Consider the following 183,798-nt stretch of genomic DNA (forward strand, 5'->3'; position numbering starts at 1 on the left):
GCCATCGACCGCGACATCCTGCGCATCCTCCAGACGGACGGACGCGCGTCGATACGTTCCGTGGCCGAACGGGTCCACGTCTCGCGCGCCAACGCCTACGCCCGGATCAACCGGCTCGTCGAGGACGGCGTGATCCGCGGCTTCGGCGCCCGGGTCGACCACGAGCGGGCGGGCCAGGGGGCGTCCGCGTACATCACGCTCAAGATCGTGCAGAACTCCTGGCGCACCGTGCGCGAGCAGCTTCAGGCCCTGCCGGGGGCCACACACATCGCCCTGGTCAGCGGCGACTTCGACGTACTGCTCCTGGTGCACACGCCGGACAACCGGGCCCTGCGGGAGCTGGTCCTCACCCGGATCCAGTCCATCCCCGAGGTGCTCTCGACGCGCACCCTGCTGGTGTTCGAGGAGACGGACCTCGGACCGCGCCCGGACCGGCCGGCCGAACTCGCCTGACCGCGAAGCCGGCCGAGCTCGCCCGACCGCGCAGGGAGGGCTCAGCGGCCGTTCGCCCGCAGCCCCTCGAAGGCCAGCTGGACGATGGTGTCCGCGAGCTGCTCCTCCCCCGGGAAACCGCCCGGCTGCGGGCGGTACCACTCGACCAGCGAGTTGACCATGCCGAACAGCAGCCGGGTCGCCAGCCGTATGTCCACGTCCGCGCGGAGGTCGCCCTCGGTGACCGCCGCCTGGAGCAGCTCCGACACCCGCTGGTCGAACTCGCGGCGCCGCTCCAGCGCCCAACGCTCCGTCTTCGTGTTGCCCCGCACGCGCAGCAGCAGGGTGACGTAGGGGACCTCGGCCATCAGCAGGTCGACCGTCCGGCGCGTGACGTACTCGACCCGCTCGACCGCGCGCCCGCGCTGCGCCCCCGGCTCGTCGAGGATGGCGAAGAGCCCGTCGAGCGCCCGGCTCACGGCCCGGCGCAGCAGTTCCTCCTTACCCGCCACATGGTGGTAGATGGAGGATTTCGAGATGCCCGCCGCCCGGGAGAGGTGCTCCATGGAGGTGCCGTCGTAGCCGCGCTCGTTGAAGACACGGACGGCGACGGTGAGCAGGGTCTCCGGTGTGTACGTGTCCCGCTTGGCCGTGGTCATGTCCGCGATCCTCCCCCATGAGGGACCGGCCCCGCACAGGCGGGGACCGTCGAAGTTGTCCACAGGTTCTCCGGGACCTCTTGTCCCGACCGATCGTTCGGTTACTCTGGCTCCGTCCGTACGTCCCCGCCCGGCTCGATGAGGAGTTGGTCCGCCATGGCCGCCGTGCTCACCCCCCAGCAGCTGTCCGAGACCCACCGGCCCACGCTCGACCAGGCCCTCGAAACGATCTGTACCCGCGCGTACTGGTCGCCGCACCCCGAGCACCCGAAGGCCTACGGGGAGGGGGGCGCCCCGGGCAGTCTCGGCGCGGCCGAGGGCAAGGCCGCTTTCGACGCCGTCCTGAACACCCGTCTCGACCTGGGTCAGCCCGGCACCGACGGCTGGACCGGCGGCGAGGTCTCGCCGTACGGGCCGGAGCTCGGCGTCGAGTATCCGCACGCCGATCTGGACGTCCTGCTCCCGGCGATGAAGGCCGGCACGGCCGCCTGGCGGGCGGCGGGACCGGAGATCCGGGCCCTGGTCTGTCTGGAGATCCTTTCGCGGATCAGCGCCCGCACTCACGAGCTGGCCCACGCCGTGATGCACACGAGCGGCCAGGCCTTCATGATGGCGTTCCAGGCGGGCGGCCCGCACGCCCAGGACCGTGGCCTGGAGGCCGTGGCATACGCCTACCGGGAGCAGGTCCGCACCCCGGAGACCGCCGACTGGTCCAAGCCGCAGGGCAAGCGCGATCCGCTGAAGCTGCACAAGTCGTTCATCACGTCCGGCCGCGGCATCGCGCTGCTCGTCGGCTGCAACACGTTCCCCACGTGGAACGGCTATCCCGGCCTCTTCGCCTCCCTCGCCACCGGCAACCCGGTGCTGGTCAAGCCGCACCCGCGCGCCGTGCTTCCGCTGGCCCTCACGGTCTCCATCGCCCGCGAGGTGCTGAGCGAGGCGGGCTTCGACCCGAATCTGGTCGCGCTGGCCGCCGAGCGGCCCGGCGAGGGCATCGCCAAGCCCCTCGCGGTCCGCCCCGAGATCCGGATCATCGACTACACCGGCTCCACCGCCTTCGGCGACTGGCTGGAGGAGAACGCCCGCCAGGCCCAGGTCTACACGGAGAAGGCCGGCGTCAACACGATCGTCGTCGACTCCACCGACGACTACCGGGGCATGCTCGCCAACCTGGCGTTCTCCCTCTCGCTGTACAGCGGCCAGATGTGCACCACCCCGCAGAACCTGCTGATCCCCCGGGACGGCATCGCCACCGACGACGGCGCCAAGTCCTACGACGACGTGGTCGCCGACATCGCGGCCGCCGTCACCGGACTGCTCGGAGACGACGCGCGCGCGTCCGCCCTGCTCGGCGCGCTGGTCAACCCGGACGTCAGGGCCCGGGTGGAGGCGGCCGGTGAGCTGGGCGAGGTGGCCCTCCCCTCGCGTACGGTCGCGAACGCCGAATTCCCCGACGCGGTCGTCCGTACGCCGGTCGTCGTGAAGCTCGACGGCACCAAGACCGACGACGGCGCGGCCTACCTCTCGGAGTGCTTCGGACCGGTCTCCTTCGCCGTCGCCGTCGAGTCGACGACCGCCGCCCTGGACCTGCTCCGCCGGACGATCCGCGACAAGGGGGCGATGACGGTCGGCGCCTACACCACGTCCCCCGAGGTGGAGCGTGCCGTCGAGGAGGTCTGCCTCGACGAGTCGGCCCAGCTCTCGCTGAACCTGACCGGCGGGGTCTACGTCAACCAGACCGCGGCCTTCTCCGACTTCCACGGCTCCGGTGGCAACCCCGCAGCGAACGCGGCGCTCTGCGACGGAGCCTTCGTCGCCAACCGCTTCCGCGTGGTGGAGGTGCGCCGCCAGGCGTGACTAGAGGTTCCCTCGCGGGTCCGGGACGTCGGCGTGGCGCTGTACCCACGCGTGCATCGCGATGGCCGCGGCGGCGCCCGCGTTGATGGACCGGGTCGAGCCGAACTGCGCGATCGAGCACACCATGGAGGCGTGCTCACGCGCTTCCTCGGTCAGACCCGGCCCCTCCTGACCGAAGAGCAGGACGCAGCGGCGCGGCAGCTCGGTGCGCTCCAGCGGTACGGCGCCGGGGAGGTTGTCGATCCCGATGATCGGCAGCCCCTCGGCCGCAGCCCACGCGGTCAGGTCCGCCGTGTCGGGGTGGTGGCGCACATGCTGGTAGCGGTCGGTGACCATGGCCCCGCGCCGGTTCCAGCGCCGTCGGCCCACGATGTGGATCTCCTTGGCCAGGAAGGCGTTGGCGGTCCGCACCACCGAGCCGATGTTGAAGTCGTGGCCCCAGTTCTCCACGGCGACGTGGAAGTCGTGCCGCCGCAGGTCGAGATCGGCGACGATCGCCTCCCGCGTCCAGTAGCGGTACGCGTCACCGACGTTGCGCCGGTCGCCCTGGGCCAGCAGCTCGGGGTCGTAGCGCTCGCCCTCGGGCCAGGGCAGCGGGTGCGGCCCGACACCGACCGGCTGGCCGTAGCCGTCGTCGTACTGGACGGGTTCCTCCTGAGGAGGCCCCGCCGGGGAGTCTTCCGCCGGGCGGGGTTCCGCCGCTGTCGGGGTCTGCTGGGTTCTGCCGGTCTCACTGCTCACCCGACGAGCGTATGGCCCCCGCCGCCACCCTGGAGCCGGGGCTCCTCCGTACCGCCCCGGCCGTCCTTCACCGGCCCGGCCTCCGCCGGGCCCGCGGGGTCGTGCGCCGCGTCGACGGTTCCGGGCTTCCCCGGTGTGCGCGACCGGCCGGGCAGCCCGGAGAGCAGCCGCCGCCCGCCGTTCGTGGCGCGGGCTCCCAGCCACATGAGGAAGGCCGTCGGCAGGAACACGGCGTCGGCCGCGATCATCGCCATGGAGAAGAACGGCAGCCCCAGGAGCAGGGCGATGCCCGCGTGCTCGCAGATCATCACGACCAGCAGGACGTTCTTGACGCGCCGGTTGAACAGCGTGAACGGAAAGGCGACCTGCACGATGACCGTGCCGTACGTCAGCACCATCACCATCAGCCCACTGGCGCCCAGGATGTCCGAGAGGGCGGGCCACGGGGTGAAGTAGTCGAGGTTGAGCGGGTAGTAGAGCGCCGTGCCGTCCTGCCAGCGCGATCCCTGGATCTTGTACCAGCCTGCGGTCGCGTAGATCAGGCAGACCTCGGCCATGATCACGGCGAGCGTGGCGTTGTGCATGAGGTTGGCCAGCACATCGAGCAGGGTGCGGGGCTCGCCGTGCGGCAGGTAGCGGTTCACGGCCCACCAGGCGGCGGCGGAGAGCCAGATCGTCCACAGCAGGGTGGGGAGCCACCAGGTGCCGCCGAGACCGCCCATCAGCGTGGCCGCCACGAGGACGGGGCCGAGGAGTACCCAGAGCACCGGGCCCACGATGTCCCGCGGGGGCGGCAGGCCCGCCGAGTCACGCTGCGCGTTGCGCGCCGCGCGCCGGGCGTCCAGCGACCAGACCTGGGCGCAGCGCGTCAGTATCAGGTAGATCGCCATGAGGTGGACGACGTTGTCGCCGCCGTCGCCCATGAAGATGCTGCGGTTCTGCACGGAGAGCACGCCGACCATGAAGAGGACGGACATGGTCCGTGTCCGCCACCCGAGCAGCAGCGCCGCAGCGGACAGCAGAGTGAGGGCGTACACGGCCTCGAACCAGACCGTGCTGTCCGTCCACATCAGGACGGAGAAGGCCTCGTTGCCGTCGGTGAGCTGGCGGGCCAGGTCCCAGTGCCACGGGCTGTCCGGGCCGTACAGCTCATGGCGGTTGGGCAGCTCGCGCAGCAGGAAGAAGAGGTAGGTGGCGGCGAAGCCGATCCGGACGACGGCGCTCTGGTACGGGCCGAGGGCCGAGGCGGTGACGCGCTGGAGGGCACGGGCGGGGCCACCGCCGGGGCCGCCGGGGCCGCCGGGGCCGCCGGGAGGGGGCGCGGCCGGGCGGGGAGCCGGGGGCCGGGCGCCCGCGTTCCGGGGGCCGGCGTTCCACGTGCCGGCGTTCTGTGGGCCGGCGGCCCGGGGTCCCCCATCCTGGGGGCCGGCGGGCGAGGGGACGGTCACTGGTTCTCCTCCACGCCGCGTGCCTCGTCCCGGTCCTGGTCCGCGGCACGCCCGGGGAGATCGTCCGGTGTCACGGTCCACCAGGGGAGTACCCGGTAGACGGGCCGGGTGCTGATCTTCTCGTTGCTCCACGGGGGCGGGGCGATGGAGCTGGTGGCGGAACGGAGCTGGATGCGCTCGATCGTGCCGCCGTGGTCACGCTCGCTCAGCCGCAGCATCGTGATGCGCCGCACGTAGCGCTCGGAGAGATCCCCGCGCAGACCGTTGGGGCGGTTCTCGCTGTCGTGAGAATTGACGTAGAAGTCCCAGCCCCGACGGAGCTCGTTCTGGTCCACATGGCTGGGGAAGAGGTTGCCGCGTATCTGTTCGCCGTCCTCCTGCGTCAGGTTCATCCACCTGGTCGTACGGCGGCCGTCGGCCCCGGCCCCCACCACTTCGGCGCGCACGTGGACGGCGACGTTCTGCTGAAGCGGGTTGGGAGCGAAGAGCTTCCAGTTCTGCTCGAACTCCGGGTAGATCCAGCGGTCGATCGTCTTCCCGTGCTGTTTGGACAGCGTGTTGGACGGGGCGACGTGCAGGAACACCATGGCCACCTGCGTGCAGGCGAGCAGCCCGATCAGGGACAGCGCCAGGGCCGCGACCACCTGGTAGGGAAAGGAGAGCCCGGCTATGCCCCGGCCGGTGGCCGAGGGGTCCACGGGATCCGGCACAGGCACCGGGACCGGCGCCAGGGGCGTCGGCGGGGACGTCGGCGGTATGGCTTCGGGGGTGTCCCGCGCTTCCGCCGGCCGGTTCAACGCCTGCGGCCAGACGTCCTTCCCCCCGCCCTCAAAGCTCCTGTCGTGGTCCGAATCCATCCCGCCCCGATCGCTGTCGATCACCACTCAGTTATCCACAGGGTTGACACCCTACGGGCCTCCGACTCACCATTGAAGTCAAGGAACCGAACGATCGGTCGGTAGGGAGCCCGGGATGGCGGCAGTGACTGCGGACCAGACGACGCAGAAGACGCTCGGCACGGAGGATGCGGTGGACGCGGACCGCATCGCGGCTTTCGACGCGACCGTGGCGGCGGACGAGCGGATCGAGCCGCGCGACTGGATGCCCGACGCCTACCGGGCGACGCTGGTGCGCCAGATGGCCCAGCACGCCCACTCGGAGATCATCGGCATGCAGCCCGAGGCCAACTGGATCACCCGGGCGCCCTCGCTGCGCCGCAAGGCGATCCTCATGGCCAAGGTGCAGGACGAGGCGGGCCACGGCCTGTATCTCTACAGCGCCGCCGAGACCCTGGGCACCAGCCGCGAGGAGCTGCTCGACAAGCTCCACGCGGGCCGCCAGCGCTATTCGTCGATCTTCAACTACCCCACGCTGACGTGGGCCGACGTCGGCGCCATCGGCTGGCTGGTGGACGGGGCGGCGATCACCAACCAGGTGCCGCTCTGCCGCTGCTCCTACGGCCCCTACGCCCGCGCGATGGTCCGCATCTGCAAGGAGGAGTCCTTCCACCAGCGCCAGGGGTACGAGCTGCTGCTCGCCCTCAGCCGCGGCACCGAGGCCCAGCACGCCATGGCCCAGGACGCGGTGAATCGCTGGTGGTGGCCGTCCTTGATGATGTTCGGCCCGCCCGACGACGCCTCGTCGCACTCCGAGCAGTCCATGGCCTGGAAGATCAAGCGGCACTCCAACGACGAGCTGCGCCGACGCTTCGTGGACATCTGCGTTCCCCAGGCCGAAGCGCTGGGCCTGGAGCTCCCCGACCCCGACATCCGGTGGAACGAGGAGCTCGGCCGGCACGAGTTCGGCGCGATCGACTGGGCCGAGTTCCAGGCGGTCCTCAAGGGCGACGGCCCCTGCAACGAAGAGCGGATCACCCAGCGACGCAGGGCCCACGAGGAGGGCGCCTGGGTCCGCGACGCGGCAGCGGCGTACGCCGCCAAGCACGCCCCGGCGCAGCCATCACCCCGGACACCGGCACAGCACAGCGCGCCCGCGCACCACGTGGAGGAGACGGCATGAGCAGCTCGACCGACTGGCCTCTGTGGGAGGTCTTCGTGCGCTCGCGCCGCGGGCTGTCCCACACCCATGCGGGCAGCCTGCACGCGCCGGACGCCGAGATGGCCCTGCGCAACGCCCGCGACCTCTACACCCGCCGCTCGGAAGGCGTCTCGATCTGGGTGGTGCCATCCACCGGGATCACCGCCTCCTCCCCCGACGAGAAGGACTCCTTCTTCGAGCCGGCCGGCGACAAGCCCTACCGCCACCCGACCTTCTACGAGATCCCGGACGGGGTGAACCACCTGTGAGCGCCGCCCTCGCCCTCGGCGACGACGCGCTGGTGCTCTCGCACCGGCTGGGGGAGTGGGCCGGCCACGCCCCCGTCCTGGAGGAGGATGTGGCTCTCGCCAACATCGCCCTCGATCTGCTGGGACAGGCCCGGGTGCTGCTCTCGCTCGTCGGCGACGAGGACGAGCTCGCCTACCTCCGCGAGGAGCGGGCCTTCCGCAACCTCCAACTGGTCGAGCAGCCGAACGGGGACTTCGCGCACACCATCGCCCGGCAGCTCTACTTCTCGGTCTACCAGCACCTGCTGTACGAGCGACTGGCGGCCGGGGACAGCGAGTTCAGCGGACTCGCCGCGAAGGCCGTCAAGGAGGTGGCCTACCACCGCGACCACGCCGAGCAGTGGGTCCTGAGGCTCGGTGACGGCACCGAGGAGAGCCACAACCGGATGCGGAGCGGCCTGGACGCGCTGTGGCGGTTCACCGGGGAGATGTTCCAGCCGGTCGAGGGGCTCGACTCCCCGGACTCCGGTGTCGACTGGCAGGCACTGGAGGCCGGTTGGCTCGCCGCCGTCACCGATGTCGTCGAGCGGGCGGGTCTGACCCTCCCGACGGGCCGACGGACGGGGGGCTGGGCGGCCGGAGCGGGCCGGCAGGGCCTGCACACCGAGCCGTTCGGCCGAATGATCGCCGAGATGCAGCACCTGCACCGCAGCCATCCGGGGGCGTCATGGTGACCGACACCCGGCTGGAGGCGGAGCTGCGCGATCTCGCCGGCTCCGTGCCCGACCCCGAACTGCCGGTGCTGACCCTGGCGGAGCTCGGCGTCCTGCGGGACGTACGCCTGGACGGGCCGGGCCGGGTGACCGTACAGCTCACTCCGACCTACACCGGCTGCCCGGCGATCGAGGCGATGTCCGCCGACATCGAGCGGGTGCTCCACGACCACGGCGTACCGGACGTCTCCGTGGTCACCGTCCTGGCTCCGGCCTGGTCGACGGAGGACATCAGCGCCGAAGGACGCCGCAAGCTCGCCGAGTTCGGCATCGCCCCGCCGCGCGCCCAGGGCCCCGACGGCGGCCCCGTGCCGCTGACGCTCTCGGTGCGCTGCCCGCACTGCGGTTCCACGGACACGGAACTGCTCAGCCGGTTCTCCTCCACGGCATGCAAGGCCCTGCGCCGCTGCGTCGCCTGCCGTGAGCCGTTCGACCACTTCAAGGAGTTGTAGATGTTCCATCCGCTCCGGGTCAGCGCGATCGAACGGATCACGGACGACGCGGTGGCCGTGACGCTCGCCGTGCCGGCCGAGCTGCGCGAGACCTTCCGCCACACCCCCGGCCAGCATCTGAACGTGCGCTACACCGTGGACGGCCAGGAGATCCGCCGTTCGTACTCGATCTGCGCACCGGCCACCGAACAGCCCGGCGAACCGGTCCTGCGGGTGGGCATCCGCAGGGTCGACGGCGGGGCGTTCTCCACGTACGCCCTGAAGGAGCTGGCCGTCGGGGACCGGGTGGAGGCCATGCCTCCGATGGGCCGCTTCGTCCTGAAGCCGCGTCCCGGCCTGTTCGCGGCGGTGGTCGGCGGCAGCGGCATCACCCCGGTGCTGTCCATGGCGGCCACCCTGCTCGACCGGGAACCGACGGCCCGGTTCTGCCTGATCCGCAGCGACCGCACAGCGGCCTCCACGATGTTCCTCGACGAGGTGGCCGACCTCAAGGACCGGTATCCGGACCGCTTCCAGCTGGTCACCGCGCTCTCCCGGGAGGAGCAGTCGGCCGGCCTCCCCTCCGGGCGGCTGGACGCCGAACGGCTCACCGGCCTGCTGCCCGCCGTGCTGCCGGTGGCGGAGGTGGACGGCTGGTTCCTGTGCGGGCCGCTCGGTCTCGTACGGGGCACGGAGAAGGCCCTGAGAACACTCGGCGTCGACCGCTCCCGGGTCCACCAGGAGATCTTCCACGTCGACGAGGGCCCCACCGACGTGACGGTGGCCAAGGTCGCCGCCCCGTCCGACGCCGTGCTGACGGCCACCCTCCACGGCCGCTCGGGCAGCTGGCCCGTGCAGGACACCGAATCCCTGCTGGAGACGGTGCTGCGAAGCCGCTCGGACGCTCCGTACGCCTGCAAGGGAGGGGTGTGCGGGACCTGCCGGGCCTTCCTCGTCTCGGGCGAGGTCCGGATGGACCGCAACTTCGCGCTGGAACCGGAGGAGACGGGGGCGGGCTTCGTGCTGGCCTGTCAGTCGCATCCGCTCACCGCGGAGGTGGAGTTGGACTTCGACCGCTGAGGTCGCTGGGGTCGCTGGGGCCACGGGGTCGCTGGGGCCACGGGGTCGCTGGGGCCACTGGGGCCACTGGGTCACTGAGGTTGTTGAGACGACTGAGCCACTGAGGCCACCGGGCTCGCTGAGGCAACCGGCATCGCTGACGCCGCCGAGGCCCTCCGGTGCCGTGGGGGCGCCGACGCGCCCCCACGCCTCCCCGCACTGTTCCCTTCCTCTAGAACCTGTTCTATCTTGACGACCCGTCAGGTCGTGCACGGTTAGCGGGAGGCCGGGACAGTGGACTTCACCTTCACCGAGGAACAGCAGGCGGCCGTCGAGGCGGCCAGGGCGGTCTTCTCGGACGTCGCACCCGACCGCGCTCCCAGCCCCGCCCTGGCCCCGGGCGCCGTGGCGGAGGACATCGACCGACAGCTGTGGAACGAGCTGGGGCGCACGGATCTGCTCGGTCTCACCCTGTCGCCGGATCACGGAGGCGCGGGCCTCGACCCGATCGCGCTCTGCCTGGTCCTGCGGGAGTCGGCGAAGGTGCTGGCCAGGGTCCCGCTACTGGAGAGCTGTGCGGTGGCCATGGCGGTCCAGCGGTACGGCGGGAGCGCCCTCGCGGCGGAGCTGCTGCCCCCGGCAGGCCGGGGGGAACTGATCCTGACCGTCGGCGCCAACGGGCGCAGCGGTCACGATCCCGCCGAACTCGCCGTCGCCGCACGGCCGTACGGGGAGAGCGGCGAGAACGAAGAAATCCGCGGGGGGTCGGCGTCGGCAAGCGGCTCCGGCTGGGTGCTCGACGGGGTGCAGTCCGCGGTCCCCTGGGCCCAGGTGGCCGACTGGATCGCCATCCCCGCGCACACCGCGGGGGGCCGGCCGGTCCTGGCCCTCGTGCCCCGTACCCGCGACGGCGTCACCCTGGCGGACCAGGTCTCCACCAGCGGTGAGCGGCTGGCCGAGGTCCGGCTCGACTCCGTGCGGGTGACGGACCGCGAGCTGGTCGACGGCCCGGGCTGCTGGGAGTGGCTGCGGTGCCTGCTCACCACGGGAACCTGCGCGCTCGCGCTCGGGCTGGGCGAGCGGGTGCTCGCGATGACCGCCGCGTACACCGGCGAGCGCGAGCAGTTCGGATTCCCGGTCGCCACGTTCCAGGCGGTGGCCGTCCAGACAGCCGATCGGTACATCGACCTGCGGGCGATGGAGGCGACGCTCTGGCAGGCCGCCTGGCGGATCTCGGCCGACGCCGGGGGGCCGCTGCCCACGGCGGGCGATGTGGCCGTGGCGAAGATCTGGGCCTCCGACGGCGTCCGCCGCGTCGTGCAGACCGCACAGCACCTGCACGGTGGCTTCGGCGCGGACACCGACTACCCACTGCACCGCTTCCACGCCTGGGCGAAACAGATCGAGCTCTCTCTGGGCCCGGCCGCAGCCCATGAGGAGGCCTTGGGCGACCTGCTGGCCGCCCACCCGCTCGGCTGACCGACAGCACCGACGGCACCGACTGCACCGACCAGGCCCGCCCGGGGATCAGAGGACGAAGGCGGGCGTCCCGTTGTCCGTGACCATCGGGCGTCCGGCGCCGTCCCAGGCCTGCATGCCGCCGTCGATGTTCACGGCGTCGATGCCCTGCTGGACCAGGTACTGGGTGACCTGGGCCGACCGGCCGCCGACCCGGCACATCACATGGACGCGCCGGCCGTCCCCGGCGGACTCGGTCAGCTCGCCGAACCGGCCCACGAAGTCACTCATGGGGATGTGCAGCGCACCCTCGACATGACCGGCCGCCCACTCGTCGTTCTCACGGACGTCCAGGACGAAGCCGTCCGACGGCACCGCCACGGCGTCCACCGAGGGCAGCGGGGCGAAGTTCATGGGTCATGCCTTCTCTCGTGGGGTCTTGGACCTCGTACACGGGGCCTCGTGCTGGGGCCTCGTCCGTACGCGGCAGAGTCACCCGGAACGCTACTGCACCATCTCCGCCAGCTCGGCCTCGCGCCGGGACACCTCGCCCAGCAGTTGCTCCGCGATGTCCTCCAGCAGCTGATCCGGGTCGTCCGGGGCCATCCGGAGCATCGAGCCGATCGCGCCGTCCTCCAGCTCCTTGGCGAGCACCGTCAGCAGCTCCTTGCGCCGGCTGAGCCACTCCAGCCGGGCGTAGAGCTCCTCGCTCTCGCTCAGCGGGGCCAGGGGCTGCACCGGGCCTGCCGCCCACTCCGCCACGAGTTCCTTGAGGAGGTCGACATCGCCGCGCCCGTAGGCGGCGTTCACCCGGGCGATGAACTCGTCCCGGCGCTGCCGTTCCGGCTCGTCCTGGGCGAGGTCCGGGTGCGCCTTGCGGGCCAGCTCCCGGTAGAGCTTGCGGGCCTCCTCGCTCGGCCTGACCCGCTTCGGCGGCCGGACCGCTTGTTCGGTGAGCATCGCCGCGGCCTCGGGGGACAGCCCGTCGGTGTCCATCCAGTCGTGGAACAGCTCCTCGACCCCGGGCATCGGCATGACGACCGCCCGCGCCTCCCGCGCCTTGCGCTCGTCCTCCGGATCCCCGGTCCGGGCGGCCCGCGCCTCGGCGATCAGCGCGTCCAGCTCGTCGAGGCGGGTGTACATCGGACCGAGCTTCTGGTGGTGCAGCCGGGAGAAGTTCTCGACCTCCACCCGGAAGGTCTCCACCGCGATCTCGAACTCGATCAACGCCTGCTCGGCGACCTGCACCGCCCTGGCCAGCCGCGCCTCGGGGCGCGGCGCGGCGTCCTCGGGGCCGGTGGACTCCCCGGCAGCGGCGTCCGCGGGCCCGGAAGCGTCCGGCGCCCCCGGAGCGTCCTGCGTCCCTGGAGCGTCCTGCGTCCCTGGGGCGTCCTCCGTTTCGGGGGCGGGTCGGGGCGCGTCCGGCCGGTCGTTGTCCTGCCGGTCTTCATCGTTCCGGGTGGTCGGCACCCCGGCGGCTTCGTGGGTCACCCGTCCAGCGTATGGCCACGGCCCAGCGGCGCGGCACACACGGTGGGGCCCGAGCCCGGGCCCCACCCCGTCACGAACAGAGCCCCACGGCCTCACGAACAGAGCCCCACCGCCTCACGGACAGGGCCCCGGCGCCTCGCGGGCCCGTCCCCATGGCCCCACGAACCCGTCATATACCGAACTCGGCGGCCAGCCTGCCCGCCTTGATCGCCCGCACCAGCTCGGCGTGATCCGCTTCCGTACGGTCGGCGTAGGTCACCGCGAAGGCGGCCACGGCCCCGTCGAGCTCGTCGTTCTTGCCACAGTAGCCCGCCAGCAGCCGGGGGTCGGCGCTGTGCGCGTGCGCCCGCGCGAGCAGCGCGCCGGTCATCCGCCCGTAGTCGTCCACCTGGTCGGCGGCGAGCGCGGCGGGGTCCACGCTGCCCTTGCGGTTCCGGAACTGCCGGACCTGGAACTGCCTGCCGTCGATGTCCGCCCAGCCGAGCAGGATGTCGCTGACGACCTGCATCCGCTTCTGCCCGAGCACTACCCGGCGGCCCTCGTGCGCCACCTCCGGCACATCGAAACCGACCGCGGGCAGATAGGGGGCGAGCACCGAGGGGCGCGCCTCCTTCACCTGGAGGACCAGCGGCTCACCCCGGTGATCGAGCAACAGCACCACGTACGACCGGGTCCCCACGCTGCCGGTGCCGACCACCCGGAACGCCACGTCGTGGATCGTGTACCGGGCCAGCAGCGGCACCCGGTCCTCGGAGACGGTGGAGAGATAGCCGCCAAGCCCGGCGGCCACGACAGCGGCCTCGGCGTCCGGGACCCGGCGCAGCACGGGCCGGGCGTCGACGAAGCGCCTGCCGCCGTCGGGGCACTCCTCGGTGGAGCGGGCGGCGAAGCGGGCGCTGGTGTTGTTGCGGGCCTTCTCCGAGACCCGCTCCAGGGTGCCGACCAGGTCACGCGCGTCCGTGTGCGAGACGAGCTCCTCGTCCGCGATCGCGTTCCAGGCGTCGAGGGCGGGCAGCCGGGCCAGCAGCCGCATCGTGCGCCGGTAGGCGCCGACGGCGTCGTGCGCGCCCCGGCGGCAGGTGTCCTCGTCAGCCCCGGCGGCCCGGCCGGCCAGCACCAGGGAGGTGGCGAGCCGCTTGAGGTCCCACTCCCACGGCCCGAAGACGGTCTCGTCGAAGTCGTTCAGATCGATGACCAGGCTGCCCCGGGCATCGCCGTAGAGGCCGAAGTTGGCCGCGTGCGCGTCGCCGCAGAGCTGGGCGCCCACCCCGGTGACCGGGGTGCCCGTCAGATCGTGGGCCATCAGCCCGGCCGCGCCGCGCAGGAAGGCGAACGGCGTCGCCGCCATCCGGCCCACCCGTATCGGCGTCAGTGCCGGCACCCGGCCCCGGTTCGACTCCTCGACCGCCCGCACGGCGTCGGGCCGTCCCGGCGGCAGGACCAGCGAGGCGTGCGAGCTCCGCGGCACCCGGTCGCGGAGCGCCTTGCCAGCCGCCTTCGGTGAACTTCCGGCACCACGCCGGGCAAACCCGGGCACGACCGGAATGCGCCGGTCATCGCCCGCGGTCGCCGCGACTTCCGCAGTCGCGTCGATCCCCGACGTTCCCGCAGTCTCGTCGATCCCCGACGTTCCCGCAGTCCGCCGCTCAGGCCTCGTCGTCCCGGTTCCGCTCATGGAGCGTCGCCTCCCCCACCTCGTACCGCTTCCGGCTGCCCGGCCGTCGAACCGGTCAGCGGCCCTGTCCGCCAGCGACCGAGCACGACGGTACCGCCGGATGCCCGACACCCGCCGGGCCGGTGGCGGCCCGGTTGGGGACGTACCCCAGGTCGGCCACGGCCGCCACGGCCGCCGCGACGGCCGGACGGACGCCACGCGGGGAGGGCGGTCCGGTGGCCGGCAGTGGTGCGCCCGGGGGCCGGGCGAGGTCAGCAGCCGGTCCCGGAGCCGGCCGCTTCGTCCCGTGTCAGATAGTCGTCCCGCGTCAGATAGGTGTCCGCCCACCGCCCCAGCTCCTTGAGCGCGGGCTCCATCGCGGCGCCCGCCTCGGTGAGCCGATACGCGACGCGCAGCGGCGGTCCCGCGTCAACCTCGCGGATCACCAGGCCGGCCGTGCCGAGTTCGGTCAACCGGTCCGAGAGCATGCGCTCACTGATTCCGGGAATCGCCCGTCGCAGCTCGGCGAAGTGCACCGGTCGCTGGAGCAGCACCGAGACGATCTGGCCGGTCCAGCGCTTGCCGAACAACGCGAAGACACGGCTGATCCCCCGGTCGACCCGCCGACAGGGCTGCTCGCCGTGATCCGCCATTTCCCCAGAATACTGGGCCACTCTTAGCGGCTTACTAAAGGTAAGTAGCCGCTCCGTGAACTCCGACAGGGCAGGGGAGGCTCCAGGAGCACCGCGACCCTGCCGTATGATGATCATGAACAACCGGACGTTTCACGTGAAACACAGCACGCCCGGAGTGCATCAGGCGACGACCCCTCCGGCCGCCACCCCCGCACCTGCGGGCTCCTCGTCGCCCTCGTCGCCAGCCCTCCCGGCCCGCGGGCCACGGCCGGCTCCACCGCCCCGCAGACCGGGCCCGCCCGACCGGGAACCCGTGTCGCTCGCGGGATCGGAACCCGCGCCCTTGGCCTCCGCGGCGATCCTGGCCTCCTGCTCCTCACGCTCCGCCTTCTCGCGGGCCTGGGCCGCCAGATCCACCCGGCCCTCCGGCTTGATGTGGGCGATGACGCCGGGGTGAGCGATCGACGGCAGGATGTGGCGCCACATCTCGGCCACCTGCTCGCGCAGATCGGCCCGGCCCGAGTCGGCCTCGGAGACCAGCTGAATACCGGTGAACGAAGCGACGATGATTTTGGCTGACACCATCGGGTCGATCTGCGGGAACACCTCGCCGCGCTCCTGGCCCAGCTCCAGCATCCGGGCCGTCGCGTCGATCCAGTCGCCCCATGGATGCGGTCCGCCGAGGAAGACTCCCTCGATGGAGAGCCTGGTACCGGCCCTGGCCATCGAGTTGTGGCGCAGAGCGAAAGCGAACTGCTGGCCACCGTCCACCAAAGACTGAAGGGGCGATCCCTCCTGCTCGAACTCGACCGTGGAGGTCTGCTCGTCCATGATCGCCTGCGCGATGGCCTCCTTGGAGGCGAAGTGGAAGTACAAGGCCCCCTTGGTGACCTTGGCGCGGCGGAGAATCTCCGAGATGGCGGCACGCTCGTAGCCGTAGTCGTCGAAGACACTCGCCGCGGCATCCACGATCGACCGCCACGTCTGGACTGCGCGAGCCTGCTTCGCCATTTCCTGCCTCCGGGACGTTCTGTGCGCTCAGCCCTTCACCGCCGAGTCGCCGTCGATCCAACCTCTGCGGCCAGCGTATGCAAGTGCGCCGTTGCACCGGCCATCGGTCTGTCCGGAAACCGTGCCCACACCTCATGGATCACCGCCCGCGGACACCCGCTGCCGCCTCCTCCTCACCCGCCTGTCCGTACCCCGCCCGCTCGCCGAAAACACGGCCCGGCGAGAACGCGGTGAAGGAGGAACACCACGGATATCAGGGTTCGGGCCACGGAACAACGAAGAACCCCCGCTCCGGATCTCTTCGAAGCGGGGGTTCTGCCGAACCAAACCCGACAGTCGCGAGCGACTGAGAATATGCGAGGGAACTCAGCTGTCCGCATACGGCTGAGCTTTCTCAGGCTACACGGAAGCGACCCGCCGCCCGGATCGACCTGCCTCAGCGGTGATGCTCGGGCAGGCCAGGGCCTGGAGAATCCGGCGGGTGGTCCGGACGGCCGCACGGGGGTGCGGACCCAGCGGTAGCAGATGCCCAGCGAGACCCGCGCCGACGGTGGGAAGAAAGGTGAGAAGAGAGAGGCGAGGGGGAGGGGAAGCAGGGGCGACAGCCGCTTCCGCCTCGAAGCGGTCAGCGGGAGGGCCGTATACGCGTAGGACCCGGGGGGACCGCGGAGGACCGCGGCGGACCGGCGCAGAGGTCGGGCCCCGGGACCGAGGGGTGGGCCCCGACGCGCAGGACGACCGAAATACGCCGCTGCCGCCGACGGCGACCAGCGAGAATCGTTCGTGTCCCTGCGCACGCGTGGTCACGACCTGCGACAGTCGTCGCGCGGCAGGCCGCCCCGGTGTGCCTCACCCCCGGCTCCCCCAGGGCGTGTTCCGGTCAGCCGACGGCCTCGCCGAGCAACATGTAGTCCAGCCGGTCGTCCGGCGTCTCGCGCGACCACTGGTCGGCCGCCTGCATCCGTTCCGCGGTGCCGATCTCCACACCGCTCGTCAGTACGGCACCGCCGCGGCCCGCACCTCAGCCGACCAGTTCCCGGTAGGCCCTGCGCAGCACTTCGGTGAAGCCGTCCGGATCGGTCAGAGCCAGCAGGTGGGAGCCCGGCAGATGCTCGAGCCGGGCCCGCGGGTCGGCCGTTCGGGCAGCGGCCAGGAACGCGTTCTCGTCGGAGCGGAACAGCCAGTCGCTCCGCCCGTTGGAGATCAGAAGTGGCAGGGTCAGCTTCCCGGCCATCGCCAGGTAGTCGTGCCGGGGCACGTCCTGGGCCGCGTCGAAGAAGCCGGGCATCGACAGCCCGCCGGCGATCGCCGCCTCGGCGCTCTCCGCCGACAGCGCCTTGCGCAGCGCCGCGGCGCCGATCCGGTCCGCCCACTCCTTCCCCGCCCACCGGCCCAGCCGCCCGGCCGCCCGGTACAGGACGACCGCGGTGCCGCGCGGCTGGGCGGTGCAGTTGTTCAGCAGCAACCCGCCGAGAGTCCGGGGGTGTTGGACGGCGTACGCGAGTGAGGGGAAGCCACCGAGAGACATCCCCGCGAGAACGACGGGCCGACCGCCCGACGCCGCGTGCGCGACCGCGGCACCGATCCGGTCGACCGCGCCGGCCAGAGTGAAGCGCCGTTCGCTCAGGGAGCCGTGCCCCGGCAGGTCGCAGGCGACGATCCGGTAGCCCGGCCCGATACGGCGGGCATGCGGCCGCCACATGCTGGCGGAGAGCCGGATTCCGTGTACCAGGACCAAAGGTTTTCCGTCCTCTTCCCCGGAAGTCCAAATTCCGCGGCCTTCGACCGACCCGAGTTCACGCAATTCTCCGGAACCGAGTCTCACAACCCCTCCTCCCTTGCCTCTCGATCCTTCTTCACGGCGGTCTCCACCAGGCGCTTCCATGGCCCACCATCCCTAATTATCTAATTCCCTGCGATTACCGGTACGACACCAATGAATTCCTTGACAGCTACCACACCGCACCCTACCCTGAACGAGTCGTCTCGTTCTACACATCCTCCAGCTGCGACTTTACCGGCAGTGAGGCCTTGAGGGAACGAGATGACCAAGATCATCACCATGTTTCTCGACATCGTGAGCGACCTTGTCTGGATCTGCCGGGCGCTGCGGAAATCTGGCACCGCCGGTAACCCCGTCCCACCACCTTCCACACATCTCCCAGCACCTTGTGCGGCCGTTTTCGCCCACTCGAAAAAGTTGGAATGCCGTGATGCCGAAAATCTTCACGTCACATGCAGAAGAAACCTACGAAGACGTCGAACTCCGGGCACTGGGCGTCGCGGCGAAACTCCGTCGGAGCGGCCTGGTTCACCGGGGCCGGGTCACGTTCGAAGCTGCCGACTCGGCCGGCTACGTCACCGTGCTGCTCGCACTCATGCCCGCCGGTGCCTCGATCGTGCTCCTCGACCACCGGCAGCAGGAGTCGGTGAGTCGGCGCATCGCCGGCCGGTGCCGCTCCCGCCTGAAGATCACCGACGCCGAGACCACGGGCTCCGCCGGCACGCAGGAACTCGGCAGCGTCACCGTCGAGGAGCTGGTCCTCCGGGCCGACCGGAGAGCCCAAGGGCATAGCGAAGTCCGGTGAGGCCATGCTGCGCAACCTGGACCGCTCCATCGAGCGGATGGGACTCCGTCCCGAGGACGTGCTGCTCCCGCTTCTGCCCTGACCTGGCTTCCGGGCGGACGGTCGACGGTCTTCCGTACGGGTCTTCCGTACCGGTCTTCCGTACGGTCGGGCGGCGTGCGATCGGCCGGCTTCCGTCTGCGGGCGGCCGTATGCCCCGATGTGCCGATGTGCCGATGTGCCGACGGTGCTGTCGGCGGCCGCGGGCACTCCTCCCGCGCGGAACAGCCCCCCGTGAGCCGCTTCCACCGCCGGGTCCCGCGGGGCGCACCCCTCCGTCAGGAGGGGTCTGCCCGCCGTGCGTCGCCGTCCGTCACCTCGGCCGCCCTGCGCGGCGGGGAGACGATCGTGGCGTCGACCAGCCGCACCACTTCCTCCTCGGACACCGCCTCGGCGCCGAACAGGCTCCGGAACAGCATCGTCCCGGCCCACATGTCCAGCACCAGCGAGAGGTCGGTGTCCTCGGGCAGCACCCCGCGGGCCACCGCCCGTTCCAGCACCACGGTGGACTGCCGCTTACGGGTCTCCAGGATCTCCACCCGCATCACCTCGCGCAGCGCCTCGTCGTCGAACAGGTCCCCGACCAGCGACGGCAGCACGGCACGCAGCCGCCCCGAGCCGTAGAACCGGAGCATCGCCTCGTTCACCAGTGTGAGCATCTCCTGCCGGCTGTCATCGAGGTCGTCCGTGGGCACGTCGTGCAGTTGGCTGCGGATCACGTCCAGCACCAGCGCGGCCTTGTTGGACCAGGACCGGTAGAGCGTGGCCTTCCCCACCCCCGCGTCGGCGGCCACGCCGCCCACGGTGAGCTTCGAGTAGCCCAGTTCGGCAAGGTTCTTCCACGCCGCTTCCAGCATGCGCTCACGAGCGTCCAGATCCCGCCGGTGCACCCCGGTGGCGTCCTCGACCACTCCGAGAGTTCGCTTCTGTCCCATGTCTTTCCTCCTGGTACCACAGGTTTCAGGTCGGACAGCTCCGCTCATCCACGCGAGCTCGGAACGATACGACTCGTTTAACCCTGTCTCAAGTTGCGGCGTTCTCGCTGGCCCTGGTGCCTCCCTCCGCAGGCGATCCGATCCGCGGACGGCACCGGCATTCCTTCGTCGGACACCGGCACCATGCCGTCCGTGCCGCGCAGCGCCTGCGCCAGTTGGGGCACCCGTCGGCGAAGCCCTCCCGGCAGGACGGGCACCAGGTGCACTCGTAACTGCAGATGAGCACGTCGTTGACCCTGGCCATCCCGCTGCCCAGCGTCCTGGCCAGCCGGGCCCCGCCCCGCCCGGCGAAGACCGCCCCGCCGAGCCCGTGTTCACTGCGACTGGCCCGGTCCACTCCCTCGGCCGCGTCCCTGACCCGGTTGACGACCAGGGTCGCCCGAAGGTCTCCTCGCGCACCGCGGCCGAGTCCTCCAGCACGTCGGCGAGTACCACCAGCCCACGCGCATAAGGGGTCGCACGGAATCCGGGCCACCGACCACAGCCCGCCCGCCATCGGCGATCGCTGCTTCGACGTGCCGGAGGATCACGTCCAGCCGCCCCGGCCTGGTCACGGGCCCGAAGCCGACGGCGAGTTGCAGCACCGGTGGGCCGGAAACCACCTCGGCAAAGGTGTCAACCAGCCATTTCCCGCACGCGGGGGTGAGCTCGCTGGGCTCACCTCGTCGAGGCGACGCGTCACGACTCGCCCGTCGGCGCATGGGGCGGCCCCTCGGGGCGGGCCGGGGGCCGACCGTGGGACCTGTCATGGTCTCCCCCATGATCTGCGACCGGACATGTCCGGCGCCAGGCATGCACAGACCGGTGACCAGGCCGGATACAGCGAAAAGGTCGGCCCCGTGATCACGGGGCCGACCTCTTCTTCGGTACTGCTGGGCACTTTCGTGCCCTCGTTGTGCGCGAGGGGGGATTTGAACCCCCACGTCCCTAAGGACACTGGCACCTGAAGCCAGCGCGTCTGCCGTTCCGCCACTCGCGCATAAGTGGTGTTCCAGGCCCTCTCACCGTGTGGTGCGAGCTCCTGGCGACATCCGGAAGATTAGCACGGTGGACAGGGTGGAATCACATCCGTTGTTCCGTCGCCCCCGGCAGGGGGAGCGGGAACCCGGAACCATCTCCCCCACTCCTCCAGAGTGCGTCCCGAGTGCGGGACACTGTGAGGAGGTCACCTCTACGATCCGTGTGAGGGGTGACACTCATCCACAGGCCAGACAAGGGGAACCAGCCGATTTCCCGACGCGTGGATACGATCAGTAAGCAGTACAGGGACGATGACAACGGAGGAGGTGCCCCATGGGGGTCATGAAGCGTTTCGAGCAGCGCCTCGAGGGGATGGTCAACGGCACCTTCGCCAAGGTCTTCAAGTCCGAGGTGCAGCCCGTCGAGATCGCCGGCGCCCTCCAGCGGGAGTGCGACAACAACGCGACGATCTGGAACCGTGAGCGGACCGTCGTCCCCAACGACTTCATCGTCGAGCTCAGCACACCCGACTACGAGCGGCTCAGCCCGTACTCCGGTCAACTGGGCGACGAGCTCTCCGGCCTGGTGCGCGACTACGCCAAGCAGCAGCGCTACACCTTCATGGGGCCGATCAAGGTCCACCTGGAGAAGGCCGACGACCTCGACACCGGGCTCTACCGGGTCCGCAGCCGCACCCTGGCATCGAGTTCGTCACAGCAGGACCCGGCGGCCCAGCCCCAGCAGCCCGCGGCAGGGCGGCCCGCCGCCCCGCAGGCTCCCGGCGGCTACGGCTACCCCCCGAGCGCCGCTCCGCCGATGCCCGCGGCCCCGCCGCCCGGCGCCGGACGGCCCTCGGCCCCCACGAACGACCGGCGCCCGCCGGCCGCGCCCGGCCCCCTGCCGGACGCCCGGACACGGCGCTGGATCGAGATCAACGGCACCCGCCATCAGATCTCCCGCCCGACGTTGGTGATGGGACGATCCACCGACGCCGACGTGCGGATCGACGACCCCGGCGTATCGCGCCGGCACTGTGAGATCCGGACCGGAACGCCCTCGACGATCCAGGATCTCGGGTCTACCAACGGCATCGTGGTAGACGGGCAGCACACCACCCGCGCTACGCTCCGCGACGGCTCGCGGATCGTCGTGGGCAGCACCACCATCGTTTACCGGCAAGCCGAAGGGTGAAGCGGGGGCAATGTCAGAGCTGACCCTGACGGTCATGCGGCTAGGTTTCCTGGCTGTTCTGTGGCTGTTCGTCATCGTGGCCGTACAGGTCATCCGCAGCGACCTGTTCGGAACGCGCGTCACGCAGCGCGGCTCACGCCGCACTGCCGCCGACGCGCGCCCCCAACAGGGCCGCCAACAACAACAAGCGGCGCCGCCCCAGCAGCGCCAGCAGCCCGGGCGGCAGCGCCGCGGGGCACCCACCAAACTGGTCGTGTCCGAAGGCACGCTCACGGGCACGACGGTCGCGCTCCAGGGGCAGACCATCACCCTGGGCCGGGCCCACGATTCAACGATCGTGCTGGACGACGACTACGCGTCCAGCAGGCATGCCAGGATCTACCCGGACCGTGACGGTCAGTGGATCGTCGAGGATCTCGGGTCCACCAACGGCACGTATCTGGAACGGACCCGGCTCACCACCCCGACACCAGTTCCGCTGGGCGCGCCGATCCGTATCGGCAAGACCGTCATCGAGCTGCGGAAGTAGTACGACAATGAGCGAGCGGAGCGAGCGAGCCGCGGCGGTCCCGACGGCGGACGCTGCCCGGTTCCCGACCGGAGGGTGGGCAGTGTGGCTCGAGACAGGCTGTACCCCGAGTCAGAGTCGACTGGGCAGGTGCGCATGAGTCTGTCGCTGCGCTTCGCCGCCGGGTCGCACAAGGGCATGATCCGGGAGGGCAACGAGGACTCCGGCTATGCCGGTCCCCGGCTCCTCGCCATCGCCGACGGCATGGGCGGTCAGGCGGCCGGAGAGGTCGCCAGCTCCGAGGTGATCTCCACGCTCGTCCCGCTCGACGACGACGTACCGGGATCCGATCTCCTGACCTCGCTCGGCACGGCCGTGCAGCAGGCCAACGACCAGTTGCGCGTCATGGTCGAGGAGGACCCCCAGCTGGAGGGCATGGGCACCACGCTCACCGCCCTGCTCTGGACCGGTCAGCGCCTCGGCCTGGTGCACGTCGGCGACTCCCGCGCGTATCTGCTGCGGGACGGCGTCCTGACGCAGATCACCCAGGACCACACCTGGGTGCAGCGCCTCGTCGACGAGGGCCGGATCACCGAGGAAGAGGCCACCACCCACCCGCAGCGCTCCCTGCTGATGCGGGCGCTGGGCAGCGGCGACCACGTCGAACCGGACCTCTCCATCCGCGAGGTCCGCGCCGGCGACCGCTATCTGATCTGCTCGGACGGCCTCTCCGGCGTCGTCTCGCACCAGACGATGGAAGAGACCCTCGCCAGCTATCAGGGCCCGCAGGAGACCATCCAGGAGCTGATCCAGCTCGCTCTGCGCGGCGGCGGCCCGGACAACATCACCTGCATCGTGGCCGACGTCCTGAACGTCGACAGCAACGACACCCTGGCCGGGCAGCTCAACGACACCCCGGTCGTCGTCGGCGCGGTCGCGGAGAACCAGGCCCAGCTCGGCGACGGCGGGGCCATGCAGACGCCCGCCGGCCGCGCCGCCGGCCTCGGCCGCCCCGTGCCCCCGCCCGCCGGCGGCTTCGGCCCGCCCGGCAGCGGCGACGTCGCCTACGGATCCATGCCGGACGGCTCCTACGACGCCTACACGGACGAGGACTTCGTCAAGCCGGGCGGCGGCCGCAAGTGGCTGAAGCGTTCCGTCTACATCGTGCTGGCCCTGGCCGTGATCGGCGGCGGTCTGTACGGCGGCTACCGCTGGACGCAGACGCAGTACTACGTCGGCGCCAAGGACGAGAACGTCGCACTGTTCCAGGGCATCAGCCAGGACCTCGCCTGGGTCTCGCTCTCGAAGGTCGCGAAGAACCACCCCGAGATCGAGCTCAAGTACCTGCCGCCGTACCAGCGCAAGCAGGTGGAGGCGACGATCGCCGAGGGCAACATCACCGACGCCCGCGAGAAGGTCGACGAGCTCGCCGCCCAGGCCTCCGCCTGCAAGAAGGACGCGCAGCGCCGCGCGGCCGACGCCGAGAACCGGGCCCGTACGGACGAGGGCGAGGCCGGCGGCACCGCCGGAGCCCCCGCCACCAGGACTTCCGCCACGTCCTCCGCCAAGGGGACCAAGCCGACCACCGCTCCCACTCCCGGCCCCAGCCTCTCGGAGGAAGAGAAGAAGCTGGTACCGCAGTGCGGTAAGCAGTAAGCCGTAGGGGGCCTTCAGCACCATGAGCGTTGTCACCAACACGACCACCATCGGCGCGATCGACGCACCGAGCCGCCGCAACACCGAGCTGGCACTCGTCGTCTTCGCCGTCGCCATCTCGGTGTTCGCCTACGCCAACGTGGGCCTCGCCCTCAACGGCGAACTGCCCACCGGCATGCTCGGCTACGGAGCGGGGCTCGCCCTGCTCGGCGGCGTCGCCCACCTCGTGGTGCGCCGATTCGCCAAGTACGCCGATCCGCTGCTGCTGCCCCTGGCCACCCTGCTGAACGGCCTGGGCCTGGCACTGATCTGGCGCCTCGACCAGTCGGAGCGGCTGCTCGCCCACCCCAGCTTCGCGCCCGCCGCCTCCAAGCAGCTGATCTTCTCGGCGATGGGCGTGGCCCTGTTCATCGGTGTGCTGCTCCTGCTCAAGGACCACCGCATCCTCCAGCGCTACACCTACATCTCCATGGTGGTCGCGCTCATCCTGCTGATCCTGCCGATGTTCTTCCCGCCCCAGTTCGGCGCGCGGATCTGGATCACCATTCCCGGCATCGGCTCCATCCAGCCCGGCGAGTTCGCGAAGATCGTCATCACGATCTTCTTCTCCGGCTACCTGATGGTGAAGCGCGACGCCCTGGCCCTCGCCAGCCGCCGGTTCATGGGCATGTACCTGCCCCGCGGGCGGGACCTCGGTCCGATCCTCGCCATCTGGGCGATGTCGATCCTGATCCTCGTCTTCGAGACCGACCTCGGCACCTCGCTCCTCTTCTTCGGCATGTTCGTCGTCATGCTCTACGTGGCGACCGAGCGCACCAGCTGGATCGTCTTCGGCCTCACCATGTCGGCCGCGGGCGCGGTCGGCGTGGCCTCCTTCGAGAAGCACGTGCAGGACCGGGTCACCGCCTGGCTCGACCCCTTCGCCGGCTGGGGCACCCATGCCGCCAGTGAGCAGATGGCCCAGGTACTGATGGCCTTCGGCTCCGGCGGCACGCTCGGGACCGGTCTCGGCCAGGGCAACTCCGACCTCATCCTCTTCGCCGCCAACACCGACTTCATCCTCGCCACCGTGGGCGAGGAGCTCGGGCTCGCCGGAATGATGGCGTTCCTCCTGCTGTACGGGCTGATCGTCGAGCGCGGTGTGCGCACCGCGCTCGCCGCCCGCGACCCGTTCGGCAAGCTGCTGGCCATCGGGCTCTCCGGCGCCTTCGCCATCCAGGTCTTCGTCGTCGCCGGCGGTGTCATGGGCCTCATCCCGCTCACCGGTATGACGATGCCGTTCCTCGCGGCCGGCGGGTCGTCGGTCATCGCCAACTGGGCCCTGATCGGCATTCTGATCCGCATCAGCGACACCGCCCGCCGTCCCGCCCCTGCGCCCGCGCCCTCCACCGACGCCGAGATGACGCAGGTGGTCCGCCCGTGAACAAGCCCCTGCGCCGGGTGGCGGTCTTCTGCGGTCTCCTGATGCTCGCCCTGCTCATCCGGGACAACTGGCTCCAGTACGTCCGCGCCGACGAGCTGACCAGCCACAAGTACAACCGCCGCGTCGAGATCGAGCGGTACGCCCACGAGCGCGGCGACATCATCGTCGACGGCAAGGCGATCACCGGCTCCGCCGAGACCGAGGACGGCGACTTCAGGTACAAGCGGGTCTGGAAGGACGGCCCCCTGTGGGCCCCCGTGACCGGCTACTCCTCGCAGGCCTTCGACTCCTCGCAGCTGGAGAACCTGGAGGACGGCATCCTCACGGGCAACGACGACCAGCTGTTCTTCGACCGGACGCTGTCGATGTTCACCGGCGAGAAGAAGCGCGGCGGCAACGTCGTCACCACGCTGAACGGCGACGCCCAGAAGGCCGCCTTCAAGGGGCTCGGCGAGAAGAAGGGCGCTGTGGTCGCCCTCGACCCGAAGAGCGGCGCCATCCTCGCCCTCGCCAGCACCCCGTCCTACGACCCGTCGGTCTTCGCCGGTAACTCGCTCAAGGACTCGGACAACCGGCAGAAGCTCCTCAAGGACGAGGACAAGCCGATGCTCAACCGGGCCCTGCGCGAGACCTACCCCCCGGGCTCCACCTTCAAGGTCGTCACCGCCGCCGCCGCCCTGGAGAACGGGCTCTACGACGACATCGACGCCAAGACGGACTCCCCGCTGCCCTGGACGCTGCCGCAGTCCACCACGCAGCTCCGGAACGAGGGCGACATCCCCTGCGAGAACGCCACGCTGCGTGAGGCCCTGCGGGTGTCGTGCAACACCGTCTTCGGGAAGATGAGCGACGACCTCGGCAACAAGAAGATGATCGAGCAGACGGACAAGTTCGGCTTCAACAAGGAAGTCTTCACGCCCGTCCGCGCCGACGCGAGCATCTACCCCGAGGACAACAGGCCGCAGAACGCGATGGCCGGCATCGGCCAGGCGTCCAACCGCACCACCCCGCTCCAGATGGCCATGGTGGCCTCCGCGATCGCCAACGACGGCAAGCTGATGCAGCCGTACATGGTCGCCGAGCGCCAGGCGCCTAACCTGGACCCGGTCTACACCCACGAGCCCGAAGAGCTCAGCCGCGCGCTCTCCGGTGAGAACGCCCAGAAGGTCCAGCAGATGATGGAGACCGTCGTCAAGGACGGCACGGGAACCAACGCGCGGATCCCCGGCGTCACAGTGGGCGGCAAGACCGGAACGGCACAGCACGGTCTGAACAACAGCGAGAAGCCGTACGCCTGGTTCATCTCGTACGCGAAGACCGACAGCGGCTCACCGGTCGCCGTCGCCGTCGTGGTCGAGGACGGCAACGCCAACCGGGACGACATCTCCGGCGGCGGGCTGGCCGCCCCCATCGCGCGCGACGTGATGAAAGCGGTCATCGACAGCAGGAAGTGAGACCTGTCACGGCGGCCGCCCGTCATACCGGACATCGGATACCGGTCGGATATCGGCTGCCGGGTGCGGGCTGATCACGTCACCCGTGCCCGGTAGCGTATGCGCGAACAGCGCACCGCCGCGGACCACACACGGGTGCGGTCGGGACTGACGGAGAGGGCTGGAACAGATGGAAGAGCCGCGTCGCCTCGGCGGCCGGTACGAGCTGGGCTCGGTGCTCGGCCGTGGTGGCATGGCCGAGGTCTACCTCGCGCACGACACCCGGCTCGGCCGCACCGTAGCTGTGAAGACGCTCCGGGCCGATCTGGCCCGCGACCCGTCCTTCCAGGCCCGGTTCCGCCGAGAGGCCCAGTCGGCCGCCTCGCTCAACCACCCCGCGATCGTCGCCGTGTACGACACCGGCGAGGACTACGTCGACGGGGTCTCCATCCCGTACATCGTGATGGAGTACGTCGACGGGTCGACGCTGAGGGAGCTCCTGCACTCCGGTCGCAGACTGCTCCCCGAGCGCACGCTGGAGATGACGGTCGGGATCCTCCAGGCCCTGGAGTACTCGCACCGTGCCCAGATCGTCCACCGCGACATCAAACCGGCGAACGTCATGCTGACGCGCACCGGCCAGGTCAAGGTCATGGACTTCGGCATCGCCCGCGCCATGGGCGACTCCGGGATGACGATGACGCAGACCGCCGCGGTCATCGGCACCGCCCAGTACCTCTCCCCGGAGCAGGCCAAGGGCGAGCAGGTCGACGCGCGCTCCGACCTGTACTCCACCGGCTGCCTGCTGTACGAGCTGCTCGCCGTGCGGCCCCCGTTCGTCGGGGACTCGCCCGTCGCGGTGGCCTACCAGCACGTCCGGGAGGAGCCGCAGCCGCCGAGCAACTTCGACCCCGAGATCACGCCCGAGATGGACGCGATCGTGTTGAAGGCGCTCACCAAGGACCCGGACTACCGCTACCAGTCCGCCGACGAGATGCGCGCCGACATCGAGGCCTGCCTCGACGGCCAGCCGGTCGCGGCCACGGCGGCGATGGGCGCCGCGGGGTACGGGGGTTACGACGGTTACCACCCCGACCAGCCCACCGCCGCCCTGCGCCCGGCCGACCCGAACAACGCGCAGACCTCGATGCTGCCCCCGGTCAACCCGGACGACGGCGGCTACGGCTACGACGAGCGCCAGGGCCGTCGGCGCCAGCAGAAGAAGAGCAACACCTCGACGATCCTGCTGGTCGTCGCGGGCATCCTGGTGCTGATCGGCGCGATCCTGATCGGCCGGGTGGTCTTCTCCCCGACCAGCGACGACGGCCAGATCAACGCCCCGAACCTGGTGGGCTCCACGGTGCAGGAAGCGGAGAAACTCGCGGCCAGAACCGACGTCACCGTGAAGGTCGGCGCCGAGGAGCCGTGCGAGGAGCAGGAGAAGGGCGAGATCTGCTCGCAGGACCCGGCGGCGGACGCGCTGATGGACAAGGACGGCACCGTCACGGTCGTCGTCTCCGCCGGAGCGCCGAAGATCGAGGTCCCCAACGTCCTGGAGAAGTCCGAGGACGGCGCCCGCGAGGAGCTGGAGAGGAAGGGCTTCACGGTCAACGTCACCACGGAGGAGTCCGAGAAGACCGAGGGCACCGTGATCCTGCAGGACCCCAAGGGCGGCGCGAAGGCCGCGGACGGGGCCGAGATCACCATCACCGTGGCGACCCAGGCGTCTCTCGACCTGCCGGACATGCGGACCCGCACGTACGAGGCGGCGGAGCAGCAGTTGCGGGGCATCGGCTTCACCAACATCTCGCGCACCGACGTGGACTCGGAGAAGCCGGCCGGAGAGGTGATCGAGCAGACGCCCACGGGCCCGAGCAAGCAGGCCAAGGACGCGCAGATCGTCCTGAAGGTCTCCAAGGGACCGGCGCAGCCGGAGCAGGTCGCGATCCCCGGTGACATCGGCAACAGGCCGTACCAGGACGTGAAGGCCCAGCTCGAAGGGCTCGGCTTCGTGGTCGCGCTCTCCCAGGGTTCGGTCGACAAGCCGAACGCCAAGGTGATCACCAGCAGCCCGGCGCCGACCACCCCGGCGGACAAGGGCAGCACCGTCACCCTCGTGACCATCGAGGGCGGCGGGAACGGCGGGAACGGGAACGGCGGGAACGGCGGGGGCTTCATCGGAGGCCTGGGCGACGACTGACCCACCGCACGCCCCGCCCGCACACGGGAAGGGCCCCGGTCGCCTTGACGGTGACCGGGGCCCTTCCCGTGCGCCCGGGCGCGAGCGGCTGTTGCTCGGCGGCTCAGCGCAGTTCGACCGGCTTGGTGCGGTCCTTGTCGACCTTCTCCGTACGCTCCAGCTCGCCCCACACGATGTACCGGTACTTCGAGGTGTAGACCGGAGTGCAGGTCGTCAACGTGATGTAGCGGCCCGGTTCCTTGACGCCCGACTCCTCCGGGACCGGCTGGATCACGTCGACGTTGAACTTCGACGTCTCGGGGAGCGTCTTGTAGACCTTGTAGACGTACCAGGTGTCCTTGGTCTCGAAGACGACCGGATCGCCGTTCTTCATCTTGTGGATGTTGTGGAACTTCGCGCCGTGCCCGTCGCGGTGCGCGGCCAGCGTGAAGTTGCCCTCGTCGTCCCAGGGGAGGCCCGACTCGACCGGGTCCGTGTAGTAGCCCGCGATGCCGTTGTTCAGGGTCTCGGGGTCGGTGCCCTTCTTGACCAGGATCTCGCCGTTCTTCATGGCGGGCACGTGCAGGAAGCCGATGCCGTCCTTGGTGTCCAGGGCGCCGGGTCCGTCCGCCCATCTGCTGCGGACCGTGTCGCCCTGTCTGTCGGCCTCGCGGTCGGCGAGCACATTGGTCCACCACAGGGAGTACGCGACGAACAGCGCGAGCACCAGGCCCGCGGTGATCAGCAGTTCGCCGAAGACGCTGACGGCCGTCGCGACGGGGTGGCGGCCTCGTCGGCGCGGGCCCGCGTCCACCTGGGAGGGAGACGTGTCGGCCCGCTCGTCGTGCTCGGTCCTCGCTGCCACCGCACCGTCCCTGTCGTGAGGATGTTCAGCCGACGAGCGCGTCGGGCTTCCCCTGGCTGCGCGGCCGTTCGTCGACCATCTTGCCCCAGACGATCAGCCGGTAGGTACTCGTGAATTCCGGGGTGCAGGTCGTCATCGTGAGGTACCGGCCCGGGCCCCGGAACCCGGAGCCCACCGGTACCGGCTCGATCACCGAGATGTTGGACGGCGCGGTCTGCGGGAGGATGCTGGCCATCTCGTACGTGTAGTACGCGTCCTGCGTCTCGACCACGATCGGGTCGCCGGGTTCGAGCTTGTTGATGTAGCGGAACGGCTCGCCGTGGGTGTTGCGGTGGCCGGCCACGGAGAAGTTGCCCTGCTTGTCGGAGGGCATCGCGGTCTTGAGCCTGCCTTCGCCGTAATGGCCGAGCATCCCCCGGTCGAGCACCTTCTCCTTGTCGATGCCCTCGGCGATCGGGACGACGACGTCCAGCTTGGGGATGTGCATGATCGCGAAGCCCTGGCCGGGTGCGAACACCCCGGGCTTCCGGTCGCCTCTGGCCCACTCGTCCTGGATCCGGTTCGTCTCCTTGCCGGCGATCTGCTCGGCCCGGATGTTGGTCCACCAGAGCTGGTAGGTGACGAACAGCAGCATCAGGACGCCCAGCGAGATGAACACCTCGCCGACCACCCGGCTGGCGACGACCGCCGGGCTGTCCTTGGCCGCCTTCGCCGCGCGCCGGGCCTCCATCCGGGACATCGGGGCGGCCGGGGCGGCCGGGGCCGCCTGTTCGACGACCGGTTCCGGGCGCCGGCGGCCGCGCCCCTTGGCCGCCCGCCTCCGCTCGGCCCGCCCACCGGAGGGAGGCGGCCCGGGGCGGGAGGCCGGCTCGGGCCCGGGACGGGGCTCGGCCGGAACGCGGCTGATGACTTCGGTGCGGGGCTCGGCGGGCGGCCCGACGACAGCGGCCATCACTTCGGTGCGCGGTTCGGCGGGGAGCTCCGGGGCCGGGGCCCGCTCCTCGGCCGGAGCCGTGCGCGCAGACGGCTCCTGCGGCCCGTACCAGTCGCGTTGGTACCCGGCGGGGTCATACCACTCGGTCGGGGCTCCCTGGGGCTGCTGAGGCCCTTGGTGAGCCGTGTAACCGGCCTCGTGCGGCGACGCCGCCGTCGGGAGGCGTCCGAGCACAGGATCCGGTACGTGTCCCAGCGCAGGATCCGGTACGTGTCCCAGCCCGGGCGCGGGCACCGGCTCCGGCGCTCCGGGGCCTGGTGCGGACACCGGCCCGGGACCCGGCCCTGGGCCGCCCGTCCCCGGCCCGCCCGGGATGTTGTCCGCCCGGAACCACGGCGAGCCGTGCCCGCCGGGCAGCGGATCGCTGAGCGGATCCGCGAGGCCGTCCACCGCCGCCACGAACGCGCCGTCGGCCCCGTACGCCCCCTGCGCGTGAGGGCCCTCCGGTCCGGCCTCGTGCCCGGGGCGGCCTACGGTCACGCGGCGGCCTTGCCCACCACCGGCGCGAGCCCCGCCGACCGCGCGACGGCCCCCTGGTCTCCGCACTGCTCCAGCCAGTTGGCGAGCATCAGGTGGCCGTGTTCGGTGAGCACCGACTCGGGGTGGAACTGCACGCCCTCCACCGCCCGGTCGCGGTGGCGCAGCCCCATGATGATGCCGTCCGCCGTGCGGGCGGTGACCTCCAGCTCCGGGGGCAGCGCGCCGGGTTCGGCGGCGAGCGAGTGGTAGCGCGTCGCGGTGAAGGGGGACGGCAGTCCGGCGAAGACGCCCTTGCCCTCGTGGGTCACGGGGGAGGTCTTGCCGTGCAGCAGCTCGGGGGCCCGGTCGACGACGCCGCCGTACGCGACCGCCATCGACTGCATCCCCAGGCAGACGCCGAAGACCGGGACGCCGGTGTCCGCGCAGTGGCGCACCATCTCGACGCAGACGCCTGCCTGCTCGGGCGTTCCGGGGCCCGGGGAGAGCAGGACCCCGTCGAAGCCGTCCTGCGCGTGGGCGGGGGTCACCTCGTCGTTGCGGAGCACCTCGCACTCGGCACCGAGCTGGTAGAGGTACTGGACGAGGTTGAAGACGAAGCTGTCGTAGTTGTCCACGACGAGGACGCGTGCGCTCACTGGTCTGCTCCTGCTCCACCGGCGCTCTCGCCGTCGACGGTCACATCACCGAACGGGAGCAGCGGCTCCGCCCAGGGGAACACGTACTGGAACAGCGCGTAGACGACCGCCAGAACCAGCACGAGCGAGATGACGCCCCGCACCCATGCGTTGCCCGGCAGATGCCGCCAGATCCAGCCGTACATGCTGACCCCTCCATTCGGTACCCGCACCAGACTAGAGGGCCGTGGCCGGGGAGGGGGTCAGCTGTGGAAAAGCGTGGACCAGCGCGGTCAACCGGAGAGTTCCGGCGGCCTTCCGTCGCTCACCGGCCGCGTGGCGTCCAGATGCGCCCAGGCGATCAGCCGGTGGCTGCTGCCCCATTCCGGCTCGCACGTCGTGAGCGTCAGATAGCGTCCGGCGTCCTCGAATCCGGAGCCGCGGGGCACCGGGTCGACGACGGCCGTGTCGGTGGGCACGGTCCGGTACGGCTTCTTCGCGACGCGGTACGTGAACCAGGTCGTGCCGTCGTTCACGACCACCGCGTCACCGGGCCGCAGCCGCGAGAAGTCCTTGAAGGGGTCGCCGTACGTGCGCCGGTGCCCGGCCACCGCGAAGTTGCCCGTGTCGCCGGGGCGGGCCGTTCCGCTGTAGTGCCCGAGCCCCTTCTGCAGGGTGGTGACCGCGGTGTTCTCCAGGACGGGCCACTCCCAGTCGGCGCCGAAGCGCGGGATGTGCATCGTCGCGAAGGGCTTTCCGGCGCGGTACGGGGCTGGGCTCGCGTCCGGGGCCGGGGTCTTCGAGGGGGGCTTCTCCCGGGAGGCGGGCGGCGGGGCCGGCGCCACGGGCTCCTGGGCCCACTGGCTTTGGAGGGTATCGATCTCGCCCTCGGCCGCGTCGGCCGCCTTCACACCTGTCCAGAACAGGAAGTAGACGACGAAGAGGATGATCAGCGCACCCACGGTGATGCAGAGTTCGCTGAAGGTTCTGACGACGACGCGCACCGACACCGGACGGCCTCCCCGGGGATCGGCTCGGGCTCACTCCACAGGCTGTGCGTAGTGCAGATCCACTGTGCCCGAGTACCCGGGAAGAGTCACCGCCTCGTTCTCGTCGACTTTCCAGCCCAGCCCGTACGCCTTCACGTACAGCAGGTAGTTCTGGATCGCGGTGGAGTCGTTGAGCGCCCGCTTGAGCTTGCCCGGGTCGCCGACCGCGGTGACCTTGTACGGCGGGGAGTAGACGCGGCCCTGGAGGATGAGCGTGTTGCCCACGCAGCGGACGGCGCTGGTGGAGATCAGCCGCTGGTCCATCACCTGGATTCCCCGCGCCCCGCCCTCCCACAGCGCGTTCACCACGGCCTGCAGGTCCTGCTGGTGGATGACCAGGTCGTTGGGCTGGGGCTCGGGGTAGCCGGGGTTGGCGGTGGCGTCGGGGGGCGCGTCGTCGAGCGTCACGCTGACGGAGTCGCCGCTGATCCTCGTGGTGCCGGCCGCCTTCTCCAGGGCCTTCAGCCGGGCGTCCTCGGCCTTGGTGGAGCCGTCGTCGCGCTGGGCGAGGGCGTCGACGTCCGCGCGGGCGCCGGCGACCGCGTCGTTCAGCTCGCCGTTGTTCTCGCTGCGCTCCCTGATCAGGTCGGAGAGCTTGAGCAGGGAGGAGTCGCTGCGCAGATTGGTGCCCTTGGCGGTGTTGGCGCTGGTGACGAAGATGAGTCCGGCCAGGGCGAAAACCGCAGCGGTGAGGCCCCGGACCGCCCACGCGGAGGTGCGCCGGGCCGGGCCTTCTGGGGAGTCGGCGGAATTGCTCAACGTACCCTTATCTCATCAGGCGCCAGAGAAGCACTACGCTAACGGACGCTCGGGGGAGGCAGCATTCCCCCTGGCACCCGCCCCCGGCGCCCGCCACAGATCCCTGCGCGGTCACGCAGCGCATCGACAGGAGAGTCCCTCGTGCCGAAGTCACGTATCCGCAAGAAGGCCGACTTCACGCCGCCCCCGGCGAAGCAGGCAACGTCCATCAAGCTGACCAACCGCAGTTGGGTCGCTCCGGTGATGCTGGCCCTGTTCCTCATCGGACTGGTCTGGATCGTGGTGTTCTACGTGACCGAGGGTGCTCTTCCGGTCGACGCCCTGGGCAACTGGAACATCGTGGTCGGCTTCGGCTTCATCGCCGGCGGCTTCGCCGTGTCGACGCAGTGGAAGTGACGGGCTCCTCCACGGACCTCTCCGCGCAAGCCTTGCCCTGAGTTACCCACAGAGTTATCCACAGTCGGGGGAAAAGGTCAGACGATCTGTGGATAACCTCCACTCATGTTGACGCCGGTATGACCGCAGCCTCCCTCATCGAGGGGGGCTGCACCCCGTTACCCAGAAGGAAAGACCCAGCTCAGCGACGAGGGGAACGCATGTTCCTGTTGCCATGCACAAGATTCTGCGCACACTGTGGACAACTTCGGTTCGCTTGAGGGTGGAGGGCCTCATTCCGCTCAGGTGAGCGACATCGTGCGGGCGACGATCATCCCGACCGTCACCAGCAGGACGAGCGCACAGGTGCCGACCTGCACGGCCGTACGCCGCTCGCGCGGGGCGTGGACCATGGCGACGGCGATGGCGAGGCCCGCGACCAGGCCGCCGATGTGCGCCTCCCAGGCGATGCCGTCCCAGCGGAAGGTGACGAACAGGTTGATCGCCAGCAGCACGAGCACCGGACGCATGTCGTAGTTCATCCGGCGCATCAGTACGGCGGTGGCGCCGAAGAGACCGTAGACCGCGCCGGACGCCCCCAGCGAACCCTGGTTGGGTGCTTCCAGCAGATACGTCAGCGCGCTGCCCGCGAGACCGGACAACAGGTAGAGCGCGAGGTAGCGGCTCCGGCCGAGCGCGGCCTCCAGCTGTCCGCCGAGCCACCACAGCCCCAGCATGTTGAACCCGATGTGCACCACTTCCTGGTGCAGGAACATCGAGGTCACCAGGCGGTACCACTGGCCCTCGGCGACGCCCTCGACGGATCCCGGCGGCGGGCTCGGGTCCCACGCCAGCCCGAGCAGCGTCAAATCGCCCACCAGCGCGGGGCGGACGGAGACCAGGAGGAAGACGGCCAGATTGACGCCGAGCAGGATCTTGGTGACCAAACGCGGATCGGCGGCCACCGAGCCGCCCGCCAGCGTCCGCGGCCGACTGGCCGCCGGGTGGTGCCCGGTGCCCGAGCCCTGGCGTACGCAGTCGGGGCACTGGAAGCCGACCGAGGCGCTGACCATGCACTCGGGGCAGATGGGCCGCTCGCAGCGCGTACAGCTGATGCCGGACTCGCGGTCGGGGTGGCGGTAGCAGGTCGGCGTCGGCGCCCCGCTTCCCGTGGCGGCACCGTTCCCCGGCGGCTGCTGGTCCATCGGTCCTGGCCTGCCTCTCGGTCCTCGTCGCTCGGCGGCGCGAACAGGGCCGCCCCGCTGGTCCGCTATGTATCAGTACGGACGGGCGGGGCGGTTGGTTCCCGCGCGGGTATCCGGCGGGAGCGGTCCTCAACGGGTCTCGACGACCACGGACTCGATCACCACGTCCTCCAGCGGACGGTCGGTACGCGGATTGGTCGGGGCGGCCGCGATGGCGTCGACGACCTTGCGGCCGGCCTCACCGGACACCTCGCCGAAGATGGTGTGCTTGCCGGTCAGCCAGGCGGTGGGGGACACGGTCAGGAAGAACTGCGACCCGTTCGTCCCCGGACCCGCGTTCGCCATGGCCAGCAGATAGGGCTGCGTGAAGCCCAGCTCCGGGTGGAACTCGTCGGCGAACTTGTAGCCGGGGCCGCCGGTGCCGTTGCCCAGCGGATCGCCGCCCTGGATCATGAAACCGCTGATGACGCGGTGGAAGACGGTGCCGTCGTACAGCCGGTCCGTGGATTTCTCCCCGGTCTCCGGGTTGACCCACTCGCGCTGCCCGGTGGCCAGCTCGACGAAGTTCCGGACCGTCTTGGGGGCGTGGTTCGGCAGAAGCCGAATCTCGATGTCGCCCCGATTGGTCTTCAAGGTGGCGTAAAGCTGCTCGGCCACGGTCTGCCTTCCTTCGTCCTTCACCTGACGTCACATCCATCGCTGACGTCCGCCGATCCTCCCACGGACCGGGAAATGTGCGGCCGGATGCCGGGTGAAACGGCGCGTTCGGCGGCGAACCGTGGCATTGTCGTCGGCACACTTCACATGAACCGTTTTGACCTCAAATGGCGACCATGACCCGGATGCCCGTCCCGCATGCCGGGCATGGACCCAACAGGCATGATTTCGAACTGGGCGGACAGGCGGAGTACCTACCCGCCACCAAGGAGGAGGATCTCGTGACCCGCATCGACAGCGTGCGCGCCGCAACCGACTCGGCGAAGGACAGCGCGCAGCACGCCGCGGAAGTGGTGGCGCCTTACGCCGACACAGCCAAGAAGCAGGCGGCCCACTACGCGCACGAGGCTCGTACGCAACTCGCGCCGAAGGTGACGAAGGCCGCCAGGCAGGCCCGTGTCCAGTACGCGTCCCACCTCGCACCTCGCCTCGAACAGGCCCGTACGCACGTGCCGCCGAGGGTCGACGAGGCCGCGCACCGCGCCGCGGTCTCCACCCGCAAGGCCGCACGGAGCGCCGCCGACTACACCGCCCCCCGCGTCGAGCACGCCCGGTCGGTGGCCCTGCCCGTCGCCGAGCAGGCTTCCGCCCGCAGCGCGGCCGCCCTCGCGGCGCTGCGCTCCCAGGTGACGGCCAAGGAGATCCAGAAGCTGGCCAGGAAGCACCAGCGGCGGGCCAAGGCGGGCCGGGCCGCGAAGGGGTTCCTGGTGCTGGGCGTCCTGGCCGGCGGTGCCTACGCCGCCTGGCGCTGGTGGGACAAGCAGGCCAACCCGGACTGGCTGGTCGAGCCGCCCGTCGCCACCGAGGTGGGCGACGAGCGTTCGCCGCTCAGCTCGGTCGACGGCAGCGACCGGGCCGACCTCGACCCGGAGGTCAAGGCCAAGCAGGCCGAAGCCGAGTCGGGCGAGGGAGACACCCCGGGCCTCGACGACCGGCCCTGACTCGGGGCGCCCCCGGGCCACCACCTGAGAGAACGGATGAGCGGCTGCGGCCGACCGCCTGGCGGTCGGTCGCAGCCGCTCATCCGTTCCTGTCCCCGCCCTGCCCCGCTCCGCCGTAAGACGGCGGCGGGGCCCCGCTCACCGGCGACTACCGGCTCACGGCGAAGCGCATCAGGGCCTGCTCGTCGCCCTGCTTGATCTTCCCGGTCTCGTTGATCACCTGGAGCTTCCAGCCGGCGCCCTCGCGGATCGCCTTGGCCACGGCGACGCCGTTGTCCTGGGTGAGCATGCTCGGCCAGATGTCGGCGACCTGCTGCGTGCTGCCGCCCGTCGCGTCGTACACCTTGAAGCTGATGTTGCGCGCGTTGCTGAACGCGCTGCGCTTCTTGTACGCGGCGGCGATGAAGACGATCGCCGTGATGTTCGAAGGAATCTTGGCGAACTCGACGGTCACCGTCTCGTCGTCACCGTCTCCGTGCCCGCTCTGGTTGTCCCCGCTGTGCACCAGCGAGCCGTTGCCCAGCGGGTCCAGCGAGTCCAGCCCCGCCAGCCGCACCGGGTCCCCGCCCTGCAGCGCGATGGCGATCAGGTCAAGGTCCGTGCCGGCCTTCTGCCGGAGCTTCCCCATCAGGCCGCCGCTGCTCCCGACGGTGGGGTCCCAGGACGCCCCGATGGACAGATGGGTCACCCCACCCAGGTCGGCCGGGCCGTCTTCCTTCGTCAACGTGATCATGCCTGAGTCCTTTTGTGGCTCGACTGTTTACGTATGAAGTGTGCCTGGTACCTCCGGCTCTCGGCCCCCGCAGGAAACGCGCCGGTCCCGGATCGTACGAGATCGGCACCCGGCGGGGGCCCAGGCGCTCGACGGTGCGCGACGCTGGAGCAGGACGAGACGGGACACTGTAGAGCAGAGCAAAGAGCAGTTTGCTCTGCATGCCCTCACAGTCGCCACAGCCACCCGCCCGTGTAGCTCGCCAAGAACACGGTGAGCCGAAGCCAGATCACCGACGCCGTCCCCGTTCCGCCCTGCGCTGCCTGCACTGGGCGCGGAAGGTGTGTGGTGACCATCTCTGAGGACCCAGATGCTGGCCGAAGGGTTCGAGCGCATCGCTGCCGCCGAGGCCAACGAAAACCGGACGGTGCTCTCGCCCCTGAAGGCAGCTTCGGCCGGACAGGGCGAGTGGGCTGCCCCCGTCGATCTCGCCCCTGCCCACGTACTCCCCGAATGTCAAGATCATCCTGTCGACCCCATGTGTAGGGCCTCCCTGTAGCACTAGGGTTTCGGGACGGCCGGAACGACACGCCGCCGAGCGGGAAGACGGATGCACCATGGGGCAAGAGGCACGGAAGCGACTCGCGGAGCTGCTCGACGGCTCGGAGCGGCACGGGGACTTCAGTACGCGCATCGAGATGCCCGCTCGGGCGCTGCGCATCGAGGTCGACGGTGTCGGCGAGCTGCCCCTGCCGTTGCGCGCCCCGGTCACCAGGAAGCTGATCGCCCAGGCCCGGCAGGCCCGCTTCGGCCGCGGTGAGCAGACCCTGGCCGACACCGGCGTGCGCGACACCTGGGAGATCACTGCGGACCGGTTCACCCTGGGCGGCCCCGACTGGGACCGCACGCTGAGCGGTGTCCTCGGCGGGGTTCGTACCGCGCTCGGCCTGCCGCCCACCACCGTCCTGCGCGCCGAACCGCACGCGCTGCTTGTCTACGGCAAGGGGCAGTTCTTCCTGCCGCACCAGGACTCCGAGAAGGACGACTCCATGGTGGGCAGCCTCGTCGTCTCGCTGCCCTCGCACCACACCGGCGGCGAACTCGTTGTCGAACACGCCGGCCGCAGCGTCACGTACCAGGCGTCCCGGGAGCGGCTGGCCTTCGCCGCCTTTTACGCGGACTGCCGTCACGAGGTCAAGCCCGTCAACTCCGGGTACCGCATCACCCTCACCATGAACCTTCTCGCCGAGCCCGTCCGGCCGGCCGACGCGGCAGGCAGCGGGCCGGTGGCCGACCTGGCCCACTGTCTGAGCGAGCACTTCGCCCAGCCTGCCGAGGACCGCTACGGCTACGGCCGTACCAAGGCCACGCGGCCCAACCGGCTCGTCTACCTCCTCGACCACGAGTACACCCAGCGCGGATTGGACTGGGACCGCCTCAAGGGCGTGGACGCCACCCGCGCCGTCCTGCTCCGCCAGGCCGCCGGGCAGGCAGACTGCGAAGCGGTCCTCGCGCTGGCGGAGGTGAAGGAGACGTGGGACGCCGTACCGCCCTACGACCGTTACGACTACTACGGCGAGACCGAGCACTTCGACGGCTGCGAGGACGAGGAGTGCGAGGGCGAGTGCCTCCTCGACCCCGACGGCGAGCCCGGAGCCGAGCGCCGCCGCAGCGGCGACTTCTCCGACTACGAGCTGAACGACCTGATCGACGACGAGATCACCCTCGGCTGGTGGACCCGCCCCGACGGCACCGGCGGAGAGCAGATCTCCCTGCCCGTCCCGTACGCCGAGGTGTGCGCCACCACCGAGAACAAGGACCTCACGCCCTACCAGTCCGAGTACGAGGGCTACATGGGCAACTACGGCAACACCCTGGACCGCTGGTACCGGCGGGCCGCAGTGGTGCTCTGGCCCCGCCGGCGTTCGTTCGCAGCACGCGCCGAGGCGGGCTCCGAGGCAGCCCTGCGGGAGCTCCAAGGCCACCTGGACAACGGGGAGTTGGAACTCGCCCGTACGCTCACCCGGTCGCTCGCCCCGATCTGGGAGCACCACGGCTCGGGCCCGGCGGCAGCCGAGCTCTTCGCCGCCGCCCTCGGCCTCGCGGTGGGACTGAGGGAAGCGGACACCGCCACGATGCTCCTCACGCCGTTCGGGGTGGAGACCCTGAATGACCGACACGCCCCCGCTCTCGCGAAAGCAGCCGCACTGTACGGGCGAACGTGGGCACGCGAGACCGTCGCCGGCTGGTTCGGGCCGGTCGGCGCCTACACCGGGGCCGACCGCGCGGCATGGCTCGCATCCCTACCCGGCCTCTGTGCCGCTCTGCGGAGCGCCGACGGTGACGGGGAAGCGGTGGCCACACCGCTGGCCGAAGGGGCCTGGCAAGCGACCGAGCAGCAGCTCACCGGCTGGCTGGGCGTAGACCGGGAGCCGGAACGCCGTCCGGCCATGGAGCGGCTCGGCACCACACTCGCCCACATCGTGCAAGCAGCCGGCCCCCGAACCGCCGACACGATCACCGCCACCCTGTGCGGGCTGCCGGACAGCGCCCTGGAATGCCTGCTCCCGGCCCTGCGCGCCGCTCCACGCCACCCGGCGGCCGTACGCGACGACACCCCTGCGGGCGGCGCCTTCCAGTCGCTCGCCGACCACTGTCAGGCCCGGCTGACCGCAGCCGTCGCCCTTCCCGTACGAGCTGCGGACGACTGGTCCCTCGCCCCGGCCGGTACCTGCCGCTCCGGCTGCGACCTCTGCCCCGACCTGGACGCCTTTCTCACTTCCCGCACCCGCCGGGTCATGGAGTGGCCGCTCGCGAAGGACAAGCGCCAGCACATCCACAGCCGTATCGACCTGGCCGGCCTGCCCGTTTCTCACAGCACCCGGCGCGAGGGACGCCCGTACACCCTGGTCCTGACCAAGACGGACGCGGTGTTCACCCGCGAGCGGACGGCCCGCGCCCGCGGCGAAACCGATCTGGCCTGGCTCCGCGAGAAGTGGCCCCAGCCACGCGGTTGAAAGATCACCGGAACCCGCAGCTTCAGCGGGGTGTCTGGGAACGGAAGCTGTGGCCGAGCTCGGGGCCAAGACCGTAGTAGTGGCGGAAGTTGTAGATCAGCGGGCTCCACATGGCCGGGTCGACGTGCTGAGAGCCGGGGACGACGATGCGCGGATCGGCGTGAACCTTGAGCACATGGGCTTCGACGATAAAGAACCCGCCGGAGACGTCAGGCTGGACCCGGGCGGCACGGGCCTCCAGTTGCAGGGGGCATTCGGCGACCCGGGGCGGCCGGACCAGCTCGGAGGGATCAGGTCGCAGGCCCGCGGCCGCGAACTTGTCCCGCTCGAATCGGAAGCTACCTCGCTTGTGCACCGGCACGGGGGTGCACCCGGTGAGGGGCGCGAGCTGTTCCACCGCCGGCCACTGAGTCGGCGCGGGCAGATTGATCACGAGCTCGGGTCGACTGCGGAGATTGTGCGCGGTCTGCCCCTCGACCCCCACGCCCAGGACGATCACCTGACCCAATGCCCAGGCCGAGGACATCGGCGCAAGATTGAAGGAACCGTCCTCGTTCTCAGTGGAGAGCAGCACGACCGGTGTTCCGAAGTACAAGATGCTCGGCGTGATGGTCACGTGATCCGCCGAGGTGTCGGCCGGCGCGCTGCCCGGCGTCATGGTGTTCATGGGATTCGACGGTAGGGCGGGGGCTCTTCGGCGCGCGCCGAAGGATCGCTGGTGGATGATGGACGATGATGAAGAGCCGTGACGCGCATGTCGAGGGCCCGGACCTGGCCGCCCTGGCCGGCCTTTTGGCGGACAGCACCCGCGCAGCGTTCTGCCTTGCGCTGCTGGACGGCCGGGCATGGACCGCGATCGAGTTGGCCCGTCATGTCGGGGTGGCTGCCTCGACTGCGACCGAGCACTTGAACCTCCTTGTCACCGGAGGGTTGCTGGCACAGGAGCGTCAGGGACGCCATCGCTACGTTCGCCTGGCCGACCCCGCCACGGCGGAACTGATCGAGAACCTTGCCTCCATGGCTCCTCGACGCGCGGCCCCGCCCCACTCGCTGCCGGCTGTCAACCGCAGCCGGGCTCTGGCCCGCGCCCGCACGTGCTACGACCACCTCGCCGGCGCCCTCGGGGTCGCGATCACCACGGCCATGACCGATCGGGGACTACTGGACTGGGAGCAAGGGCTGACGCTCACCGGCAACGGGACCGCCTGGCTGGACGAGCTCGGCATCCCCCTTCCGCCCGACAAGCGGCGTCCGCCTGTCCGCTCCTGCCTGGACTGGACGGAACGCCGCCCCCACCTGGCCGGCACCGTCGGTGCCGCCGTATGCCGTCACGCCTTCGACTCCGGCTGGATCACTCAGATCGGCACCAGCCGCGCCGTCGCTCTCACCGACACCGGGCGGCGCGCGTTCCGGGACCGCCTCGGCCTGTCCGACGACTGGTCCGTTACTGACCCACGCTCCTAGTAGGGCTTGGTCATGTTGGGGCGGGGTCTGGCATGTCGCGGTGACAGGGGGGACAGGCGCCGGTCCAGGTCGCGAGAAGTATCTGGAGCTCGCGGACGACTCGGTAGAGGCTCAGGCCGACGCCGTCTCTTTTGAGGATCGGTTCGGGCCTGCAAAGTGCCCGCTGCCAGTCACCCGGGCCATGTCACTCTCCCCGCCTTGCCCATGTGTTCCAGTCCACGAAGTACAGGTAGACCGTTTCAGGGTGAGCCATGGAGCGTGGGCACACAGCGGCTGACCAGGTACGGGATCGGCGGCAGGAGCATGCTCTCCACTCCACCACTCAGGGCCCGCTTTGTACTTCCCCAACTGCCCAGTGCGCGCCTCACACAGCGACGAGCAGGACCCGGACGCCGCAAAGCTTGGTCATCTCGTCGATGTCGGATGTCAACATGACCACTGGACGCTGCTGCCGCCGTGCGGCCTCAGCCACGGCCGCGTCGATGGCGTACTTGTGACCATGCAGGCCGGTGCCCATCAACAGGGCCGAGGCCGCCTTCGCCTCCTCATCTCCGACCGGGATCACACGAAGGCCGGATAGCAGCCAGCTCAACCGAGACTTATGACATGGCCTCGTTGTGTCAAACGAGTAGGAAACCAGAAAGCCCAGCGCAACCCAGTCCGCCTCCAGGAGATCTGCGCCCCAGGGGATCCGCCAGGAGAGGGGAGGGCCTTCCCTGGCCCGCAAACACGGCCTCGCGGAGGCTTATGTCAGCACCACCGTGCTGACACGTCAGCACGAAAGATCGACACAAGAACACCCCCCTGACCGCGTTTCCGCAGTTCAGGGGGGTGTTGAAAGTGTGGAGCCTAGGAGATTCGAACTCCTGACATCTGCCTTGCAAAGGCAGCGCTCTACCAACTGAGCTAAGGCCCCGGGCCACAACGAACGAGGGCAACGCCCAGCACGTCCGTGCCAGGGCTACCGTCGCAGACCAGAGTACCGGGTGACCCCCGTAATCCTGCAAAAGGATAGGGACTCCCCGTGGACGACCACGCTCCGTAAGATGCTCGCAAGGTTCGCAGCAGCGAAGCCGCAGCGATGGGGAGACGCCATGGACGCAGCGCAACAAGAGGCGACGGCAAGAGCCAGAGAGCTTCAACGCAGTTGGTACGGAGAGCCGTTGGGGGCCCTCTTCCGTCGGCTGATCGATGACCTCGGCCTGAACCAGGCCCGGCTGGCCGCTGTTCTCGGGCTCTCCGCCCCGATGCTCTCCCAACTGATGAGCGGCCAGCGGGCCAAGATCGGGAATCCCGCGGTGGTCCAGCGCGTCCAGGCCCTCCAGGAGCTGGCGAGCCAGGTGGCCGACGGCAGCGTCAGCGCGGGCGAGGCCACCGACCGCATGGGGGAGATCAAGAAGTCGCAGGGTGGGTCGGTCCTGACCCCCACCGGCCAGACCACCTCCACCGGCGGCGCTCCCACCGTCCGCCGTGTGGTGCGCGAGATCCAGTCCCTGCTGCGGTCGGTCGCGGCGGCCGGCGACATCATCGATGCCGCGGACGCCCTCGCCCCGACCCACCCGGAGCTGGCAGAGTTCCTCAAGGTGTACGGAGCGGGACGCACCGCGGACGCGGTCGCGCACTACGAGGGGCACCAGAGCTAGCGGCTCCGGACCACGACGGACGGCGGAGCCAGGGCACGCGCACACCGTGCGGCGCCCTGGTGCCGGCAGGACACGGGGCCGGACACGGGCCGCGGCAGACGCCGCGGCACCATGGGAACGGGGAGCGGGCGCAGCACAATGGGTGAGGTCTTCGCTGGTCGGTACGAGCTGATCGATCCGATCGGACGGGGCGGGGTCGGCGCCGTCTGGCGCGCCTGGGACCACCGCCGCCGCAGGTACGTCGCGGCCAAGGTGCTCCAGCAGAGCGACGCGCACACGCTGCTGCGCTTCGTCCGCGAACAGGCCCTGCGCATCGAGCACCCGCATGTGCTGGCCCCGGCCAGCTGGGCCGCCGACGACGACAAGGTCCTGTTCACCATGGACCTGGTGAGCGGCGGCTCGCTCGCCCATGTCATCGGCGACTACGGGCCGTTGCCCCCGCGCTTCGTCTGCCTGCTGCTGGACCAGCTGCTCTCCGGACTCTCCACGGTGCACGCCGAAGGGGTGGTGCACCGCGACATCAAGCCCGCCAACATCCTGATGAAGGCGACCGGAACGGGCCGCCCGCATCTGCGCCTCTCCGACTTCGGCATCTCGATGCGCAAGGGCGAGCCCCGGCTGACCGAGACCAACTACGTGGTCGGCACGCCCGGTTACTTCGCCCCCGAGCAGATGATGGGCGCCGAACCCGACTTCCCCGCAGACCTCTTCGCGGTCGGCCTGGTCGCGCTCTACCTCCTCCAGGGCCAGAAGCCCGACTCCCGGGCGCTGGTGGAGCACTTCGCCGCGCACGGCACCCCGAGTGCCCCCAACGGCATTCCCGAACCGCTGTGGCAGGTTCTGGCCGGGCTGCTCCAGCCGGACCCGCACGCCCGGTTCCGGACGGCGACGGGCGCCCGCAAGGCCCTGACCGCCGCGGTCGAGATGCTCCCCGAACCCGGCACGGACGACGAGCCGGTGGAGGTGTTCGACCAGATCGGGCCGCTGCCGCCGGGATTCGGCCCCGACGGGCCCGTGACCGCCCCTCAGCAGCCCGAGAAGCCCGCACCCGACCCCGCGGCCACACCGGCGCGGCCGGCCGTTCCGGAGCCCGGACAGCAGGCCTCCTCACCGCCCCCCGCGTCGATGTCCGAGACGGGCAGCTTCCACCTCGCACCCCCGTCCGAAGCCTCGCACTCGCGGCAACCGCCTTACGCACAGCCGGGGTTCGAGCAACCGCCGGCCGCCCCGTTCACCGCGGACGCACCGCCCCCGCAGCAACCGCCGCACGCACAGCCGGGGTTCCAGCAGTCGTCACCCGCACCGTTCACGCCGGACGCACCGCCCCCGAAGGTCGCGGCCGGGGTGCTGGTGGCAGCGCTGATCTGCTTCGCGGTCGGCATCTGGGCCCTGACCCAGGTCTGACGACCCCGCCGCCGGTCCGGCTACCCGCCCTGCGGCGGCTGGTGGTCCCCGGCGACCGGCGTACCCGCCGCCGGGGACCCGGCGGCGCGGCGGCGGGCCAGCAGCGTCCAGACGCCCAGCCCGAGCAGCAGCACGGACCCCGTGCCGATCCCGGCCGCGGCGACCACCGTCATCGGGCCGCTCCGCGCGGCCTCCCGGGCGTTCTTCCCCTTCCGGGCCACTTCCCGGTCCTGGTCGGTGACGCCGAAGACCCCGGCGTCACCCTCGTACGGGGACGTCTCGGCCTTGTTCTTCACCTGGACCGCCAGCTCGAACGGGATCGGCTCGGCGCCGTAGGACTCCTTGAGCTTCGGGCTGAGGGACACCGACAGGTAGTACCAGCCCGCGAAGCGCATGGCGCTGACCTGGGTCGAGGGGGCGAACCGGTTGCGGTAGGCCACCGGCGGCAGCGGCCTCAGGGACGCGGAAGCAGGCCCTCCGGAGTACGAGAGGGTGGCGTCGGAGACATGTCCCTGGGCGGGATTGTCCAGTGACAGGGTGAGCGCGTTGCCCACGAACTCCGCGGTGGCTCCCGTGCTGTTGGAGAGCCCCGCGGTGGCGTGGAGCTGCTGGCCCCAGTCGACCGGCACCCGGTAGAAGCGGGTCTGACCCGGGGCGACCGTGTCCTGCCAGCGACCGTTCTCCAGACTGGTGGCCTCGGAGTACCCGGCCCCGCCGGACCGCTTCTGCTGCTTCCCGGTCAGCGGCTTCGCCGAGGCCGAGGGCCAGCTTTCGGGCCCGTCGGTCGGCATGGCCGCCCCGCTCCTCAACCGCGGCTCCTGGAGGAAGCGCAACTCCAGGTCCCAGGCGTCGGAGTTGGACGTCTCCTTGCTCTCGCGCTCGACGAGGACGTCGTACTGGCCGCTCTCCTGGCAGGTGGTGCTGGAATCCTTGATGGTCCGGGAGACGTACGCGGCGATGGGACGCGCGTACGCCCCCGCGCCGAAGTTGGCCCGCTTCGCGCCGCATTGGGTGTCGTCGGTCTCCCGGAGACTGACGTTGATGCCGTCGCCGTAGGCGACCGCGCCGCTGTCGCCGGGCACCGCGACCGCCGAGACGTAGGCAGCGGAGGCGTCGTCCAGCGTGACCCGGTAGTAGAGCTTCTCGCCCGGCTTGATCATGCTGCGGTACGGGACGCCCTCGTCCAGCGTGGACGCCTCGACGTTGGTCACCGCCCCCTGCACGTTCTTCGCGTCGGGGTCGAACGCGTACACCCCGGGGCCGGCCGCGTGCGCCTGCCCCGGCAGGGCCGCCGCCGCGCACATCGCCGCGAGTACCGCGGCCACCACCCGGGCCCTGTTGCGCTGCCTCTTCACGCGCTTCCCCTCGTCGTCCTCACGCGCCGGGTGCCGTCGACCGCCCGGCCGCGATGCCGGTCCATCCTGCCCCGCCCGTACCGCCGGTGTCTCCGGCCGCAGCCGCATTGCCCCTCTTGTCCGCGTTCCGTCCCTCGCCGACACCCAGCCGGAGTTCACCAGAGCAATTTATGTATGTGCTCCAGTGAACTCAAGAGGCGAGGAGGCCCGGAGGTACGGGCACCGCGCGCGTACGGCAAAGGGCCCGCACGCCGACGAGCGGGCCCCGAGCAGCACGAAGCCCCGGCCGCTCAGCGACCGGGGCCCGTAACAGACTGTGCCGTCTCACACACCCGAACCTGCGGGCACGGAGTCGGTCGCCTCCGTCCACAGATCCTGCTCGGCGCGATCCGCCTGGATCTGGCGGTACACGAGGAGCCCGCCGATGGCGGCCAGTGCGACCAGGAGAAGCTTCTTCACCGCGCGACCTCGTCTTTCCTTGGCGTATGGGCCTTCTGTCGCCGACTATACACACCGGCCGATACCGATCGGTTACCTGCCCGGGGGCCCCGGAGCGCCCCTCCACGGCGTCCGGAAGGACCTCCCGGCACCCTCTTCCGACCGTCCGCGAGGGCCTGTCCACTCCGGTTGCACCATACGAGTGGTGTTCATCCGAAGATCGGCGCAGAGCGGGCGTCGCTCCTCGAAACCACGGCCCGGATCCACATGATCGGAGAAGTCAGCAACCGGACCGTCCGAAAGCGAGGGGCCATGAGCACCTTCCAGCCCAAGAACCTCTGGACCGCCTTCATCACCGCGTTCTTCGCCCTCCTGGCCTCGCTGGGCCTCGCCACCGCCACGGCGGGCACCGCGAACGCCACGAACGCCGCGGCGCAGCCGAGCACCACGGCACAGGAGCACACGGCAGCCACCGCGGCAACCCCGATCGCCCCCTCGGTCCGATGGACCCTTCCGCGTGACCGGGCCGTGCCGCCCACCATGAAGCAGCGCATCCGCGCCGAGGCCCACGGCTCCTCCCCGGCCACCCGGCACCTGTCGCTCGACCCCGCGGAGGCCGCCCGCACGACCGGCCCGGCCGGCTCCCACCCCACAGCCCCGGAAGGCGACTCCCCGGCGCCACCTCCCTGATCCCGGTGCCCACCGCACTCCGGGGCCCCTGGTCCGGTTCACACCGGCCGGGGGCCCTTTCCGTGTGCCCCGAACCTGTCCTGCGCCCCGGAGCCCTCATGGACACGGGGCCTTCGCCATGTCCGGGGCCACCTCCGGTAGTCCCGGGGCCTTCCCAAGGTCCTCAACGCCCCGGCCGTACGCCCGGCTCCCCGGCCGACGCGCCCACCCGGCCCGGGCCGAGGCCGACCGACAGCAGCAGCAGCAACACCACCCTCAACGCGAAGACCCCCAGCCACTGGTGACTGGGGGTCTTCGTTCTGTGGGGCTAACAGGATTTGAACCTGTGGCCTCATCCTTATCAGGGATGCGCTCTAACCAACTGAGCTATAGCCCCGCCGCGCTCTCGCGCTGACTTCTGAAGATTAGCGCACGTCGGGGCCAGTCCCAAAATCGATACCCGGCGCGCTACTCGTCCTCGGCCAGCGTGAGCTCGACGCCGCCCACGAAGCCCGCCGACAGGTTGTAGATGAAGGCGCCCAGCGTCGCCAGAGCGGTGGCCAGCACCACGTCGATCACGGCGATGACCGAGGTGAAGATGAGCACGCGCGGCAGCGACAGGAACGACTGCAGATCGAAGCCGTTGCTCTCGTTCGAGCCGGTGGCCTCGCTGATCGTGCCGCCGACGGTCTCGAAGACGCCCATCGCGTCCATGACCATCCACAGCACCGCCGACGCCACCACCGTGCAGATGCCCAGCGCGATCGACAGCAGGAAGCTGACCTTCATCACCGACCACGGGTCGGCCTTGGCCACCCGCAGACGGGCCTTGCGGGTACGCGGAGTGGTCCGCGCCCCTGTGCGCGGCTTACGCGTCGCCTGAGCGCCGCCCACGCCCTGCGCGCCGCCCAGCGTGCCGCCGGCCGGCTCTCCGGGCCCCTGGTACGCCTGGGGCGGGTGGTACGGCCCCGACGGCCCCGGTGCGGGCTCACGCTCGCCGGGCAGGGGCCCGGTCGCGTAACCCTCGTACTGGGGCTGAGGCCCTCGTGTGTCCGTCACAGTGCCCCCTTGGGAGTCCGTGGCAGGGCCACGGGCACCGTTCGCTCCAGATCCGGAAGCGGCCGAACCGGCGCCCGTGGCTCCACTCACGCTCTACTCCTCGTGCTCCCCGGTCGAAGGCTCCGTGCCCTCGACAGTGCCCTCGCTCACGCCCTCGGCGTGAACCTCGGCCAGCTCGCCATCGACGTCATCGGCCCCATCGACCTCTTCCGCCTCACGGCCGGCCTCGGCGTTGCGCGCGATGCCGACGACGGCGTCGCGCTTGCCCAGATTGATCAGTTGAACGCCCATGGTGTCACGGCCCGTCTCCCTGACTTCATTGACTCGCGTACGAATCACACCACCGCCGAGCGTGATGGCGAGAATCTCGTCCGTCTCCTCGACCACCAGCGCACCGACGAGCGATCCGCGGTCCTCCACGATCTTGGCGGCCTTGATGCCGAGGCCGCCGCGGCCCTGGACGCGGTACTCGTCGACAGGGGTCCGCTTCGCGTACCCGCCGTCGGTAGCGGTGAAGACGAACGTACCGGGCCGGACGACATTCATCGAGAGCAGTTCGTCGCCCTCGCGGAAACTCATCCCCTTGACGCCCGAGGTGGCACGGCCCATCGGGCGCAGCGCGTCGTCCGTCGCGGTGAACCTGATCGACTGGGCCTTCTTGCTGATGAGCAGCAGATCGTCCTCGGCCGACACCAGCTCGGCGCCGATCAGCTCGTCGTCGCCGCCGTCCGGCATCTCGCGGAGGTTGATCGCGATGACACCGCCCGAGCGCGGCGAGTCGTAGTCCTTGAGCGCGGTCTTCTTCACCAGACCGCCCTTCGTGGCCAGGATCAGGTACGGCACGGCCTCGTAGTCGCGGATCGCCAGGATCTGGGCGATCTTCTCGTCCGGCTGGAAGGCCAGCAGGTTGGCGACGTGCTGGCCGCGCGCGTCCCGGCCGGCGTCCGGGAGCTCGTACGCCTTGGCCCGGTAGACCCGGCCCTTGTTCGTGAAGAACAGCAGCCAGTGGTGGGTCGTCGAGACGAAGAAGTGGTCGACGATGTCGTCTTCCCGCAGCTTCGTCCCGCGCACGCCCTTGCCGCCGCGCTTCTGCGAGCGGTAGTCGTCCGTCTTCGTGCGCTTCACATAGCCGCTGCGGGAGATCGTGACGACGATGTCCTCCTCGGCGATCAGGTCCTCGATGGACATGTCACCGTCGAAGGGCACCAGCGCGGAGCGCCGGTCGTCGCCGAACTTGTCGACGATCGCCGCCAGCTCCTCGCTGACGATGGTGCGCTGCTTGGCGGGCGAGGCCAGGATCTCGTTGTACTCGTTGATCTTCGCCTGGAGCTCGTCGTGCTCGGCGGTGATCTTCTGGTGCTCCAGCGCGGCCAGCCGGCGCAGCTGCATCTCCAGGATCGCGTTCGCCTGGAGCTCGTCGATCTCCAGCAGGCCCATGAGGCCCTCGCGTGCGATGTCCACCGTGTTGGAACGCCGGATGAGGGCGATGACCTCGTCGATGGCGTTCAGGGCCTTGAGGAGGCCGCGCAGGATGTGCGCCCGCTCCTCCGCCTTGCGCAGCCGGAACTTCGTCCGCCGGACGATGACCTCGATCTGGTGCGTCACCCAGTGGCGGATGAACGCGTCGATCGACAGCGTGCGCGGCACCCCGTCGACGAGCGCCAGCATGTTCGCGCCGAAGTTCGTCTGGAGGTCGGTGTGCTTGTACAGGTTGTTCAGGACGACCTTGGCGACCGCGTCCCGCTTGAGGACGACGACCAGGCGCTGCCCCGTACGCGAGGAGGTCTCGTCGCGTACGTCCGCGATCCCGCCGACCTTGCCGTCCTTGACCAGGTCGGCGATCTTCTGCGCGAGGTTGTCGGGGTTGGTCTGGTACGGAAGCTCCGTGACGACCAGGCACTGACGGCCCTGGATCTCCTCGACCGCGACGACCGCGCGCATCGTGATGGAGCCACGGCCGGTGCGGTACGCCTCCTCGATGCCCTTGCGGCCCACGACCAGCGCGCCGGTGGGGAAGTCGGGGCCCTTGATGCGCTCGATCAGCGCGTCCAGCAGCTCCTCGTGCGAGGCCTCGGGGTGCTCCAGATACCACTGGGCGCCGGAGGCGACTTCGCGGAGGTTGTGCGGCGGGATGTTGGTCGCCATGCCGACCGCGATGCCCGCGGAGCCGTTGACCAGCAGGTTCGGGAAGCGCGCCGGCAGGACCGTCGGCTCCTGGTTGCGGCCGTCGTAGTTGTCCTGGAAGTCGACGGTCTCCTCGTCGATGTCCCGGACCATCTCCATGGACAGCGGCATCATCTTGCACTCGGTGTACCGCATGGCGGCGGCCGGGTCGTTGCCCGGGGAGCCGAAGTTGCCGTTGGAGTCCACCAGCGGCATGCGCATCGACCAGTGCTGCGCGAGGCGCACCAGGGCGTCGTAGATGGAGGAGTCGCCGTGCGGGTGGTAGGTGCCCATCACGTCGCCGACGACGCGGGCGCACTTGTAGAAGCCCTTCTCGGGGCGGTACCCGCCGTCGTACATCGCGTACAGCACCCGGCGGTGGACGGGCTTGAGGCCGTCCCGTACGTCGGGCAGCGCACGCGAGACGATGACGGACATCGCGTAGTCGAGGTAGGAGCGCTGCATCTCCGTCTCGAGCCCGACGGGCTCGACGCGCATGCCCACGCCGGGGATGATCTCCGCCTCGGGCATCACGGGTTCGGGTGTCACAGGGGTGTTCTCGTCGGCCATTGCTGGTCAAAGTCCTTTCGAGCTGCGGCGTCGCTGGTACGGCCGACTCAGATGTCGAGGAAGCGGACGTCCTTGGCATTGCGCTGGATGAACGAGCGCCGCGCCTCGACGTCCTCGCCCATGAGCACCGAGAACAGGTCGTCGGCCTGCGCCGCGTCGTCCAGCGTCACCTGGCCGAGGACCCGGTGGTCGACGTCCATGGTCGTGATGCGCAGCTCTTCGGCGTTCATCTCGCCGAGGCCCTTGAAGCGCTGGATCGAGTCTTCCTTGATCCGCTTGCCGTTCTGCTTGCCGAGCGCCACCAGGGCGTCGCGCTCCCGGTCCGAGTAGGCGTACTCGAAGTCGTCCCGGCCCCACTTGATCTTGTAGAGCGGCGGGCGCGAGAGGTAGACGTTGCCCTGCTCCACCAGGGGCCGCATGAAGCGGAAGAGGAACGTCAGCAGCAGGGTGTTGATGTGCTGACCGTCGACGTCGGCGTCCGCCATCAGAATGATCTTGTGATAACGGAGCTTCTCGATGTCGAAGTCCTCGTGGACCCCGGTGCCGAACGCCGAGATCAGCGCCTGGACCTCGGTGTTCTGGAGGATCTTGTCGATCCGGGCTTTCTCGACGTTCAGGATCTTGCCGCGGATGGGCAGGATCGCCTGGTACATCGGGTTGCGGCCGGACTTCGCCGAACCGCCGGCGGAGTCACCCTCGACGATGAAGATCTCGCACTTGGTGGGGTCGTTCGACTGGCAGTCGCTGAGCTTGCCCGGCAGCGAGGCGCTCTCCAGCAGCCCCTTGCGCCGCGTCAGGTCACGCGCCTTGCGGGCCGCCACGCGGGCGGTCGAGGCGGCGATGCCCTTACGGATGATGTCGGCGGCCTCGTTGGGGTTCCGGTCGAACCAGTCCGTCAGCTGCTCGTGGACGACCTTCTGCACGAAGGTCTTGGCCTCCGTGTTGCCCAGCTTGGTCTTCGTCTGGCCCTCGAACTGCGGCTCGCCCAGCTTCACCGAGATGATCGCGGTGAGGCCCTCGCGGACGTCCTCGCCGGTGAGGTTGTCGTCCTTCTCGCGGAGCAGCTTCTTGTCGCGCGCGTACCGGTTGACCAGCGAGGTCAGCGCCGCGCGGAAGCCCTCCTCGTGCGTGCCGCCCTCGTGCGTGTGGATCGCGTTGGCGAAGGAGTAGACGCCCTCGGTGTACTGCGTGTTCCACTGCATGGCGATCTCGGCCGAGAGAAGACGGTCCTTGTCCTCGGCCTCGATGTCGATCACCGACTGGTGAATGACGTCGCCCTTGCGGGAGTTGAGGTACTTCACGAAATCGACGATGCCGTTTTCGTAGTGGTACGTGACCGTGCGGGCGGCCTCCTCCTCGGCGGGCTCGACCGCGTCCGCGCTGTCCGCGCCCGCCGTCGCCTTCGCCGACTCCCGCTCGTCGGTGAGCTTGAGGGTGAGGCCCTTGTTGAGGAACGCCATCTCCTGGAAGCGGCGCGAGAGGGTCTCGAAGCTGTACTCGGTGGTCTCGAAGATGTCCCCGTCGGCCCAGAAGGTGACGGTCGTGCCGGTCTCCTCGGTGGCCTCGTGCTGGGCCAGCGGGGCGGTCGGGACACCGAGCTTGTAGTCCTGGGTCCAGCGGTGGCCGTCGGTCTTGACCTCGACGGCGACCCGGGTGGACAGGGCGTTGACGACGGAGACGCCGACGCCGTGCAGACCGCCGGAGACGGCGTAGCCGCCGCCGCCGAACTTGCCGCCCGCGTGCAGCACGGTCAGCACGACCTCGACGGCCGGCTTCCCTTCGGACGGCACGATGCCGACCGGGATGCCCCGGCCGTTGTCGATCACACGCACCCCGCCGTCGGCGAGGATCGTGACGTCGATGGTGTCCGCGTGGCCCGCCATCGCCTCGTCGACCGAGTTGTCGACGACTTCCTGCACGAGGTGGTGCAGGCCGCGCTCACCGGTCGAGCCGATGTACATGCCAGGCCGCTTGCGGACCGCGTCCAGCCCTTCCAGCACGGTGATCGCGCTGGCGTCGTACGAGGCGGCGACCTCGCCGTGCTCGCCCGCTGTGGACGGAATGTTCTCGTTGGGGTTGCCGGAATCGGCCACGAAGCGCCCTTTCTGGCACAGCACAGGCCGTTCTCCGGACAGGCGGGAGCGGCTGCGTCGTTCGGCTTGTATCGACGACTCCCGCCTCAGCGGCGGGATTACTCACCAGTCTACCGGTAGCACTGACATGAATGGGGGTTTGCCGGTACCTGAGTACGCATGTGCCGCCCTGAATGAGCGGCTGACGACTCCCCATATTCGGGAAGGGGCTCCAAGAGGCCCTGAAGGGCTTTGAGCGCTTCGGCCTGTCAACCTCTCGCTACGGTGAGGGACGCTCCGGCCGTACCGCCCGGTTTCCTCTCGCGCGAACCCCGACGAACCCACCCATACGCCCGCCCGGTACACGACAAGTTTACGCCAAAAGTGCAGCTCAGCGCGGTGACCGATGATCCTCACGGGTGGGGCGTAAGGAGCGGAGGGCCCGACCGCGGGGCCGCGAGGGCCCGACCCCTCCCGCCGACGCCCCGCACCCTCACCCGTAGGTGTCGCCAGGACCCTTGCTGCCGGGCGCCCGCAACGGCCCGAACCGGCGCTCCGGCCCCCCCGGCCCGACCACCTTGATCATCCGTACGGTGCCCTGCCCCAGATCCGCGTTCAGCCGGGCCACCAGCTGAGGAGCCAGCAGCCGCAGCTGCGTCGCCCACGCCGTCGAGTCACAGCTCACGGTCAGTACCCGGGCGTCCGGATCGTCGTCGTACCGCAGGGGTACGCAGTGGTTCGCCAGATCGTCGCCGACGATCTGCGGCCACCGCCCCATCACCCCGCCGACCGCGGCGGGCGTCTCCCAGCCCCGCTCGGTGATCAGCCGGTTGATCGCGGAGCCCAACGGCTGTGGATCCCGGCCGTCCGACCGGGCGCCCGAGCGCAGCCCGCCGCCCCGCCGGGCCTGCTTCTTCTGCTGCGCCGCCGCACCCCGCGCCCTGGCCTGCTCCTTCGCCGCCCGCAACGCGACCCGGGCGAGATCGACCCCGGTCACCTCGGGCGGCTTCGGCACCCCTGAAGGCGCCCCGGAGTGAGCCCCGGAGGCCGCCCCGGGCGTCGTCCCGGCCGTCGTCCCGGAAGCAGCCGGATCCGGCAACGCCTCTGCCGGCCCACCGGCCCGGCCCGCGCCCTTCGCGCGCGCCGCTCCCGTACCGCTCGCGCGGGAGGCCGATCCCCGCCGGCCCGCCCCGCCCTCGCCCCGGGCGGTCATACGCGCTCCACCTCGCCCGAGGACACCGCGTACCGCGCCCCCGCCAGCACGCCCGGCACGTCTTCCGCCACCGCGGCCGTCACGAGCACCTGCTCGCCCGGAGCCACCAGCTCCGCCAGCCGCTCACGGCGACGGGCGTCCAGCTCGGCGAAGACGTCGTCCAGCACCAGCACCGGCTCGTTGCCCTCGGAGCGCAGCAGCTCGTAACTGGCCAGCCGCAGCGCCAGCGCGTAGCTCCAGGACTCGCCGTGGCTCGCGTACCCCTTCGCCGGCATCCCCCGCAGACCGAGCACCAGATCGTCGCGGTGCGGGCCGACGAGGGTCACGCCCCGCTCGATCTCCTGCTTGCGGACGCCCACGAGCGCCGCGATCAGCTGCTCGTACAGCTCGTCGCGGGTGCGCGCGGGACCCACGTCCTCACCGACCGAGCTGCGGTACTCCAGCGCCACCGGACCGCCGCCCGGAGCCACGTCCCCGTACGCCTTGTCGGCCAGCGGCTGGAGCGTGGCGATCAGATCGAGGCGCTGCGCGAGCAGCTCCGCGCCCACCCGGCCCAGGTGCTGGTCCCAGACGTCGAGGGTGGACATGTCCATCGAGCGGCCGCCGTGCCGCCGGGCCATCGCCGCGGACTTCAGCAGGGTGTTGCGCTGCTTGAGCACCCGCTCGTAGTCGGAGCGGACCCCGGCCATCCGGGGCGACCGCGCCGTGATCAGCTCGTTCAGGAACCGTCGCCGCTCCCCGGGGTCGCCCTTGACCAGGGCCAGATCCTCCGGCGCGAACAGCACGGTCCGTATGATCCCGAGCACGTCACGCGGTCTGACCTGCGAGGACCGGTTGATACGGGCCCGGTTGGCGCGGCCGGGGTTCAGCTCCAGCTCGACCAGCTGCGCACGCTCACCCTGGGTGACCGCCGCACGGATCACCGCCCGCTCCGCGCCCATCCGCACCAGCGGGGCGTCCGAGGAGACCCGGTGGCTGCCGAGGGTGGCGAGGTAGCCGACCGCCTCGACGAGGTTGGTCTTGCCCTGCCCGTTGGGCCCCACGAACGCGGTGACGCCCGGGTCGAGAGGGACCTCGACCCGGGCGTACGAGCGGAAGTCGGCCAGCGAGAGATGGGTGACGTGCATGGTGGCCGACCTCTCCCGATGGTGCTTCGCAGGTTGTTGCGCTGCCGACGCGTCGCCGGCGGTCCGGTCAGTTCTCGGACTTGGACTCGACCGCGTGGCCGCCGAACTGGTTGCGCAGCGCGGCGATCATCTTCATCTGCGGCGAGTCGTCCTGGCGCGAGGCGAACCGCGCGAACAGCGACGCCGTGATCGCGGGCAGCGGCACCGCGTTGTCGATCGCGGCCTCCACCGTCCACCGGCCCTCGCCCGAGTCGGCGGCGAAGCCCCGGAGCTTCTCCAGGTGCTCGTCGTCGTCGAGCGCGTTGACCGCGAGGTCGAGCAGCCAGGAACGGATGACCGTGCCCTCCTGCCAGGAGCGGAAGACCTCGCGCACGTCGGTGACGGAGTCGACCTTCTCCAGCAGCTCCCAGCCCTCGGCGTAGGCCTGCATCATGGCGTACTCGATGCCGTTGTGGACCATCTTCGCGAAGTGGCCGGCGCCGACCTTGCCCGCGTGCACGGAGCCGAAGTCGCCCTCGGGCTTCAGCGCGTCGAGGATCGGCTGGACCTTCGCCACGTTCTCCTCGGTGCCGCCGTACATCAGGGCATAACCGTTCTTCAGGCCCCAGACGCCACCGGAGACGCCGCAGTCCACGAAGCCGATGTCCTTGAGGCCCAGCTCGGCGGCGTGCTTCTCGTCGTCGGTCCAGCGGGAGTTCCCCCCGTCGACGACGACGTCGCCGGGCGAGAGCAGCTCGGCCAGCTCGTCGATCGTGGACTGGGTCGCGGCACCGGCCGGGACCATGACCCAGACGACCCGCGGGCCCTTCAGCTTGCCCACAAGCTCTTCGAGACTGTGGACATCGGCGACATCCGGGTTGCGGTCGTAACCGATGACGGTGTGGCCTGCGCGGCGGATGCGCTCGCGCATGTTGCCGCCCATCTTGCCGAGGCCGACGAGACCGAGCTCCATCAGAGATTCCTTAAGCGTCGTGGCGATAAGCGTCGGGGCGTTTGCGCCCAGGACCGAGCCTACGCCCGGCGGGGGACAGCACGGCGGGCCCGCTCCGCGCCGAACGGGCCCGCCGGAAACTGCCGCGGATACGTCCCCCGATCAGCCGGGGGATGCCGGGATCAGCCGGAGAGGCGGACCGGCATGATCAGGTACTTGTACGCGTCGTCCGCCTCGGCGTCGACGGCCGGGCGGCCGCTGAGCAGGGCGGGCTTGGTGGACGTGGTGAACGAGAGCTGGGCGACCGGGGAGTCGATCGCGCTCAGACCGTCCAGCAGGAACGTCGGGTTGAAGGCGATCGAGATGTCGTCGCCCTCCAGCACCGAGTCGACGCGCTCCACAGCCTGTGCGTCGTCACTGGAACCGGCTTCCAGGATGAGGACACCCTGCTCGAAGCTGAGCCGTACGGGGGTGTTGCGCTCGGCGACCAGGGCCACACGCTTGACGGCCTCGACGAAGGGGGCTGTCTCGATCACGGCGACGGAGTTGAACTCGGTCGGGAAGAGCGTGCGGTACTTCGGAAGATCGCCTTCGAGGAGACGCGTGGTCGTCCGTCGTCCGGCGCCCTCGAAGCCGATCAGGCCCTCGCCCGCGCCGGAGCCGGAGAGCGCCAGGGTGACCGTGTCGCCGCTCGTGAGCGCCTTGGCGGTGTCCAGGAGGGTCTTGGCGGGCACCAGGGCGACCGCCGAGGCGTCGGCGTTCTCCGGCTTCCACAGGAACTCGCGGACCGCGAAGCGGTAGCGGTCGGTGGAGGCGAGGGTGACGGTGTCGCCCTCGATCTCGATCCGCACACCGGTGAGCACCGGCAGCGTGTCGTCGCGTCCGGCGGCGATGGCGACCTGGGCGGCGGCCGAGGCGAAGACCTCACCGGGGACGGTGCCCGTGGCCGTCGGCATCTGCGGCAGCGCGGGGTACTCCTCCACAGGCAGTGTGTGGAGGGTGAAGCGGGAGGAGCCGCAGACGACCGTGGCCCGCACACCGTCGGTGGAGATCTCCACCGGGCGGTTCGGCAGGGCGCGGCAGATGTCGGCGAGCAGCCGGCCGGAGACGAGCACCGTGCCGTCCTCGTCGACCTCCGCGTCCACGGAGACCCTGGCGGAGACCTCGTAGTCGAAGCTGGAGAAGCTGAGAGCTCCGTCCTCGGCCTTCAGCAGAAGGCCCGCGAGAACGGGCGCCGGCGGACGGGCCGGGAGGCTGCGGGCCACCCAGGCCACCGCCTCCGCGAGTACATCGCGCTCCACCCGGATCTTCACCGGAACCGCCTCCTGCTGTTGCTCGCTCGCCCTGCTGGCCTTCGTCGTCTGGACCGGAGCTCCCTGCCGAGGGCTGGGGAGGCTCCGGGGTCCAGTCTGACGTACGGCACCGACAGTCGTTGCTGCTCGGGGTCAAGTCGGGCCACGAGCTTCGCTGCGGTCGAGGGTCGAGTTGTCCACAGCACCCACTTCGAAGCTGATTCCTGGCTAACTCTGGGTGGTAGTAGTAGTAGGCCTTGTGGATACCGTGGATAACGTCGTTTGCGCAGGTCAGCGACTGTTTTTTGTCCACCGGTCCTGTGGGTGGCGCCCGTGGACAACCGGGGCTTTCTGTGGACGGGCGAAAGTTCTGCACACCCGATGCACAGGAGGGGGCCACTTCTCCCCAGGCCTGTCCCCAGCTTTACCCATGTTCCCCACAGCCCAACCGACCCCCTTGGTGTGACGCCTTTCACTCCGAGCGGTGAGAGCGGGTGTTGCGTTGCCGAACAGTGGACAGGGGTGTGGAGAAGCGGGAAGAAGCTGGGGACAACACGGCTCAGCCTGTGGGTTGCCGGTGGACAACTACGGCGACCCTCTGTGGACGAAAACTCTGTCCACAGGCTGTGGATGACGGTTGACCACAAATCCCCAGCCGGGTGACCTGGCCTGATGGAGTATCGGCAGTGGGCCCTGTGGACGCAATATGGACAACTTCCCAGTCCCCAGGCTGTGGACGGAAGATTTCTCCCACATCTGTGGAGAAGAGCCTCTGAGCAGCTCGTATTCGAACAGCGCGGGCCCGACGGAGCGCTCGACGAGGGCCTCGAACAGCGCGGTGGGCCGCTCCGGACGGCCCGGTGGAGGCTCCGGGCGGGTCGCTGCGGGGCCTCGGACGGGCCGCTGCGGGGCCCCGAGAACGCGAAAAGCGCCTGGCGCGGACCGTGGAGGTCCGCGCCAGGCGCCCCTGGGAAACGCTTCGGGTGAAGTCCCGGAAGCCCGCGTCAGCCGTTCTTGATGCGGTTGGTCAGCTCGGTGACCTGGTTGTAGATGGAGCGGCGCTCCGCCATCAGCGCCCGGATCTTCCGGTCCGCGTGCATCACCGTCGTATGGTCGCGCCCGCCGAACTGCGCACCGATCTTCGGCAGTGAGAGGTCGGTCAGCTCGCGGCACAGATACATGGCGATCTGGCGAGCCGTCACCAGGACCCGGCTGCGCGAGGATCCGCAGAGGTCGTCCACGGTGAGGCCGAAGTAGTCCGCGGTCGCCGCCATGATGGCCGGCGCGGTGATCTCCGGCGCCGATTCCTCGCCGCCCGGGATCAGGTCCTTCAGGACGATCTCGGTCAGCCCGAGGTCCACCGGCTGCCGGTTCAGCGAGGCGAAGGCGGTCACCCGGATCAGCGCGCCCTCCAGCTCACGGATGTTGCGCGAGATCCGCGAGGCGATGAACTCCAGGACCTCCGGCGGGGCGTTGAGCTGCTCCTGCACCGCCTTCTTCCGGAGGATCGCGATCCGGGTCTCCAGCTCGGGTGGCTGGACATCGGTCGTCAGACCCCACTCGAAGCGGTTGCGCAGCCGGTCCTCCAGCGTCACCAGCTGCTTGGGCGGCCGGTCCGAGGAGAGCACGATCTGCTTGTTCGCGTTGTGCAGCGTGTTGAAGGTGTGGAAGAACTCCTCCTGCGTCGACTCCTTGCTCGCCAGGAACTGGATGTCGTCGACCAGCAGGATGTCCACGTCGCGGTAGCGCTTGCGGAAGGTGTCGCCCTTGCCGTCGCGGATCGAGTTGATGAACTCGTTGGTGAACTCCTCCGAGCTCACGTACCGCACCCGGGTCCCCGGGTAGAGGCTCCGCGCGTAGTGCCCGATGGCGTGCAGCAGGTGGGTCTTGCCGAGCCCGGACTCCCCATAGATGAAGAGGGGGTTGTACGCCTTCGCCGGAGCCTCGGCGACGGCGACGGCCGCGGCGTGCGCGAACCGGTTGGACGCCCCGATGACGAAGGTGTCGAAGAGGTACTTCGGGTTCAGCCGGGCGTGCGGTTCGCCGGGGCCGGGCGCGGGGGCGGGCTGGGCGCCCATCGGACCGGGCACCGAACCGCCGGCCCGACCGGGGCCGTGGCCGCCCTGGCGAGAACCCGGCTGCTGCTGGTCCTGGCGGTCGGGGCGCTGCTGCTCGTACCCCTGGTGCTCGGGAGGCTGCGACCGGTAGTCGTGCTGTTGGGGGCGCCCGGTGCCGTACGGCTCGCGCCACTGCTCCGGGGGCTGCTCCCGGTACTGCTCGTTCTCGCGCTCGCGGTACGCCTCGCTCTCGCGGTACGGCTCGCCGGAGGGCTGCTCGCGGTCCTGGTACCCGCCGTGCCGCGGCTGCTGCCAGGAGAGGTCCTCCTGGGTACGCGGCCAGGCGCCGGGCTCCGGGCGCTGCTGCTGGTAGTCGGGGTAGGCGGGCCGGGCCGTCGGCATGCCGTCGTCGGAGGGCCGGTGGCCGTAACCGTCGTACGTGTCGCCCCGCGGACCGTCGTCGCGCGGCTGCGCCGGGTAGCGGCGGCCCTGCTGACTCTGGTGCGACTGGTGCATCGGGGGCGCCGGCGGGGAGGGCGGTTCGCCCGCGGAGTCGTCGACGGTGATCGCGATCCGGATGGGGCGGCCGCACTCACGGGTCAGCGTCTCGCTGATGAGCGGCGCGAGCCGGCCCTCCAGGACACGCTTGCCCCATTCGTTGGGGACGGCCAGCAGTGCGGTGTCGGCGACGAGTGCCAGGGGCTGGCAGCGCTCGATCCACTGCTTGTCCTTCGGCTCGATGCCCTGCTGACCCTCCCCGAGGAGTTGTTCCAGCACTCGCGGCCACACTGCGGCAAGATCGGCAGGTACGTCAGCCACAAGGCACGCTCTCTCGCATGTCCCACGAATGTGTGGTTCTCGGGACGGGATGGGTCGGGTCGGGTGAGGCCCGGCAGTCGGGAAGGAAAAGAACCGGAGTTCAGCCACGGTAGTCAGGCGGAGCCACGCGGTTCAAGTTGTTGTCCACAGGCTGTGCACAATGAGGGGTCGCGCGGAGCCGGTTTGACCGGATGGCGTAGCCGCGCGTACCGTGACCAGGTCGAGTTGTCGATGGCTGCTGCCGCCTGCCTCCGATGGGCAAAGATCACGATCTGTGATTGTGAAGCGGTGCACTAAGGCGTTTACGCGAGTTCCTCGTGGGCGCACGGTGACAGCCAGGCGATGTCCCGCCAACACACGAATCATTTCTGGAGCCCCCGAGTGAGCAAGCGCACCTTCCAGCCGAACAACCGTCGTCGCGCCAAGACCCATGGCTTCCGGCTGCGCATGCGTACCCGTGCCGGCCGTGCGATTCTCGCGAACCGCCGTGGCAAGGGCCGCAGCAGCCTGTCCGCCTGATCGCCAACAGGTCCATGACGTGCTGCCTACCGAGAATCGGCTGAGGCGGCGCGAGGACTTCGCGACCGCGGTACGACGAGGACGTCGAGCCGGACGTCCACTGCTCGTCGTCCATCTACGCAGCGGTGATACGGACCCGCACGTGACGGGGGAGACTGTTCCCCCGCCGCGTGCGGGTTTCGTTGTCAGCAAGGCCGTGGGGGGCGCGGTCGTCCGTACCGCGGTGAAGCGGAAGCTTCGCCACCTGGTCCGCGATCGGCTGGCTCAGCTGCCCCCCGGTAGCCTTGTTGTCGTACGGGCGCTGCCCGGTGCGGGCGACGCCGATCATGCACAGCTGGCCCGAGACCTGGACGCCGCCCTTCAGCGGCTGCTGGGAGGGGGCGCGCGATGAAGTACCCGCTGCTTGCTCTCATCAAGCTGTACCAGTGGACGATCAGTCCACTCCTCGGGCCTGTCTGCCGTTATTACCCGTCGTGTTCCCACTATGGATATACGTCGATCGACAGGCACGGTGCCATCAAGGGAACAGCGCTGACAGCCTGGCGCATCCTGCGGTGCAATCCGTGGTCACCCGGCGGTGTGGACCATGTTCCGCCACGCAGGCGTCCGCGGTGGCACGAGCTGCTGCGCAATGCCCTGCGCGGCGAAAAGGGCGGGGAGTCCGCCGCTGATGTGCCGTCCGGGGGGTCGGTCTCCGAACCTCCGAGCCCGGCCGCAGAGACCTCGCCCAATGCTCAAGGAGCCTGATTAGTGGACACGATTGCCAGTCTGTTCAGCTTTATCACCACACCCGTCTCATGGGTGATCGTTCAGTTCCACAAGGTCTACGGGGCGCTCTTCGGCGACGACTCCGGCTGGGCCTGGGGCCTGTCGATCGTGTCCCTGGTGGTGCTGATCCGGATCTGCCTGATCCCGCTCTTCGTGAAGCAGATCAAGTCGACCCGCAACATGCAGGTGCTCCAGCCGAAGATGAAGGCGATCCAGGAGCGCTACAAGAACGACAAGCAGCGTCAGTCCGAAGAGATGATGAAGCTGTACAAGGAGACGGGCACCAACCCGCTCTCCTCGTGCCTTCCCATCCTGGCGCAGTCCCCGTTCTTCTTCGCCCTGTATCACGTGCTGTCGTCCATCGCCTCGGGTAAGAAGATCGGGGCGATCAACCAGGACCTGCTGGACAGCGCGCGTCAGGCGCACATCTTCGGCGCCCCGCTCGCCGCGAAGTTCACGGACAGCGTCGAGAAGGTCACCTCGCTCGACGCTTCTCTGATGGACGTCCGGATCGTCACCGCGATCATGATCGTGCTGATGTCGGCCTCGCAGTTCTTCACGCAGCGCCAGCTGATGACGAAGAACGTCGACCTGACGGTGAAGACCCCGTACATGCAGCAGCAGAAGATGCTGATGTACATCTTCCCGGTCATCTTCGCCGTGATGGGCATCAACTTCCCCGTCGGTGTCCTCGTCTACTGGCTGACCACGAACGTCTGGACCATGGGTCAGCAGATGTACGTGATCAACCAGAACCCCACGCCGGGCAGCAAGGCGCAGGACGCCTACCTCCAGCGGGTCCTCAAGAGCGTGACCGCCCGGGAGCAGGTGCGCGGCCGCACCCGGCGCAACACCGTCAAGGCCATCGTCGCCAAGGGCCCCGACCGCAACGACATCGAGCGCAAGTTCATCACCGGCCTCGGCAAGCTGGGCTTCGCGGCCCAGGAGGACGGCACGGTGCAGAAGAGCGAGACCGCCGCCGTCGACGCCGAGAGCAGCCAGGCGCCCAAGCGGCAGCAGCCCAAGCGCCAGACCAAGGCGAAGCGCCAGACGGCCGGTGCCACGGCCGGTGCCACGGCCGGTGGAGCCAAGGACTCGGAGTCCGCGGACGCCGGCTCCAAGACCTCGCTCGAGAAGCAGGACGCACCGCAGGACGACAAGCCGAAGTCGGCGGGCAAGCCTGCCTCCGGCTCCTCACGCCAAGCCAAATCCGGACAGCGCAAGGGCCCCCAGCGGCCCAAGCACCCGTCCAAGAAGTAAGAAGGAGTCCATCCGTGACGGAAGGCACCACCTCCACGGTCGCCGCCGAGGCCGGCAGCGACACCCTGACCCGCCTGGAACAGGAGGGCGAGATCGCGGCCGACTATCTTGAGGGTCTGCTCGACATCGCCGACCTCGACGGCGACATCGACATGGATGTCGAGGCGGACCGGGCCGCGGTGTCGATCATCAGCGAATCGGCGCGCGACCTCCAGAAGCTCGTGGGCCGCGACGGTGAGGTCCTGGAGGCGCTCCAGGAGCTGACGCGGCTGGCCGTCCACCGGGAGACGGGTGACCGCAGCCGTCTGATGCTGGACATCGGTGGTTTTCGGGCCAAGAAGCGCGAGATCCTCGCGGCGCTGGGTGCCAAGGCCGCGGACGAGGTCAAGAGCTCGGGCGAGCCGGTGAAGCTGGACCCGATGACGCCGTTCGAGCGCAAGGTCGTGCACGACGCGATCGCCGCAGCCGGTCTCCGGAGCGAGTCGGAGGGCGAGGAGCCGCAGCGCTTCGTCGTCGTTCTCCCGGCCTGACCGGATCCTTGTCCTGTCGGCCCCGTCTGTTCGCAGGCGGGGCCGATCTTTGTCAGCCTGATAGTCAGCCACCTACAGTGCGCTAGTGCGGTACGGAAGGACGGTCCCCGTGACGGAGGCAGCAGAGCTCCCCCAGGCACCTGCGGAGGCGCAGGCGGTGTTCGGAGAGTTCTTTCCGGAGGCTGTCCGGTACGGGGAGCTCCTGGCGGACGCCGGGGTCAAGCGAGGCCTGATCGGGCCGCGTGAGGTCCCCCGGCTGTGGGAGCGGCACCTGCTGAACTGTGCGGTGCTCTCCGAGGTCGTGCCCAAAGGCGTCACCGTCTGCGATGTGGGCTCCGGTGCGGGGCTGCCCGGCATCCCGCTGGCTCTGGTGCGCCCCGACCTCAAGATCACGTTGCTGGAGCCGCTGCTGCGGCGGACCAACTTCCTCCAGGAAGTCGTCGAACTGCTCGGCCTGGACCATGTGACGGTCGTGCGCGGCCGGGCCGAGGAGGTCCTCGGGACGCTCCAGCCCGTTCACGTGGTGACCGCCCGTGCGGTGGCGCCGCTGGACCGGCTGGCGGGCTGGGGTGTGCCCCTGCTGAAGCCTTACGGAGAGATGCTCGCGCTCAAGGGTGACACCGCCGAGGAGGAGCTCAACGGTGCCAGGGCCGCGCTCAGCAAGCTCGGTGTCCTGGAGACCGAGGTGCTCCAGGTCGGTGAGGGTTTGGTCGACCCGCTCTCCACCGTGGTCCGTGTCGTGGTGGGAGAGAGCCCGGGCGGTGTGAGGTTCGCCGCAAAGAGGGCCAAGGCCGCTCGGACGGAACGGACGCGCAGGCGTCGCTGAGGGACGCCGCAGGACGTTGGCGCCGCCCGGTCGGGAGCTCTGCCCGGTTGGACGGTATGCGGTTTCTGTTGGTTCTCGCACCACTTAGCAGTGGTTCTGCCGGAAAGTAGCGATGCGTACCCGTGCGGAGTGTCGTGGCCTGGTAGTTGCTCCGCAGGGGCATCGTGTTTCACGTGAAACGTCGCTCTCTGTTGCAGGGAATCATCGGCCGTGGTCGTGCGGCTGCCACGCCGCGCGACCGCAAGCCCGGACGGGTTGCCGAGTTGTCCACACGCACGGTTTCATCCACAGAACAGCGGGCCTCGCTGGTTCACGACCCCGAAAGCATGGCAGGCTCTGTTCATTGCGAGCCTGAAGTCGAGGAGAGTGAATCCTTGCGGTCCGACGCCAACATCGCGGGACCGATGACCGACCCGGTCCCCGGTCCCCGAACCGAGTCCGTGGGTGAGGGTGTTTCACGTGAAACACCGCCGCCGATGGACGACACACCCATCGGCCGAGCCGCTCAGCTGGCGGTCGAGGCCCTCGGCCGCGCCGGCGAAGGGCTGCCCCGTCCTGACCGCACCCGCGTCATGGTGGTGGCCAACCAGAAGGGCGGGGTCGGGAAGACGACCACCACGGTCAACCTTGCCGCTTCCCTGGCCCTGCACGGTGCACGCGTTCTGGTGGTCGACCTCGACCCGCAGGGCAACGCCTCCACGGCTCTGGGCATCGATCACCACGCCGATGTTCCCTCGATCTACGACGTCCTGGTGGAGAGCCGCCCGCTCTCCGAGGTGGTCCAGCCCGTGCCGGACGTAGAGGGTCTCTTCTGTGCCCCCGCGACCATCGATCTCGCCGGTGCGGAGATCGAGCTGGTCTCCCTGGTGGCACGGGAGAGCCGGCTCCAGCGGGCCATCCAGGCGTATGAGCAGCCGCTGGACTACATCCTCATCGACTGCCCGCCCTCACTGGGTCTGTTGACGGTGAACGCGCTGGTGGCCGGGGCCGAGGTGCTGATCCCCATCCAGTGCGAGTACTACGCGCTGGAAGGCCTGGGGCAGCTCCTGCGGAACGTCGACCTGGTGCGAGGCCATCTCAACCCGGACCTGCACGTCTCGACGATCCTGTTGACGATGTACGACGGCCGGACGAGGCTCGCCTCGCAGGTCGCCGAGGAGGTTCGTACCCACTTCGGCAAGGAAGTGCTGCGGACGAGCATCCCGCGTTCGGTGCGTATCTCGGAGGCGCCGAGCTACGGGCAGACCGTGCTGACCTACGATCCGGGCTCCAGCGGTTCGCTCTCGTATCTTGAAGCCGCCCGGGAGATCGCCCTGCGGGGCGTCGGGGTGCACTACGAGGCTCAGCACGCCCACACGAGCAGTCAGAACAGCCAGCAGAACGTTTCGGAGGGCATTCAGTGAGTGAGCGTCGTAGAGGACTGGGGCGTGGGCTCGGTGCGCTGATCCCCGCCGCTCCCCAGGAGAAGCAGGTGTCAGCGCCCGGGGGCGGCGCGGCGTCGTCCGGCGCGGGTCCCGTTCTGACGGCGGAGCGTGGGGTGGCCGCTGCGAAGGTGACCGCGCTGCCCTCCGTCCCGGTGGTGCCGGAGCCCGCATCCACTCCGGAGGGCCGATCCGAGCAGGAAGCCGGCACGTCCGGTGCGTACTTCGCCGAGCTGCCGATCGGGACGATCACGCCGAACCCCCGCCAGCCTCGTGAGGTCTTCGACGAGGACGCGCTGGCCGAGCTGGTCGTCTCCATCAAGGAAGTCGGCCTTCTCCAGCCGGTCGTGGTCCGGAAGGCGGGCCCGGACAGCTACGAGCTCATCATGGGTGAGCGTCGGTGGAGGGCCTGCCGTGAAGCGGGCCTGGAGCGGATTCCCACCATCGTCCGCGCCACGGACGACGAGAAGCTGCTGTTGGACGCGCTCCTGGAGAACCTCCACCGGGCTCAGCTGAACCCGCTGGAGGAGGCCGCCGCGTACGACCAGCTGCTCAAGGACTTCAAGTGCACCCATGACCAGCTGGCCGACCGGATCGGCCGTTCGCGTCCGCAGGTGACGAACACGCTGCGGCTTCTGCGGCTTTCGCCACCGGTGCAGCGCCGGGTCGCCGCGGGCGTGCTTTCGGCCGGCCATGCCCGCGCGCTGCTGTCCGTGGACGACTCCGAGGAGCAGGACCGGCTGGCCCACCGCATCGTGGCCGAGGGGCTTTCGGTGCGTGCGGTCGAGGAGATCGTGACGCTCATGGGCTCTAGCCCGACGAGCGCTGTGAAGCCCAAGGGGCCGAGGGCAGGCGGCCGCCTGTCCCCCGCTCTGACCGACCTGGCGACCCGCCTGTCCGATCGCTTCGAGACCCGGGTGAAGGTCGACCTGGGGCAGAAGAAGGGCAAGATCGTCGTCGAGTTCGCCTCGATGGAGGACCTGGACCGGATCCTCGGCAGTCTCGCCCCGGGCGAGGGCCGGGTGCTGGAGCGTCGGCTCGCCGAGACGTCCGATGAGGGCGACGAGGGCTGAGCAGCGGGACCCGAGGAAGGGCGGGCCGTGAGCCGGGTACCTACCGGAACCCGGCCCGCCCTTCGCGCTCTCCCGGTATCCGCATCACCCCAGGGTGGATACGATGCGTTCTGGGACGGCGCGTCCACGGCGATCGACCTCAGAGGAGGGCGGAGGCCTTGCGAAGAGTGAGCCGCAGTCGGCTCGTCACGGTCGGGCTGGGCCTGGGCGCCGTCGGGGGATTCGTCGGCAGTCTGTTCCATGAACGGAGCACACTGGCAGTCGCACGGGGTGCGGCGGGCGAAGGAAGGGAGGCGTCGCTGTCATGGGGCGTCGGCTCGTACCACTCACCCTGGACAACCTCCCGGACCTCCCCGGGCGTTGCCGCTCATGCGTCTTCTGGGAGCTTGACCCGGTCAGTGGGGAAGCCGCGGTAAAGGCGGGCAAGCCGGAGCTGGAGAAGGAGGCCTGGATCTCCGCAGTCCTCCTGGAGTGGGGGTCCTGCGGCCGGGTGGTCTATGTGGATGACGTACCGGCGGGCTTCGTGCTCTACGCCCCGCCCGCGTACGTTCCCCGTTCGACGGCGTTCCCGACCAGCCCGGTCTCTCCCGATGCCGTTCAGCTCATCACTGGGCTGATCATTCCCGAGTACCAGGGTCAGGGGCTGGGCCGTGTCATGGTGCAGACGGTGGCGAAGGACGTTCTGCGCCGGGGCTTCAAGGCGATCGAGGCGTTCGGCGACGCGCGGTCCGAGCAGTCCCCCTGCGTACTCCCCGCGGACCATCTGCTGGCCGTCGGCTTCAAGACCGTACGCCCGCATCCCGTGTACCCACGGCTGAGGCTGGATCTGCGGACGACGCTCTCCTGGAAGGAAGACGTGGAGATGGCGCTCGACCGGCTCCTGGGGGCTGTTCAGAAGGAACCGGCGCTGCGGCCGTTGTGAGGCCGGGCCGTCGCTGCCTGCCGCCATGCGAAACGGGCCCACCCCCTGAGGGGCAGGCCCGTTTCACGTGAAACATGGCGACGGCGTGCCGCTGCGCGACTACGCGCTGATGAAGCCTTCGAGGTCGCGGAGGATCGCGGCCTTCGGCTTGGCGCCGACGATGGTCTTGGCGACCTCGCCGCCCTGGTACACGTTCAGGGTCGGGATGGACATCACGCCGTACTTGGCGGCGGTGGCCGGGTTCTCGTCGATGTTGAGCTTGACGATCTCGATCTGGTCGCCGTGCTCCGCTGCGATCGCCTCCAGCGAGGGGGCGATCTGGCGGCACGGGCCGCACCAGGCGGCCCAGAAGTCGACCAGAACAGGCTTGTCGCTCTTGAGGACGACCTCGTCGAAGGTGTCATCCGTAACGTGCTTCAGGTCGCCGGCCACGGCGGCCTCCTTAGTCTCTCGGGGGGTGGGATGCGGTGCGGACGTTCAGACGGCCGGGGTCTTCTCCGGCTCCGCGGGCTCCGCGTCGGCCAGGGCCGCGAGGAAGCGCTCGGCGTCCAGGGCGGCGGAGCAGCCGGTGCCCGCTGCCGTGATGGCCTGACGGTAGGTGTGGTCGACCACGTCTCCGGCGCCGAAGACGCCGGTGAGGTTGGTGCGGGTGGAGGGCGCCTCGACCTTCAGGTAACCCTCGTCGTCGAGCTCCAGCTGGCCCTTGAAGAGCTCGGTGCGCGGGTCGTGGCCGACGGCGATGAACAGTCCGGTCACAGGGAGCTCAGACGTCTCGCCGGTCTTGGTGTTGCGCAGGGTCAGACCGGAGAGCTTCTGGTCGCCCTTGACCTCGGCGACCTCGCTGTCCCAGGCGAACTTGATCTTCGGGTCGGCGAAGGCCCGGTCCTGCATGGCCTTGGAGGCGCGCAGGGTGTCACGGCGGTGGACGATCGTGACGGACTTGGCGAAGCGGGAGAGGAAGGTCGCCTCCTCCATCGCGGTGTCGCCGCCGCCGATCACGGCGATGTCGTGGTCCTTGAAGAAGAAGCCGTCGCAGGTGGCGCACCAGGAGACGCCGCGTCCGGAGAGGGCGTCCTCGTTGGGCAGTCCGAGCTTGCGGTGCTGGGAGCCGGTCGTGACGATGACGGTCTTGGCGCGGTGGACGGTGCCCGCGGTGTCGGTGACCGTCTTGACGTCACCGGTGAGGTCGACCGCGACCACGTCGTCGGGGATCAGCTCGGCGCCGAAGCGCTCGGCCTGGGCGCGCATGTTGTCCATGAGCTCGGGGCCCATGATGCCGTCCTGGAAGCCGGGGAAGTTCTCCACGTCGGTGGTGTTCATCAGCGCACCGCCGGCCGTGACGGCGCCCTCGAAGACCAACGGGTTCAGCGAGGCGCGGGCGGTGTACAGCGCGGCGGTGTACCCGGCCGGTCCGGAGCCGATGATGATCACATTACGGACGTCGCTCACGGGTTTCTTCCTCGTTTCTGCAGACTGCCTAACTGCCTACGGGGTCGGTTCAACGACTCACACCCCACCCAACGGATCCTACGGCTGATGCATTCCCGAACGTGCCGCGGCGGTCGCGGACGGCTTTCAGGGGCGGTCGTAGGCGCGGGTGAGCAGCAGCTGCCCCGTGGACTGCGGGGCGGCGTCCACGCAGGAGGAGGCCACGAGATAGGCCTGCACGCGTGAGGAGTCGCTCGCGTGCGGAAGGACGACGAGATAGGCGCCTGTTCCCTGGTACGTCCCCTTGTCCAGGGCGAGGGCCGGCGTGGTGCGGCCGGTGGCCTGCTGGACGCAGGGGGGAACATCGACGGCAGGCGCCTTCAAGGGGCTCCTGGGCGTCTCGGCGTCGGGGGTGAGGGCCTCACTCGTCGACTTGGTGTCCGCGCCCGGCGGCACCTTCTTTGCGCCGGGGCTCTCCTGGGCGGCACCACTGCCGACGAGGTCCTGCACCTGGGATTCCAGCGTGCCGTCGGCGTAGGCGTGCGCGCGGCTCTCCCCGGCGCTGACTCCGCTGTCGGCCGCGGTCTTGGATGAGTCGCCGGACGGAGCGATGGACTGGAGGAAGAAGACGCTCATCCCGATGACCGCCGCGCCGAACGCGGTGCCGAGGACCACAGCGCGCCGCCGCCGACGGGAGGGACGACGGCCCGGTCCGGTGGCGGCGGAGGACCGGCCCGCAGGACGATCCTGCACGGAGGCGCCGACGCTCCTGGGAACGGGCTCGCGCGTCGCACGGGCGGTCGTCGTGTCTTCGGCGGTCGTTGTTTCACGTGAAACAACGACCGGCTCGTCCACGGCGGGAGCGGTGGGGCGGACCTCCGCCGCGAGAGCCGCGTCGATACGCGCGGCGATGTCCTCGGGCATCGGTTCCGGGGCGGGCATCGTCCCGAGGAGCCCACGGATCTCGTCCAGGGAGCCCTGTACCTCCGAGCAGAGGTCGCAACCCGCGACGTGCTGCTGGACTTCCGTCGCCCGGGAAGGCGAGAGCAGCCCCTCGGTGAGATCGGAGATCTCGGAGACCTCCGGGTGCTGAGCCGTGTCGGCCGTGGATGTCACGGGCGCCCACCTCCTCCCTTCGTAGCGGCAGGATCGCCTGCTCCTGCGTCTCTGGGACCTGACGCAGATGGGACGGATGCTCCGGGGGTCCGGTTCCTTCCGGCCGCGCCGATCTCGCCGTCGGGTGCCTGCCCCCCGGTTCCCGCGCGCAGATGCCGGACCAGGGGGGCCAGTCTCGCCCGGCCCCGGGCGCATCGGCTTTTCACGGTGCCGGACGGCACATCGAGGATGCCGGCCGCCTCCGCGACGGAGTAGCCCTGCATGTCGACGAGGACGAGGGCCGCCCGCTGCTCGGCGGGCAGTGTGCCCAGGGCCTCCTGGAGCTGGCGATGGAGGTCCTGCCGGACCGCGGGGGCCTCGGCCGATTCATGGGGTTCCAGGAGCTGATCGAGCCGTTCGGCGTCGTCCACCGGGGACGTCTTGCGGGAGGCGGCCTTGCGGACCCGGTCGAGGCAGGCGTTGACGGTGATCCGGTGCAGCCAGGTGGTGACCGCGGACTGGCCGCGGAAGGTGTGGGCGGCGCGGAAGGCGTTGACGAGGGCGTCCTGGACGGCGTCGGCCGCCTCCTCCCTGTCCCCCAGGGTGCGCAGCGCCACGGCCCAGAGCCGGTCGCGGTGGCGGCGTACGAGCTCACCGAAGGCGTCGGGGTCGCCCGCCACATGCTGGGCGAGCAGGTCCGAGTCGCTCGGTGCCTCGGGTGGAACGGAATCCACCGTGCTCCCCCTCCGAACCGGATCCGATGTCACATGCGGGCCGCACCCGGTGAAGCGGTGCGACGGGGAGAAGCCTGCCGTCACGGGTGTGACGGACGCAACCCTGGTCACCGCAGGCGCTCGGTGGTGCGGGCGGTCGCCCCACAGTAGCGGGCGAGTGGCGCCGGTGATCACGGGCCGGCACGGGTGGCCCGGACCGGCCCGCGCGTCAGCCGAGGACGGAGATGTCGGTGATGCCGCCGCGGTAGCCGCCGGTGCCGTCCGAGGGGAGCTCCGTGACGTGGATCAGGACGTAGCGGGTGCGGACGGGCTTGTCCAGCTTCTCCTCAAGCGCCTTTCCCGCGACCGTCCGCTTGACGATCTGCTGGTCGAAGTCGGCCGTCGTGGACGGGTACGAAGCGTCAGGGGAGGCGGCGAGCACAGTCGTAGTCTGCCCCTTCCGGTACATGGACACGTCGACGCCGGAGACGTCCCGCACCTTGCCGAGGTCGACGATGATTCCGCTGCCCTGCTTGCGCTGGGGGAGGTTCCCGAAGTTGGCGAACCCCTGGTACCGAGGGGTGACCCAGTGGGTCCCGGAATCGCCGTCGATGGTGTTCTGCACCTCCCGCTCCTTGATGCCGGAGCCGTCGGGCATGAACTCGGTGGCCCCCGCGATGTCCAGCGGTTCGGCGGACGGCGCGGGCTGGTCGTCCTTGTTCTTGTCGTCCTCGTTCGGTTCGGTGACGCCGGTGTCGTCGGAGCCTTTGGTGCGGTCGAGCAGCGCTTCCGCGAGCTGCCAGCTGCCGAGGCCCAGCGCGGCGATGAGGAGCGCCGAGACGGTCCACTTGAGCGCGCGGCCGGCGCGGCTCTGCAGGGGGGCGGGAGGGGCGGGCATCACGGGCTGGGCGACGGCGGACGGGTGGGAGGACGGCCGTCCGTACGTCCCCTGCTGATAGGTCGTCCGCTGGTAGGCGGGCGGCGCGGTGAACGTGGGTTCCGGAGGAAGGATGCGCGGCATGGCCGCGACGGCCTTGGCCAGCTCGTCCGGGGTGGTGCAGGGCGGTTCCTGCCGGGAGGCGGTGGCCCCGTCGTTGGCGAGTGCCCGCATGGCGAGTTCCGAGAGACCACGGTGGACGCCGGCGCGGACCTGGTCCGGGGCGATGAGCCCCATGCCCTTGGGCAGCCCGGCGAGGCCGTGGGCGTCGTCCCCGTACGGCCAGCGGTGGGTCAGTGCGGCGTACAGCAGGGCGCCGATGGCCTCGGTGTCCGTCCGGAGGGGGCGTTCCGCGGTGATGCCGCGCAGGGCGGCGTTCACGGCGAGGCCTCGGATGCGGTACTGCCCGGTGGAGCTGCGCAGGACCGCCCCGGGGGTGAGGCGCAGATGGGACAGGCCCTCGCGGTGGGCGGCGGCCATCGCCTGGGAGAGCTGGCTGACGAGCTGGTAGGCGTCGTGGGCCTCCATCGGCCCGGTGGCCAGCAGAGCGGTGAGCTCGGTGGCGTCCGGCAGCCATTCGTGGACCACGTAGACGAGGTCGTTCTCCTCGACGGCATCCAGGACCTGGACGAAGCGGGGGTCGCCGAGCAGCGCTGAGGAGCGGGCGGCCGCCAGCACCGAGCGGGCTCGCGGGTGGTCCGCGGGCAGCAGGTGTACGCCCACCGCGCGGCGGAGCTTCTCGTCGACAGCACGCCAGCTGCTGAAGCCGTCCAGACGGGTGACGCACTCCTCCAGGCGGTAGCGCCCGGCGAGTTTGTGACCGCTGTGCAGATCGGGTGAGGCCGGAACGGCCTCGGAACGCTCCCGCCCACCGTCCGTCTTCTCGGTGTCCTTGGGGCTCGCGCCCTCGGTTTCCTCGGCTTGCGCCGTCCCGTCGGTCGTGGCCTCGTCCGCCTTGGCGGTCAGCGGCTCGTCGCCGCTGTTGTCAGCCACGTCGACGGCAGCCGTGCTACGTTCCGCCACCGTCGTTCCTGCCTCCCCATCCGTTGCGCGATGCCAGCCAGCTCTGCACAGTCACGCCAATTGTGCCCACACTCCGGCGCTATGCACGACAAGCGGAGTGCGGCGATGGTTGTGCGGGCTAGCGCTCATTCAGCGTCCGAGCCGTCCACGGACCATGCCGACCAGGCCGTTGACCTCTTCGATGCGCATCTTCTTCGCCGCGACGAAGAAGATGCCCAGGAGGATGACGCCGCCGCAGATCAGCGCGGCCAGCGAGCCGAGTGCGCCGGTGCCGACGAGTTCCAGGATCCCGAATCCGACGGCGCCGCCGACCAGGGCGGCGGGCACCGCGGCCATGCAGAGGCGCGCGTAGGTCCGCACGATGTGCGCGCCGTCCAGGTCGCCGCCCAGCCGGTTGCGCAGCCGTCGCCAGGCGACACCGACGCCGACCGCGTAGGCCAGACCGTAGGAGAAGGCCATGCCGACGACGGCCCAGCGGGCGGGCAGGACGACGTAACAGAGTGCGGAGGCGGCGGCGTTGACGGCGGCCACGATGACCGTGTTGTAGAAGGGGGTGCGGGTGTCCTCGTAGGCGTAGAACCCTCGGAGGACGACGTACTGCACGGAGTACGGGATCAGGCCGAGCGCGAAGGCCATGAGGATGAAGCCCATGGAGCGGGCGGCCTCGATGCCGCTGGAGGCGTACAGCAGGGTGGCCATCGGCAGGCCGAGCGCGAGGAAGGCGAAGGCCACCGGCACGATGGCGACGGCCGAGTTGCGCAGTCCCTGCGAGATGTCGTCGCGGACCGCACCCGGGTCGTTGTCGTGGGCGGCCCGGGAGATGCGGGGCAGCAGTGCGGCCATGACCGAGACGGTGATGATGGCCTGCGGCATGCCCCAGATCAGCTGGGCGTTGGAGTAGGCCAGGAACCCGGTGCCGTCGTGGCCCGAGGCCGCGCCGGCCGCCGTGGACAGCTGGGTGACGACCAGCACACCGGCCTGGTTGGCGAGCACGAAGAGCACGGTCCACTTGGCCAGCTTGATGGTCTTGCCCAGCCCGTGGCCCTTCCAGTCGAACCGGGGGCGGAAGCGGAAACCCGTCTCGCGCAGGTAGGGGATCATCGCCAGGGACTGGACGACGAGGCCGAGCAGGGTGCCGACTCCCAGCAGCCGGACGCCCTCCGGCGGGATGGTGTCCACACCCATCTGCGACTCACCGGATGTGCCGTAGACCCAGATGAACAGCCCGAAGGTGATGATCATGACGATGTTGTTGAGGACCGGGGTCCACATCATCGCGCCGAACTTGCCGCGGGCGTTGAGGATCTGGCCCATCACCACGTGCACGCCCATGAAGAAGATGGTCGGCAGGCAGTAGCGGGCGAAGGTGACGGCGACGCTGTTGGCGGCGACGTCGTTCGCGATCGTGGGGGACAGCATGTGGATCAGCGTCGGCGCGGCGAACACCGCGACGGCGACGATCGCACCGAGCGTGACCATAACCAGAGTCAGCAGTCGGTTCGCGAAGGCTTCGCCGCCGTCCTCGTCGTTCTTCATCGCGCGGACGAGCTGGGGGACGAAGACGGAGTTGAGGCCGCCGCCGACGGTGAGGATGTAGATCATCGTCGGCAGGGTGTAGGCGATGGTGAAGCTGTCGCCGAGCAGTACGGCTCCGAGTGCGGCGGTGATCACCAGGGACCGCACGAAGCCGGTGAGCCGGGAGACGAGCGTGCCGGCGGCCATGACCGCGCTGGACTTGAGGAGTCCGGAGACCTTGCCGCCGCCCTTGGCGGGTGCGGGTGCGGGAGCCGGTTCGGGCTGGGGCGGTACCGGGGGCTTCCCCGATCCCTCCTGGTCCCGGAAGAGGTGGGCGAAGGCGTCCGGCTCCTGTCGGTCGTCCGACGCCTGGGTGACGAGCGCGTCGACGCCGACGAACTGCGTGGTCGCCGGGCGGTCCCCGTACGGCAGGTGCCGGGAGGGCCCCGCCGGCTCGGGGGGCGGGGTCTGGGCCCAGATGCGCGGGTCGGGGGCGTAGGGGGCGGCGGGCGGCTGCTGGTAGAGCGGCCCCGGCTCCTGGTACGTGCCGGGAGGCGGCGGCGGGTGCGCGGCGCGGTCGTAGAGCGCCTCGCCCACCGGGTCCTGGGCGGCCAGGTCCTGCGCCCGGTAGGGGTCGTCCTCGTAGGCGTGCTGGAGGTACGGGTCCGGCGGCACGAAGCCGTCCTGGCCCGCGCCCGGGGGAACCGGAGGCCCGCCCGGAGACGCTCCTCCGCCCGCGCCCTGCCCGCGGTCTCCGTCGTACGGCGCGTTCATCGAAACCCCTACCTCATCGTCCCCGGCCGGCCGGCCACGACAGACATCGCTCAACGGTCCACTTTCTCACCCGTTCCCGACGGGGCCCCGCTTTCCGGACCGGTGTCCGGAGTCGGGTCACTCGGCTGCCCGGGTCCGTCGCCGTTGCCGTCCGCCGTGTCGCTTGCCACGGCACGCTTGCGGTGGCTGTACATCCTGATACCCGCCAGCACCAGGAGCAGCAGGCCGCCGGCGATGACGAGCAGCACGGTGGGCGTCACCTCGGAGACCTTCACGGTGAAGGTCATCTCCTCGCCGTACTGGGTGCCGTCCTCCGTGTACAGCCGGGCGGTCACCTGGGCGCGGCCGTTGGCGCTGGTCGCCGTGTCGAACTTCACCGACTGGCTGTGGCCGCCCGCGATGCTGACCGGCAGCTCGGCCATGCTCCCGTCGTCGTTGAACTTGAGCCGGATGTTGTCCGACGTCAGCTGGAGAACCAGCCGGTCCACGCCCTGCACCAGTTTGTTCTGCACGGTGACCGGGATCGTTGCGCTGCGCCCGGAGAGGGTGACGTCGGACTTCTCGATGAGCTGCACCTCGGAGGTGAGGCTCTCCAGGTAGTCGCGGACCGCGTCCCGGTACTGCTGCGCCTCCAGCGACCGGCCGCGCCAGGCCGTCGACATCGCGCGGTTGACGGCGTTGCCGAAGGGCGTCACCACGCGCTCGGGCTGCGTCAGGATCGTCTCGAAGCTGTCGAGCGAGCCCTGGGTGGTGCGGATGTCCTGGAACGCCTGCGTGGGCAGTTCCTGGGCCCGGAGCTTCTTGGGGTACGCCGAGGCCCGGGGGACCTTGGTGGTGGCCCTCGGGTCGGGCTTCGCCTCGGCGGCGGCGACGAGGTCCAGGGGCTGCGTCCAGCGGTTGTCCGCCAGGCCCTCCAGTGCGCGGGCCATCGTCTGGGCCTGTGCGACGGTGGGCATCCGCGGGGGGGCCACGACGATGCTGCGCTCGTTGTCCGGTGTCTGCTCGGTCAGTGCGAGGGTGTGGGCGAGGAACTTCTGGACCGCGCGGGTGGAGGAGCCGGCCCTCGACATGTCGCCGTCGAACAAGGTCGACAGCCGGGCGTCCGCGACGACTGCTGTGGTGCCTCCGCCGATCGGCCGCGCCGCGGTCGGTGTGTAGGGCAGTTTCGTGGTCTCCCGGAAGCTGTCGCTGCGGGCGATCACGTTGTGGGCCCCCGCCGAGGTCGCCACATCGACGATGGACGAGTCCACGGCGCCGTTCACGGGCCAGGCGAAGTCGGTGGACGGCTTCACGTGGAGGATGGTCTCCACGGTGGTCGCGGCCACGGCGGAGGCGTTCTGCAGATGGCTGAGCGTTCCGGAGACGTTCTTGCCGCGGTGCGCGATCGAGGCCAGATCGGGGTCGGCGAAGGGCAGCGCGATCACCTTGCCGTCCTCGACCACCTTCTCCAGCGCGCTGAGCCACTGCTTGGCGACGGCCTGGTTCTTGCCCGGGACGGTCGTGTCACCCGACTCGACCTCGTACTTCCCGGCCATCGCCGCGACGCTCGCCAGGAGGTCAGGGTCGACGACCCAGGTCACGGGGAGCCGGCTGCCCAGGGACACCAGCTGCTCCAGCCGGCCACCGGGCGCCAGCTCCTCGGCCAGGTCGTCGTCGGTGAACACGGGGGTCTGCTGTTCGTCCGAGCGGGTCTCCGCCGTGACATGGGGGGACGCGATCAGTGGCCAGAGGAAGGTGAGCTTCGTCCTGCTGTCGCTCGCCTCGGGCTGCCAGGGCAGGAACGAGCGCTCGATGCCCAGCACCTGCTCGTAGGGGGTGGTCGTCGTACGGCCGGAGACCGAGACGCCGAGCCGGTAGACGCCCGGGTCGTCCAGGCCGAGTTTGTCGACGGGCACGGTGAGCGTGAAGTCCTGGCTGATCCCCTTGGCGAGCTTGGGGAACTTCACCGTGTACTTGTCCCCGACGGTGGCCGGGTCGACGCCGGGGACGTACGAGGAGCGCTTCGCGGCGTCGTCGACCTCTCCGCGGCCGGAGAGCCGGGGGCCGACCCGCAGATCGACCTCGGCGCTGCTGATCGTCTCCTTGCCTTTGTTGGTGAGCGTTCCGGAGACGGTCAGAGTGTCGTCCTCCGTCGGAACGCTCGGGGAGAGCGTGTTCAGGGACACATCGACCGTACGGGAGCCGGTGGGGGCCTTGGCGGGCTCGGCGGCCGGGGCGGCACCGGCCGCGGGAACGGCCAGGAGGCCGGCCAGCAGCGGTGCTCCGAGCACCGCCGAGGCCGTGCGCCGGAGCCACCGGCGGGCAGGAGAGGGACGAGTCCCCTGGAAGTCTGCCGCCTCGGCCACGCGCCTACCCGTCCCTCGTCGTCATCAGATGCTGTCGATCGTTCGGTCCTGCGTCCCCGCATGGTAACGAGGTGCGGCGGGCCGAAGTGCTGGGGTCCATCGCACATGATCGCGGGCATCCCGCAGGGCCCCCGTAAACGATGACGCCGCGGCCGGTCCGTGCACGTACCCTTTTCTGTTGTGCCGAACGCCAACGAAGAGAACGCCAGTGCACTGAGCCAGGTGCAGCACCGCGCGGTGAGTGAGCTGCTGCGGGTGTCCCCGGTCGCCGACGACCTCGCCCGCCGATTCCAGGAGGCCGGATTCGGCCTCGCGCTGGTCGGCGGCTCGGTCCGCGACGCCCTGCTGGGCAGGCTCGGGAACGACTTGGACTTCACCACCGATGCCCGCCCCGAGGACGTGCTCAAGATCGTCCGCCCCTGGGCCGACTCGGTGTGGGAGGTCGGGATCGCCTTCGGCACCGTCGGTTCCCAGAAGGACGGCTATCAGATCGAGGTCACGACCTACCGGTCCGAGGCCTACGACCGGACCTCGCGCAAGCCGGAGGTCTCCTACGGCGACTCCATCGAGGACGACCTCGTGCGCCGTGACTTCACGGTCAACGCGATGGCCGTGGCTCTGCCGCAGAAGGAGTTCGTCGATCCGTACGGAGGTCTGAAGGACCTCGCCGAGCGGGTACTGCGCACCCCGGGAACACCCGAGGCATCCTTCTCCGACGACCCGCTGCGCATGCTCCGCGCCGCCCGCTTCGCCGCGCAGCTCGACTTCGAGGTCGCACCCGACGTCGTGACCGCCATGACGGAGATGGCCGCGCGCATCGGCATCGTCTCCGCCGAGCGGGTCCGCGACGAACTCAACAAGCTGCTGCTCTCCCAGCACCCGCGCAAGGGCCTGGGGCTCCTGGTCGACACAGGACTGGCCGAGCAGGTGCTGCCCGAGCTTCCCGCGCTGCGTCTGGAGAGTGACGAGCATCACCGCCACAAGGACGTCTACGAGCACTCGCTGACCGTCCTGGAGCAGGCCATCGACCTGGAGGAGGGCGGGCCCGACCTCGTGCTGCGGCTGGCCGCGCTGCTCCATGACATCGGCAAGCCCAGGACCCGCCGCTTCGAGAAGGACGGCCGGGTCTCCTTCCATCACCACGAGGTGGTGGGCGCGAAGATGACGAAGAAGCGCATGACCGAGCTCAAGTACTCCAACGAGCTGGTCAAGGACGTGTCGAAACTGGTGGAGCTGCACCTGCGCTTCCACGGGTACGGGGACGGCGAATGGACCGACTCCGCGGTGCGCCGGTATGTGCGTGACGCGGGGCCGCTGCTCGAACGCCTCCACAAGCTGACCCGATCGGACTGCACGACCCGGAACAAGCGCAAGGCGAACGCGCTCTCCCGCACCTATGACGGGCTGGAGGAGCGCATTGCCCAGCTGCAGGAGCAGGAGGAGCTCGATTCGATCCGCCCTGATCTGGACGGCAACGAGATCATGCGGATCCTCGACGTCGGCCCCGGTCCGGTGATCGGCAAGGCATACGGTTTCCTGCTGGAGCTGCGCCTGGAGCACGGGCCCATGGAGCGGGACGCCGCTGTGGCCGCGCTCAAGGAGTGGTGGGCGCGGCAGAACTGAGCCCGGTGGCTGATGTTTCACGTGAAACATCAGCCACCGGATGTGGCGAGGGGCGTTGTTTCACGTGAAACAACGCCCCTCGCCACATCCATGACCGGCTACCGGTAGCCGGTCAGCTGCCGTCGGCGGAGCATCGTCAACGCGACCACCGCGTACAGCACCGACACGACCACCACGACGGGGACCGATCTGCCGTCCGGCGGGAGCATGAGAGCCGCCACCCCCGCGGCGCTCACGAACGCGACGTTGAAGAGCACGTCGTAGAGCGAGAAGACCCGGCCGCGGAAGGAGTCGTCGACCGAGGTCTGCACCACCGTGTCGGTCGCGATCTTCGACCCCTGGGTGACGACGCCGAGCACGAACGCGGCGATCAGCATCGGGAGAAGGGCGAAGGAGAGGCCCAGGGCGGGTACCAGGATCGCCGCCGCACCGGCGCAGCCCACGATCCACCCGTACCGGCCGAGCCGGCCCACCGCCCAGGGGGTGAGGACGGCGGCGACGAAGAATCCCGCACCGGAGACCCCGACCGCCAGGCCGAGCAGGGCCAGACCGTCGGACTCGGTGTCCGACCAGGCATAGCGGCACAGCATGAGCACCGTCACGGTGAGGGCGCCGTAACAGAAGCGGATCACGGTCATCGCGGCCAGCGCCCCGGCCGCGTGTCTCCGCTGCGTCAGATGGTGCAGCCCGGCGACGAGCCCGCGCGCGGTGACGGCCAGAGCGGCCCGCAGTCGCAGGGGGCTCCCGTCGGTATCCGGTCCCAGCAGGGCGCGGGGCAGGCTCAGGGACGCCAGCGCGGAGAGCAGGTAGAGCATCGCCCCCAACAGCACGACCGCCGCGTCGGACTCGTCGGCCACCAGCCGTACGACGAAAGCGAGACCGCCTCCCGCGGTGGCCGCCAGAGTGCCGGCGGTGGGAGACAGGGAGTTGGCGACGACGAGGCGATCGGTGTCGACCACCCGGGGCAGGGCGGCGGAGAGGCCGGCCAGCACGAAACGGTTGACGGCGGTGACGCAGAGGGCCGAGGCGTAGAAGAGCCAGTCGGGCACCGAGGCGAGAATCAGCAGGGCCGTGGAGCAGGCCAGAGCGGCCCGCAGGAGGTTCCCGTAGAGGAAGACCTGGCGTCGGGGCCAGCGGTCCAGCAGGACCCCCGCGAAGGGGCCGATCAGGGAGTACGGCAGGAGGAGCACGGCCATCGCGGAAGCGATGGCGGCGGCCGACGCCTGCTTCTCGGGGGAGAAGACGACGTACGCGGCGAGGGCGACCTGGTAGACGCCGTCGGCGGACTGGGACAGCAGCCGCACGGTGAGCAGGCGGCGAAAGTTCCGCAGCCGCAGCAGGGTGCGCAGATCACGCGCGACAGACATGGGAGCAAGCGTCACACACGTCGGGGGTCCGCGGGCGGATTGCCCGGGGACCCCCGACGTGCGGCAGGAAGAGGTGAGCGTCTCCGCTCAGCGCTCCGGTGAGGCTTCTCGGCCGAGAGGGCCGGTTCAGCTCTCCGTGTCGCCGTTGATGAACCGCTCGACGTTCTCGCGCGCCTCGTCGTCGAAGTACTGCACGGGCGGGCTCTTCATGAAGTAGCTCGATGCCGAGAGGATCGGGCCACCGATGCCGCGGTCCTTGGCGATCTTCGCCGCACGGACGGCGTCGATGATGACACCGGCCGAGTTCGGGGAGTCCCACACCTCGAGCTTGTACTCCAGGTTCAGCGGAACGTCGCCGAACGCGCGGCCCTCAAGGCGCACGTACGCCCACTTGCGGTCGTCCAGCCAGGCCACGTAGTCCGAGGGGCCGATGTGGACGTTGTCCGCACCGAGCTCGCGGTCACGGATCTGCGAGGTGACGGCCTGCGTCTTGGAGATCTTCTTGGACTCCAGGCGCTCACGCTCGAGCATGTTCTTGAAGTCCATGTTGCCGCCGACGTTCAGCTGCATCGTGCGGTCCAGGATGACGCCCCGGTCCTCGAAGAGCTTCGCCATCACGCGGTGCGTGATGGTGGCGCCCACCTGGGACTTGATGTCGTCGCCGACGATCGGGACACCGGCCTCGGTGAACTTGTCCGCCCACTCCTTGGTGCCGGCGATGAACACCGGGAGCGCGTTGACGAACGCGACCTTGGCGTCGATGGCGCACTGCGCGTAGAACTTCGCAGCGACCTCGGAACCGACGGGCAGGTAGCAGACGAGAACGTCGACCTGCTTGTCCTTGAGGACCTGGACGACGTCGACCGGGGCGTCCGCGGACTCCTCGATCGTCTCGCGGTAGTACTTGCCCAGGCCGTCGTGGGTGTGGCCGCGCTGGACGGTCACGCCCGTGTTCGGCACGTCCGCGATCTTGATGGTGTTGTTCTCGCTGGCGCCGATGGCGTCCGCGAGGTCGAGGCCGACCTTCTTCGCGTCGACGTCGAAGGCGGCGACGAACTCGACGTCACTGACGTGGTACTCGCCGAACTGGACGTGCATCAGACCGGGCACCTTGCCGGCCGGATCGGCGTCCTTGTAGTACTCGACGCCCTGCACCAGCGAGGCGGCGCAGTTGCCCACGCCTACGATGGCTACGCGAACCGAACCCATTCCGGTTGCTCCCTGTGTAATCGGTGTTTCCGATGAAGTCGCCGCGGAGTGCGATGACTTCACTTGGCGGTGTCGTCGGACGGATCCGGCCGGGTGGTGTCCCGGTGCCGGGGCAGGCCGCCCGTCTCTCCAGGTGTGTCCTGCTGAGCAGAGCCCTCGGGCGAGGATCGTCGCTGATCCCGTCCCGACCGCTCGCTCTCGATGAGCTCGTTCAGCCAGCGCACTTCGCGCTCCACGGACTCCATGCCGTGTCGCTGCAGCTCAAGTGTGTAGTCGTCGAGTCGTTCACGGGTGCGGGCGAGAGAGGCGCGCATCTTCTCCAGGCGCTCCTCCAGCCGGCTGCGCCGGCCTTCGAGCACCCGCATCCGCACCTCGCGCTCGGTCTGCCCGAAGAAGGCGAAGCGCGCTGCGAAGTGCTCGTCCTCCCAGGCGTCCGGACCGGTGTGCGACAGCAGCTCCTCGAAGTGCTCCTTACCTTCTGCCGTCAGCCGGTAGACGATCTTCGCCCGGCGTCCCGTCAGTGAGGAGGACGCGGCGGTCGGGCGTCCGGTGACCGGCGCGGTGTCCGCCGGATCACCGGCGGGCTCCTCGATCAACCAGCCGCTGGCTACCAGCGTCTTGAGGCAGGGATAGAGGGTTCCGTAGCTGAACGCACGGAAGATCCCCAGCGAGGTGTTGAGGCGTTTGCGCAGCTCATAGCCGTGCATCGGCGATTCGCGGAGCAGGCCGAGGACAGCGAACTCGAGGATGCCGGAGCGTCTGCTCACCGGTGCCTCCTCCTTCTCCCGCTGCTTCCGTCGGCACGGACCACCGGAACCACCGGCGTACTTATGCCGCGCTGATGTATCGACTCGATACATCAGCACGATAGATCGCTCCGACCTGTTCGACAAGGGTGGCCTTCGTGAACGGCGTCACATCAGCAATTCCCAGGGTTCGACTTGCGTTGTTTGGGGTGAAGTTCGGCCCTAGGCGGGTTTTGACCGTGCGTAGTCTGTGCGGCATGCAGACCACCGGGAACCGCGAGGCGCTTTCGCGCGTCAGTCATCGCGGACTGCCGGATGTACCGCGGATGAGCCTTCCGCAGTGGCTTGTCCGTAATTCGGGGGGACCGGATCTCAACTGCCGCTTCCAGGCGCTCTCGCCTGCCCGAGGAGTAGTCGTTCCATGAGCGAGCACCGTCGCAAAACGCCTCAGCCACAGGGTGGCGGGCGTGCAGCGGCCAGACGAGCCGCCCAGCAGCCGACCGGACGCCGAGCAGTCCCGTCACGCAGAGCCACGTCGGCATCACCTTCCGAATCGCCGTCCGAGTCGCACGGCGAGGAGCGCCAGTACGGCAGCCGCGCCGAGGCCCGCCGCGCGGCCCAGAAGGGCGGTCGACGCCGGGGCGCCGACGCCGGGGGCCACGGCGCGGGCGGCGGCGGCCGACGCCGCGGTGGCGGCGGTTCCGACGGTCCGGGGGGCCGGGGGCACGACCGCGGTGACTCCGGCAAGAAGCGCATCATCGACTACCCGCGCCACGGCAGGTACGGGTTCCGCCGCTGGGTGCCCTCGTGGAAGCTGGTGTCGGGGCTCTGTGTGGGGTTCCTCGGTCTCCTGATGGGCATCGGGGGTATCGCCTACGCGTTTGTGGTCCCACCGGACATCAACAAAGCGGCCCAGGCGCAGAACAACGTCTACTACTGGGCCGACGGCACACAGATGGTGGCGACCGGCGGTGATGCGAACCGTCAGATGCTCAAGTACGAGCAGATCCCGGTGGAGATGCGTAACGCCGTGATCTCGGCCGAGAACAAAAGCTTCGAAACGGACAAGGGCATCGACCCGGTGGGCATCGGCCGTGCGGTGCTGAACATGGCCACGGGCGGTGAGACCCAGGGCGGCTCGACCATCACGCAGCAGTACGTGAAGAACTCCATGCTCACCCAGGACCAGACGCTCAAGCGGAAGTTCCAGGAGCTCTTCATCACGCTCAAGGTCGCCGGCGATGTGTCGAAGGAAGAGGTGATGGCTGGCTACCTCAACGTCTCCTACTACGGGCGTGGCGCCTCGGGGCTGCAGGCGGCGGCCCGCACCTACTACAACAAGGACGCAGGCGACCTGAACGCGAGCGAGTGCGCCTTCCTGGCCACCCTGCTCAAGGGCGCCAGCTACTACGACCCCGCCGGCGCCACCGACATCGACAAGGACAACGCGACCAAGGCCAAGAACACCGAGCGGGCCAAGGACCGTTGGAAGTGGATTCTTGACGAGCAGGTCAAGGACGGGCGTATGACGGCGGAGGAGCGCGCCAAGTACACGAAGTTCCCCATGCCGCTGCCGAAGAAGAAGGACGCCAAGCTGGGCGGCCAGACCGGCTACCTGGTGGAGCTCGCCAAGAAGTACTTCCTCGCCAACAACGATCGCGGCATCGACGCCAAGCAGCTCGAACTGGGCGGCTTCGAGATCCACACCACCTTCCAGAAGAAGAGGGTGGAGGAGCTCGAGGCAGCGGTGAACAAGGTCTACAAGGCCAAGATCCGGCCCAAGGACCGCCCCAAGACGGACACGCACGTCGAGTTCGGCGGTGCGTCCGTCGACGCGAAGACCGGCGCCATCATCGCCACGTACGGCGGCCAGAACGCCACCACGCACTTCACGAACAACGCGGACGCCACCGGCGCCCAGGTCGGTTCGACGTGGAAGCCGTTCGTCCTGGCCGCGGCCATGCAGTACGGCGTGCGCAACCCGTCCGGCGGGCCGGAACAGAGCGAGTCCGAGCGCACCCAGGTCTCGCCGGAGAGCACCTACAACGCCGACGACGGCCTGCGGATCAGGGACTACACGGGCAAGATCTGGTTGAACGAGGACGACAAGGAGTGGCGCCAGACCAACGACGGCAACGTTGACCACGGCAATATCGACCTGCGGACGGCCATGGAGAAGTCCGCCAACTCCCCGTTCGTGCAGCTCGGCATGGACGTCGGTACCGACAAGGTCAAGGACGTCGCCGTCGCCTCCGGTCTGAAGGACGACACCTTCATGGCGGACTCCAGCGTTCCCTCGTTCTCCATCGGCACCTCGTCGCCCAGCGCCATCCGGATGGCGGGCTCCTACGCCACCTTCGCCACGAGTGGTCAGCAGAACGACACGTACTCGGTGACCGAGGTGAAGCAGGAGGGCGTCACCGTCTTCCAGCACAAGAAGAAGCCCAAGCGTGCCTTCAGCCCGGGCATCGCCGACAACGTGACCGACGTGCTGAAGAACGTCGTGGAGAACGGAACGGGCAAGCCCGCCCGCCTTGAGGGCCGTGAAGCCGCGGGCAAGACCGGTACGACGGACGGCAACCGGTCCGCCTGGTTCGTCGGGTACACACCGCAGATCTCGACCGCCATCAGCATGTTCCGGCTCGACGACGACGAGACGAACAAAGAGCGCGAGTTCTTGAAGATGTTCGGCACCGGTGGCGAGGAGAAGATCCACGGAAACTCGTTCCCGGCCTCCATCTGGCACGACTACATGACCGGCGCGATGAAGGGCAAGAAGGTCATCTCCTTCCCGGAACCGAAGGACCTGGGCGAAGAGGTGTGGGGCGGTGGCGCGAAGAGCCCCAGCCCGACGCCCAGCCCCACGCCTTCGCCGACGCCCTCCGAGGAGGAAGAGGAGAAGCCGTCGCCGAGCCCGAAGCCGACCCAGACCACCCCGAGTCCGCCGACGCCGTCGCCGAGCAGGACCTGCAGCATCTGGGACCCGAACTGCCAGGAGGCCAACGGCGGGGCCAACGCCGGAGCGGACGGCGGGGGCGACAACACCGGAGCGGACGGCGGGGGCGACAACACCGGAGCCAACGGCGATGCCGACAACGGCGGAGCTCAGGGAGCCAACGGCGATGCCGACAACGGCGGAGCTCAGGGAGCCAACGGCAACCCGGGCGGAACCGGCTCCATCTGGGGCAACAACGGATAGCCGGACGCCCCGGCCGAGCCTCAGGGGCGGCCCGTCACAGCGGCGAGGGCCGTCGTACCCACCCGGGTACGGCGGCCCTCGCCGCGTTCCCGGCGGTGGCACGCGGCATCCCGGATCTGTGCCCGTGTCCCCCGGGCGGTCCTTGCCCCTGGCACAGCCCCGTACGGCAGGATGTGCGGCATGCCAAGCCCCAGCGCAGAAGACACGAGCGTGCACCAGGAGCGGCCCGTCGTGCGGCCCACCGATCAGGACGAGGTCGCGGCGGCCGGCAGCGAGCTGTTCGGTGGCCGGGTGGGACGCTGGGCGCGGCTCGGCGACGGCCCGCTCACGCCCGTGCGCGTCGTCGCGCTGGTCATGATCGGGATGTTCGCCCTCGGCATGGTGCAGAAGATCCCCTGTTACGAATGGGCCTGGTTCCGCGGGGCCACCTCGCAGTACACCCACGCCTGCTACTCCGACATTCCGCACCTCTTCATGGGGCGCGGGTTCGCCGACGGCCTCGTGCCGTACTTCGACCGGCTGAGCGGCGATATGCAGTACCTGGAGTACCCGGTGCTGACCGGGGTGTTCATGCAGGTGGCGTCCTGGCTGACGCTGACGCCGGACAGCGACCCCATCCAGCAGCGCGAGCAGATGTACTGGATGGTCAACGCGGGCATGCTGATGATCTGCGCGGTCGTCGTCGCCGTGTGCACGGTCCGTACGCACCGCCGCCGCCCCTGGGACGGCCTCCTGGTCGCGCTCGCCCCCGCGTTCGTCCTCACCGCGACCATCAACTGGGACCTGCTGGCCGTCGCCCTGACGGCCGCGGCGATGCTCATGTGGTCCCGGGGCCGGGTGCTCGCGTTCGGCATCCTCATCGGCCTGGCGACCGCGGCCAAGCTCTACCCCGTCCTGCTGCTCGGCCCGCTGCTGGTGCTCTGCTGGCGGGCGGGCAGGTGGCGCGAGTTCGGGACGGCGCTGCTGGGCGCGGGAGCGGCCTGGCTGGTGGTGAACCTGCCGGTGATGCTCTTCGCCCCCGAGGGGTGGCGGAAGTTCTACACGTTCAGCCAGGAGCGGCCCATCGACTTCGGTTCGTTCTGGCTGATCATCACCCAGCGCACCGGCAAGCCCATCGAGGTGGAGACGGTCAACACCGCGTCGGTCGTCCTGATGGTCGTGTTCTGCGCGGGCATCGCGGGCCTGGCGCTCTCCGCGGCCCGCCGGCCGCGCTTCGCCCAGCTGGCGTTCCTGGTGGTGGCCGCGTTCATCCTGACGAACAAGGTCTACTCACCGCAGTACGTGCTCTGGTTGATCCCGCTGGCCGTCTTGGCCCGGCCGCGCTGGCGCGACTTCCTCATCTGGCAGGCCTGCGAGGTCATGTACTTCCTCGGGATCTGGTTCTACCTCGCCTACACCAGCGGCGGGGACAAGCACCAGGGGCTGCCGCAGGAGGGCTACCAGGTCGCGATCGCCCTGCATCTGCTGGGCACGCTGTACCTGTGCGCGCTGATCGTCCGGGACATCCTGCAGCCGGCCAAGGACCCGGTGCGCGGGGACGGGTCGGACGACCCGTCGGGCGGTGTCCTTGACGGGGCTCCGGACGCGTTCGTGCTGGCGCCCGATCCCCGTCCGTCCGGGCACAAGGCCCCGACGGTCACGGGACCACAGGTGGAGTGGGGCGCCGCACCCGGCCGGGACGGCTGACCCGGGGCCGGGGCGGCCGTTCAGGCCGCGCCCGGCGGGCTCAGCGGTCGACGAGCCGGTCGTACTGCGTGGTGGTGTGGCGCAGGTGGGCGACCAGCTCGTCACCGACCCGCGGTTCCTGGGCGTCCGAGGGCACGAACAGGATCGATACCTGCATGTGCGGCGGCTCGGCGAACCACCGTTGCTTGCCCGCCCAGACGAACGGCGACAGGTTGCGGTTGACCGTGGCCAGCCCCGCGCGGGCGACGCCCTTGGCCCGCGGCATCACGCCGTGCAGCGCCTTGGGCGCCTCCAGGCCGACCCCGTGGGACGTACCGCCGGCCACGACGACCAGCCAGCCGTCGGAGGCGGCCTTCTGCTGGCGGTAGCCGAACCGGTCGCCCTTGACGACGGGGGTGACGTCCAGGACGGCCCCCCGGTACTCGGTGGCCTCGTGGTCGCCGAGCCAGAGCCGGGTGCCGATACGGGCGCGGAACCGGGTCTGGGGGAACTGCTGCTGGAGCCGGGCCAGCTCCTCGGAGCGCAGATGGCTGACGAACATGGTGTGCAGCGGCAGCCGGGCCGCGCGCAGCCGGTCCATCCAGCCGATGACCTCCTCGACGGCGTCGGAGCCGTCGGTGCGGTCCAGGGGCAGATGCAGGGCGAAGCCTTCGAGCCGTACGTCCTCGATCGCCGCGTGCAGCTGCCCGAGTTCCTCCTCCTTGACGCCGTGGCGCTTCATCGAGCTCATGCACTCGATGACGACCCGGGCGCCCACCAGGGCGTGCACCCCGTCGACGGAGGAGACGGACCGGATGACGCGGTCCGGCAGGGGCACGGGCTCCTCACCGCGCCGGAACGGGGTCAGGACGAGCAGGTCGCCGCTGAACCAGTCCTTGATCCGGGCCGCTTCGTAGGTCGTCCCGACGGCGAGGGTGTCGGATCCGAAGCGGATCGTCTCGTCGGCGAGGCGCTCGTGACCAAAGCCGTAGCCGTTGCCCTTGCAGACGGGTACGAGACCGGGGAACTGGTCGATCACGGACTTCTGGTGCGCCCGCCAGCGCGCGGTGTCGACGTAGAGGGAGAGCGCCATGGCCGGCCCGGAACCTTTCTGGTGGCTGCGGTGAACAGGAACGAACGGTGTGTGCCCAGATGTGCGGTGGAGCGGTGGAGCGGTGGAGCGGATCAGCGGCGCGACATATAGATGTCGAGCGCCTTGTGGAGCAGCTTGTTGAGCGGGAAGTCCCACTCGCCGACGTACTCGACGGCCTCGCCGCCGGTGCCGACCTTGAACTGGATCAGGCCGAAGAGATGGTCGGTCTCGTCCAGCGAGTCGCTGATCCCGCGCAGGTCGTAGACGGTCGCGCCCATCGCGTAACTGTCGCGCAGCATGCGCCACTGCATCGCGTTCGACGGCCGGACCTCGCGCCCGATGTTGTCGGAGGCGCCGTAGGAGTACCAGACGTGGCCGCCGACGACGAGCATCGTGGCCGCGGAGAGGTTCACGCCGTTGTGCCGGGCGAAGTAGAGGCGCATCCGGTTGGGGTCCTCGGAGTTGAGGACAGTCCACATGCGCTGGAAGTACGAGAGCGGGCGCGGCCGGAAGCGGTCGCGCACGGCGGTGATCTCGTACAGCCGCTGCCACTCGGCCAGGTCCTCGTAGCCGCCCTGGACGACCTCGACGCCGGCCTTGTCGGCCTTCTTGATGTTGCGGCGCCACAGCTGGTTGAAGCCCTTGAGGACGTCCTCGAGCGAACGGTTGGCCAGCGGCACCTGGAAGACGTAGCGCGGCTGTACGTCACCGAAGCCGGCACCGCCGTCCTCGCCCTGCTGCCAGCCCATCTTCCGCAGCCGGTCGGAGACCTCGAAGGCGCGCGGCTCGATGTGCGTGGCCTCGACGTCGCGCAGGCGCTTCACGTCGGGGTCCTGGATGCCGGACTTGATGGCCGCCGAGTCCCAGCGGCGGATGACCACCGGCGGGCCCATCTTCACAGAGAAGGCGCCCTGCTGCTTGAGGTGCGCGAGCATCGGCTGGAGCCAGTCGTCCAGATTCGGTGCGTACCAGTTGATGACCGGTCCCTCGGGGAGGTACGCCAGGTAGCGCTTGATCTTGGGCAGCTGGCGGTACAGGACGAGGCCGGCGCCGACGATCTCGCCGTTCTTGTCGAACCAGCCCAGGCTCTCCGAGCGCCATTCGGTCTTCACGTCAGCCCACGCCGGGACCTGGCAGTGACTGGCCGAGGGCAGGCTCTGGATGTACGCCAGATGCTGCTCTCGGCTGATGGTCCTCAGGGTCAGGCTCATGCGGGGCGCTCCTCGGCAGGTGTGTCCCCATCGGTCAGGGGCTCCGGCTCTCGCGCCGAAGCCTACTGTGACCCAAGGGCGCCCGGCCTGGCCCCGGGGGCCCGGAACGTACGGCGGACCGGCGCGGGGCGCCTGGGCGCCCCGCGCCGGTCCGTGCTCCGGCCGGTGCTCCGGTCAGGTGATCACGCCGCCGAAGAGACCGCCGTGGGCCATGCCGAGGTAGAAGCCGACCGCGGAGGCCCCGATACCCATGATCAGGCCGAACCGCTCCCAAGTCGTCTTCGAGATGTACTGGCCGTAGGCACCGGTCAGAATCCCGGCGAGCCCCGCCCAGGAGCTGATCAGGTGGAGATGGTGGAACATCGCCGTGACGAACGCGAGGATGCCGAGCACCCCGGTCACCACCATCAGGACGTCCTGGACGGGATGCGGTCTGCCGTCCGTGGCGAAGAGCGAACCGGTGGCGCGGCGGCCGGCCCGGGACCGGGAGCCGGCGGGGCGGATGGTCTGTGCCATGGAGTACCTCCTGGCCGGACGGATGGGCGGTGGATCCAGCGCCCCGCGCACCGCGGCGGGTGTAGCGCCTCTCACACCGCATCTGTCTCGATTGTGCCCTCTGAGCTCCTGATTTCAACCGGAAGCCGGTCTACGGGTAGTCTGTACGGTCTGCACCGGTGTCTGCCCAGGCCAGCATGGCGAGCCTCCCCCGAACCCCCGTCTCCGGGACCGTTCGGGAGCGGATTGTCAGTGCTGGGTGTTCTCCTCGGGAACGCCGTTGCGACACGCATCACGACCCTCCTGCCACGGAACGACCGTGGCCGCTGAGTCCAAAGGAGGTGGGTTCCACATGCGTCACTACGAGGTGATGGTCATCCTCGACCCCGATCTCGAGGAGCGAGCAGTCTCCCCGCTGATCGAGAACTTCCTCTCCGTCGTCCGTGAGGGCGATGGAAAGGTGGAGAAGGTCGACACCTGGGGCCGTCGTCGGCTCGCCTACGAGATCAAGAAGAAGCCCGAGGGCATCTACTCGGTCATCGACCTGCAGGCCGAGCCTGCGGTCGTCAAGGAGCTCGACCGCCAGATGAACCTGAACGAGTCGGTCCTCCGGACCAAGGTCCTCCGTCCCGAGATCCACTGAGCTTCTAGCTCAGCGGTTTTCGGGTCCGAGTAGCAGCAAGCAGCCAGAAGCAATCCCCGCCGAGAGGTTCACCCATGGCAGGCGAGACCGTCATCACGGTCGTCGGCAATCTCGTCGACGACCCCGAGCTGCGCTTCACCCCGTCCGGTGCGGCGGTCGCGAAGTTCCGTGTCGCGTCCACTCCCCGCATCTTCGACCGGCAGACCAATGAGTGGAAGGACGGCGAAGGCCTGTTCCTCACCTGCTCGGTCTGGCGTCAGGCGGCGGAGAACGTCGCGGAGTCGCTTCAGCGAGGCATGCGCGTCGTCGTGCAGGGCCGGCTGAAGCAGCGGTCCTACGAGGACCGTGAGGGCGTCAAGCGCACGGTCTACGAGCTGGACGTCGAGGAAGTCGGCCCCAGCCTCAAGAACGCCACGGCCAAGGTCACCAAGACCACCGGTCGCGGTGGTCAGGGCGGCCAGGGTGGATACGGCGGCGGCCAGCAGGGCGGCGGCAACTGGGGCGGCGGTCCCGGTGGCGGTGGCCAGCAGGGCGGCGGCGGTGCACCCGCCGACGACCCGTGGGCGACCGGCGCGCCGGCAGGCGGCCAGGGCGGCGGGGGACAGCAGGGCGGCGGAGGCGGCTGGGGCGGAAGCTCCGGCGGTTCCGGCGGCTCCGGCGGTGCCTCTGGCGGCGGCTACTCGGACGAGCCTCCCTTCTAGGGCTGCTCGTACCCCCACTTCTTGATCACACAGGAGAAACACCATGGCGAAGCCGCCTGTGCGCAAGCCTAAGAAGAAGGTCTGCGCGTTCTGCAAGGACAAGACCCAGTACGTGGACTACAAGGACACGAACATGCTGCGGAAGTTCATTTCCGACCGCGGCAAGATCCGTGCCCGCCGCGTCACCGGCAACTGCACGCAGCACCAGCGTGACGTCGCCACGGCTGTGAAGAACAGCCGTGAGATGGCGCTGCTGCCCTACACGTCCACCGCGCGATAAGGGAAGGGTGACAAGAGCATGAAGATCATCCTCACCCACGAGGTCTCCGGCCTCGGCACCGCCGGCGACGTCGTCGACGTCAAGGACGGGTACGCCCGTAACTACCTGGTTCCGCGTGGCTTCGCCATTCGCTGGACCAAGGGCGGCGAGAAGGACGTGGCGCAGATCCGCCGCGCCCGCAAGATCCACGAGATCGCGACGATCGAGCAGGCCAACGAGATCAAGGCCAAGCTCGAGGGCGTGAAGGTTCGTCTGGCTGTTCGCTCCGGCGACGCCGGCCGTCTCTTCGGCTCGGTCACCCCGGCCGACGTCGCTGCGGCGATCAAGGCCGCCGGTGGTCCCGACGTCGACAAGCGTCGCGTCGAGCTCGGCTCGCCGATCAAGACGCTCGGCGGACACCAGGTGTCCGTCCGTCTGCACCCCGAGGTCGCAGCGAAGCTCGGCGTCGAGGTCGTTGCTGCCTAAGGGCAGAGCTCAGCTGAGTCAGTGAAGGGCCGCACCCATGGGTGCGGCCCTTTCTGTCTTCTGTGGTGCGTGGTGTTTCACGTGAAACACCGGCGGCCTGTTTCACGTGAAACAGGCCGTGAAGCGTACGGATCAGCGGGTGGCTCCGGTGACGATCCACCGGCCCGACCGGGTACGCAGCCAGAGCGTGACGAGGCGGACGGCCATCATCAGCGTCATTGCCCACCAGAGCGCGGTGAGCCCGCCGCCGAGGGAGGGCACCAGGAGCGCGACGGGCGCGAACACGGCGAGCGTCACCAGCATCGCCCAGGCGAGATAGCGTCCGTCGCCGGCTCCCATCAGGACGCCGTCCAGCACGAAGACCACGCCGGCGATCGGCTGGGAGACCGCCACGACCAGGAGCGCGGGGAGCAGGGTGTCCCGCACCGAGGGGTCGCTGGTGAAGAGCGGGATGAACAGAGGCCGGGCGAGCACGATCAGGACGCCGAGCACGATGCCGCAACCGAGGCCCCACTCGACCATGCGGCGGCAGGCCTCGCGGGCGCCCTTCTCGTCGTTCGCCCCCAGATAGCGGCCGATGATCGCCTGCCCGGCGATGGCGATGGCGTCGAGCGCGAAGGCGGTCAGACTCCAGAGGGAGAGGATGATCTGGTGCGCGGCGATGTCGACGTCTCCGAGCCGGGCGGCGACGGCTGTGGCGATCATCAGGACGGCGCGCAGAGAGAGGGTCCGGATCAGCAGCGGCACGCCGGCCCGGGCGCTGGCCCTGATGCCGGCCGCGTCGGGGCGCAGAGAGGCGTTGTGCCTTCGGGCTCCGCGGACCACCACGACGAGATAGACGGCGGCCATACCGACCTGGGCGATCACCGTCCCCCAGGCGGAACCGGCGATCCCGAGCCCGGCACCGTAGACGAGGGTCACATTGAGGGCGGCGTTCGCCGTGAAACCGCCGATGGCGACGTACAGCGGGGTGCGCGTGTCCTGGAGGCCGCGCAGTACACCGGTGGCGGCGAGCACGACGAGCATGGCCGGAATGCCGAGGATGGAGATCCTCAGGTACGTGATGGCGTACGGAGCCGCGGTGTCGGACGCGCCGAAGACGTCGACGAGCCACGGGGCCGTCGGGACCGCGAGGGCGACGACGGCTGCTCCGAGCAGCAGGGCGAGCCAGATGCCGTCCATGCCCTGGCGGATGGCGGCGGGGAGATCGCCCGCCCCCACGCGGCGGGCGACGGCGGCCGTGGTCGCGTAGGCGAGGAAGACGAAGATGCTCACGGCCGTCATCAGGAGGGCTGCGGCGATGCCGAGGCCGGCCAGTTGCGGGGTGCCGAGGTGGCCGACGACGGCGCTGTCGACCATCACGAACAGGGGCTCGGCGACGAGTGCGCCGAACGCCGGGACCGCAAGGGCGATGATCTCGCGGTCGTGCCGTCTGCGGCCGTTCTTCGGTGTCGCGGGGGCCTTGGTCATGGGGGTCAATCTAATCTTCCACAGGTAAGAGATGCAATCGGCCTACGGCCCTTACTTGCGGACCGGTGGGGCCTTCCCTCCCGTGCCGTTTGCGGTGATCTTGAAATGAGGGCGAAAGTTTTTCTCCCCCACAGTCAGTGGACGGAGAATGCGCAGGTCAGGGTGGTCACGGCGCTATCGCTATGAGTTTGTCCACAGTGCTGTCCCCCGGTCCGTGCACAGGTTCGGCAGGGTTCTCCACAGCATCTGGTCCGTCGTCCACATGCCCTGTGGATAACCAGATTGGCTGACGGTGCGGAGGGGCCTACCGTGGTGCGGCGCCCGCACTCCGTTCCGGCACCGGAATCCACCGAACCAGATGCGCCGGAAGTGGAGTCGGGCGACCTGTTTGTCGGTGCCGTGCCGTAAGAAAGAGTGGCACGGCTAGGTCCGCGATGCGGACGGGAGGAGGCGGCCCGGTGAGCATTCCCGAGCCTTTGGACGACCCCTGGACCGAGACCGGCCCCGGGGACCGTCTGCCCGTCTCCCGCCAGCGTCGGGGGGACCGCAAGGGACGTGAGGACCGCCACGACCGCGGCTCGGACGAGGCCTGGGAAGGCGGTTCCCCCGGGTTCGAGCGGGTGCCGCCCCAGGATCTCGACGCCGAGCAGTCCGTCCTCGGCGGCATGCTGCTGTCCAAGGACGCCATCGCGGACGTCGTGGAGATCATCAAGGGGCACGACTTCTACCGCCCCGCCCACGAGACCGTCTACACGGCGATCCTCGACCTCTACGCCAAGGGCGAGCCGGCCGACCCGATCACGGTCGCCGCCGAGCTGGTCAAGCGCGGCGAGATCACCAAGGTCGGCGGAGCACCGTATCTGCACACCTTGGTGCAGTCCGTGCCCACCGCGGCCAACGCCTCGTACTACGCGGAGATCGTCCACGAGCGGGCGGTGCTCCGGCGGCTGGTCGAGGCGGGCACGAAGATCACGCAGATGGGATACGCGGCCGACGGGGACGTCGACGAGATCGTGAACTCCGCGCAGGCCGAGATCTACGCGGTCACCGAGCAGCGCACCAGTGAGGACTATCTCCCCCTCGGCGACATCATGGAGGGCGCGCTCGACGAGATCGAGGCCATCGGGTCGCGCAGCGGCGAGATGACCGGTGTGCCGACGGGCTTCACGGACCTCGACGCCTTGACGAACGGCATGCACCCCGGCCAGATGATCGTCATCGCGGCCCGCCCCGCCATGGGTAAGTCCACCCTGGCGCTGGACTTCGCGCGTGCCGCGTCGATCAAGAACAACCTGCCCAGCGTCATCTTCTCCCTCGAAATGGGGCGCAACGAGATCGCGATGCGTCTGCTGTCGGCCGAGGCGCGGGTGGCCCTGCACCACATGCGGTCCGGCACGATGACGGACGAGGACTGGACGCGGCTCGCCCGCCGGATGCCCGAGGTCTCGGCCGCTCCGCTGTACATCGACGACTCCCCCAACCTGTCGATGATGGAGATCCGCGCGAAGTGCCGCCGGCTCAAGCAGCGCAACGACATCAAGCTCGTGATCATCGACTATCTGCAGCTGATGCAGGCCGGTGGATCGAAGCGTTCCGAGAGCCGTCAGCAGGAGGTCTCGGACATGTCCCGAAACCTCAAGCTGCTGGCCAAGGAGCTGGAAGTCCCGGTGATCGCGCTCTCGCAGCTGAACCGTGGTCCCGAGCAGCGCACGGACAAGAAGCCGATGGTGTCCGACCTGCGTGAGTCCGGTTCCATCGAGCAGGACGCCGACATGGTCATCCTGCTCCACCGCGAGGATGCCTACGAGAAGGAGTCACCGCGCGCGGGCGAGGCGGACATCATCGTCGGCAAGCACCGTAACGGCCCGACGGCCACCATCACCGTGGCGTTCCAGGGCCACTACTCCCGTTTCGTGGACATGGCGCAGACCTGACGGACCGCCCGCCCGCGCAGGTCTCGCCGGGACCCCCGGCTCAGGCAGGGGGCGTGGAACGCGGCGACGTCGGCCACCTGTGCGGGGCGGGCCGCGGCGGCGCGCCCAGGGCTGAGCGGATGCGCTGATCGTCGAGGACACATCTCTTCCCCGTCGACGGGGCGTCCTCGGGGCGGTGCGGAAGTTCCCCGGGCACGCCACGTTGAATGATCATGCGTTCGGATGCATACTCTTACTATGTCTAAGGTCCTCACCTCCCTGCCCATCGGCGAGCGTGTCGGCATCGCCTTCTCCGGCGGTCTCGACACCTCGGTCGCCGTCGCGTGGATGCGCGACAAGGGTGCCGTCCCGTGCACCTACACCGCCGACATCGGCCAGTACGACGAGCCCGACATCGCCTCGGTGCCCGGGCGCGCGGCGACGTACGGTGCCGAGATCGCCCGCCTGGTCGACTGCCGTGCGGCACTGGTCGAGGAGGGGCTGGCCGCGCTCACCTGCGGCGCGTTCCACATCCGGTCGGGTGGGCGCGCCTACTTCAACACCACGCCGCTCGGCCGTGCCGTCACGGGCACCCTGCTGGTCCGGGCGATGCTGGAGGACGACGTACAGATCTGGGGCGACGGGTCGACGTTCAAGGGCAACGACATCGAGCGGTTCTACCGCTACGGGCTGCTCGCCAACCCTCATCTGCGGATCTACAAGCCGTGGCTGGACGCGGACTTCGTTTCCGAGCTCGGCGGCCGCAAGGAGATGTCGGAGTGGCTGATCGCCCACGAACTGCCCTACCGCGACAGCAGCGAGAAGGCGTACTCGACCGATGCCAACATCTGGGGCGCCACCCATGAGGCCAAGACCCTGGAGCACCTCGACGCCGGGATCGAGACCGTGGAGCCGATCATGGGCGTGCGGTTCTGGGATCCCGCGGTGGAGATCGCTGCCGAGACCGTGACGATCGGCTTCGACCAGGGCCGCCCGGTGACGATCAACGGCAAGGAGTTCGCCACCCCGGTCGACCTGGTGATGGAGGCGAACGCGATCGGTGGACGGCACGGTATGGGCATGTCCGACCAGATCGAGAACCGGGTGATCGAGGCCAAGAGCCGCGGCATCTACGAGGCACCCGGGATGGCGCTGCTGCACGTGGTGTACGAGCGGCTGGTCAACGCGATCCATAACGAGGACACCCTGAACACCTACTACAACGAGGGGCGGCGGCTCGGCCGACTGATGTACGAGGGCCGCTGGCTCGACCCGCAGGCGCTGATGATCCGCGAGTCGCTACAGCGCTGGGTGGGCACGGCGGTCACCGGGGAGGTGTCGCTGCGGCTGCGGCGTGGTGACGACTACTCGATCCTGGACACCGGCGGACCGGCGTTCAGCTACCACCCGGACAAGCTGTCGATGGAGCGCACCGAGGACTCCGCGTTCGGTCCGGTGGACCGGATCGGCCAGCTCACGATGCGCAACCTCGACATCGCCGACTCGCGTGCCAAGCTTGAGCAGTACGCCGGCCTCGGCATGGTCGGATCGACCCACCCCGCCCTCATCGGCGCCGCTCAGGCGGCCTCCACCGGGCTGATCGGCGCGATGCCGCAGGGCGGCGCCGAGGTCATCGCCTCACGCGGCAGGGTGGCCGGTGGCGACGAGATGCTCGACCACGCCGCGATGGAGTTCGGCACGGACTGACCGGAAACGTCGTCAGTGCTGGTCCGGGCCGCGACTCCGTGGAAAAGGATTCGTCAGGGGGCAGCCCGTCGGGTAGGGGTTGGACCATGACTTCCATCGGCGAAGACCTGCTTCCCAGTACCCGACGCGCCCTGCTGCACCGCATCGCCGTCGCCCAGCGGGACGGCCGCGCGCCGTCCCTCGTGGCCGCGGTGCGGCGGCAGGGGCGTACGGCCTGGAGCGGGGCGTGTACGTGCGTCGAGGGGCATGCTCCCGACGCCGATACGCAGTACCGGATCGGTTCGATCACCAAGACGTTCACCGCCGTTCTGGTTCTGCGGCTGCGGGACGAGGGCTTGATCGACCTGGACGACCCCCTGGAGAAGCACCTTCCCGGCACGGGGGCGGGCGGGGTGACCGTCTTTCAGCTGCTGGGCCACAGCGCGGGGCTGGGTGCCGAAGCACCCGCCCCCTGGTGGGAGCGGACGCCCGGCGGCCTGCGGCCCGAGCTCGCCGACGTGCTGGGCGACCGGCCGCAGAGGCATCCGGCCGGCCGTCGCCATCACTACTCCAACCCTGGTTACACCCTGCTCGGTTCACTGGTGGAAGCGGTGCGTGGCGTCTCCTGGGAGGAGGCGCTGCGCCGCGAGATCCTGGAGCCGCTGGGTATGCGTCGCACGACGAGCGGGCCCGTGGCTCCGCACGCGGGCGGCTGGGCCGTCCACCCCTGGGCCGATGTCATGCTGAGCGAACCCGCCGAGGACCTCGGGATCATGGCGCCCGCCGGTCAGCTCTGGTCCACTGCGGCGGACCTGCTGCGGTTCGCCGCCTTCCTGACCGAGGGCGACGACCGGGTCCTGCCGGTCTCCTCCGTACGGGAGATGCGGACGCCCGCCGCACCGGCCGAGACGGGCGGCAGCGGTTACGGTCTCGGACTCCAGATCGTCGGGGGCGAGGAGCGTGTGCTCTTCGGGCATTCGGGATCGCTTCCCGGGTTCGTCGCCGGCCTCTGGGTCAGCGAGGAGGACGACGTGGCCGCGGTCGTTCTCGCCAACGTCACCTCGGGGCTGCCCGCCGCGATGGTGGCCGCCGAACTCCTGGGGATCGTGGTCGAGGCCGAGCCGCGGATCCCGGAGCCCTGGCGCCCGCTGCCCGAGGTGGACGACGAGCTGCTCGCGCTGACCGGGATCTGGCACTGGGGCACCCACCCGGTCACGCTGAGGCTCACGGGGGACCGGGGCCTGCAGCTCACGCCGCTGGGCGGCAAGGGACGAGGCGCGGCCTTCACGTACCGCCCGGACGGCACCTGGACGGGTCAGAACGACTACTACGCGGGGGAGACCCTGCGCGTCGTACGCAAGGACGACGGCTCGGTGGACCACCTCGACCTCGGCTCGTTCGTCTTCACCCGGGAGCCGTACGAGGCGGGCGCGGCCGTGCCCGGCGGTGTGGACGCGGAGGGCTGGCGCGGGTTCGCCGGCTGAGCTTCCCGCCGGGTAGCGGGTGGATGTTTCACGTGAAACACCCACCCGCGTCTTACGTGAAACGCCTCCCCGCATCTATGTGAAACGCCCACCGGAGTTTCCTGTGAAACGCCCACCCGTCCGTGCTCGTCAGAGCGCCAGCTTGAAGCCCACATGGCTGGCGGTGAAGCCGAGCCGCTCGTAGAAGCGGTGCGCGTCCTCGCGGGTGACGTCCGACGTCAGCTGCACCAACTGGCAGTTCTGGCGGCGGGATTCGTCCACCGCCCACTGGATGAGCTGGGTGCCGAGGCCGCTGCCGCGCTCGTCGGCGTGGATGCGGACCCCCTCGATGATGGAGCGGGTCGCGCCGCGGCGGGACAGCCCCGGGACGACGGTCAGCTGCAGTGTGCCGACGACCTTGTCCTCGCGAACGGCGACGACCACGTGCTGGTTCGGGTCGCCGGCCAGCCGCTGGAGCGCCTCCTGGTAGGGGGCGAGGTCGTCGGGTGACTCGCGCTGCGCGCCCAGAGGGTCGTCGGCGAGCATCGCGACCACCGCGGGCAGGTCGTCCGGGACGGCGGGGCGTATGGCGAGATCACTCATGATCGGCATCCTAGGACGGCCCCGGGTGCCGCGCTGATCAGGCTCGGTCAGGCCGGGACCTTGAGCTCTTCGACGGCCCTGACCAGAGGGGCGAGCTCAGGGTTCTCGGCCGCCTCGTTCAGTGCCGCCCGCAGCGCGTTGTCGTTCGTCGGCCGGGCGGCCTCCAGCAACGTGCTCCCGGCCTCGGTGACATCGGTGTAGATGCCGCGGCGGTCGGTGTCGCACAGGTAGCGGGTCTTCCCCTGATCGGCGGCCGTTCGCCGACCGCCACCTGATGCCCATGCTGTACGTCTCGCTCGGCTCGCTCGCCGTGGTGCTCGGCCTGTTCACCGTGACCGCCCACAACAAGATCGCCGCGGCCGTCACCATCGTTCTGATCGGCGCCCTGGGCTTCGCGACCGTGCCTCCGCTGCAGAAGCGGGTCCTCGACCAGGCGGCGGGTGCGCCGACGCTGGCCTCCGCGGTCAACATCGGGGCGTTCAATCTCGGCAACGCCCTCTCCGCCTGGCTCGGCGGTCTCGTGATCGCCGCAGGCCTCGGCTACACCGCCCCCAACTGGGTCGGCGCCGCGCTCGCCGCGTCGGCCCTGGTCCTGGCCGTGTTCTCCAGCCTGCTGGAGCGCCGGGAGACCAGCAGGAGCCGGATCGTCGCCGGGAGCGGCCCCGAGCCGGCCGTCGCGGCAGCGGCCCCGCACTGAGCCGCCCCCTCCCCGGGGACACACATCGCGAAGCAGCCGTACCGTCCTCGTCGCGGTGCGGCTGCCTCGCGTCAGCCCGTCGCGAGGGTGAGCGGGGCGAACCTGCGGGCGGCATCGCCGGGCAGGTCCGTGATGTTGTAGGTCATCACGGTGGTCCGGGTGAGGGGCTCAAGCCCGCGCTCCACCAGCCAGCCCAGCAATTCCTTGTGCGCGGCGTGGACGTCGGTGCGCAGTGGCCGGTCCGTCGTGGCGGCCAGGGCCGTGACCAGGGCCTGCGCGGTGGGCGTGTCCCGGGCGATCAGCGGCCCGACCACCTCGGCCTGCCCGCTCGGCCAGAGCGCCGCGTAGCCGATCAGCTCGCCGTGCTCCTCGGCGACCTGGAGCCGGTCGGAGAAGGCGGGCAGCCGGGCGAGCAGATGCGTCCGGTCGGCGCCGAACACGGAGAGGTCGAGCCGGACCAACGCCCGCAGGTCGTCCGCCGCTGCCGGACGGGTGGTCACGGACGGGCGAGAGGCCGAGGGGGAGGGAGAGCCGGAGGGGGAGCCGTCGGGGCCGCTCGCTCCGAAACGGCCGCCGACGCGTTCGGTCCGGCCTGCGGCGGAGAAGCCGAGGTCCTCGTAGAGCGGCTGTCCCTGTTCGGTGGCGTACAGGACGAGCGGGGTGTCCCCCACGGCTTCCATCACGTGGCGCATGAGCCGGCGGGCGAGTCCCCGGCGTCCGTAGCGGTCGGCGACGAGCAGCATGCCGACCGCGGTGAGGCCGGATCCGTAGGGCATGGTCAGGCAGGTCCCCGCCAGGCCCTTGCCGTCCGGGGCGTCGATCCCGTATCCGGCGCCGGCCGAGAGGAGCAGCCCCCACCGGTGTTCGTCGCGCGGCCAGCCGCGGTCCTCGCAGAGATCGGCGCACGGGACCAGGTCTCCCCGGTTCAGGCGCCGGATGGGCAGCTCGACGAGGGAGAGGGGTGTTGGGCTGTGCATGGGGTCAGGCTGTCTGACGGGATGATCGCGCGTCCACCGATTTCGCGGAACTGGCCGAGATCCGCAGCCGCCTGCCGCGCCGGGTGAGCCCCCAGGGCTTGAGCACCGAGATCGAGGTGATGCCGAGCGTCAGCAGGCCGACGGTCGGGCCGAGCCAGCTGACGGAGACGGCGACATGGGCGACGAGGATTCCTCGGCGTACGGGGGCGCTTGAGTGGTTTCACGTGAAACACGATGCCGCGAGGGGCTTCCCGGGGCGTCGCCCAGCGGGAGTGTCCATGGGTACCCGCTGGGGAGTACGCGCCCCGGCGGGGCCTCGGGGCGCGTGCCCGCCGCGGGGGTGTCAGCCCAGGTCGGGGGCGTGCATCGCCCGTACGCCTTCGATGTTGCCGTCGAGGTAGTGCCGCAGTGACAGCGGAACGAGGTGCACGGCCGCGATCCCTACGCGGCTGAACGGCACCCGGACGATCTCGTACTCCCCGGTGGGCTCGTCGATCTCCGGGCCGTGCCGCAGGGAGACGTCCATCGACGCCAGTCGGCAGACGAAGAAGTGCTGGACCTTCACTCCCGTCACGCCGCCGTCCGCGATGTGTTCCACGGTGTCGACGAAGCACGGGACCACGTCGACGATCTTGGCGCCCAGCTCCTCGTCGACCTCGCGGTGCAGTGCTTCGACGACGCTGGCGTCCTCCGGCTCGACTCCGCCGCCGGGCGTGAGCCAGTAAGGATCGACTCCCGGTTTCGTGCGCTTGATCAGGATGAGGTCGTCGCCGTCGAGCAGGACGGCGCGTGCGGTGCGCTTGACCACAGGACGTTCGGTCATGGCAAGAGAGTGGCCCGTGCAGGACCGTCTGAAACTCTCCCGGCCTACCGGACCGCCGTGTTCAGCGCCTGTTCGACGTCGGCGAGCAGGTCCTCGGGGTCCTCCGCGCCGACCGAGAAGCGGATGAAGCCCTCCGCGACGGCGTCGCCGCCCCAGCGGCCCCGGCGCTCCGCGGTGGACCGGACGCCGCCGAAGCTCGTCGCGTCGTCGACCAGGCGCAGCGCGGACAGGAAGCGCTCCGCGGTCTCCCGGTCGGCCAGCTCGAAGGACACCACGGATCCGAAGCGCCGCATCTGGCGCGCCGCGACGACGTGTGACGGGTCGGTGGGCAGTCCCGGATACCGCAGCCCGGTGACCTCCGGGCGCTTCGTCAGCGCCTCGGCGAGAGCGAGGGCGGTGGTGCACTGCCGGTCGATGCGCAGGTGGAGGGTGGCCAGCGAGCGGTGCGCCAGCCAGGCCTCCATCGGCCCCGGAATCGCCCCGACGACCTTGCGCCAGCGCCGTACGTCCGCCGTCAGCCGGGGATCGCGGCAGGTCACATGGCCGAGCAGGATGTCGCCGTGCCCGGTCATGCCCTTCGTGTCGCTGGCGACCGAGAAATCGGCGCCCAGCTCCAGCGGGCGCTGGCCGATCGGGGTGGCCAGGGTGTTGTCGACGGCGACCAGCGCACCCGCCGCGTGCGCGGCCTCGACCAGCCGCCGGATGTCGCAGACGTCCAGGCCCGGGTTGGACGGGCTCTCGATCCAGAGCAGCTTCGCCCCGGCCATCAGGGCCGACTGGGCGTCGCCGCCGGTCGGCGCGGTCCGGACCTCGACCCCGTACGCCTCCAGTTGCTCCCGTACGAGCGGCAGTGCCTGGTAGCCGTCGTCGGGCAGGACCACGGCGTCGCCCGAACGGACCTGAGAGAGCAGCACCGCGGTGATCGCCGCCATGCCCGAAGCGAACACGGTCGTGCCCACGTCCTCACCGGGAGCCTCCAGCTCACCGATGGCCCGCTCCAGGTGGGTCCAGGTCGGGTTGGCCTCCCGGCCGTAGGTGTAGGGACCCACCGGTTCGCCGGAGAGGTGGAAGTGCGCGGCGAAGACGGGGCCGGGGAGGGTGGGACCGAACTGCTCCGGTTCGGGAAGCCCGGCGCGTACCGCGCGCGTTCCGTCGCCCATGGTGCTCATGCCTGCTCCTTCGCTGCTCTCCCGGTGGTGGACCGGTGTCCTCGCACTCTTCCAGAGGCTCCAGGAGCGGCCTTCCCCGGAGGTCCGGAATACCGAATGCCGGAATCAGTTCTCGTCGGGCAGGACGACGTTGAGCGCCCAGGAAACGACCGAGATGATCAGTCCGCCGAGCACCGCCGTCCAGAAGCCCTCGACGTGGAAGCTGAGATCGAACACGCCGGCCAGCCAGGAGGTCAGCATCAGCATCAGGGCGTTGACCACCAGGGTGATCAACCCCAGTGTCAGGATGAACAACGGGAACGTCAGCAGCTGGACCACGGGCTTCACCAGGAAGTTCACCAGGCCGAAGATCAGCGCGACCAGGATCAGGGTGAGGGCCTTGCGGCCCGTGCTGCCGCCCTCCAGCGTGATGTTGCCGATGAGCCAGATGGCAACGGCCAGCGCACCCGCGTTGGCGATCGTCTTGACTACGAAATTCTTCATGTGTCTGATCGTGGCAGACATGATCGGTGGTGGACACCGGCAGCGCGGGCACAGCCGACAGCGTGGGTACAAGGGGCGGGACGGGCCATGAAGGCATTCAGACTGGACGAGCTCGAGGCGGAGCGGGCCGCCAACGACGGCGCCTACCTGCAGTTCGTGCGGGAACGCAATATGTCGGTCGGCCTGTACGCCCTGGACGCGGGAGAGCTCGATCCGCAGCAGCCGCACCAGCAGGACGAGGTCTACTTCGTCGTCAGCGGGCGGGCGTCGATCACGGTGGGGATGGAGACGACGCAGGTCGGCAGGGGGAGCGTCGTCTACGTACCCGCGGGCGTGGCCCACAAGTTCCACCACATCACCGAGGACCTGCGGGTGATGGTCGTCTTCTCGCCGCCCGAGGGCTGATTCCCGGCGCCCGGGAGTTGAGCTTTCCCGGGAATCCGATGCGCCCGTCCCAGGGATCCCTAGGGGCTCGATCAGGGGTCTTCAAGGGCTGCCCGCCCCCCGCGGGAGGCCTTCGCGCCTTTAGCATCGAGGCAAGGACTCAGAGAGACGAGGTAGAGGCGATGGCCGTGCGGGAGATTTTCGCGGGAATGCCCTGGTGGGTGAAGTGGATCGCGGTGCCCGTCGTTGCGATCTTCGTGTTCGGCGGGCTGATCGCCAGCGTCGTCGGCTTCGTGATCAGCCTGCTCTTCAAGGCGCTGGTCTTCGTCGTCGTGGTCGGCGGGCTGATCTTCGTCGTCCGCAAGTTCATGTCGTCGTCGCCCTCGCGTGGTGACTGGTAGTACACGGAACGCGGGTCGGCACGGGGGGTCTTCCGGCCTGTTCGTCCCGGGCCCGCAGGACGAGGTGAGGTCAGCGCCGGCGCGCGGGATTAGCCCAGCAGAGCTAAGTCCCGGAGGAAACCACCCGTCTGCCACAGGCGGCCGATACAGTGACAAACCACTGCCGCCATCCGGAATGTGACCTTCCGTCACCATATCGATTGCCTGATCGGTCCTGGGTACGACAGTCCGGTCGTTGGCCTTCGATCGTCGGCGCCCGGACCGGTCCTCGCCGGTCACGGGCCGGATCTCCGGTCCTCGGGATCGCGGCAGGCCCGTGGGGGCGGCCCCCACGGGAGGGCCGACGGCCCGTCACCATGCCTGGGGGTGGCCCTTGACCACGGCATCTAGCACCGCTGTGCCGACCTTGATCGGTTCGGTTCAGCGGGCGTTGAGGCTGCTGGAGGCTGTGGGCACCCATCGGGACGGGGCGCCGGCCAAGCAACTGGCACGTGAGGCGGGGCTTCCGCTCCCGACCGCGTACCACTTGCTGCGCACCCTCACCCATGAGGGCTATCTCCGCCGCGAGAACGGTGTCTTCCTCTTCGGTGCGGCCGCCGAGAACCTGACCGTCGCCCCCGGAGTCCGGAGCCGCCCGCGCCCCGCCTCCGTCGCCGACTCCCTCGGCCGCTGGCGGGACGTCATCGGAGCCCCGGTGTACTGCGCCGTCTACTGCGACGGCGAGATCGATCTCATCGCGGTCGCGGACGCCCCCGACACCCCGGCCGTGGAGGAGTGGGCCTCGTTCCGGGAAACCGCGCACGCGCACGCCATCGGCCAGTGTCTGCTCGCCCAACTCGACGAGCGAGCCCGCGAGGACCACCTCGACCGACACCCCGTGCGCCCTCTCACCCGTTACTCAGTGCGAGATCGCGCCACACTTCTGGAACGGCTGCGCACCCTCCGTCGAGGTGAACCGGTCATCGAACGCCAGGAGTACGCACTGGGGACCGTGTGCGCCGCGATTCCCGTCACGGCCGGTGCCACCATTGCGGCGATGGCCATTTCCGTACCCCTGGACCGGGAAGATCGGTTGCTGCCCGCAGTCGAACAGTTACGTGGCGAAGTCGCCAGCCTCTTGCGTTCGTTCGTGTTCTCTATCAGTATCTGAAAAATCACTCCTTGTGATCTGCTATCGCGTGCACCACGATGGCGTCAATAGGGCCATGGGGGATCATTCCTGGCCAGATTCATCTACTGCGGGGTTGAACGATGCGCGAGTCGGTTCAAGCAGAGGTCATGATGAGCTTCCTCGTCTCCGAGGAGCTCTCTTTTCGTATTCCGGTGGAGCTCCGGTACGAGGTCGGCGATCCGTATGCCATCCGGATGACGTTCCACCTTCCCGGCGATGCCCCTGTGACCTGGGCGTTCGGCCGTGAACTGCTGCTGGACGGGCTCAACAGCCCGAGCGGCGACGGAGATGTGCACATCGGCCCGACCGAGCCCGAGGGCCTTAGCGATGTGCACATCCGGCTCCAGGTCGGCGCGGACCGTGCGCTGTTCCGGGCGGGGACGGCGCCACTGGTGGCGTTTCTCGACCGGACGGACAAGCTCGTGCCGCTCGGCCAGGAGCACACTCTGGGTGACTTCGACGGGAATCTGGAGGACGCGCTCGGCCGCATCCTCGCCGAGGAGCAGAACGCGGGCTGACCGCACGTGCCCCCGATGCCCCGTCACCCCGACTTACGACGACGGCCCCGACCCGTCCGCGCGGGTGCGGCCGTAGCCGCCTGTGCGCCACCGGATCCCGGACGGTCCGCGGAGACGACCAGCGCGGCGAGCACCGTGGTCACCGGCACCGAGGCGACCAGGCCGATCGATCCGACCAGTGTGCGGACGATCTCCTCGGCGACCAGCTCGCTGTTGGCCACCGTCCCCACACTGCTCTGGGCGATGGAGAAGAGCAGCAGCAGCGGCAGCGCCGCGCCCGCGTACGCCAGCACCAGGGTGTTGACCACCGAGGCGATGTGGTCCCTTCCGATCCGGATACCTGCCCGGTACAGACCCTTCCAACCCATCCGCGGGTCCGCCTGGTGAAGTTCCCAGACGGCGGAGGTCTGGGTGACCGTCACATCGTCGAGCACCCCGAGCGAACCGATGATGACACCGGCCAGCAGCAGACCGCTCATATCGATGTCCGGGTAGAGGCCGTGGATGAGGCCGGTGTTGTCGTCGGTGTTGCCGCTCAGGTTCGCCCAGCCGATGAACAGGGAGCCCAGCAGCCCGATCAGCAGCAGCGAGATCAGCGTTCCGACGACCGCGACCGACGTACGGGCCGTGACCCCGTGGCACAGATAGAGGGCCGCCAGCATGATCGCGCTGGCCCCGATCACCGCCACTACCAGCGGGTTCGAGCCCTGCAGGATCGCCGGCAGGATGAACAGGGTCAGCACGGCGAACGACACGGCCAGCGCCACCAGCGCCATCACCCCGCGCATCCTGCCCACCAGGACCACCGCCAGCGCGAAGATCCCGGCCAGCACCGCCATCGGGACCTTCCGGTCCACGTCGGTCACCGAGTACTGGAGGTCGCGCGGCGCGTCGGGGGCGTACGCGACGACCACGCCCTGACCCTCCTTCAGCTGTCGGGGAGCGTCCGGCTGGACCACCTCGACGAACTTCCGGCCCTTGTCGTCGCCGCTGGTCACCTCGATGGTGGCCTTCGCGCACTCCCCCTCCTGCTCGTTGACGGCCTCGCGGCCCGAAGGCGTGGAGGTGTCACCGGTCGGGGGCACCTGCGCGGCGTTGACGTCCGCGCAGTCGACCTTGACGACCTGGACGACCTTGCCGTCCTGCGTCTGCCGGTCGAATCCGACGCCGGTGCGCTCGTGGTCGGGCGCGCCGCCGGGCCAGAACGCGATCAGGCCGACGACGACCGCCGTCGCGAACGGGATCAGCACGGCGGCGATCACCTTGCGCAGGTGCCGGGAGACCGGAGCGGCCGGCCCGTGGCTGTGGGTGTGGCCGTGGCTGTGGCCCTGGGGCGGCTGGGGTGCGGGGTCGCTTTGGGGGGAGGTCACGGGGCGATCATCGCAAGAACGGGAGGCCCCTCTGGTCAGCTCGCCCGAAAGGACGCTAGCGTGGAGGCACCTTTGCACACGCGGGAGCTCGGAGCACCGGGCTGAGAGGGCGCTGATCGCCGTACATCCGTACGGGAACACGCTGCGCCGACCGCCGAACCTGTTACCGGGTAATGCCGGCGTAGGGAGTAGGTCTCATGACCACAGCGGACGCACGCACGCCTGCCTCGAAACAGATCGACGGAACGCCGGGCGGCACGACGCCGGGCGACGGGACGCCGAACGACGAGGCCGGGAAGTCCATCGGCTGGCACAAGGGGTACGTCCAGGGCTCGCGCCCGGACCTCCGGGTGCCGGTTCGACAGGTGCACCTCACCAACGGCAAGGACGTGACGCTGTACGACACGTCCGGGCCGTACACCGATCCCTCCATCGACACCGATGTCCGCCGGGGCCTCGCGCCCCTGCGGGAGAACTGGATCATCGCCCGCGGCGACACCGAGGAGTACGCGGGCCGGCCGGCCCGCCCCGAGGACGACGGGCTCAAGCACACCTCGCCGCGCGGCGGACTGCGCAACCTCGACGCCGTCTTCCCCGGCCGCCCGCGCCAGCCGCGCCGCAGCCGCGACGGACGTCCCGTCACCCAGCTCGCGTACGCCCGACGGGGGGAGATCACCCCGGAGATGGAGTACGTGGCGATCCGGGAGAACGTGGAGCCCGAGGTCGTCCGCGAGGAGATCGCCCAGGGCCGGGCGGTCCTGCCGGCCAACGTCAACCACCCCGAGATCGAGCCGATGATCATCGGCAAGCGGTTCCTGGTGAAGGTCAACGCCAACATCGGCAACTCGGCCGTCACCTCCTCCATCGAGGAGGAGGTGGACAAGATGACCTGGGCGACGAAGTGGGGCGCCGACACGGTCATGGACCTGTCCACCGGCCGCAATATCCACACCACCCGTGAATGGGTGCTGCGCAACTCCCCCGTGCCGATCGGTACCGTCCCGCTCTACCAGGCGCTGGAGAAGGTCGACGGCCGGGCCGAGGAGCTGACCTGGGAGATCTACAAGGACACCGTCATCGAACAGGCCGAGCAGGGCGTGGACTACATGACGGTGCACGCCGGTGTGCGCCTGCCGTACGTCCCGCTGACGGCCCGCCGCAAGACCGGCATCGTCTCGCGCGGCGGCTCGATCATGGCGGCCTGGTGTCTCGCCCACCACAAGGAGTCGTTCCTCTACGAGCACTTCGAGGAGCTCTGCGAGATCCTCGCGACGTACGACGTCACCTACTCCCTGGGCGACGGGCTGCGTCCCGGTTCGATCGCGGACGCCAACGACGAGGCGCAGTTCGCCGAGCTGCGCACGTTGGGCGAGCTGAACACGGTCGCGAAGCGGTTCGGTGTCCAGACCATGATCGAGGGCCCCGGGCACGTCCCGATGCACAAGATCAAGGAGAACATCGACCTCCAGCAGGAGATCTGCGAGGAGGCGCCGTTCTACACGCTCGGCCCGCTGACCACGGACGTCGCGCCCGCCTACGACCACATCACCTCGGGCATCGGCGCCGCGATGATCGCCTGGTGGGGCACCGCGATGCTCTGTTACGTCACGCCCAAGGAGCACCTGGGGCTGCCGAACCGGGACGACGTGAAGACGGGCGTCATCACCTACAAGATCGCCGCCCACGCGGCCGACCTGGCCAAGGGGCACCCGGGTGCGCAGGAGTGGGACGACGCCCTCTCCGACGCGCGGTTCGAGTTCCGCTGGGAGGACCAGTTCAACCTGGCCCTCGACCCGGACACGGCGCGGGAGTTCCATGACGAGACGCTGCCCGCCGAACCGGCGAAGACGGCGCACTTCTGCTCGATGTGCGGGCCGAAGTTCTGCTCGATGAAGATCTCCCAGGACATCCGGCGTCAGCACGGTGGTTCGCAGGAGGAGATCGAGGAGGGCATGGCCGAGAAGTCGAAGGAGTTCGCGGCCGCCGGCAACCGGGTCTACCTGCCCATCGCCGACTGATACGGGCCGGCCGCCGGGGCTTCCCCGGCGGCCGGCTTCTCCGCTGGGGCCGAGGCCCGATCCGGCCAGGAGAGTATGCGCGTTCTGTGGCTTACCGAGCAACAACAGCCATTTCAAGCCGATTTGACCTGGTTGGCTACCTTGTTAAGCGACAGTATGGACACAGTCGTGTGGCAGCTGTATGTACGTTTGGCCCGCAGCTCACCTGTGCTTGACCCTTTCCTTATCTGTGGCTTACTTTCCGGCTTGCTTGGCTTGAAATTGGCGCCCCCTCGGATCGGGGGCCGGGGAGGGAATCACCGTGAACTGGTACCTGGACGTACTCAAGAACTACGCAGGCTTCAGCGGACGCGCGCGCCGCAAGGAGTACTGGATGTTCGTGCTCTTCAACTCCATCATCGCCGTGGTGCTGTCGGTGCTCGGCATGGCGATCGACACGCAGATCCCGTACTACCTCTACATCGCCGCGGTCATCGTTCCGTCGCTGGCGGTCATGGTGCGTCGTCTGCACGACACCGGCCGCTCGGGCTGGTGGTTCTTCATCTCGTTCGTCCCGCTGGTCGGCGCCATCATCCTGCTCGTCTTCCTCGCCTCGGAGGGCAAGCCGGAGACGAACCAGCACGGTGCCAACCCGAAGCTGGCTCCGGCCGTCTGACCGACAGCTCCGGTACGTTCCGGAGCACCGTGAGGCCGGGCGCGGCACACAGCCGCCCCGGCCTTCGCCGTACCCGGACCTCACTCCGGCCGGTGCTCCGGCCCGCCGAAGTCCGGGCTCGTGAAGTCGGGGCTGGTGAAGGTCGGCCGGGGACCGGCCGCCGGCCCGTCGTCCGGGCCGGAGAAGTCCGGCCTGCTGTACCCGACCTTCGGGATGCGGTTGGGCGAACGGTGCGGGGTCCGTGCGGCGGGTCCCGCGGTGGGGTCGGCCAGGGCGTCCCGGAGGAACGGGAGGATGCCGCGCTCCAGCAGGGCGTGGCGCCACGCCTCCCTGGCCCGTGCGACGTCTTCCGGTAGCTCCTGCTCCTCGTCCTCGGCGGCCAGCGACGTCGCGCCGTTGCGGAGCGCGGTGACGAGCAGTCCGACGGCCGCGACCAGGATCGCCGCGGCGGCGACCGCGGCGAAGAACCATCCGGCCGCGACCATCGTGCCGCCGAAGGTCACCGACGGGCCGACCGCCTTCACCAGATAGCCGACGAGCAGGAAGATGACGGCCGCGGAGCCGGCCAGCAGCGGGGTCAGGACCGTGATGACCGCGCCTATGCCGGCGCCCGAGCCGGCCGCCGTGCTCTGCGGCCCGTCCGTGGCCGGGCCGCCGTCGATCCCCTCCGCGGCCGCCGCGCGGCGCAGTTCACCGCGGGCCTTCACGTAGTGCTCGTACTCGGTGGCCGCGGCCGCGGTGATCAGCGCCGTGGCGCTGAGCGCCATGGTGCGCAGCTGTTCGGTGTTGAGCCGGTCCCCGACGCCCTCCAGGTCCGGGCGTTCATGAGCGTGGCGCAGTGCGTCGCCCAGGATCCGCTCGTACTCGGGTCCGTCCTCGGCCAGCAGGTGCGGAGCGCTTGTCATCTGCATCCCCCGATGCTCCGTCGGTGCCCGGCTGCCCGCATGGAGACCGGGCGATCGGGCGGAAACGGAGGAGAGCCTGCCACTGATACGCCGATGGTAGAGCGCTCACGGCACGGGGTGACAGGGTGTTTCCAGAATTGGGCCCGGTGACGGGCCCGTCGATCGGCGAGGTCGGCGCGGGCGGAACCTGAAGCGCCTTCCCCGCCGACGGTCAGTCATGCAGCGGGAGTTGAACCACCAACAGCTTTCCGGCCATGGTCACTCCGCCGTCCATGGCGATGGCGAGGTCGTCCGCGTACACGTGCGGGCCGTTGATCACGGGCCCCGCGCCGTCCTCGCCGTCCTCGGTGCCGACCTCGCCCAGGAGGTAGGGAATGGGGCTGTGACCATGGACGACGCGCTGTCCGCCGTACGTCGTCAGCAGCTCGCGCACCGCCTGGGCGCCGCCCTCGTCCCGGAAGGCGAACCGCTTGGTGAGCTTGCGGAAGAGGTCCCAGCACTCGTCGGCGTCGTTGCGCGTGAGAATGGCCGTGATCGTGTCATTGACGTCCTCGATGGTGGACCCGTAGTCGAGGTAGGCCGTCGTGTCGGAGTGCATCAGCAGATGGCCGTCCTCCTCGACGACCGCGTCGAGCCGGGACATCCACTGGAGGTGGACGTCCTGGAGGCGCTCCATGTCGGTCTTCTGGCCGCCGTTGAGCAGCCAGGCGGCCTGGAAGGTGGCGGTGCCCGCCCCGGAGTTGACGGGGGTGTCGGCGAACCGCTTGGCGCCGATCAGCAGCAGCTCGTGGTTGCCCATCAGGGCCTTGCAGTAGCCGCCGGCCGCCGCCGCCTCGGCGGAGAGCCGCATGACGAGGTCGATGACTCCGATGCCGTCGGGCCCGCGGTCGGTGAAGTCGCCGAGGAACCACAGCCGGGCGTTGCCCGCGGCCCAGTTCCCGTCGGCGTCGATGAGGCCCTGCGCGCCGAGGGCGGCGATCAGCTCGTCGAGGTAGCCGTGCACGTCGCCGACGACGAAGAGCGGGCCGCGGCTGTCCTCGGCCATGGGGCGCGGCTCGGGAACGGTCTGCACCTGGACCGTGTCGCCGCGACGGATGATCGGGAGGTCCCGCTCGGTCGGGGTGTAGCCCTCCGGCTGCTCGCCGCCCACGACGGCGTTGCCGGGATGCGGCGGCCGGGGCGGGGCGGGAGCGCGCGGCGGCACTGCGGGGGGCACGGAGGCGCCGGGCGCCGGAGGGTTCGGTTCCGGCTCCCGCGGTGGCACGGGGGAAGGAGGCACCGCCTGCGCTTGCGGTGGCACGGGTGTCTGCGCATACGGCGGAACCCGGAAGTCACGCAACGTCGCCGTCCGCACCACGGGTTCCTGACCGGCCCCCTGAGTCATCGACCCCTCCACCACCGTCGCGCCGCCGTACACCTGACGGGCCTTGCCTGGTAGAGGTGGTCCGCGGTGTCGTGCGCCCATCATAGGAATGCGGATCGACCTGTGTGACGCACCAGGGGTGGTGAATCCGGGCGCACGCTCGGTTCACCGGCTGATTAGTCCGAAAAGAGATGATCAGTCCCCGCTGGGGGAGCGTGGCGCGCTGACCGTGGTGCGCGGTGGACGTCGTTGCGAGGAGGTCCGGACGATGAGCTCCGTCGGTATGACCTGCTCCACCGGCCCGTCGTGCTCGACCCCTTCGATGGCGTCGATGAGGAGCTGGACGACGGCCGTGCCGATGCGGCGGGGCTTCAGCGAGAGCGTCGTGATGGGCGGCTCGGTGGCCGCGTACACGGTGGACTCGCTGCAGCAGACCAGCAGCAGGTCCTCGGGGACCCGCAGTCCGTAGCGGCGGGCCGCGGCGAGGAGGTCGGTCCCGTTGGGGTCGAAGAGCCCGTAGACCGCGTCGGGGCGGTCCGGGCGGGCGAGCAGCCGGTCGGCGGCGACCGCCCCCGCGCAGGGGTCGTGGGCCGGGTAGGACTCGTAGACGGGGTCCTGGCCGACCCGCTCGCACCAGTGGAGGTAGGCGGTGGTGGACAACCGGGTGTACGTGTCGGTGGTGTTGCCGGTCAGCAGGCCGATACGGCGGGCTCCGGCGGCGGCGAGATGGTCGAGGAGGTCGAGCACGGCGGCCCGGTGGTCGTTGTCGACCCAGGCGGTGACGGGGAGCGTCCCGGCCGGGCGGCCGTCCGAGACCACGGGCAGTCCCTGGCGGACCAGTTCGGTGACGACCGGGTCCTGATCGGAGGGGTCGATGACGACGGTCCCGTCGAGCGCGACGTTCGACCAGACGTCGTGCCGGGAGGTGGCGGGGAGGATGACGAGGGCGTAGCCGCGGGCGAGCGCCGCGGAGGTCGCGGCTCTCGCCATCTCCGCGAAGTACGCGAATTCGGTGAAGGTGAAAGGTTCATTCCCGTACGTGGTCACGGTCAGGCCGATCAGGCCGGACTTGCCCGTACGGAGGGTTCGGGCCGCGGCGGAAGGGCGGTAGCCCAGGCGCTCGGCGACCTCGCGGACATGGCGGCGGGTGGCGTCCGGGAGCCTGCCCTTGCCGTTGAGCGCGTCGGAGACGGTCGTGATCGAGACTCCGGCCGCGGCGGCCACATCACGGATCCCCGCCCGTCCTGGCCGGCCGCTGCGCCGGGGGGTCTCCGTCCGGCTCACCTGGTGCTTCCCTGCTGCTGTCATGGCGAGCCGATAGTAGGGCTCCGAGGGGTGGTCGGTCCGGTCGCATATGCGCACGTTGACAGGCACGTTTCTGCAAGGTCATGGACCATCAGAATCCTTGTAATGCAAGGAAGTTGGCCGCTACTGCATAGCTGTTTCAGGTACTGGAGGGTGGCAGCCTGCTGTATGTGCGATGTCTCGAAGAGGTCTCAACTCACCACTTCGGGGGACGCGCGCCACGGCGCGAGCCACCAGCGCGCGCCGGAACGCGAAACGCTCCCCCCTCGGGAGAGGCTCGGACCGGCCCCGCGCGAGGCCCCGTTCCCGGGCACTGCGGTCGATTTCCCGCTCGGGCCATTCGCAGCGGGGCCCAATCCTCTTAAGGTGTGCAGTATTGCTGTGAACAGACGGTCGAGGAGGACCTGCGGTGAGCGAGACGAGCCCCAAGCTGCGCGCCGAGCTGGACGGCGTTCCCGCCTATGTGCCGGGGAAGCCGGCGGCGGCCGGTGGACCGGTCGCGTACAAGCTGTCCTCCAACGAGAATCCCTTTCCGCCGCTGCCGGGGGTGCTGGAGTCGGCGCTCGCCGCCGCGGGGAACTTCAACCGCTACCCGGACATGGCGTGCACCGGCCTGATGAACGAGCTGGCCGACCGCTTCGGTGTGCCCCTGGCGCATCTCGCCACCGGCACCGGGTCGGTGGGGGTGGCCCAGCAGCTGCTCCAGGCCACCTCCGGACCCGGCGACGAGGTCATCTACGCCTGGCGGTCCTTCGAGGCGTACCCGATCATCACGCAGGTCAGCGGCGCGACCTCGGTGAAGGTCCCGCTGACCGACGGCGAGGTGCACGACCTCGACGCGATGGCGGAGGCGATCACCGACCGGACCCGGCTGATCTTCGTCTGCAATCCCAACAACCCCACCGGCACGGTGGTGCGCCGGGCCGAGCTGGAACGGTTCCTCGACCGGGTGCCGAGCGATGTGCTGGTGGTGCTCGACGAGGCGTACAAGGAGTTCATCCGCGACGCCGAGGTGCCGGACGGCATCGAGATCTACCGGGACCGGCCCAATGTGGCGGTGCTGCGGACCTTCTCCAAGGCGTACGGTCTGGCCGGGCTGCGGGTCGGCTTCGCGGTGGCCCACGAGCCGGTGGCCGCGGCGCTGCGCAAGACCGCCGTCCCGTTCGGGGTGAGCCAGCTCGCCCAGGACGCGGCGGTGGCCTCGCTCCGTGCGGAGGACGAGCTGCTGGGCCGGGTGGGCTCGCTGGTCGCCGAGCGCACCCGGGTGAGCGCGGAGCTGGTGCGCCAGGGCTGGACGGTGCCGGAGTCGCAGGCGAACTTCGTCTGGCTGCGGCTCGGTGAGCGGACCCTCGACTTCGCCGGGGCCTGCGAGCGGGCCGGGGTGGTCGTACGGCCCTTCAAGGGCGAGGGCGTCCGGGTCTCGATCGGCGAGAACGAGGGCAACGACCTCTTCCTGAAGACGGCGGAGGCGTTCCGCGCGGAGCTGTAGACCCGCACGCGCCTGTGCGGCCGGGTGGCCCCGGACCTCGATCGCGAGGTCCGGGGCCCTTTTCGCGTGGGGCGGGGGCCGGGTCCGTGGGGCGGGGACCGAAAAGGGGTACCCCCGGCGAAGGGTCCGAAAGTGTGTGCGCCATAATTGCTTGTGAATGTGAACGCGTTCACAAGCTCGCCTGCTTTCTCCCGTAATCGGTGGGATCAAAGGGGCGTAGTGCCGGTACGACCACGGCGATGTAAGGAGACTGACGACGTGGACCTCGCTCTGGCGCCGGAGACCCTGGCGCGATGGCAGTTCGGCATCACCACCGTCTACCACTTCCTCTTCGTCCCCCTGACGATCTCGCTCGCCGCGCTCACCGCCGGCCTGCAGACCGCCTGGGTGCGGACGGAGAACGAGAAGTACCTCAGGGCGACCAAGTTCTGGGGCAAGCTGTTCCTGATCAACATCGCCATGGGCGTCGTCACGGGCATCGTCCAGGAGTTCCAGTTCGGCATGAACTGGTCCGACTACTCGCGTTTCGTCGGTGACGTCTTCGGCGCTCCGCTCGCCTTCGAGGCGCTGATCGCCTTCTTCTTCGAGTCCACCTTCATCGGTCTGTGGATCTTCGGCTGGGACAAGCTGCCGAAGAAGATCCACCTCGCCTGCATCTGGATGGTCTCGCTCGGCACGGTCCTCTCCGCCTACTTCATCCTGGCGGCCAACTCCTGGATGCAGCACCCGGTCGGCTACCGGATCAACGAGGAGCGCGGCCGCGCCGAGCTCACCGACTTCTGGCGGGTGCTCACCCAGGACACCGCGGTCACCCAGTTCTTCCACACCATCACGGCGGCGTTCCTGGTCGGCGGAGCCTTCATGGTCGGCATCGCCGCGTTCCACCTGGCGCGCAAGAAGCACATCCCGGTGATGCGGACCTCGCTGCGCCTGGGCCTGATCACCGTCGTGGTCGCCGGAATGCTCACCGCCGTCAGCGGTGACAGCCTCGCCAAGGTCATGTTCCGGCAGCAGCCGATGAAGATGGCCGCCGCCGAGGCCCTCTGGGACGGACAGGACAGGGCGCCGTTCTCGATCTTCGCGTACGGGGATGTCAGCAAGGGCCACAACTCGGTCGAGATCTCGATCCCCGGCGTGCTCTCCTTCCTCGCCAACAACGACCCGAACTCGCACGTCCCCGGCATCAACGACATCAACAAGAGCATGGAGGAGAAGTACGGGCCCGGCGACTACCGTCCCAACATCCCGGTCGCGTTCTGGAGCTTCCGGTGGATGATCGGCTTCGGTATGGCCTCCTTCGGCCTCGGCCTCCTGGGGCTCTGGCTGACCCGGAGGAAGTTCCTGCTGCCACCGGCGCTGCGGACCGGTGAGGACGAGGTGCCCCATCTCGTCCTCTTCAAGAACAAGGCGCTGAGCCCGAGGCTCACCAAGCTCTACTGGGTCGTCGCGCTCTGGACACTGCTCTTCCCGCTGATCGCCAACTCCTGGGGCTGGATCTTCACCGAGATGGGCCGCCAGCCGTGGGTCGTCTACGGGGTGCTCCAGACCCGTGCCGGGGTCTCCCCCGGTGTCTCACAGGGCGAGGTCATCACCTCGATGGTCGTCTTCACCCTGCTGTACGCGGTGCTCGCCGTGATCGAGGTGAAGCTGCTCGTGAAGTACATCAAGGCCGGCCCCCCGGAACTCACCCAGGACGACCTCAACCCGCCCACCAGGATCGGCGGCCACGACGAAGAAGACGCCGACCGGCCGATGGCCTTCTCGTACTGAGCACAGGAGCTGAGAGATGGAACTCCACGACGTCTGGTTCGTGCTCATCGCCGTCCTCTGGACCGGCTACTTCTTCCTGGAGGGATTCGACTTCGGCATCGGGGTCCTCACCAAGCTGCTGGCCCGTGACCGCAAGGAGCGCCGGGTCCTGATCAACACGATCGGGCCCGTCTGGGACGGAAACGAGGTCTGGCTGCTCAGCGCGGGCGGCGCGACCTTCGCCGCCTTCCCCGAGTGGTACGCCACGCTCTTCTCCGGCTTCTACCTGCCGCTGCTGATCATCCTGTTCTGCCTGATCGTGCGAGGCGTCGCCTTCGAGTACCGCGCCAAGCGGCCCGAGGAGCGGTGGCAGACGAACTGGGAGACCGCGATCTTCTGGACCTCCCTGATTCCCGCGGTGCTGTGGGGCGTGGCGTTCGGGAACATCGTGCGGGGCGTGAAGATCGACGCCGACATGGAGTACGTCGGCAGTCTCTGGGACCTCCTCAACCCGTACGCGATCCTCGGCGGCCTCGTCACCCTCACGCTCTTCACCTTCCACGGGGCGGTGTTCGCCGGCCTCAAGACGGCGGGCGACATCCGGGCCCGGGCCCGCGCACTGGCGCTGAAGCTCGGGCCGGTCACCGCCGTGCTCGCACTGGGCTTCCTGGTCTGGACGCAGGCGGAGAACGGGGACGCCTGGAGCCTGGGGGCCGTGATCGTGGCGGTGGTGGCGCTCCTGGCCGCGATCGGGGCCATTGCCAAGGGCCGCGAGGGCTGGTCGTTCGCGTTCTCGGGCGTGACGATCGCGGCGACGGTCGCGGTACTCTTCCTGACGCTCTTCCCGAACGTCATGCCGTCCTCGCTGAACGACGCCTGGAACCTCACGGTCACCAACGCCTCGTCCAGCCCGTACACGCTCAAGATCATGACCTGGTGCGCGGGTATCGCCACGCCCGTCGTGCTGCTCTACCAGAGCTGGACCTACTGGGTCTTCCGCAAGCGCATCGGCACCCAGCACATCGCCGACCCGCACTGACTCCGGTGAGCTGCCGCGGGCCCCGCGAGGCGTGCGGCAGCTCACTGTCCCGCAGCGTTCACCGACCCCGCCGGGGGGATGTTTCACGTGAAACCGATCGATCCGCGTCTGCTCCACCACGCGCGCGCCACCCGCCTCTTCCTGGCGGCCGTGGTGGCCCTCGGCCTGGTCGGCGCCCTGCTGGTGATCGCCCAGGCGATGCTCATCGCCGAGATCGTGGTGGGCGGTTTCGAGGGCGGACTCACGGTCACCGCGCTGCGCACCCCCCTTCTCCTGCTCGCCGCGGTCGCCCTGGGCCGGGCCTTCGTCGCCTGGCTCACCGAACTGGCGGCCCATCGCGCCAGCGCGGCCGTCAAGTCCGAACTGCGCGGCCGGCTCCTGGAGCGGGCCGCGCGACTGGGCCCCGACTGGCTGAGCGGGCAGCGCACCGGTTCGCTCGTCGCGCTGGCGACCCGGGGCATCGACGCGCTCGACGACTACTTCGCCCGCTATCTCCCGCAGCTCGGACTCGCCGTCGTGGTGCCCGTGGCGGTGCTCGCCCGGATCGTCACCGAGGACTGGGTGTCGGCGGCGATCATCGTTGTCACACTGCCGCTCATCCCGCTCTTCATGATCCTGATCGGCTGGGCCACCCAGTCCCGGATGGACCGCCAGTGGCAGCTGCTGTCCCGGCTCTCCGGGCACTTCCTGGACGTCGTCGCCGGCCTGCCGACCCTGAAGGTCTTCGGGCGGGCCAAGGCCCAGGCCGAATCGATCCGCACGATCACCTCCGACTACCGCCGGGCCACCCTGCGCACCCTGCGGATCGCCTTCCTGTCCTCGTTCGCCCTGGAGCTGCTGGCGACCCTGTCGGTGGCCCTCGTCGCCGTCACGATCGGCATGCGGCTCGTCCACGGCGAACTCGACCTTTACACCGGCCTGGTGGTCCTGATCCTGGCCCCGGAGGCGTATCTGCCGATCCGCCAGGTCGGAGCGCAGTACCACGCGGCGGCCGAGGGCCTGTCGGCCGCGGAGGAGATCTTCACCGTCCTGGAGACCGAGCCCCGGGCCTCGGGCACCGAGGACGTCCCGGACGCGCCGCGCCTGGAACTGGCGGACGTGACCGTACGCCACGAGGGCCGCGCCGAACCCTCGCTGGACGCCGCGTCGCTCACCGTGGAGCCGGGGGAGACCGTCGCCCTGGTCGGCCCGAGCGGGGTCGGCAAGTCCACCCTGCTGAACGTGCTCCTCGGGTTCGCCCTACCCGACGAGGGGCATGTCCGGGTCGGCGGCCGGGAGCTCAAGGACCTGGACCTCGAACGCTGGCGGAGCCGTATCGCCTGGGTTCCCCAGCGTCCCCACCTCTTCGCGGACACCATCGCCGAGAACGTGCGCCTCGCGCGGCCCGACGCCGACGACGAGGCGGTCCTCGCGGCGCTGCGGGACGCGGGCGCGTACGACTTCGTCGCGGCCCTGCCCGACGGGATGCGGACGGCCCTGGGGGAGGACGGCGCCGGGCTCTCCGCGGGCCAGCGCCAGCGCCTGGCCCTCGCCCGGGCGTTCCTCGCCGACCGGCCGCTCCTGCTGCTGGACGAGCCGACCGCGAGCCTGGACGGCGAGAGCGAGGCGGGCATCGTCGACGCCGTACGGAGGCTGGCCGCCGGGCGGACCGTGCTGCTGGTCGTCCACCGTCCGGCCCTGCTGGCGGTCGCCGACCGCGTGGTGACCCTGGAGCCGCGTACCGACGTGCGGGAGCGGACCGAGGACGGGGGCCCCGGTACGCGTGCCGTCACCGCCGGGCCGGCCATCCCCCAGCCGCTCGCCGGGGGCGAACTCCTGGACGCCCACCGGGCGGAGGAAGTGCGCGCGGCCGACGGCGGACCGCGGAAGGACGGTGCCCGCTCCGGACGGGTGCTCGCCCGGGTCCGCGAGTCGGCCGGGACGCAGCGCGGACGACTGACCCTGGCCCTGCTGCTCGGGAGCCTGGCGGTCGGGTCGGCCGTGGGACTCATGGCGGTCTCCGGCTGGTTGATCTCCCGCGCTTCCGAAGAGCCGCCGGTCATGTACTTGATGATGGCGGTCACCGCGACCCGCGCCTTCGGCATCGGCCGGGCGGTCTTCCGCTACGCCGAGCGGCTCGTCTCGCACGACGCCGTCCTGAAGCTCCTCGCCGACCTGCGGGTCTCCGTCTACCGGGGTCTCGAACGCATCGCCCCCGGGGGCCTGCGCACCACGCGGCGCGGGGACCTGCTGTCCCGGCTCGTCGCCGATGTGGACGCGCTCCAGGACTACTGGCTGCGCTGGCTGCTGCCCGTCGGCACCGCCTTCGTGGTGGGGGCCGGGGCCGCCGGGTTCACCGGCTGGCTGCTCCCGGAGGCGGGCGTGATCCTGGCCGCGGGGCTGCTGGTCGCCGGGGTCGGCGTACCGCTCGTCAGCGGCGCCTGTGCCCGCCGTACGGAACGTCAGCTCGCACCCGCCCGCGCCGCCCTGGCCACCCGGGTCACCGACCTCCTGGGCGCCACCGCCGAACTGACCGTCGCGGGCGCGCTGCCCGCCCGGCAGACGCGGCTGCGCGCGGCCGACACGCTGCTGACCCGGATCGCCTCGCGCGCCGCCGCCGCGACGGCGCTGGGCGGCGGGCTGTCCGCCCTGGTCTGCGGGCTCACCGTGGTGGCCGCCGCGACCGTGGCCGTCCCCGCCGTGCAGGACGGCCGGCTGTCCGGTGTCGCGCTCGCCGTGGTGGTGCTGACCCCGCTCGCCGCCTTCGAGGCCGTCACCGGGCTGCCGCTCGCCGTGCAGTACCGCCAGCGCGTCGCCCGGAGCGCCGAGCGGGTGTTCGAGGTGCTGGACGCCCCCGTGCCCGTACGGGAGCCCGAGGCCCCCGCCGAGGAGCCCGCGTCGCCCTTCCCGCTGGAGGTGCGGGGGCTGAGTGCCCGCTACCCGGGGGCCCGCCACGACGCGCTGGCCTCGCTCGACCTGACGCTGACGCCCGGCCGGCGCATCGCGGTCGTGGGCCCCTCCGGCTCGGGCAAGACGACGCTCGCCCAGGTCCTGCTGCGCTTCCTGGACGCCTCGTCGGGGACGTACCGGCTGGGCGGCGTCGAGGCGTCCGCGCTGGAATCGGAGACGGTCCGGCGCTCGGTCGGGCTGTGCGCCCAGGACGCGCACGTCTTCGACAGCACGATCCGCGAGAACCTGCGGCTGGCCCGCCCCGGGGCGACCGACGCCGAACTGCGCGACGCGCTCTCCCGGGCCCGGCTCCTGGACTGGGTGCTGGCCCTGCCGGAGGAGCTCGACACCCCGGTGGGCGAGCACGGCGCGCGGCTCTCCGGCGGTCAGCGCCAGCGCCTCGCCCTGGCCCGCGCGCTGCTGGCGGGCTTCCCCGTACTCGTCCTGGACGAGCCGGCCGAACACCTCGACCTGCCGACCGCCGACGCCCTCACCGCCGACCTGCTGGACGCGACCCGGGGCCGTGCGACCGTACTGATCACCCATCGGCTGACCGGCCTCGGCACGGTCGACGAGGTGCTGGTGCTGGACGCGGGCCGGGTCGTGCAGCGCGGACCGTACGCCGAACTCGTCGCCGAGGACGGGCCGCTGCGCCGCATGCTGGAGCGCGAACGGGAGGCGGTCGGGGCGGGGGTCCGATAGCGGCGGCGACACCGAGCCGGGCCCCGGGCGACCGGCGCCCCTACGCCCGCCCCGTACATTCTCGACTTTCGCCCTCTATCGGGACTAACTAGGCTCAGGTCATGGCAGAGCCCGACCCGCAGGACTCCCTGGACGCCGCCACCCGGGCCGCCCGCAGCCTCCAGGGCCTGTCCACCGAGCTGACCGCGCGGGTGCCGCAGCTCCTGGAGGCGATGCGTTCCGTCGGCGCGGGGCTGGAACTGCACTCCACCCTGGACCGGATCTGCGAGACGGCGGCCGAGCTCGCCCACGCCCGGTACGCCGCCATCGGCGTCGTCGACGAGCTGGGTGAGGGGCTGTCGGACTTCGTGACGTACGGCGTTCCGCAGGAGGTGGCCGAGGCGATCGGGCGACGCCCCGACGGCCACCGGGGTCTGCTCGGCGCGCTGATCCACGACCCCGCCCCGGTCCGGCTGGCCGATCTGTCCACCGATCCGCGGTCCGCGGGCTTCCCGCCGGGGCACCCCTCGATGCGGACCTTCCTGGGGGTGCCCATCCGGGTCCAGGGAGATGTCTTCGGCAATCTCTACCTGGCCGAGAAGCAGGATGGCGCCGAATTCAGCGACTACGACCTCCACATGGTCAGGGTGCTCGCCACCGAGGCCGGGATCGCCATCGGCAACGCCCGGCTGTACGAGGCGGCGCGGCAGCGGGAGCACTGGATCGACGGTTCCGTCGCGGTCACCACGGCCCTCCTGTCGGGCGGGGACGCCGACGAGGCGCTGTCCGTGGTCGCCGAACAGGCCCGCCGGCTCGCCGACTCCGCCGCCGGGATCGTGCTGCTGCCCGCCGAGGAGGGCGGCCTGGAGATCGTCGCCGTCTCGTCCGACGACCCCGCGTCCTCGCTCGGCGTGATCATCCCGCCCCGGAGCGCGGTGGTGGCGAAACTCCTGGCGGGCGAGGCGGTGTTCATCGACGACTCCGCCACCGACAGCCGGATGGTCACCAAGCTGGCCGACCGGTTCGGCCCCAGCATGATGCTGCCGCTCCACAGCGGCGGCCGGGTGCTCGGCGCGCTGGCCACTCCCCGGGCGCGGGGCGCGCGCCCGTTCACGGAGACCGAGCGGACGCTCGCCACCCAGTTCGCCTCCCAGGCGGCGCTCGCGTTGATGATGGCGGAGGCGCAGCGGGACCGGGAGCGGCTCGCGGTGTACGAGGACCGTGACCGGATCGCCCGCGACCTCCACGACCTGGTGATCCAGCGGCTGTTCGCCACCGGGATGATGCTGGAGAGCGCCCAGCGCCGGTCGGTGGTGCCCGAGGTGCGGACCGGCGTCGGCCGGGCTGTGGACGAACTGGACGTGACGATCCAGGAGATCCGCACGGCCATCTTCGCGCTCCAGCAGGAACCGGCCGCGGCCCCGTCGGGGCTGCGCACCCGCGTGCTGCGGGAGATCAACATGGCGGCCGTCCCGCTGGGCTTCAAGCCCTCGCACCGCTTTCTCGGCCCGGTGGACTCGCTCGTCGGTGAGCTGACCGGCAAGAACCTGGTCGCCGCGCTGCGCGAGGCCCTCTCCAACGCGTTCCGGCACGCGGGGGCGTCGCTGATCGATGTGGTCGTCGACGCGACGGTGACCCTGCCGGACGGGCGGGCAGCGGTACGCCTCTCGGTCGCCGACGACGGGGTGGGCATCCCGGAGGGCGGCCGCCGCAGCGGGCTGCGCAACCTGGCCCGCCGGGCCGAGTCGCTGGGCGGATCGAGCCGGATCGAACGGGGGATCGGGGAGGGCGGTGGCGGTACGACGGTGGTGTGGGAGGCGCCGCTGTGAGGGCGGCGCGACGGTGGCACCGCAGGGCGGGCGGGGCTGGTCTCGCGGGCCTGCCGGGCCCGCGAGGCGGTGTGCCGGGCCTGCGAGGCGGTGTGCCGGGCCCGCGAGGTGTGCCGGTGTTCCGGTGTGCTGGCGGGCCGGTGTGCCGAAAGGTTTCAGCGGGTCTCTGCGCGGGCGGCGAGGATCCGCTCGATGACGACCGCCACCCCGTCCTCCTGGTTGGTCGCGGTCCGGCCCGAGGCAGCGGCCACCGCGTCCGGGTGGGCGTTGCCCATCGCGAAGGAGGCGCCGGCCCAGCTGAGCATCTCGATGTCGTTGGGCATGTCGCCGAAGGCGACCACCTCGGCGGGCGAGATGCCGCGCTCGGCACAACAGGCGGCGAGCGTGGTGGCCTTGGAGACGCCGAGCCCGCTGACCTCCAGGAGCGCGGAGGGGCTGGATCGGGTGATGGCGGCCCGGTCGCCGGCGGCCGTACGGGCCAGGGTGAGGAAGGCGTCGGGGGACAGCTCGGTGTGGTGGGCCAGCAGCTTGATCACCGGCGCGCCGGTGCCCGGGGCGTCCTCGTGCAGCAGCTTCTCGGCGACGGCCACGGCCGCGCCCGGGTCCAGGTGGAAGGGCGGGTAGGCCGGTTCGTAGTTGATGCCGGTGGTCATCTCGACGGCGAAGGAGGTGCCGGGGGCCGTCTCGCGCAGGGCGCGCACGACGTGCAGGGCGGCTGCGCGCTCCAGCGGCCGTACGGAGAGCAGCTCGCCGTCCGTCCGCAGGTCGGTGACCACGGCGCCGTTCGCGCAGATCGCCGTACCGTGGCTCTGGACGTGGTCCCGCACGACGTCCATCCAGCGGGCCGGCCTGCCGGTGACGAAGAAGACCTCGATCCCGGCCTCCTCGGCCGCCGCGAGGGCCGCGACCGTACGCGCGGACAGCGTCTTGTCGTCGCGCAGCAGGGTGCCGTCGAGGTCGGTGGCGATCAGCCGGGTCACGGCGGGAAGAGGCGTATCGGTCACTGAGGTCACCGGGTCATTCTCGCCCACAACGGTGCACGTGCGTGCGGAGGGGCGCACATCTGAGTGGGTAAGGCGTTGATCTGCGGAAAAGTCCTCTGGCATATGCCAACGCCATCGGGTGGCCGTCACGCGTGCGCACGGTCGTAGGCTCAGGGGCATGAGCCCTCGCCTGAGCACCGTGATCCTCCCCGTCCACCGCTGGCACGAGGGCGGGCGCGACCGCTGGCAGCGCGCGGAGGAGCTGGGCTTCCACACCGCCTACACCTATGACCACCTGTCCTGGCGGACGTTCCGGGACGGCCCGTGGTTCGGGGCGCTGCCCACGCTCACCGCCGCGGCGACGGCCACCGAACGCCTGCGGCTGGGCACCCTCGTGACCTCGCCGAACTTCCGCCACCCGGTCACGCTGGCCAAGGAGCTGATCTCCCTGGACGACATCTCGGGCGGCCGGGTCACCCTCGGCATCGGCGCCGGCGGCAGTGGCTTCGACGCCACGGCCCTGGGCCAGGACGCCTGGACCCCGCGCGGACGTGCCGACCGCTTCGCCGAGTTCGTCCCGCTCCTGGACCGGCTTCTCACCGAGGACGCGGTGACCCAGCACGGGAAGTACTACGCCGCGGAGGAGGCCCGCAACATCCCCGGCTGTGTCCAGCGGCCCCGCCTGCCCTTCGCGGTCGCCGCGACCGGACCGCGCGGCCTGAAGCTCGCCGCCCGGCACGGGCAGGCCTGGGTCACCACCGGCGACCCGAAGCTGTACGAGAACGGCACCCCGGAGGAGTCACGGGCCGCGCTGCGGGGGCAGAACGAGAGGCTCACGGCGGCCTGCGCGGAGATCGGCCGGGACGCATCCGAGCTGGACCGGATCCTGCTCACCGCCTTCACACCGGACCGCAACGGCCCGTTGGAGTCCGTGGACGCGTTCGTCGACTTCGCGGGGCGCCACGCCGAGCTGGGCTTCACCGAGATCGTCATCCACGCCCCGATCCCCGATTCGGTCTTCGACGTCGACCCGAAGGTCTTCGAGCGCATCGCGACCGAGGCGCCCGCGCAGCTGGCTTAGTGGCGTAGCGACCGGGGTCCTTCAGTCGCGCAGGCGCAGGAACCGCGGAGGTACGGCGTCGGCGAGCCAGACGCCGTTGGCGCTGACCCGGAAGACATGGCCGGCGCGGTGCATCGCGCCCGCGTCCACGGTGAGGACGAGGGGGCGCCCGCGACGGGCGCCGACCCGGGTGGCCGTCTCCCGGTCGGAGGACAGGTGGACGTGGTGGCGGGCCATGGGGCGCAGGCCCTCGGTCCGGATCGCGTCCATCACCCGGGCGACCGTGCCGTGGTAGAGGTACGCGGGCGGTTCGGCCGGCGGCAGGTCCAGGTCGATGGCGACGGTGTGACCCTGATTGGCGCGGATGCGGTCGCCTTCGATGCCGCCCTGGACACTGCTCCCCACGCTGCTCCCGGCACCGCTCTCGATGGTGAAGCGCCGCTTGTCGTTGGCGGCGACGACATGGTCGAGCTCGGCGCGAGAGAGGGTGAATCCGTGCCGGGCCGCGGCGCGCAGCAGCTCCTCGACCGCTACCCAGCCGTTCTCGTCGAGGGTGAGGCCGATGCGTTCCGGCTGATGACGCAGATGGGTCGAGAGGTACTTGGACACCTTGACGGTGCGATGTTCGTCCATGGCGTCAGAGTGCCTGTGGCGGGCTTGCCCGTGCATGCGCATTTCGGCTCGTAGGCTTCTCACCTCGTCGTCTCGTCACCTCGTCACCTCGTCACCTCGTCGGCTCTTCGTTCTTCCGCGGTTCTTCGACCTTTCTCCTTGGACGGGTTTGATCCACAGCCAACCCGGGTTATCCACAGGCTATTTGGCGGTTCTGTGGACAACACCCATTCGCTTCAGGTGCTTTCGTTGATTTCGTGCTCTTTGAGGCGAGTTGCGCTCAGGTGGTCCAAGGTGCGTGCCTGAACCTCTCGTTCGGTGGCCGCTGCGACGAAGGCGGCCACCCGCTCCGCGCCAACCAACTGCTGCACTGCTCGTGTTGTCCGGGCCGGGAGCAGCACGGGGCGCGTCGCGTTCTCGGAGATCGCCGTTTCCTCCGCGCCGAGGTGGTGGTGCAGATGACGTGTCGCGAACGTGCGCATCGCACGGGCCAGTTCCGCGTCCACCGTCTGCTGGGCGAGGGGGCGCAGCCGCCGTACGAGCGACGCCGCCTCGGCCGCGTCGGAGTCGGTGGGAGGCCGATGGCCCAGATAGCGGGCGAAGACGTGCTCAGTGGTGAACTCAAGGAAGCGGGAGGCGATGTGCTCCACCTGACCGCGAAGTTCCCGTAGATGTCCGGAGATCGCGGGCAGCGGGACCCCGGCCCCGTACAACTCGACGGCCACCGCCAGCTCTTGCGGGCTGGGCACGAGGAATTCGTCGTCCCGGCCGGGCACCCGCTCCAGCACGCCGAGCTCCACCGCCTCGGCGATGGCCTCGTCGTCCTGCCGACCGCCGAACCTCGCGTCCAGCTCCCGGCGGGTGATCCGGTCGGCCTCCTCGTCCGTCCACGGGCCGTGCACCTCGGCGACCAGCCCGAGCACCCCGCCGAGCCCCCGTCCCGCGTCCCACGCCTCCAGCAACTCCTTGATGCTGGCCAGGGTGTAACCCCGGTCGAGCAGGTCCGCGATCTGCCGCAGCCGGGCCAGATGGGTCTCCCGATACACATTGGCCCGGCCGCGCCGCTCGGGCGTCGGGAGCAGCCCCCGGTCCTGGTAGGCGCGGATCGTGCGCACCGTGGCCCCACTGGCGTGGGCCAGGTCCTCGATCCGGTACTCGGCGGCCCGGGCGCCGGCCCCGGTCACAGCGGGGGCTTCAGCCGGGCGACGGAGCGCAGGGCCCCGGGGCTCAGCCGGGACAGCAGCCGCGCGCCCCGCGCCTCGGGGGTCACCGGCACCACGGCCTGGTTGCGCACGACCGCCCGCAGGATCGCGTCGGCGACCCTCGTAGGCGGGTAGTTGCGCCGCCCGTAGAGGCGGCTCGTCCGCTTCCGGAGCCGCGCCTCCTCCGCCGCGTCGGTGCCCGCGAAACGCGTGGTGGCGGTGATGTTGGTGTTGACGATGCCGGGACATATCGCGCTCACCCCGATCGACTTCTCCGCCAGCTCGGCCCGTAGACATTCGCTGAGCATCAGCACGGCCGCCTTCGACGTGCTGTATGCGGGCAGCACCCGGGATGGCTGGAAAGCCGCGGCCGACACCGTGTTGACGATGTGGCCGCCCTGGCCCCGGTCCGCCATCTGGGTGCCGAAGATCCGGCAGCCGTGGATGACGCCCCACAGATTGACGTCGAGGACCTTCTTCCACTCCTCGCTCGTGGTCTCCAGGAAGGAGCCGGCCAGCCCGATCCCGGCGTTGTTGACCAGGACGTCGACGATGCCGTACTCGGCGGCGACCCGGGCGGCGAGCTTCTCCATCGCGGCCTCGTCGCTGACGTCGACCGCCTCGCCCCAGGCCGCGGGCGCCCCGATCAGCCGCGCCAACTCCGCGGTCCGGGCGGCCCCCTCCGCGTCCCGGTCCACGGCCACGACCCGGGCGCCCGCCTCGGCGAACGCGAACGCGGTGGCCCGCCCGATCCCGGAGGCCGCGCCCGTCACCAGGACCAGCTGACCGCCGAACCGCTGAGCGTAGGGGCCCTGCGCGGCCGTCCGCTGCGCGGGCGCGCCCTCCCGCCCGGCGGACTCGCTCGCGGCGACGAACTCGTCGATCCAAGCGGCCAGTTGGTCCGGCCGGGTGCGGGGCGCCCAGTGCTTGGCGGGAAGCGAGCGGCGCACCAGGGTGGGGACCCAGTCCTCCAGCCCGTCGTAGAGCCGCTCGGAGAGAAACGAGTCGCCGGTCGGCGTGATCAGCTGGACGGGGGCGTGGGCAAAGGCGTCCGCGCGGGGCCTGCTGAGCCGGGCACGGACGTTGTCGCGGTAGAGCCAGGCGCCGTGCGCCGCGTCGTCCGGCAGGGAGGCGGTGGGGTAGTCGCCCGCGGGCACCTTCTCCAGGCGCTCCAGGATCCGGGGCCACCGCTTCCCGAGCGGGCCGCGCCAGGCGAGCTCCGGCAGGACCGGGGTGTGGAGCATGTACACATACCAGGACTTCGCGCCCTGGCCGAGCAGCTGGCCGACCCGGCGCGGGGTGGGGCGGGTCATCCGGCGCTTGATCCAGTGCCCGAAGTGGTCCAGGGACGGACCGGACATCGAGGTGAAGGAGGCGATCCGGCCCTCGGTCCTGCCGACCGTGACGAACTCCCAGGCCTGGACGGATCCCCAGTCGTGACCGACCACGTGCACCGGCCGGTCCGGGCTGACCGTGTCGATCACGGCCAGGAAGTCGTCGGTCAGCTTCTCCAGGGTGAAGCCGCCGCGCAGCGGCTTCGGGGCGGTGGACCTGCCGTGCCCCCGCACGTCGTAGAGCACCACGTGCCAGTGCTCGGCCAGCCGGACGGCGACGTCCGACCAGACCTCCTTGCTGTCCGGGTAGCCGTGGACCAGCACCACGGTCGGCCGGCCCGCGTCGCCCAGTTCGGCGACGCACAGCTCGACGCCTCCCGTGACCACGCGTCGCTCACGTGCCTGGGACAGATTCACGCCGCCACCTTCTCCTCGGCCCAGCGCCGCACGTGCGGCAGATCCTCGTCCAGCCAGAAAGCGCTCTGCTCGGGGTCCTCGGAGTCGGTGACCACCAGGATCTCCTCGAACTTCGCGCCCGTACCCCGGAATCCGAGGTGGGGCTCGACCGCCCACAGGCCCGGCTGCGGCGGGTGGTCGGAGAAGCGGTAGGGGCTCCACAGCGGTGACCAGCCGTCCCGGTGGCCGTGCAGCGCGTCACTCACCAGTCCCTTGAGAGCCTGGGTGCCGAAGCCGAACACCTGCGGCGACCAACGGCGTTCGGCGACGCGGCCGATCTTGTGGGCGATCACGCCGAAGGGGTGGGCCCGGTGCCTGTTCGCGTATCCCTGTGCGGTCATGAGGCGTTCGACGTCCTCGTATATCTCGCGCAGCGAACGGCGCTCGCGCACCTCCCGCAGGATCAGCTCGCGGTGGGCCTCCAGATCGGCCAGCAGCCTGTCGTGCAGTGGATTGAGGCCGAGGCACCCCGCATATCCGACACCGGCGGTGAAACCCTTGTGGACCGGGGCCATGTCGAGGATGAACGGCATCCCCGGCTCCAGCTTCCGGTCGGTCGGGAAGAACTGCGGCGGCACCTTGAACCGGGCGAACGCCGTGCGGTCGCCGAACCAGGCGAACGGAAGGTGGAACCAGTCGCGCACGCCTCGCTCGCGCAGCCACGTGCGCTGCATCCGGGCCGCCTCGCGCTCGGTCACCCCCGACCGCAGCTGACCGGCGACCGCCTCCGCGCAGGCATAGGCCAGACGCTGGACTTCTCTGAATCCCCGGAGCTCCGGGGTGCTTTCATACTGCACTGCCGCGGTCATGCCGGTCATGCCACCGTCCGTTCCCTGCCGTGTGCGGTACGCGTCCGTAACGTGACACTGATGAATGTGACCATGTCCGGCGGCTGCGTCAAGGGGGGCTGCACGTCCTGTGGACAAGCACGGGCGCCGGGCGCCGGTCTGTGGAAAACTCCGCCCTGCCCGCAGGAGCCCGGGCCGACGGCACCCGGTGAACCCCGGTCGCGCCGCCCGTCCCGGAGACCGGGCCTCGTCCTTCGCGGGGTCCCCCTACGGGCGCGTACGCCTGGAGTCTGACGTGGATCCAGCCATCAGGGCTGACGACCCCTGTGGTCCGCGCCACTAACGTCTTCTCCGTGACAGCCGTTATCGCTACCGAAGCCCTGAGCATGCGGTTCCCCCGGGTGACCGCGCTTGACCGGCTCACGTTGGACATCGGACCGGGTGTGACCGGTCTGGTGGGTTCCAACGGAGCCGGCAAGTCCACACTGATCAAGATCCTGCTGGGTCTCTCCCCCGCCACCGAAGGCCGGGCCGCAGTGCTCGGGCTAGATGTCGCGACCAGCGGCGCCGCCATCCGGGAACGGGTGGGGTACATGCCCGAGCACGACTGCCTGCCGCCCGACGTGTCGGCGACCGAGTTCGTCGTGCACATGGCCCGCATGTCGGGGCTGCCGCCCACGGCGGCCCGCGAGCGCACGGCCGACACCCTGCGCCACGTCGGCCTCTACGAGGAGCGCTACCGCCCCATCGGCGGCTACTCGACCGGCATGAAGCAGCGGGTCAAGCTGGCCCAGGCCCTCGTCCACGACCCCCAGCTGGTCCTCCTCGACGAGCCGACCAACGGTCTGGACCCGGTCGGCCGTGACGAGATGCTCGGCCTGATCCGACGGATCCACACCGACTTCGGCATCTCCGTGCTGGTGACCTCGCACCTCCTGGGCGAACTGGAACGCACCTGCGACCACGTCGTCGTCATCGACGGTGGCACGCTCCTGCGCTCCAGCTCCACCAGCGACTTCACGCAGACCACCGCGACCCTCGCGGTCGAGGTGACCGACAGCGACACCCACCCCGACGGCACCGGCGCGCTGCGCGAGATCCTCACCGCCGCCGGGGTCACCCTCATCGGCCACGACGGGATCGACACGGAGGGGCTGCCGGGCGCGGGCCACATCCTGCTGATCGAAGCGGCCGACGAGGAAACGTACGACCTGGTCCGCGACAGCGTCGCCGGGCTCGGGCTCGGTCTGGTCCGCATGGAACAGCGCCGCCACCACATCGCCGAGGTCTTCCGTGACGAACAGGGCGGGGCGCACAGCACCGCCGTCCCGGCCGCGGCCGCCACCGTCGGGGCCGTACAGCAGAAAGGAAGCGGTCGCGATGAGCACTGAGACCGGGACCGCGGCCGGGCGCGACGCCTCCCGGATCCACAACATCGGCTACCGCTCCTACGACGGACCGCGGCTCGGCCGGGCCTACGCCCGCCGCTCCCTGTTCTCGCAGACGCTGCGGGGCTCCTTCGGACTGGGCCGTTCCGCCAAGTCCAAGGTGCTCCCCATGCTGCTGTTCGGCGTGATGACGCTGGTCGCGGCGATCCTGGTGGCGGTCTCCATGGCCGCCCCGGACGCCAGCAAGCTGGTGGTCGAGTACACCTCGTACGCGATCTACCTCCAGGCCGTCATCGGCCTGTTCATCGCCGCCCAGGCACCGCAGGCGGTGTCCAGGGACCTCCGGTTCAAGAGCGTCCCCCTGTACTTCTCGCGGCCGATCGAACGCGCCGACTACGTGGGGGCGAAGTTCGCCGCCACCGCCGCCGCGCTCTTCATCCTCACCGGCGCGCCGCTGCTCGTCCTCTATGTGGGCTCTCTGCTCGCGAAGTTCGACTTCGCGGATCAGACCAAGTGGTTCGGCCAGGGACTGGTGTCGGTGGCGCTGCTGTCCGTGCTGTTCGCCGGCCTCGGCCTCGTGATGGCAGCCCTGACCCCGCGGCGCGGCTTCGGCGTCGCCGCGGTGATCGCCCTCCTGACCATCACTTACGGCGCCGTCTCCACGATCCAGGCCATCGCCTGGGAGACCGGGTCGGAGGGGGCCGTGCAGTGGCTTGGCCTCTTCTCGCCGATCACGCTGATCGACGGCGTCCAGACCGCGTTCCTCGGCGCGACCTCCGCCTTCCCCGGAGGGGAAGGACCGGGGGCCGGCACCGGCGTGGTCTACCTGTTCGTTGTTCTCGCGCTCGTCGCCGGCTCGTACGCCGTTCTGATGCGCCGCTACCGGAGGGTCGGGCTGTGACCACCATCGAGATCGACCACACCTCGCGTTGGTTCGGCAACGTGGTCGCCGTCAACGACGTCTCCATGACCGTGGGGCCCGGCGTCACCGGACTTCTCGGCCCGAACGGTGCCGGAAAGTCCACCCTCATCAACATGATGGGCGGATTCCTCGCCCCCTCGACGGGGAATGTCACGCTCGACGGCCGGCCGATCTGGCGCAACGAAGCCGTCTACAAGAAGATCGGCATCGTCCCGGAGCGGGAGGGGATGTACGACTTCCTCACCGGCAAGGAATTCGTCGTCGCCAACGCCGAACTCCAGGGCCTGGGCGGGGCCGAGGCGCAGAAGGCGCTCGCCACGGTCCAGATGGAGTACGCGCAGGACCGCAAGATCTCCACGTACAGCAAGGGCATGCGCCAGCGCGTGAAGATGGCGTCCGCGTTGGTCCACGAGCCCTCGGTGCTGCTCCTGGACGAGCCGTTCAACGGGATGGACCCGCGCCAGCGGATGCAGCTGATGGAACTGCTGCGGCGGATGGGGGGCGAGGGGCGCACGGTCCTGTTCTCCTCCCACATCCTCGAAGAGGTCGAGCAGTTGGCCTCGCACATCGAGGTGATCGTGGCCGGACGTCACGCCGCGTCCGGTGACTTCCGGAAGATCCGCCGGCTGATGACGGACCGCCCGCACCGCTATCTGGTGCGCTCCAGCGACGACCGGGCCCTCGCGGCCGCGCTCATCGCCGACCCGTCCACGGCGGGCATCGAGGTCGACGTGACCGAGAAGGCACTGCGGATCCAGGCCGTCGACTTCGGGCGGTTCACCGAACTGCTGCCGAGGGTGGCCCGTGAGCAGTCCATCCGGCTGCTGACCGTCTCGCCGTCCGACGAGTCCCTCGAATCGGTCTTTTCCTACCTCGTAGCGGCCTGAGTAGTGGCCTGAAAGGAGCTGTGCACCGTCATGTACGACCCCACAGTCGCCCGGCTCACCTACCGGGCCCTGCTCGGCCGGCGCCGGGCCGCCATCCTGTTCGTCCTGCCCGCACTGCTGCTGCTCATCGCCGCGGCCGTGCGCATGTTCGCCGGAGCCGATGACCAGGTCGCCTCGGACGTCCTCGGCGGTTTCGCCATCGCCACGATGGTGCCGCTGATCGGCGTGATCGCGGGCACCGGGGCGATCGGCCCCGAGATCGACGACGGCTCGATCGTCTATCTGCTCGCCAAGCCCGTGAAGCGGCCCACGATCATCTTCACCAAGCTGATCGTGGCCATCGCCGTGACCATGGTGTTCTCCGCCCTGCCGACGCTTCTCGCGGGCCTGATCCTCAACGGCAACGGCCAGCAGATCGCCGTCGCCTACACGATCGCGGCGCTGGTCGCCTCGATCGCGTACAGCGCCCTGTTCCTGCTGCTCGGCACGGTCAGCCGGCACGCGGTCGTCCTCGGCCTGGTCTACGCCCTGGTCTGGGAGGCCCTGTTCGGCAGCCTGGTGGCCGGCGCGCGGACGCTCAGCGTCCAGCAGTGGTCCCTGGCGGTCGCCCAGAAGGTCGCGGGCGACGGCGCGGTGACCTCGGACGTCGGCCTGCCGCTCGCCACGGTCCTGCTGGTCGCGGTCACGGTCGCCGCCACCTGGTACGCGGGCCAGAAGCTGCGAGCGCTGAAGCTGGCGGGCGAGGAGTGAGGCCTGCGGCCTGAGCCCTCGCGCGCCCCGACGACCCCCGCCCTTTCGGACCTGGGCGGGGGTCGTCGTATGAGCGGACAGGTGTGCGCGTAACCGTACGTTTATCGGGTCGTTGGGCAGGGTGCGTGGAGGCAACTGGAATCCGTGGCGTCGTAGCGATCGTGAAATAGGGGAATGCCGGCACCGGGTGAGGCTCAGCCCACCGGACCGGTCATCGAGTGAGTGGCAACCGTGAGCGTCCTCCACCCCTGAAGCCCGGGGTGTGGGCCGTCCTCGTCATTCCCTCGTACGAAAGGCACACTCATGCCCACGGAAGTCGCCCTGCTCGAATCGCGCGCGTTGCGCGGGGAGCAGATGGGGCGCGTCGACGTCCTCGACAAGGTGAAGAGCCTGGTCATGCTCCCGGACGGAATTCACGTTCGCACAGAGGACGTGGCTCGGTACTTCGAAGTATCCACAGAGACCGTGAAGAAGGTGACCCAGCGGCATCGGGCGGAGGTCCAGGAGAATGGCCTCGTCCTTCTGCGCGGCTCTGAGCTGCGGTTCTTCCATAGGGACATGTTGTCCCTATGGGGCGGGGAGGGGGCGGAAAGTTATCCACAGGCCGCCACGCAACTGACCCTCTACACCCGCCGCACCGTCTTCAACGTCGCCATGCTTCTTCGCGACAGCGACATCGCCCGCTGCGTGCGTACGTACCTCCTCGACGCCGAGGAGGCGCTGCGCACGCAGTACGCCTCCCTCGACCAGCGCGTCACGCGCATCGAGAGCTGCCTCACCGGCGTCGGCAGCGCGCTGCAGGAGCTCGGGCCGGTGCTGGTGCGGATGTCGGAGCGGCTCGACAGTCTGGACCGCAAGGTGGAAGTGACGCACCAGGTGATCGGGGCGATGAGTCTGCGGCTGACGGATGTGCAGCAGGACGTCGTCCGCCTGGACGGGCGGCTGGACTCCTTCGCCCGACAGCTGAAGGATCTGCGCCGCCGTAGCGGGCAGCGCGGGCAGCGCGGGTAGCGCCGATACACCGGCGGCCCGGCACCGTGGGAAACGGTGCCGGGCCGCAGTCGCGCTGCCGGGTGGGCGTCCTACTGCACGGGCGCCGAGCGGAGCAGCTCCTCCAGCACCACCGCGATGCCGTCGTCATCGTTGGACGCGGTGATCTCGTGGGCGACGGCCTTCAGGTGGTCGTGGGCGTTGGCCATGGCCACGCCGTGGTGGGCCCAGCCGAACATCGGGATGTCGTTCGGCATGTCGCCGAAGGCGATCGTGTCGGCCGCCTTCACACCGAGCCGGCGGGCGGCCAGCGAGAGGCCGGTCGCCTTGCTCAGGCCCAGCGGCAGGATCTCGACCACGCCGGCCCCGGCCATGACCACGTCTACCAGGCTGCCGACCGCCGCCCGCGCGGCGAAGGCCAGCGCGTCGTCGTCCAGCTCCGGGTGCTGGATGTAGACCTTGTTGAGCGGGGCCGTCCACATCTCGGTGGCGTCGTCCACGAAGAGATACGGAAGCGGCCCCTCCTGTACCCGGTAGCCGGGGCCCACCAGCACCTCGCCGTCCAGTCCGTCGCGGCTGGCCGCCAGGTGCAGCGGGCCGACCTCCGCCTCGATCTTGGACAGCGCGAGACCGGCGAGCTGCCGGTCCAGGGTCAGGGAGGTCAGCAGCTTGTGCTCGCCCGCGTGGTAGACCTGCGCGCCCTGACCGCAGACCGCGAGCCCCTCGTAACCCAGGTCGTCCAGGATGTGCCGGGTCCAGGGGACCGCACGTCCGGTGACGATGATGTGCGCGGCGCCGGCCGCCGTGGCGGCGGCCAGGGCCTCGCGGGTGCGTCCGGAGACCGTGTCGTCCCCGCGCAGCAGTGTGCCGTCGAGGTCGGTCGCGACGAGCTTGTAGGGGAAGGTCACTTGGCGACCGGTTCCAGGACCTCGCGCCCGCCCAGGTACGGGCGGAGCATCTCGGGCACCCGGACAGAACCGTCGGGAAGCTGGTGGTTCTCCAGGATCGCCACGATCGTGCGCGGTACGGCGCAGAGCGTGCCGTTCAGCGTGGCCAGCGGCTGGACCTTCTTGCCCTCGCGCATCCGGACGGACAGGCGGCGGGCCTGGAAGCCGTCGCAGTTCGACGCGGAGGTGAGCTCGCGGTACTTGCCCTGGGTCGGGATCCACGCCTCGCAGTCGAACTTCCGCGAGGCGGAGGAGCCGAGGTCACCGGTGGCGACGTCGATCACCTGGAAGGGGAGTTCGAGGGCGGTGAGCCACTGCTTCTCCCAGTCCAGGAGCCTGCGGTGTTCGGCCTCGGCGTCCGCGGGGTCGACGTACGAGAACATCTCGACCTTGTCGAACTGGTGGACGCGGAAGATGCCGCGGGTGTCCTTGCCGTACGTGCCGGCCTCGCGGCGGAAGCACGGGGAGAACCCGGCGTACCGCAGGGGCAGCTTGTCGGCGTCGATGATCTCGTCCATGTGGTACGCGGCGAGGGGGACCTCGGAGGTGCCGACCAGGTAGTAGTCGTCCTTCTCCAGGTGGTACACGTTCTCCGAGGCCTGGCCGAGGAAGCCGGTGCCCTCCATGGCGCGGGGGCGGACCAGCGCCGGGGTGAGCATCGGGACGAAGCCGGCCTCGGTGGCCTGCGCGATCGCCGCGTTGACGAGGGCGAGCTCCAGCAGCGCGCCGATGCCCGTGAGGTAGTAGAACCGTGAGCCGGAGACCTTGGCCCCGCGCTCCATGTCGATGGCGCCGAGCGCCTCGCCGATCTCCAGGTGGTCCTTGGGCTCGAAGCCCTCGGCGCCGAAGTCCCGGATGGTGCCGTGGGTCTCCAGGACGACGAAGTCCTCCTCGCCACCGACCGGCACGTCCTCGTGGACGATGTTGCCGAGCTGGAGCAGGAGCCGCTTGGCGTCCGCGTCGGCCTCGTCCTGGGCGGCGTCGGCCGCCTTGACGCCGGCCTTGAGCTGTTCGGCCTTCTTGAGGAGCTCGGTGCGCTCCTCGGGGGTGGCCTTGGGGATCAGCTTGCCTAGGGACTTCTGTTCGGCACGGAGTTCGTCGAAGCGGACGCCGGACGACCTGCGCAGCTCGTCGGCGGAGAGCAGGGCGTCGACGAGGTCGACGTCCTCTCCACGGGCGCGCTGGGAGGCGCGAACACGGTCGGGGTCCTCACGGAGCAGGCGAAGGTCAATCACCCCTCCAGGCTACCGGTGCGCGGTTCTCGCACTCGAACCGATATTGCCGAGCGTGCCACTTTGACCGAATTGCCGGAATTGATATTTCTGTGGGGAATCGTCGGCGGCGCGGGTCGACTCCCTCGAACAGGGGAGAAGGCCTGGTCCGCCTTGACGTACCCGCCTTGAGTGGGGCGGGAGTTGAGGGTGTGCCGTTCGTCGTGCTGGTCGTCGTTGTCCACAGGAGGGTCTGCGTCGGAATAGTTATCCACAGGCTGTGTGGGAGTTCTGTGGATGCTGGAGGGCATTTGCTTCGAAACTCGGATTAATCCCTGCGTAACCCCCACCCAAACCCGTTCCGTGCGCTCGTTCGGGTGGGAATTCATCGCCCTAAAGAGTTGATCAAGGGGGTAGGGGCGACGTGGACGCCTCGTGCCGCCTCGCGCCTCTGTGGACGGCCCCGAGTCGACTGGGTTGATTTGTCGACGATGTCGCATTGCGGTGTCGACTTGTCCCCAGGTCGAGAGCCCTCCTGTGGATAACTCTCCGGAGTGCGTGACTATCCGTAGATCGCACCACTGCGGAGTGCGTAAGCAGGCCGCTCCGGGAGCCTTCGAGTCTTCGCGCCTTGGTGCCTTGGTGCCTTGGCGCCGGAGCTTCTCCTGCCCGCCCGTCAGATCCGGCCGTCCTGGCTGCGCGCCAGCCAGTCGGATGCTTCCGTGAACGCCGTGTCCGACGTGCCCGCCCGCAGCGGCCCCACCTCGTCCGGGGAGACGCCCGCCCGCGGGTACGAGCCGAGGAACCGCACCTTCGGGCTGATCCGCTTCAGCCCCATCAGGGCCTCCCCGACCCGCCGGTCCGCGATGTGACCCTCGGCGTCCACGGCGAAGCAGTAGTTGCCGATGCCCTCGCCGGTCGGGCGCGACTGGATCAGCATCAGGTTGACGCCGCGCACCGCGAACTCCTGGAGCAGCTCAAGGAGGGCGCCGGGGTGGTCGTCGCCCAGCCAGATCACCACGGAGGTCTTGTCCGCGCCGGTCGGTGCGGAGGGCCGGGCGGGCCGGCCCACGAGGACGAAGCGCGTCTGGGCGTTCTCCGCGTCGTGGATCTCCGTCACCAGCGGCTCCAGGCCGTAGGTCGCGGCGGCGAACTCCCCGGCGAACGCGGCGTCGTACCGCCCCTCCTGGACCAGCCGGGCCCCGTCCGCGTTGGACGCGGCCGACTCCCACAGGGCCCCCGGCAGGTGGGCCGCCATCCAGTTGCGCACCTGCGGCTGGGCGGCCGGGTGGGCGGTGACCGTCTTGACGTCCGACAGCTTGGTCCCGGGCCGTACCAGCAGCGCGAAGGTGATGGAGAGCAGCACCTCGCGGTAGATCATCAGCGGTTCCCCGCCGGCCAGCTCGTCCAGCGTCGCGGTGATGCCGCCCTCGACGGAGTTCTCGATCGGCACGAGCGCCGCCGCCGCCTCCCCGCTGCGCACGGCGTCCAGGGCGGCCGGCACGGACACCATCGGGGCGAGTTCCCGGGTGGCGGCTTCCGGGAGCGTACGGAGGGCGACCTCGGTGAAGGTGCCTTCGGGACCGAGATAGGCGTAGCGCGTGGCTGACATACGGTCACCCTAATGTGCCCCGCGAGGCCCGCCGCGCAGTCTCAGAATGCGGTCGGAAGGGCGCGCAAAGACCACGCCACACGCGCTTCCCGGCCGCCGGGACCCACGTGCTTCCCGGCCGGAGCGGGGACGGGACGAAGGTCGTCGCGGAAGTGCGTGATGCCGAGCCGGTCCGGCAAACGGCGCGGGCGCTCCTACGACTCCAGCAGCCGCTGTCCCACGTACTCGCCCTCCGCCGCCCCGCCCGGGACCGCGAACACCCCGCTCGCCTCGTGCCGGAGGAACGGCGACAGCGCGTCGCCCCGGTCGAGCTTGCGCTGCACCGGCACGAATCCGCGGAACGGGTCCGCCTGCCAGCAGACGAAAAGGAGCCCGGCGTCCGGAGCGCCGTCCTCCGCGATGCCGTCGTGGTACGAGAACGGGCGGCGCAGCATGGCGGCCCCGCCGTTCTTCTCGGGCGAGGAGATCCGGGCGTGGGCGTTGTCGGGGATCACGAGCCTGCCGTCCGGGCCCGCCTTGTCGAGGTCCATCTCCGTGGTCTCGGTCCCCCCGCTCAGGGGCGCCCCGTCCGCCTTGCGTCGCCCGATGACCCGCTCCTGGCGTTCCACCGGAAGCTTCTCCCAGTCGTCCAGGAGCATCCTGATCCGGCGGACGACGGCGTACGAGCCGCCCTCCATCCACTCCTGCGGTTTCCCGGGGGAGGCGGGGACGAACACGCGCCGGTCGAAGTCCTCGTCGGTCCGCTTCGGATTGCCGGTCCCGTCGATCTGGCCCATCAGATTGCGGGCGGTCATCGGGCGGGCGGTCGCGCCGGGGGTGCGGTTGAAGCCGTTCATCTGCCACCGCACCCGTGCCGTGCCCGAGGCTTCCTTCTGGAGGGCCCGCAGCGCGTGGAAGGCGACCAGCGCGTCGTCGGCGCCGATCTGCACCCACAGGTCGCCGTTCGACCGCTCGGCGTCGAGGGCGTCGGCGGAGAACGCGGGCAGCGGGTCGAGCGCGGCGGGCAGGCGGCCGGTCAGGCCGGTGCGCGCGAAGAACGTACGGCCGAAGCCGAAGGTGACGGTCAGGGACGACGGCCCGGCGTCCAGGGCGATCCCGGTGTCGTGCCCGGGGCCGTCCGGCCCGCCCGCTGTGGGGCGGCCCGCCATCAGCTCCTTCGCCACCGCGGACCAGCGCCGCAGCAGGGTCGCCGCCTCCTTGCGCCGGGCGCCCGCCGCCAGGTCGAAGGCGACGAGATGGCCCCGGGCCTGAAGCGGAGTGGTGATCCCCGGTTGATGTTTCCCGTGAAACATCGCCTCGGCCGCCCCGACGCTCGTCAGCGCGGCCGTCTCCTCGGGGCGGGTGGCGGCGTACCCGGCAGCCCCGCCCCCGGCCCCCAGCACCAGCCCCGTGGCGCCCGCCGCACCCGCCGTGCCGAGCAGCCGCCGCCGCGATACGCCGGTACCGCCGACGTGGTCGGCGCCCGGGGTACTGGTGGCGGGGCTGCCCGGGGTACCGGTGGCGGCGGTCTCGTCCGGAGTCTGTTCCTTGGTCTTGCTCACCGTGCTCAGCCGATCTTCGCGTTCTTGTCGATGGTGACCTGGTCGATGTCAGAGGTCCTTACCGTCACGTCGACCTTCCAGTCCCCGGCCATCGGGATCTGTACGCCGCTCGCCGTCCAGTGCCCCTCGGCCAGCCGGTCCGGGACGACCGGCAGTGGGCCGATGTCCTTCGACTCCAGAGTGAGGGCCACCTTCAGCTCGGGAACGTCCATCGGCTCGCCGTCGCTGCCGTCGATCCACACATGCAGATCGTTGGATCCGGTGCGGCCGGGGTCGATGTCGATGCGGACGGTGCCCTTGCCGTTCTGGCCGCCGGTGTCGAACGGCATGCTCAGGTTGACCGGGCCGCCGGCGGCGGGGGCGGTGGCCGCGGTGGCGCCGGCCGCGGCCTCCTCCTCCGTACGGCCGGGTTCGGTGGACGTCAGCATGGTGGTGACAGCCAGCAGGACGACGGCGACGGCGGCTTCGGCCAGCACCGAGCGGCGGAGCCCGGAGCGCTCCGGGTCGGCGTCCCGTACCCGCTTCTTCTTCGTCGCGGTCAGAACGGCCCGCTGACGGGCCAGTTGCGCGGCGCGCTCGGGGGCGATGTCCTCGTTGGAAGCGTCGGAAGCGTCGGAAGCGTCGGAAGCGTCGGAAGCGTCGGAAGCGTCGGAAATCTCGGGAACCTCGGAAACCTCCGACGACATGGCCGTGACCGGGGCCGGGGCGGTGTCCCCCGGCGCGGTCGCGGCGTCCTCATCCTCGGCTCCGGAGGAGGAGGCGACGGCGGTGTCCGTCAGCCGCCCCGTCCAGCGCCGGGAGAACCAGGCGACCGCGAGCAGGACGGCGATCAGCGCCACCTTGAGGATCAGCAGCTGCCCGTAGCGCGTCCCGGTCAGCGCCGACCAGGAGCCGACCTGTCGCCAGGACTGGTAGAGCCCGGTCGCCGCCAGGACCACGACGCTGCCGAACGCGACCGCGGAGAAGCGCCGGACCGCGGCGCTCCCGATGTCCGGCGTCCGGTACAGCGCCACCAGGAGCGAGGCGAGCCCACCGAGCCACGCGGCGACGGCCAGCAGGTGCACGACGTCCACCGGCATGGCGATGGACGCCTGGATGCCGGTCGAGGCGTGCTCGGACATCGCCCAGGTGGCGGCGATGCCCGCCGCGACGACCCCGCCCCCGACGGCGAGGCCGAAGGTGAGGTCCTTCTTCTCCCGCTCGTCCTCGCGCCGGGCGTACGTGCCGAAGAGCACGGCGATGAACAGGGCAGCGGCCCCGAGCAGCAGCAGCCGGGAGACGAGGGCGGCGCCGGGCTTGGTGTCCAGGACGGACTGGAGCCCGGCGAGGTCGAAGGCGTCGGCGAACTTGCCGCTGCCCGTGTACGGGTTGCGCAGCAGCAGCATGACCAGGGTCGCCACGGTCAGCGTGAGCCAGCCGCGGACCACGAGTCGCTGCATCGGCGGGGCGGACGCGCCCCGCCGCCAGCAGACCAGGACGAACGCGCTGCCGCCGACGAGCAGCACGAATCCGCCGTAGGCGGCGTAGCGCGCGATGTCGTAGACGACGCCGACCGGGCCGCCGCCCACGTCCTGGGAGGACAGGGCCACCGTGGTCTCGGACGGGGCGCCGATGGAGAACGTGAACGCGCCGGAGATGGGGTGGCTGTCGGCGGAGATCGCCTGCCAGGCCACCGTGTAGGTGCCGTCCTGCAGACCGGAGTGGAGGGCGACGCCGTAGCGGACGGTGGAGCCCTCGGAGAGGTCGCGCGGTTCGGCCTCGGTGTCGGCGCGCTTGCCGCTGGGGTCGAGGACGCGGATGGAGTCGTCGCCCACGGCGATGGCCTCGGAGAAGCTGAGGGTGACCTCCTTGGGCGCGGTGTCCACCACCGCCCCGTCCTGCGGGTCGCTCCCGGTGAGGGCGGCGTGCGCGGACGCCGGGCCCGCGCCGGCCAGCAGCAGCCCGAACACCAGGCTGAGCAGCGCGGCCAGGAGCGCGGCGGCGGCGACGGGCCGTCGTATCGGGGACGGTCCGGCGTACGGGGCGGTGGCAGACATCGATTCAGTCCCTCACTGCTTCTTCGGGTTGTGGGTGGTTTCCTTCACCGGCAGGTCGACCGTGATGAGGCCGGCCTTCTCGAAGTGCAGCTCGACGGAGACCTTCTCGCCCTGCTTGGGCTTCTGCTTGAGCTTCATGAACATGATGTGGTTGCCGCCGCGTTCGAGGTCGAGCTCGCCGCCCGCGGGCACCTCGAACGAGGAGACCTCGCGCATCTTCTGGTTCTTCGTCTCGTGGATCGTGACGTCGTCGGAGAGCGGACTGGTCACCGAGGTGAGCCGGTCCCCGGCATCGCCGTTGTTCTGGACGACGAGGAACCCGGCGGCCATGTCGCTGACGGGCTGCGGCAGATACGCGCCGACGACCTCCAGGTCGGGCGTGCCGTCCGAGGAGCAGCCGGCCAGCGTCAGCCCCGTGGTGAGGGCCAGGACGCCGGTGAGGGCCGCCCGGCGGTTCACGGAGCCTCCCCCTTGAGCAGCTTGGGGAGGTCCTTCGTGTACTCCTCGGCGGTGGTGTCCTCGCCGTAGAGCACATACCCCTGGTCCGTCTTCGGGGAGAAGGCGATGACCTGGGCGCCGTGCATCGAGACGATGGTCCCGTCCTTCTCCTTCTTCGGCGCGTCGATGCCGATGCCGATCTGCCGCGCCCCGGCCTGGATGGTCGGGAAGTCGCCGGTGAGGCCGGTGAAGGAGGGGTCCTGGGCGGAGAGCCACTTGCCGAGCGAGGCGGGGGTGTCGCGCTCGGGGTCGGTGGTGACGAAGACGACCTGGAGCTTCTCCTGGTCGGCCTTGGGCAGTTCCCGCTTGGCGAGGGAGATGTTGCTCATGGTCAGCGGGCAGACGTCGGGGCAGTTGGTGTAGCCGAAGTAGATGAGCGTCGGCTTGCCCTTGGTCGCCTCGCGGAGGTCGTACTCCTTGCCGTGGGTGTCGGTGAGGACGAGGTTCGGCTTGGTGAACGGCTGGTCGAGTACGGTCGCGGCCTTGTCCTTCGGCGCGGCGCTGACGTCGGCGATGGCAGAGGGCTCCGCCTTGTCGTCAGCGGTGCCGCAGGCGGAGAGGGCCAGTGCGGCCGCGGCGGCGAACGCCACGGCCGTCACTGCTTTTCTGTTGCGCATGGGATGAGGTGTCCTGAACGTGGTGCGGGTGATGGAACCGGCCGGTCAGGCCGAGCGGCGACGTCCGGCGAGCACGCCGAACGCGATGCCACCGATGCCGATGACGATGCCGATGATGCCCAGCGTGCGGGCGGTGGTGTCGCTGGAGGAGGAGGACGCGGCGGTGCTGCTCTCCTTGGCCGACGCGTCGGTGTCGGCGGCCTTGGAGTCGTCGGTCTTCTCGGCGCCGCCGGCCGCACCGCCGTGGCCGTCCTCGGCGGCGGCGGTCAGCTTCAGGACGGGGGCCGGGCTGTCGGGCTCCTCGCCGCCCGCCGTGGGCTCCTCGATCCAGCGGACGACTTCCTTGTTGTCGTACGTCTGGATCGCCTTGAAGACGAGCTGGTCGGCGTCCTCGGGAAGCGCGCCGACGGAGACCGGGAACTGCTGGAAGTAGCCGGGGGCGATCTCGCCCTCGTCCGCGGTCCAGGTCACCTTGGAGACGGCCTCGGTGATCTTCTTGCCGTGCACCTCAAGAGGCTTGTCGAGCTTGCTCTTGGAGATGTCGATCTTCCAGCCCGGGACGGCCTGCGGGGTGACGGACGACAGCGGGTGGTCGGCCGGGAAGTTGACTTCGAGCTTCACCGTCGAGGCCTGGTCGCGCTCGTTGGGGACCTTGAAGTTGAGCGTGACGTATCCGCCCTTGGCGGCCTCGCCGACCGGCTGGACGCTGACGTGGGCTGCGGCCGGGCCGGCGATCAGCAGAACGGTGGACGCGGCGACGCCGCCGGCGAGGGCGATACGGGAAAGCTTCATGGCAGGAATCTCCACAGGGGAAACGGAACACGGTGGTCCGGCGCGCGGATGCGCGGCGGCATCACGACACCTCGTGGTCCGGTTCCGCGGGCGTGGGTGCACAGGGACGTGCACGGACGGGTCCTGCGGGGTCGGTGGAGGCGTCGCGTCAGGCTGCGAGGGCGTACGGGGCCGGAGGCCCGCGCCTGATCACCAGGTGTTGCAGAGGATCCCCGGCGGCCGGCACCGGCACGTCGTCGGAGTGACGCGGAACGCGCGGCCCGGCCACGAGCTGCTCGCGCGCCCCGGCCCGCGGGGCGCGGACGAGGGCGAGCGCGGCCCGCAGGGACCGCAGCCGGGCCCCGGCCGCCAGTGCCTGGGCGCTGTGGGCGGAGAGCCGGGCCAGTTGGAAGAGGGCGATCTCGCCGCGCCGCAGCAGCCAGCCGGTGGCGAGCGCGACGAGGACGTGGGCCAGGAACATCGACAGGCTCGGCAGCAGCGCGGAGACCGCGGCGCAGACCTGCGCGATGCCGGAGACGCCGTCCGGGGTCGCCGACGCGGCAGTCCCGACCGCTCCGGCCCCGCCGTCCGTGAGATGGCCGTGGGCCCCCGTGAGCGTCGCCGGGTCGATGCCGGCGGAGGAGACGATGCGGTGGGCGTCGGTCGCGGTCAGCTGCTCCGGGCCGGCGCCGCAGACGAGACCGGCGGCGAACCGGATGACCGGGTTGTCGCCGCCCGTGGGCCCCGCCGCGGCGGGGGCACCGGCGTGGCTGCCGTACGCGAAGAGCACGTGCAGGAGGATCTGTCCGCCGGCCAGCGCGCCCACGATCGACGGAAGGGAACGTTCCCGTCCGGCGAGGACCGTGGCGACGGCGAGGACGCCGAGGAATCCGGCGAGCAGTGTCCACGCGGGGACGGGCGCTCCGGCGGCGAGCGCGTGTCCGGCCGCGGACAGCACGACGCAGGCCGCGGTGAACACCGCGGCCCTCATGAGCCGCAGACCGGCTCCTGCGTGTGCGAGAGGCGTGGACATGGCCGGGACATCATCGCACTGCACCCCCCTGTCCCGTACGGCAGGTCCGGAAGGTCAGAGTCCGTCCCCAACCGTGCTTGTTGAGCCCGTTCGCGGGGGATGTGCGGACCGGGGGCGCGCACCCCGGGTCACCGGACGGACGCCCGGTGACCTGGTACCGGGCGGGTCCATACACCGGGCGGCCGAATATCCACATCCGCCGAATGAGGGCTTTCCCACCCGATCCGTGCTTACGAAGTGCCGAGGGCGGCAATACGTATCGATACGTCGAGCCGCAGCCAGGAGGCTGAAAGATGAGCATCTGGTGGTCTCTCCATTTGCGGCGCGAAGCTGCGAGCGTCCCGCTCGCCCGTCGTTTTCTGCTCGGCACCATGGAAACCGCAGGGGTGGATCCGGACATCTCCTTCGACCTGTCGGTCGCGCTCAGCGAAGCCTGTGCGAACGCCGTCGAACACGGTGGCGACCGGACAGCGCTCGGGGAGCCGGGGGATTCCGGCTACGGACGCCCTGCCGCGGACTCCGGGCAGTACCGGGTCACGGCCTATCTGGACGGCGAGAAATGCCGTATCGAGGTCAGCGACTCGGGGCCGGGCTTTCCCGCCCGCCGCGCGCTTCGCCCAGCCCCGCACGCAGAACAGCACCCGCAGTACACAGAGCATCCGCAGTACACAGAGCATCCGCAGCAGCCACTCCCCCCGCGGGACGCCGAAGCCGAGAGCGGCCGGGGCCTCGACCTCATCCAGCAGCTCTCGGACCACGTCCAGTTCGGCAACCGGCCGGGACACGGCGCAGTGGTGCGCTTCGACAAGGTCCTGAAATGGCGCGAGGGCGCGCTGCTCACGGTGTAGTGAGCGGCGCGCCCTCGACCGGGCCTGGGCCCTGTCGTCAGCTCTTCAGCCGAGCCATCCAGGCCTCGACCTCGTCCGCCTGGCGGGGCAGCGTGTCGGAGAGGTTCCGGTTGCCGTCCTCGGTGACGAGGATGTCGTCCTCGATCCGGACGCCGATGCCCCGGTACTCCTCGGGCACGGTCAGGTCGTCGGCCTGGAAGTACAGACCCGGCTCCACGGTCAGGCAGACACCCGGCTCCAGGACGCCGTCGACGTATGCCTCGGTGCGCGCGACGGCGCAGTCGTGGACGTCCATGCCGAGCATGTGGCCCGTGCCGTGCAGGGTCCAGCGGCGCTGGAGGCCGAGCTCCAGGACCTTGTCCACGTCCAGGTCGCCGAGCAGGCCCCACGCGACGAGCTTCTCGGCGAGGACGCGCTGCGAGGCGTCATGGAAGTCGCGGAAGGTGGCGCCGGGTTTCACGGCGGCGATGCCCGCCTCCTGGGCCTCGTACACCGCGTCGTAGATCTTGCGCTGGAGCGGCGAGAACGTGCCGTTGATCGGCAGGGTGCGCGTCACGTCGGCGGTGTAGAGGTCGTTGGTCTCCACGCCGGCGTCCAGGAGCAGCAGCTCGCCGGCGCGGACGTCGCCGTCGTTGCGGACCCAGTGCAGGGTGGTGGCGTGCGGACCGGCGGCGCAGATCGAGGCGTAGCCGATGTCGTTGCCCTCGATGCGGGCGCGCAGGAAGAAGGTGCCCTCGATGAAGCGCTCGCTGGTCGCCTCGGCCTTGTCCAGGCTCTTCACGACGTCCTCGAAGCCGCGCGCGGTGGCGTCGCACGCCTTCTGCAGCTCGGCGATCTCGAAGGCGTCCTTCACCAGACGGGCCTCGGAGAGGTAGACGCGCAGTTCCTCGTCGCGCTCCGCGGTGACCTTGTCGGTGAGGGCGGCCTCGACGGACGCGTCGTGGCCGCGTACGTTGCGGACCGGGCCGGTGGCCTCCGTCAGTACGGCGGTCAGTTCGCGGACGTCCTTCGCGGGGATGTTCAACAGCTGCTCGGCCTCGGAGAGGGAGTTCCGTCGGCCGACCCACAGCTCGCCCTGGCCGTCCAGCCAGAACTCGCCGTTCTCCCGGTTGGAGCGCGGCAGCAGGTAGAGGGTCGCCTCGTGGCCGCTGCCCGCCGGCTCCAGGACGAGCACGCCGTCCTGGGTCTGGTCCCCGGTGAGGTACGCGTACTCGGTGGAGGCGCGGAAGGCGTACTCGGTGTCGTTGGAGCGCGTCTTCAGGTTGCCCGCGGGGATGACCAGGCGCTCGCCGGGGAAGCGGGCGGAGAGCGCGGCGCGCCGGGCGGCGGTGTGCTCGGCCTGGGCGATCGGCTGGAGGCCGTGCAGCTCCGTGTCGGCCCAGCCCGACTTCATGTTCTCGGCGAGCTCGTCGGAGACGCCCGGGTACAGGCCGTTCTTCCGCTGCTTGACCGCTGCTGCTTCGTTCTCCTCGGTCTCCTGCTCCGGGTTCTCCGGGACGAGCTCCTCAGACACGATGTGTTTCTCCTTGAGTACGACACTGGACCATCACCCATCGTACGGGCGTGCGGAAGGGAGCCCAGGGCCGAAGGACCTGTTACCGGAGACCGCCGCCGCATCGGTCGAAGGGGCCCGTCGGCGGCCGGCGCGGGCTGTCGGCCGACGTGGACGGTCGACCGAAGTGGGCGGGCGGTCGGCGTGGGGGCCAGGCGGCGCGGGCTGTCGGCCGACGTGCGGGCGGTCAGTCGAAGTGGGCGGTCAGTCGAAGTGGGCGGTGAGGATCACGACGTCCTCGGCGGAGTCGCTCCGGTCGAGGCCGTCGGGGAGCATCGTGCGCAGGACGTGGTCGGCGACGGCCGCCGGATCGTGCCGGTCCGACCTCGGTACGGAGGCGGCTGCGGAGTGCAGCCGGGCGAAGGCGCGGTCCATGGCGTCCCCGGTGCGGCGCAGCAGCCCGTCCGTGTAGAGCAGCACCGTTTCACCGGGCGCCGGGCTGAACTCCACGCTCGGCGCCTCCCAGCAGGCGAGCATCCCCAGCGGGGCGGAGAGCGTGGTCTCGACGAACTCGCAGCGCCGCTCGCCGAGGACCAGGGGCGGGGTGTGCCCGGCCCCGGCCAGCACGACCTTGCGGGCGGCCGGCTCGCAGTAGGCGAAGAGGGCGGTCGCGGTCCGCGCGGGCTCGGTGAGCCGCAGCAGCAGTTCCAGGTCGGAGAGGACGGCGACGGGGTCCTCGCCCTCCATCACGGCGTACGCCCGCAGACTGGCGCGCAGCCGGCCCATGGCGGCCATGGCGCTCGGTCCGGACCCACCGACGGAGCCGACGGCGAGCCCGAGCGCGCGGTCGGGCAGCGGCAGCGCGTCGTACCAGTCGCCGCCGCCCCGGGGGCCGGTGCGGCGCCGGGCGGCGAGCTGGACGCCGGGGATCCGGGGCAGCCGGCTGGGGAGCAGCTCCTCGGCGACGGCGGCGACGTCCGCGCGGGCGCGCTCCAGCTCGATCAGGCGGGCCAGGTGCTCGGTGGCGTAGCGCGCGTAGAGGCCGGCGAGGTGGCGCTGCTTCTGGGCGGGCTCGGCCGGTTCGTCGTAGAGCCAGACGGCCGCGCCGAGCCGGCCGGCCGCCTCGGAGGCGAGCGGGAGGGCATAGCTGGCGGCGTAGCCGAGCCGGGTGGCGACCTCGCGGTGCCGGGGGTCCAGTTCCTCCTCGCCGAGCAGGTCGGGGCTGGTGACCCCGTCGGCGGTGTCCGGCCGCCCGTCGAGGACCCGGCCGAGCGCGGTGGCCGCGCGCGGCACGGTCTCGATGTGGCCGAGCTCGGCGTGGCTGAGCCCGAGGCCGAGGGTGGCGGAGGGGCCTTCGCCGTTCGCCGGTTCCAGAACGAGAAGTCCGCGGCGGGCGCCGACGAGGGCGGCTCCGGCGTGCAGCAGCTCGTTCAGGGCGCCGTCGAGGGTGCTCGTCCCGGCCAGCCGCTCGGTGAGTTCGTGCAGGGTCGTGAGGTCCGACACCCAGCCCGCGAGCCGGTCCTGGATGAAGGCTCCCGGAGGTCCCGGGACCTCCGTCAGGGGAGCGCGAGTGTGCGTTGAAACCGAAACCTCTGGATCGATTCCAGCCACTTTCGGCAGGTGTGGGGCGCTCATGGCAGCCAGCTTTCCGACCGGTGTGATTCGTCGAATAGCATCGCAAACCCCCATGTGATTCTGCGCCACTATCAATGCATCCACATGTACACGCACAAGTAATCCGATGTCCAGCATTGTCCGGTCGAGCATCGGGCGATTCATGCTCTCCCAGTGTCGGCTAACTTGGCCAAAAAATGCACCCTATGGACGCTATTTGCGATCGACTGGGGCTGCTCAACAGGGGCACCTCCGGGGTCAAGTCGCCGGAGGAGCGTCATTCCGGGCATGCTGGGTACGTAAACGGTGATGCGCGGGTGCGGTTGTGATCGCCCAGGAACCCGGCAGCGGGTTCAGGCGTCCTTACCCGTGAAGGTGACGCACCCGCCCCGGACGGCGGGGTTCGCACCAGGGACGGCAGGCGAGGCGCATGCCGCCCTCGCCCAGCGATCGCCGGTCCGGCTCGACCCGCTCGGTTCGACCCGCACGACTCTGCCAGGGCAGCACGACTCCGCTCGGTCAGTCCGACCCGTTCGGTCGGTTCGGCCCCGTTCGGTTCGACTCCGCTCGACTCTGCTCGGTTCGGCTCTGCTCCACCCAGATCGGTTCTATTCGGATCGGTTCCACTCGGCTCGGCTCGGCTCACGCTCGGTATCGGCGGCACGCCTGTACCGCAGAAGTGATGAGCGCGTACGCACAGCGAAGAGATACGCACGTGGTGTCACACACGCGTGTGTCATGTGGACTCGGCGTTCAACGGAAAGGAACGAGCGCTCATGCGCGAGATCCTCGGAAGGCGACGCAGGCTCCGGCTCCGGCGCAAGGAGGGGGCTGCCCGGCTCGACGCGGCCCTGACGTGCGCCACCGTGTGGCAGTGGCCCGTGCTCCCCGGCGTGGGGACGGCACAGGCCGGCCCGCGCGGCGAGAGCGGCGGCCTCGGCTGCGCCTGCCCCGAACCCGACTGCGCCGTACCGGGCGCACACCCCTTCGATCCCGGCCTGCTGGCGGCCACCACGGACGAGCGCATGGTGCGCTGGTGGTGGACCCACCGCCCCACCGCCCCCGTGATGCTGGCGACCGGCGGCCGCGCGCCCTGCGCGGTGAGCCTGCCCGCCGTGGCCGGCGCCAGAGCACTCAGCGCCCTCGACGTCCTCGGCATGCGGCTCGGCCCCGTCGTGGCGACGCCCACCCGGTGGTCGCTGCTCGTGGCCCCGTACGGCCTGGAACGGCTCGGCGAACTGCTGTACGCGAAGGACTGGGTGCCCAGCTCGCTCCGGTTCCACGGTGAGGGCGGCTATCTCGTCCTGCCGCCGTCCCGGACCGGCACGGGTCAGGTCCGTTGGGAGCGGCCCCCCGCGCCGGCGGCGACCTCCGCCGCCGCCCCGGTGCCCCACGGGTCGGCGAAGGGCGGGGCTCCCACGGTCGCGGCGCCCTGGCTCCCGGATGTGGAAGCGGTCCTGGACGCCTTGGTCGAGGCGAGCACCGGAGCCCCGGGCGGCGGTAGTCGGCTCGCCCACTGACCGGGGCGGGTGGAGACCGGGGCGCCCAGGAGGTGTCTCGCTCTCGGTGTCTTGCTCGCGGTGCCCGGCTCTCGGCGCCCGGCTCACTCGAACGGGTGTGAGCCGGGCCGGATCACCGGTAAACGGATGGCGGGCGACCCGGCGGTGCGCCGGGCGCCGATACCGGCGCCCGGCGCCAGGAATTCCGCGCAGTCGCCAGGTGGGGCCACCACGCATCTCCGCGTGACCGGTCTCGGGTCTCGCGGCTGCCGCCGTGTTCGCGCCTGGCTGGTTCAGGTGGTCGCTTTAGCGGATCCCGCCGTTGCTCCGGATGTCGTACCGGGTGTTCCGGCCTCATCCGATGCGAAATCACCTGGCGCCTCGCCAGAAAGCGCGCGCGCCCGGACGGCTGATGGCCTATCCGGAGAGAAACCATTCGCCTCTTCTCCGCAGTTGCTGAAAGCGCCATCGAGAATGAGCGCGGAAGCAGGCTCCTTGCCCGAGTTTGATCGTTCCACCTCTTTTGGCGGTGACGATCACAGGGGCGGCGCGGACGGCAGGGGCGGCGCGGACGGCAGGGACAGCGGGTGGCACCGGAGGGCGCGCGTCTGCTTCTGCTACCGGGAACGCGACCGGAGAGGAACTTCGTTCCGCGCTCACCCTGATGGGGCCGGGCAGGCGCACCGCGGCGCTGTACCGCGAGCCGGCCGCGCACGACGAGCCGGGCATCCGCGAGACGCCGCGCTTCCCCTCCTCGGGTGCGCCCCGAGCCGCGACGGCGATTGCGGAGTTCGTGGGGGCGGAACAGGCTCCGATGTGAGGGTTCCGACATGACGGGCCCAGTGCGCCGGGCGGGTTTCAGAGGTGGCGCGGCCTCCGCGCCTGGGCGTGTCACAGGGCGGTCCGCAGCCGGAAACGAAGACGCCCGATCGCTGGCGACGGGGGATGCACCAGCGACCGGGCTTCTAGAACCGTAACAAGAGATCTGCCGTTCGCAAATTCGATCTCGCCTGTAGGGACGTCGATTTACTTACGAGTACGGCGAGTTGTGACGCGGGTCACCGTCTGCGGCGCCCTGTCGTCACTGTCAGCTGAGGGTCACCTGGCGGTTGGTGAGACCGCCCCGGGCGCGGCGTTCCTCGGCGGTGAGCGGCGCGTCGGACACGAGCGCCGCCGCCAGTCGCTCGGCGAACTCGACGGCGGGCTTCTCGCACGCCTCGGCCCCCATCGAGCTGGGCAGGTCCCAGACGGGGACCACGAGTCCGTGCGCCCGGAACGACCCGACCAGGCGGGTGTCGTCGCCGAGCGAGGAGGTGCCGGCGGCGTGCAGCCGGGCGAGCGCGTCGAGGAGCTTCTCCTCGGGGTGCGGCATGACCCAGCGCAGGTGGTTCTTCTCCGGGGTCTCGCACCAGTACGCGGCGTCGACGCCGGTCAGCAGCGTCGTCGGAATCGCGGCGGCGTTCGCACGCTCCAGCGAGGCGGACACCTCCGGCGTGGCGTTCTCCGCGTCCGGAACCCAGAACTCGAACCCGGAGTGCACGTTCGGCTCGAACACGGCGTCCGGGGCGAGGAGGTCCTGGAGGCGCGGGCCGTCGGCCGGTACGCGGCGTGCGGTGACGGGGGAGCCGGGCTCGGCCTCCAGGGCGCGCTGGAGGGTGTCCGCGAGGTCGCGGCTGAGGTCGCCGGACGAGGTGTCGTTCTGCAGGGCGAGCAGGACGGAACCGTCGTCCCGGCGCAGGGCCGGCCACGCCATCGGCAGGACCGTCGCGAGCGTCACCGACGGAACTCCCTCGGGCAGCCCGTCCTTGAGGGTCAGTTCGACCGTGGCGGCGGGCACCAGCTCGCGCAGCGCGACCCAGTCGCATTCGCCCGCGAGTCCCTCGAAGGGGCGGTGCACGAGCTCGGTCACGGCCTGGGCGGCGGCGCGTCCGTGACACGCCTTGTAACGGCGGCCCGATCCGCACGGGCAGGGCTCACGGGCCCCGACGACCGGGATCTCACCGTCCTTGAGCTGCTGCTTCCCGGCCTTGGACTGAGGGCGCTTCTTGGCCATGGTGGGCATTCTCCCGATTGCGACAGTGCGGACTCGGCGCGAGCCTAGCCGCCCGGGGAGCCCCGCTCGTCCGCCGTACGGGCTCGGCCCCCCGTCGTCGGCGCGCCGGGTCCCTGTCGTTCGTGCGCCGGGTCCCTGTGGTTCGTGCGCTCAGCCCACGTCGTCGAAGGCCTCGGAGAGGTCCAGCCCCTCGAACCCGGTGAGCCCGCCGATGCCGTCGCCGTCGATGCCATGGGCTCTCGAGCCGTTGGCGCCGGTTCCGTTCGGGGCGGAGCCGTTGCCGCCGATTCCGGGCGGTTTCTTCGATGAGACCAGGGCCCAGACGGTGACTTCGCCGGACGACCCGTCCCGTACGCCCCATTCCTGGGCCAGGGCGCTGATGATGTTGAGACCCCGGCCGCCGCGTGCCGTCACCGAAGGGGTGGCCGGAACCGGGCGGGTCGGGCCGCCGCCGTCCGTGACCTCCACGGTGAGCGCGCCGGCGGTGTCCACCTGCCAGGCGGCGCGGATGTCCCCGTCGCCGACGTCGGTGTGCCGCCCCAGGGGCCTGCCGTGCCGGCAGGCGTTGCTGAGGAGTTCGGAAAGGATCAGAACAGCGTCGTCGACGACCGCGTCCGACACTCCGTTGCCGCGCAGCTGTTCACGCATCCGGTGTCGTGCCTGCCCCACGCCGGCAGGGCCATGAGGAATGGCCATGCTCGACGACGCGGGCACTTCTTGTGCCACCACCAACGCCACCCCGAGACCTCCTTTGCCCCACGCCACGGGTTGGATGCCCCACTGAGCTGCACCGGAAACCGGCCAATGCACTGCCGGTGACGCACTCGTAACGATCGAACGCGCGCCGAGTGCGCCGGTGCACACCCCGTAACGGCCGAGGTCGGGGCCCTGATGGGCCCTCATTCGTACTAAAGGCGGCCCAGTTGGGACAGAACCTGCTTGGGGCGATTGGTGATGATCGCCTCGACGCCGAGTTCGGCGCACAGGTCGACATCGGCCGGTTCGTTTACGGTCCACACGTGCACCCGGTGCCCCGCACGGTGCAGCCGTTCGATGTATCCGGGGTGGCTGCGCACGATCCGCATGCCCGGCCCCGCGATCCGGGCCCCGGCGGGCAGCCGCCCGTCGCGCATCCGGGGCGAGACGAACTGCATCAAGTAGACCGTCGGCAACGTGGGCGCTGCGGCCTGGACGCGGTGGAGGGAGCGGGCGGAGAAGCTCATGACGCGGATGGGCGAGGCCCCGTCCGCGGGCGGAGCTGCCAGCCCGAAGCGCTTCAGGAGATGCAGCAGCCGCTCCTCGACCTGCCCCGCCCAGCGCGTGGGGTGTTTCGTCTCGATGGCCAGCTGTAGCGGCCGCCCGGTGGCCCGGACCTCGGTGAAGAGCTCCAGGAGCCGTTCCAGAGTGAGTACGGAGGTGAGCTCGCCCGGCACCGGATCCCAGTCGGGCGACTCCTCGCGGTCCTTCCAGGAGCCGAAGTCGAGGGCGGCGAGGTCGGCGAGCTCCAGCGCCGACACTGCGCCGCGCCCGTTGGACGTACGGTTCACCCGCCGGTCGTGGACGCAGACGAGGTGGCCGTCGGCGGTGAGCCGGACATCGCATTCCAAGGCGTCGGCACCGTCCTCGATCGCCTTGCGGTAGGCGGCGAGGGTGTGCTCGGGGGCGTCGTCGGAGGCCCCGCGGTGGGCGATGACCTGGATGGAGGTGTGCGCGCTGTGCTGCCGTGCGTGGGTCACCCGCGCCATGGTGTCACCGCCGCGGGGAAGGCTGAGCACATGTCACCCTGGAGGTCTGTTTTGTCGGATGTAAAGATTGGTGTGCGGATGCACAGGTCCTGCTTACAGTGGCCCGACGTGTCGTGGGAAAAGCTGACCGCAGACACGTGCACAGCGGATTTCTTGCCGAACGCCGACTGGATGCCGAGTGGAACCGAGGAGTAAAGAGCTGTGAGCACCGAGAACGAGGGCAACGAGGGCAACGCGGTACCGGCCGTGCCGTCCGTTCCGCCCGCACCTCCCGGGCCGGCCGCCACTCCCGAACCGGCGACCGACGGAGCCACGCCGCCGCCGGCCGAGGACCCGGCCCAGGACGTCGCGCACAAGACGGCGCACGACCCCGCGCATGACACCGCGCGTCTTCCCGTGCACGACACCGGAGCAGCGGAGGCGGCCCCCTACGCACCCGGCGCGCAGGCCCCGGGCACTCCGGCACCGGGAGCACCGGCGCACGCCGAGGCGCCGCGCCACGACCCCACGCACCAGGGCGCCCCGGCCTCCCCGGGCGCTCCGGCCACGCCCGCGTACGCCCAGGGCCCCCACCCGACGCCGTCCCATCCGCCGCAGCCGCCGCAGCACTCCCCGTACGGAGCGGCGCCCGGATACGGAGCGGAGCCCGGGCTTCCCCCGGGCGCCGCGTCCTGGCCGCCGCCTCCGCCCGCCGTCCCGTCGTACGCCGACGGGGGCACCGGTCACGCGTCCGGCGGTATCGGCAACGGGAACGGCCACGGCCCGGTCTGGGGCGCTCCGGTCCCGCCCGGCTCCGAGTCCCCGGGCAGAAAGAGCGGCAGGGGCCGCGGGAGCGGTCTGGTGGCGGCCGTGGCCGTCGCGGCCCTCGTCGCGGGCGGCATCGGCGGAGCCCTCGGCTTCTGGGCGGCCGACCGGAACGACGGCAACGGCGGCGGCTCGACCACCATCTCGGCGTCGGACACCCCGAGGGACCTGAAGCGCCCGGCGGGCACGGTGGCCGGAGTCGCGGCGAAGGCGCTTCCCAGCGTGGTCACCATCGACGCGCAGGGCGGCGAGGGCGAGGGCGGCACGGGCACGGGCTTCGTGTACGACAAGGAAGGCCACATCCTCACCAACAACCACGTGGTGGCGTCCGCCGCGGAGTCGGGCGAACTGTCGGCCACCTTCTCCAACGGCAAGAAGTACGCCGCCGAGGTGGTCGGCCGGGCCCAGGGCTACGACGTGGCCGTACTGAAGCTCAAGAACCCGCCCGCGGGCCTCGCCCCGCTGCCGCTGGGCAACTCGGAGGGCGTCGCGGTCGGCGACTCGACGATCGCGATCGGCGCGCCTTTCGGCCTCTCCAACACGGTCACCACGGGCATCATCAGCGCGAAGAACCGCCCGGTGGCGTCCGGGGACGGCTCCAGCAACAAGAACTCCTACATGAGCGCCCTCCAGACCGACGCGTCGATCAACCCGGGCAACTCCGGCGGCCCGCTGCTGGACGCGACGGGCGCGGTCATCGGCATCAACTCCGCGATCCAGTCGACCGGTGGCGGCCTCGGCCAGTCCCAGGCCGGCTCCATCGGTCTCGGCTTCGCGATCCCGATCAACCAGGCCAAGAACGTCGCCGAGCAGCTGATCAAGACCGGCAAGCCGGTCTACCCGGTGATCGGCGCGACGGTCACGATGGAGGAGAAGACGGGCGGCGCGGCCATCTCCTCCGAGGGCGCGGGCGGCACCCCCGCCGTCACCCCGAACGGCCCGGCGGCCAAGGCGGGCCTCAAAGCGGGCGACGTGATCACGAAGTTCAACGACACCGTGATCGACAGCGGCCCGACCCTGATCGGCGAGATCTGGACCCGCAAGCCGGGCGAGAAGGTGACCCTGACGTACGAGCGCGACGGCAAGACGGCCACGGCCGAAGTCACCCTGGGCCAGCGCGAGGGCGACAGCTGACCGGCTAGGCTGTCCCACGCGTCGAACCGGCCCCACGCGGGCCTGACGGCCCATCGGCTTGCACAGCGACCGGACCGCCGACGCGAGGTGGGTTGCCCGAGCGGCCTAAGGGAACGGTCTTGAAAACCGTCGTGGCAGCGATGTCACCGTGGGTTCAAATCCCACACCCACCGCAGGCGAGAGGCCCCTGACCAGTACGTATGGTCGGGGGCCTTTGCCATGCCCGTTCCCTGCCGGGCACCGCTGTTCCCCCTGATTTCCCGCTCTGTCGGGCACGGAAGGGGCACGCGGGGCCCGGCGCTTGAGCTGCCGGGGCAGCTCGTCAGTGGCTGATGACGACTGCCCTGCTGATGACCGGAAGCAACACCGCCGGGCAGCGCCGGAGAAGAACCGCCTCGCCTGGGAACGCGGTCGGCTGGCTCCTGTTCGGGGCATCAAAGGGGGTGCTTCCCCGGGGCATCGCGCCGTAGCGTGGCCGGATGTTCGATTATCTGGAGATTGGTGTGCTGCCGCGAGGGTGCCGGTTCCCGCCCAGTCTGCGGATCCTGGTCAATGGCGAGGACGTGGTGGCGGGTGGGGTCGGTGACGAAGGCCGGGGGCCGCTCGTCGCCGATGCGCTGCCGGCCGGTGGCCCCGGTCTGCTGTGGGCGACCGGCGACGCTCGGCGGGTGGAGTTGGGGGAGCCGGAGTGTTCGGGAGAGTGCTGCGGGTATCTGACCGTGGTCGTTCAGCGTCTCGGGGGCATCGTGCAGTGGTCCGACTGGGAGGTCCCGTACAAGGAGGACGTTCCGCTGGAGTTCCACTTCGACGCCGAGCAGTACGACGCGGAACTGGCCCGTACGGAAGGTGAGATCGGGGCGGCCCGGTGACGCGCAGAGTCGGAGCGGCCGGGCGGCGGCGGTCCGCGCACTCCACCGGGGCCGGTCCGAGCAGTGGTCACTCCACCGGGACCGGTCCGAGCGGTGTCACTCCCCCGGGACGGGTCCGAGCGCGCCGAGGACGGCGGGTGCGTCCTTCTTCCGCGTGACGACCAGGACCGGTACGCCGTTGTCCTCGCACTCCACGACCACCGCCCGGCCGTCGTAGACGGGACGGCCCGCGGGGTCCGTCAGGTAGGGCGGGCGGACGCGGAGCGGGGGCAGGGTGCGCGGGGCGGCCTTGTGGTGGAAGGCGTCCGTGGGGTCGGGAGTCGTGGCCAGCACGCCGGGGCCCGCGACCAAGTAGCCTGCGTGGCCCGCGTACGGGACCTCGCCCGTGATCAGGCTGGGGAAGCACGACGCGTCGGTCAGCACTGACGGCTCCAGCGCGATCGTGCCGTCGCCGCGATGGCGCCGGTCCAGGAACGAGGCGGCCAGGACGCAGAGCGCCAGGACCACCACGCAGGCCATGACTGTCAGTTGCAGAGCGTCACCGATGTCGTCGCTGTTCCAGCAGCGTCGCGTCGAGCACGGTCAGGAACGTGCCGCCGGTGATCGTCAGGCCGAGCTGCCAGGGATCGCCCGGGGCGAGCGCCTGCTGTTCCAGGCTGTCGCGGCGGCGGCCGTCAGGAACATCGCCCCGAGCATGCCGAGGAGCAGGCCGACGAAGAGGGGCATGCGGAAGGACTCGCGCGGGTCCGCGTTCGTGTAGTGGCGGTCCGGCCCGAAGTCGACGTACCGGATCTGGTCCTGCCAGTACGTGACCTCGATGTTCGCTCCCGGACGGGCGGCCGGAAGCCGTTCCAGGTCGCTCTCGATCCGGGTGCGGGTGGACGTTCCGTCGGCCTCGGTGAGGTACAGCCAGTACGACGGCGTCTTGCGCCCGGTCTCCTTCTCGGTGCGGTCGAGCACCGCGGTGACCGACCGCAGGCAGTTGGGATCCGCCCCACCGGAGGCCGTGCACGCGGGCGCGGTGGTGAAGGCGCGCTCGTCGTCGCGGGCGTCCGGCGTGGTGAGGAGCAGCAGCCAGGCCGCCACCAGGGAGAACAGGATGCCCGCTGCGAGGTAGGCGAGTATCGGCCCACGGCGGGCAGGGGCTTCCTGGGCTGCTTCATAGCCCGGTGTCGTAGTCACCTCCGCATTCTGTGCCGGTGGAAGCGGAAGCGATATGAGTGATGTCCGCATGTTCTGAGGCGGCTTCCTGCCGGGGTTCGGCAGTGGGCGTGTGAGCTGCGGGCCCCGGCAGCGGGGAGTCGTCAGCCCCTCTCTCGGCGAGAACCCCGTCAGGCCGCGCCGTCCCGCTCCTCGCCCCGCCCCGAGGTCAGCCGTGCCGCCGAGGCGATCGCAGCGCGGGCCTCGTGTTCCGGCAGTCCGGTGCGGACGGCGGCGGCGGTGAGCCCGTCGGCCAGGGCGTCGCCGAAGCCGTGCTCGTAGGCGCGGCAGGCCGCCCAGAACAGGCGGGTGTTGCGCTGTCCCTCGTGGGCGGCCAGCACGAACTGGATCAGGCCCTCCCCGCGACGGGCCGCGGTCGCGGGTGCGCCGGGGCCCGTGCCGGTGGCCGGTCCGGACGCGGCGCCGGAGGCCGGGCTCGTACCCGTGTGCGGGGCGCGGCCGGGTGGCGGGGCCAGGAGGCGGAGGAGGGCGCGGGGGCAGGGGGCCGGGGTGAGGTGGGCGGTGCCGGGGGCCAGGCGGTAGCGGCCGTGGGCGGTGACCGAGCCGGGGCCGACCAGGTAGCCGCCGCTGCCGCGGATGTCGATGCCCGGGGGCGAGGCGGCCGGCGGAGTTGGGGACCGTGGCGTCGGCGGGTCCGGTCAGCCAGAGGTGGCGGCCGCCGCTCGGGGTGAGCACCGTGACCGTCGGCGGGATGGTGAACAGGTGCTGGAGGGCCAGCTGCCGCAGCGCGCCCGCCGCGTCGCTGCCGTACGCGGGGTCGACGTCCAGATTGATGCCGACGAGGCGGTGCGGGGCCCGTCCACAGGCGATGCCGTAGCCGGTGGCCCGGGGCGCGGCGGCGAAGAGGGCGCGGACGGCCGCGGGGTCGGTCGTGGCGTCGTGCACCCCGTGTCCCGGCAGCCCGCACTCTCCCCGGCAGTGCGTCGGCGGCTGCTTCCACCGGTGTGGCGAGCGCAGCGCGGGGAGCTTGGTGGCGGAGAGCGGGAAGACGGGGAGGCCGCGCCCGGCGGCGGCGAGGGCGTGGGCGAGGGCCAGGGTGGGGGTCTGCCGGTCGATGGTGGCCATGGAACCAGTTTCGTACACGCGTTCGAATAAAGGAAGAGGGGGTGGTGTGGAGTGGGGTGGAGGTGTTCCGTGTCCTGTCGCACTGAAAGTTGAGCGATCTCATTGAAGTTTGAGCGGCACGGGCTGTGACTGAGCGCTTCACCTGGCGAATGCGTGCTTCAGTTGGCGGGGCTGTGCGTCAGAGTTGGATGCCGCGGTTGCCTTCAGTTCGCGCCCGCCGGTCGTACGTGTAGTTACGCCTCGCGGGTGAGAAGGGGTGGAACCGCAGGCTGATGTGAGTAACCGCCCCGTCGACGAGCCTGGCTCACATGCCGAAAGTGAATGTATTGCCCAAAGTGCCGCGCTGGGCCCGGCTCGCTGCGCTGGGCGCCGCATTGACCAACGTGCCCTCGGCGCTTTGGCGGGTGGCCATTGCCGTCGGCGTCCCCGTTGGGCTGGCGCAATCCGAATACGATCAGATGGGGGCTCCTGGCCTGGGGTCGTTGGTCCTCGTCGGCCTCAGTCTGATCTCCGAGGCCTTCGCGTTCCTCACCCTCGGGCTGGTGCAGAGCTGGGGTGAGGCATGGCCGCGTTGGATCCCGTATCTCCGCGGGCGCCGCGTCCCAGTCATGCTGGGGACCGCCGTGGCGGGGCTTGGCGCGCTGGCCACGACTGTCTTCGGAGCACTGTTCGTCCACACGTCGCTCAACGCAGACATGGAAGCCACCACCTGGGGCATCTGGCTACTCAACATCGTCTACGCTCCGTTGCTCTTCTGGGGTCCGCTGCTGGGCGCGGTCACAGTGCACTACTACCGGCGCCGGATGGCTGCCTCTCCCGCGCCGGTATGAAGGCCCGGAAGCTGTTGAGCGCTTCATCTGGCCTCAATCGCCAGATGAAGCGCTCAGTCACACGGGCCACGCCCCTTGAGCCTTGAACAATCCGTTGGAGTTTTGGCTTTGGGGGTTGCAAGCTGCCCCGGTGAATATGGAAGAGGCTGGCGCGCGGTTGGTGGCTCGATTCGGCCCCGAGGCAGAGGGGTGGCTCGCTGAAGTTCCGAACCTCGCTGCACAGCTGGCCGCGCGGTCTGATCGCGATCGACCCCAAGGCATGCGTCGGCGACCCATGCTTCGACGCCGTGGACTACGTTGTGGCCGGCGCCGGGCGCGAGGGTGTTGACGCTCGTTGCCAGCGAGTGGCGACCGCGTGCCAGCTCGATGGGGACCGGCTCTATGCCTGGAGCCGAGTGGTCGCACCTATGGCAGCCATCGCGAACCTCGCCAACGGCGGCCCAGAACCAGCGCTCGACGAACTGCTCGCTCTGTCTCGTCGCTGAAAACCGGCCCTCTGTGCCACTCAAACTTCAATGAGATCGCTCAACCTACGGTGCGACAGGACATTCCGGAGGGGCGGGTGGCGGAACGCTTCTTCCCGGACGCGCCAACGGGTCGCCGAGGTTGCCTCGCTGACCTGGACCTTCGTGCGGCATGGGAGGTTTATCCGCTCTTCGTCATACGTGAGAGGGAATCGGAGGGTGGGGAGGGGTCCGTCGAGGGTGTGCTGGGCAACTCTGGTCTCGCGACGTTGTGAACAGCACCGGGGTGGTCGGCCAACTCCCCCGGGACCAGCCGAATATGAAGCCGCAATTCCGTTTCCTGGAGGAAATGACATGGCAAGTATCCGTACCGCTCGCGCCCTCGCCGCTGTCGCCGCTCTGCCCCTGACCGTCGCGCTCTGTGGCGGTGTCGCCATGGCGGACAACGGCTCCTTCGCGAACGACGGATCGAACGCGGCTGTGGCGACGGTCAGCGGCAGCGGTGTCGGCGGCATCAACACCGGTAACTCGTCCACCACCCAGCAGCAGGCGGTCGGGACCGGCGCGTCGAACCAGAACACGTCCGCCCAGGTGAACGACTCGGCCTTCGTGCCGATCGACCAGTCCGACCACAGCGTCGCGGTGAACTTCACGCCCATCTTCTGGTGACCCCCTGGTGATCCCCCTCGCACGACACGGGCGAGACGGGTGACGCGGTCGTCGGGACCTCCCGGGGGGTGGGTTCCGATGACCGAACGGCAGCCCGCGCGAAGGCACCCAGGTGTCCTCGCGCGGGCTGCCGCCGTCTTGACAGGGGCCAGTACCTGACGGACAGTCAGAAACGTCGGAACGCGGACGCCGGTCGTCGGGGACGCCGGTAGCCGGACGGGAGCGCTCCGGCTTTTCCGTATCCGCAGCTCTGGAGGCCCCTCCGTGCATCTCGCTCCGACGGAACGCCAACAGCGGCTCCGCGCCGAACTCCGGTCCTATTTCCGCGCGCTGATGCCCGATGCGGCGGGCGGAGGGGCGGGGCACGGCAGGGAGGAGGGGGAGAGCAGGGGCGGCGGGCCGGACGCGGACGAACAGCGGCGGCTGCTCCGCCGGATCGGCGCCGACGGCCTGCTCGGTCTCGGCTGGCCCGAGGAGTACGGCGGCCGGGGCCGGGGCCCCGACGAGCAGTTCGTCTTCTTCGACGAGGCGTACCGGGCCGGCGCCCCGGTCTCCATGGTCACGCTCAACACCGTCGGCCCGACCCTGATGGCGTACGGGACCGAGGAGCAGAAGGCGTACTTCCTGCCCCGCATCCTCGGCGGCGACCTCGTCTTCGCGATCGGCTACAGCGAGCCCGATGCCGGTACGGACCTGGCGGCGCTGCGGACCCGTGCCGTGCGGGACGGCGACGACTGGGTCATCGACGGCCAGAAGATCTTCACCAGCAACGCCCAGCAGGCGGACTGGATCTGGCTCGCCTGCCGTACGGACCCCGAGGCCCCCAAGCACCGTGGCATCTCGATCATTCTGGTGCCCACGGACTGCCCCGGCTTCTCCTGGACGCCGATCCGTACGGTGGGTGGGGTCACCACCACCGCCACCTACTACGACGGCGTACGCGTCCCGGTCACGAACCTCGTCGGCGAGGAGAACGGCGGCTGGAAGCTCATCACCAGCCAGCTCAACCACGAACGCGTCGCCCTGGCCGCGATCGGCATGCAGGCCGAGGACTTCTACGAGGAGGCCCTCGCCCACGCCCGCACCCCCGATCCCGTGACCGGGCGCCGCCGGATCGACGAGCCGTGGGTGCGCGCCCGGCTCGCGGAGGCGTACGCCCGGCTCGCGGCGACGCGCCTGCTGAACTGGCGGCTGGTCGACGCCGTCGGCGCCGGAGCGCCCGCGCCCGGAGAAGCCAGCGGGGTGAAGTTCGCGGGCACCGAGAGCGCGGTCGAGGTCTACCGGATGTGCCAGGAGGCCGTCGGGGACGCCGCCCTGCTCCGGGGTGGTTCTCCCGGCCGCTTCGGGCCCGGCGGTGAGCTGGAGCGGATGAACCGCGCGGCGCAGATCAACACCTTCGGTGGCGGTGTCGGCGAGGTCCAGCGCGAGATCGTCGCCACGGCCCGGCTCGGGATGACCCGGAGCAAGCGATGAGCGAGCGGGAGGGCGACGGCAGCCACCAGCCCTACGGCGAGGAGCCCGACGGCAGCCAGCAGCCCTACGGCAAAGAGCCTGCCGACAGCCGGGCGGATCATCACGACCGGGATCAGCTGTACGAGCGGCTCGCCGCTTACGAGGGCCGCGCCGCCGCCACCGGGGGCAGCGGCAAGGACCCGGTCAACGAGCCCATGATCCGGCACTGGTGCGAGGCGATGGGCGACACCTCGGCCGCCTACCGGGGCCCGGCCGCCGTCGCCCCGCCCACCATGCTCCAGGCGTGGACGATGGGCGGGCTCTCCGGGCACACGGACGGAACGGGGCGCTCCGCGGCGTACGACGAGATGTTCGCCCTGCTCGACGGCGGCGGCTACACCTCCGTCGTCGCGACCGACTGCGAGCAGGAGTACGCGCGCCCGCTGCGCCCCGGCGACCGGATCACCTTCGACACGGTCATCGAGTCCGTCTCCCGGCGCAAGACGACCAAGCTCGGCACCGGCTACTTCGTCACCACCCGCACGGACGTCCGCGCCGACGGCGAGCCCGCCGGGACGCACCGCTTCCGCATCCTCAAGTACCGCCCCGCGCAACGGGGGAAGCCCGTCGATCCTCCTCTGCGCCCCCGGCCCGTGATCAATCGCGACAACGCCGGCTTCTGGGCCGGAGTCGCCGAACACCGGCTCCTCATCCAGCGCTGCACCGACTGCGCGACCCTGCGCCTCCCCTGGCTGCCAGGCTGCAACGCTTGCGGCGGCGCGGAGTGGGACACGGTCGAGGCCGGCGGGCGGGGCACGGTCTTCAGCCATGTGGTGATGCACCACCCGCCGTTCCCCGCCTTCAGCCCGTCCGGCGAGGGCGGACCGTACGCCGTCGCGCTCATCGAGCTGGCCGAGGGCGTCCGCATCGTCAGCAACGTGATCGGTGTGCCGTACGACGAGGTCCGCGTCGGCATGCCCGTGCACCTGGAGTTCCTCGTCACGGACCCCGGCCTGGAACTGCCCGTCTTCCGGGCGAGCGAAGGCGGTTGAGATGGACTTCACCCCGAGCGAGGAGCAGTCCGCCGCACAGGGGCTGGCCGCGAGCGTCTTCGGCGACCTGGCCACCCACGAGCGGCTGGCGGCGGCCGGCACGGGCACCGACGCGGAACTGTGGACGGAGCTGTGCGCGGCCGGACTGCCCGGCGCGGTCGAGGACATCGGGCTGCTCGGCCTCGTCCTGCTCCTGGAGGAACAGGGCCGGACCACCGCGCAGGTCCCGTTGGCGGCCACCTGTGTGTACGGGCTGCTCGCGATCGCCGAGCACGGAACGCCGGAGCAGCGCGAGCGCCTGCTTCCCGGTCTGCGCGACGGTACGGCGGTGGCGACGGGCGCCTTCCCGGCGCGGGGCGGCGTACACACGTCGGACGGTGCGCTGTACGGGGCCGTGCCCTGGGTGCCCTGGCTGCGCGACGCCACCCAGGTGCTGGTGGCGGACGCCGACCGGGCCCTGTGGATCGTCGAGGCGGGCGCGCCGGGCGTGGCCGTGGTGCCGGTGGAGACGACCGCGCCCTGGGCGGCGGGGCGGCTGGTTCTCGACGGCGTACGCGGGGAGCGTCTGGGGCGCGGGCCGGAGGTGTACACGGCCGTCCTCGCCGCCGCCCGTACCGCGTTCGCCGGACTCCAGGCCGGGGTGTGCGCGGGCTCACTCGCCCGTGCGGTCCATCACACCGTCACCCGCGAGCAGTTCGGGCGTCCGCTCTCCACCAACCAGGGCGTCCTGCTCCGTGCCGCCGACGCCCACATGGACACCGAGGCGATCCGGGTCACGGCGTACGAGGCGGCCTGGCGGCGGGACGACGGACGGGAGTACGGGGCAGCGGCGCTGACCGCCGCCTGGTGGGCCTCGGAGGCGGGCAAGCGGGTCGTCCACGCGGGCCAGCATCTGCACGGCGGCACCGGCGCCGACCTCGACCATCCGGTCCACCGGCACTTCCTCTGGGGCCGCCAGCTCGACGCGTACCTCGGCTGCGGCAGCGAAGTCCTGGAGGAACTGGGCCTGTCGCTCGTGAACAACGGTCAGGAGGACGCGTCGTGACGCGGACGTACGGCATCGGTGATGAGCTGCCGCCCCTGGAGATCCCGCTGACCCGGACCCTGATCGTCGCCGGGGCCATCGCCTCGCGCGACTACCAGGACGTGCACCACGACGCGGACCTGGCCCGGGCGAAGGGCTCCCCCGACATCTTCATGAACATCCTCACCACCAACGGGCTCGTCGGCCGCTACATCACCGACCACCTCGGCCCGGACGCCGTCCTCCGCAAGGTCGCGATCCGCCTCGGCGTCCCCAACTACCCGGGAGACGTCATGCGGTTGACCGGTCGCGTCACGGAGGTGGCCGGGCCGGCCGACGAAGAGTCCGTACGCGCGACGATCACCGTCACCATCACCGTCACGGGCGACAACGGCATCGGCCGCCACGTCACCGGCACGGTCGTCGTGACCCTCCCGGCCCCGAGCGGCGAAGAAGAAGGCGAAGAAGAAAGGGCCGGAGCATGAGCATCCGCAGGGCCGACTCGCTCGGTGGGAAGGCCGCGATCGTCGGCATCGGGGCCACCGAGTTCTCCAAGGACTCCGGCCGCAGCGAGCTGAAGCTGGCCGTCGAGGCCGCCCGCGCCGCCCTCGACGACGCGGGCCTCACCCCCGCCGACGTGGACGGGCTCGTCACCTTCACCATGGACACCAGCCCCGAGATCACCGTCGCCCAGGCGGCCGGGATCGGCGAGCTGTCGTTCTTCTCCCGGATCCACTACGGCGGCGGCGCGGCCTGCGCCACCGTGCAGCAGGCCGCCCTCGCGGTGGCGAGCGGGATCGCGGACGTCGTCGTCTGCTACCGGGCCTTCAACGAGCGCTCCGGCCGCCGCTTCGGCTCCGGCGTCCAGCGGCGCGAGCCCACCGCCGAGGGCGCGGCGCTCGGCTGGAACCTGCCGTACGGGCTGCTCACCCCGGCCTCCTGGGTCGCGATGGCGGCCCAGCGCTACCTCCACGCGTACGGCCTCGACCCGGAGGTCTTCGGGCACGTGGCGGTGGCCGACCGGCGGAACGCGGCGCGGAACCCGGCGGCCTACTTCCACGGGAAGCCGATCACGCTCGCCGACCACGCCGCGTCCCGCTGGATCGTGGAGCCGCTGCGGCTGCTGGACTGCTGTCAGGAGACGGACGGTGGCCAGGCCCTCGTCGTCACGAGCCTGGAGCGCGCCCGCGACCTGCCCCGACCGCCCGCCGTCGTCGTCGCGGCGGCCCAGGGCGCGGGCCGGTCGCAGGAACAGATGACGAGCTTCTACCGGGACGGGCTGACGGGCCTGCCGGAGACCGCCGTGGTCGCCCGGCAGCTGTGGCGCAGCTCCGGACTGTCGCCGGCCGACATCGACGTGGGCATCCTCTACGACCACTTCACCCCGTTCGTCCTGATGCAGCTGGAGGAGTTCGGTTTCTGCGGTCCCGGGGAGGCCGGGGCGTTCGTCGCCGCGGACGCGCTGCCCCTGAACACCCACGGGGGTCAGCTGGGGGAGGCGTACCTCCACGGGATGAACGGCATCGCGGAGGCCGTCCGGCAGATCCGGGGGACCTCGGTGAACCAGGTGGCGGGGGCGGCGAGGTCGCTGGTCACGGCGGGTACGGGGGTCCCGACGTCGGGCCTGGTCATCGGTGCGGACGGCTGAGCGGCGACGCCCCGCCCCCGGGGGCTCTCGGGGGCGGACCCTTACGGCCGGGCACAGGCCCGTCCACCTTCAGGAGGTGCAGGGTGCACACCCCCTACAACCTGAGGCGGACGAGCCTTCGGGACCTGGGGGCGATCCCCTCGGCGGTGGCTGCTCCTAGCGTTGAGTACATGACCACGCCAGTCTGCACGGGCGCCTCCAGGGCGGCTTCCGCCACCGCCGCCGGCCACCCCCACGCGCCCTACGCGTCGTTCTCCTCGTACGTACGGGCCCGTGGACCGGTCCTGCTGCGTACCGCGCGCTCGCTCACCGCGAACCCGTGCGACGCGGAGGACCTGCTACAGACCGCGCTGGCCAAGACGTATGTCGCGTGGGAGCGGATCGAGGACCACCGGGCGCTGGACGGCTACGTCCGGCGGGCGCTGCTCAACACCCGCACCTCGCAGTGGCGCAAGCGCAAGGTCGACGAGTTCGCGTGCGAGGAGCTGCCCGAGCGGGAGGCCTTTCCGGCGCCGGACCCGGCCGAGCAGCAGTCGTTGCACGACGCGATGTGGCGAGCGGTGCTCAAGCTCCCGGACCGCCAGCGCGCGATGGTCGTCCTGCGCTACTACGAGGATCTGAGCGAGGCCCAGACGGCGGAGGTGCTCGGCGTGTCGATCGGTACGGTCAAGAGCGCGGTCTCCCGTGCCCTCGGCAAGCTCCGCGAGGACCCGGAGCTGACGCCGGTCCGCTGATCCGGACGGCCCGGAAGGCCCCTCCACGGGTGCCGCCACCGGCTCCGCCACAGATCCGACGCAGGGCCCCGGGGCAGGCTTCGCAGCAGGAATTTTCCCGCGAGTAGTGACATACCGCGTGGTATGTGCGCAGAATCAGCGGAACCTTACTGCCGCGTAGCGCCTACCGGGAGGACGCCGTGCTGAGCACCATGCAGGACGTACCGCTGACTGTCACCCGCATCCTGCACCACGGGATGACGATCCATGGGAAGTCGCAGGTCACGACCTGGACCGGCGAACCCGAGCCGCACCGTGCCACCTTCGCCGAGATCGGCGCACGCGCCACCCGGCTGGCCAACGCGCTGCGCGACGAGCTGGGCGTCGACGGCGACCAGAGGATCGCGACGCTCATGTGGAACAACTCGGCCCACGTTGAGGCGTACCTCGCCATCCCCTCCATGGGCGCCGTGCTCCACACCCTCAACCTCCGACTGCCGCCCGAACAGCTCGCCTGGATCGTCAACCACGCGGACGACAAGGTGGTGATCGTCAACGGCTCGCTGCTGCCGCTCCTCGTGCCGCTGCTGCCGCATCTGCCGGGCATCGAGCACGTCGTCGTGTCCGGCCCCGGCGACCGCTCCGGCCTCGCCGGCGTCACGCCGCGCGTGCACGAGTACGAGGAACTGATCGCCGGCCGCCCCACCACGTACGACTGGCCGGAGCTGGACGAACGCCAGGCCGCGGCCATGTGCTACACCTCCGGCACCACGGGCCACCCCAAGGGCGTCGTCTACTCGCACCGCTCGATCTACCTGCACTCGATGCAGATCAACATGGCCGAGTCGATGGGGCTGACCGACAGGGACACCACGCTCGTCGTCGTGCCCCAGTTCCATGTGAACGCCTGGGGCCTGCCGCACGCCGCGTTCATGACGGGCGTCAACATGCTCATGCCGGACCGCTTCCTCCAGCCCGCCCCGCTCGCCGACATGATCGAGAGCGAGCGCCCGACGCACGCCGCCGCCGTTCCCACCATCTGGCAGGGCCTGCTCGCCGAGGTCACCGCCAACCCGCGCGACCTCACCTCCATGGCCAACGTGACCATCGGCGGCGCGGCGTGCCCGCCCTCGCTGATGGAGGCGTACGACAAGCTCGGCGTCCGGCTCTGCCATGCCTGGGGCATGACGGAGACCTCGCCGCTCGGCACCATGGCCCACCCGCCCGCCGGCCTGAGCGCCGACGAGGAGTGGCCGTACCGGGTCACCCAGGGCCGCTTCCCCGCCGGGGTCGAGGCGCGGCTGGTCGGCCCCGGCGGGGAACACCTTCCGTGGGACGGCGAGTCGGCCGGTGAGCTGGAGGTCAGGGGCAACTGGATCGCCGCCGCCTACTACGGCGGCGCCGACGGCGAGCACCTGCGCCCCGAGGACAAGTTCAGCGAGGACGGCTGGCTGAAGACCGGCGACGTCGGTGTGATCAGCGCCGACGGCTACCTCACCCTCACCGACCGGGCCAAGGACGTCATCAAGTCGGGCGGCGAGTGGATCTCCAGCGTCGAGCTGGAGAACGCGCTGATGGCCCACCCGGACGTCGCGGAAGCGGCCGTCGTCGCCGTGCCGGACGAGAAGTGGGGCGAACGGCCGCTCGCGACGGTGGTCCTCAAGGAGGGCGTCACCGGGACCGACTACGAGGCACTGAAGGAGTTCCTCGCCGAGTCGGGCATCGCCAAGTGGCAGCTGCCGGAGCGCTGGTCGGTGATCGCCGCCGTGCCGAAGACGAGCGTCGGCAAGTTCGACAAGAAGGTGATCCGCAAGCAGTACGCGGATGGCGAGCTGGACGTCACCCAGCTCTGAGGCTTCGGTTCCTCTTCTGTTTCACGTGAAACAGGGTGGGGCGGTACGGGACACCCGTACCGCCCCACCCTGTTCCGCTTCCCGCGTCCGTCGAGAGGCCCTGTTACCGCAACCGCTTGCGGTACTAGTTGGTGCCGATCTTCGCCAGCAGGTCCACGATCCGCGACTGGACCTCGTCGCTGGTCGACCGTTCCGCAAGGAAGAGGACGGTTTCACCCGACGCGAGCCGCGGCAGCTCCGCCTGGTCCATCCCGGCCGAGGTGTAGACGACCAGCGGGGTGCGGTTCAGCTGCCCGTTGGCCCGCAGCCAGTCGATGATCCCCGCGCGTCGGCGGCGTACCTGCATCAGGTCCATCACCACGAGGTTCGGCCGCATCCGGCTCGCCAGGTCGACGGCCTCGCTGTCCGTCGCGGCACGCGCCACCTGCATCCCGCGCCGCTCCAGGGTCTGCGTCAGCGCCACCGCGATCTCCTCGTGCTCCTCGATCAGGAGCACCCGCGAGGGATGCTGTTCGCTGTCACGGGGGGCCAGTGCCTTGAGCAGGACGGCCGGGTCGGCGCCGTACGCCGCTTCCCGGGTCGCTTGCCCCAGGCCGGCGGTGACCAGCACCGGGACCTCGGCCGCGACGGCCGCCTGACGCAGCGACTGCAACGCGGTACGGGTGATGGGGCCGGTCAGCGGGTCGACGAAGAGCGCGGCGGGGAACGCGGCGATCTGGGCGTCGACCTCCTCGCGGGAGTTCACGATCACCGGACGGTAGCCCCGGTCGCTGAGCGCCTGCTGGGTCGGCACGTCGGGCGCGGGCCAGACCAGGAGTCGACGCGGGTTGTCCAGCGGCTCGGGCGGCAGCTCGTCGTCGACCGGGTGCGGGTGCGGCCGGTTGGCGACCTCGACCGCGCCTCCGGGCCCGTCCAGCGGCTCGGGGCCCTCCGCCCCCTCGTCGGGCGCCCCTATGGCGTACGCGCGCCCCTCCGCGACGGGCGGCGCGAGCAGTTGCCCCTCACCGTAGGCGGCGCCGGGCCCGCCCTGCGCCGGCTGACCCGGCTGATGACCCGGCTGACCTGGCCGACCGGGCTCCTGCGCCTGGTCCGGCCCCTGATCCTGGCCCTGGCCCTGGCCCTGGGTGCGGGGCTGGTGCTGCTGCTGCGGCCCGGGAGCCTGCGCGGGGCCCGTCGGCTGTGCCGGGCCCGGCCGGTCGCCGGCGGCCCGGGCCGGGGAGCGGTCGCCCTCCGGCGGGGCGGCGAGCTTGCGGCGCCGGCCGGCCCCGCCGAGGCTCTGATGCGGCTGGTTCTGCTGGTGCGCGAGGTGCTGGGCGAACGGCACACCCTGGCCCAGCGTTCGCACGCTGAAGGCCCTCCCCTGCGTCGAGTCGGGGTTGCTGCCGTCCGGCATCGGCTCCTCGGCGGGCAGCGGCTGCCGCCGCGCGTCCGGGGCCGGGACGCCCGTGTCACCGTCGGCCGGGTGCGTCACCGGATCGGCGACGGCCGCGACGCCGGTGGTGTGGGCGGTCCGTCCGGCACCGGTCTGCCCGGTGTCGGGGGAGACGTTGTGCCCGGTGCCGGGGTGGGCGTTCTGCCTGGTGTCGCCCCACGGCGCGAGGTCCGGCACCGGGCTCGGAGCCTCCGGTACGCCCCCGTCGTGCGGGCCGGGCGCATGGGGTGCCGCCCCAGGGAGGCGGGGCGCGTGGGCCGCTCCGGGGAGGTGGGGCGCGTGGGCCGCTCCGGGCGCGGCCGGGAAGCCCTGCCCGGAGGTTCCGTCCGTCTGCGGGCCGGGGTGCGCGGGGGCGACGGGGTGCGCCTGCGGAGGCGTGTGACCGGCCTCCGGTGCGGTACGCGCGTGGTGCGCGCTCGCCCCGTCGCCGGACGCCACCGGGGCGTCGGGGGCGAGCGGCGCCCGGTCCGCGTCGGCGGGCGGCAGGGCGAAGGCGGTACGCGGCCCGGCCTCGGCCGCGGTGCGCTCCTGGGCGGCGGCCAGCGCGCGCCGGGCACGCCGCCCCCCGGGCTGCTGGGACTGCTCCGCCCCGGGGTGACCGCCGTCGCCTTCAGCTCCGCTGTTGCCGCTGTTGCCGCTGTTGCCGGAGGCGAGGGCGGGCAGGGCGGGGCGGGCGGGCTCGCCCTCACGGCGGGCCCGCCGCCCGGTGGTCGGTACGGGCTGCTGCGGGTCCACCGGGACGCCCTGCGGCGGCACGGTCTGCCCGAGCTGCGCGCGACCGCCGCCCTGGGCGTTCTCGGCCGCGGTGACGACCGACCCCTCGGAAGGGGCGGTGGGCGCCGCGGACGGGGCGGAGGTCAAGGCCAGCGCCCCCCGCTGCGGTGGCTGGGGCTGCTCCCGGGCGCCGTCGGCCGGAACCATGCCCGGGGCCGCCTCGGCCGGGCTGGGCCGGCCGCGCCGACGCCCGGAACCCTCGCCCTGCTGGGCCGGGATCAGCTCGGGAGCCTGCTGCTCCTCGGGCGCGGCCGGTCCACGGCGCGCCCGCCGCCGCCCGGTCGGCTCGGCGGCCGGGCGGTCGTCGGGAGCGGGAGCCAAGGCCCCGACCGCGTTGTCGCCGACGCTCTCCGACGTACCGCCGGGGCTGCCCAGGAACGCGTCGGTGGAGGACCTGCGTGCCCGGCGCCGGCCGCCGCTGGTGACGCCCGGCGCTCCCAGCCCTTCGGGCGACGAGGAGGCGGCGGGGGGAGGCCCCGGCAACAGGGCGGTGCCGTCCGTCTCCGGCGGCGCGATCGTGCCGGACGCGGTGCCGATGGGCAGGTCGAGCACGTACGCGCTGCCGTTCATGCCCGGCGTCTCGTGCGTCTGGAGGACTCCGCCGTGCGCCCGGACGATGCCGCGCACGATCGGCTCGTGCACCGGGTCGCCCCCGGCGAACGGGCCGCGCACCTCGATCCGTACGACGTCACCGCGCTGGGCCGCGGCCACGACCACGGTGGAGTCGACGTAGCCGCCCCCGGGAACGGCCCGGGTCTTGCCGGTCGAATCGACGCCGCAGACGTCCGCGACGAGGTGGGCGATGGCGGTCGCGAGCCGGGGCGCGTCGACCTCGGCCTCGATCGGCGGGGCGTGCACGGCGAACTGGGCGCGCCCGGGCCCGATCAGCTCGACCGCCCCGTCGATACCGCCGGTGACGATGCCGTCCACCATCGCCGGGGCCTTGTGCAGCCCTTCCACCCCCGCGTCCAGGCGCTGGTACCCCAGCACGTTGTCCACGAGCGTGGTCATCCGGGCGTACCCGGCGGCGAGATGGTGCAGGATCTGGTTGGCCTCGGGCCACAGCTGACCGGCCGGGTCGGAGGCGAGCGTGGACAGCTCGCCGCGCAGCTCCTCCAGGGGCCCGCGCAGCGAACCGCCGAGGACGGCGGTGAGCTGGGAGTGCTGGGCGCCCAGGGAGGCGAGCAGCTCGGCCTGTCCCTCGATCTCGGCGGCGTACCGCTCGCTGCGGTCGGCGAGCTCGGCGGTGTGTGCCTCCTTCAGCGCCTCCAGCTCGGCGGCGTGCGCCTCCTTGAGCGCGGTGACCTCGGCGGAGTGGCTCGTGGTCAGCTCGGCGACGACGCTTCTGTGCTGCGTCGACAACTCCTCGTACGGCCGTCGGTCGGTGAACGTCATCACCGCGCCGACGAGCTGGTCCCCGTCCCGTACCGGCGCGGTCGTGAGGTCCACCGGCACCTGCGCACCGCTCTTGGACCACAGCACCTGCCCACGCACCCGGTGCTTGCGCCCGGACTTGAGGGTGTCGGCGAGCGGGGAGTCCTCGTACGGGAACGGCTCGCCCTCCGCCCGCGAGTGCAGGATCAGCGGATGCAGCTCCTGGCCGCCGAGGTCGCTGGCCCGGAAGCCGAGGATCTGCGCGGCGGCGGGGTTGACGAGGACGACGCGCCCGTCGGTGTCCGTGCCGACGACGCCCTCGGAGGCGGCCCGCAGGATCATCTCGGTCTGCCGCTGCGAACGCGCCAGCTCCGCCTCGGTGTCGACGGTGCCGGAGAGGTCCCGCACGACGAGCATGAGCAGCTCGTCACCGGTGTAGCTGGAGTGGATGTCGTTGTACGCGGCCTGCCCGCTGTCGAGGCTCGCGCTGGTGACCTCGACCGGGTACTCGTGGCCGTCGGTGCGCCGCGCGGTCATCCGCGTCGGCTTGGTCCTGCCCTGCTCGTCCGCAGCCTCGGGCCGGCGCATCGAACCCGGGATCAGCTTGGAGTCGAACTCCGGCAGCAGATCGAGCAGTCCGCGACCGACGAGCGCGGTGCCCGGGGTCTCGAACATTTCGAGGGCGATGGCGTTGGCGTTGACGACCGTGCCGTTGCAGTTGACGAGCAGCAGCCCGTCAGGAAGGGCATCGAGTATGGCTGCGAGGCGAGCAGTGCCTCGGGATGGCCTGCTGCTCACGACGACGCTTCCTCCCTGATTACCGCACCTTGCCGACAGCGGGCCCCATCTTGCCCCTCGGGCCGCAGACTGTCACTGGAGGAGTCTAAGGGCAGGGGAGGCCCCGGGGGCGGCGGATGAGGGGGAGCTCTCACCAAGGTTCTGTGCGCGGCGTGTACGCCGCGGGGCCATGACGTGAGCGTCCGCGCACCCTGTGACGTGCGCGGACGCGCGACGACGCCGGCCCGTTCGGGGCGCGCGGGCCCCCGGAGCCAGCTGCGGCAGATACACGGAGGCGAACGCTTTTGCGCCGTCGCCGACGGGCTAACGAACGTCCGGAAGCACCGGCACGAGGCTGTTCCAGCGTGCGATCTCGCATCCGTCGCGGCGGCTCGCGGTGGTGTCCACGGCCCGTCCCTCCCAGGTGCCCACGATGCGCGCGGTGGCGTCGCCGCCGTGGATCATCGTGCACATCGTGCCCTCCGGGGTGGGCCGGAACAGCTCCTGCCGCCCGGACCGGGTGGCGCCGGCCTCCGCCAGCCGGTCACAGGCCGCCTGCCCCTGCGGGTGGCTGCCCCCGGTGGGCCCGCACTCCAGCTCGAAGGTGCCGTCGGCCCCGGCGACCCCGGTGTTCTCGACGGACACGGTGAGCCGCGTCAGGACCTCGCTGGGCTTCCCCGCGCCCTTCCCGCCCCCGCCCTCCAGGAACCCGGGCAGCGGGAGGGGCATGGGCAGCGGCCCGAGGGCGGGCCGGGCGGCGGCGAAGGGCCCGGAGGTGGGCACGGCGGCGGGCGCCGGACCCGAGGCCATGGGGCCGGAGGCGGTGGCGGTGGACGCCGGTACCGCGGTGGCGAGCGCGGCGAGCGAGACGACGGCGGTGAGAGCGAGACGGCGCAGCATGCGGAAGCTCCAGGATCTCTGCAGCGGGGTCGGCCACGGGCGGCGGTCACGGGTGATCACCGACCCGCCCGGGCGCCACGGCTGACGGACGACTGACGGGCGACGACGACGGGACGACTGACGGAGACCGGGGCCCCCACCCCTCTCTAACGCGCACCGCGCCCGGACGTTGCGGCACCACGCCGAACTGCTTTGCCCTGGCCCCCGGGGGCCTAGTAACGTGTGCGGCGATTGGTGGCACGACGCTCGACTGTGTCATCATCTGCACGCACCACTCGCGTTCGCGCGAGGTGTGCTGGAGGCGTCGCCTAGTCCGGTCTATGGCGCCGCACTGCTAATGCGGTTTGGGTCTTAAAGCCCATCGAGGGTTCAAATCCCTCCGCCTCCGCCCCACCCCGAAGCCCCGTGCCCCTGGCATGGGGCTTCGGCCGTTCCGGGACGCGCGAGCGCGCGGAGGGGCCCCGGGGCGGGTTCGTGGCTGGTTCAGGAGGGTGGCCGATACGGGCCTCGGGAGGCCGTTTCCGCAGGTCGGCAGCGGTGCGGCTAATGGATTTCGCGTCACGGCGCAGGTCATGTAATGTTGTTCTCGCAACGCCGACCGGGGAGAAAGAAGCCCGGAACGCCAAGCACTCGTAGCTTAACGGATAGAGCATCTGACTACGGATCAGAAGGTTGCAGGTTCGAATCCTGCCGAGTGCACAGCAGGCCAGAGGCCCCCAGGAGAAATCCCGGGGGCCTCTCGCGTTGCCCGTACAGCAGCGAGGGACCGCCGCGCGCACCGCTTCCTCGCTGAGCTACAAGGGTGTCGTGTGGCTGAAGCCGAAGGGCTGTCCCGGGCTGTCCCGTAAACGACCTATGCGTCGCCAGGGCAGCTGCCCCTGTTTCCCGTCGGGCAGGTCTTCCCCCTTGCGTCTGCGGTGGGGCATCACGAGCCCGGTGCCCGGGTAGCCGCCGTCGGCGATCGTCATGGTTTTGCCGATGGCGGCCTTGGCGTCGGATTCCTCCCATGCCTTGCAGTCGTTGCGGTTGCCGGCGAGAGGCCGGCCCACGACGACGACCAGGCGAGTGTCGGCGTCGATGACGACCTGGTGGTTGGTGGCGAGCTGGCGCATCGTCAAGTTCGTGCGCCAGTAGGTCGTGACCAGTAGTACCCGGTCATCCAGCGGCAGACCCCATGGTCGACCTCTACGAACTGCGTCCGCCCCGTCGCGTCGCAGCATCGTCACCCACTTGCTGAAGCAGTGGGGGCTCAGCCCGGTAGACGGAGTTGTCCACGCCGGCTGCGTAGCCGTGATCACAGCAGTCACGGCTGCATCGTTCCGAACACCACGCCTCACCGTTTGGAATTGATGTGGGGGTCAAGGTGCCAGCGCGGTGGCCACCTGAGCCAAGCGATCGGCTGACAAGGCGAAGAGGTTGGTGGGATTGCGGAAGGAGTACTCGCCATCGTTCACGGAGAATCCGTGCCCGGCTGCCGTCCAGCGTGCGGGACCGGGGGCCCCTTGATCCTCCAGGAGAGCAGAGGCGAGGGTGTCAGGGTCTTCCACGCTCGTGCGGGCGCGTAGCGCAGCCGCCAGGCGGCCAACAGCGGCGTCGGGTACTGCATCGTCGCCGAACGCAGGCAGCAGGAGCAACAGACGGGAGTGGGGATCGGTGGTGCTGCCGCCGGGCAGCATGTTGTCCGCAGCTGCCACGAGTTCGGGCCAGGACAGGCCCGGACCCATGAAGTGCCCCTCGTCCCGAGCGAGGACCTCGGCCTGGCCCCAGTCGGGGTGGTGGAGGAGGTAGTCGGTTCCGGTGTCGTCCGCGACAGTCCGGTAGACCACGTGAAGACGGTGATCAGCAGCGAGTGGAACCGTGAATGCCGGCCACTCGGCCCGCTCCCAGAGCTGCCGCTGGAAGTCGCCGGCCGCGTCGTAGTCCGCGCCGAACAGCAGTTCCTCGGCCTCCTCGCTCTGGACACACGAATAGAGGTGTCCCAGCCAGAAGAGCGGCTCGTCCAAGAGCCCGACCTGGTACGTGAGGGGACCACCGGCGTAACCCGCTATCCGCGCAGGACGCAGGTCTGCACTGTTCATCACGGAGGACATCATGCCGCCCCGGCGGGTGAACGGGGCGAAGGTCTCCTGCACGGCGGTCGGCCAGGCGGTGACGGGCCGGACCGGACCACCCGGGTCGGGGCAGGGGCCGACGGTGAAGTCCTTCAGCTGGATGCGAGTGCCCCGTGGGTGTGTGGTCTCGGGGCCGAGGGGGCGCGCCTTCTGGCTCCTTGTGTTCATTGCTACGAACAGCCAAGGCCGAGGTTCCTCGTCGCCATGTGAGCATCGAGCCAGTTGTTACAGGCTTCTCCACCTCATCAAGGCACCCCGGCTGCGCTCGGCTTCGCCGCGCGTGCTTCCCGGCTCTGGCTGCGCCCGCACTCCTGCCTTCTGCCCGCTCGGCGCTGCCGCGGCCGACGCGCGATGGGAGCCGAGGTGAGTGGTGGGCTGAGGCGGGAGCCGGCCAGTACGGTACGCTCCATCGCAACTTTGAGCAGACATGCAAATAACTGTTCGGGCGGATTTCCCTGGCCGAGAGCGAGTAAAGGCAGAAACCATGCTGACGAGGACACTGCCCCCTGAGCAGTGGTGGATAGGCGCCGTCATCTCCGGCGTCGCCTTTGTGGTAGCCATATACCCGATAGCGACCACCGCGAAAAAGAAGCTGCTCCTGCCCCTGGTGCCCCTTGCTGGGGGCGCCTTCCTCTTTTTTGATACGGCGGGAGACGAAAGTGCTTATCCAGTGGTCTGGTTCACGGTCATCATGCTCACCTTTGTGGTGCTGAGGATCATTTTCGCGCCCTATCTCAGCCGTCAGTTTGCCCTGGTGCGGTCTGGGCAGCAGATGCAACCACTGACGGGCCGGCAGGGCGCAGTTTTCTGGTGTGCCTTCTTGGTCATCATGGTTACGATGTTTATCGTCATCTGAATTCCCCACGAATGTAGAGACCGATGCCTGCCCTTGGCGGTATGGGGAGGCGTTGGCGTAGTCCGTCTGCTGCCAGGGTGTGGACGACTGCCGACGCTCTTCCGTCCCGGGCGACGCTCGGGCGGATTCTAGGAATCCTGGGGGCCTCTTCCGTCCGTCGGCCCTGGTCGGCCGGGGCCTCAAGCCGCTTCGGCGGCAGCGGCTGTAGCGGTCGCCCGCGCCCGTTCTGCCGTGACCCGGCGGCGGCGGGTCGGCAGGCCCATCGTCGGGTTCGCTACGCCCCAGGCTGCGGCCTTGCAGACCAGTTCCTTGTAGAGGGCGGCCGCGCGGCCGGTCAGGGCCGCGCTGACGGCTCGGTCGTCGGCGGTGACGTACTGGATCAGGCCCTCCTTGCGGCCGAGGGAGACGCACTGGTTGAAGTAGCGGGCCGAGATGGTCGGGAGCTTGGTGCCGGTGAGGCGGGCCGCGATGGCGTCGGCGGCCTGCCAGGCGGTGGGGACGCCCGAGGCGCAGGACATGCGCAGTGGTTTGCCGCCGGGGCCCGCGACCAGGGCCGCGTCGCCGATGGCGTACACGTCCGGGTGCGAGGTCGAGCGCATGGTGTCGTCGACCACGATCTGGCCGGTGTCGCCGGTCCGCAGTGTTGTGGCCATGGCGATCGGGTGGACCGCGAAGCCCGTCGTCCAGACCGTGACCGCGGCCGGGATGTCGCCCTCGGTGGTGGTGACACGGTCGGCGTGCACGGCGGTGACGTCGGCGTGTTCGTGCGCGGTGATCCGCAGGTCGGTGAAGACCTTCCGCAGGTGCCTGGCGCCCTTGGGGGAGAGCCAGTCGCCCAGTGCTCCTCGGGTGGCCAGGGAGACGTCCAGGTCCGGGCGGGTCTCGGCCAGTTCCGTCGCGGCCTCCACGCCGGTGAGGCCGCCGCCGACGACGACCACGGGAGTCCCGGGAGCGAGGGAGGCCAGGCGGTCGCGCAGGCGCAGGGCGCCGGGGCGGCCGGCGATGTCGTGGGCGTGTTCGGCGGCGCCGGGGACGGCGTGGGTGTTCCAGGCGCTGCCCAGGGCGTACACGAGGGTGTCGTACGGCAGGGTCTCCGGCTCGCCGGTCCCGTCCGGGGCGGCGACGGAGACCGTTCGGCGGTCGGTGTCGATGCCCGTGACCTTGCCGAAACGCAGCCGGACGGCCGTGCCGGCGAACATCTCGTGGAAGGGTCGGGGGCGGAGGTCCTGGCCCACCGCTAGCTGGTGCATCCGGACGCGCTCGACGAAGTCGGGTTCGGCGTTGACGAGGGTGATGGAGACGTCCTCGCGGCGCAGTCGCCTGGCGAGGCGTCCGGCGGCGCTCGCTCCGGTGTAGCCGGCTCCGATGACGATGACGCGGTGCTGCTGGATGTTCTGCTGCATGTCCTTCGCTCCTGTCTCGCGCGGTTTCGCCCCTTGAACCGGGCAGCCCGGCGATTCCTGACAGGTGGGAGGTGTGATGTACGTCACAGGGGGTTAGGTGATGCGGAGGGCCGGTTCTCCGTGGGCCGTCGCCGCCCACTGACGCGTCGCGCGTTCGAGCTTGTCGGGGTTGGCCTGGTTGCGGAACGCGGCGATGCCGTTCGCCGTGATCTCCAGGCACATGACGCCGATGACCCGGCCGGCGACGGTGATCACGAGGGCGGGCAGCCCGTTGGCGTACGAGACGTGGACCTCCGCCGTGCCGCCGAGGAGGTTGCGAGCGGCCTGGTTGGGGGTGAAGAGGCTCCGCATGAACTTCGCGACGGCCGTCGCGCCCTCGAACGGCTTCGCGCGGGCCGGTACCTTTCCGCCGCCGTCGCCGATCGCGACGGCGTCCGCGGTGAGCAGCCGGACGAGCGGTTCGGTCCGGCCGCCGGCAGCGGCCGTGAGGAACTCCTCGACGATCCGCCGGGCGGCGGCCTCGTCGATCTCGGTCCGGGTCCTGCCCTCCGCGATGTGCTTCTTGGCGCGGTGGAAGATCTGCTGGCCGGAGGCCTCGGTGATGTCGAGGATCTCCGCGATCCTCCGGTGCGGGTAGCCGAAGGCCTCCCGCAGCACGTACACCACCCGCTCGTCGGGGGAGAGGCGCTCCATGAGGACGAGGACCGCGTACGAGACGGATTCGCGCTGTTCGGCGGTTTCGGCGGGGCCGAGCATCGGGTCCCCGGCGAGCAGCGGTTCGGGCAGCCACTGGCCCACATAGGTCTCGCGGCGGGCGCGCGCCGAGGTGAGCTGGTTGAGGCAGAGGTTGGTGAGGACCTTCGTCAGCCAGGCCTCGGGGACCTCGATGCGGTCGATGTCGGCGGACTGCCAGCGCAGGAACGTGTCCTGGACGGCGTCCTCGGCATCGCTCGCGGAGCCGAGGAGGCGGTAGGCGATCGCCTTCAGCCGGGGCATGGAAGCCTCGAACAGGTCCGTCTGGTCCCCGGTCAGCGCCATGGCCCGGATCATAACGGCCGGCTGCGGCGGCGGATCGAGGGTGTCGGAGGCTGCGCGTAGCATCGCCGGACCGGTGCGACCGGTGCGACCGGTGATCTGGTGCCGGTGGAGAAGAGAGCGGGGTCCGGGTGTCCGGTGGGTGGTGGTGCGCCGGGGTGCGGTGGCCCGGCGAGGTGCCCGAGCTGGGGTGGAGCAGGGGCGGTGACCGGCGGGTGAGCATGCTCGCGTACGGGGCCGGCCTCGGGTTCCGGGCCCTCGGGGAGCGGCACTGCGTGGGGGCGCGGGGGAACGCGTGCCCGCTGGGCGCGGTGGTGCCGGGGCGTTCCACGGGCGGGCGGTGTGCCGAGTGCGCGCGGCTGGACCGGGCGCACTCGGTGGCCGCCGACACGTTGGCGGACGACCCCCGGACGTACCGCGTGTACCTCGCCTGGTTCGGGCCCGGCATGGTCAAGGTCGGGATCACCGGGGAGGAGCGGGGGGCGGCCCGGCTGCGGGAGCAGGGGGCCGTGGCCTTCAGCTGGCTGGGGCGGGGGCCCCTCATGGCGGCCCGGCGGACCGAGGAGGTGCTGCGGGCGGCCCTCGGAGTGCCCGACCGGATCCCGTACGCCAGGAAGCGGGCCGTGCGAGGGCGGCTTCCCGGGTGCGAGGAGCGGGCCGCCGAGGTGGCGGAGCTGTACCGGCGGGCCGCGCGGCTCGAAGGGCACGGCTGGCCCGAGTCGTTGGAGCGGCTGCCGCTCGAAGTCGTCGATCAGGCGTCGGCCTTCGGGATCGACCGGGCGCCCGCTCCGGTGCGGTCCGTGCGGGAGCTGGTCGACGGGGGCGTCGTCGCGGGGCGGCTCGTCGCCGCGGCCGGGCCCGATCTGCATCTGGCGGTGGACGGCGTGGGCGTGGTCGTCCTGGACACGCGGCTGATCACCGGGTGGGACCTCGCGGCCCTGCCCGCGGGGGCAGTGTCTGGGGAGGCCGCATCCGCAGGAGCCGTATGTGGGCAGGCAGGGTCCACGGGGGCCGTGTCCGGGGAGGCCCTGCCCGCGGAGGCCGGGTCCGCGGGGGCCGTGTCCGGGGAGGTCGGGCCCGCGGGGGCCGTGTCCGGGGAGGCCGCGTCCACGGGGGCCGATTGCGCCGTGGCGGCGGGTGATGTACGTGTCCCCCTCATCGACATCGGCGGCGGCGGTGTGCAGGGTGGGCTGTTCTGACCGTCGACCGAGGGAGAGCGTCCGTGGGGCCGGAGAGCGATGACGTGGTGCGGTTCTGGGAGCGGCTCGGGCTGCCCGGGATCATCGACGTGCACACCCACTTCATGCCGGAGCAGGTCCTGCGCAAGGTGTGGGCGTACTTCGACGCCGCCGGGCCGCTCACCGGCCTGGAGTGGCCGATCACCTACCGGTACGAGGAGGAGGCGCGGCTGGCGGTGCTGCGGTCGTTCGGGGTGCTGCGCTTCACCTCCATGCTCTACCCGCACAAGCCCGGCATGGCCCGCTGGCTGAACGGCTGGGCCGCCGACTTCGCCGCCCGGGCCCCCGACTGTCTGCACACCGCGACCCTCTTCCCGGAGGAGGACGTGGAGGTGTACGTGAAGGAAGCCGTGGAGGCGGGGGCCCGGGTCTTCAAGTCGCACCTCCAGGTCGGCGCGTACGACGCCAACGACCCGCTCCTGGACCCCGTGTGGGGGCTGCTCGCGGAGGCCGGGATTCCGGTGGTGACGCACTGCGGGTCGGGGCCCGCGCCGGGGGCCCACACCGGGCCGGAGCCGATCGGGCGGCTGCTGGCGCGTCACCCCCGGCTGCGGCTGGTCGTCGCGCACATGGGGATGCCGGAGTACGCGGAGTTCCTGGCGCTGGCGGAGGCGTATCCGGAGGTCCGGCTCGACACGACGATGGCGTTCACCGACTTCAGCGAGGGGTTCAGCCCCTTCCCGCCGGCGGAGCGGGGGCGGCTCGCCGACCTCGGGGACCGCATCCTGCTGGGGACCGACTTCCCGAACATCCCCTACCTTGATCTTTAACCTGTGCGGCGTGGACGTGGGTCCGTTGACTTCTTCGTTCGTCGTTTCGCGGAGCCTGGTTTGCCGACCGTGTGCACGTCGTGGCGTGGGGTGGGCCGGGTGTTCTTGCTTCCGGGGGGCCGGCCAGGTCCGGGGCGGGAGGCTTTCGGTGCTCCGGCTGGGCAGTGGGCCTTCGGGCGGAGGTGCCGAAAGTCGCGGCGGACGCGGGCAGGGGTGAGCCTGTCGGGCGGGGCCGGTTTTTCCCACGGACGCCGGAGGTCGGCTGCCAGCGGACGGGCGAGACGTAGCTGGGTGAAGACCGCGAGGATCAGCCAGGTCCAGCGGTCGGCTGCTTCGGGGGTGCGGATCTTCGGGCAGGTCCAGCCGAGTGTTTGCTTGAACAGGCGGAAAGTGTGCTCGATGTCGAAGCGTCGCAGGAATGTCTGCCAGAGCATGTCGACGTCGGACTCACAGGCGTCGGTGCCCGACCACCACAGCCAGACGGGCTTCGGTGTGGCGCCGCTGGGAAGGTGCTCGACGTGCAGGCGGATCACGGTGCCCTCGATGACCGGCAGTGCACCGAGCTGGGAAGTCCAGGCCGAACGGTGGGTCAGTCGAGGATGGAGTCGGTCCCAGGCCCTGGCGGTGGCCGTTCCGTAGAGGCGGGTTGTGGTCATCGTCTGCGCGTCGGGTGTGCCCCAGGTGGCCGGGTCGCCGAAGACGAATTCGCCGCCATGACGAGGAGGGCGGCCGCGGGTGCCGGGCTCGCGGGGTGGGACCGCGCGTCGCAGGACGCGGTCCGAGCGCATGCGTCCCAGTACCTGCACCGGGAGATCTTTCAGGAGGAAGGCCAGGCGGGGAACGTCGTAGCCGGCATCCACCACGACCAGGATCTCCGGATCGCCGTCCGTCCACTGCCCGGCCGCGACCAGTCGCTCGACGAGCTCGCGCATCTGCCGGGCCGTGACAGTGGCAGCGTCGTCACCCGGCGCCAGACGTAGTGCGTCCAGCGGTGCGGTCCAGGAACTGCGGCCCGTCTCAAGTGCGCAGATCACCGAGTAGGGCCAGCCGGGAACGGGAATGTGCTGGTCTTTTCCTCGTCCGTAGGTGTGGCACAGGATCCGCTGTGGCGAGGTGTGCGCGCTGGGTCGCAGCCAGCAGGTGAGGTCGGCGGCCAGGACCAGCCGGCCGTCCGCCGCCCGCGGCAGAGGCACCGCGGCCAGGGCCCTTCGCAGCCGGGCCACATCGACCCGGCCCGCAGACAGGGCATCGTAGAGCCCGCCGTGCCCGCGACGGTGTTCACCGACAAGGGACAGCTCTACCAGCGACCGGACCGGACCGTCCGCGCACAACACCGCGTCCGCGAGTTCGAACAGTGCGTCCGCACGCTTGGTCAGACAGGAGTAGAACTCACCCCGGAAGCGTGACAGTCCCGCAAACGGATCCTGCCGGACAGCGTGATGCGACAGACTCATCCTCACGGCCTTCGTGCTGAGCTTGTGTGTTCCTTGGTCGGATCACATGCTCAGCCGAAGGCCGCCTGCACGCCCGGCAGTTACCGATCCGAGTGATCAAGTACGACGAACCGTTCGGATCTCTAGGTTAAAGATCAAGCTA

157 protein-coding genes, 6 tRNA genes and 6 pseudogenes (1 of these 169 running past the window's edge) are annotated in these 183,798 nt (G+C 70.5%); 80 read left to right on the forward strand and 89 right to left on the reverse strand.

The features are described from left to right. A protein-coding gene (locus tag D581_RS0110925) for an Lrp/AsnC family transcriptional regulator (RefSeq protein WP_486585826.1) crosses the window boundary here: on the forward strand, positions 1 to 453 show its 3' portion. 198 nt of this gene lie to the left of the window's left edge; 453 of the gene's 651 nt are visible here — the last part of the coding sequence; the start codon falls outside the window, past its left edge; its stop codon occupies positions 451 to 453. Between the two features lie 41 nt (positions 454 to 494). Here D581_RS0110925 and D581_RS0110930 read toward each other — a convergent pair whose 3' ends face one another. Then, positions 495 to 1,091, reverse strand: coding sequence for a TetR/AcrR family transcriptional regulator (locus tag D581_RS0110930; RefSeq protein ID WP_018957271.1), 597 nt, complete (start codon positions 1,089 to 1,091; stop codon positions 495 to 497). A 156-nt stretch (positions 1,092 to 1,247) separates the two neighbouring features. Here D581_RS0110930 and paaN point away from each other — a divergent pair, with 156 nt between their 5' ends. Further along, positions 1,248 to 2,948: a phenylacetic acid degradation protein PaaN gene (gene paaN, locus D581_RS0110935; protein WP_018957272.1), complete on the forward strand. Its 1,701-nt coding sequence runs from the start codon at positions 1,248 to 1,250 to the stop codon at positions 2,946 to 2,948. On the opposite strand, the gene D581_RS0110940 is transcribed toward paaN, so the two are convergent. From D581_RS0110940 to D581_RS0110950, 3 genes are read right to left on the reverse strand one after another with little or no spacing between them, the layout of a single operon-like run. Further along, complete coding sequence (locus tag D581_RS0110940) at positions 2,949 to 3,689, reverse strand: TrmH family RNA methyltransferase (RefSeq protein WP_018957273.1); 741 nt, start codon at positions 3,687 to 3,689, stop codon at positions 2,949 to 2,951. Further along, a complete protein-coding gene (locus D581_RS0110945; RefSeq protein ID WP_018957274.1) occupies positions 3,686 to 5,137 on the reverse strand; it encodes an HTTM domain-containing protein in 1,452 nt (483 codons plus the stop codon). The genes D581_RS0110940 and D581_RS0110945 overlap by 4 nt, the downstream gene beginning before the upstream one ends. Then, entirely contained in the window at positions 5,134 to 5,994 is an 861-nt protein-coding gene (locus D581_RS0110950; protein ID WP_063738200.1) for a DUF5819 family protein, read from the reverse strand. The genes D581_RS0110945 and D581_RS0110950 overlap by 4 nt, the downstream gene beginning before the upstream one ends. A 115-nt stretch (positions 5,995 to 6,109) precedes the next feature. Here D581_RS0110950 and paaA point away from each other — a divergent pair, with 115 nt between their 5' ends. The 6 genes from paaA to D581_RS0110980 all read left to right on the forward strand — a co-directional run bounded on the left by paaA (position 6,110) and on the right by D581_RS0110980 (position 11,164). Then, complete coding sequence (gene paaA / locus D581_RS0110955) at positions 6,110 to 7,156, forward strand: 1,2-phenylacetyl-CoA epoxidase subunit PaaA (protein ID WP_018957276.1); 1,047 nt, start codon at positions 6,110 to 6,112, stop codon at positions 7,154 to 7,156. Continuing rightward, positions 7,153 to 7,443 (forward strand): 1,2-phenylacetyl-CoA epoxidase subunit PaaB, encoded by a 291-nt coding sequence (gene paaB / locus D581_RS0110960; RefSeq protein WP_018957277.1) that lies wholly within the window; start codon positions 7,153 to 7,155, stop codon positions 7,441 to 7,443. Before paaA ends, paaB begins: the two co-directional genes overlap by 4 nt. After that, positions 7,440 to 8,156, forward strand: a complete 717-nt coding sequence (paaC, locus tag D581_RS0110965) for a 1,2-phenylacetyl-CoA epoxidase subunit PaaC (RefSeq protein ID WP_018957278.1) — start codon at positions 7,440 to 7,442, stop codon at positions 8,154 to 8,156. Before paaB ends, paaC begins: the two co-directional genes overlap by 4 nt. Continuing rightward, a complete protein-coding gene (paaD, locus tag D581_RS0110970) occupies positions 8,150 to 8,647 on the forward strand; it encodes a 1,2-phenylacetyl-CoA epoxidase subunit PaaD (RefSeq protein ID WP_018957279.1) in 498 nt (165 codons plus the stop codon). The genes paaC and paaD overlap by 7 nt, the downstream gene beginning before the upstream one ends. Then, on the forward strand, positions 8,648 to 9,706 hold the full coding sequence (locus D581_RS0110975; protein ID WP_018957280.1) for a 2Fe-2S iron-sulfur cluster-binding protein: 1,059 nt from the start codon (positions 8,648 to 8,650) through the stop codon (positions 9,704 to 9,706). A 273-nt stretch (positions 9,707 to 9,979) separates the two neighbouring features. Further along, complete coding sequence (locus tag D581_RS0110980) at positions 9,980 to 11,164, forward strand: acyl-CoA dehydrogenase family protein (RefSeq protein WP_018957281.1); 1,185 nt, start codon at positions 9,980 to 9,982, stop codon at positions 11,162 to 11,164. Between the two features lie 48 nt (positions 11,165 to 11,212). Here the strand turns inward: D581_RS0110980 and D581_RS0110985 are convergent, their stop codons facing one another. The 6 genes from D581_RS0110985 to D581_RS0111015 form a co-directional block, all read right to left on the reverse strand. Further along, positions 11,213 to 11,557: a rhodanese-like domain-containing protein gene (locus tag D581_RS0110985; protein ID WP_018957282.1), complete on the reverse strand. Its 345-nt coding sequence runs from the start codon at positions 11,555 to 11,557 to the stop codon at positions 11,213 to 11,215. A gap of 90 nt (positions 11,558 to 11,647) precedes the next feature. Continuing rightward, positions 11,648 to 12,634, reverse strand: coding sequence for a J domain-containing protein (locus D581_RS0110990; protein WP_018957283.1), 987 nt, complete (start codon positions 12,632 to 12,634; stop codon positions 11,648 to 11,650). Positions 12,635 to 12,803: 169 nt separating this feature from the next. Further along, entirely contained in the window at positions 12,804 to 14,102 is a 1,299-nt protein-coding gene (locus D581_RS0110995) for a DUF2252 domain-containing protein (protein ID WP_018957284.1), read from the reverse strand. A gap of 458 nt (positions 14,103 to 14,560) precedes the next feature. Further along, on the reverse strand, positions 14,561 to 14,941 hold the full coding sequence (locus tag D581_RS0111000) for a winged helix-turn-helix transcriptional regulator (protein WP_018957285.1): 381 nt from the start codon (positions 14,939 to 14,941) through the stop codon (positions 14,561 to 14,563). A gap of 162 nt (positions 14,942 to 15,103) precedes the next feature. Next, positions 15,104 to 15,934 carry a ScbR family autoregulator-binding transcription factor gene (locus tag D581_RS0111005; RefSeq protein ID WP_018957286.1) on the reverse strand — a complete coding sequence of 277 codons (831 nt, stop codon included), beginning with the start codon at positions 15,932 to 15,934 and terminating at the stop codon, positions 15,104 to 15,106. A 1,021-nt stretch (positions 15,935 to 16,955) separates the two neighbouring features. Further along, positions 16,956 to 17,672, reverse strand: a complete 717-nt coding sequence (locus D581_RS0111015) for an alpha/beta fold hydrolase (protein ID WP_018957288.1) — start codon at positions 17,670 to 17,672, stop codon at positions 16,956 to 16,958. A 475-nt stretch (positions 17,673 to 18,147) separates the two neighbouring features. Here D581_RS0111015 and D581_RS0111020 point away from each other — a divergent pair, with 475 nt between their 5' ends. Further along, the gene (locus tag D581_RS0111020) at positions 18,148 to 18,522 is read left to right on the forward strand and encodes an AMP-binding protein (RefSeq protein WP_026290406.1); all 375 of its coding nucleotides are present in this window, start codon (positions 18,148 to 18,150) and stop codon (positions 18,520 to 18,522) included. Positions 18,523 to 18,839: 317 nt separating this feature from the next. Here D581_RS0111020 and D581_RS0111025 read toward each other — a convergent pair whose 3' ends face one another. From D581_RS0111025 to D581_RS0111030, 3 genes are all read right to left on the reverse strand, one after another. Then, on the reverse strand, positions 18,840 to 19,496 hold the full coding sequence (locus tag D581_RS0111025; protein ID WP_158688596.1) for a TetR/AcrR family transcriptional regulator: 657 nt from the start codon (positions 19,494 to 19,496) through the stop codon (positions 18,840 to 18,842). Positions 19,497 to 19,584: 88 nt separating this feature from the next. Continuing rightward, a complete protein-coding gene (locus D581_RS1000000140675; protein ID WP_106434376.1) occupies positions 19,585 to 20,052 on the reverse strand; it encodes a DUF1272 domain-containing protein in 468 nt (155 codons plus the stop codon). A gap of 400 nt (positions 20,053 to 20,452) precedes the next feature. Next, positions 20,453 to 20,535, reverse strand: a tRNA-Leu gene (locus tag D581_RS0111030). Between the two features lie 314 nt (positions 20,536 to 20,849). Between D581_RS0111030 and D581_RS0111035 the strand changes: the two genes are divergently transcribed. From D581_RS0111035 to pknB, 6 genes are all read left to right on the forward strand, one after another. Then, positions 20,850 to 21,707, forward strand: coding sequence for an FHA domain-containing protein (locus D581_RS0111035; protein WP_018957290.1), 858 nt, complete (start codon positions 20,850 to 20,852; stop codon positions 21,705 to 21,707). A gap of 10 nt (positions 21,708 to 21,717) precedes the next feature. Further along, complete coding sequence (locus D581_RS0111040) at positions 21,718 to 22,236, forward strand: FHA domain-containing protein FhaB/FipA (protein ID WP_003967913.1); 519 nt, start codon at positions 21,718 to 21,720, stop codon at positions 22,234 to 22,236. 135 nt (positions 22,237 to 22,371) lie between these two features. Beyond that, positions 22,372 to 23,871, forward strand: coding sequence for a protein phosphatase 2C domain-containing protein (locus D581_RS0111045; protein WP_018957291.1), 1,500 nt, complete (start codon positions 22,372 to 22,374; stop codon positions 23,869 to 23,871). 22 nt (positions 23,872 to 23,893) lie between these two features. Then, entirely contained in the window at positions 23,894 to 25,294 is a 1,401-nt protein-coding gene (locus tag D581_RS0111050) for an FtsW/RodA/SpoVE family cell cycle protein (protein WP_018957292.1), read from the forward strand. Continuing rightward, positions 25,291 to 26,748 carry a penicillin-binding transpeptidase domain-containing protein gene (locus D581_RS0111055; RefSeq protein ID WP_018957293.1) on the forward strand — a complete coding sequence of 486 codons (1,458 nt, stop codon included), beginning with the start codon at positions 25,291 to 25,293 and terminating at the stop codon, positions 26,746 to 26,748. The genes D581_RS0111050 and D581_RS0111055 overlap by 4 nt, the downstream gene beginning before the upstream one ends. 169 nt (positions 26,749 to 26,917) lie before the next feature. Next, a complete protein-coding gene (gene pknB / locus D581_RS0111060) occupies positions 26,918 to 28,927 on the forward strand; it encodes a Stk1 family PASTA domain-containing Ser/Thr kinase (RefSeq protein ID WP_018957294.1) in 2,010 nt (669 codons plus the stop codon). Between the two features lie 103 nt (positions 28,928 to 29,030). Here the strand turns inward: pknB and D581_RS0111065 are convergent, their stop codons facing one another. From D581_RS0111065 to D581_RS0111090, 6 genes are all read right to left on the reverse strand, one after another. Beyond that, positions 29,031 to 29,771: a class E sortase gene (locus D581_RS0111065; protein WP_018957295.1), complete on the reverse strand. Its 741-nt coding sequence runs from the start codon at positions 29,769 to 29,771 to the stop codon at positions 29,031 to 29,033. A 25-nt stretch (positions 29,772 to 29,796) separates the two neighbouring features. Next, positions 29,797 to 31,245 carry a class E sortase gene (locus tag D581_RS0111070; protein ID WP_020679192.1) on the reverse strand — a complete coding sequence of 483 codons (1,449 nt, stop codon included), beginning with the start codon at positions 31,243 to 31,245 and terminating at the stop codon, positions 29,797 to 29,799. Continuing rightward, entirely contained in the window at positions 31,242 to 31,880 is a 639-nt protein-coding gene (locus tag D581_RS0111075) for an aminodeoxychorismate/anthranilate synthase component II (RefSeq protein WP_018957297.1), read from the reverse strand. Before D581_RS0111075 ends, D581_RS0111070 begins: the two co-directional genes overlap by 4 nt. Next, positions 31,877 to 32,065 (reverse strand): hypothetical protein, encoded by a 189-nt coding sequence (locus tag D581_RS0111080; protein WP_003967905.1) that lies wholly within the window; start codon positions 32,063 to 32,065, stop codon positions 31,877 to 31,879. Before D581_RS0111080 ends, D581_RS0111075 begins: the two co-directional genes overlap by 4 nt. Before the next feature lie 87 nt (positions 32,066 to 32,152). Next, positions 32,153 to 32,869: a class E sortase gene (locus D581_RS0111085; RefSeq protein ID WP_018957298.1), complete on the reverse strand. Its 717-nt coding sequence runs from the start codon at positions 32,867 to 32,869 to the stop codon at positions 32,153 to 32,155. 30 nt (positions 32,870 to 32,899) lie between these two features. Continuing rightward, entirely contained in the window at positions 32,900 to 33,667 is a 768-nt protein-coding gene (locus D581_RS0111090) for a DUF881 domain-containing protein (protein ID WP_018957299.1), read from the reverse strand. Positions 33,668 to 33,808: 141 nt separating this feature from the next. Between D581_RS0111090 and crgA the strand changes: the two genes are divergently transcribed. Further along, positions 33,809 to 34,063, forward strand: a complete 255-nt coding sequence (gene crgA / locus D581_RS0111095) for a cell division protein CrgA (RefSeq protein ID WP_018957300.1) — start codon at positions 33,809 to 33,811, stop codon at positions 34,061 to 34,063. A gap of 281 nt (positions 34,064 to 34,344) precedes the next feature. Here the strand turns inward: crgA and D581_RS0111100 are convergent, their stop codons facing one another. Next, positions 34,345 to 35,247 (reverse strand): rhomboid family intramembrane serine protease, encoded by a 903-nt coding sequence (locus D581_RS0111100; protein ID WP_018957301.1) that lies wholly within the window; start codon positions 35,245 to 35,247, stop codon positions 34,345 to 34,347. A gap of 129 nt (positions 35,248 to 35,376) precedes the next feature. Further along, positions 35,377 to 35,904 (reverse strand): peptidylprolyl isomerase, encoded by a 528-nt coding sequence (locus D581_RS0111105; protein WP_018957302.1) that lies wholly within the window; start codon positions 35,902 to 35,904, stop codon positions 35,377 to 35,379. Between the two features lie 281 nt (positions 35,905 to 36,185). On the opposite strand from D581_RS0111105, the gene D581_RS0111110 reads away from it, so the two are divergent. Continuing rightward, the gene (locus D581_RS0111110) at positions 36,186 to 36,905 is read left to right on the forward strand and encodes a DUF5324 family protein (protein WP_026290407.1); all 720 of its coding nucleotides are present in this window, start codon (positions 36,186 to 36,188) and stop codon (positions 36,903 to 36,905) included. Between the two features lie 148 nt (positions 36,906 to 37,053). Here D581_RS0111110 and D581_RS0111115 read toward each other — a convergent pair whose 3' ends face one another. Next, entirely contained in the window at positions 37,054 to 37,638 is a 585-nt protein-coding gene (locus D581_RS0111115) for a TerD family protein (RefSeq protein ID WP_018957304.1), read from the reverse strand. A gap of 596 nt (positions 37,639 to 38,234) precedes the next feature. Here D581_RS0111115 and D581_RS0111120 point away from each other — a divergent pair. Next, complete coding sequence (locus tag D581_RS0111120) at positions 38,235 to 40,634, forward strand: 2OG-Fe(II) oxygenase (protein WP_018957305.1); 2,400 nt, start codon at positions 38,235 to 38,237, stop codon at positions 40,632 to 40,634. Positions 40,635 to 40,656: 22 nt separating this feature from the next. Here the strand turns inward: D581_RS0111120 and D581_RS0111125 are convergent, their stop codons facing one another. Beyond that, positions 40,657 to 41,301: a flavin reductase family protein gene (locus D581_RS0111125; protein WP_020679193.1), complete on the reverse strand. Its 645-nt coding sequence runs from the start codon at positions 41,299 to 41,301 to the stop codon at positions 40,657 to 40,659. 68 nt (positions 41,302 to 41,369) lie between these two features. On the opposite strand from D581_RS0111125, the gene D581_RS0111130 reads away from it, so the two are divergent. Further along, positions 41,370 to 42,098 (forward strand): ArsR/SmtB family transcription factor, encoded by a 729-nt coding sequence (locus D581_RS0111130; protein ID WP_026290408.1) that lies wholly within the window; start codon positions 41,370 to 41,372, stop codon positions 42,096 to 42,098. A 364-nt stretch (positions 42,099 to 42,462) separates the two neighbouring features. Here the strand turns inward: D581_RS0111130 and D581_RS0111135 are convergent. Together D581_RS0111135 and D581_RS0111140 are read right to left on the reverse strand one after the other, a co-directional pair. Further along, a pseudogene (locus D581_RS0111135) lies at positions 42,463 to 42,702 on the reverse strand (DNA-binding protein); the annotation flags it as partial. 239 nt (positions 42,703 to 42,941) lie between these two features. Beyond that, positions 42,942 to 43,014, reverse strand: a tRNA-Ala gene (locus D581_RS0111140). 178 nt (positions 43,015 to 43,192) lie between these two features. Between D581_RS0111140 and D581_RS0111145 the strand changes: the two genes are divergently transcribed. Both D581_RS0111145 and D581_RS0111150 read left to right on the forward strand, forming a co-directional pair. After that, positions 43,193 to 43,741: a helix-turn-helix domain-containing protein gene (locus tag D581_RS0111145; protein WP_026290409.1), complete on the forward strand. Its 549-nt coding sequence runs from the start codon at positions 43,193 to 43,195 to the stop codon at positions 43,739 to 43,741. Between the two features lie 138 nt (positions 43,742 to 43,879). Next, a complete protein-coding gene (locus tag D581_RS0111150) occupies positions 43,880 to 45,145 on the forward strand; it encodes a serine/threonine protein kinase (protein WP_018957310.1) in 1,266 nt (421 codons plus the stop codon). Positions 45,146 to 45,165: 20 nt separating this feature from the next. Here D581_RS0111150 and D581_RS0111155 read toward each other — a convergent pair whose 3' ends face one another. Both D581_RS0111155 and D581_RS1000000142040 read right to left on the reverse strand, forming a co-directional pair. Continuing rightward, a complete protein-coding gene (locus D581_RS0111155) occupies positions 45,166 to 46,500 on the reverse strand; it encodes a hypothetical protein (protein WP_018957311.1) in 1,335 nt (444 codons plus the stop codon). Between the two features lie 324 nt (positions 46,501 to 46,824). After that, on the reverse strand, positions 46,825 to 46,959 hold the full coding sequence (locus D581_RS1000000142040) for a DLW-39 family protein (protein WP_003958712.1): 135 nt from the start codon (positions 46,957 to 46,959) through the stop codon (positions 46,825 to 46,827). 291 nt (positions 46,960 to 47,250) lie between these two features. Here D581_RS1000000142040 and D581_RS0111165 point away from each other — a divergent pair, with 291 nt between their 5' ends. Continuing rightward, a complete protein-coding gene (locus D581_RS0111165; protein WP_018957312.1) occupies positions 47,251 to 47,628 on the forward strand; it encodes a DUF6344 domain-containing protein in 378 nt (125 codons plus the stop codon). Positions 47,629 to 47,930: 302 nt separating this feature from the next. Here D581_RS0111165 and D581_RS0111170 read toward each other — a convergent pair. The 9 genes from D581_RS0111170 to dnaA form a co-directional block, all read right to left on the reverse strand. Next, a tRNA-Ile gene (locus D581_RS0111170) sits at positions 47,931 to 48,004 on the reverse strand. Positions 48,005 to 48,075: 71 nt separating this feature from the next. Continuing rightward, positions 48,076 to 48,666 (reverse strand): DUF3566 domain-containing protein, encoded by a 591-nt coding sequence (locus D581_RS0111175; RefSeq protein ID WP_026290410.1) that lies wholly within the window; start codon positions 48,664 to 48,666, stop codon positions 48,076 to 48,078. Positions 48,667 to 48,759: 93 nt separating this feature from the next. Continuing rightward, on the reverse strand, positions 48,760 to 51,399 hold the full coding sequence (gyrA, locus tag D581_RS0111180) for a DNA gyrase subunit A (protein WP_018957314.1): 2,640 nt from the start codon (positions 51,397 to 51,399) through the stop codon (positions 48,760 to 48,762). Positions 51,400 to 51,446: 47 nt separating this feature from the next. Next, positions 51,447 to 53,516: a DNA topoisomerase (ATP-hydrolyzing) subunit B gene (gyrB, locus tag D581_RS0111185; RefSeq protein WP_018957315.1), complete on the reverse strand. Its 2,070-nt coding sequence runs from the start codon at positions 53,514 to 53,516 to the stop codon at positions 51,447 to 51,449. 448 nt (positions 53,517 to 53,964) lie between these two features. Next, positions 53,965 to 54,684, reverse strand: coding sequence for a DciA family protein (locus D581_RS0111190; protein WP_486585827.1), 720 nt, complete (start codon positions 54,682 to 54,684; stop codon positions 53,965 to 53,967). Next, the gene (recF, locus tag D581_RS0111195; protein ID WP_018957317.1) at positions 54,681 to 55,811 is read right to left on the reverse strand and encodes a DNA replication/repair protein RecF; all 1,131 of its coding nucleotides are present in this window, start codon (positions 55,809 to 55,811) and stop codon (positions 54,681 to 54,683) included. Before recF ends, D581_RS0111190 begins: the two co-directional genes overlap by 4 nt. A 67-nt stretch (positions 55,812 to 55,878) precedes the next feature. Further along, positions 55,879 to 56,763, reverse strand: a complete 885-nt coding sequence (gene gnd, locus D581_RS0111200) for a phosphogluconate dehydrogenase (NAD(+)-dependent, decarboxylating) (protein WP_018957318.1) — start codon at positions 56,761 to 56,763, stop codon at positions 55,879 to 55,881. A 161-nt stretch (positions 56,764 to 56,924) separates the two neighbouring features. After that, entirely contained in the window at positions 56,925 to 58,055 is a 1,131-nt protein-coding gene (gene dnaN / locus D581_RS0111205) for a DNA polymerase III subunit beta (protein ID WP_018957319.1), read from the reverse strand. A gap of 983 nt (positions 58,056 to 59,038) precedes the next feature. Next, complete coding sequence (dnaA, locus tag D581_RS0111210; RefSeq protein ID WP_078625758.1) at positions 59,039 to 60,910, reverse strand: chromosomal replication initiator protein DnaA; 1,872 nt, start codon at positions 60,908 to 60,910, stop codon at positions 59,039 to 59,041. A 381-nt stretch (positions 60,911 to 61,291) separates the two neighbouring features. On the opposite strand from dnaA, the gene rpmH reads away from it, so the two are divergent. From rpmH to D581_RS0111250, 9 genes are all read left to right on the forward strand, one after another. Next, on the forward strand, positions 61,292 to 61,429 hold the full coding sequence (gene rpmH / locus D581_RS0111215) for a 50S ribosomal protein L34 (protein ID WP_003967884.1): 138 nt from the start codon (positions 61,292 to 61,294) through the stop codon (positions 61,427 to 61,429). Between the two features lie 19 nt (positions 61,430 to 61,448). Continuing rightward, positions 61,449 to 61,820: a ribonuclease P protein component gene (gene rnpA / locus D581_RS1000000139570; protein WP_007447378.1), complete on the forward strand. Its 372-nt coding sequence runs from the start codon at positions 61,449 to 61,451 to the stop codon at positions 61,818 to 61,820. Continuing rightward, positions 61,817 to 62,176 (forward strand): membrane protein insertion efficiency factor YidD, encoded by a 360-nt coding sequence (yidD, locus tag D581_RS1000000139575; RefSeq protein WP_078625761.1) that lies wholly within the window; start codon positions 61,817 to 61,819, stop codon positions 62,174 to 62,176. Before rnpA ends, yidD begins: the two co-directional genes overlap by 4 nt. Before the next feature lie 3 nt (positions 62,177 to 62,179). Then, on the forward strand, positions 62,180 to 63,457 hold the full coding sequence (gene yidC, locus D581_RS0111225; RefSeq protein WP_018957322.1) for a membrane protein insertase YidC: 1,278 nt from the start codon (positions 62,180 to 62,182) through the stop codon (positions 63,455 to 63,457). 14 nt (positions 63,458 to 63,471) lie between these two features. Next, positions 63,472 to 63,987 (forward strand): R3H domain-containing nucleic acid-binding protein, encoded by a 516-nt coding sequence (locus tag D581_RS0111230; RefSeq protein ID WP_018957323.1) that lies wholly within the window; start codon positions 63,472 to 63,474, stop codon positions 63,985 to 63,987. 109 nt (positions 63,988 to 64,096) lie between these two features. Further along, complete coding sequence (rsmG, locus tag D581_RS0111235; RefSeq protein WP_026290411.1) at positions 64,097 to 64,813, forward strand: 16S rRNA (guanine(527)-N(7))-methyltransferase RsmG; 717 nt, start codon at positions 64,097 to 64,099, stop codon at positions 64,811 to 64,813. Positions 64,814 to 65,139: 326 nt separating this feature from the next. Beyond that, positions 65,140 to 66,216 carry a ParA family protein gene (locus D581_RS0111240; RefSeq protein ID WP_078585112.1) on the forward strand — a complete coding sequence of 359 codons (1,077 nt, stop codon included), beginning with the start codon at positions 65,140 to 65,142 and terminating at the stop codon, positions 66,214 to 66,216. Further along, a complete protein-coding gene (locus D581_RS0111245; protein WP_026290412.1) occupies positions 66,213 to 67,307 on the forward strand; it encodes a ParB/RepB/Spo0J family partition protein in 1,095 nt (364 codons plus the stop codon). The genes D581_RS0111240 and D581_RS0111245 overlap by 4 nt, the downstream gene beginning before the upstream one ends. Positions 67,308 to 67,611: 304 nt before the next feature. Further along, on the forward strand, positions 67,612 to 68,229 hold the full coding sequence (locus tag D581_RS0111250; RefSeq protein WP_018957327.1) for a GNAT family N-acetyltransferase: 618 nt from the start codon (positions 67,612 to 67,614) through the stop codon (positions 68,227 to 68,229). 99 nt (positions 68,230 to 68,328) lie between these two features. Here D581_RS0111250 and trxA read toward each other — a convergent pair whose 3' ends face one another. From trxA to D581_RS0111285, 7 genes are all read right to left on the reverse strand, one after another. Next, positions 68,329 to 68,661 (reverse strand): thioredoxin, encoded by a 333-nt coding sequence (trxA, locus tag D581_RS0111255; protein ID WP_018957328.1) that lies wholly within the window; start codon positions 68,659 to 68,661, stop codon positions 68,329 to 68,331. A gap of 45 nt (positions 68,662 to 68,706) precedes the next feature. Next, a complete protein-coding gene (gene trxB, locus D581_RS0111260) occupies positions 68,707 to 69,678 on the reverse strand; it encodes a thioredoxin-disulfide reductase (protein ID WP_026290413.1) in 972 nt (323 codons plus the stop codon). A gap of 126 nt (positions 69,679 to 69,804) precedes the next feature. After that, complete coding sequence (locus D581_RS0111265; protein ID WP_018957330.1) at positions 69,805 to 70,773, reverse strand: hypothetical protein; 969 nt, start codon at positions 70,771 to 70,773, stop codon at positions 69,805 to 69,807. After that, positions 70,770 to 71,486 carry an RNA polymerase sigma factor SigM gene (sigM, locus tag D581_RS0111270; RefSeq protein ID WP_018957331.1) on the reverse strand — a complete coding sequence of 239 codons (717 nt, stop codon included), beginning with the start codon at positions 71,484 to 71,486 and terminating at the stop codon, positions 70,770 to 70,772. The genes D581_RS0111265 and sigM overlap by 4 nt, the downstream gene beginning before the upstream one ends. 208 nt (positions 71,487 to 71,694) lie before the next feature. Beyond that, positions 71,695 to 73,425 (reverse strand): serine/threonine protein kinase, encoded by a 1,731-nt coding sequence (locus D581_RS0111275; RefSeq protein WP_018957332.1) that lies wholly within the window; start codon positions 73,423 to 73,425, stop codon positions 71,695 to 71,697. A gap of 129 nt (positions 73,426 to 73,554) precedes the next feature. After that, the gene (gene murJ / locus D581_RS0111280; protein WP_018957333.1) at positions 73,555 to 75,714 is read right to left on the reverse strand and encodes a murein biosynthesis integral membrane protein MurJ; all 2,160 of its coding nucleotides are present in this window, start codon (positions 75,712 to 75,714) and stop codon (positions 73,555 to 73,557) included. A 50-nt stretch (positions 75,715 to 75,764) separates the two neighbouring features. Then, positions 75,765 to 78,059 (reverse strand): DUF6049 family protein, encoded by a 2,295-nt coding sequence (locus tag D581_RS0111285; RefSeq protein ID WP_026290414.1) that lies wholly within the window; start codon positions 78,057 to 78,059, stop codon positions 75,765 to 75,767. A gap of 180 nt (positions 78,060 to 78,239) precedes the next feature. On the opposite strand from D581_RS0111285, the gene D581_RS0111290 reads away from it, so the two are divergent. Next, a complete protein-coding gene (locus tag D581_RS0111290; RefSeq protein ID WP_018957335.1) occupies positions 78,240 to 79,682 on the forward strand; it encodes a CCA tRNA nucleotidyltransferase in 1,443 nt (480 codons plus the stop codon). Positions 79,683 to 79,780: 98 nt separating this feature from the next. Here D581_RS0111290 and D581_RS0111295 read toward each other — a convergent pair whose 3' ends face one another. The 3 genes from D581_RS0111295 to D581_RS0111305 all read right to left on the reverse strand — a co-directional run bounded on the left by D581_RS0111295 (position 79,781) and on the right by D581_RS0111305 (position 83,025). Next, positions 79,781 to 81,049, reverse strand: coding sequence for an MFS transporter (locus tag D581_RS0111295; RefSeq protein ID WP_018957336.1), 1,269 nt, complete (start codon positions 81,047 to 81,049; stop codon positions 79,781 to 79,783). A 126-nt stretch (positions 81,050 to 81,175) separates the two neighbouring features. Then, positions 81,176 to 82,258 (reverse strand): inositol-3-phosphate synthase, encoded by a 1,083-nt coding sequence (locus tag D581_RS0111300; protein ID WP_026290415.1) that lies wholly within the window; start codon positions 82,256 to 82,258, stop codon positions 81,176 to 81,178. Between the two features lie 59 nt (positions 82,259 to 82,317). Then, a complete protein-coding gene (locus D581_RS0111305; protein ID WP_018957338.1) occupies positions 82,318 to 83,025 on the reverse strand; it encodes a PadR family transcriptional regulator in 708 nt (235 codons plus the stop codon). A 400-nt stretch (positions 83,026 to 83,425) separates the two neighbouring features. Here D581_RS0111305 and D581_RS0111315 point away from each other — a divergent pair, with 400 nt between their 5' ends. Together D581_RS0111315 and D581_RS0111320 are read left to right on the forward strand one after the other, a co-directional pair. Then, positions 83,426 to 86,203 carry a transglycosylase domain-containing protein gene (locus D581_RS0111315; RefSeq protein ID WP_199787786.1) on the forward strand — a complete coding sequence of 926 codons (2,778 nt, stop codon included), beginning with the start codon at positions 83,426 to 83,428 and terminating at the stop codon, positions 86,201 to 86,203. Positions 86,204 to 86,374: 171 nt separating this feature from the next. Next, positions 86,375 to 87,889 carry a glycosyltransferase 87 family protein gene (locus tag D581_RS0111320; RefSeq protein WP_199787787.1) on the forward strand — a complete coding sequence of 505 codons (1,515 nt, stop codon included), beginning with the start codon at positions 86,375 to 86,377 and terminating at the stop codon, positions 87,887 to 87,889. Positions 87,890 to 87,929: 40 nt separating this feature from the next. Here the strand turns inward: D581_RS0111320 and D581_RS0111325 are convergent, their stop codons facing one another. From D581_RS0111325 to D581_RS0111335, 3 genes are all read right to left on the reverse strand, one after another. Further along, entirely contained in the window at positions 87,930 to 88,961 is a 1,032-nt protein-coding gene (locus D581_RS0111325) for an alanine racemase (RefSeq protein WP_018957342.1), read from the reverse strand. A gap of 92 nt (positions 88,962 to 89,053) precedes the next feature. Continuing rightward, positions 89,054 to 90,172 (reverse strand): lipid II:glycine glycyltransferase FemX, encoded by a 1,119-nt coding sequence (locus tag D581_RS0111330; protein WP_018957343.1) that lies wholly within the window; start codon positions 90,170 to 90,172, stop codon positions 89,054 to 89,056. 174 nt (positions 90,173 to 90,346) lie between these two features. After that, on the reverse strand, positions 90,347 to 90,688 hold the full coding sequence (locus D581_RS0111335; protein WP_018957344.1) for a hypothetical protein: 342 nt from the start codon (positions 90,686 to 90,688) through the stop codon (positions 90,347 to 90,349). A 331-nt stretch (positions 90,689 to 91,019) separates the two neighbouring features. On the opposite strand from D581_RS0111335, the gene rpsF reads away from it, so the two are divergent. The 4 genes from rpsF (at position 91,020) to rplI (ending at position 92,756) form a co-directional block, all read left to right on the forward strand. After that, positions 91,020 to 91,310 (forward strand): 30S ribosomal protein S6, encoded by a 291-nt coding sequence (rpsF, locus tag D581_RS0111340; protein ID WP_018957345.1) that lies wholly within the window; start codon positions 91,020 to 91,022, stop codon positions 91,308 to 91,310. A 74-nt stretch (positions 91,311 to 91,384) separates the two neighbouring features. Then, a complete protein-coding gene (locus D581_RS0111345) occupies positions 91,385 to 92,011 on the forward strand; it encodes a single-stranded DNA-binding protein (RefSeq protein ID WP_018957346.1) in 627 nt (208 codons plus the stop codon). Between the two features lie 43 nt (positions 92,012 to 92,054). Further along, on the forward strand, positions 92,055 to 92,291 hold the full coding sequence (gene rpsR / locus D581_RS0111350; protein ID WP_003967857.1) for a 30S ribosomal protein S18: 237 nt from the start codon (positions 92,055 to 92,057) through the stop codon (positions 92,289 to 92,291). An 18-nt stretch (positions 92,292 to 92,309) separates the two neighbouring features. Beyond that, complete coding sequence (gene rplI, locus D581_RS0111355; protein WP_003967856.1) at positions 92,310 to 92,756, forward strand: 50S ribosomal protein L9; 447 nt, start codon at positions 92,310 to 92,312, stop codon at positions 92,754 to 92,756. A gap of 132 nt (positions 92,757 to 92,888) precedes the next feature. On the opposite strand, the gene D581_RS0111360 is transcribed toward rplI, so the two are convergent. Further along, complete coding sequence (locus tag D581_RS0111360; RefSeq protein WP_018957347.1) at positions 92,889 to 94,226, reverse strand: MATE family efflux transporter; 1,338 nt, start codon at positions 94,224 to 94,226, stop codon at positions 92,889 to 92,891. A gap of 458 nt (positions 94,227 to 94,684) precedes the next feature. On the opposite strand from D581_RS0111360, the gene dnaB reads away from it, so the two are divergent. From dnaB to D581_RS0111375, 3 genes are all read left to right on the forward strand, one after another. Next, a complete protein-coding gene (gene dnaB / locus D581_RS0111365) occupies positions 94,685 to 96,160 on the forward strand; it encodes a replicative DNA helicase (protein ID WP_026290418.1) in 1,476 nt (491 codons plus the stop codon). 237 nt (positions 96,161 to 96,397) lie between these two features. Continuing rightward, positions 96,398 to 97,846 (forward strand): argininosuccinate synthase, encoded by a 1,449-nt coding sequence (gene argG / locus D581_RS0111370; protein ID WP_018957348.1) that lies wholly within the window; start codon positions 96,398 to 96,400, stop codon positions 97,844 to 97,846. A gap of 86 nt (positions 97,847 to 97,932) precedes the next feature. Then, complete coding sequence (locus D581_RS0111375) at positions 97,933 to 99,309, forward strand: serine hydrolase domain-containing protein (protein WP_018957349.1); 1,377 nt, start codon at positions 97,933 to 97,935, stop codon at positions 99,307 to 99,309. A 129-nt stretch (positions 99,310 to 99,438) separates the two neighbouring features. On the opposite strand, the gene D581_RS0111380 is transcribed toward D581_RS0111375, so the two are convergent. Together D581_RS0111380 and D581_RS01000000137105 are read right to left on the reverse strand one after the other, a co-directional pair. Beyond that, positions 99,439 to 99,891, reverse strand: coding sequence for a GNAT family N-acetyltransferase (locus tag D581_RS0111380; RefSeq protein WP_026290419.1), 453 nt, complete (start codon positions 99,889 to 99,891; stop codon positions 99,439 to 99,441). Positions 99,892 to 99,938: 47 nt separating this feature from the next. After that, positions 99,939 to 100,127, reverse strand: a pseudogene (locus tag D581_RS01000000137105) (MarR family transcriptional regulator); the annotation flags it as partial. A gap of 20 nt (positions 100,128 to 100,147) precedes the next feature. On the opposite strand from D581_RS01000000137105, the pseudogene D581_RS1000000138570 reads away from it, so the two are divergent. Further along, a pseudogene (locus tag D581_RS1000000138570) lies at positions 100,148 to 100,588 on the forward strand (MFS transporter); the annotation flags it as partial. Positions 100,589 to 100,659: 71 nt separating this feature from the next. Here the strand turns inward: D581_RS1000000138570 and D581_RS0111395 are convergent. From D581_RS0111395 to D581_RS0111410, 4 genes are all read right to left on the reverse strand, one after another. Beyond that, positions 100,660 to 101,565 carry a GNAT family N-acetyltransferase gene (locus D581_RS0111395; protein WP_018957353.1) on the reverse strand — a complete coding sequence of 302 codons (906 nt, stop codon included), beginning with the start codon at positions 101,563 to 101,565 and terminating at the stop codon, positions 100,660 to 100,662. 343 nt (positions 101,566 to 101,908) lie between these two features. Further along, positions 101,909 to 102,388, reverse strand: coding sequence for an NUDIX hydrolase (locus tag D581_RS0111400; protein WP_026290420.1), 480 nt, complete (start codon positions 102,386 to 102,388; stop codon positions 101,909 to 101,911). A 44-nt stretch (positions 102,389 to 102,432) separates the two neighbouring features. After that, the gene (locus D581_RS0111405; RefSeq protein WP_018957355.1) at positions 102,433 to 103,557 is read right to left on the reverse strand and encodes a cystathionine gamma-lyase; all 1,125 of its coding nucleotides are present in this window, start codon (positions 103,555 to 103,557) and stop codon (positions 102,433 to 102,435) included. 105 nt (positions 103,558 to 103,662) lie between these two features. Beyond that, positions 103,663 to 104,040 (reverse strand): phage holin family protein, encoded by a 378-nt coding sequence (locus tag D581_RS0111410; protein WP_007453829.1) that lies wholly within the window; start codon positions 104,038 to 104,040, stop codon positions 103,663 to 103,665. Positions 104,041 to 104,127: 87 nt separating this feature from the next. Here D581_RS0111410 and D581_RS0111415 point away from each other — a divergent pair, with 87 nt between their 5' ends. From D581_RS0111415 to D581_RS0111430, 4 genes are all read left to right on the forward strand, one after another. Next, positions 104,128 to 104,445, forward strand: coding sequence for a cupin domain-containing protein (locus D581_RS0111415; RefSeq protein ID WP_006126030.1), 318 nt, complete (start codon positions 104,128 to 104,130; stop codon positions 104,443 to 104,445). A 167-nt stretch (positions 104,446 to 104,612) separates the two neighbouring features. Then, on the forward strand, positions 104,613 to 104,825 hold the full coding sequence (locus tag D581_RS0111420; RefSeq protein WP_026290421.1) for a DUF5326 family protein: 213 nt from the start codon (positions 104,613 to 104,615) through the stop codon (positions 104,823 to 104,825). 373 nt (positions 104,826 to 105,198) lie between these two features. Then, positions 105,199 to 105,975 carry an IclR family transcriptional regulator gene (locus D581_RS0111425; RefSeq protein WP_361872785.1) on the forward strand — a complete coding sequence of 259 codons (777 nt, stop codon included), beginning with the start codon at positions 105,199 to 105,201 and terminating at the stop codon, positions 105,973 to 105,975. 101 nt (positions 105,976 to 106,076) lie between these two features. Further along, a complete protein-coding gene (locus D581_RS0111430) occupies positions 106,077 to 106,514 on the forward strand; it encodes an SsgA family sporulation/cell division regulator (protein WP_018957358.1) in 438 nt (145 codons plus the stop codon). A 23-nt stretch (positions 106,515 to 106,537) separates the two neighbouring features. Here D581_RS0111430 and D581_RS0111435 read toward each other — a convergent pair whose 3' ends face one another. Continuing rightward, the gene (locus D581_RS0111435; protein WP_018957359.1) at positions 106,538 to 107,884 is read right to left on the reverse strand and encodes a YibE/F family protein; all 1,347 of its coding nucleotides are present in this window, start codon (positions 107,882 to 107,884) and stop codon (positions 106,538 to 106,540) included. Positions 107,885 to 108,081: 197 nt separating this feature from the next. Here D581_RS0111435 and thiC point away from each other — a divergent pair, with 197 nt between their 5' ends. Next, on the forward strand, positions 108,082 to 109,902 hold the full coding sequence (gene thiC / locus D581_RS0111440; protein WP_018957360.1) for a phosphomethylpyrimidine synthase ThiC: 1,821 nt from the start codon (positions 108,082 to 108,084) through the stop codon (positions 109,900 to 109,902). A gap of 301 nt (positions 109,903 to 110,203) precedes the next feature. After that, the gene (locus D581_RS0111445; RefSeq protein WP_018957361.1) at positions 110,204 to 110,557 is read left to right on the forward strand and encodes a DUF805 domain-containing protein; all 354 of its coding nucleotides are present in this window, start codon (positions 110,204 to 110,206) and stop codon (positions 110,555 to 110,557) included. Between the two features lie 80 nt (positions 110,558 to 110,637). Here D581_RS0111445 and D581_RS0111450 read toward each other — a convergent pair whose 3' ends face one another. From D581_RS0111450 to D581_RS0111460, 3 genes are all read right to left on the reverse strand, one after another. Continuing rightward, on the reverse strand, positions 110,638 to 111,468 hold the full coding sequence (locus D581_RS0111450) for a hypothetical protein (RefSeq protein WP_018957362.1): 831 nt from the start codon (positions 111,466 to 111,468) through the stop codon (positions 110,638 to 110,640). A 205-nt stretch (positions 111,469 to 111,673) separates the two neighbouring features. After that, complete coding sequence (locus tag D581_RS01000000137110) at positions 111,674 to 112,861, reverse strand: metallophosphoesterase (RefSeq protein ID WP_026290422.1); 1,188 nt, start codon at positions 112,859 to 112,861, stop codon at positions 111,674 to 111,676. A gap of 159 nt (positions 112,862 to 113,020) precedes the next feature. Next, positions 113,021 to 114,133 carry a LacI family DNA-binding transcriptional regulator gene (locus D581_RS0111460; protein WP_006126041.1) on the reverse strand — a complete coding sequence of 371 codons (1,113 nt, stop codon included), beginning with the start codon at positions 114,131 to 114,133 and terminating at the stop codon, positions 113,021 to 113,023. A 406-nt stretch (positions 114,134 to 114,539) separates the two neighbouring features. Between D581_RS0111460 and hisC the strand changes: the two genes are divergently transcribed. From hisC to D581_RS0111485, 5 genes are all read left to right on the forward strand, one after another. Continuing rightward, entirely contained in the window at positions 114,540 to 115,619 is a 1,080-nt protein-coding gene (gene hisC / locus D581_RS0111465; RefSeq protein WP_018957364.1) for a histidinol-phosphate transaminase, read from the forward strand. A 258-nt stretch (positions 115,620 to 115,877) separates the two neighbouring features. After that, positions 115,878 to 117,389 carry a cytochrome ubiquinol oxidase subunit I gene (locus tag D581_RS0111470; protein ID WP_018957365.1) on the forward strand — a complete coding sequence of 504 codons (1,512 nt, stop codon included), beginning with the start codon at positions 115,878 to 115,880 and terminating at the stop codon, positions 117,387 to 117,389. Between the two features lie 16 nt (positions 117,390 to 117,405). Continuing rightward, positions 117,406 to 118,407, forward strand: a complete 1,002-nt coding sequence (cydB, locus tag D581_RS0111475) for a cytochrome d ubiquinol oxidase subunit II (RefSeq protein ID WP_018957366.1) — start codon at positions 117,406 to 117,408, stop codon at positions 118,405 to 118,407. 87 nt (positions 118,408 to 118,494) lie between these two features. Then, the gene (gene cydD / locus D581_RS0111480) at positions 118,495 to 122,037 is read left to right on the forward strand and encodes a thiol reductant ABC exporter subunit CydD (protein ID WP_018957367.1); all 3,543 of its coding nucleotides are present in this window, start codon (positions 118,495 to 118,497) and stop codon (positions 122,035 to 122,037) included. Between the two features lie 101 nt (positions 122,038 to 122,138). After that, on the forward strand, positions 122,139 to 123,845 hold the full coding sequence (locus D581_RS0111485; protein ID WP_018957368.1) for a GAF domain-containing protein: 1,707 nt from the start codon (positions 122,139 to 122,141) through the stop codon (positions 123,843 to 123,845). 155 nt (positions 123,846 to 124,000) lie between these two features. On the opposite strand, the gene D581_RS0111490 is transcribed toward D581_RS0111485, so the two are convergent. After that, positions 124,001 to 124,858: a Cof-type HAD-IIB family hydrolase gene (locus D581_RS0111490; protein WP_026290423.1), complete on the reverse strand. Its 858-nt coding sequence runs from the start codon at positions 124,856 to 124,858 to the stop codon at positions 124,001 to 124,003. 148 nt (positions 124,859 to 125,006) lie between these two features. On the opposite strand from D581_RS0111490, the gene D581_RS0111495 reads away from it, so the two are divergent. After that, entirely contained in the window at positions 125,007 to 125,909 is a 903-nt protein-coding gene (locus D581_RS0111495; RefSeq protein ID WP_026290424.1) for an LLM class flavin-dependent oxidoreductase, read from the forward strand. Between the two features lie 21 nt (positions 125,910 to 125,930). Here the strand turns inward: D581_RS0111495 and D581_RS0111500 are convergent, their stop codons facing one another. The 4 genes from D581_RS0111500 to D581_RS0111515 all read right to left on the reverse strand — a co-directional run bounded on the left by D581_RS0111500 (position 125,931) and on the right by D581_RS0111515 (position 130,310). Further along, positions 125,931 to 126,521: an RNA 2'-phosphotransferase gene (locus D581_RS0111500; protein WP_018957371.1), complete on the reverse strand. Its 591-nt coding sequence runs from the start codon at positions 126,519 to 126,521 to the stop codon at positions 125,931 to 125,933. Between the two features lie 215 nt (positions 126,522 to 126,736). Continuing rightward, positions 126,737 to 127,684, reverse strand: a complete 948-nt coding sequence (locus D581_RS0111505) for a MerR family transcriptional regulator (protein WP_018957372.1) — start codon at positions 127,682 to 127,684, stop codon at positions 126,737 to 126,739. Continuing rightward, positions 127,681 to 129,453 (reverse strand): SDR family oxidoreductase, encoded by a 1,773-nt coding sequence (locus tag D581_RS0111510; protein WP_018957373.1) that lies wholly within the window; start codon positions 129,451 to 129,453, stop codon positions 127,681 to 127,683. Before D581_RS0111510 ends, D581_RS0111505 begins: the two co-directional genes overlap by 4 nt. Further along, positions 129,450 to 130,310, reverse strand: a complete 861-nt coding sequence (locus tag D581_RS0111515) for a M24 family metallopeptidase (protein WP_018957374.1) — start codon at positions 130,308 to 130,310, stop codon at positions 129,450 to 129,452. Before D581_RS0111515 ends, D581_RS0111510 begins: the two co-directional genes overlap by 4 nt. A 356-nt stretch (positions 130,311 to 130,666) precedes the next feature. Between D581_RS0111515 and D581_RS0111520 the strand changes: the two genes are divergently transcribed. From D581_RS0111520 to D581_RS0111540, 5 genes are all read left to right on the forward strand, one after another. After that, complete coding sequence (locus D581_RS0111520) at positions 130,667 to 131,671, forward strand: ABC transporter ATP-binding protein (protein WP_018957375.1); 1,005 nt, start codon at positions 130,667 to 130,669, stop codon at positions 131,669 to 131,671. Beyond that, positions 131,661 to 132,569, forward strand: coding sequence for an ABC transporter permease subunit (locus D581_RS0111525; RefSeq protein WP_018957376.1), 909 nt, complete (start codon positions 131,661 to 131,663; stop codon positions 132,567 to 132,569). Before D581_RS0111520 ends, D581_RS0111525 begins: the two co-directional genes overlap by 11 nt. Then, positions 132,566 to 133,477, forward strand: coding sequence for an ABC transporter ATP-binding protein (locus D581_RS0111530; RefSeq protein ID WP_018957377.1), 912 nt, complete (start codon positions 132,566 to 132,568; stop codon positions 133,475 to 133,477). Before D581_RS0111525 ends, D581_RS0111530 begins: the two co-directional genes overlap by 4 nt. 30 nt (positions 133,478 to 133,507) lie before the next feature. After that, positions 133,508 to 134,227 carry an ABC transporter permease subunit gene (locus D581_RS0111535; RefSeq protein ID WP_018957378.1) on the forward strand — a complete coding sequence of 240 codons (720 nt, stop codon included), beginning with the start codon at positions 133,508 to 133,510 and terminating at the stop codon, positions 134,225 to 134,227. Positions 134,228 to 134,530: 303 nt separating this feature from the next. Beyond that, a complete protein-coding gene (locus D581_RS0111540; RefSeq protein WP_018957379.1) occupies positions 134,531 to 135,238 on the forward strand; it encodes a hypothetical protein in 708 nt (235 codons plus the stop codon). Between the two features lie 71 nt (positions 135,239 to 135,309). Here D581_RS0111540 and D581_RS0111545 read toward each other — a convergent pair whose 3' ends face one another. The 9 genes from D581_RS0111545 to D581_RS0111585 all read right to left on the reverse strand — a co-directional run bounded on the left by D581_RS0111545 (position 135,310) and on the right by D581_RS0111585 (position 145,483). Further along, on the reverse strand, positions 135,310 to 136,125 hold the full coding sequence (locus D581_RS0111545; RefSeq protein ID WP_018957380.1) for an HAD family hydrolase: 816 nt from the start codon (positions 136,123 to 136,125) through the stop codon (positions 135,310 to 135,312). Continuing rightward, positions 136,122 to 137,399: a serine--tRNA ligase gene (gene serS / locus D581_RS0111550; RefSeq protein WP_018957381.1), complete on the reverse strand. Its 1,278-nt coding sequence runs from the start codon at positions 137,397 to 137,399 to the stop codon at positions 136,122 to 136,124. Before serS ends, D581_RS0111545 begins: the two co-directional genes overlap by 4 nt. Positions 137,400 to 138,051: 652 nt before the next feature. After that, positions 138,052 to 138,987, reverse strand: coding sequence for a prephenate dehydratase (gene pheA / locus D581_RS0111555; RefSeq protein ID WP_018957382.1), 936 nt, complete (start codon positions 138,985 to 138,987; stop codon positions 138,052 to 138,054). Between the two features lie 194 nt (positions 138,988 to 139,181). Beyond that, entirely contained in the window at positions 139,182 to 140,528 is a 1,347-nt protein-coding gene (gene efeB, locus D581_RS0111560) for an iron uptake transporter deferrochelatase/peroxidase subunit (protein ID WP_018957383.1), read from the reverse strand. A gap of 5 nt (positions 140,529 to 140,533) precedes the next feature. Beyond that, positions 140,534 to 142,564 carry a copper resistance protein CopC gene (locus D581_RS0111565; RefSeq protein WP_018957384.1) on the reverse strand — a complete coding sequence of 677 codons (2,031 nt, stop codon included), beginning with the start codon at positions 142,562 to 142,564 and terminating at the stop codon, positions 140,534 to 140,536. Positions 142,565 to 142,576: 12 nt separating this feature from the next. Continuing rightward, on the reverse strand, positions 142,577 to 143,023 hold the full coding sequence (locus tag D581_RS0111570) for a copper chaperone PCu(A)C (protein ID WP_018957385.1): 447 nt from the start codon (positions 143,021 to 143,023) through the stop codon (positions 142,577 to 142,579). Continuing rightward, positions 143,020 to 143,679, reverse strand: coding sequence for an SCO family protein (locus D581_RS0111575; RefSeq protein ID WP_032752653.1), 660 nt, complete (start codon positions 143,677 to 143,679; stop codon positions 143,020 to 143,022). The genes D581_RS0111570 and D581_RS0111575 overlap by 4 nt, the downstream gene beginning before the upstream one ends. Positions 143,680 to 143,724: 45 nt before the next feature. Next, positions 143,725 to 144,471, reverse strand: a complete 747-nt coding sequence (locus D581_RS0111580) for a YcnI family protein (protein ID WP_018957387.1) — start codon at positions 144,469 to 144,471, stop codon at positions 143,725 to 143,727. Between the two features lie 148 nt (positions 144,472 to 144,619). Continuing rightward, positions 144,620 to 145,483, reverse strand: coding sequence for a hypothetical protein (locus tag D581_RS0111585; protein WP_026290426.1), 864 nt, complete (start codon positions 145,481 to 145,483; stop codon positions 144,620 to 144,622). A gap of 293 nt (positions 145,484 to 145,776) precedes the next feature. On the opposite strand from D581_RS0111585, the gene D581_RS0111590 reads away from it, so the two are divergent. Further along, positions 145,777 to 146,331 carry an ATP-binding protein gene (locus tag D581_RS0111590; RefSeq protein ID WP_032752654.1) on the forward strand — a complete coding sequence of 185 codons (555 nt, stop codon included), beginning with the start codon at positions 145,777 to 145,779 and terminating at the stop codon, positions 146,329 to 146,331. Between the two features lie 37 nt (positions 146,332 to 146,368). On the opposite strand, the gene D581_RS0111595 is transcribed toward D581_RS0111590, so the two are convergent. Both D581_RS0111595 and D581_RS0111600 read right to left on the reverse strand, forming a co-directional pair. Continuing rightward, on the reverse strand, positions 146,369 to 147,844 hold the full coding sequence (locus D581_RS0111595; RefSeq protein WP_018957390.1) for an aminopeptidase P family protein: 1,476 nt from the start codon (positions 147,842 to 147,844) through the stop codon (positions 146,369 to 146,371). Positions 147,845 to 148,087: 243 nt separating this feature from the next. Continuing rightward, entirely contained in the window at positions 148,088 to 149,575 is a 1,488-nt protein-coding gene (locus D581_RS0111600; RefSeq protein WP_199787792.1) for a PP2C family protein-serine/threonine phosphatase, read from the reverse strand. A gap of 638 nt (positions 149,576 to 150,213) precedes the next feature. Between D581_RS0111600 and D581_RS0111605 the strand changes: the two genes are divergently transcribed. Both D581_RS0111605 and D581_RS1000000142045 read left to right on the forward strand, forming a co-directional pair. Beyond that, positions 150,214 to 150,957 (forward strand): bifunctional DNA primase/polymerase, encoded by a 744-nt coding sequence (locus D581_RS0111605; protein WP_018957392.1) that lies wholly within the window; start codon positions 150,214 to 150,216, stop codon positions 150,955 to 150,957. Positions 150,958 to 151,600: 643 nt separating this feature from the next. After that, on the forward strand, positions 151,601 to 151,756 hold the full coding sequence (locus tag D581_RS1000000142045; protein ID WP_018957393.1) for a hypothetical protein: 156 nt from the start codon (positions 151,601 to 151,603) through the stop codon (positions 151,754 to 151,756). 267 nt (positions 151,757 to 152,023) lie between these two features. Here D581_RS1000000142045 and D581_RS0111615 read toward each other — a convergent pair whose 3' ends face one another. From D581_RS0111615 to D581_RS0111625, 3 genes are all read right to left on the reverse strand, one after another. Then, positions 152,024 to 152,989 (reverse strand): DUF5926 family protein, encoded by a 966-nt coding sequence (locus tag D581_RS0111615; RefSeq protein WP_018957394.1) that lies wholly within the window; start codon positions 152,987 to 152,989, stop codon positions 152,024 to 152,026. Between the two features lie 150 nt (positions 152,990 to 153,139). Next, positions 153,140 to 153,637 carry an ATP-binding protein gene (locus tag D581_RS0111620; protein WP_018957395.1) on the reverse strand — a complete coding sequence of 166 codons (498 nt, stop codon included), beginning with the start codon at positions 153,635 to 153,637 and terminating at the stop codon, positions 153,140 to 153,142. A 260-nt stretch (positions 153,638 to 153,897) separates the two neighbouring features. After that, positions 153,898 to 154,734: a glycerophosphodiester phosphodiesterase gene (locus D581_RS0111625; RefSeq protein ID WP_020679195.1), complete on the reverse strand. Its 837-nt coding sequence runs from the start codon at positions 154,732 to 154,734 to the stop codon at positions 153,898 to 153,900. A 201-nt stretch (positions 154,735 to 154,935) separates the two neighbouring features. On the opposite strand from D581_RS0111625, the gene D581_RS0111630 reads away from it, so the two are divergent. The 3 genes from D581_RS0111630 (at position 154,936) to D581_RS0111640 (ending at position 157,541) form a co-directional block, all read left to right on the forward strand. After that, positions 154,936 to 156,672, forward strand: coding sequence for a trypsin-like peptidase domain-containing protein (locus tag D581_RS0111630; protein WP_018957397.1), 1,737 nt, complete (start codon positions 154,936 to 154,938; stop codon positions 156,670 to 156,672). 86 nt (positions 156,673 to 156,758) lie between these two features. Beyond that, positions 156,759 to 156,845 (forward strand) — tRNA-Ser (locus tag D581_RS0111635). 306 nt (positions 156,846 to 157,151) lie between these two features. Further along, the gene (locus tag D581_RS0111640; RefSeq protein ID WP_026290428.1) at positions 157,152 to 157,541 is read left to right on the forward strand and encodes a hypothetical protein; all 390 of its coding nucleotides are present in this window, start codon (positions 157,152 to 157,154) and stop codon (positions 157,539 to 157,541) included. Positions 157,542 to 157,637: 96 nt separating this feature from the next. Here D581_RS0111640 and D581_RS0111645 read toward each other — a convergent pair whose 3' ends face one another. The 3 genes and pseudogenes from D581_RS0111645 to D581_RS1000000138575 all read right to left on the reverse strand — a co-directional run bounded on the left by D581_RS0111645 (position 157,638) and on the right by D581_RS1000000138575 (position 159,827). Beyond that, positions 157,638 to 158,060 (reverse strand): hypothetical protein, encoded by a 423-nt coding sequence (locus D581_RS0111645; protein ID WP_018957399.1) that lies wholly within the window; start codon positions 158,058 to 158,060, stop codon positions 157,638 to 157,640. An 87-nt stretch (positions 158,061 to 158,147) separates the two neighbouring features. After that, on the reverse strand, positions 158,148 to 158,723 hold the full coding sequence (locus D581_RS0111650) for a hypothetical protein (protein ID WP_158688598.1): 576 nt from the start codon (positions 158,721 to 158,723) through the stop codon (positions 158,148 to 158,150). Between the two features lie 149 nt (positions 158,724 to 158,872). Further along, a pseudogene (locus D581_RS1000000138575) lies at positions 158,873 to 159,827 on the reverse strand (bifunctional DNA primase/polymerase). A gap of 308 nt (positions 159,828 to 160,135) precedes the next feature. On the opposite strand from D581_RS1000000138575, the gene D581_RS0111660 reads away from it, so the two are divergent. The 10 genes and pseudogenes from D581_RS0111660 (at position 160,136) to D581_RS0111700 (ending at position 169,532) form a co-directional block, all read left to right on the forward strand. After that, positions 160,136 to 160,657, forward strand: a complete 522-nt coding sequence (locus D581_RS0111660; protein WP_032752656.1) for a hypothetical protein — start codon at positions 160,136 to 160,138, stop codon at positions 160,655 to 160,657. A 230-nt stretch (positions 160,658 to 160,887) separates the two neighbouring features. Further along, positions 160,888 to 161,142: pseudogene (locus D581_RS1000000139590) on the forward strand (aminoglycoside phosphotransferase family protein); the annotation flags it as partial. Between the two features lie 333 nt (positions 161,143 to 161,475). Further along, complete coding sequence (locus D581_RS0111665; protein ID WP_018957403.1) at positions 161,476 to 161,790, forward strand: hypothetical protein; 315 nt, start codon at positions 161,476 to 161,478, stop codon at positions 161,788 to 161,790. Between the two features lie 264 nt (positions 161,791 to 162,054). Beyond that, positions 162,055 to 163,263, forward strand: a complete 1,209-nt coding sequence (locus D581_RS0111670) for an acyl-CoA dehydrogenase family protein (protein ID WP_018957404.1) — start codon at positions 162,055 to 162,057, stop codon at positions 163,261 to 163,263. Beyond that, positions 163,260 to 164,294, forward strand: a complete 1,035-nt coding sequence (locus D581_RS0111675; RefSeq protein ID WP_018957405.1) for an OB-fold domain-containing protein — start codon at positions 163,260 to 163,262, stop codon at positions 164,292 to 164,294. The genes D581_RS0111670 and D581_RS0111675 overlap by 4 nt, the downstream gene beginning before the upstream one ends. A gap of 1 nt (position 164,295) precedes the next feature. After that, complete coding sequence (locus tag D581_RS0111680; RefSeq protein WP_018957406.1) at positions 164,296 to 165,339, forward strand: acyl-CoA dehydrogenase family protein; 1,044 nt, start codon at positions 164,296 to 164,298, stop codon at positions 165,337 to 165,339. Beyond that, the gene (locus D581_RS0111685; RefSeq protein WP_018957407.1) at positions 165,336 to 165,803 is read left to right on the forward strand and encodes a MaoC family dehydratase; all 468 of its coding nucleotides are present in this window, start codon (positions 165,336 to 165,338) and stop codon (positions 165,801 to 165,803) included. Before D581_RS0111680 ends, D581_RS0111685 begins: the two co-directional genes overlap by 4 nt. Beyond that, a complete protein-coding gene (locus D581_RS0111690; RefSeq protein ID WP_018957408.1) occupies positions 165,800 to 166,966 on the forward strand; it encodes a lipid-transfer protein in 1,167 nt (388 codons plus the stop codon). The genes D581_RS0111685 and D581_RS0111690 overlap by 4 nt, the downstream gene beginning before the upstream one ends. Before the next feature lie 170 nt (positions 166,967 to 167,136). Next, entirely contained in the window at positions 167,137 to 167,700 is a 564-nt protein-coding gene (locus D581_RS0111695; protein WP_012380021.1) for a SigE family RNA polymerase sigma factor, read from the forward strand. A gap of 179 nt (positions 167,701 to 167,879) precedes the next feature. After that, complete coding sequence (locus D581_RS0111700; protein WP_018957409.1) at positions 167,880 to 169,532, forward strand: long-chain fatty acid--CoA ligase; 1,653 nt, start codon at positions 167,880 to 167,882, stop codon at positions 169,530 to 169,532. A 124-nt stretch (positions 169,533 to 169,656) separates the two neighbouring features. Here D581_RS0111700 and D581_RS0111705 read toward each other — a convergent pair whose 3' ends face one another. After that, positions 169,657 to 173,910: a PAS domain-containing protein gene (locus D581_RS0111705; RefSeq protein ID WP_018957410.1), complete on the reverse strand. Its 4,254-nt coding sequence runs from the start codon at positions 173,908 to 173,910 to the stop codon at positions 169,657 to 169,659. A 303-nt stretch (positions 173,911 to 174,213) separates the two neighbouring features. After that, a complete protein-coding gene (locus tag D581_RS0111710; protein ID WP_018957411.1) occupies positions 174,214 to 174,789 on the reverse strand; it encodes an SSI family serine proteinase inhibitor in 576 nt (191 codons plus the stop codon). Between the two features lie 297 nt (positions 174,790 to 175,086). Between D581_RS0111710 and D581_RS0111715 the strand changes: the two genes are divergently transcribed. Together D581_RS0111715 and D581_RS0111720 are read left to right on the forward strand one after the other, a co-directional pair. After that, a tRNA-Ser gene (locus tag D581_RS0111715) sits at positions 175,087 to 175,177 on the forward strand. A gap of 238 nt (positions 175,178 to 175,415) precedes the next feature. Continuing rightward, positions 175,416 to 175,488: transfer RNA gene (locus D581_RS0111720), tRNA-Arg, on the forward strand. 179 nt (positions 175,489 to 175,667) lie between these two features. Here the strand turns inward: D581_RS0111720 and D581_RS1000000139595 are convergent. Both D581_RS1000000139595 and D581_RS01000000137130 read right to left on the reverse strand, forming a co-directional pair. Then, positions 175,668 to 176,096 (reverse strand): annotated as a pseudogene (locus D581_RS1000000139595) (transposase); the annotation flags it as partial. Between the two features lie 51 nt (positions 176,097 to 176,147). Next, positions 176,148 to 177,068: a hypothetical protein gene (locus tag D581_RS01000000137130; RefSeq protein ID WP_018957413.1), complete on the reverse strand. Its 921-nt coding sequence runs from the start codon at positions 177,066 to 177,068 to the stop codon at positions 176,148 to 176,150. A 316-nt stretch (positions 177,069 to 177,384) separates the two neighbouring features. Between D581_RS01000000137130 and D581_RS0111735 the strand changes: the two genes are divergently transcribed. Further along, positions 177,385 to 177,756, forward strand: coding sequence for a hypothetical protein (locus D581_RS0111735; protein WP_018957414.1), 372 nt, complete (start codon positions 177,385 to 177,387; stop codon positions 177,754 to 177,756). A 179-nt stretch (positions 177,757 to 177,935) separates the two neighbouring features. Here D581_RS0111735 and D581_RS0111740 read toward each other — a convergent pair whose 3' ends face one another. Together D581_RS0111740 and sigJ are read right to left on the reverse strand one after the other, a co-directional pair. Next, entirely contained in the window at positions 177,936 to 179,159 is a 1,224-nt protein-coding gene (locus D581_RS0111740) for an FAD-dependent oxidoreductase (protein WP_018957415.1), read from the reverse strand. A gap of 93 nt (positions 179,160 to 179,252) precedes the next feature. Then, positions 179,253 to 180,197 carry an RNA polymerase sigma factor SigJ gene (gene sigJ, locus D581_RS0111745; RefSeq protein ID WP_018957416.1) on the reverse strand — a complete coding sequence of 315 codons (945 nt, stop codon included), beginning with the start codon at positions 180,195 to 180,197 and terminating at the stop codon, positions 179,253 to 179,255. 128 nt (positions 180,198 to 180,325) lie between these two features. Here sigJ and D581_RS0111750 point away from each other — a divergent pair, with 128 nt between their 5' ends. Both D581_RS0111750 and D581_RS0111755 read left to right on the forward strand, forming a co-directional pair. Then, entirely contained in the window at positions 180,326 to 181,393 is a 1,068-nt protein-coding gene (locus tag D581_RS0111750) for a DUF2797 domain-containing protein (RefSeq protein WP_018957417.1), read from the forward strand. Positions 181,394 to 181,416: 23 nt separating this feature from the next. After that, a complete protein-coding gene (locus tag D581_RS0111755; protein WP_018957418.1) occupies positions 181,417 to 182,202 on the forward strand; it encodes an amidohydrolase family protein in 786 nt (261 codons plus the stop codon). Here D581_RS0111755 and D581_RS0111760 read toward each other — a convergent pair. Then, positions 182,199 to 183,656, reverse strand: coding sequence for an NF041680 family putative transposase (locus D581_RS0111760; RefSeq protein ID WP_018957419.1), 1,458 nt, complete (start codon positions 183,654 to 183,656; stop codon positions 182,199 to 182,201). The genes D581_RS0111755 and D581_RS0111760 overlap by 4 nt on opposite strands. Positions 183,657 to 183,798: the final 142 nt, after the last annotated feature.

This window comes from Streptomyces sp. CNB091, from assembly GCF_000377965.1.

Excerpts from the sequence above, each read along its gene's own strand:
- sigJ (WP_018957416.1), bottom strand. The coding sequence starts at position 180,197 with ATGGCGCTGACCGGGGACCAGACGGACCTGTTCGAGGCTTCCATGCCC.
- D581_RS0111495 (WP_026290424.1), top strand. The coding sequence starts at position 125,007 with ATGAGCCCTCGCCTGAGCACCGTGATCCTCCCCGTCCACCGCTGGCAC.
- recF (WP_018957317.1), bottom strand. The coding sequence starts at position 55,811 with ATGCACGTCACCCATCTCTCGCTGGCCGACTTCCGCTCGTACGCCCGG.
- D581_RS0111375 (WP_018957349.1), top strand. The coding sequence starts at position 97,933 with ATGACTTCCATCGGCGAAGACCTGCTTCCCAGTACCCGACGCGCCCTG.
- cydB (WP_018957366.1), top strand. The coding sequence starts at position 117,406 with ATGGAACTCCACGACGTCTGGTTCGTGCTCATCGCCGTCCTCTGGACC.
- D581_RS0111145 (WP_026290409.1), top strand. The coding sequence starts at position 43,193 with ATGGACGCAGCGCAACAAGAGGCGACGGCAAGAGCCAGAGAGCTTCAA.
- D581_RS0111640 (WP_026290428.1), top strand. The coding sequence starts at position 157,152 with ATGTTCGATTATCTGGAGATTGGTGTGCTGCCGCGAGGGTGCCGGTTC.
- murJ (WP_018957333.1), bottom strand. The coding sequence starts at position 75,714 with ATGAACGCGCCGTACGACGGAGACCGCGGGCAGGGCGCGGGCGGAGGA.
- D581_RS0111695 (WP_012380021.1), top strand. The coding sequence starts at position 167,137 with ATGACCACGCCAGTCTGCACGGGCGCCTCCAGGGCGGCTTCCGCCACC.
- D581_RS0110985 (WP_018957282.1), bottom strand. The coding sequence starts at position 11,557 with ATGAACTTCGCCCCGCTGCCCTCGGTGGACGCCGTGGCGGTGCCGTCG.
- D581_RS0111330 (WP_018957343.1), bottom strand. The coding sequence starts at position 90,172 with ATGAGCCTGACCCTGAGGACCATCAGCCGAGAGCAGCATCTGGCGTAC.
- D581_RS0111150 (WP_018957310.1), top strand. The coding sequence starts at position 43,880 with ATGGGTGAGGTCTTCGCTGGTCGGTACGAGCTGATCGATCCGATCGGA.
- D581_RS0111565 (WP_018957384.1), bottom strand. The coding sequence starts at position 142,564 with ATGTCTGCCACCGCCCCGTACGCCGGACCGTCCCCGATACGACGGCCC.
- D581_RS0111400 (WP_026290420.1), bottom strand. The coding sequence starts at position 102,388 with ATGACCGAACGTCCTGTGGTCAAGCGCACCGCACGCGCCGTCCTGCTC.
- D581_RS0110930 (WP_018957271.1), bottom strand. The coding sequence starts at position 1,091 with ATGACCACGGCCAAGCGGGACACGTACACACCGGAGACCCTGCTCACC.
- pknB (WP_018957294.1), top strand. The coding sequence starts at position 26,918 with ATGGAAGAGCCGCGTCGCCTCGGCGGCCGGTACGAGCTGGGCTCGGTG.
- D581_RS0111415 (WP_006126030.1), top strand. The coding sequence starts at position 104,128 with ATGAAGGCATTCAGACTGGACGAGCTCGAGGCGGAGCGGGCCGCCAAC.
- D581_RS0111320 (WP_199787787.1), top strand. The coding sequence starts at position 86,375 with ATGTGCGGCATGCCAAGCCCCAGCGCAGAAGACACGAGCGTGCACCAG.
- D581_RS0111760 (WP_018957419.1), bottom strand. The coding sequence starts at position 183,656 with ATGAGTCTGTCGCATCACGCTGTCCGGCAGGATCCGTTTGCGGGACTG.
- D581_RS0111585 (WP_026290426.1), bottom strand. The coding sequence starts at position 145,483 with ATGTCCACGCCTCTCGCACACGCAGGAGCCGGTCTGCGGCTCATGAGG.
- D581_RS0111005 (WP_018957286.1), bottom strand. The coding sequence starts at position 15,934 with ATGGCGAAGCAGGCTCGCGCAGTCCAGACGTGGCGGTCGATCGTGGAT.
- D581_RS0111120 (WP_018957305.1), top strand. The coding sequence starts at position 38,235 with ATGGGGCAAGAGGCACGGAAGCGACTCGCGGAGCTGCTCGACGGCTCG.
- D581_RS0111040 (WP_003967913.1), top strand. The coding sequence starts at position 21,718 with ATGTCAGAGCTGACCCTGACGGTCATGCGGCTAGGTTTCCTGGCTGTT.
- D581_RS0111500 (WP_018957371.1), bottom strand. The coding sequence starts at position 126,521 with ATGGACGAACATCGCACCGTCAAGGTGTCCAAGTACCTCTCGACCCAT.
- D581_RS0111740 (WP_018957415.1), bottom strand. The coding sequence starts at position 179,159 with ATGCAGCAGAACATCCAGCAGCACCGCGTCATCGTCATCGGAGCCGGC.
- D581_RS0111675 (WP_018957405.1), top strand. The coding sequence starts at position 163,260 with ATGAGCGAGCGGGAGGGCGACGGCAGCCACCAGCCCTACGGCGAGGAG.
- pheA (WP_018957382.1), bottom strand. The coding sequence starts at position 138,987 with ATGTCAGCCACGCGCTACGCCTATCTCGGTCCCGAAGGCACCTTCACC.
- D581_RS0111590 (WP_032752654.1), top strand. The coding sequence starts at position 145,777 with ATGAGCATCTGGTGGTCTCTCCATTTGCGGCGCGAAGCTGCGAGCGTC.
- D581_RS0111380 (WP_026290419.1), bottom strand. The coding sequence starts at position 99,891 with ATGAGTGATCTCGCCATACGCCCCGCCGTCCCGGACGACCTGCCCGCG.
- paaN (WP_018957272.1), top strand. The coding sequence starts at position 1,248 with ATGGCCGCCGTGCTCACCCCCCAGCAGCTGTCCGAGACCCACCGGCCC.
- D581_RS0111710 (WP_018957411.1), bottom strand. The coding sequence starts at position 174,789 with ATGCTGCGCCGTCTCGCTCTCACCGCCGTCGTCTCGCTCGCCGCGCTC.
- D581_RS0111735 (WP_018957414.1), top strand. The coding sequence starts at position 177,385 with ATGCTGACGAGGACACTGCCCCCTGAGCAGTGGTGGATAGGCGCCGTC.
- D581_RS0111130 (WP_026290408.1), top strand. The coding sequence starts at position 41,370 with ATGAAGAGCCGTGACGCGCATGTCGAGGGCCCGGACCTGGCCGCCCTG.
- D581_RS0111410 (WP_007453829.1), bottom strand. The coding sequence starts at position 104,040 with ATGAAGAATTTCGTAGTCAAGACGATCGCCAACGCGGGTGCGCTGGCC.
- thiC (WP_018957360.1), top strand. The coding sequence starts at position 108,082 with ATGACCACAGCGGACGCACGCACGCCTGCCTCGAAACAGATCGACGGA.
- D581_RS0111665 (WP_018957403.1), top strand. The coding sequence starts at position 161,476 with ATGGCAAGTATCCGTACCGCTCGCGCCCTCGCCGCTGTCGCCGCTCTG.
- D581_RS0111690 (WP_018957408.1), top strand. The coding sequence starts at position 165,800 with ATGAGCATCCGCAGGGCCGACTCGCTCGGTGGGAAGGCCGCGATCGTC.
- D581_RS0110950 (WP_063738200.1), bottom strand. The coding sequence starts at position 5,994 with ATGGATTCGGACCACGACAGGAGCTTTGAGGGCGGGGGGAAGGACGTC.
- D581_RS0111345 (WP_018957346.1), top strand. The coding sequence starts at position 91,385 with ATGGCAGGCGAGACCGTCATCACGGTCGTCGGCAATCTCGTCGACGAC.
- D581_RS0111405 (WP_018957355.1), bottom strand. The coding sequence starts at position 103,557 with ATGAGCACCATGGGCGACGGAACGCGCGCGGTACGCGCCGGGCTTCCC.
- paaA (WP_018957276.1), top strand. The coding sequence starts at position 6,110 with ATGGCGGCAGTGACTGCGGACCAGACGACGCAGAAGACGCTCGGCACG.
- argG (WP_018957348.1), top strand. The coding sequence starts at position 96,398 with ATGTCTAAGGTCCTCACCTCCCTGCCCATCGGCGAGCGTGTCGGCATC.
- D581_RS0110975 (WP_018957280.1), top strand. The coding sequence starts at position 8,648 with ATGTTCCATCCGCTCCGGGTCAGCGCGATCGAACGGATCACGGACGAC.
- paaD (WP_018957279.1), top strand. The coding sequence starts at position 8,150 with ATGGTGACCGACACCCGGCTGGAGGCGGAGCTGCGCGATCTCGCCGGC.
- D581_RS0111525 (WP_018957376.1), top strand. The coding sequence starts at position 131,661 with ATGAGCACTGAGACCGGGACCGCGGCCGGGCGCGACGCCTCCCGGATC.
- D581_RS0111360 (WP_018957347.1), bottom strand. The coding sequence starts at position 94,226 with ATGACCAAGGCCCCCGCGACACCGAAGAACGGCCGCAGACGGCACGAC.
- D581_RS0111660 (WP_032752656.1), top strand. The coding sequence starts at position 160,136 with ATGCCGAAAGTGAATGTATTGCCCAAAGTGCCGCGCTGGGCCCGGCTC.
- D581_RS0111315 (WP_199787786.1), top strand. The coding sequence starts at position 83,426 with ATGAGCGAGCACCGTCGCAAAACGCCTCAGCCACAGGGTGGCGGGCGT.
- D581_RS0111240 (WP_078585112.1), top strand. The coding sequence starts at position 65,140 with ATGGCAGGCTCTGTTCATTGCGAGCCTGAAGTCGAGGAGAGTGAATCC.
- D581_RS0111050 (WP_018957292.1), top strand. The coding sequence starts at position 23,894 with ATGAGCGTTGTCACCAACACGACCACCATCGGCGCGATCGACGCACCG.
- D581_RS0111020 (WP_026290406.1), top strand. The coding sequence starts at position 18,148 with ATGCCGAAAATCTTCACGTCACATGCAGAAGAAACCTACGAAGACGTC.
- D581_RS0111615 (WP_018957394.1), bottom strand. The coding sequence starts at position 152,989 with ATGGCCAAGAAGCGCCCTCAGTCCAAGGCCGGGAAGCAGCAGCTCAAG.
- D581_RS0111035 (WP_018957290.1), top strand. The coding sequence starts at position 20,850 with ATGGGGGTCATGAAGCGTTTCGAGCAGCGCCTCGAGGGGATGGTCAAC.
- D581_RS01000000137130 (WP_018957413.1), bottom strand. The coding sequence starts at position 177,068 with ATGAACACAAGGAGCCAGAAGGCGCGCCCCCTCGGCCCCGAGACCACA.
- D581_RS0111080 (WP_003967905.1), bottom strand. The coding sequence starts at position 32,065 with ATGTACGGCTGGATCTGGCGGCATCTGCCGGGCAACGCATGGGTGCGG.
- D581_RS0111165 (WP_018957312.1), top strand. The coding sequence starts at position 47,251 with ATGAGCACCTTCCAGCCCAAGAACCTCTGGACCGCCTTCATCACCGCG.
- D581_RS0111450 (WP_018957362.1), bottom strand. The coding sequence starts at position 111,468 with ATGCAGATGACAAGCGCTCCGCACCTGCTGGCCGAGGACGGACCCGAG.
- D581_RS0111100 (WP_018957301.1), bottom strand. The coding sequence starts at position 35,247 with ATGGACCAGCAGCCGCCGGGGAACGGTGCCGCCACGGGAAGCGGGGCG.
- D581_RS0111680 (WP_018957406.1), top strand. The coding sequence starts at position 164,296 with ATGGACTTCACCCCGAGCGAGGAGCAGTCCGCCGCACAGGGGCTGGCC.
- D581_RS0111335 (WP_018957344.1), bottom strand. The coding sequence starts at position 90,688 with ATGGCACAGACCATCCGCCCCGCCGGCTCCCGGTCCCGGGCCGGCCGC.
- D581_RS0111515 (WP_018957374.1), bottom strand. The coding sequence starts at position 130,310 with ATGACCGGCATGACCGCGGCAGTGCAGTATGAAAGCACCCCGGAGCTC.
- D581_RS0111295 (WP_018957336.1), bottom strand. The coding sequence starts at position 81,049 with ATGTCTGTCGCGCGTGATCTGCGCACCCTGCTGCGGCTGCGGAACTTT.
- D581_RS0111395 (WP_018957353.1), bottom strand. The coding sequence starts at position 101,565 with ATGCACAGCCCAACACCCCTCTCCCTCGTCGAGCTGCCCATCCGGCGC.
- rpsR (WP_003967857.1), top strand. The coding sequence starts at position 92,055 with ATGGCGAAGCCGCCTGTGCGCAAGCCTAAGAAGAAGGTCTGCGCGTTC.
- D581_RS1000000140675 (WP_106434376.1), bottom strand. The coding sequence starts at position 20,052 with ATGGCGGGCGGGCTGTGGTCGGTGGCCCGGATTCCGTGCGACCCCTTA.
- rplI (WP_003967856.1), top strand. The coding sequence starts at position 92,310 with ATGAAGATCATCCTCACCCACGAGGTCTCCGGCCTCGGCACCGCCGGC.
- D581_RS0111645 (WP_018957399.1), bottom strand. The coding sequence starts at position 158,060 with ATGGCCTGCGTGGTGGTCCTGGCGCTCTGCGTCCTGGCCGCCTCGTTC.
- D581_RS0111300 (WP_026290415.1), bottom strand. The coding sequence starts at position 82,258 with ATGGGTTCGGTTCGCGTAGCCATCGTAGGCGTGGGCAACTGCGCCGCC.
- D581_RS0111485 (WP_018957368.1), top strand. The coding sequence starts at position 122,139 with ATGGCAGAGCCCGACCCGCAGGACTCCCTGGACGCCGCCACCCGGGCC.
- D581_RS0111580 (WP_018957387.1), bottom strand. The coding sequence starts at position 144,471 with ATGAAGCTTTCCCGTATCGCCCTCGCCGGCGGCGTCGCCGCGTCCACC.
- D581_RS0111190 (WP_486585827.1), bottom strand. The coding sequence starts at position 54,684 with ATGACCGCCCGGGGCGAGGGCGGGGCGGGCCGGCGGGGATCGGCCTCC.
- D581_RS0111000 (WP_018957285.1), bottom strand. The coding sequence starts at position 14,941 with ATGGCGGATCACGGCGAGCAGCCCTGTCGGCGGGTCGACCGGGGGATC.
- D581_RS0111460 (WP_006126041.1), bottom strand. The coding sequence starts at position 114,133 with ATGACAGCAGCAGGGAAGCACCAGGTGAGCCGGACGGAGACCCCCCGG.
- D581_RS0111540 (WP_018957379.1), top strand. The coding sequence starts at position 134,531 with ATGCCCACGGAAGTCGCCCTGCTCGAATCGCGCGCGTTGCGCGGGGAG.
- D581_RS0111430 (WP_018957358.1), top strand. The coding sequence starts at position 106,077 with ATGCGCGAGTCGGTTCAAGCAGAGGTCATGATGAGCTTCCTCGTCTCC.
- D581_RS0111535 (WP_018957378.1), top strand. The coding sequence starts at position 133,508 with ATGTACGACCCCACAGTCGCCCGGCTCACCTACCGGGCCCTGCTCGGC.
- D581_RS0111025 (WP_158688596.1), bottom strand. The coding sequence starts at position 19,496 with ATGGGACAGAAGCGAACTCTCGGAGTGGTCGAGGACGCCACCGGGGTG.
- D581_RS0111605 (WP_018957392.1), top strand. The coding sequence starts at position 150,214 with ATGCGCGAGATCCTCGGAAGGCGACGCAGGCTCCGGCTCCGGCGCAAG.
- D581_RS0111250 (WP_018957327.1), top strand. The coding sequence starts at position 67,612 with ATGGGGCGTCGGCTCGTACCACTCACCCTGGACAACCTCCCGGACCTC.
- D581_RS0111125 (WP_020679193.1), bottom strand. The coding sequence starts at position 41,301 with ATGAACACCATGACGCCGGGCAGCGCGCCGGCCGACACCTCGGCGGAT.
- D581_RS0111325 (WP_018957342.1), bottom strand. The coding sequence starts at position 88,961 with ATGGCGCTCTCCCTCTACGTCGACACCGCGCGCTGGCGGGCGCACCAG.
- D581_RS1000000142045 (WP_018957393.1), top strand. The coding sequence starts at position 151,601 with ATGGGGCCGGGCAGGCGCACCGCGGCGCTGTACCGCGAGCCGGCCGCG.
- gnd (WP_018957318.1), bottom strand. The coding sequence starts at position 56,763 with ATGGAGCTCGGTCTCGTCGGCCTCGGCAAGATGGGCGGCAACATGCGC.
- paaB (WP_018957277.1), top strand. The coding sequence starts at position 7,153 with ATGAGCAGCTCGACCGACTGGCCTCTGTGGGAGGTCTTCGTGCGCTCG.
- D581_RS0111115 (WP_018957304.1), bottom strand. The coding sequence starts at position 37,638 with ATGATCACGTTGACGAAGGAAGACGGCCCGGCCGACCTGGGTGGGGTG.
- D581_RS0111045 (WP_018957291.1), top strand. The coding sequence starts at position 22,372 with ATGAGTCTGTCGCTGCGCTTCGCCGCCGGGTCGCACAAGGGCATGATC.
- D581_RS0111520 (WP_018957375.1), top strand. The coding sequence starts at position 130,667 with ATGCGGTTCCCCCGGGTGACCGCGCTTGACCGGCTCACGTTGGACATC.
- D581_RS0111625 (WP_020679195.1), bottom strand. The coding sequence starts at position 154,734 with ATGGCGCGGGTGACCCACGCACGGCAGCACAGCGCGCACACCTCCATC.
- rpsF (WP_018957345.1), top strand. The coding sequence starts at position 91,020 with ATGCGTCACTACGAGGTGATGGTCATCCTCGACCCCGATCTCGAGGAG.
- D581_RS0111620 (WP_018957395.1), bottom strand. The coding sequence starts at position 153,637 with ATGCGTGAACAGCTGCGCGGCAACGGAGTGTCGGACGCGGTCGTCGAC.
- D581_RS0111600 (WP_199787792.1), bottom strand. The coding sequence starts at position 149,575 with ATGCTGGACATCGGATTACTTGTGCGTGTACATGTGGATGCATTGATA.
- yidD (WP_078625761.1), top strand. The coding sequence starts at position 61,817 with ATGAAGTACCCGCTGCTTGCTCTCATCAAGCTGTACCAGTGGACGATC.
- D581_RS0111575 (WP_032752653.1), bottom strand. The coding sequence starts at position 143,679 with ATGCGCAACAGAAAAGCAGTGACGGCCGTGGCGTTCGCCGCCGCGGCC.
- gyrA (WP_018957314.1), bottom strand. The coding sequence starts at position 51,399 with ATGGCCGACGAGAACACCCCTGTGACACCCGAACCCGTGATGCCCGAG.